Source organism: Haloarcula marismortui ATCC 43049 (assembly GCF_000011085.1).
GTDB classification, from domain to species: Archaea; Halobacteriota; Halobacteria; order Halobacteriales; family Haloarculaceae; genus Haloarcula; species Haloarcula marismortui.
The window spans coordinates 230,167-410,554 of record NC_006395.1; the positions used below are offsets into that span (position 1 = coordinate 230,167).

The following is a 180,388-nucleotide window of genomic DNA, read 5'->3' on the forward strand; positions in this document are numbered from 1 at the left end:
ACCAGTTACTGCCGGATGGTGCGGCCGACGACGAAGAATAACACACCCCTGGGGGGTGTTTCTCAGTCAGCATACAATCCCACTCACGGCTCACCGATATCAAAGGACTTGTTGTTTTCCCCTCGCCGTCTGGAGACCCCGTGAGTAATAGAAAGCACGAGAAACGAACTTATGACGACTAGTCCGATAATTAATGGACTAATCGCACTGAGTGGAGGCACACCGACGATTGCTGCTATGAGTAAAACGGCGTTCAACAGGGCCACAGCGCCATAGTACTGATACCATTTTGACTCGTTATCGCCATTGCTGATGAATGGTTCAACTTCTGGAGCATCCTCTCGAAGAGCTATCTCACCCGTATCAGCGTCATAGGTTATTAGCCCTGCCTCTTGGAGCTTTGGAGCATGAGTCTGATACAGCGAGACGTACACCCGCTTTCGCGCCTGTGAAGAGAGTTCTTCGACGGTTGTATCGTTTTCCCACGCAGCCAGCTCCTCAGCTAAATCGGTTAGCTGGACTGGCTCTATTTGCTGGCGTAGATAGTACAGTGTATATCGACGCCTAGAGCTGCTGAGGATATCGAACATTTGGTCGCGTGAGAGCTCTGGTTCTTCCTCTACCATCGATCCACTCATGACCTCGGTTGCTGCGTTGGTTTATGTTCAGGCCGCGAGAGCGACATATATACACGAAACCCGGGGTACCGTTTTGTTACACCCCCGTTACCCTCTAATTCCCGAGTAAGAAGTAGCTACTTGAATGGCGTACTGGGCTTTTGTCTTTCACCGTCGGGTCACAGTCGGTATCTAATCCCTGTGTTTCTGATGTGGAAGTATTGACAGTACTACACGAATCCCTCACAACAGCAGAGAATAAATAAAAATAGATATGCAGGCGAAAGCGCAGTACGGTGAGTTATTGTCCGATCCGATATAAGTCGCGGTGTCACACTACTAAACTCTGGGTCTACTTCTACTAGTATATGTACAAACATTAGCACTACGCTATCGGATTCTAATGAGGATAGACGGAAACTACGTAGTGTCTTATTAATAATATATCCTAGTTATACGATATTGGCTCTGTCAGTTGATTTACCAAGTCACCGAGTGGGGATTTGGCGAGGCCAGTCTGAAAGCACAGCCGCACCTGTGATAGTAATCTCAAGAATAGTCTGGCCTAACCTCTGTGAAATCTGGAGTAGTTCAGTCCGTAATAGGATATATCGCCAACTATCGAGCTAAGAGCGTGACTGCTCAATATTCTTTTTCAAATTCGGATATCCTCTTCTGCGGCTACTGTACTGCTCTCCCGCTCGTCTTGCTGGCGTGCTCTCTTGCCGGAGGCTCTTCATCATTTCCTCAATTAAGAACTAGTAGGAAGTTGATAGCCGATTACGTGGGCGTGATCTCGATTGTCTCGCTGTCTCGAATCCGAATGGTGTACCCACTGTATGTGAAACTGATCTGAATGTCGTCGGTGGACTGCCCTGCGACAAGTGTGTCGAGGGCATCCGGGTCGATTTGATTATACAGCGGCGGGAGACTAGTTTCCGTTACGGATTCTTTAGCTGCTATAGCGGTAACAATCGCTTCACTCGGTGATTCGTACTGGTTTGCCCAAAAGACCGTTTCTGTCTCGTTCCACTCCAAACTCATTGTTCTTTGTATGAACCACTCCCGTATCAGGATATACTCTATCAGACTAGCAAACTCAGATAACAGACGCTATCTATCTAGATGCTGTGCCGTTCTCTCTTCGCCAAACAACTCCTCAAGTAGTTTCCGGACAGCTACCCGAAGGTGGTGGCTGAACGTCGGCTGTGATATATCGAGTGTATCAGCGATTTCCTGACCGGTCTTGTCCCGGGGAGATTGATAGAATCCGCTATAAAAGGCTGCAAGCAGGACCTCAAACTGCCGAGGGGTTAGCTGTGCTGTCAGTTCTGAGTAGAATGACTCGCGGGTTTGGACACTACGTTCCCGCTTGTGACGGCTGACGAGTTCGATGTCCGGACATGAACGCCGTAACTCAGCAATGAGTTGGCGAATATCGACAGTCTGTGGAACCTCAATCTGAATCTTCAGCGTCTTCCCATCAGACTGGATCAATTGCGGGGCTCCTCCTTGCTCGGCGACTGTCAGTGCGAGTTGTGTACCCGAGACTGTCGCTTCGAACAAACTCGTATCTTCTGTGTCGGTTAGACACTCTATTCGCTCAATCCGAGGGAGGGTATCCAAGCACGCTTGTAGATCTTCTGAGGGAGCGTCAGTGCTGAAAAACACGATACAGCTGGCATCTCCCTGTGGGACGATCCCCTCGAATGATATCTCTGCATCGACGACGCCCGCGATCCGATGGAGGATATCATCGGATTCGGTTGCTTCCAGTTGAAGCTCGACAGCCCGATCCGCGACGAGCCCTTGCTTCGTCTCAATGCTGTTAATGGCGTATCCAACCGTCTCACTCACTTCCTCGAGTACTGACTGTGTCGGCAGATCGAAAACGTTCGGCGCTTTCGCGTACACAGTCAGGATCCCATATGAGAGCTGCTGATAGCTGAGTGGAATACTGACGACTGATTGGAACCCGCGTTCCAGTAGCCGCCGCTGCCACCCCTTCCCTCTGAGCCCGTCCGCGATGTTGTTGTTCAGCGTCTGCTCGTTCGTCCGGGCTGTCTGGACTGCTGGTGGAGGCGGTGTTTCATTCGAAGGTGTGCGGGATTCTTCGAGAAAGCCACGGTCGGTTCCTGCCCACGTCCGTGGCGTGACACGGTCAGTATCGGATTCGTATTCACCGATCCAGGCAAACGAACAGATGTCGGACGCGACTAACTGGTCACACACTGCCTGCTCTATCTCTGAGCGACTGTCTGCCCTGAGCACTCGCTCGTGAATTTTCTGACTCAACTCTGTCAACCGGTTCATCTGCTCAAGCTGCACCGTCTGTTGCTCCAGATCGCGTTGCCTATCTTCGAGTTCCGTCTCGTAGTTCAGCCTATCGAACGCCGTTCGAATAGTCGCCCCGAGGAGTTCGGTAATTCGACGAGTCTGGGTATCGAACTCGCCGCCGATTGTGTCGCCCGCTCGAAGTACCCCATGGTCACCCAGCGGGACAAAGACGGCTTTTCCATCAGTCGTCGTGCTCTCGCCCGATTCCGAGGCCGAGTTCTCGTCGCAGATTATAGTTTCCTCGGTAAAGAAGGCCGAACTTACGAAGCTATCACCGTCTGCTGGGATAGCTTGGTGTTCCTCGGTCTCCGTCGTCGAAAGCGGGCGAAAAGTGTTCGTCTCGCTGTCGAACGCGTACAGCACAACCTCAGGGAGACCGATGATATCACGGGTCCGCGAGACAACAATTTGCGCGGCTTCCTCCTCTGAAGTCACGCCCAGGAGGTCTGTTGCGGTTTCGTACAGCTGTGTAAAGCCCATCTCAGCCCGCTGTGTCTGTAATTCGTTTCCGATCCACTTGCTTAGCAGGTCCACGAGCGTTACGTCCCAGTCCGAAAACCCGGTCCCGCTCGTCCCGGACCCGTAGAAACAGAGCGTCCCATAGATACTCCCACCCACAGTGAGTGGCGTGCCGAGATACCGATCGACTTTGTCATCCCACATGTGGTCTCGACTATCGTCGCCGCAGTCGGCAGCAACGTCAGTCATCACGACCGTCTCCCCGTCTTTGATAGCTTTCGCGCAGGGGGTTTCCGACAACGGAATCGTTCCGCCTGAAAAAATCGTTTCCTCTGGTGTCTGGAGCACCTCGAAATCGTATTCCATTCCATTTATATGAGAAAGTGTCGCGTACTCGGTTCCAAGCACGCTACGGCCGACTTGCATGAGGTCCGCTATCTGTTCTTGTAGCGCCCCGTCCCGTGCTGTGAACACTTCGGTAATCGTCCGCAGGACTTCCTCCCGCATTTCGAGTTCGGCACGTGTTGCAGTTGAATGGAGCCCATCGGCGACAATCTCAGCAAGCTCTGTCAGTACTGTCTGCTCCGCCTCGTCAAACGCGAAGGGTGTGTCTGCGTATATCGAAATCACGCTCTGTACTGATCCTGTGTACTGGATCGGGAGAACGATCATCGACCGGAACCCGTACTCCGATGCGAGTTCCTGCCATGGCTGGACAGACGAACCAGTCCTGATATCAGACGCCACCTGCTGTTCGCCGGTTTCGATTGCGTGGCCGAACGGTCCGTCATCGAACACTGAGCGGTCATAGCGAGAGAGCATCGCTTCGACGTATTCGAGTGCGTCGCCACCGCCAGCGGTGGGAACGATGTCGCCTGACTCGTTTTTCTCACCGATCCAGGCAAACTGGTAGGCATCCGAACTGGTCAGAATTTCACAGACAGCCGCTTTGATCTCTTCGGCTGTTGACGCCCTCAGCACTTGGCGATTTATCTCCCGGAACAGGGAATTAATCCGAGATAACCGCGCCGTTTCCCGTCGGAATCGGTACGATTCGACTGCGTTCTCGATTCTGTTTGTGAGCACTGCGTACTGCTCCGGCCCACCACCTTTGACGAAGTAGTCGGTGACACCGGCCGAAACCGCTTCACTGGCGAGTTTCTCGCTTCCCTGGCCTGTCAGCAGAATAAATGGGAGGTCACCGTTAGACCGTCGTACCGTCTCTACGAATTCAATCCCGTCAGCTTCGGGCATCTCGTAGTCACTGACGATACAGTCGATCGACTCGGAATCGAAGTAGCTGAGGGCATCATCGACGCTTGCGGCCTCAATTACCTCGATACGGTCGTTCTCGTGTTCCAGCAGTTCTGCCGTGGTCTGCCGGAACTCCCCGTAGTCATCGACTAACAGCACCTTGATTTTCGGGGCTTCCGTCCCACTATCCGTTGGTGCCGGTCCGGTTTCACCGGCCAACTTCCGCATACTATACTACTTACGCGACAGCCCGTATAAACGTTTGACTTGGTTGCAACGCAGCCATTGTTCTGCCTCTGCTAGTCACTGTCTCCCTTGAAAAACTCGGTCCAACCCGAATCAGTAGGTAGTTCATATTCTTACAAGCATACAAACACTACGCTCTCCGAACCAATGGTTCCCGACCCGAGTTATTAGAAATTTATATATTCTAGTAGTGTTGAACTTTGAATATCTTCTCGTCGATATGCTATCGTACAGATATCAAATGTGGTAAGAAACGGTCCGTATTGAGATTAAATCAAACCTGGATTTAGCTCTGTAAATATCGACTACATAATAATATGGGAGAAATACCAGATAAGAATGATAACGCATTTACTAGCATATGTGTGATAATAATTCCATTTGCGAATAATTCTCTTCCCCCACTCACATTCGTCTATGACCAAAGTACACACTGAGGGTGTGTAGACTATCGGAGTTAGGGCTCACGTACACTGTGCGTACACCAGGCGTCAAAAACTATTACTGAACAGGCCGAAACGACTGAACAATGGCTGTTGACTCCGGTTGCAAAGTAGATGCGGTTATCGATAAGTACGGGCTGGCGTCAGCGGACCCCGTCTACGAGTCCCTTGACGATGGCCTGCTCGCACGCTGGACAGGCGCCGATGACCGGACCGAAATGGGGTATCGGTCGTTGACAGTGTGGTTCAACAAACGACTCCTCAAACAGGTGTATACTGAACACGGTCGTGAAGCCCTTGATACCCGTATAGACAGCGACTACGAGACGTTATGTGGCGATGACGACTTACAACGGGACGAACTCATCGAGCGACTGCAAGCTACAGGCATCCCTGGTGCGTCGCTCCATGATGATATGGTGTCGTGGGGGACGATGCGAACACATCTCAACGACTGTCTGGACGGTGAAAAAGAGCCACAGAAGGCGACAACTAACTGGGAGCGTGAGAGCGTGGCAACGGCCAAGACGGTTGTCGAACAGAAGGCCGAAACGGCACTGTCATCGCTCGCGAAGAAAGGCGACATCGACGGCGGTGACACCGCGGAGATTGAGGCCCAGGTACAACTTGGATGTCCAGACTGTCCGACCCGCGTTCCGTTCGCTGTCGCACTTGAGCGTGGGTACGTCTGTAAGCAACACCGGAGCGCGAATCTGTCAGCACACAACTCATGACTTGGAACATCGACATCGAACGAATCGCAGGTATACTTGATGGGTCGGCAACGATAGCGCCGGGAGTAAACGTCGTCCGTGGTTCGAACTGGCAGGGGAAATCGAGCTTCATCGAAGCAATCAAAACGGCCCTTGGCACCTCCACAGAATTGACCGAAGGGGCAGAAAGCGGGACAGTACATCTAGAAACACCGACAGGCGTCTATGACGTGGCGCTCACCCGTGAGAACGGTACTGTCGCCCGACGCGGTGAGCCATACCTCAGCGACGAGTACGACGTGATACGCGCTGAACTGTTCGCGTGTCTGGACGAGCGCAACGAAGTCCGCCGTGCCGTCCGGGCAGGAGAAAATCTTGAGGATGTGCTGTTGCGGCCGCTCGACTTCCAGAATATCGACGCACAGATCGAGACGTTACAGCGAGAGCGCGAACAGATCGAAACAGAACTTACGCAGGCACGCGAGGCGAAAAAGCGGATTCCCAGTGTTCAAGAGAAAGTGACACGGCTAGAAAACGAAATTGAAGATTTGCAGGCCAAACGTGAGACGATCGACAGTGAGGCAGGAAGCGACGACAGTTCGGAGTCGGTCCGCCGTCAGCTCAGCCAAGCACGAACTGAACAGAATCAGGCGCAAAACCGCGTCGAACGACTTGAGCAGAGTATCGAGCGGACGGAACAGCGTCTTTCGGAGCGCCAAGATGATCTTGATGCTCTCGAAATCCCGGAGTACAATGACGTTGCAGACAAACTTTCGGAGGCGAGGGAGTCCCTCTCACAAGTAGAGCGAGACGCCGAGGTACTCCAGTCCGTCTACTCCGCCACCGAAATGGTACTCAGTGAAGACCGACTGGACCTGCTTACCGAGGTGGAGCGTGATATCGACGAGGACACCGTTGCCTGTTGGACATGCGGCAGCGAGACAACACGAGCGGACCTGGCTGACCGGCTGGACGCTCTTGGGAGCGAACTCACGGCGCTTCGCGCCCAGAAGGAGACCTACCGAGATACTGTCGAGGAACTGGAAACACAGCGCGAGGAAATCAGCCAGGCTCGCCAGCGAAAAGCCGATTTAGAAGAAGACATCGCTGAGTTGAAGACGACGCTGGCCGACCGGAAACAAAGCCTCGATGCAGCCAGAAGCAGGCTCGAAAAGGCCCAAGGGGACGTGGAGCGGCTTTCCGATCACGTTGATGCGGCCGTGGCGGAACTTTCGGATGTCGAAAGTGAGATCAAGTACCGCGAGGCCGAACTCGAAGACACCGCCGACGAACTGGCGCAACTCGAAACGAGAGCGGCCCGCGTCGACACGCTCGAAACCGACCTCGAATCCCTTCGTGACGACCTCGCGGAACTCCGGGGCCGAAAAGACCGACTCAAGCGTGAGGCACGGGAAGCGTTCGATACGGCGATGCAGGACATCCTTTCCCGATTTGGGACGGGGTTCGAAACGGCTCGACTCACCGCTGACTTCGATATTGTGGTCGCTCGCGACGGTCAGGAAGCGAGCTTAGATGCCCTCAGCGAGGGGGAACTCGAACTTATTGGCTTTGTGGCAGCGCTGGCCGGCCGCCAGTCGTTTGATGTTGGCGACGCTGTCCCGCTCTTGCTCGTTGACGGCCTTGGCGGTCTTGACGATGACAATCTGCACACCCTTATTGAGTACCTACAGCAAGGAACGGAGTATCTGGTGTTCACTGCGTACCCGGAATACACTGCGTTTGACGGACGCGAGATCGACCCGACCCGGTGGACTGTTGCGAACGAAAAACAGGCCTCGGCTGACTAGTCTCTCTTAAGTCGGAGTGTCCGCACCACCGACGCTGATGCCTTGCTTGACTGCATACCCTGTTGTTCAAGAACGGAATATACTCTCTAAGAGTATTTTCAATTTTAGGATAATTATACAAAAATACTATCAGTGGTAGGGTTGTTCAACAATCAGATGGCGACCATTCGGGTAAAAGATTGGACGAAAAATAAATTGAGGCGAATACGGAACGCGGAGTCACACTCGTCGTACGATTCGGTCATCAAAACACTGCTAAAAGACCGCAAACTCGCAAAGTACACCGACGACGCCTCCAATACAGCGACGAGCGAGTCCGGACAGCCACAGGACGCCGACATCGACAAGGCGTTCGACGATCTGACTGTGCTGGCGGAACTAACCGGGAGCCACGACGACGTGTTATTCCTGTGGTGTCCGAACTGCGGGAACGAACTCGTCCATCTCACGGTTGAGCAACCGCTTGGCCTCTCCGTGTTTGAGATGGAGTGTCAGCGATGTCTTACCCATCTCGACAGTCACGCCATCGTCGCTATTGAACTGCGGTATCCCATCGAACAGAAGATGATCGAGGGACAGCTTCAGACGGACCTCAAATCCTGCGTGATAGACTACTGGGACCGGACACTGGAGGCGGTGGCTGACGGGACGCTCGAAGCAGACACCTCCGCCGCCAGTCTCGTGTGGCAGTTCGACCAGTACTACAAGCAGTTTACCTGGGACTGGCCGACTGACGTTCCGGCTGTCAGCGTTGTCCCCGGCGTCACGTATCGCAATACCGTGACTGACGAGCGAATCGAAGCCGTCGAAGCTGTCACCGAGAACCGGAACGCGATGGATTCGTACAAAGTCAGACGGTACACTGTAGACGGCGATGTCCTCTCGGATCGGATAGACAGTAGCACGATTGTCGACTGGGTTGTCAACCGTGAACTGGTCATCACTGAGCAGTCCGTGGAAACGACCAAACCGGCGACGTAAGGGACCTTGGTGCCGCGTACTTTATTTTATCGCTGGTGTATGTGGCGTTCCTCTCAAAACGCCCCGTGGTTTGCTGGATGCTGATCTGAGTGGGGGTATATTTTCGCCTCGAAGTACCCCTCCCTCGCAGTCCTAAATCTAAAGATTGGACAATATTCTGAATATTATGGTCTGTACGGTCGGCAATGAGTGCGAAAAATATCTTGTCTTGGTTATTGGGCCGCTTATAATATGGAATAACCTTAGGTAATATATAAGGTATATCGAGGCTACTGAAGACACTCATGACGTTTGTCGACAACAGTTATACGACATCAGTGACCTCTTTTCTAGCATGATTAGGCTGGTTGGATGCATGCGTTTCACTAGTTGCATCTCCGTGCATATCCAGAGTTGCAAGCGAGGGAGTGACCTGTGAGCAAAGCGACGCACCCTCACACGCTCAAACTCCCGCGTGAGGAACACGGATTGGCGACCTCGAAGGCAGCGACCAGACGGATACAGGGAATCCTTCCGGTGTTTCTGGAGAACAAGATCACGGAGGCGGAGGCCAATGGACTGGTCGTGCCGCTTGATGGCAGCATCGAATCGACGGTTGCGGCGGCGCTAGCTGTCGACGGTATCGGGGCCGACTACGTGACCGGACTGGTGATGCCGGTACAGCTAAGCGATGAAGGGCCTGCCCGGACGGCTGAAACCGTCGCGTCGCTGCTGGATATCGACTGTCACCGGCTCAACCTGCAGCCGGTACTGACGGCGTTCCAGCGGGTCGTCGGTGAAACCGGTGAGCCGACCGACGACCTCGTGGCGATGCAAAACGCCGGCGAACGCTTCCGGATGGCGTGTAAGTACTACGTCGCAAACACCAGAAACGAACTCGTCGTTGGGACGGTCTCCCGGACTGACCGACTGCTGGGTTCCGTTGCGAAACACGGCGAGAACGGCGTGGACCTGTCGCTGTTTGGCGACCTCTATCGAACTGAGATCGAGGCCCTTGCTGATGCGCTCGCGGTTCCATCGAACCTACTCGACCAGTCTTCACGTTTAATGGAGCACACTGGTGCAACTGATGCGGCGGAGCTGGGCATCGACCAGCGAGACCTCGACAGCATCCTCCACTTCGCGATTGATAGGGGCTGCTCCGCGTCGACAGTGGCCGACAAAGTCGGTGTTGGCGAATCTGTCGTCGAGCGAACGATTCAGTGGTGTGCCAGTACGCGCCACAAGCGACACACGCCACCAAAGCCCTCGATGGATAACTGATACTCTCGGCTGTCTGTCTGTGGCGTCTTTCGCCACCCAGGGGTCGCAAATCTCTCACAATATGGACGGCCAACAGTATGAGCCACACCGTGGTATTTCTGTGAGCAAAGCAGTTAACAGCTATACTCCGCGATTCTCACATCCATGCAGGCCGACCCCAAGGAGATAATCGATATCGGCGACAGGCTACTGTCGGAGTATCCTGAACTGTTTACTGAGCAGTACGAGACAAACACTCGTCTCGTTCAGCGACTTGCCAGCGTGGATTCGTTTCGTACACAAACCCGACTCACCAGATACATCACCCGCAAAAAACGGACACGGAACGGCTCGCAAAGCTGAGGTCACTACGAAGCACACGCGCCACACGGAGCGCCACACGTCTGTGGCCGGATTGTCTGCACTCGGCGTCCATCCCGATATGAGGACCTTCTTTATGTAGAGACCGTCTTGCAGGACGTATGTTACTCACTGGGACTGTCGTTTCGGATTCTGAGACCGTCCTGCAGGACGGAGCGGTCGTCGTTTCCGGGGACCGTATCGAGGCCGTGGGTTCCCGGGCCGAACTCGAATCGCAGTACGCTGACCACGAACACCAGTCATACGACGTGCTGTTGCCGGGGCTCGTCGGTGGCCACATCCATTCCGTACAGAGTCTCGGCCGCGGCATCGCCGACGATACGGAACTACTCGATTGGCTGTTCGACTACATTCTGCCGATGGAAGCCTCCCTCACGGCCGAGGAGATGGAAGTCGCGGCGAAACTGGGCTATCTGGAGATGATCGAAAGCGGGACCACGACCTGCATTGACCACCTGTCGGTCGCTCACGCGGACCGCGCCTTTGAAGCGGCGGGTGAGATCGGCATCCGCGGCGTGCTCGGGAAGGTGCTGATGGACCAGCGCTCGCCCGACGGCCTGCTAGAGGACACACAGGCCGCACTGGACGAATCTGAGCGACTGATTCAGCAGTATCACGGTGCCTATAACGACCGGATCCGGTACGCTGTCACACCCCGTTTTGCCGTCTCGTGTAGCGAGGCCTGTCTCCGTGGGGTGCGCGAACTCGTGGACAAATACGACGGTGTCCGCATCCACACCCACGCCAGTGAGAACCAGAGCGAAATCGAGACGGTGAAAGAAGACACTGGGATGCGAAACATCCACTGGCTTGACGAGGTGGGACTCACCGGGGAGGACGTTGTTCTTGCGCACTGTGTCTGGACCGACGAGAGCGAGCGCGAAGTCCTCGCAGAGACGGGGACTCACGTCACGCACTGCCCGTCCTCGAATATGAAACTCGCAAGTGGTATCGCACCGATCTGGGACTACCGTGACCGCGGTATCAACGTCGCAATCGGCAACGACGGACCGCCCTGTAACAACACCCTCGACGCCTTTACCGAGATGCGACAGGCAAGCCTCCTGCAGAAGGTTGACCAGCTAGACCCGACGGTGACACCGGCAGCCGAAATCTTCGAGATGGCGACGCGAAACGGTGCGAAAGCCGCCGGCTTCGAGGAACTCGGTGCAATCCGGGAGGGATGGCGCGCTGACATTGTCGGCCTCGATACGGACCTCACGCGGGCAACGCCGCTGCACGACGTACTCTCCCATCTGGTGTTTGCGGCCCACGGCGACGATGTCCGCTTCACGATGGTCGACGGGAACGTCCTCATGGAACAGGGTGAGGTAACCACTATCGACGCCGACGCCGTCCGCTCTCAGGCCTCGACGATGGGCCTTGAGATGGACCTCGAAGACGCACGCAAGTCCGCACAGGAACAGAAGCCCTGACGCGGGCCTGTTGGCTCTCGTCCGAATGTCAGCCGAGCCGCGTCCGCAACTGAGACCCGAGCCAGTCGCTCGTGACGACCAGCGCAAACACGGCAAGGATGGCGGTCGAGAGTTTTCCGTACTGCAACCGCTGAATGGTGATGACGAGATAGTATCCGACGCCACCCGCACCCACGAACCCGAGGATGGCGGCCGACCGAATGGTACACTCCCAGCGGTACAGCGTGTACGAGGCGATTGTGGGCGTCACCTGCGGAACCATCCCGTGACAGACCGCCTGCAGGCGAGTCGCACCACTTCCGGCAACCGCCTCGGTCGTCATCGGGTCCGTGTCTTCAAGGAAGTCGGCGTACAGTTTTCCCAGGACACCGGCGTTGTGAACTGCCAGCGCGAGAACGCCCGCAAACGGGCCGAGGCCGATAGCGGTAACGAACAGGAATCCCCAGACGATGCCGGGGACGGAGCGCAGAAAGCTGAGCACGGTTCGGCTGGCGTGATAGAGACCGCGTCCGACGGCAATACGGCCGGCTGAAGCGTTTCTGTATAGCGGGCCACGATGGGTGACGGTGGCGGCACTGGTCAGACCGAGTGGGACGGCGAGCGCGACAGCGAGTGTGGTTCCGACAACGCTGATAGCCAGGGTTTCGACGATAGCCCACAGCAGGCCATCCCGAAGGCTTCGTCCCAGCAGGTATTCACGGCCAGTCTCCGGTGGGAAGCCCTCGGCAACGAACGCGCCCATCTGCTCACGAGCACCGGCGGCGAACAGGGCCATCGGATCCACTTCGGCGATCCACGCCGCAGTCGCTAGAATGACACAGCCGCCGAGGAGTGTCGTGAGCTGGCCTTTCGAGAGTCCGGTCGCAGCGTGCTGGGCGGCATCTGGACCGCTATATTTTTCAGACATACCACGGAACCGGGATATCGCTCTCTTTCTCTGTTCCCGTTCGTTCGGCGTCGGTACCCGGCGTGGATGCTCCCGCCGCAAAGAGGGCATCCAGTTGGTCGTCGGTCACCGCCCGTGCGGGCGTATCAAACCTGACTCGGCCATCCGCCATGCCGACAATCCGGTCGAAGTGCTCCAGTGCCAGGTCGACCTCGTGAAGGACGGTGACCAGCAGTTCCCCGTCGAGGGCGGCGTCGAGAACGTCGATAACGTTCCGACGGGAGCTGGGGTCGAGGTTCGCTGTCGGTTCGTCGGCCAACACGACCTCGGCATCCTGCATGAGGGCCCGTGCGAAGGCGACCCGCTGGCGTTCGCCGGCACTCAACGATTTCACGGGGACATCAGCACGGCCAACTAGCCCGACAGCATCGAGTCGTTCGAGGGCTGGCTCTGGATGCTGGGGCAGCAGTGGCTCGATGAAGCCACGGAGCCAGGACAGGGCTCCGAGGCGTCCAGTGAGGACGTTCGACAGTGCTGTCCGCCGGTCCACGAGCGTCTCCCCCTGATACGCAAGCGTCGCGGTCGAACCCGTACTGCTGCTCCCGTCGAAGCGAACTGTTCCAACATCAGGCTGCAACGCGCCGGCTGCCAGCCTGAGAAGCGTGGTTTTGCCGGCTCCCGACGGGCCGATGACGGCGACCCGTTCACCGGCTTCCAGTTTGAGCGAGACATCCCGTACCGCAACTTTCCCGCCGAATCGCTTGGTGACACTATCGAAAACGAGCCCCTGGCCTGATTGTTTGCCCTCTGGCCGCGCTGTGTACTTGCTCTTCACCCGTCGCCTCCCCGTTCGATGCCAGCCATCTCGACGGCCGTTTCCAGCGAGGTGAACGCGTCGTGGCTCACCCCGACGTACTGGTCGACAGCCTGCTGGTCGAGAATGTCCGTTCGCCCTTTCGAATCGAGGGTCGTGAACGCCGTCTGCACAGCGTCCGCTGTCGTTGCCTCTAGCGACGGGGCAACGGCCCACGGGTAATCAGGGAAACCGGGGGTCCGCCAGAGCTCTTGTACCCCATCAACAGCGTCCTCTGCGAGTAGTCTGGCGTAGATGCGGGCGTTCAGGGCCCCGACGACACCGCTCGTCCGGCCGACTGTCGCTGCCGTTGCGTCGTGGGCACCGACGTGTGTGACCTGTGCGAACGCGTCGGTGTGTAGGCTGTACTCTGTCCGAAGGTGGTACGTCGGCATCACGGTTCCACTGGTCGAGAGCGGGTCGCCAAACACCAGTTCGGTCTCGCTTGCAGTCTCGACTACGTCTGCCATTCCTGTCAGGTCACTATCTGACGGGGCGATGAACACGGAGTGCCACTCTGTCTGTCCATTCCGTGACCCGACGGCGACTGGCTTTGCGCCTGCTCGATGATGCGCCAGAATGTACGATACACCACCGTAATAGGCAATATCGACCTGGCCCGCGACCATCGCCTGTACCATCCCGGCATAGTCAGCCGCTGTGCGTAGCTCGGTCTCGACGTCAAGTTCGGTCGCCAGATACGCCGCGAGTTCGGTGTTCTGTTCGATGGCGGTATCCGGGTCCACGTCGGGCACGATACCGACCGTCAGCGTCGGCGTTGCTGTCCCTCCGAGACAGCCTGACAGTGAGAGCGCTGCCGCTGTTCCCAGGAATTCACGCCTCGTGGGTCGCATTACGCTGTGATGCGAGTCGCCGGGCTTGAAAGTTGTGTGCGCCACATCCCGGCTGTGTGGCCCACGACAGCAGTGCGCGTCTGTCGGCCTCAGTCGTTCGTTGCGATGGCTTCGATTTCGACGCCGACACCCTTTGGCAGATTTGCGACCTCAACTGCGCTCCGGGCCGGCGGCGCTTCGTCGAAGAAGCCGGCATACGTGTCGTTCATGTCCTCAAAGTCGTCGATGTCATCAAGATAGACGGTCACCTTCAATACGTCACTCATCTCCAGCCCCTCAGATGCCAGCACCGCTTCGACGTTCGATAGCGCCTGTTCCGCCTGTGTCGCTATCGGTTTGTCGTCCAGCAGGTCGCCGTCGGGCGTCATCGGAATCTGGCCCGCGGTGAACACGAGCGAACCGTTTGTCGTTGCCTGACTGTACGCCCCGACTGCATCGGGTGCATCGGCCGTGCTGATAGTCCGTTTCATCAGCCGAGTGTTCCACCATCAGTGTCTTAAATTTACAGGCTGTCGCGGCGGTCGGTGAACTCGGCGAGGTCAGCATCGGTATCGATATCCCAGTGGACGCCGGGGTCCGAAACCTCGATGAACGCTGTCTTCTCGGTGGTCTCGATGATATCTCGACCGCCGCGGTCGCCGGAGACAGAGGCGAGCGAATCGAAATGGCAGTTGTCGAAAAGCACCGGATTACCCCGTCTCCCCTCGTGCTCGGGAACAACAACGGTTGCCGTTCCTGTACGGTACGCTTCGAGAAGCTCCTCGATGGTTTCGACGCGTACAAACGGCATATCGCCCAGCAAGAACAGGGCGGCGTCCCAGCCGGCCGAACGGGCAAACTCGACTCCATGTCGAACCGACGCACTCTGGCCGGTCGCGTACTCGTCGTTATGCTGAACTGAGAGCGAGAGGCCATCCAGCGCAGCAGCGACGGCCACTTTTTCGTGGCCGAGGACGGCGACAGCGTCCGACAGCGATGACTTGCAGGCGGTTTCGGTCACCTGTCGGACGACTGCTTTCCCATCGATAGTCGCCAGCAGTTTGTTACCCGACTCGTATCGAGAACTCCGCCCAGCAGCGAGGATGACACCGCCGACTCTGGTCCGATGTTGACCGCTCATACTACCCCTCGTCTCGCAACACTACCGGCTGTGCCCTCGCAGTCAGTCATCGCTGCTTCTCCTCTTGCACATCCGATCTTGAGACCTCTTCACAGATATCCGACGCGAACGATGTGATGACGCCCCGAGAACACCGCTCTGTCTGTGAAAGCGCGTGGGTGAGCACGTCAGTAGCGATACGCCGCTGTGGTTCGGTATCCGCTTTGTTGACTAGCGGTATCACAGACGCCTCGGCTGGCGCGTTTCGGAGGCCACCGTTGGGATGTGTGAGCACTGTCCCGACAGCCGCCGCAGTAATCGTGTCGCCCACACGAAGGCCGGTGATATCCGCGACCCGCTCCGGTCGATGGACCACGTCCGTCGTCAGCGCTTCACCGACGGCGGCGACTGAGGCGACCGGGACGACGTGGGTCGCTGTACTCGGGACGACTGGCTCTCCGTCGCTAGGCGCTTTGAACTCCCGCTTGCGTGCCCCGTCAGCCTTGACGAGAAGCCAGTCGAAGAGTCCGGCATCGGATAGCTGCTCCATCACACTCGCCTCGAATCCGCGAACCTTCCGGTTGACTCGCGCCGGATCGGCTACCTCCTCGCGAGCGACAGCAATCGGCGGGTCGCGCGTCTTGAGGTCGGTACGCCACCCGTCCGGGTCGGTGAGCGTCAGAGGCAGGTTGGGCGGGGGCGGCATCGCCGTCGTTGTCGTGTAGCCTACGTCGTATCCCTCGTCGGTCCCCTCAACGGTCAGTTTTCCCATCGCGGATTTCTTTCCGCCGGCCCCGACAAAGGCGACAGCGGCGCTGGAACCCAGGCCCAGCGCAGCAGCCAGATCCATACGCTCGCTCCGCGCAAGACACACAAATAGCTTACCGGCGCAACCACGTGTGGCGGCGATAGCGTTTTTGTGATCTAATGGCACACGTACCGGTATGGCCCGCGTAGACGTTCGTGGTGAAATCTGCCCCCGGCCAGCGCTCATTGTCCGGCAGGCGCTTTCGGACCTCGATACCGGCGAGACGCTCGTCGTTCGAGGTGATTACCCGCCGGCCGAAGAGAACCTCCGGCGGATGTGTACGACGCACGGCATCGACGTGACGACCGCGGAGACTGCTGGCGAGTCCGACGAGTTCGAACTGGAACTTCGGGTGACCGAGATGGCGTCGCTATCGGAGGCCTGAGTGTGGGACCCGACGCGGCGACTGACGATGACGACGAGACGACGCGCCTGACGGAGTACACGGAACTCCACGGCTGTTCCTGCAAAGTTGGCCAGAGCGACCTCGATTCGCTGCTCGCCGATGCCGGCCTCACCGGTGAGAGCGACGCGTTGCTGTTCGGCATTGGCGAGGACGCCGCTGCGCGGAAACTTACCGACGACCTCGCGCTGGTCTCGACGGTGGATTTCTTCACACCCATCGTCGACGACCCGTACGACTTCGGCCGTATCGCCGCCTGCAACGCCGCTAGCGATGCCTTCGCTACGGGTGCGGTCGAGAATGTCGACTGCTTGGTCGTCCTCGGACTCCCACGAGCACTAACCGAGAGCGCAGCGCCAATTCTCGCCGGCATGGCTGACGCACTGGACGCGATGGATGGCGTCATCGCCGGCGGTCACACCATTATGAGTCCGTGGCCCTTCGCCGGCGGGGCCATCTCGGCAACGGGGCGTCCCGACGCCCTCCTCACCTCGCAGGGAGCCAGTCCCGGCGACCGGCTCTACCTGACCAAACCGCTCGGGACACAGCCAGCTATGGGGGCGACCCGCGTGACTGACGAGCAGTTCGTCGAGACGGTCACCGACGCCACTGACCGGCCGCTCGACACCATTGCTTCGGAGGCTATTGCGTGGATGACCACACCGAACCGGGACGCAACAGTCGCGTGCCGCGAATACGCGACAGCCGCGACTGATATTACCGGCTTCGGCCTCGTCGGGCAGAGCCGCGTGGTGGCCGCCCGCTCGAACGTCGGTATCGAACTGACACATCTCCCGGTCATCACGGGAACGCCTGCCCTCTCGACGCTTTTCGGATACGGGCTGACTGCGGGCGAGAGCGCGGAGACCAGCGGGGGACTGTTCGTCTCCGTCCCGCCGACTGCGACTGACGCCGTCGAAACGGCGTTCGACGACGCCGGCGTGTTCTACCGTGCTGTCGGACGTGTTACGGCCGGACGCGGTGTCTCACTTTCGGACCCGACTATCGAAGAAGTCAGCCGCTAACGTCGATTAAGAGCCTTCTACCGCAACCGGAGCACTGCCTCTAGCACGCCACCGCCGAGACACAGTGCTTTGTCGGAGATTTTCGTTGGGTCGACAGACTCGCCACGAGGGTCGACATCGCCGAGTTTGGTGCCCTCGCTGACACTGAGGCCGCCGTGAACTAGGCCGCGAACCAGTCCATCTATCTCGGTTTCGACCGGCCGGTCGCCGACGGTGCCGACCACGTCGCCGGCTGTGACACTATCGCCGATGGCGACCGTCGGGGTCCACTCACCGTCTGTCGGGGCGCGAAGCACCCGCTCGTGAGTGTAGCCACGGCGTTCGCCGGGCTCGCCGTCGTATTCGCTTGCCGTCCCGTCGTAGAACACACGGCCGAGTTCGTGCCCGCGGTCCGTTTCGACGACTGCGTCTACGTCCTCTCCGGCCTCGAAACCGGGCCCCATCCCGACCACCACGTCGGCGTCTTCCCGGCGCGTACCGGTGTCGAACGCCCCTTTCGCCATAATCGCGTCGACAAGGACCGCCGCGTCGAGGTCGTCAGCGACAGTCGCCTCGGGGTCGACGAGTACCGGCACGACATCGTCGGCGAGCAGTTCGAGTGCCTCGTCGATGTCCGCTGCTGCACGGCCAGTGACTCCTTCGACTTCCACCTCGTCTTCGTACAGCGCCGCGCCGAAGGCGACCGCCCGCCGGACGACTGTCGGTTGGTCGACTTCGGTGACGATGACCGGAAAGCCGGCCTGCTGAAGCCGATAGACGACGCCGCTGCCGAGGTCGCCGCCACCGCGGACGACGACGAGGTCGTCGAGATTCAGGCGCGTCGCCCGCGCACCGGTGGCGTCGTGGCGGTCCATGGTGACCTCGGCGAGAACCGAGAGCGCGACGGCGGCCGGCCCGCTCCCGCCGAGGTCGAGTCCCACCGGTGTCTGGACCCGGCTGAGGTCCCGACGGGCGTACCCGGACTCGGCGAGCGAATCGAGCACGTGGTTGGCCTTTGTCTCGCTTGCGACGAGGCCAACGTAGCCAGCCTCGCCGTCCAGCGCTGCGGCGACGGCAGCCTGATCGAACGTCCCGCTCCGCGTCGCGACGGCCACGGCTGTCTCTGTCCCCATCGGCAGGTCACCGAGCGCCTCTCCGTATTCGCCGTGAATCACGTCCGTCTCGTCGGGGAACTGCGTCGGGTCGGCGTACGCCTCGCGGTCGTCGACCACGGTGACGGCGTAGCCCAGTCGCTCCGCCAGTGGGGCCAGTTCGACGCTGATGTGGCCGCCGCCGGCGATGTAGAGCTGTGCCTGTCCGCGAACATGGTCGATGAACACGTCCATCTCGCCGCCACAGACCATGCCCGTGTTGCCGCCGCGTTCGAGTTCGTACGTCCGGATACCAGGGTCGTCGGCTCCCGAAAGCACTGACCGGGCGTCCTGTACGGCGAGATGCTCGACCGTGCCGCCACCGATGGTTCCGTACTCTTCGTCAGCGGTGACGATCATCTTGTCCCCCACGTCCCGCGGTGCGCTGCCGTCCTTGCGGACGATAGTCAGGAGCGCCGCCGGCTTTCCTTGCGCTGCCAGTTCATCAAGCTGTTCGAACAGGCTCATACGAAGCTCTTGACCTCCTGTTCGACCAGGCGTTCGACTACGGCGTCGTAGGATATCCGGTCGATGTCCGGCGGCAGCGAGACACCACGCACGGCCACGTCTCTCGCGACCGCTGAAACTGGTGCGTCGATATCCGGTGTGAGGTAGACGCCGTCCTGAATCAGGACGACGTGCGCCTCGGGGTCCCCGGCGGCAGTACGCAGTCCGATTTCTGCCATCGGCTTGTCGATGAGATATAGCATTGTCAGAAGTCCAGTGTCCGGTCGGCGTCACGGATTCGGGCGGTGACGCGGTCGTCCGACCAGACGGCCACGTCGTCGGCGATTTCGCTCTCGTCGACACCGCGCTCGGCCATTGCCGCGCCGTCCGCGACCATCTGTCCGTCCTGTTCCGCCAGGTCGACGACGTGCCCGCTCATGTTGAGCGCCTCGCGGTCGACAGCATCTCGAGCGCCGTACACGCCGTCCTGCGTGAATATCACAGTCACGTCGTGCATATCGAAGCCAGCCGCGACGCCACGGGCGGCGCGCAGCCCCTCCGGGACGTGGACTCGGCCGTACGGTGCACGGGTGAGCAATACCACGACCTCTCGTTTCATAGCGAAACCACCCGGTCGGCCTCGCCGATGATGTCCGCCAGGTCAGGGAGTAGCCCAACTTCGACGCCCTCGGGGTAGTCGGCGGGTGCGTCGATTCCGCGTGCGTCGACACAGAGCCCACAGCAGATGACTTCCGCCCCGTCCGCGATAAGCTCCTGAAACTTCTCGGTCGGCATTTCGTCGTACAGTCCGCTGTCCGAACAGCCGGGTAGGGTCTGGTCCGCGACGGGGACGAGCGCGCCGTCGAGGTAGTGGAAGTAGCTCACCTCGTGGCCCTGATCCAGCGCCGCTCGCCCCAGCTCGTAGGCGGTGCGCCACCGCTCGCTGTCGAAGGGACCCCCTGTCAGCAGAAAGCCGATGTACGCCATACTGTCGGAATTTCGGTGAACCGGTCTTAATAGTTTGCCTGACACACGAGGAAGGTCTCTGGGTGTGGCACTTTTCAGCAAAATACCGACCGTTCGGTAACTTATTTTCCGGCACCGGACTGGTCGTCCAGTGCCGCCATTAGGTCCTCCGCAGTGAACGGCAACTCGGTCAGCCGAACGCCGACGGCGTCGCGGATGGCGTTTGAGAGCGCCGGCGGCACGCCGTTCGTCGGGAGTTCCGCGATAGACTTCGCGCCGAATGGACCGGTCGGTTCGTGTGTTTCGACCAGAATCGTCTCCATTTCAGGGTGGTCCGTCGTTCGCGGCATCCCGTACTGGCGGAAGCCGAGCACGTCTGGATTCCCGTCCTCATCGAAGGTCAGGTCGCCGCTCGTGGCGTATTCGAGGCTCATGTGCTCGCCGCCCTCTATCTGGCCTTCGACCAGCGCGGGATTTATTGCGACGCCACAGTCGGCCGCAAACACTAGCTTGTTGAGTTCGTACTCGCCAGTTTCCGTATCGACAGTCACGTCGACGAACTGCGCGCCGTAGGGGGGCGGGCTCTCGTCAGTCGAATGGTTCCCGTCCCCGAGGATGTGTTCGCGCTCGTCATCGCCGTATGTCGCTTCATAGCCGATTTCTTCCAGCGACACGCGCTTCCCGGTCCGCTCGCTGTATACGCCGCCGTCGCCGGTGTCGAGCACGTCCGGCGGCTCCTCGAGCAGTTTCGCCCCCCACTCCAGCAACCGCTCTTTGGCGTCCTCGGCGGCGTTCTTTACCGCGCGGCCGCTGATGTATGTCGTTGAAGAGGCGTACGCGCCATAGTCGAACGGCGTCAGGTCGGTATCGGCGGCGATGACGACGACATCCTCGGGGGTGCAACCCAGCACCTCGGCGGCAATCTGGGAGAACATCGTGTCCGCGCCGGTCCCGGTGTCGACGCCGCCGACCTGCAGGTGGAAGCTCCCGTCCTCGTTCATCTGTACCTGCGCTGCGCCGAGTTCCTTCCCCGCGACACCGCTCCCTTGGGCGATGAGCGCCATTCCGACCCCGCGCTTGCGGTGGTCTTCGTCGGGCTGTTCGAGGTCGTCGTAGCCGATGGCTTCCTTCCCGCGGTCGACGCACTCGCGGATGCCACACGAGCGAATCTCCCGGGTGAAGCGGTCACCGTCTTTCAGGATTGCGACGCTCCGGTCGAGGTCGCCCTCCCGGACCGCGTTCTGCAGGCGGAACTCGATGGGGTCGAAGTCGAGGCGACGGGCTACCTCGTCTATGTGCGCTTCGACGGCGAAATGCCCCTGCGGCGCGCCGTAGCCCCGCATGGCTGCCCCCATGGGGAGGTTCGTGTGTACTACATCCCCTGAAAAGCGGACGTTCGAGACCCGGGGATAGAGTGGCAGTGGCTTCGTTCCGACGTTGTTCGCGACGGTCATGCCGTGGGTGCCGTAGGCTCCCGAGTTCGACAGCGTGTAGAGGTCCATCGCCTCGATGTCGCCGTCGTCAGTCACTGCGGTCTGCATCTGCATCTGCATCGGATGCCGAAAGCGAAGCGCGGTGAACTCCTCCTGACGACTCATTTCCAGTTTGACTGGCCGGTCGGCCGCCAGATGCAATGCGAACGTTATCGGCTCGATTGCCATCTCCTGTTTTGACCCGAATCCAGCGCCGATACGCGGTTTCTTCACCCGCACGTCACGGATGGGCACGTCGAACAGGTGCGCTATCTGGCGACGGGTGTGAAAGGGAACCTGCGTTGCCGTAATGAACACGTGCCGGTCGTCCTCGTCCGTGTAGGCGATGGTCGTGTGCGGCTCGGGGACGCAGTGGGACTGGTACGGCGTTTCCCACTCCGTCTCGATGACGTGCCGCTCGTCGTCGTTGCTGGCCCGCTCAAACGCCGAATTCACGTCACCGAGTTCGCCCTCGAAGTGCGATTCGAGGTTCCGGTTGTAGTCCGCGCCCGACTGCTTGTTTTCTACGTCATCAGCCTCGAACAGTTGTGGCGCGTCCTCGTCAAGGGCTTCTTCGGGGTCGAATACGGCATCCAGCTCCCGGTACTCGATTTCGACTTTCCGGGCGGCTCGGTCTGCTGTCTCCGGGTCATCGGCTGCGACAGCAGCGACCGGGTCGCCGACGAAACGGACGTGCTCGCGCAACACTTTCAGGTCCCACGGGCTCGGCTCGGGGTATGACTGGCCCGAACTGGAGTACAGCTTGTCCGGGACCACGTCGTCGAACGGCGTGATGACGGCGTCGACCCCGTCCATCGCCTCGGCGGCGCTCGTGTCGACCGACTCGACGTAGCCGTGGGCGATGTCGCTGCGAACGACCTTGCCGTGGGCGAGGTCGGGGAACCGGTCGCGGTAGTCCGCCGTGTAGCGGGCTTGCCCGGTGACGATTTTCCGTGCGTCGTCTTTCTCCTCGTCCACGGTAATGGCGTCGCGCTCCGATTCGGGCTTCCGGTCGGGTTCGCGTGCCGCCCCCGTCTCTGACTCCCTGTCGGCTTCGGCTGGGTCCGATTCCGTCCTCTCTGTCCCTTCGGGTTGCTTGCTCGTCTCCCGTACCCGGTCTGAATCGCTCACTGATCGCCCTCCATGCAATCGCAGTCGCCGAGTGAACACTCGGTCACCGTGGCGGCCCCGCCGTCGCCATCCATTGCCTGCCCACCATCGGCGGCGACGGCTGTGTCGCTGTCCATCCGCTCGGCGGCGTCTAGCACCGCTTCGACGATTTTCTTGTAGCCAGTACACCGACAGAGGTTGTCCGACAGGGCTTCCCGGACCTCCTGTTCGGTCGGGTTCGGGTTCGTCTCCAGCAGCGCCGTCGAGCGCATGATCATCCCCGGGATACAGAAGCCACACTGTAGCGCAGTATTGTCGACGAATGCCTGTTGCACCGGATGCAGGTCGTCCTGTTCGCCCAGGCCTTCGATTGTCTCGACGGATGTGTCCCGTACTTTCGTCACCGGCTCGACGCAGGATTTCACCGGTTCGCCGTCGACGTGGACCGTACAGAAGCCGCACGCGCCGGTGTCACACCCCCGTTTCGATCCGGTGTACCCGTTCCGCCGAAGGACATCGAGAAGCGAATCGGACTTCGATGCTTCGACAGTCCGTTCCACACCGTTAATTTCTAGTTCGATTTCCATATGACTCATCAGCTCGCTGGCTATGTCAGCAACGTGACGAACAGAGCGGTAAATAGCTATCGCGGATTTGCGATATGCCACGCCGACACACCGGTTCTGTTGGCGTGACTGTCACCGCGATCGGAGCTAGGCTTTGCGCTCGTCCAGTTTTGCCTTGATTTTCTCGGCGGAAATGGGCATTTCCCGGATACGGACGCCGACGGCGTCCCGGACGGCGTTGGACAGCGCCGGCGGGACTGTGTTTGTCGGGACCTCCGCAACCGATTTCGCGCCAAACGGACCGGTCGGCTCGTGGGTCTCGACCAGAATCGATTCGATCGGCGGCGTCTCGGCCGCCGACGGCAGTCCGTACTCGTCGAAGTCAGCTATCTCCGCCCGTCCCTCGTCATCGAGCGTGATACCCTCGCTGACGGCCATCTCGTAGCTCATGTGGTTTGCGCCTTCGATTTGGCCCTCGGCCATCCCGGGGTTGATGGCGACGCCGCAGTCGACCGCGACGACCAGTTTGTGCACCTCGAACTCGCCGGTTGTCTCATCGACGGTCACGTCGGCGAACTGGGCGGCGAAGGGCGGGGGGCTCTCCTCGGTGCAGTGGGTCCCCTTCCCCAGGATGTGTTCCCGCTCGTCGTCGCCGTAGGCGGCCTCGTAGCCAATGTCTTCGAGTGTGACCGAATTGCCGCTCCTCTCGCTGTACACCGTTCCGTCGCCGGTTTCCAGAACATCGACTGGCTCCTCAAGCAGTTTCGCCCCCCAGTCGAGAATCCTTTCTTTGGCGTCCTCGGCGGCCTTCTTGACGGCCATCCCACTGATGTACGTCGTCGAGGAGGCGTACGCGCCGTAGTCGAACGGCGTCACGTCTGTATCGGACGATTTGACGATAATATCGTCCTCGTCACAGCCCAGTACTTCTGCGGCAATCTGGAGGAACGCTGTGTCAGCGCCCGTCCCGATGTCGACGCCGCCGACCTGCAGGTGGAAGCTCCCGTCCTCGTTCATCATTATCTGAGCGGCCCCGAGCTCGTCGCCGGCGACGCCGGTCCCCTGCGCCGACAGCGCCATCCCGATGCCGCGATGCAGATGGTCCGCGTCGGGCTGTTCGAGGTCGTCGTAGCCGATAGCGTCTTTTCCGCGCTCGATACACTCGTCGAGGCCACACGAGCGGATACGGCGGTTCGCTCCCTCTCCGCCCATCATCCCTGCGATCTCGTCGAGGTCGCCGACTTCCATGTGGTGTCGCCGCCGGAATTCGATGGGGTCGAGACCGAGGTCGCGAGCAACCTCGTCGAGATGGCCTTCCAAGGCAAGCGTGCCCTGTGGTGCGCCGTAGCCACGCATTGCGCCGGTCTGTGGCGTGTTCGTGTGGACAATATCGGCCTCGAACCGGGCGTTCGGGACCTTCGAGTACAGCGGCATCGGCTTGCTTCCGACGTTGCCCGCGACGGTCATCCCGTGGCTGCCGTACGCGCCGGTGTTCGACAGGGCGTAGATGTCGATAGCTTCGATATCGCCGTCGTCGGTCACGGCCGTCTTCGCTTTGACTTTCATTGGGTGCCGGGAGCGCATCGCGTAGAACTCCTCCTCGCGACTGGCCTCGTACAGGACCGGGCGGTCGGTGGCGAGCGATAGCGCCAGCGGAATCGGTTCGACGACCATCGCCTGTTTCCCGCCGAACCCGCCGCCGACCCGCGGCTTCGTCACCCGGATGTCACGGATCGGGATGTCGAATAGGTGGGCGAGCTGTCTCCGGGTGTGGTTTGGCACCTGCGTACTGGTGATGAGGACGTGGCGGTCGTCTTCGTCTGTGTACGCCAACGAGGTGTGTTTCTCGACGTTCGCGTGGGACTGGCGGATCGTCTCCCACTCGGTTTCGTGGACGTGGGTGTCGTCGTCGAGCGCCCCGTCCACGTCGCCCAGTTCGCCCCCGATGTGAGCCATTCGGTTGCGGTCGTAGTCGTGGCCGACGATCTCGTTTTCGACCTCGCCGTCCTCGAACAACTGTGGCGCGTCTTCGTTGAAGGCGTCCTCCGGATCGGTGACGTAGTCGTACTCCTCGTACGACACCTCGATAGCCTCGACGGCGGCAGTCGCGGTCGCCCGGTCTTCTGCCGCGACAGCGGCAATCGGGTCGCCGATGTAACGGACGTGCTCGTTCAGCACGCGCATGTCCCATGGGCTCGGCTCGGGGTAGGACTGTCCAGCACTGGTGTATTTGGCGTCCGGCACTGTGTCGGATTTGGGTGTCAAGACCGCCTCGACACCGTCCATCGCCTCGGCCGCACTCGTGTCGATGCCAGTCACGCGGCCGTGTGGAATTTCGCTTCGGACGACCGCTGCGTACGCGAGGTCGGGATACCGCTCCTCGTAGTCGGCGGTGTACTTCGCCTGTCCAGTGACGAGCTTTCGGTCGTCGTACTTCTCTGTCCGGTGGGAGACGCTGTCGCGCTCGCCGGGGGCCTTATGATTGTTCTCGGGTTCGTCCCATTCGAGTGGGTGCTCCTCGAACCGTTCGTCTTCGACAGTCTCTGACTGTGAGGCCGTTCCGCCGTCGGCCTTGGCTGTCTCGTCGTCGTTACTCATCGCAGCCACCTCCACAGCAACTGGTCGACTCGTCTCTATGCTGTGCCACAGTGACCGGGTGGCCGCCGTCTGCGGCGACAGACTGTTCCCCCTGCATTCGCTGTGCTGCGTCCAGCACGGCTTCGACCGGTTTCTGATAGCCAGTGCAGCGACAGACGTTGTCGTCTAAGGCCTCCCGAACCTCCCGCTCGGTTGGGTCGGGATTCGAATCCAGCAGCGCGACCGCCTCGATCACCATGCCCGGAATACAGAATCCGCACTGGACGGCGAAGTTGTCAACGAACGCCTGCTGGACCGGGTGCAGGTCGGCCTGTGTCCCGAGCGCCGCGACGGTCTGTATCTCACTCCCGTCGGCGTCTGTCGCCTCCATCCCGCAGGCCATTCGCACGTCCCCATCGACGAATACCTTCGATGCACCGCAGGTCCCGCCGTCGCAGCCACATTTTACGTCGATGTAGCCGCGCTGTCTCAAAACCGTCGCCAGGTCGTCCCCTGACCCGGCTTCGACTATCGTCCGCTCGCCGTTGATTGTGAGTTCAATATCCACAGAGTACCCTCCAGTTTTCGGCATGCATTACGGATACACGCCTGTTAGTGAACAGGTGTGCAACACCATCTCATATATGTATGGTTCACAGGTGTTTGATCGCAGTGTTGCCAGACGAAGCCGCGGGTCACCAGCAGACAACAGGCTGACACAGCTGCGACAGACAAGACAGTCGCTGTGTGACGTGTGCCAGATGTGTGATATTCACACGCTTGGAACGGAACGGCTCACTCGGCGGCCTTCGTCTGCACAGCGTTCAGCAGTACCTCAGTCCCGGTGACGATGTCATCCCATTCGGTGAATTCGCTCTCGCGATGGCTGATTCCGTCGACGCTTGGAACGAAAATCATGCTCGTCGGAGCTATCTTGTTGAGGTAGTTCGCATCGTGGCCCGCGCCGCTGACCAGTCGCGTGTACTCACAGCCGACCGTCTCGGCGGCCTCGACGACTGTGTCAATGCAGCCCTGATCGAACGGGTCCGCGTCGACCCGCATTATTTCCTCTATCTCGTATTCAAGGCCTTCGCGCTCGGCCGCGTGGGCGACCTCTTCCCTGATCTGTTCGACGGCCGCGTCGACCACAGCATCGTCGTACGAGCGGAAATCGAGCGTGAATTCCACCGTCTCGGGGATGACGTTGATAGCGTTTGGCCACACGTCGACACTGCCAACTGTCCCGACGAGGTCCGTTCCTTCAGTCGCTGTGATCCGCCGGACTGCGCGGGTTACGTCCGCCGTCGCCACGAACGCGTCGTGGCGCATATCCATCGGTGTCGGCCCGGCGTGGTTCGCTTGGCCCTCGAAAGTGACGTTCAGCCAGGAAAAGCCGAACACGCCTTCGACAGCGGCGACTGGGATGTCCTGCTGCTCGAGAAACGGCCCCTGCTCGACGTGCATCTCGAAGTAGCAGTGGATGTCATCCGCTTCACAGGATGTTTCGCCCTTGTAGCCGATGCGTTCGAGTTCATCGCCGAACCGCCTGCTCTCCTTGTCCTCGCGCTCGTACGCGTAGTCGAGGTCGAAGATATCACAGTAGACACCGCTGCCGAGCATATCCGGCTGAAACCGGACGCCCTCCTCGTTGCTCCAGTCAACGACCTCCAGTGGACGTTCGGTCGTCACGCCGGCGTCGTTGAACGCCTCGATGACTTCCAATCCACCGAGGACGCCGATAACGCCGTCGTACCGCCCGCCGTTGTACTGGCTGTCGATGTGTGACCCGAACAGAACCGGCGCGGCGTCGCTGTCAGTTCCGTCTCGCCGACCGAAGATGTTGCCCATCGTATCGATACGGACCTCCAGCCCGGCCTCCCGGAACCACTCGACCAGTGTGTCGCGGGCCGCCTTGTTCTCGTCGGACAGGCTCGGCCTGTTCACGCCGCCCCGTTCTGTCGCGCCGATCTTGTTGAACGTATCGAAGCGCCGTCTGAACCGCTCGCTATCGAGACTGACGGATGGCATTGGGTAGCTGTTCCGCGGTGTCGTCTTGAAGATTGTGTCGGGGTGGCCCCACACAGATCGACAGACACGGTGTGGCACGCGCTCGCCCCCTGTCACACACGGTTGAGACCACCGAAAGAGCCAAACGACCGTTCCGCGAGTCAGCAGACATGACCGAGCTGAGTGCCGCGTCCATCGCGTTCAGAGACGCGCGGGTGCTGGACGGGAGCGGTCGCCCTCCGTTCACTGCGAGCGTGCGTGTCGCCGACGGTCGAATCGACGCTATCAGCGAAGCCCCGCTTGCGGCCGACCGCGTTGTCGACCTCGACGGGTCGTATCTCGCACCGGGGTTCATCGATATGCACGCACATTCGGAGCTGCGGCTTTTCGAGAATCCCGGTGCCAGGGAGAAACTGACGCAGGGTATCACGACGGAGGTCCTCGGACAGGACGGGGTCAGCGTCGCTCCGGTGCCGCCGAACCTCACCGACGAGTGGGCGGAACGGGTCAAATCACTCGACGGCACGCTCGGCGAAACGTGGCCCTGGCACACCGTCTCTGGCTATCTCGAAGCGCTCGAATCCGTCGAGCCTGCTGTCAACTGTGCGTACTACGCCCCACACGGCAACATCAGGTCGATGCTGGCCGGATTCGAGGACCGCCCACTCAGCGGTGAACACGTCGTCGCCGCCGGACCAGTCACCGGTCAACGGCTGGACAGACCGAAGTCAGACCACGACACAGCCCCCGGTGAGCTCGATGCGATTCGACAGGAACTCGAAGTAGCGCTTGAAGAAGGCGCGTTCGGCATGTCCAAAGGGATGATATACCCCCCGAGTTCGTATGCCCGCGACGACGAACTGGTGGCGCTTGCGGATACCCTCGCCAAGCGTGACTCGTTTATGATCTCTCACGTCTGGAACGAGACGGACCGTGTGGTCGAATCTATCGACCGGTATCTCGATATCTGTCGCCGCGGCGGCTGTCACGCCCACGTCTCACATCTCAAGGTCGGCGGCCAGCAGAACTGGGGGGACTCCGAGGCTGTGCTTGACCTGTTCGACGACGCCGTCGACCGTGGTCAGCGGGTCACCTTCGACCAGTATCCGTACACCGCCGGGTCGACGATGCTTACCGCGCTGTTGCCGCCGTGGGCACGGCAGGGCGATTCAGAGGCCATCCGGCACCGCCTCAACTCCGCGGCTGTTCGCGACCGCATCGCCGCTGATATTTCCCAGCCGGGTGACTGGGAGAATCTCGCGTACGCCGCCGGGTCGTGGGACAATATCCTCATCACACGGACCGGGAGCGGCCGCTATCAGGGTGATACCATCGCGGACATCGCCGCCGAGATGGACCGCGAGCCGGTCGACGCGATGTGTGAACTACTCGTCGCGGAGGAGTTGGACGTGACGATGGCCGACTTCGTGATGGCCGAAACTGATATCGAGCGGTTTCTCGCGGACGACCGTGGTACGTTCTGCACGGACGGCATCTTCGGCGGAAAGCCCCACCCGCGGGCTATCGGGGCGTTCAGCCGCATCCTCGAACGGTACGTCCGTGAACGGAACGTGCTCTCGCCGGAACTGCTGGCGTACAAAGCCGCAGGCAACCCGGCTGATATCCTCGGCCTCAGGGACCGCGGTTACGTCCGTGAGGGGTACATCGCGGACCTCGTGGCTTTTGATCTCGACTCGGTGTCGGCGAACGCGACCTACGAGAACCCGTTCCAGTTCTCCGACGGGATGGAGTACGTCCTCGTCGGCGGCGAGATTGCCGTTCGGGACGGCGAACTGACCGGCGAGCGAAACGGCGACGTGCTCCGCTCCTACGAGGAATGGGGTGGTGCGACTCGCCCCGAACTTGACCGCGCTGCTGATGACTGATTGATCGGGCTGACGGCTCTGACCGACCGTATAGCGACTTGCCAATCCGACCGCTTGCTACCGGCAGGACGGTGTTGAGGGAACCGGAATCGTCGAACCGGGGCTTCCTTACTCCGGTACTTCGCCTTCGACAGCGTCGACGAAACTGTTCATCTCCTGGAACAGGAACTCGTCGCTCTCGCCCTCGAACGGCGAACCGGCCCAGACATCGAGTTCGCCGTTGACGATTTGTTCTTCCGTCTCGGCGACGGTGTCTTTGACCTCTTGGGGGACCTCCGGTCCCCACTCGTCGAGCGTGGGCAGGTTCGTCTCCATGCCGCCCCAGAAGGCATCGGCTTCCCAGGTTCCGTCCCGGACTGCGGAGACGGCCGGGCCGTACACCTCTTCCCAGTTCCACACTGGTGAGATGAGGTAGTTGTCGCCGCCGAACTCGCCCATCGGCGCGTTGTAGCCGGAGGCCCACACATCCGCCTCGTTTGCGGCCCTGACCGGAGCGGGGGAGTCCTGCTCTTGCGAGATGACGTCACACCCTTCATCGATAAGCGAGTTGGCCGCCTGCTTTGAGGTCTGGGGGTCGAACCACGCGTTGACCCACCGGATTTTGAATGTCGCGTCCGGGTTCACCGACCGCGCGCCGAGCGCCATCGCGTTGATGGAGCGAATGACTTCGGGGATCGGGAACGCGGCGACGTAGCCGATGGTGTTGTTCTCGGTTACCATCCCGGCCGCCTGCCCGGCGAGATACCGGGGCTGGTAGATCCGGCCCATGTACCGTCCCATGTTCTCCCGGGTGCGATAGCCGGTCGCGTGTTCGAAGTACGTGTCGGGGTACTGTTCCGCAATGTTGAACATCGGGTCCTGGTAGCCAAACGTCGTCCCGAAGACGATGTCAGCATCACCCTGCGCGTACTGCTCGAAAACGCGTTCCGAGTCCTCTGGCGCGACAGCTTCCGTGTACTCGGTTTCCAGCCAGTCGTACTCCTCGTCGACCGTCTTTCGCCCCTCGTCGTGAGCCCAAGACCATCCGAGGTCGCCCACCTCTGAGATGTACACCCAGGCAGCCGTGACGGAGTCCGACCCGGAGCCCCCATCGCCGCTGGTCGTCGTGCCGTCAGCCGTGTCTGTGTCGTCGCTTCCACCACTACAGCCGGCTAGTGCGGTTACTCCTGTCGCCCCGAGGGCACCCAGCATCTCCCGCCGCGATATCGTTCGGTTGGTATTCACCATTACTGAACTGGGTAGAGGTAGCGGAAACTCCTACTTAAGCGATACCATTCTTGACCGTACAGCGAACGAACACATCCGGAAAAAATTGACCGAAAATCCCATTCACGCTTGAATAATGTTACGAACGTTGTTATATTCACTCGAGAGCCACAGCAACACCCAGGCGATTACTGTCGTCGGAGACCGGTGGCGGGGTCAGTTGGGGACCTCGCCCTCGACGGCGTCGACGTAGCTACTCATCTCTTGGAAGAGGAACTCGTCATTCTCGCCCTCGAACGCCGAACCGGCCCAGACATCCAGTTCTCCGTCAAGTATCGCCGACCGCGACTCCGAAACGGTGTCTTTCGCTTCCTGTGGCACCTCTGGCCCCCAGTCGTCTAAACTACAGATACCCGACTCGATGCCTTCCCAGTATGCATCGGATTCCCAGCTGCCGTCCCTGACAGATTCGATGGTTGGACCGTAGAACTCCTCCCAGTGCCAGATCGGGGACGTGAGATAGTTCTCACCGGCGATGTCGCCCATCGGGGCGTCGTAGCCGGTCGCCCAGATACCCGCATCGGAGGCTGCACGGAGTGCAGCGGGGGAGTCCTGGTGCTGGGCCATCACGTCGACATCCTCGTCCAGCAAGGCGTTTGCCGCCTCGCTCTCGGTCGGGGGGTCGAACCAGGAGTTCGTCCATCTGACCTTCAGCGTCGCGCTGTCGTTGACAGACGCGGCTCCGAGCGCGTAGGCGTTGATACCGCGGATGACCTCCGGAATCGGGAACGCCGCCACGTATCCCAGCGTGTCTGTCTCCGTCACGGTCCCGGCCGCCTGCCCGGCGAGATACCGGGGCTGGTAGATCCGGCCCATATACCGCCCCATGTTCTCCATCGTCAGGTAGCCCGTGTTGTGCTCGAAGTACGTGTCGGAGTACTGCTCCGCCACGGACGCCATCGGGTCCTGATACTCGAACGTACAGCCGAAGATGATATCGGCATCACCCTGTGCGTACTGTTCGAACACTCGCTCGGAATCGGCTGGGGCGACAGCCTCGGTGTACTCGGTCTCTAGCCAGTCGTACTCTTCTGCGACTGCCTTCCGCCCTTCGTTGTGGGCCCACGACCAGCCGAGGTCACCGACCTCCGAGTTGTACACCCATGCGGCGGTAATCGAATCCATGCCGTCACTGCTGGTCGCAGTACCGTCACCAGCCCCGCCGTCGCCGGTGTCGGTGGTTGCCTCGCCATCGCCCCCGTCACCACCACCGCTACAACCGGCTAACCCGGTTATTCCTGCCGCGCCAAGTGCTGTCAGTAACTCCCGTCTCGATCTGGTATGTTTCTTGTCAACCATTAACTAACCGAATAGCCATTTCGGAAACAATCACTTAAATTGTTCCGTTCACGCAGCTTTCTCTCTCCTATTTTCCAAATATGTGCCACAAAAGTATCCCTATCAAATGGTAACTGAATACAATATGAATTATATGTTCATCCTGCTGGGTATCGCGACAGACTGAGTGACCGTTAACAATGGACACCAGCACACAACAACTGATACTTGGCAAATGTCCGGCATTTCCCGTGCTGGACGGCGAATATGGCTACCTTTGGAAACAATTATGCCACTACATTGTTGATACCCGGCCAAGACCACAGAGCATGTCCGAACACACCACGCTCAGGATGGAGGGGATTCTGAAGGAGTTCCCTGGGGTCGTCGCCAACGACCACGTCAACCTCTCCGTCGAGCGCGGGGAAATCCACGGCCTCCTCGGCGAAAACGGCGCGGGAAAGAGTACGCTGATGAAGATTCTGTACGGGCTTTACTCGCAGGACGCCGGCGATATCTATCTCGACGGCGAGCGACTCGATCTGGGGTCCCCACAGGACGCCATCGACGCCGGCATCGGGATGGTCCACCAGCACTTCATGCTGATTCCACGCCTCACAGTCGCCGAGAACGTCGTACTCGGTGAACGTGAGCCGGCCACAGCGTTCCGCGGCGATGCGGAGGACAGCTGGCTCCCGGCGGCAGTCCGGAACAACAGTCTCGTCCAATCGCTCGCCGGACAGTTTTCGCTAGGTCTCGATGTGCCCGAGCAACGGATTCAGGATTTGGCCGACCAGTACGGGTTCGACATCGACGTGAGCGCAAAGATCTGGGAGCTTGATGTCGGCCAGCAACAGCGCGTCGAGATACTCAAGGCGCTGTACCGGGATGTCGACCTCCTGATTCTCGACGAACCCACGGCAGTCCTCACGCCGACCGAGGCTGAGCGGCTCTTCGACTCGCTCGAACGGCTGACCGACGAAGGACTCTCGATAATCTTCATTACGCACAAGCTCACTGAGGTCGACGCCATCGTCGACCGGGTGACGGTGCTCCGGGAGGGAGAAAACGTTGGCACCGCCGAGTTGTCGTCAGTCTCCCGGGCGGACCTCGCGGAGATGATGGTCGGTCGCGAAGTCCTGTTCGAAATAGACAGGGAAGCGATCGACTTGGGCGACCCAGTTTTACGCGCACGCGGGGTCGAAGCCACCGACAATCGAGATATCGAAGCGCTCTCGGGTATTGACCTGACGGTTCGGCAGGGCGAAATCGTCGGGATTGCGGGCGTCAGCGGTAACGGCCAGAAGGAGCTCGCGGAGGTCATGGCCGGCATTCGGGACGTGACGGCCGGCGAGCTAGTGGTCAACGGTGAAGACATTACCGGCGCGAAACCGAAGACGTTCGTCGACAGCGGCGTCTCGTTCGTCCCCGAGGACCGGCTCCAGTACGGCTGTGCCGAGGACCTCTCGGTGATGCACAACGCCACGATGAAAGACTTCAGGGACAGCCGGTTTGGCGACCGGCCGTTTCTGGACTACGGGGAACTCCGCGACTACGCCGAAACACTGGTCGATGAGTTCGATGTCCGCGGCGTCAGCGACGTGACTGAGACACAGGCCGGCGACCTTTCCGGGGGGAACCTCCAGAAACTCATTCTGGCGCGGGAAATCTACCGCGACCCGGACCTCCTCATTGCGAACCAACCGACCCGCGGCGTCGACGTCGGAGCAATCGAGTTCATCAGGGAGACGTTGCTCGAACAGCGCAAGGCAGGAACGGGTATCATCCTCCTCTCGGAGGACTTAGACGAGATATTCGACCTGAGCGACAGGATTCTCGTCGTGTACGAGGGTGAGTTCGTCTACGAGACGACACCGGCCGAAGCCGACCGGGAACGGATCGGTCTGGAGATGACCGGTGGTGGTGGAGACGACGGCAAGACGGTTGCGCCGCCCCAGCACGGAGCCACACAGGAGAGTGAGAGCTGATGAACGTCGCAGTAACCGTCGATGCGCGCGAGGACATTCCGGCCTGGCTCTCCTACGGGACGCCCGTGTTCACCGTGCTGGCTGCACTGGCGGTGAGCGCTATCGCGCTGGTCGTCCTCGACGTGAACCCTGTCGCGGCGTACACGACGATGTTCGTTGACACGCTCGTGACCGAGTTCGGTCTCAGTGAGACGCTAACAAAGGCGGTTCCGCTGATCCTCACGGGTCTGGCGGTGTATCTCCCGTTGAAAGCAGGCCTGTTCAATATCGGTGCCGAAGGACAACTCGTCGCCGGCGCGCTTGCAGGGACGTGGATCGGGCTGAACGTCTCGCTCCCGGGCCTCGCACTGATTCCGCTGATGTTCGTCGCTGCAGCCGTAGCCGGCGGTATCTGGGCTGGTATTCCGGCGTACCTGCGTGCGAAGTGGGACGTCAACGAGATCATCACGTCGCTACTGCTGACGTTCGTCGCGCTCGAAATCCAGAGCTACCTGCTCCGGGGACCGATGCAGGGCGGGACCGGGAACTTCCCGCAATCAGACCGGTTTTCCGAGGCCGCGACGATTCCGGAACTGTTCGGCGGTGTCCACGCTGGGCTGCTCGCCGCCCTCTGCATGGTCGTCGTGACGTATGTCCTGATGACGAGAACGCGACTCGGGTTCGAAATCACGTTCGTCGGCTCGAACGACGAGGCCGCCCAGCAGGCCGGGATGAGCAAGTTCTACGTGTATCTGCTCGTGTTTGTCGTCGGGGGCGCGTTCGCGGCCATGGGCGGCATCAGCGAGATCGCCGGCGCACAGGGTCGATACCGTGCCGGGTTCGAACCCGGATACGGCTTTACAGCCATTCCCATCGCGCTGCTCGGTCGCAACAGCGCGTTCAAGGTGATGCTCGCTGGCCTGTTTTTCGCCGTGCTGTTCGTCGGCGGGTCAAGCATGGAAGTGGCATTCGGTGTGCCCGCGGCGCTGGTCGAGATCATCCAGGCGCTGGTCATTCTCTTCCTGATCACGGCGGAGTTTTTCAAGAGCTACCGTGTCGGTATCGACCTAAAACGCGGGCCAGCGGAGACGCCAGCCCAGCCACAGCGGGGTGACGACTGATGGTGAGCTTCATCGCCGGCCTGCTCGATGCGACTGTTCAGGCGGCGACGGTGCTTCTCCTCGCTGGGATGGGCGAACTCATCAGCGAGCGGGCGGGCGTCCTCAACCTCGGCGTCGAGGGCATGATGCTGGTCGGCGCACTCGGGGGATTCATCACGACCGTCCTCACGGGGAGCCACTGGCTCGGATTCGGCGTCGGCATCCTCCTCGGGATGGTGCTGGCGCTGGTCCACGCGTTCCTCTGTATCACGCTGAAGTCGAACCAGGTCATCAGCGGCGTCATGCTGACGCTGCTTGGGACCGGACTGACGACCTTTTTCGGCTCCGGCTGGGTCGAAGAATCGATCAGCGGCTTCCCGCAGATAACGTTCCCGCTCGTCGGTCAGTACCTTGTCGGTATCCCGGTCATCGGCGAGGCCCTCTTCCGGAGCACGGCAACGGACTACCTCGCGCTCGGCCTGCTGGTCGTGGTCTGGTACTCCCTGCACCACTCGAATCTCGGGCTGGAGATGATTGCTGTCGGTGAGGACCCGGAGATGGCGGACACGATGGGCGTGTCCGTGTTCAGACTGCGGTACCTCGCGGTGCTCATCGGCGGCGGGTTCGCTGGCGCGGCCGGCGCTCACCTCTCGCTGGCCTTCTCACAGCTCTGGGTCCCCGGCATGACCGCGGGCCGGGGCTGGATCGCTGTCGCGCTGGTTATCTTCGCGCAGTGGCGGCCCCGCCGGATGCTCGTGGGGGCGTATCTGTTCGGGCTGCTCGACGCGCTCCGCATTCGCTCCCAGTCGATCTCGTTGACGCTTGGCCCCGATGCGCCCCTCGCGGGCGTCATCAATCCCATCGTCGAGTTCCTCATGACGCCACAGATCATGGGGACGTACCCGTATCTGGCGACGATTATCGTGCTGGCGTACGCCGTCATCCGGACCAAGAGCGACCAGCTTGCCGTCCCCTCGGCGCTGTTGCAGTCCTACAGTCGCGAGACGGACTGAGCGGTCCGCGACGCGGGCCAATACCGGCGGCCACACCTCCCACAGACCGTGTGTGTGGCCAAATCTATTTATCGGTATTCGGAGAATCCAGCATGTCTCATGAGCGCCAATCAGGTCTTCGAGAGAGGCGACCGTGTCGGTATCTACTTGCAGGACAAACACTCGCTAGAAGAGAACGTCGAACTCGTGCAGTACGCGGAAGAGCAGGGCATCGACGAGATATGGCAGGCTGAATCGCGACTCGCACGCGACGCCGTCTCCCCGCTCGGCGCGTACGCCGCGGTCACCGATGACATCAAACTCGGGACGGGTGTCATCAACAACTGGACGCGCAACGCGGCGCTGATCGCACAGTCGATGAGCACGCTCGAGGAACTCGCCGGCCCGGACCGCATCATGTGTGGTATCGGGGCCTGGTGGGACCCGCTGGCCGAGAAGGTCGGTATTGACCGCAGTGGCGCACTCCGGGCGATGCGCGAATGTGTCGAGGTGACACAGGACCTGCTGGACATGGAAAACGTCACCTATGACGGGGAGTTCGTCCAGATGCGGGACGTGGAACTGGACGTGGTCCACGGCGACGACGGGCCGCGAACCGTCCCCGTCTACGTTGGCGGGACCGGCTTCAAGATGCTGGAACTCACCGGCCACTTCGCCGATGGGGCCCTGTTGAACTACCTTGTCAGCCCGGAGTACAACGAGAAGGCCCTTGACGCACTGGAGACCGGGGCGGAGCGTGGTGGTCGCTCTCTTGACGACATCGACCGGCCCCAGCTCGTCGTCTGCTCGATGGACCACGACGAAGAGAAAGCCCTGGACAACGCCCGCGAACTCATCACGCAGTACCTCGGGCAACAGCCACACATCATGAAAGCCAGCGGCGTCAGCCAGGACCTCATCGACGAGGTGGGTGAGACCATCGGCGGGTGGCCGGCCGACAAGGACGACATCAAAGAGGGCATGCACCTCATTCCGGACGACGTGGTGCACAAACTCACCGCCAGCGGCACGCCCGAACAGTGTCGGGAGAAAGTCCGGGAGTACGCAGAGACGGGCTGTCAGTGCCCGATTCTCTATCCGCTTGGCGACGACCGGCGGCTGCTGATCGACGAGTTTGCGGACGGCTACCTGTAACCAGGGACGGCGCGCAGCCACGCGGCACAGACCCCCCTTCCTGTTGTTAATTGTGGTTGAGACGGGATACTCGCTCCCTCGTGGTGGCGCAGACGTACTGCCGACAGTATCAGTCGTCGTCGACCGGCGGTGCGCCCGCTCCCGTCTCGACAGGATCGGGTTCCAGTCCTGCGGTGTACTCAGTTGGCCCGGTTCCGACACTCCCGCCGGGGAACACAATATTGAGAATGAGGGCGGCCATCCCACCGGTGACAAGTGCGGACCCGAACAGCGTCTGTACCTCAGACGGGAAGTTCTGGAGGATTTCAGGGCGGAACGCGACGCCGAGGCCGAGCGCCATCGACATCGCAAGGATGGTCGAATTGCGGTGGTCTAACTCGACGTTTTGCGTGATGAGGCGTGCGCCCGAGGAGAATATCATCGCGAACAGGATGAGCGCGCCGCCGCCCAGCACGGCGTCGGGCATCGCCGAGACGACTGCGCCGACTTTCGGGATAAATCCGAGTGCAAGCAGCACGACGCCCCCGATGCCGGCGACGTACCGGCTGGCGACGCCGGTGAAGTTCACGAGGCCGACGTTCTGCGAGAACGACGTGTTCGGGAGCGCGTTGAACACCGCACCGAAAACGCTCATGACGCCGTCAGCGACGAGGCCGCCACGGATTTCCTCGCGCGTGGCGTTCCGACCGGTTGCGGATACTGTCCCCGAGATGTCCCCGATAGTCTCCATGCCGGTAATGATGTAGAGGAAGGCCACGGTGACGACGGCGCTTGGCTCGAAGGCGAGGCCGTACTTGAGCGGAACGGGAACCGTCACCCAGCCGGCAGCGGCGACTGCCGAGAGGTCAACCACACCTAGCGCAAGCGCGGCGAGGTAGCCGACGATGATGCCCACGAATACGCTGATGACGCGGAGAAAGCCCTCGAAGAACTGGTTCAGCCCGACCGTGACTATCAGCACGAGCCCCGCGAGGCCGAGATTCACGAAGGAGCCGTATCCCTCCGCTGATGGGCCGGCCGAGGCCCCCGCGGCGTAGTTCATGCCCGTGGGGATGAGCGTCAATCCGATGAGCATTACGACGATACCGGTGACCAGCGGGGGGAAGAACCGCCGGAACCGGTCGAACGAGACGCCCATGATGACCTCGACCGGCGCGGCAAGCAGTGACGCGCCGAAGACGGCGGCGATACCGAACTGGTTGCCGATGCCGATAAGCGGCCCGAGAAACGCGAAACTGGTCCCCATGACGACCGGGAGCCGCGCGCCGACGGGGCCGACCGGGTACGCCTGAACGATGGTCGCAATGCCGGCGACGATGAGTGCCATCTGGACGAGAAACGTCGTCTCCCCTGTGACGGAGCCGACAGCCCCGGCAAGGATGAGCGGGGGCGCAACGTTGCCCAGAAACATCGCGAGCACGTGCTGGATGCCGAGTGGAATCGCCTTCCCCAGCGGCGGTTTGTCTTCGATATCGTACAGTACGACTGACTGCTGTTCTGCCTCTGGACCGCTCATGGGACGCCATCCAGTCCCCTATCTTTTCAATCCACCTACTAGAATCCTTATATCAATATATGTGTTTAACTCTGTCCGAGATACCTATTCGAATGTCTCACTAATTTGTGATACTCGTTGGATATGCGTCCTGCTACACTTTGCAACTGCAACTCCATCGACTCGGAAGTGTATTGAAACTGATCGCAAAATGGCAGTGTGCGGGCCCGTGTCGGGGCAACTGTCCGGTCGTCAGTCGTCGGCTGCGGCTTCTTCGGCCGTGCCGTACAGACCTTCGACCTCTGCGATTTCGGGGTCGATTCGATCCACCCCGCCGGTCGCCTTCTCGGCGCTTTTCGTGTCCTTCAGGCCGAAGCCGGTGGACACCACGACGACCGTTTCGTCCTGTTCGATGATTCCCCGGTCGAGCGCCGTCTGAACGCCCGCGATAGGCGCTGCTCCCGCCGGCTCGGAGTAGATTCCTTCGGTGCTGCCAAGTAGCGTTTCGGCTTCCAGAATCTCTTCATCGGAGACCAGCACGCTGGTGCCACCGCTCTGTTCCAGCGCGCGGCAAGCCTTAATCGTGTTCCGCGGCCGTCCGACTGCGATTGAATCGGCCAGCGTTTCGGCGATATCGTCGATATCCTCGTGGTTGTGGAAGGCGTCGTGGATCGCCGACGCCCCTTCGGCCTGAACCCCTAGCATTTTGGGGTGGTCATCGACGTAGCCGAGGTCGTAGAACTCCTTGAACCCCTTCCAGGCCCCGGCAATCGTACAGCCGTCGCCCATCGAAAACACGACCCAGTCCGGGACGTGTCCGCGGGCGATAGACTGGTCTGCGAGCTCGTGGCCGACGGTGCGCTTGCCCTCGACCTGGAACGGATTGATAGCCGCGTTGCGGTTGTACCAGCCGTACTTCTCGGTGACCTCGACGCTGAGGTCGTAGGCTTCGTCGTAGTTGCCGTTGACAGCAAGGACATCCGCGCCGTAGACGAGCGGCTGTGCGAGTTTCCCCGTCGGGGCGTCACCGGGGACGAAAATACGGCAGTCCATCCCCCCGCGGGCGGCATAGCCCGACAGTGACGCGGCGGCGTTCCCGGTGGAGGCGCAGGTGATGATATCGCGCCCGGCGTGTTTTGCTTTCGTGACCGCGATAGCGCTGGCGCGGTCCTTGAAGCAGCCGGTCGGGTTCCGTCCGTCGTCTTTGACCAGTGTCTCCACGCCCAGCGCAGCGCTGAGATTCGGCGCGTCGAAGAGGTCCGTCCCGCCCTCGTTGAGCGTCACGATATCGGCGTCCGCTGCGACTGGCAGAAACGCCTCGTACTTCCATTGACTTGCGATCGGCCCGCCGAGGTCGCCGTCAAACGCATCATCGATAGCATCGTAGTCGTACGTCACCTCGAGAATTCCCTTCACGCCCTCGTGTTCGGGACAGGTGTAGATGATCCGGTTCGGGTCGTACTCTGCCCCACAGAGTGTACACTCGAGGGTTGTGACTTGCGTCATGCCCATACTACTTCCTCAGTACAACTGGGTATAAAACCGTACTGTGGCTTCAGCCCGATTGTCAGGCGATCCCCCTCTGTTGTGGCTGACACACCTTCACACACTGGCCGCACACGCCACACATCTATTTGTGAACTGGCTATCAGGTCAATGGACGGCAAAACGCTACAACGGGCGGTTCAGGAACTGGCCCCGGCCCGCCGTTGACCGAACCCTGTGGTCCTTTGCGACAATCTCACCGCCAGCGATGACTGTGTCCACGCGCGCGCTCCAGTGCTGTCCCTCGTATGGCGTCCAGCCACCGACGAACGTGTGGTCGTCGGCGGTAACTTCGTACTCCTCGTCCCGGATGAGAACCACGTCCGCATCTGTGCCCTGCTGCAGTGAACCTTTTCGGGGGTAGATGCCAGCACTTCGGGCCGGAGCCGCGCATACGAGCTCACAGAGCCGTGGCCACGAAAGCCGACCCTTGTGGACGCCCTCACTGACGAGGAACTCGACCATTGTTTCGACGCCCGGGAGGCCGGCGTATGGCTCCCAGATGTCATCCCAGCCGACATCCCGAGTTTCGCGGTACGTCGGGAAGTGGTCCGTGCCGATGAGGTCGATCGTCCCGTCCTGAACCGCATCCCAGAGCCGCTCCCGCTCGGCATCGGACTTGAGGCTTGGATTGACCTTCAGGAACGGTCCCTTGTCGGCAACGTCCTCCTTCGAGAAGGCCAGATACTGCGGACAGGTTTCGAGCGTGACTGGGACGTTCGCTCGCGATTTGAAGCGGCCGGCCTCGCGTGCGCCGCTCCCGCTTGAGATGTGGACGACGTGCAGCGGGCAGTCGGCGTATTCCGCGAAATAGCCCGCCCGAGAGATCGCGTCAAGTTCGGCTTCGAGCGGTCGTGAACCCATGTACACCTCAGGGTCATCGCTGACGATAGTCGACCGCGCGTCGTCAAGGAGTCCCTGCGTCTCGCAGTGGACGCGAACTGTTCCGCCGGCATCGCCGACGTGCCGCATGAGTGCTGCGATGGACGCGTCACTCGCCAGATACGGGTCAGCGGTAAACGTTTTGAAATCCGCTACTCCGGCGCTCATGATGCCAGACACGTCGATATCGGGGTCCTGAATATTGCCCGCAACGAGGCCGAAATCGATGTGGGCCAGCGTCGAACACGTCTCCGCTTTCCTCTGTATTGCCTCCGGCGTCGTGACGGGTGTCTGGGTCGGTAGCTCGATGACTGTCGTCACTCCACCGGCAACCGCACTCGCGGTCTGGGACGCGAAATCGATACCATCAGGAAACAGTTCGTCGTCGTGCATGTGTGTGTGCACGTCGGTAGCGCCCGGGAGCGCGACCATGCCGTCCGCGTCGATGACGGTGTCCGGATTACTGGGGGTTGGGACCGCCGACGCCGGACCAGCAGCGTCTATCGTTCCGTCCGACATCGTGATTTCACCGTGCTGGACACCTGATGCCGTCACCACCTGTGCGTCTTTAATGTGAATGTCTGTCATGATAGAACAGCCCGGGCGAATGACGAAAACAGTTGGTGTGTGAGACGCCACATCCGTCGCACACGGTGGTTGTGAGAGAGTGGCTGCTAAGGCTGTTCTGGGGCGGAGTAGCTTTTAGTCAGTTGCTGATATCCCCCAACCTGTGATACTGAACGCAGGGACGCTCATCACGATGGACGATGAGCGCACGGTCCGGTCAGAGGTACATGTCGTTGTCGAGGACGGTGAAATCGTCGCTATCGAGGACGGGTACGCCTCGGGCGACGAGGTTGTTGACGCCACCGAGGAAGTTGTCATCCCGGGGTTGGTGAACTGTCATACCCACATGTACGCACTCCCGATTCGCGGCGCGCCGCTCGCTGCGTCACCTGAGAGTTTCTACGAAGCGCTCGTCGACATCTGGTGGAACGTCGACGAGGCGTTTACCGAACGTGACGCTCGCCTGTCCGCACTGGGTTCCTCTGTCGAGATGCTTCAGAGCGGCGTCACCACCTTCTGTGACAACTACTCCGGGCCAAACACGCTGCCGGGCGGTCTCGACGCCGTCGCAGAGGGTGTCGCACAGACACCGATCCGCGGGATGATTACGTTCGAGACGACAGCCCGAAACTCCGAAGCCCAGGCCAGAGATGGAATCGCGGAGAATCAGCGGTTCATCGACGAAGCGGAGGACCAGTACGACACCGTGTCCGGCCACTACTGCCTCCACACGCTGTTTACCAACACCGAAGACATCGTTGCGGAGTGTGTCGACCGGGCTACCGATGACAACCGTCCCATCCAGATCCATCTTGAAGAGGGACTGGTCGACGTTCACGAATCCATCGCCGACTACGGGGAACGACCGGTGTTCGCGCTCGAAGACATGGGCTTTTTCGATGCTGAGGTCATCGCTGCCCACTGCGTCCATTCCACCGAGTCCGAAATCGAAGTACTTGCAGAACACGACGTTAACGTTGCTCACAATCCCTATTCCAATATCAACAACGCCGTCGGTATCGCCGATGTCGAAACGATGCAAGCCCACGAAATGACAATCGGGCTCGGTGACGACGGGTGGGATCCGGATATGTTCGAGACCATGCGTTCAGCCGTCGGTATCCACAAACTCAAGCAGCGCAACCCGAGCGGCTTCGACATGGCCACCGCCCTCGAATGGGCGACAATCGGCAGTGCGGCGGTGCTGGGGATGGATGACGCTGTCGGCAGTATCGAGGTCGGCAAACGCGGTGATTTTGTCACGCTGGATCTGGGGCCGAACCCGGTGCTGGACGGGAGTGCACCCTACTACGTCGTCAGCGCTGCAAGCCGTGCGGACGTTACCCGGACGATAATCGACGGAGAGTCTGTCTACGACCAGCAATCAGGCGTCACTGGCGTCGATGACTCGGACATGACTGCTGTCGGCGATGCCAGTGCCGAACTCTGGGAACGACTGTAGGGCGGTCACCAAACGGAGATGGTTTCAATTCGCTGTTACTGGGGGTCCTACTGATATACACCCTAAGGGTGTAAATATAATCTGCTGGTACATTCTGGAAAGTGCAGTCTATGAACGCAATTTTATTCACACTCTAAGGGTGTAAAATGGCAGGCAATATTTCGCTATCGCAGTCAATGTGCACATTCTGTACACACGGTATTTTGACTGTAGCGTGGTCGAGGGACCAAATCTGTCTCTTTCGTCCATTGTGGCAAATTTCTCCGCTTCCCGTATGTAATAGTGGGACTGTGAGCGTGGATGACATATGGTAGTTAGTGACGCCTTTGAGACGTTCACGCAGGTACTCGAATGCCTAGATTCGTCTGACACTGAGGTCAAATCGGTTTCAGTCAGGGGCCAGACAACCGCGGATAACGACGAGATCAGTGCCGACCTGACGCTCGCGACGCCGGTATTCGGTGGCGTATCGATACATGATGACGTCTCCGTCGACGCTGAGGAGTTTGATGTGATTGATAAACGGATCGAGATTGACGTGACGGTTACCGTCCCTGTTGGAACCAACATACCGGTCCCATCAGGCGATCAGGGGGACACGTCCAACGAACTGGCGGAAACCCTCTCGCAGTCGGATTCCGTGCCAGCGTACAAGGACCCTGAGGCACTCCAGGCAGCATACGATGCCTGCGATACGTTCCCGGAGATGACCGAGGCGCTTGATGCCGACGTGACTTCCGAAACTGTGCGCCGGTATATGGTGGAGTACGATATCCACGACCCGACGGACACGACGCCACAGGCAGGCGGACTCAGTCTTGCAGACGTGCAGGCAGAGTCCGATACTGACACCGATGCAGGTCCCGATGCCGGGTCAGACCCTTCTGACGACAGGGTGAGCGACAACAGTCAACCCGAAGAACCGGACGGACTGGGTGCCAGATCTGTCGCTGACCTGCTTGCCGAGGCTGACTCGCAGGACAGCGACGACAACCTTGTTGCGGATGGACTCGGTATCTCTCAGGACGTGACCGTGGCCCAGCTCGCTCAGACTGTTACCCAGTCCAACTCTCTGGACGAGGTGACCCAGCGTCTCGATCTGAGCCAGACACATGCACGGAGACTACTGTCAGAACTGGACCTCCTCGACCTCGTCACTCATCGACTGGCAGCCAACCAGATACGTGTCTCGAACGCCGAAATCAAGCGGCGTATCTCTGCTGCCAGTCATTAACGGCCCTCTACGTGGTGATTGTGCGCGAAGGTTAACCATCATTATAAAAGGAAACCGTTTTTGCAGCTTGGTTTGAATGTGTGGCAAATGGCAACTATCCGCGTACGTGATTGGACAAAAGAACAGATAGAGAAGATACGTGACACGGAGTCGCACTCCTCGCACGATTCGGTTATCAAGTCACTACTGAAAGACCGAAAGTTGGCCAAATACGCGGATGATGCCGCAGAGGCCGCTCCGGAGTCGATATCCGAGTCTTGGACGAATGAACCTGACACTGCGTTTGATGACCTGACTGTGCTCGGTGAACTGTCCGGTGCAGACAACGGGGTGTTGTTTCTCTGGTGTCCCAATTGCGGAAACGAACTGGCGCACTTGACTGCGGATAACCCACTTGGCCTGTCCGTGTTCGAGATCGAATGCCAGCGCTGTCTCACCCATCTTGACCGACACGCTATCGTTGCCATCGAAATCGGTTATCCGATCGAGCAGAAACTGGTTGAGGACTGTCTGCAAGACGACCTCAAGAAGTGTGTCGTGGACTACTGGGACCGGACACTCGATTCCGCCGCTGTGGGAGCGCTTGATGCCGATCTTGACCCGGCACATCTCGTCTGGCAGTTCGACCAGTATCTTCGGCAGTTCTCATGGCAGTGGCCTGCGGATGTCCCCGTTGTCGGCTTTGCCACGGGCGAAACCTATCGCAACACCACCACCGGTGAGTACCTCGAAGTTATCGAACCAGTCTCAGAGAACCGAAACGCAATGGATTCGTTCAAGATACGACGGTACACCGGCGACCCAGAAACCCACGACAGTGAGACGGAAATTCTCGATAGCACTACCGTTGTCGATCACATTGTTAATCGGCGACTTCTAATCCAAGCCCGTACCGACTCGGAGTCACTACCCGAGTCGACTGAACCGACAACGTGACCAGCGCAATTGGTCTGCATAGATATCTTTCGACTTCAGTTCTTCACAGTCTGAGTAAGCTCACACACGACTTAGATAGACGAAGTGATATTAAAACAAGAGAGAAATAGCCAAGATAGCCTTCTACAAGTCATATTTGTAGCCGGATTGTCGAAATATAGTCCCACAGTGCTAATATCTTGCCCTACTTTGAAAACAGATACTGCGTATTAGCTGGTCTCGTCTGTTGGACGGGAACATCGAAGGCACACAACGCTCTCTGCGACCCAGTTCACATCTGTCGAGCCACAGTGTGGGCAGCGGTGGTGGTCGGTGTCGTACTCCGTCGTCCCCCGAGGGGTCGCAAGGAAGCCGTCGTTAATGACCTGCTGAATAAGACTTGGGAACCGCTGGCGTTTGACGACGGCTCGCTGTGCGAGGAACCTGCCGGGGTCGCCCGGGTCTGTGCCATGGAGGTCTTCCCAGGGAAGAGCGATTTCGCCGTTGGCGGGGCCACGGGCGACCTGCTGGATGAGCGTTGCAGCGGACTCGAACAGCGGCGTCGTCCCCCACGCCTGCGGGTTGTCAATAGCACTTCCAGCGTCTTTGTAGGCTGATTCCGCCTCGCGGTACGCCGCCTCGACACCGTCGAGCCCTGCAACGGTTCGGAAATCCGCGACGAACTCATCGAGACAAGCGTGCTGAACCGGATGCTCGAGCCCGTTGGTCAAATCCTTGGCCACGGCGACGCCCTCGACGCCACGACGGGTGGCGCGTGTGTCGTTTCCGGCGACACGGTAACAGACCGCGCTTGTTGCGAGGTACTGAAGCCCGTCACCGACCCAGCCCTTCTCGTCAGCACCGAACGGCTCAATGCCTTCTCGCGGGTCCGAGAGAACACGCCACCCAGCCCGCGTGTATTCGTCTCCAGCCCGCCGATAATCGCGGTCAGCGATAGCAGCGACTGCTGCCGCTCGGTGTCCTGCATCCTGTGTGCGCATGAAGCCCTTACGGGGTACGCCCTGACAGGCTTTCGCACCCAACAAATCGGTATCACAGTCGGCCTGAACCGTCAGACAGAATACAGCCCCGCCCTCTCAGTGGTACATGGAGTCGGTACCTCTTGTTACGGCGCTTACGGTGTCATTTCGGTTTGTTATCGGGGTGGTTGCCGCTGTCGCCGCGACGGTTGTGATGGATCTGGTAATGGCCAGACTGCCGGAAGGCGAAACACCGCCGTTCATTGCCTCCGGTGTGTTAACAAACAGTGTTCCAGCCGACGCGCCGGGTCGGCTTGCGAACGTCGTCCATTACATCGCTGGCTGGTTGACTGGGCCGTTGTTCGTCTGGATGCTTCTCACCAGCGAAGGCCTTCTCGGTGGCCAGTCAATACTCGCGACAGTCGTCGCTGCTGCGGTCCTCTATTCGCTGATGGTCGGCTTCTTTGTCTTTGTCGTGCTCCCACGTTCCCGACTGCCGTCGGCTCGGATGGCGGATATCCGACGGGACTGGGCGATTTCGGCGGCTGCGTATCTACTCGTCCTCGTGCCACTCGTCGCACTCGGGTCTCGGATCGTCTGACCTGAGTTGAAGCGCAATCCTCTTTGGCTGAACGGTAACCGGGGTGTTTACTGCCCGCCTGACGGCGCTCACTCGCCGACCGACAGCGTGCCGTCCGGCCCCACCTCACCGACTTCGCCGGTGTGATACCAGTCGTCCCGAAGCGTTTGTGAGCCAGTCTGGCCGTCGTCGAGGAACCCACCGAGGACGGTTGGCCCACGGATCAATAGTTCTCTGTTTTCGGAGACAGCGATTTCAACGCCCGGCATTGGGTCGCCAATCGACCCCTGGACGAAGGATTCTGCCGGGTTCAGTGCGCCGACACCGGTTGTTCCGACCGAACCGTATAGCTCGCATACCGGAACGCCAAGCCCCCGGAAGAAGTACAGCAGATGGTCGTCGAGTCGGCCAGTCCCGGAGAGAGCGTAGGTGAGGTTTGATAACCCCGCTTCTTGCCGCAGCGGCTTGTACACGAGCCGGTTGGCGGCTCTGTATTTCAGCGGCGTTCCCTGGCCTTCGACGATACCCTCTCCGTAGGACGCCACTCGACCGCCGACCTTCCGTTTCATCCAGCCCATGTCACCCAGACGGTCCTGTATCGTCCCGTAGAGCTGCTGGTACATCTTCGGGACACCGACGAGCACCTCCGGCTCAACAGCCGCGAGTTGGTCGACAAACTCCTCGGCCCCGAGGTATGCGACGGCACTCCCGGTCGCCCAGAGGTAGTATGTCGAAACACGCTGATAGATGTGTGCCAGCGGAAGCGAACAGGTCCCGGTCGCTCCGGGACCGGTAGGAAGCGCCTCGCGGAGGCTCTCTGCTGCCGCCAGAAGATTTCGATGTGTCAGCGCACAGCCGGCCTTCTCTGCGGGGGAAGCCACGTCAAACGCGACTGTCGCAACCTCGTCACCGTCCGTCTGCAGACCGGGCAGCACTCTCGCCTCAGCAGTCGGTAAGTCCTCGAAATCGAGCACGGTTTCGACGGCCATCGCGAGGTCGTCGGCCACGTCTCCCGCTGCCACGAGTCCGGTTGCGCCGGTCCGCTCGATAATCTGGGCTGCCCGGTCGTCGCTCGCGGACGGGTAGAGTGCAACCGGGACCAGCCCGGCGAAGTGACAGGCCAGGTCGAGCACGGACCACTCGTATTGGGACTGTGCTCTGATTGCCAGTCGGTCCCCGGGGCGCAGTTCCGTCGATAGGAGGCCGCCCGCAACTGCCTTCGCCCGCTCGGCCAACTCTTCGAAACTCCGTTCGACGAACTCGCCGTCATCTCGGACGAGCGCCGCGGTCCGGTCCCCGTGGTCCGAAACGATGTCTTCGAACCAGGACGCTACTGACCCGTCCGGGACCGAAAGCGAGGCTCCGTCGTAGATGTCGCTGTCGAGGCGCACACCGGCGTCCTCGCTCTGGCGATCAACTGGGACGGGGTCTTCTGATGCCGTCCGGTCATGATAGAGCTGCCCGGGTTCGTACTCGTAGTCGTCACTGACCTCTGTCTGGAAGTAGTCAGCGTAGTTCTGGTCCTCGTCGCCGGCGGCGATGTGCGCATCGAGCCAGTCCCGGGCAACTGTCAGGACCTCCATCGTGACGTACTCCCCGTTTTCGTGTTTCTCGCGGAGTTCTTGCACCTTGTCGGCGAACTCTTCGTGCATCTCACGGTGATTGTAGAAACAGTCGCTGCAGTCCATGGCGTAGCCACAGTTCTGCATGAACTCTTCCTCGTCACCGAAATGGTACTCCGTGTAGCGTTCAAGTTCCCGGAGAATGTCACCAACCTCCTCCTCGGAATGGCCCTCGTTCATCGCCGTGTGGAGGTCGTTCAGCAGCCCGAACAGGCGCTTGTGCTGTTCATCGAACCGCTCGATATTCGTGCTGTACCGTTCGTCATCCCACTCGGCGAACTCCCCTGTCGAATCTGTGCCCATACCTGTTCTGTTACCCATTATTTGAAAAGCAACTCTCACGTTCTCACCGAATGAAAATGCGGTCTGCTCTCCAAGTAGTTGCCAGATAACGTTGCATCCGGGATGCGAGAATTACGTGACGAAGCGGTCGTTGATGTCCTCACTGACAACGGAATCGGCGTGCTGGCGCTGTCCGGCCCGACGGGGGCGGCCCCGTATCCGTTCCCGGTCGCGTTCGGGTACGACCCGGCGACGGATAGCCTTGCGTTTCACCTGTCAGAGAGCGACGATAGCCAGAAACACCGGTATCTGACCGCGGACGCCACCGTCGGGTTCATGGTGTACGAGGAAACCGAGCCCAAATCGGTCTGGCGAAGCGTCGTGGTCACGGGTGAGCTGGTAGAGACGACGTACGGCGAGGTAGAACCGGCCCTTGCCTCGCTGGCCAGCAACACACAGTTCGCCCCGAACCCAGTCAGCTGGGACGACACATCGACGACGACGCCGTACGAACTTCGAATCGACGACTGGTATGGACGTGAATTCCGAGTCGGGTGAAACCGGTGTTGCAATCCACTAACAGCAGCGGGTATCGAACTCCTCTGGAGCGCTGTATTCGCTGCTCCGCGTCGCGGCTTGTGTTCTCACTTCTCGGGAACCAGCGCACGTAATTATGTTGTGAGGCCCGTATCTACAAACAGAGGTGTTCCAGATGCTACCGCCAACAACTGCGCTACTCCAGCACGGACCGATGGGGCCCCACGGTGGGGGAATGGGTATGGGCACGACTCCGGTCGGTTGGTGGCTGCTGCTCGCAGCGTTCATCATCGCTGTTGTGGCGATAGGGGGCCTGCTGTACGTGCAGCTACAGCGCGAGGCGACGGTTGAGCCGGATTCACTGGAAACGCTTAAACAGCAGTACGCATCCGGTGAGATTGACGAGAGCGAACTTGAAACGCGGGCTGACCGCTTGCTCCAGCACGAGTCATAGGCCACGACACTGGCAGTTTTCAGCCGCTGTTAGTTGGCGGAAGGAGCGTCACCCGTAGCAGCGTAAACTGTGTCACCCTGCTTGCGCCCACGACTGCCTGACACGCACTTCGTGGTACATTTATTCTACAACGGTGTACGGTGGGTATGGACCCGGACGACGTTCGAGACGACTGGGCCTCCCGTTCCGGGAAGTTCTCGCCGGCGTACTACGCCGAACTCGGACCGAATGAGGTGAGTGAGACACTGGTCAACGTGCTCGACCACTACGTCCACGACGACGCCCGAATCATCGAACTGGGCTGTGGCTCGGGCCGCCATCTGGCACACCTGCAGACCAGCGGATACGGGAATCTCACTGGTATCGACATCAACGACGAATCCTTTGACGTGATGGCTGAGCACTACCCGCGGCTCGCGGATTCGGGGACGTTCCACACCGGTGCCCTCGAAGACATTGTTACTGAGTTCGAGGACGATGCCTTCGATGTCGTCTATTCGGTTGAGACGCTCCAGCACATCCACCCGGACGACGCATGGGTGTTCGAAGAAATCGCCCGTATTGCCGGCGACCTCCTCGTAATCGCCGAAAACGAAGGCAACAGCCCCGAACGTGGACGCGCAGACACTGACGTGAGCTACGTCGATGACGATTTCCCACTGTATCACCGCAACTGGAAGCAGGTGTTCTCAGAGCTCGGGTTCGCACAACTAATTCGAGAACCCACCTCTCGGGACACTATTCGCGTGTTCCGTGCGCCGTAGCCCGCATTGGTATCTGTCACTTCTGGGCGACTCCATAATCGAACAGCTACCCGTCGGGACATTCACAATCGATAACCGGGCAGCAACTATTTGTGTCACGGTATCATGCATCAAATTGGATCGCTATGCAACTGTGCCAAAACTGTCAGGCGGCTATCGACGAGTACCTCTTGGACAAACAACTCGAACCCCTGCGAGACCTCACAGTCGACGACTTCAATCTCTGTGCAGACTGCGTGACAGTCGTCGCGGACGCCTGTGTGGAATGTGACGGCGCGGTGTACGTTCCCCGGTCTGAAACTGCTGTCCCTGACTGCTGTCCGGCGTGCCGGTCGGAGCACATTGACGAAACCGGGACCGACCCGGGCTGGCATTTCGACACGGTGTCGACCTGACTCGGGCCATACATCTGGATGCTGACTCGGAGCATCCGCTCGGAACTGCCGACGTGGGCATCACCCTCGTTTTTGACATTACTAACAGTGGACCGAGAGACTGTTCGGTGGCCGAATGAGAACTCCGTGTTACGGACCAGAGTAGAACAATACGTCTCGGTACAACTGGCTTCGAAAGCACTGCGGATACGCACTGTTTTCGAGAATTTCTGAACAGCAGGCCGGGCCGTAGAGGCCGTGTGTGTGCGTCACAGTGGCGATAGAAGCTTCATACTCCTCCAGCACATACGATTGTTCTCTACTGGAATGACACACTCGACACGATATATCGGCTTGCTGTTTGCTGCGCTTGCACTCATCTGGGGACTCTCCTTTGTGGCGATCAAGACTGGTCTCGAAAGCGTCCCGCCGGTGCTGCTGGCAGCTGTCCGACACGACATCGCTGCAGTCGTCCTGCTTGGCTATGCCCTCTGGCGAGGCCGGTCACTGCGCCCACAGACCCGCGATGACTGGTCGCTGATTCTCATCGGCGGGACTGTCCTCATCGGTGCACACTTCGCGCTCCTGTTTCTTGGACAGCAGTACGTCCCGAGTTCCTTCGGCGCAATCCTGCTCAGTCTCACGCCGGTTGTGACGCCGGCGTTCGCATCGACACTGATTCCGAGCTACAGGGCTCGACCGCACGAACTCATCGGCACCGTCTGTGGGTTCATCGGTGTGGTTATTATTGCGAACCCCACACCGGGAGCGGTCGGCGGCCGCCTGCTCGGCGTCGCCCTCCTCATCAGTTCCGCTGTCGCCTTCGCTGTCGGTGCAGTCCTGACCGAACGCTACACCAGTTCGCTCCCGCTCGTGAGCCTGCAGGCCTGGATGACGCTGCTCGGTGCGGGCATCCTGCACGCCGTCAGCGCGGGGCTGCCCTCGGAGCAACTCGGAACCGTCACTGTTGGGCTTGAACAGCTAGCTGCGATCGCGTATCTCGGTATCGTCGCCAGCGCAATCGGGTTCCTCCTCTACTTCCGACTGATCAGCACGGTGGGGGCCGCTGAAACCAGCCTGGTCTCCTACGTGGTACCAGCAGTAACGGCCATCAGCGGCTGGCTCCTGCTTGGTGAAACACTCGGCCCGGTGACCGTCGCCGGCTTCGCCGTAATCGTGGTCGGCTTCGCGTGGGTGAAAGCCGACGTACTCCGGTCGCTACGCCGTCGCCGGACAGACTCGCCGTCGTACCGACCGTACGGGCCACAGGACGACTGTGTCGTCGTCAGCGGGAACGCGTACACGACACGAGAGTGATGCCCTGATAGCATGGGCGTCAGGCCTTAGCCGCTGTCACCCATTGTAACGGTATGACTTCCCACCCTGGGTTCCACTCGCTACACGACGAGACGGCGGCATCCATCTCCGTGACCGGTGACCTCCCGGACTGGCTCCGTGGCAGTCTCATCCGGAACGGACCCGGCGCGTTCTCCCTCCCAAACGGTAGCAGTGTCGACCACTGGTTCGACGGGTTCGCGATGCTGTACCGGTTCACCTTTGACCCCGACAGTGACGCCGTGTACTATCGGAACCGCTTCCTCCGGACGGACGCGTACGAGGCGGCGACGAGCGGCGAGTTCGAAGGCGGCTTTGCGACCGGCGAGACGACGCTCCGCTCGCGGCTGGCGACGTTCCTGACTGACCCGTACGACAACACGAACATTATCGCCGAGCGGTTCGGTGGTGAGTACGTCGCCCTGACCGAATCGCCCCGGAAAGTGCGCTTCGACCCGAATACGCTCGAAACGACGGGTCACGTCGAACACGACGACGGCGTCCCGACTGGGCAACTCTCCTGTGCCCACCTCAAACGCGACCCGACGAGCGGCGTCCTCGTGAACGTCGACACGGCGTTCGGACGGACCAGCCAGTACCACGTCACTGCCATGTCACCCGATGGGGCCCGGCGACACGTTGGGAGTGTCGACACCGACCAGCCGGCGTATATGCACAGTTTCGCGCTCACGCCGCGGTACGTTGTGCTGACGGAGTTCCCGCTCCGACTCGACCCGCGACGGTTTCTCAAGCCCGGCCGGCAGGCACCGTTTATCGAGCAGTTCGAGTGGGAACCAGACCGCGGAACCCGAATCATCGTCATGGACCGGACTACGGGAACCGTCGTCGCTGAGCCGGTCATCGACGCCGTGTTCGGCTTTCACCACGTCAACGCGTTCGAGCGAGATGGGGGCAGGGAACTGGTGTTCGACCTCGAAACAGTACCCGACGCGACGACCATCGACTCGCTATATCTGGACAACCTTCGTGCAGGCGAGATGGGCGCTATCGTCGGCCGCATCGAGCGGTTCACTGTGGACCTCGGTACCGGAAGCGGTGCCCCTCGCTACGGCGACGTCGACGCGGCGGTGTCACGCGAGATGTTGTACCCTGACGGCAGTGCGCTGCCGACCGTCTCACCGGCTCGCTGGTGTCGTCCGCACCGGTACGTGTACGCGATGGGGATGGATACTCCCGTCACCGAGTGGGCCCGGCGCGTGCTGAAACTCGACACGGACACGGGCGCTGTCGAGACGTTCGACGACGGAGGGGACTACTTCGGCGAGCCGGTGTTTGTCCCTGCACCCGACGGCGACACCGAGGATGACGGCGTGGTGCTAGTCGTTGCGCTGGATGCAGACGCCGATCGGTCCCGGCTACTCGTCCTCGACGGTCAGACGTTCGAGGAGCGCGCCAGCGCATCGCTCCCCCACGCAGCCCCGTTTGATTTCCACGGCCGATACTTCCCCGAGCTCCGGGTGGCGGCCGACGACTGATACGGACGGTTGGAGATTATGTCTGGATAGCTTCGACCACTGGGTAGGAACGCACCGGTACATCGCTCCACCAATCCGTGTCAGGCTGCATCCATCTTGTCCCGGCAACGAATACGAACTGTTGACATGATGTTCGGCTTGCCTAAAATTCGAAAACGCTTTATCCATTTAGGCTGGCCTAAATAGTATGCTGAACGAATCGATTGACACCCCCGAACCGTCACACCGGCTGTCGGTGTCACGGACACTGGACGGAGCGTCGTGAACATGGTGGCAGTGGGGAACCGGACGGGGACGACGTTCGACCACGATGTCATCATCGTCGGGGGCGGTCCAGCCGGTTGTTCGGCGGGGGTGTTCACGGCCAGAGCGGGCCTCGATACGGTCATCTACGACCGCGGCCGGTCGTCGCTCAAGCGCTGTGCCTACCTCGAAAACTACCTCGGTTTCCCGGCCGGTATCGACGTCGAGACGCTGTACGACCGCATTCAGGACCACGCCGAAACTGCCGGTTGTTCCATCGTCTCCGAGCTGGTCGAATCGCTCGACAGAACCGATGCCGGGGAGGGATTCGTCGTTGAAACGCAGGACGGGGAGACCGCCACGACTCAGCGGGTCATCGCGGCGACCCGCTACGACGGCGAGTATATGCGCGGTCTTGACGACGACGCAGCGATGTTCGAGACGTACGAACACGACGGCGAGGAACACGAAGCCTTCGACAACACGTACGCCGACGCCGACGGCACGACACCGGTTCCGGGTCTCTACGTTGCCTCACCGTCCGAGGCGGCGGACATGCAGGCGATCATTGCGGCCGGCCGGGGCGCACGGGTCGCACGTCGGGTGATCGCGGATACGAGAATCGACGACGGCTGGTGGGAGTCTGTCGCTGATGGAGTGGACTGGGTCCGACGGAGGGCTGAACTCGACGACGAATGGACCGAACGATCGACCTGGGTCGAATATTTCGACGACCGGTACGCCGAGGACGCCCCCGTCGAACCGGGGTCGGACCGCTTCCAGCGGGTCCGTGAGGCGGTCATCGACGAACGACGGTCGTCGTATATCTCGCCCGAGGAAATAGCCGACCGGACCGAAACAGGCCAGGAAACACTGGCGGGCTACTTGAGCCCCGAAGCGGTCGTTTCGGGGCTCGACCAGACCGCCGTTCTCGATGCAATAGATGACGAAACGATCCGGGACTACCTCGGCGCGAGCGACGGACTCGCGGAGGTGGGCGAGTAATGGTCAGCGAGACACGGGGGGCCACCGACGTGTTGTCACGGGCCAGGACCTGGCTCGACACTCTCGATGGGTCCCTGTTCGGGCTATGTGTCGCGAGCGTTGCCGTCGCCTTTGTGGCCGGGCTCCTGCAGGTGAGCTTCGGGGCGTATTCGATGACCATCCTCGAGGCGTGGCAGGCCGTGTTCGACCCGAAGGTGTGGTTCAGTGTTCAGGCGTGGCAGTCGTTTTTCTTCGGGGCCGAGCTTCCCGAACTGCCGAAACGGACGCTCATCGTGTGGAACATTCGGATGCCGCGGGTAATCGTCGCCGTGCTTGCGGGGATGTGTCTCGCCGTTTCCGGGGCGATATTCCAGGCCGTCACGAGAAACGAACTGGCGAGCCCGTTCATACTGGGCGTGAGTTCCGGGGCGGGGCTCACCGTACTGCTGACCCTCGTTCTGTTCAGCAGTCTCGCTCCGTTCCTCCCGCTGTTTGCCGCGGTCGGTGGCTCCATCGCGTTCCTGCTCGTGTACATGATCGCGTGGCAGGGCGGAACGAGCCCGGTCAGACTGGTCCTTGCTGGTGTCATCGTCAACATGGTGTTTACCTCCCTCCAGCGGGGGCTGTTCTTCTTCGCCGACGACTTGGGCGTTGTCCAGTCGGCGCTGGCCTGGATTACCGGGTCGCTAACGGGCGTCGGCTGGGAGGAGTTTCGCATCGCTGTCATCCCGACGCTGGCCGCGACGCTCCTCGCGCTGGCGGGCGCACGACAGCTGAACCTCCTCCTGCTCGGAGAAGAGACCGCGAGTTCGCTCGGGATGAGTGTCGAGCGGGTCCGGTTCATGCTGTCCGCGGTTGCCATTCTGGCGGCCAGTACGGCAATCTCCGTTGCGGGGATCATCGGGTTCTTCGGCCTCGTGGTCCCCCACATCGTCAGACTCATCGTCGGGAGCGACTACCGCCGGCTCCTCATCGGCTGCGTGTTCGTCGGGCCGGCGTTGATGGTCGTTGCGGACGTTGGTGCACGGCTGGCCCTGAGCCCCGCACAGGTTCCAGTCGGCGTCGTCACTGGCGTCGTCGGCGGGCCGTACTTCCTCTACCTGATGCGGCGACAGGAACAGATGGGTGAGATCTAATGTCACAGGACAACTCCAACTCGGACGGTATCGCTACGGTCAATGACACCGCTGCTGGGTCCCAGTCCAGTCACCGGGACCGGCCGCTGGTCGGCGACGATGTGGTGCTTTCGTACTCCGGGACGGATGAACCGGTCATCGACGGTGAATCGATCACCGCCGAACCCGGGGCCGTGACTGCGCTCGTCGGCCCGAACGGGTCGGGCAAGAGCACGCTGCTGAAAGGCCTCGCAAATCAGCTCGAACCGGAAGCCGGATCGGTACTGCTGGACGGGCAAGACATCCAGACACTGGAGACCAAAGCGATCGCTCGGAAGCTCGGCCTGCTCTCTCAGGAGAGTACGTCGCCAAACAGCATCTCGGTCGAGGATCTGGTGTACCACGGTCGGTACCCACACCGGGGGTTCTTCGACAGTGTCACCGAAGAAGACGAGGCCGCCGTCGAGCGGGCGATTGACCTGGCCGGCTGTGGACACATCCGTGAGCGCGAAGTCGGTAGCCTCAGTGGCGGTCAGAAGCAACTCGCCTGGATCGCGATGGTTCTCGCACAGGACACTGACGTGCTCTTGCTCGATGAGCCGACGACGTTCCTTGACCTGCACCACCAGCTTGAGGTGATGGAAATAATCGAAACGCTCCGCGATGAGAGCGATATCACCATCGTGGTCGTCCTGCACGACCTCGAGCAGGCGGCCCGCCTCGCTGACCGGATGGTCGCACTCAAAGACGGCGAGATACAGGCTCGGGGACGACCCGAAGATGTGGTCACGGAGCAACTACTCGCGGATGTTTTCGAAATCGAGGCAGAGGTCTCGGCCACGCCACGCGGACCGCGCGTGAATCCAATCCGGGCCCGCCACGATGGTGACGACCACACTGGTGGTGGCGATACTGCTGAGTCGGACCGCGCCGAAGAAGTCGTTGCCGAATAGGAGCCACGAAATTGGACCCTGCCCGACGGATTCTTGACGCGGACGCTGGAGTCCGCGTTTGAAACCGGATTGTTCTGGCTCGGTGAACCGGAACAACTATATAATTTTTAGGTTAGCCTAAAACAATGGCTGACGACACCACAGACACCGAGACACCGACGCGGAGAGAGTACGTGAAATACGGGGGAACGGTTCTCAGCGCTGGATTGCTTGCGGGATGCACCAGTGACGCCGAGCAGGGAGTCGGGACAACACGGACGGAGTCAGAGGCGGAGACGGACACACCCACTGGGAACGGCTCGTACGCCGTGTCGATGTCACCAACGGGAGAAGTGACGTTCGACTCGCCACCGGAGACCGTCTTTACGCGGCTCACACACCACGCCGACATGGCGTTTGCGCTGGGGCATGGAGATACCGTCACGGCTATGCACGCCCCAGAGTACTACAGTGGGCTATGGAACCAGTTCGTCGAACGGCTGCCGGGGGTGTCGCTGGACTGGACCGGGTTGTACTCCTCGTGGAAACCGAGCAAGGAGAAACTGTACGAACTGGACAGCGATATCCACCTGGCAGACCCGGCTTGGATCGCTAAACAGGACAGCTGGGGTCGGGAGGACTTCGAGGAGATCGCTACCAACGTCTCGCCCTGGTTTGGCAACTCACTGAGTGACCGACACGCCGAACCTCCGTCCGGATGGGCGAACTACGAGTACTACACCCTCTGGGAGCAGTTCGAACTTGTGGCCGAGGCGTTTCAGGAACAGGCCCGCTACGAGGCGCTCGCGGCCATCCACGACGAAATGCGCTCGACCATCGACGCGAACTTGCCACCTGAGTCGGAACGCCCGTCGGCAGTGATGCTCGCCGCGGCTGACCTTGACGAGATATACGCGTACACGCTTGACAACCCCGGGTTCCTGACCGCACACACTCGCCCATTCGGTGCACGGGACGCCTTCGAGGGCTCGGTGGAGACGAACTCAGTGGTCGACTTCGAAACGCTCCTCGAGGCTGACCCGGACATCATTCTGCACCTCGGCGGATTTGAACCGAGTACGAACCTTCCGAAGCGACGGGAGGCGTTCAAATCCGACCCAGTTGGGTCGGAAATCACGGCCGTACAGACCGACCGGATCTACCCCCAGGGGGCGAGATATCAGGGCCCGATACTGCATCTCTTCCAGTTGGAGATGACCGCAAAACAACTGTATCCCGAGCAGTTCGGCGAGTGGCCAACCTACACCGAGGGGCCGTATCCCGAGATTCCGCCCGAAGAACAGCTGTTCGACCGCCAGCGGGTCGCGGACATCGTGAACGGCGACATCTAACTGTCACTATCCAAACTCCTGAACAACAGTATTGAGGAAGAAGCTAGATTATCTGGATGAATGAACTGCAAAAGACACAATTGTTAGCAGTATATATGGAATATAAGGGTATAGCCATCTACTTGTCCAGAAAAGTTTTATAGTACCGTGCCATCCACTAACATATGTTAGTACACGAAGGAAACACGCACTCATACACCACTGGCTCCGACCGATATTGCCGTCACTGCAACGACGTTGCACTCGCTTACGACCCGTCGGCTGACAGCCCTCGCTGTCGGTCGTGCGGAAAGCTAGTCTAGCGCCATTCCGGGCCTTGCACTCGTATAGAACGATAACACTAGCCACACAGAGGCCTGCTCCGTGGACATTGTTTTACCATTAGCCACAAACGTCTGTCAAGTAATGCAGCGATTTGTGTGGCTGCAAACCAGTGCGGATTGATTACAGCTTGACGAGAACTTTGATCGCCTCGCGCTCGTCCATCGCCTGATACCCTTCTGGAACGCCGTTGAGGTCGACTGTTTTCGTGAAGATCGGTGACGGGTCAAGCGTGCCCTGCAGCACATCGGCCAGCAGTTCATCGGCGTAGGCACGAACCGGTGCGATGCCACCGTTGAGCCCGATGTTATCGCCGAACAGCGAGAACATGTCCAATCCGGAATCATCGAGGCCGTGTGGGACGCCGACGTAGCCGACGGTCCCGCCAGGACGACAGACATCGATAGCGGTCTCCATTGCCGAGGCCGCACCGACACATTCGAGGACGTGATTTGCACCGCCGTTAGTCAGGTCGTCCGCGGCGTCGACGGCGTCCTGACCACGGGCGGCGACGGTCTCTGTCGCACCGAACGACTCAGCGAGTTCGAGGCGGTCCTCGTGGTGCCCCATCGCGATGATGCGTTCCGCACCGAGGCGTCGCGCCGCGAGAACGCCACATAGTCCAACGGCCCCGTCGCCGACGACGATACAGGTGTCGCCTTCACTGACACCGGCGCTTACCGCCGCGTGGTGGCCCGTTCCCATCACGTCTGTCAGCGGCAGAATCGCTTCCAGCGTGTCCTCGTCGTCGGCGTGGCGGTCTGGGACGCGGACGAGCGTCCCGTCGGCTTCCGTTGCTCGGACGTACTCGCCCTGGCCGCCGCCGTTGTCGCCGCCCCATGAGTCGCCGTTGACACAGGACGTGTGCAGTCCCTTCCGACAGAACTCACACCGGCCACAGCTGACGACGAACGGGGCGAACACCCGGTCGCCGGGTTCGACTGAGCGCACGTCGTCGCCGACTTCCTCGACGATACCCATCGGTTCGTGGCCGACGCGGGAGCCCTCTTCACGGTCGCTCTGGCCGCGGTAGAACCACAGGTCGGAGCCACAGACGGCAGTGTGGGTCACGCGTACAATCGCGTCAGTTGGCGATTCGATTTCGGGTCGGGGAACCTCTTCGACGGTGATATCACCGGGGCCACGGTAGATGGCTGCGCGCATAGATCCGTTTCGGGTCGGCTGTGGAAAACCGTTCTCATGCCGTCTGTCGCATCCGCCCGGCCGTGTTATTGGATGAAAACAATTACCAAAGATGGAATATAAATACAGAAACATGACGGACGTTCTTATTGTCGGTGGTGGTCCCGCCGGCCTGAGTGCGGCACTGTTTGCACAGAAAAACGGCCTGGAAACGACAGTCTTCGACACTGACGGGACCTGGATGCACAAGGCACACCTGTTCAACTATCTTGGGGTAGGTTCTCAGGACGGGTCCGCGTTCATGGAAACCGCCCGGACACAGGTGGATAGCTTCGGCGTCAACAGAAAGCAGGGTACAGAGGTGACTGACGTGCACCAAGCTGACAGCGGATTCGAGGTCGCAACTGAGGACGAGACGTACGAAGCACCCTACCTCGTCCTCGCGACGGGTGCCAACCGTGACCTCGCTGCGTCGCTTGGCTGTGAGATGACCGCTGAAGATGTCGTTGACGTGGACGTGACAATGGAGACGAGTGTCGATGACGCCTACGCGACAGGGGGAATGGTCCGAGCGGAGGAGTGGCAGGCTGTCATCTCCGCTGGCGACGGCGCGGCGGCGGCGCTGAACATTCTCACGAAGGAGGAGGGAGAGCACTTCCACGACTTCGATACGCCTGCCGACGCCGACGCGATGTTCGGTCCCGAAGAGTAGACCCCGAAACGGCTCGGGACGGGTCTCTCATTGCTACCCATCCAGCACCGTTCTATCGGCCATTGACTGACGGGTCCGGGCCGTGTTCGACGCCGGTTCAATCCGGTACTAAGCAGGTGCGTAAACTGCGCCATTGGGACTGTATCACGTCGCTGCAGCCGGTTCGAGACCGCCGACCCGGCTGGCCGTATTATCCACTGATTCACTATGGGAGCGTAGAGCGATGTGGTTGCTGTGAAGGAGTTCGCGTTCACCCTCAGGTTCACTGTGGGTGCCGATCCGGTAATGGACCTGTTTCACCAGTACCCGACGCTACGACTCCGGAACGCCACGTGTACCGTGACTGAAAACGCCATGTGGCGCATCGATCATGTAGACGGTCCCGCTGACGCTATCCCCGCGTTTGATGAAGTCTTTCTCAACGACGAACGCTGTAACGAGTGTCTCGACGAACACGGCTGCTCTGGGACGCGAGAATACCAGGTTCTCGACCGGCAGCCGGCTGCCAGAATTGTATATACGTATCACGCCCGGATTGACCGGTGTTGTGCGGTGCCTGCTGTCGTTACCGATTATATCGGCGACGGTGTCGTCTTCGAATCGGAACGCACCGGGGGTGCGTACCGGTGGCGGGTGTTGTCGCCAGTCGAGACATCGCTTGACCTGCTGTTCGACCATCTCGAATCGGCACTTCCGACTGGGGTGCAACTCGATGTAAACCACCTGGGAAACACTGAACGATGGCGAGAGAAAACACAGCCCGCGTTTCCATAGTGACTGCATGGAGTCCACGGCTGTATGAATTCAGTGTAATAGGATGTAAACACACCTCGACGATATACGATTCCGCTAAGCCTACGCCGAAATCAGTGGACTGACCGCTCGTCGCTTTCGTCAATGTCCTCAATCGGGTCAGCGTTGCCAAACGATGGCTCCGGACCATCTCCGGCCGCGGCCCACTCGCAGGCATTGGCGAGGACCTGCTGGACCGCGTCGTTGTGGTAAATTGGATAGGTCTCGTGGCCCGGCCGGAAATAGAATATTCGGCCTGCCCCGCGGCGGTAGCAACATCCTGACCGGAACACCTCGCCGCCCTCGAACCAGGAATTAAACACGAGCGTGTCCGGCGCGGGGATGTCGAAGCGCTCGCCGTACATCTCGGTTTCTGGGAGTTCGATGTACTCGTCGATGCCATCGGCGATTGGATGGCCTGGCTCGACGACCCACAGGCGCTCGGTTTCGGCGGCTTCGCGCCATTTGAGGCTGCAGGTCGTTCCCATCAGTTCGCGGAAGATCTTGGAATAGTGGCCTGAGTGGAGGACGATGAGCCCCATGCCGTCGAGGACCCGCTCTTTCACTCGGGCGACAACCTCGTCAGCAACTTCGTCGTGCGCGGCGTGGCCCCACCAGGTCAGAACATCCGTTTCTGCCAGTACATCCCCGGTGAGCCCGTGTTCAGGCTCCTGAAGCGTCGCGGTTTCCGTGTCGAACCCGCGTTCTGCTAGTGCTGTGGCGATAGTGCCGTGAATCCCGTCTGGGTAGAGGTCCGCGACAGCTTCGTGTTCCTGTTCGTGGACGTTCTCGTTCCAGACCGTGACGCGTGTCATAGTCGTGATTTCCTCCTCCGCCGTAACGGCGTTCGCCAAGCGGCAATCCGTACGATTAGTGGATGCCAACCGGGTTCGCCTCTGTTGGGCATTCATCGGGAATCCTCCAGAAGAGATTTAGCTGCCTCAGATACGGTTTTGTGTATCTTGGTCCTGAGCATCCGGATTATCCCACCGCGCGCCAGCGCCGCGCCACGGTGGCCATAACAGCCGCAACGTTGGCCCCTGATACGACCCGATTTCCAACCGTATCCACAGGACTGTGAATAACGCCCTGAAACGGCCAGATACAGACGACTGTATGGTGCTGCTGTAGGAGTACAGTTGAGTGTAATCGCGGCGTAAAGCACGGTTATACCGGATACACACGACTGTACTCCATTCCACCCAGACACACATGATAAACCCTGTATTTTGTCCCGTCAGGGCTTCTCGCTTCTATTCCACCGCTATTCTGAATAGATGATGATGTAAACAGTAGATAAGTATAAATACTCCCTGCCAGACGGCGTGATTGATGCACCCTACCAGAAACCGCTGTATCGGAAGGTTTCGAGCGATAGACCTGCGTAGCGAGGTGGTGCCGAAATGAGAGTCCGACATCGCCTCCCGGAGCGGGTGGCTGGTGGAAGTTCGGCCTGTCCGGACGAACAGATTGCGGGGGTGAGAACCAATGTCTGAACACACACTGGTGTTGATGGCACTGCTACCACTGGCGACGATTGCGGTGCTGATGGTCGGGCTGTACCAGCCCGCGACACGGACGATGCCTATCGCGTGGGCGGTGGCGGCCATCGCCGCTTTCGTCGGCTGGCAGATGTCCCCTACGCTGATCGCCGCCGCATCAATACGTGGGGCGCTGACAGCGACCAGAATTCTTGTCATCGTCTTTGGGGCGATACTCCTGCTGTACACGCTGAAACAGTCCGGTGCGTTCGAGGTCATCAACGCAGGGTTCTCCTCGATTAGCGACGACCGGCGCGTACAGGTCATCCTGCTCGTCTTCCTCATGGGGTCGTTCATCGAGGGCGCGGCTGGCTTCGGGACGCCCGCAGCCATTGTTGGCCCGCTGCTGGTCGGTCTGGGCTTCCCGCCACTGGCCGCAGTGGTCGTTGCGCTCACGGGGAATATCCTCGCAATCACCTTCGGTGCGGTCGGGACGCCGCTGATCATCGGACTGCGTGACGTGGTGTTCGCGGAGGGCACGGGCGCCTCACAGCAGGTGCTTCAGCAGGGTGGCTTCGCGAGCGTCGGTGCCTACGTCGCCCAGATTGGCGTGTGGGCGGCGCTCATCCACGCTATCGTTGGCATCGCCATCCCGTTCATCGGCGTGGCGATGATGACCCGGTTCTTCGGCGAGGAGCGGTCGATCAAGCCTGCGCTCGAAGTCCTGCCGCTGTGCCTATTCGCGTGGGCTTCCTTTGCCATTCCGTACGTCGCTACCGCGTACTTCCTCGGCCCGACGTTCCCGGCGCTGCTGGGTGCGATGGTCGGGCTGCTCGTGGTCACGACGACGCTGCGAGCTGGCTACTTCCTCCCCGATGAGGAATGGGACTTCGGCCCGCAGGCCCAGTGGCCGGACCACTGGATCGGCAGCATTGAACCCGGAGAGGGTGTCGGCACCACGTCGGGCGGGAGCCGAGAGGGAACTGTTGCAGCCGACGGTGGCACGGCAACGTTTGAAGACTCGCACTCGCAGGACATGTCGCTGGGTATGGCCTGGCTGCCGTACCTCCTCGTCGCCGCGTTGCTCGTCGTGACCCGCGTCGTCAGTCCGGTTCAGGAGTTCCTGGCGACCAACGGCGTTCTCATGTGGAACAACATCCTTGGCACGCCGTTCTCGGAGGGCGTCGAGATGTTCTACCTCCCGGGGAGCCTCTTCGTGCTGGTTGCCGTGATTACCTACGCGCTCCACGGGATGTCCACCGACGAAATCAAGGCCTCGTGGAGTGAGGCGCTTCGGAACATTGCACCGGCTGTCGTCGCGCTGTGGTTCGCGGTCGCAACGGTCATGATCATGCAGCGGACCGGTAGTGCAATCGTGCTGGAGACCGCGCCGATCAACTCCGGGATGCTCGGTCTGTTGTCCGAAATCACGGCAAGTGGGACCGGCCAGATGTTCCCGTTCTTCTCGGGCTTCATCGGCGCGTTCGGCGCGTTCATCGCCGGTTCGAACACTGTCAGCGACATCCTGTTCGGGCTGTTCCAGTTCCAGGCCGCACAGCAGATCGGCGCGCCGACCCAGATCGTCGTTGCCGCACAGGCGGTCGGCGGCGCAATCGGCAATCTCATCGCGATTCACAACGTGGTCGCCGCCCTCACGGTGGTCGGCCTTATTGGCGAGGAGGGGCGTGTCATCCGCCTCGAACTGATTCCGGTGCTGTACTACGGCGTGTTCACGGGCATACTGACGCTCATTCTCGCCTACGTCGTGGCTCCGGGCGCGTTCTAACCCGACTCACCTACCCACCTACCCTCCACCTACTCCCTACTCATGGCATACGATTCCCGACTCCCCGAGCAACGTGACCCGGCGACAGACCCGAGCGCGAACTACGACTATCAGGGCGACAGCGTCAATCGACCGGACCTTGTTTCGGCGCTGGAGCAGCGCGTGGACGGCGACGTACGCTTCGACACGTACACTCGTGAGCTGTTCGCAACCGACGCGAGCGCGTACGAACAGCTCCCCATCGGCGTCGTCTCGCCGGTCTCGACCGAGGACGTGGTCGCGGTGATGGAGTACTGCGCCGCGGAGGATATTCCGGTGCTTCCACGGGGCGGCGGGACCAGTCTCGCCGGGCAGGCCGTCAATGAGGCGGTCGTCCTCGATTTCAAGCGGTACATGGACGAGACGCTGTCGGTCGATCCTGAGGCCAGGCGGGCCCGGGCACAGGCCGGTATCACCATCGCCCGTCTCAACGACCGGCTCGAACCCCACGGCCTGAAGTTCGCGCCGGACCCCGCGTGGGGTGACAAGAGTGTTCTCGGCGGTGCAATCGGGAACAACACGACCGGCGCGCACTCGCTAAAATACGGCAAGACAGACGCCTATATCGAGGAGTGCGAGGTCGTCCTCGCGGACGGAACCCGGACGACTTTCGGCTGGGTGGACGTCGAGGACATCGAAGCGCGGGCAGCCGAGGCCGGCCCGGACGCCGACCTCGAAACCCGGATTTACGCCGAAGTCGCGAAGATCCTCTCGGAGGACGCGACGGAGATAGACGCCAGATATCCGGAGCTCAAGCGCAACGTCTCGGGATATAATCTGGATGAACTGGTCGACAGCGCCAGGGAACGCGGCGAAGTCAACCTTGCCCGCTTGCTCGCCGGGAGCGAAGGGACACTGGCTGTTGTCACTGAGGCGATAGTCTCGCTCGAACCCGTTCCCGACGCTACGGCCGTCGCCATGCTGACCTACGACGACATCATCTCGGCGATGCAAGACGTCGCCCCGATTCTCGACCATGACCCATCGGCCGTCGAGGTGATGGACGACGTGCTTCTGGACCTTGCCGCGGAGACGCCAGAGTTCGCCGACGTCGTCAGTATGCTCCCCGAAGAGACGGATTCGACGCTGCTTGTCGAGTTCTACGCCGATTCGCCTGATGATGGCGCTCAGAAGGTCGCCGACCTGCTCGCTGACCGACTCCCGGGCTACGACGCCAGAGAGTCCCCGAGCGAGGAGGCGAGTTCGGTTACCGATGCCCCAGTCCACGCTGTCGATGCGCTGGAGGCATACGACGCGGACCGACAGGCGAAGTTCTGGAAGATGCGCAAGGCTGGGTTGCCGATCCTCCTGTCGCGGACTGGTGACGACAAGCACTGGCCGTTCGTCGAGGATACGGCGGTCCCGGCCGAGAATCTCCCGGAATACATCGCCGACATCCGGGAGTTGTTCGACGAGCACGACACGTTCGCCTCCTACTACGCCCACGCCGGCCCCGGCGTCCTGCACATCAGGCCGCTATTGAACCTGAAATCCGGCGATGGCATCGAGACGATGGAGGCCATCTCCGACGCTATCACTGACCTTGTCGTCCAGTACGATGGGTCCGTGTCGGGTGAACACGGCGACGGTCGCGCCCGAACCCAGTGGAACCGCAAGCTCTACGGCGACGACCTCTGGGAGACGTTCCGCGACCTGAAGTCGGCGTTCGACCCTGACTGGCGGCTGAACCCGGGCAACATCTGTGGTGAGCACGACCCGGCTGAGAATCTCCGGTACGACCCCGACTACGAGTTCGACGCGGGCTTCGACCCCGCACTCGACTGGGACAACGAGAACGGGTTCCAGGGGATGGTCGAACTCTGTCACGGCTGTGCGGGCTGTACCGGCCATCAGGAGACTACCGGCGGCGTCATGTGTCCGACCTACCGCGCCGCAGAGGAGGAAATCACGAGCACTCGCGGCCGGGCGAACATGCTCCGGTCGGCGATGGACGGTGACCTTCCGGACGACCCCTTCGAGGAGGAGTTCGTCACGGAAGTTCTGGACCTCTGTATCGGCTGTAAGGGCTGCAAAAAGGACTGTCCGAGCGGCGTTGACATGGCGAAGCTCAAGGCCGAGGTGGTCCACGAACATCACCAGCGAGAGGGTATTTCGCTTCGTGACCGGCTGTTCGCCAACGTCGAGACAGTGCTCTCGCTGGGAAGCACGTTCGCCCCGGTGTCGAACTGGCTGATGGACCTGCCGGGCTCGGGACTGCTCATGGAGAAAACGGTCGGTATCACGGAAGAGCGGACGCTACCCGGCTTCCACCGGACCACGTTCCGGGACTGGTGGGCTGACCGCGGCGGCGCAATGGTCGCGGCGAGCAAAGCTGACCGAAAGGCGCTCTTGCTTGCCGACCCCTACACGAACTATAGCCACCCGGACGTCGGGAAGGCCGCCGTAGAAGTGCTGGAGGCGGCGGGCGTCCACGTGGTCGTGCCTGACGGTGTGACCGACAGCGGTCGTCCCGCGTTCTCCAAGAGTATGCTGGACCACGCCCGCGAGACGGCACAGGCGAACGTGGACGCGCTCGCGCCACGAATCCGCGACGGCTGGGACGTGGTCACTATCGAACCTTCCGACGCAGTCATGTATCAGGTCGACTACTGTGACCTGCTCTCCGGCGACGATGTCGATACCGTCGCGGAGAACACGTACGGCATCTGCGAGTATCTCGACACGTACCGGCTGGGAGAGACGATCCCCTTCGACGAATCGGGCGACTCGCTGGCGTACCACGGCCACTGCCACCAGAAGGCGACGAAGAAAGACCACCACGCTGTCGGCGTTCTGCGCCGGGCCGGATATGCTGTCGACCCGCTTGATTCGGGCTGTTGTGGCATGGCCGGCAGTTTCGGCTACGAGGCCGAACACTACTCGATGAGCGAGGGTATCGCGGACCTCCTGCTGGGACAGATAGACGACTCCCCTGCTGAGCAAGTCGTCGCACCCGGCGCATCCTGCCGGTCCCAGATCGACGATTTCGGCGATGGCGAGACTGAGCCGCCACATCCCATCGAGATGGTTGCAGCGGCGATCCAGTAACCGGGTATGCAGCGACAACCCCCGGCAGTGATCAGAACCCAAACCCGTCTTTCTGCCTGACCGTGACGTCGTGCCCGTCAACTGTTGCCCGAAGCGCCTGTGTGAACGGTTCGGGGTCGAACTGACCGTGGACGCGAACCGTCGTCGCGGAGTCTGTCCGGGGCTGTGCGGTGATTTTCGGCCGACCGATTCGGCCACCCGTGTGGATATCGACGCTGTCGAGTGCGTCGTATGACTGCGTTTCGACCTGTTCGGCTGTCTCGATGGCCGCGGGGACGCCCTCCTCGACCACCTGTGACGCGAATGCGGCAGCCCGCTGGTCCGGCGACCCGAACAACAGGTCGACGGGGGTCAGATAGTCGTACTCGACGAAGTAGGCTCGCTCCGTACAGAACAACACGTCGATAAGCCGGAGCGGGTACGAGCCGCGCATCGTGTAATGCAAGTGGACGCGGAGTTCATCGGTCACGAGAACCACCCTTTCGCAGTGGCCGCGTCAGCGACCGTTCCGTCTGAGGCAACCTTCGCACGTCCCACCCGATACATCGTATACACCTGGACGAGTAGGAAGACCGCCCAGAGGGCGTACCCGCCCGGTGCACTGCCGAGTACGGTCGTCTGCACGGCGAACATCTGTAATCCCAGCCGTGTCGCCAGCCCAGTTCCAATCAGGAGGACGCTGAAATAGCCGAAAAACGCGGCTGCGACCCACATTGCGGCGATCCGACCCCAGCCCGGCATTGTGTGCTCCGGGAGCCGGACTGTATTGACGAGCTGGACGATGACGATGTACGGCCACATCAATAACCCGGACATCGACGCCCCAACGACGAGCAATCCGAAGGGGTCGGATATCGATATCGGCAGGGTGAGGATGAGCACGCCCCAGCCACAGAAGACGGTCAGGAGTCCCCAGAACAGTCGTGGCAGACTCCAGCCCGCCTCCCGACCGTACAGCTCGTAGATAATATCGGAGCTGTTCCGGACGAACGACTCGATAATCGCGTATTCGGTCGTGAACAGGGCGAGAAACAGTGTGACGTAGATGACGCTCGTCGTGAACCCGCCGACCGACGGCGCAATCTCGATGAGCCACATATCGACTGCGTCACTCGTCGCCCCCGGTGCCTGTGACACCGCGATGACGACCAGCATCGTCGTGACCAGCAGGAGGCCCAGCAGGAAGGTCAACAGGTGTTCTAACTGTGTCACGCGCCACCAGCCCCGCCACCGTTTGAGGTTCTGCGTGTCCGGGGTGAACGTGAACCCGTCCTCGTGAACCGTCTCGGGGTCGTCGCCGGCGAAGGGGTTCTTGATTCGGCCCTGATACCGACCCATTCCGTAGCCTTTCTCCCGTATCCAGAGGCTCTGTGAGAGATTGAGGTAGCCGCCCGCGCCGGCGTAGGCCAGCGCCCCGACCAGCACAGCGATGGTTCCGACCGGTGAGTAGTCGCCGACTTCCGTCAGGCTCTCCGGGACGCTGACCAGTACGTCAAGCGACCCGATGAGAACGAACAGCAGCAGTGTGAACGCAATCGACAAGGCCACCAGGATTAGCTGGAGGCTCTCGACGACGTTGTACATCAGCGGCGTCACCTGGTATGTGACCCAGATGAACACCATGAGCCCGATGCCGAACAGTCGCCAGCCAACGATGTCGACGCCGGCGAAGTCGTACGTGCCGAGGGCGAGCCCTTCGGCCCCGATTCGTGCGGCGCTCGCAGCCCACCCTGGCCAGCCGAGACTGACGAACCCGCCTATAAGCATGGCTAGTGGGAGGACCGGGTGCACTCGCTCGAACGCTCGAAACACGCTTTCACCGGTCGCAAGGGTCCATCGCTGTATCTCTGTGTTGATGACAAAGTGGAGACAGACGGCCACGAGGAACAGCCAGTACAGCCCCCACCCGTAGCTGGCGACCAGATGTGGCCAGAACAGCGTCTCACCGCTGCCGAGCGACGCCCCGAGCATGATCGCGCTGGGACCCACGACATGGCGGAGCTTCGGTACTTTCGGCAACGAGAGTTCTCTGAACCGCCCGCCGGTCCCCGTGTCTGGATGGTCGTCGCTCTCCGGTGCCGCCTCGAGGTTATCGTATGCGACCGGGGTGTACGAGGAGATTGGGTAGCGCTGCTCTTTACGGGAGGCGTACACCTCTGCTGTCTCCGACTCCGTCTCTTCCGCTACGTCCGACTGTTCCGTCGGCTTTTCCTCTGGCATCGGTGAACTCACCCACCGACGTAGTGCCAGACGTGTCCGTGGTCGACAGCCAGGTCAACCTGTGGGAGGTCCTCCAGCGCAGGCCCGATAGCGTCCCACCACTCGTCAGCGGTCTTGTACCCCGCCGGATGCTCCTGAAACACTTCGGTAATGAGTTTCCCGGCATCGGTGTCGGGGTTTTCGCGGAGATAGTCGTACGCAGCCCGTAGCGCCGCACGCCGGTCGTCGAGTACATCCCCCGTCCCCGGCAGGTCCGCGTCGGCGATGCTGTGCTCGACCGGGGGCTCTCGTCCCTGTTGGGGTTCCGCGCCCGAGCCGACAAGCTGGGAGAACGGGATCCACCAGACCCGACTCCGTGCCCCGACTTTCCGCGTTTCCAGATCCCCTCGTTCCACGAGTACGTCGAGCTTGTTGTGTGCCGTTTTCCGGGAACAGCCGAGTGCGTCCATCACATCGGTTGCCGTCAACGGTTTCGCCTGGTCCGCCCGATCTTGAAACACCGAGAGCACTCGCTCCGGTGTGAACTCTGCCGTGGACGGTGGCGACCCGTCAGCCCGACCATCGTCCGCGGTATTGCTCATACGTAGCCATTACAGTCGTATGTAATAGACTTTTCTGCATAACCTCCGTTTCGGGAGCAAACACTTTCCCTCCGTCTGACGCTTGATAGACATCAATCACACACGAAGGCATGAATGTACCCTCTCAGTGGATACACCAACAATGGGGTGTCAAAAAGCCTCTTCATTAGTCTCCCTCCGCCAGCGACCACGCTCCGTTGTATCAGTCTAATTCTTGCTCAGCCGGCTCCGGTGCAGACACCGACTGCTCGGTTTCCACGACCGCACGCTCTGGTAGTTCGATGTCAGGTTTCCGACCGAGCGTCAGCAGGCGCTCAGTGAGTGTTAGCTCCTCAGGACTGGGGCTGGGCTTTTGTACTTCCTCGTAGTCGACGATTACCTGCCCCGCTTCGGCCGTGATACGGACCGCACAGAGCTGGTACGAGGGGTAAAACACCGGGGGAAGCAGCCCGATGACACCGTCCCGACGGTGGAGCCGTTTGAGCCAGGTCCCGCTGTTGACGACTAACCCACCGTCGACTGACTGCACGCTCGGTCGGTGCGTGTGGCCGTAGCAGAAGACAACCACGTCTTCCTTTTCGTCGAACACTTCGCGGGCGGCTTCCTTGTACGTCGTCTGAGTGTCGACTGTGAGGTCTGTCTCGAAAACGCCAAAGCGATTGATGGTCTTCTTGATATCCCGTCGAAGGAGATACAGCGGGATGCCCACGAGCAACAGGAGCCCGGCCAGCGACGCATTCACCACGAGCAGCACCCAGATGGCGGTCCCGACGGTGCCGAACTGGCCCAGAAACGACGTTGTCGTTTCGACCGGTGCCGACCAGACTCCGAGCAGGTTCAACGCCGCCAGAATCGCCAGGATAGCACTAACGTTGAACAACAGCAGGAACGGGACGAGTGCGTACCGCAACAGCGGGTTCATTTCCCGGTAGAAGTACTTCGAGAGCATCCACACCGGGACTCGTTCCGTTGGCGTCACCGCCTGCACGTCCTTGAGCCAGTTGTACCGACCCCGGTCCGAGAGCTGGCCGGCCCGACTCGTCACCAGCGTGTTGTAGTAGTAGCCAAGCGGCGTCACGTTGGTGTCGCCCCAGTCTTCGATGCGGTTGTTGGGGTCCTGCTGATTGCCGTGTTCGAAGTGGATGGCCTGGTCCCCGACCGGACGGGTAATTGACTTCGACTGGACGAGATTGACGTTGTACGCCGCGAACCGCTCCGCGTACTCGTCATAGGCCGCGAGTTCGTGGTCGTGATTCCCTGGGATCAGGGTTATTTCGATGTTCTCGCCGGTCTTTTGCAACTGCTCGAACAGCGACGGATAGGTCGCTTCGAGGACATCGAACTTCTCCAGTCCCGACATCCCGGTGAACTCCCACAGCCCGAACGCGTCGCCGTTAATGAGTAGCTCGACGTCCTCGTCGGTGGTCTCTAGCCGCGATAAAAAATCAAGCAGTTCGTCCAGAAACTCCACGTCCTCTAGCTGTTCGTCGCCGCCGATGTGGAGGTCGCTGATGACGTAATAGACGCGGTCGTCGGCGGTGCCGTCCATTGAATACGGGTTCTTGACCCACAGACAAAGGCGTTGCTCTCCGGGATATCACGGCGGAAGGTCGTCGCTTCGGCTGGGTGTGTCGCTGGAATACGTGTTCCCGCCGGTGTCGCGACCTGCCCGATTACAGTTCAAGCACGGCCCGGAATCGTGCTTCGTTGTCGATCATCCGGCCGTAGGCCTCATTCACCTCTTCGAGCGGGTAGGTCTCTATTTCCGGTGCGATGTCGCGAAGCGAACTGAACTCAAGCGTGTCCTGTGAGTCGCGTGCGTGTCCGGAGGCCCAGCCCTCGACAGCGCCCCGGGTCTGGACGAGTTGCTGTCCGCTCACCGCTACCGGTTCGCCGGGGACGCCCACAACCACGACGGAGCCGTCGACACCGATGCCGCTGACGATGGAACTGATGGCGTCACTCGACGGTGCCGTCGCCAGCACCACATCGGCCCCACCAAGCTCCTGCAGTCGCTGCCCGGCGTCTGTCTCCGCCGCGTTAATGAAGTGGTCGGCTCCAAGCTCTTTCGCCAGCGATTCTTTTTCGGGCGTTCGGGAGATCGCGGCCGTCTCGAAGCCAGCCGCGTGTGCATACTGGATACCGAGGTGACCGAGGCCGCCGACACCCTGCACGGCGACGAGGTCGCCGACGTTCGCATCGCTGTTCCGCAGCGCGTTGAACGTCGTCACGCCCGCACAGAGGAGCGGTGCCGCGGCCGCCGCATCAAGTGATTCCGGAATCTTTGCGAGCGCCTCCGACGGTGCGGTCATGTACTCCGCGTACCCGCCGTCGTAGCTCAGCCCAGTGATTTCACCGTTCTCACACTGGAGGAAGTTCCCCTGCCGACACTGGTCACACGTCGAACAGTGGCCGCCGTGCCAGCCGACGCCGACTCTGTCGCCCACGTCCCAGGCGTCGACAGCGTCGCCGACGGCGTCTACGTGGCCCGCCACCTCGTGGCCGGGAACCCGCGGATAGGAGACGACCGGGTTGGTCCCTTCTTTGGCGAACACGTCGCTGTGACAGATGCCACAGGCGTCGACCGAGACCCGTACCTCGCCGGGGTCCGGCTCGGGTACGTCTCGTTCGACGACCTCGAAGTCATCCCCTGGCTCGGGTACGACTGCCGCTTGCATTGTATCAGACATATCGCTACTTTCGGCTCGACGCTGATAAGCGGCCAGTTAGCAGAGAGCTGTACGGGGCGTTTGTTGGGATGTCCGACCAGACCGCGCCGAGGCAGCTCCTCGTTCAGGACCGGAGCCGCTGGATTCGCTTCTCCGTCGGCGGGTGGGTCGAAAACAGCTTCTCGAACAGCCCCTTGTCGGCGTTGAAAATACAGAGGGCGTTCATGCTGTCGTCGACGGCTGATTCCCGCCCCTCCGCACCGCGAGAGATTTTTTCGAGCGCACGGGCCAGCGGCTCGCCGGTGCCGATGGCGCGGCGCGCGTCCGCGTCGGCGACGTATTCCCGATACCTCGAAATCGCCAGCACGAACACCATGACCAGCGCGTTCGCGAGCGAGGAGGCGATCATCGCCATGATCCAGGAACCGATGTTTCGCTCGCCGCCGAACAGCACTGCGAAGTAAGCGACGTAGCCGACGAGCATTCCGATGGACTGCCCGACGACCATTGTGATGACGTCCCGGTTCTTGATGTGTGCCAGTTCGTGCGCGATGACGCCCTCCAGTTCGTCATCGTCCAGCAGTTGCATCAGTTCGCTCGACACGACGACGACACCCGCACCTTTCCGGCCGACGGCGAAGGCGTTGGGCACGCCCATGTCCATCACCATCAGTCGCGGCTCCTCGATACTCATATCTCTGCAGAGCCGCCGGACCATCTGGTGGACGTAGCCGAACCGCTGGTCGTCCGGCATCTCCTCCGCGCCACGGAGTGCCAGCCACTTCCCGAGCTTGTACTGGATCGCCGGCACGACGAGGATGCCGACGAGGAGCACCGGGACAAGCGGCAGGCCTAACAGCACCGACAGTGCCGTTCCGGCGAAAACGTAGAACGCGAACAGAACCGCACCGACGACAAGCATCCGCACCTGTAATCCGAAATCTGTCATACAGGGTCAAATCCGTCCGGCCACATAAACCGTCTGGCTGATAGCGCCGCTTGCGTCACTGGATTTCGCTGCGGATACAGCGCTTACGGCTTGTGGAGCGCGTAACTCCGTCGCCCATGGGTTTCAAGCGTGAGAGACGCCAGCCGCCAGTCGGTCTCTGAACAGAACTGGTGGACGGCAGGGATGACGCCGTTCACGATTTTGTAGTCGTCGCCCGTAATGTACCCGTCATCTGCGACTGCTCGCTGGCTCTCTCTGAGTTCGGCCAGCGTGGCCTCGTATTCGTGGGAACTGTTGATGTACACCCAGTCGAGCGAGTCAGTGTCGGTCTCACGGAGCACGGTAATCGGCTCAGCGTCCCGCAGATGTACAGTGCCCTGATGACCGCTGAATCGTTGCTTAACAGCCTGCCGCTCTTCGTCGTTGTCCCACTGGTCGACCAGATAGAGCGTTTCCGGCCGCGTGACCCTGCTGATTGATTCGGTGAAAGAACCGTCTCCAGTACCGAACTCGGCGGCGGTCCCGCTGGTCGGCAGGTGTTCGAGGAGATCCGTCCGTTGGGGGAGAACTTGCACGTGTTCGAGCGCTGCCGCCGGGAGCGACGCCGGCACGCCTTCCTCACGGTCCAGAATGGCCGATGCTGCGGCTCCTTCTGTCGTGTCGGGCGGGAACGCGGTCTGATAGAGTCCGGCAATCAGCGGGTAGAGACGGTCCGGACAGGACTCGGTGATAGCGCGCTTTGCCCACGATAGTGATATTCTTTTGAAATGATACTACAACGGAAAGTAAAAGCATGCCGACTCCCCGCTCGCTATAGAGCCGAAAAGCTATGCGCCTGGGTCCGAAACGGCACTGGCATGCCTGTTTCCCGCTTTCTCCGACGGTTCCGGCCCTACTCTGTCCCGATCTGTCTGTTTACGGTGGTCGGCGCTGCCGTGTTGTTCGTGCCGCTGCTGGTTCTCGGAGACGCGACCGGACGCACATACGCCCTGACCGTGGCGGTTCTCATCGTCGCAATCTCGTCGGTCCTTCCGTACGCTGCCGCCGTCGGTGTTCTAACGGTCCCGTTCCTCTACACTGGCGTCGGGAGCTATGCGTCGCCGGCGGTCCTGCCGACCGACGCAGAGTCCCTTGCGCTGGCCGGAGTCCTCCGACACGTGGTCGCGGGCATCTCGTATGTCGTCGCGGCCACCGCTGTCGGCGCTGTCGGCATCGGCCTTGATTTCGCAGCTTCGAGTGGGTCGGAGCCGTTTCCGGCGGTCGGTTTCCCGTCGTTTCCGTCACTCGGGGTTCCGCCGTTTCTGCTGCTCGGGGGCGTGGTCACCGCTGGTGTCTACGTTACGGTTCAACTGTGGCGGTACGGGAAATCGCTCTGGGACCTTGGTTGGGAGACCGTTCTCGGCACGGGCGTTCTCGGCTTGCTCCTCGCTGTGGCGCCTGTGGTCGCGCTCTGGATTTTCGGGTCGTACGGCTTCTGACCGTCCCCGTGTTCCCTGCGAGAGCCGGCTTATTTGCAGACCGTCCGATAGTCGGTGCTACCCGCCGCCTTCCAAACGGCTTAATGGCGCAAGCATCAGTACTCAATAATGACTCAGCAACAGTCCCCGACAGATGGAGGTCCACGAGCGAGCGGTATGCCGATGCTCGGCCTCGGTACCTGGCAGAATGAAGACGCAGAACAGTGTGCCGAGAGCGTTCGGACGGCGCTGGAGGCCGGCTACCGACATATTGACACCGCACAGGCATACGACAACGAAAGCGCAGTCGGCGACGGTATCGCTGCCGCTGACGTGGACCGCGACGATATTTTCCTGGCGACGAAGGTCTGGATATCGAATCTCTCGCACGACGACGTGATCGAGACGACCGAGGAGAGCCTCGACAAACTCGGCGTCGATTCGGTGGACCTGCTGTACGTTCACTGGGCGGCGGGCGAGTATGAGCCTGAAGAGACGCTACCTGCGTTCGACGAACTCGTCGACCGCGGCCTTATCGACAACGTCGGCGTCTCGAACTTCGAACCGCACCACGTCGAAACGGCGATGGACGTGCTCGATGCTCCGGTGTTCGCAAATCAGGTCGAGACGCACCCGTTCCTCCAGCAGTCGGAACTCCGTGAGCACGCGGCCGAACAGGACTACGAACTGGTCGCGTACTCGCCGCTGGCCCGCGGTGAAGTGTTCGGTCACGATGTCATCGAAGCCATCGCCGACGACCACGACGCCAGCGAAGCGCAGGTCAGCCTCGCGTGGCTCCGTGAGAAGGGTGTGACGGCGATTCCGAAGGCTACGAGTGAAGCCCACATTACGGACAATCTGGCGAGCCTTGACCTGTCGCTGACGGACGCCGACATCGACCGTATCGACAATATCGATACTGTCGACCGACGTGTCGACCCGGATTTCGGGCCGGCCGCGTGGGACTAAGTCGGCGTCGGAGTTTCTCGGTCGAGTTTGCTAATCGGCTGTCGGTCCGTGACACCACGTCTCCCACAGCCCTCTTCACATTTCGACCCCTTGAATTGGTAATGAGATATTTTTGTTCTGACGGGTGGTCCAACTGACCTGGCCTATGCTGCGGTCCGCGGTCACTGAGCGTCCCTCAATCCCGGCTCGCTACCGCGACAGCGCACTGTTTGTCCTGCTCGCCGTGTTGTTTGGTGGCTCGTTCGTCGCAATCAAAACCGGGCTTCGTGAGCTGCCACCGGTGCTGTTTGCTGGCCTCCGGTTCGACTTGGCGGCGGTGACGTTGCTTGGCTACATCGTCTTTACCCGGCCCCGGTCGACGTGGCTACCCCGGACTCGCGGCGACTTCGTGGGTATCGGGATGGCGGCGCTGTTCCTGATCGCGCTCAACAACGGCCTGTTGTTCCTTGGCCAGGGCGCGACAACGCCTGCAGCGGCGTCCGTGATGTACGGTCTGAACCCGATACTCGCCCCCGTCTTCGCCTGGTGGCTGCTGGGCGACCGACTCTCGTGGCTCGGCGCGCTCGGTATCGGTGTCGCGCTGAGCGGCGTTATCCTCATCGTACAGCCGTCGCCGTCGACGTTCACCGACGCGAGCGCTATCGGGCAACTGCTCGTCCTCGGGGCGGCCGCGGCCGTTGCGCTGGGAAGCGTGCTGCTCCAGCGTGTCGGTCCGCAGATGGACAGTACTCCGCTGACTGCGTGGGCGATGGCCGTCGGCGCGGTGCTCCTCCACGTCGCAAGCCTGCTGGTCGGGGAGCCACCCACGGCCGTCATCGGCATCGGCCCGGAGACGATTGCGAGCATCGTGGCTGTGGGCATTCCCTCGACGGCAGTCGCCTACGCCATCTACTTCGGCCTCATCAATCGCATCGGCCCGGTTCGTGCGAACCTGGTCGCCTATGTCGTGCCGATATTCGCCGCGCTCATGGGCTGGGTCCTGCTCGGCTCGTCGGTGTCACTGTGGACGCTTGTCGGCTTCCTCGTCGTCGTTGCGGGCTTTGCCCTCATCGAGCGCGTGACGATCCGGATGGAGCTTCGCCGGCTCTACCGCCGGTTCGAAGACACGTCGCCGAAGCAGACGCCGCCGTGTGACGACTGAACGCCTCGGTAACTACAACCGCGGCGGACGCGTTACGTTCTGTGACCGTCTCAGTGGTTTCCTGCCGGTGACACAGGCCAAGCCAATCATGTACCGGCAGCTCCTAGCTACGGTATGGACCCTTCTGACGTGGAAACTGTGTTCGTCGCCGGAGCCAGCGGTGGGACTGGGCGAGCGACGCTCCGACTGCTCAGTTCGCGTGTGCCGACGGTCCGGGCATTGACCAGCACCTCGGCAAAAACAGACGACCTGCAGGCGGCCGGCGCTGACGAGGTTGTCGTCGACGACTTGCTGAATCCGATTGCGCTGACCGATTCGCTGTCGGATGTCGATGTCGTCCTGAGCGCCGTCGGGTCGGACATCACGGATGTCTGGTCACAAAATGAGTACGTCGACGGTGCGGGAACGACCAATCTACTCGATGCGGCTGTCGACGCCGGCGTGGAGGCGTTCGTCATGGAATCCGCCATCGGCGTCGGCGACGAACCGGCCAGTCCGCTCGCGGCGGCCTTCGATGTTGCCATCCAGCCGATACAGCGCGCCAAAGCAACGGCCGAGGCCGCAATCCGTGAGGCGCCGGTTCGACACACAATTCTCCGTCCTGGCGTCCTCACGAACGGGCCCCGAACTGACACCGTCTCCGTTGCCGAACCCGGCGCGAAGCTCTGGGGAAGCGTTTCGCGGGCCGACGTAGCCCGACTGATGATTGCTGCGCCTGTCACACCGGCGGCGGAAGACCGGACGCTGGAAGTCGTTGCGAAGCCGTCGTTCCCGGACCGCGCGCTACATATCGATTGGCAGCTCCCGCAAAGCGGGCACGCGGGAACCGTGACGGTCGATACCACAGACGGCGGCCCGTAGCGGGCAAGCCACCCGTGTGCAAATACGGCTCCAGCGTGAAAGGTCCCTGATGACTGCTGTGGACCACGTGAACGCCGGGTATCGGCGACTGTACGAGCAGGACGGGCTCTCGTTTGGGCTCGGATTTCCGCTCACAGACGAAACGGAGTCGACGCCGGATATCGACGCAGAACTCCGGCTGGCAAGCCACGCCGAAGCAGTCGGGTTCGACGCGCTCTGGGCGCGAGACGTGCCGACGTACTGGCCGCGGTTCGGGGACGCCGGCGGGGCCTTCGACCCGTGGTCGCTGCTGTCCCACGTCGCCGCCCACACCGAGTCAGTGGCGCTCGGCACATCGAGCATTGTTCTCCCGCTGCGCCACCCGCTCCACGTGGCAAAGTCGGCCGCGTCTGTCGACCGGCTCTCCGACGGCCGTCTCGTGCTTGGCGTTGCCTCGGGCGACCGCGACCCGGAGTATCCGGCGTTCGGTGTTGACCCCGAGAACCGGGGCCAACTGGTGCGTGAAAGCGTCGATGCACTCCGCGCGCTCTGGCGAGAGGAGTACCCGACGCTTGAGGGTTCCTGGGGCCAGATTGACGGTGAACTGGATGTTCTCCCGAAGCCGACGACAGATACGCTCCCGCTGTTTCCGACCGGGAACGCCAGACAATCGACGGAGTGGATCGCCGAGAACGGCGACGGCTGGATATTCTACCACCTTCCCGAATCGACGCTTGAGTCGTATCTCGACACGTGGCGCGGTCACGCGCCACAGAAGCCGTTCACGATTGCCCTGCAGGTCGAGTTCGCCGATGACCCGACGGCCGAGCCCGAACCGCTTCACCTTGGCTATCGGGCCGGCGTCGAGTGGTTCCGAGAGTATTTCCGACGGCTCGAAGACTACGGCCTTGACCATGTTATAGTTGGGCTTCGTGCTGCGGAGCCAGCGGCGGCGATGACGACGTTCGCCAGCGAAGTCATCGAGGAACTGTGACTCCAGCCGTCGATGGCCGTCTATGTTGATCTCGCGGCGCGGTCACTCTGAGATATCTGGATACGACTGTCGACCGCCCTGTGTCTTTCTGGCGACCAATTGAGCGGTGGCGGCGGTCGTCCCGTCCGTCGTCGTGGTTCGCTCGTCGTAGTGTAGCACGGTCAGCCCGAGTCCCGCCCTGAGCAGTTCGTTCGAGGCGAACCGGTATCGGTCTCCCGAGGGGCCGCCGTCCACGTCGTCGGTCGTCCGGAGGTGGTGCTGAATGAACAGACAGCCGCCGTCGGCCAGCGCCTCAATGATATCGGGGAGGCGGTCGACGGGCCGATAGAAGCTAATCGTAATGACATCGTACGTCGACGCCGGGTACGCGAACGATTCGAGATCTGCCTGTAGCCACTCGATATCGCCTTCGACGCCTGCCGCGCGTGCGTTTTCACGGGCAATCTGAAGCCCCGCACGCGACTGGTCGACCGCATCGACGCGGTACCCGGCCGCTGCGACCGGCAGTGCGTTGCGCCCGGTCCCAGTTGCGATGTCAAGCGCTCGACCCGGTGGAAAGGTCGGCAGGTATCGTTCTAACACTGGATGTGGGTCCGGACGTTGCGGGTACGTCCCCGTTCGGTATCGCTCGTCCCAGGTCGTCATGGCTCCGGTAACCACCCGCCAAGACATGAAGCCTGTGGGCTGTGCCACAGCGCTTGCGTTGTGTTCCGTTTCCGGGCGCGACAATCTCAACTGACTTATCTGCACACCTGTGACCTATCCACAGGCTACCAGCTATGGACAGTCAAACCGGTGTGACCAGACGGCGACTGCTTCTCGGTCTCGGAAGCGGACTCGGTCTGCTTGGGGGTGGCGGTGCCTACGTGTACTGGTCGCTGCAGGGCGACTCCGGCGAGTATACTGCGCCGAACTCACAGCCAGTCGTCACTACGCGCGGACTTCTCGACTCAGCCGAGGAACCGGCCGCTGAGACCGAGGGCGCGTGGTCGTTCGACGACGCGTCGGAGGTGTTCCTGTTCGTCCACGGATTCAGTACCGACGCTGAGACGGCGCGAGATAATGCCTACACAGCGCAGCTAGCGCTCGGAGAGTACACATCCGCACCGGTTGTCGCATACAGTTGGGATTCCGACGTCGAATGGGAGCAGGCCAAGGACAACGCAGTGGCGAACCGTACTCTCCTCGCCCAGTGGCTAATGGAGTGGGCCGAAACCGACGGGCGACCCGTCCACGTGCTCGCCCATTCGCTTGGCGCGCGGGTGACCGGTGAGACACTTCGCGTGCTTGCCGAGCAAGGGGCGACAGACGTGCTTGCTTCGGTGTCACTGCTCGGCGGCGCTATTCCCTACGATAGCGTGGTGCAAGGTGGCCGTTACGGCGACGCTATCGAGGCTGTTGACGCTCCGGTGTCGAACTTCTACAGCCAGAACGACAAGGTCCTCTCGTGGGTGTACCGGGCGTCGGACCGGACACACGCCGTCGGCCACGCTGGAACGCGTGACGCTGGGCCGCTTCCCGACGGCTACCAAGACGTGAATGTCACTGACCTCGTTGCCGACCACTACTCGTACTTCGAACCGGGTGAGGGCTGTCTGGCGCGTGTCGTTGCTGAAATCGAGTGATGTGGCTCTGCCTTCACTGCTGCTAATAGAACTATATACGGCGGAAGTGTTATCTCAACTATGGGAACTGCTGTCAGACCAACGGCTGCTACGCGCCGGAGTGGAACATGAGCCTCTTTACTGCTGTTGTCGTTTTCGTGGTGGGGCTGCTCTCAGGCATCGTTGTCCGGTGGGTCGCTGGACTTGCTGCCGTTCTTGCGCTCGTTCTGGTGCTGTTGGGTGTCACCACGCCGGATATCGGTCTGGTAAACTTCGTGGTCGAACAGTACTACCAGGGTAACGAACTACTGTTTCTCGCCGGACTGCTGTTCGGGCTGGACGCCGAACACACCAGAGATGCCGTCGAGGGGTGACTTACAATCATCGAACTCGCTGAGCCTGTTGGACTGGCGTTTCGGGGGAAGTGTCCACCAATGACGAGCGTTTGAGTGCGCTGTCACAGCGTTGCTGTTCGAAATAAACCGTGGTTACGCTTCAGGACAGAAAATATACGAATGGCGGATATCGCTGTCATACGTGAGTGACCCCGCGGGCGTTCTGAGTAGCGTTGCAACTGAGTAGAGGTCGCCGGCCGCTCCCGCTGTATTGAACAGCAGGGCGAGGAAGGCTGCGAACGCGAGAAGCGGGAGTGGAACGAACAACACGGGGAGAAGCAACGCGTCGAGTACAACGAGCGGCGCGATGCCGACGATAATATTGTGAGTCCGCTCCTGAAACTGATGAAACGCTGCCACATAAAACGCGCCGAGCTGTGGGGCCACGCCGTAGGAAACATCGTAGTCGAACCATCGATAGGCGAGCCCGTGAACTAGTTCATGGAGCACAGTAGCTGCGACAATCGTGCCGATGCATGTGACCGCGACCAGCCCAGACGCGAGCGTGAACGTGATGCCTGTGGCGGTTTCGTCGACCGAAAAAACGGCGTCGAGCGCGGTTCCCTGGGCGTACCAGAGTATGCCGCCGAACACCACCGCAGCGACCGGTACCAGCACACTCACGAGACCGAGTATCACCAGCGGCGGGTATCGAAGCGGCCGGGGTGACTGATAGCCCGCCGGCGTTGCAGGGCGCAACGTGTCGGCGGGAGTGTAATCGCTTGTCGGCATACCCGTGATTCAGCCGGAGGACTGAAAAATCAGGATGTCACTTCCGCCCGGTTGTAACTGAGAAGCAACCAGTCACTGCCGGTTGGTTCGACAGCAGGTGGCGAGCATATATTCGCTCTCATACAGCTATATAGAACTCATATAAAGCACCTATACCAGATTCACCGATGTTTCACAAACGACCTTACATAGATGGCTTCACCACCGACGTTTCATCCGGACCTCGGCGCACCACACCAGCGAATCCGCGGTCACAGATGGGAAGAAATCTACGTTGTCGGCGACGTCCACGGATGTCGTCCGACCCTCGAACGCCTCCTGAGCCGGTTAGACCCCACCCCGGACGAACTCGTGGTCTTCGTTGGTGACCTCGTCCGAAAAGGTCCGGACAGCGATGGTGTCGTCGACATGGTCCGGCATACGCCGAACTTCCTCACCGTCCGTGGCAACAACGAGCAGAAACTCATCGACGGCCGCAAATCGATTCCGTCGTTGACCGACGACGACCTCTCGTGGATGGCGTCGCTCCCGGTGGCAATCTCGTGGGACGATTCGCTGGTCGTCCACGGTGGCGTCGACCACCGCAAGTCAATCGCGGAGCACGAACTGACTGAACTGCTGAACATGCGCTCACTTGTTCCGGACGGAAGCTACGACCGCCCGTACTGGTTCGAAACACGCCGTGCTGACCCTCGCATCTTCTTCGGTCACACGGTGCTTTCCGAGCCATTCGAGACACCTACTGCGGTTGGTCTAGACACCGGGTGCGTTTACGGCGGGCAGTTGACGGCGTACCAGTGCTCGACGCAGGAGTTCGTCACGGTGGACCCGGAGACGACCCACGAAGCCCGGTCGTCCGATAGCATCGTCGACCCGGAGCGTGCCCCGCCGACATCAACGTAACCCGATGGACCACGATTCAGAACCCGCCATCCCCGCGTACGAGCCAGCGGATGTCGACCTGACCGACTCGTCGCTGTATCTCAACCGTGAATTGAGTGCGCTCGCGTTCCAGCGGCGCGTGCTCCACGAGGCGCTGGACGAACGGAATCCGCTGTTGGAACGGGTCCGGTTCCTCGCTATCGTCACTCGCAATCTCGACGAATTCACGATGAAACGCATCGGCGGCCTCAAACAGCAGATAGAAGCCGACGTGACCGAGACGGCCCCAGACGGTCGAACGCCCGAGGAGCAGTTGGCGGCGGTCCACGGGACCCTGCGGCCGATGCTAGCGACGCAGGCCCGCTGTTACCGCGACGCGATTCGTCCCGCGCTTGCTGCGGAAGGTATCGAGATTCTCGACTACGACGACGCTGCTGCCGCGGAACAGTCTGAACTGCGAACCTACTTTGAGGAGTCTGTGTTGCCGACCCTGACACCGCTTTCGTTCGACCCGGCACATCCGTTCCCGTTTATTTCTAATCGGTCGCTCTCGCTCGCTGTTCTCACCCGGCATCCGAACGCCGAGGACCCGACGTTCACCCGAATCAAGATTCCGCCGAACAGGCCGCGGTTGGTCCAACTCGGGGACGATACTCGATACGTACTGCTTGAGGAGGTCATCCGTGCGAACCTTGATCTACTGTTACCGAACGTCGAAATCGTCGACACGGCCCTGTTCCGACTGACCCGCAACGCGGAGGTCCGACGTAATCAGGAGATTGCCGAGGACCTCATTGACATGGTCGAAGACGTCCTCGAACAGCGGCGATTCGCGTCGGTAGTCAGAATGGAACTCTCTCCCGACGCCGACTCCCGTATTCGCTCGACGCTCGCGACACAGCTCGGTCTCGACGAGCGCGAGATATACGACCTCCCGGGTCCGCTGGATTACCGGGATTTCGCGGAGTTGACCGACCTTGACCGACCGGACCTCTCGCTGGACGAGTGGACGCCACAGCCACACCCCCGTCTCAACGGTCACCGACAGCAGTCGTTCGGGAGGCCGGATACGACGGACCCGAGTGTCTTCCGGCGCATTCAGGACGGAGACATCTTGCTGCATCACCCGTACCACGACTTCACGGACACCGTCCAGCGGTTTCTCTCAGCAGCAGCCGAAGACCCGGACGTTCTGGCGGTGAAAGCGGCTATCTACCGGACTGCAAGCGACTCACAGATTATCCAGTCGCTGATAACAGCCGCGGAAAACGGGAAACAGGTGGCGGTGATGGTCGAACTGAAGGCCCGCTTCGACGAGCAGAACAATCTCGAATGGGTTCGGAAACTGGAGGAAAACGGTATCCACGTCGCCTACGGAACGGTGGGGCTGAAGACCCATACGAAGACGGCGCTAGTCGTTCGGGAGGAAGACGACGGCGTCGAACTGTACTCCCACATCGGCACGGGGAACTATCACTCCGAGACGGCGAAGGGATACGTCGACCTCGGACTGTTGACCGCCGACCGTGACATCGGCCGCGACCTGACCAAGGTGTTCAATTTCTTCACCGGGCCGTCGCTGGACGAGGAGTTCCGCGAACTCCTCATCGCACCGGTGACCATGCGCAAGGAGTTCACCCGGTGCATCCGTCGGGAAGCACAGCACGCACAGGCCGGTCGGCCTGCCCGCATTGTCGCAAAAATCAACGGACTCGAAGACCCCGGTATCGTCGCCGAACTGTACCGCGCATCGATGGCAGGCGTCGACATCGACCTCATCGTCCGCGATATCTGTCGCCTCCGACCCGGACTGGAAGACATCAGCGAAAACATCTCGGTGTACTCGCTCGTCGGCCGCTTTCTAGAGCATTCCCGTATCTTCTACTTCGAGAACGGCGCACGGGGCGACCCCGCTACCGAAGACGACTGGGGCGACCCCGAGTACTACATCGGTAGCGCCGACTGGATGACTCGCAACCTCGATTACCGGGTCGAAGCAGTCACACCCGTGACAAGCCCCAAAATCCAGCGCCAACTCCGTTTCACCCTCGACCTCCTCCTCTCGGACAACCGCAAGCTCTGGGAGATGGACAGCGACGGCGAGTACCACCAGCGGTATCCGGACGACGGCGAGCGCGTGATCAGCGCACAGGACATCCTGATGCGAGAAGCGCTAAAAGCCGGTCGCTCTGAGAACCTCATTACAGGTATCCCCGGTGACTATCCGATAGCCGGTGATCTCTGTATCGCAGGCGAGAGCACCCGGCAGGCGGCGGCAGATACCGCTGAGGGTAACCCAACTGAAGTCACAGATGGTGGGGAGACCGACGAGGTACTTTCGACGTACGGCGACCGGTGGTACGTCCCGGACAGCGTCGTGTACAACTACGCTGTTCGAACACCCGATGGAGAGCGGCGCTACCTCAAAACCAAAGCTGGCGTCACTGATCTCCTCGAACGACTGTATAGCGATACGGAATAGCTATTCGGCTATACTATTTCTCAGTTTCTTTTCGGCTCAGTAACTGCGTTGCCCCATCAATATGGGACCGCTTCACACAAAATGTGTTTTAATCCTTCACGAGGCCTATGAGCATGGCCTATCGAGTGTCCCGATGTAACTATGGACTTACAGGAATTCGTCCGCTCCAACGCCCCCGCAGACGGTGGCGATGGGTTCCAGAAAGAGAACAACAGGCTACTTGACATCCCACTCGATGGGACTGTGATGGTCAAAGCCGGGTCGATGGTCGCGTACACCGGCGAGGTCACGTTCACTGGCAAATCCTCGGTGGAAGGCGGTATCACGGGCTTCGTCAAGGAGGCCGTGAGCGGCGAAGGGACGCCAGTCATGGAGGCCGAAGGGAGCGGCCACCTCTACGTGGCCGAGAACGGCAAGAAGGTACAGGTGCTGGCCCTCGATGACGGAGAATCGATATCGGTCAACGGCACTGACGTGCTCGCGTTCGAATCAACTATCGACTACGAAATCAACACTGTCGGCAGTCTCTCTGGCATGGCTGCCGGCGGCCTGACGAACGTCTACCTCACCGGCCCCGGCGAAGTCGCGCTGACGACACACGGCGACCCGCTGGTGATGACGCCGCCGGTGTTCACCGACCCGGACGCGACCGTTGCGTGGAGTTCGAACCTCTCGCCGTCTATCGAGATGAACAAGACCTTCGAAATCGGCCAGACCTCTGGGGAATCGATCCAGATGGAGTTTACCGGTGACGAGGGCTTTGTCGTCATCCAGCAAAACGAGGAAGGGTCTGTCACGCAGAGCCAGAGCTAATCGCCGCCGAGTTACCGCGTCGAAGACACCGAGCGCTTGCGGAGCCGTCCCCGAACGAACGGACGGATTGGCGTTATGCCCAGATTGAGTCGCTCGATTTCGACGACATCGAATGACTGGTCAGCGACGAGCCGTGTCCCCGTCTGTCGGGTCAGATGGCACCCGCCGGCGAGTCGTTTCCAGAGCGGTGCGAGCGCCGACTGTAGCCGGGCGCGCCAGCCGTCGTCGATGACGTGCTCGAAGAAACGCAGTTCGCCGCCGGGTTTGAGGACGCGGGTGATTTCACTCATCGCGGATTCAATGTCCGGAATCGTGCAGAACACCATCGACGTGATGACGACGTCGAAGGTGTCCTCGTAGTACGGGAGGGCTTCGGCCGGTGACGACTCGATATGAATCGGCGTGGCCTGCGTGTTCGCCTGCTCCGCTGCCTGCCGCCGCATATGCGGGTCCGGCTCGATAGCGTGAAACTCGGTCGAGGCGGTCGCAACGCTCTCAAAATACGGAAACATCGCGCCGGTTCCAGCGCCGAGATCCAGCACCGTTCCATCCAGATTCGCTACCAGATACTCACGATGTGGTCGCAAGAGCGTCCGCTCGATGAGCGCCGTCGCCGGGTCATATATCGCCGCAAATAACGGTGCTGAAGGTTCCTGACTGGGGTTCGGTTCAGGGGACACGCCAGTAGTACCGATGGCTCCCCTGAAAGCATTGGGTCATCTGAAGGGTGTCACACGCGCTCGTCACTCATTGCTGTCAGTCCCCGTCTGCCGACATCTCGATGCCTGCCTCGTCAATGTCGACTTTGGTTTCGGTGAGGTCGCTGTCTCGCCACGTCCCACGTCGATACCAGCCGTACGCGATAATCGCTCCCGCGACATTCGAGACGGCGAACGATATCCAGATTCCGGTTTCGCCGAACGGCACAGCGGCGAACCACGCAATCGGGAAGCGGATAACGCCGAGCATCAACACCGATATCGCTGCGGCGGTGAGCGTCTTTCCGGCACCACGGAAGCTCCCGGTGTAGGCCCGCATGATGCCGATGAATCCGAAGGAAAGCGCGACGTAGCGGAGGAACTGCGTCGTGATTTCGACGACTTCGGGGTCCGTCGTGAACAGGTCGGCTATCGGTGCGGCGGTGAACCAGACGAGCACGCCAGCCAGGGAGAGCACGCCGAACAGGACCGTCGCTGCAAGGCCAGCTGCCTTCGCTGCCCGGTCCGGCCTGTCGGCCCCCATGTTCTGGCCAGTCATCGTCTCAACGCCACGCGCAACTGCGATGGCCGGCAGGAAGACGACCGAGAACACGCGCGTTCCGATGCCGTAGGCGGCGACGACCGTATCTGGGAACATTGCAACGATGACCAGCAGCAGGTTCATCGACAGCGCACGGCCCGTCCCTTCGATGGAGGCAGGCAGGCCGATGCGAACGAGACGGCGGAGATACGACAGGTCTGGGGCCATATCGCGGAGGTGAATCTGGACGCCGCGGTTCCCTCGGAACATAATTGCCAGCCCGACGACCAGCGCCAGCGCCCGCGAAAAGACGGTCGCGATGGCAGCCCCTTCGATGCCGAGTTCGGGGAACGAGATGGTCCCGACGAGCGGTGCGTTCTCGACGACCGTCCAGCCGAAGATCAGGAACGGGTCGATGATGATGTTGAGGACGACCGAGCCGAACATGACGAGCATCGGCGTTATCGTGTCACCGTAGCCCCGCATCAGCGCGACGAAGACGAAGAAGCCGAACATGAACAGCAGGCCGAGCGAGATGACCTCCATGTAACTGGTCGCCATGGGGAGAACGTCTTCGGACGCGCCCATCAGGCTGAGGAACGTATCGACGCCGAGATAGCCCACGATGCCGAGACCAAACGAGACGATGACGGCGAACGTTACCGTCTGGGACGCAGCGTACTCGGCTTCGCGCTCCTCGCCTGCGCCGGTAAACTGTGCGACGAGGACGCTACCGGCGACGGATATCCCCATCCCGAGCGAGATGAGGAGGAACACCATCGGGAACGCGAAGCTGATTGCAGCCAGCGCGTCCGTGCTGTACTGGCCGAGCCAGAACGTGTCCGCGAGGTTGTACGCGGTCTGGAAGAGATTCGTGATGACGATCGGCATCGAGAGGAAAAACAGCGGCTTCCCGATGCCACCCGACGTGAGGTCGAATTCCTCGGGGCCTTTGAACAGCGAACGAACGCGACTTCGAATCCCCATCAGCGGGTCGCCTCCGCTGGCGTGTCCGTCAGGAGATGGGTCTCAGCGTATCGCGTAATCGTCTCGTTGAATCGGTCTATCGAACGGTCTGTGGCGACGTGTCGGGTATGGGCACCTGTAATCGCCGTCACGAGAAACTCCGCTGCGACGGCCGGCTCGACCCTGCTATCGAACTCCCCGGTTTCGACGCCGGCCGCGATGATTTCCCGCAGCCGGTCGAAGAGCACGGCATCGAACCTGGGCAGCTGTGTCCGGAAGGCGTCGTTGTACGGGGCCTGTGCCTTTATTTCGAGTATCGCCGTTCTGAACTCCTGACCGGGCGTCTGTCGCTCATCAGTGAGAACGGTGTCCAACAGCGAATCGAGTTCTTCCCGCGGTGTACTCCCGTCGACGCCCGTTATTTTTGCAGTGTATCGTTCGTACAAGAAGTCCAGAAACTCGGCAAAGAGGTTCTCTTTGCTGTCGTAGTAGTAGTGAATAGACGCTTTGCTCCGGTCCGCCTCGGCAGCGATGTCTTTGACCGTGAGTGCGGCGTACCCGTGCTGGCAGAGGGCGCGGTACGTCGCCGCAAGAATTTCGGTAGCTGTATCGTCATCCATAACGGCTGTGACAAAACTTACTAACTGGTTAGTCAAAAACGCTTTGAACCCCACAAACTAAATTATAAACGATACATAGGCCGAATCAAGCACCGAAAGACTAACTAACCAATAATCTGACTGAGCAATAGTATCGGGGTCACAACCGTTATCCAACCATGGTCGAAACCGTTACGCAATGGCTGGACCATCGGACCGCACCTTCTCGGACCAGACCGAGGAGATAATGCAGGCGACCTACCGGGCGTTGCGCGAGCACGGGTACGCTGACCTCACGATACAACGGATCGCGGACGAGTACGGCAAATCGACGGCTGCAGTGCACTACTACTACGACACGAAAGACGACCTTCTTGCGGCCTTTCTCGATTATTTGCTGGAGCGGTTCGTCGATTCGATTCACGATGTCGAGACAACGGACCCTGAAGCACGGCTGAACCTCCTGCTCGACGAACTGCTTGTCAAACCGCAGGAAAACCCCGACCTCTCGGTCGCTCTGCTAGAGATGCGGAGTCAAGCCCCGTACAAGGAGGCGTTCAGCGACCGGTTCCGACAGAATGACGAGTACGTCCGGTATATGCTCAAGGCAGTCATCAACCACGGGATCGACGAGGGCGTATTTACTGACGTCGACGCGGAGCACGTTACCCGTTCGCTGCTGACGATCATCGACGGTGCCCGGACTCGAGCCGTGATGCTAGACGACACTGAGGAACTCGAAACGGCCCGACAGACGGCAAGTGAGTACGCCGACGCGATGTTACAGTAGTAGCCCACCGGCCAGCCGCCCTGTAGCTGTCCCACAGCGTCCCGACTGTTGTTAGCTGGAACCCTCGGTCACACCGCGAATAATCTCACGACCAGAGGGCAATCAGCGCGATAACGACTGGAACACCTGTGAGTACAACAATAACGAACTTCCCGAATACCATCCACATCCCGGCAATATGGATACCGGCAATTAAGAGATTGAACAGGAACAGTACCATATCACCTGCGCCGCTGTTCTGGAGGGGAGCAGCTAGCACTGCGAGCGAGACTATCTCAGTGTCTAGCTGCATACTCTCAAAAAACGACGACGTATCGTCACGACGGTACCGAACTCTGCTGCTGCAAACGCACAGCTACCCGTTTCGGCCCGTTTGAACAGCCGACGGGTTGCCTACGAGTCCACAGCATCGCCGCCTGCAACACTCTGTTCTGCAGGCGGCTGAATGGTCAGGTGGTCCCGCATCGATTCGATGAGGGACGCCGGCAATCGAATATCGCCGTCGGAATCCCGTTCAACGCCAAATATCTCTTGAATGTCGCTGTTGATGACAATCGTCTGGAGTTCTCCCGTAGTTGTATTGATCGTAATGTTTTGTAGTGTGCCGACTTCGCGGCCATCGGTACTCACGACCCGGACGTTGGAGAGCTGGTTTGCGAGGACCGTTCGCATACTAGTCAATCATACCGAAATTATCATAAAATTACTGCATTTCTCACAACTCTCTGCGCCCTCTCCCCTCTTACTGCAAGATCATTGCCTACGTGGATGCCACGAATACTGTCGCCACTGAACCATCGTCACAGATATTACCGTTTATATCGCAGCGAATTCGCCGCCTCACCGATCAGATCAGCATTACCGAATTCAACGCGGTTTTAACCTATCGCTGGTGCTTTTTCAGTCCCGGTGTAACCGCTACCCGTATGCCAGCGAATGGCCCTCCACTTGCGATGCGGTACTGTTGGCAGCATCGCTCTCAAACGCACGCACAGTCGCCCGCACCACGGGAGGTGGTTCTGTGAGCGTCCGGTCGGTGGCGCTAGCCGCGGTGCTTATCGCCGCGGCAGCGACGGGTCCGGGGCTTGCTGCCGCGGAGCAGCAGGCCACGGTCTCAGAGGATAGCTTCCCGCTGCACGCTGACGAACAACAGGTGGTCACTGGGGAGACCACACTGGAACCCGGGACAGAGATGACGGTCAGAATCAAGTCAGCCAACGCGTCGAACCCGTTCCTTTCTCAAAGGCAGGTCAGAGTGCAACCCAATGGGACGTTCGTCGCCCAGTTCGATATGTCGCACATGCCAGCGAACATATCCTACGAACTGTCCGCTCATGTCGACGGCGACACGCTGTTTGAACGTACTGAGACCATCGCCCCGTGTGACGGCGACTGTACTGATACGGTACCGGAGACAGCGACCCCGAAGCAGACTGACGACGGCGAAAACACTGTCACGGTCTCCCAGGGCGACACCGCCGAAATACCGGTCTCTATGACTGACGGAGGGACCAAAACGCTCTCTGTTGGAAGCGAGGCGACCAACTACCGGATCAACGCGACCGTCAGTGACGACGACAGCGACGGCGAGGTGCTGGTCCTCTTTGACACTGCGGTCGCCGGCACTGAGGGGGCGACGCTTCGCGTGGCAGACGATGGTGACTCGCTGACCGTGACCGAGTCGGAGCCGGACCTCCCGTCGACCCTTGACCCCGCCGCGTACCCGTACCGCGTGTTCGATGGGCAGTCGACTGACGGGACACCGACTGTCGGCCGGCTTATCATCGAAGCTAATGGGACAGCAAACGAGCAGTTCGAGGTCGAAGAATCGGCCGACTTCGGGCTGGAAGAACCAGTCGTCAAAGGGCGGCAAGGAGAGACTGCTCGAATCCATGTCGTCCTTGCGACCGCTGACGCGGCCACCATCTCTATCGGGAGCCCGGAAATCAACTACGAGATCAATGCGACCGTCCGTGACGGGAACGGCGATGCCCGTGTCGCTCTCCTGTTTGACACCACGGCGGCCGGCCACGACGAACCGACCCTCGAAACCGCTGCGGATGCCGATGCCGTGGCGGTTGAATCCGGCTCGGAGGTCGCCCTCGATTCGCAACTTGACGCGGGCACCTACGACTTGTCGCTGTACCGTGGGACTGAGATGGATGGCCGGCCCGACACGGTCGGCACGTTGCTCATCACAGATGGGAACACCACATCTACAGACGCGTCTTCCGACGGCGTCGATTCAGTTACCGGCGAAACATCGGCTCCACAGCAGTCACAGGCTGGTGACTTGGGGATCAGTGCTGGTGCTCTCGCTGTCGGCGGCATCCTCGCTATCGTTGGCGTGGGGATCTGCCTTCGGTCCGTCATGAACTGATCCCAAGACAGTCGTCTCGAAACACGGTTTTTGAACCCATCTCGAAAGTTTCTAAAGTGGCATCCACTGTCAGAGGCCTGCTCTCACTGGTGTACCCACGACCGCGGCCTCGGGGCTAGATCGGTGAGCCGTGCGTTTTTGCCCGGAAACCGGTCACGGTTGAACTGTCGTTTTTTGTACTGTCTCGCGGACAGTCACTCGCCAGTCAGTAGCGCAGCGAGACCGAGAACGGTGAGGCAGAGACAAAAAAACAGCACGCCCGGCTCGACGACTTCGAAAACGAACCACGCGAGTGTGCTGGTGCCACTGACGGGCCCGGTCTGTGGACTCGCAGGAGCTAAGACCCCGGCTCCGGCGGTTGCGTCTGCCAGTCGCTTTGCACCCCACTGAACGAAGAGACTCGCAAACCCAATCAGCCCGACCCCAGTAACAACATCGGTCATCGACTGTTGGATACGCGGCGCCAGGTCGCGGTCGCCGACCAGCACAATCGGGTCGCTGGCGGGACCGTACACGGTCATCTCGTTACCTTTCGAGGAGTACACCGTTTCGACCGGTTCGATGAGTTCCGCATCCTTGAGATTCGAGATGTGGTAGTGGACGTTCTGGACCGACGTGTCACACCGGTCCGCTATCTCGGATGGCGTTCCAGGCTCGTCGTACAGCGTGCGGAACAGCGACCGGCTGGTGTCCGACGCGAGCGCGTCGAACACGTCGTCGGTTTCGTTCTCTGCAACACCGAGTACCCGCGGTGATTCGTCTGCTGTCCCGGTCCGCTCCTGTATCGTTTCGATCGGGCTCGACATGGCGTCACTGTCGGATATATGATACGGGACTCCTCAAAGGTCTGTGGCTGGCTTAAAACGAGTTTTAACCATCAGTACGGTTCTGTGCTGCCCGGGCCGCGCGGACCGGTTCGACCGCCCCGTGACCGGTCGCGTTGTCGAGTCCCGGCCGTCCCACGTCCCTCGCAGTCTGTTCCAGCAGGTGCTCGGTTTCGTGGGGGGACAGCGACTCGTTTGCGTCCAGCAGCAGGGCCGCGGTGCCACCGACGTAGGGGACTGCGGCCGAAGACCCGACGAAGCCGTCAGGTGCGGCGGCGGCGAACTGCCTGTCCGGAGCCACGATGTCGACGCCGACCCGGTTATCGGCTGTCGGCCCACGCGAACTGAACGGTTCGAGCTGGTCGACACGGCTGTTGTACGCCCCGACAGTAATCACTTTACGGGCCGTCCCCGGAGCGACGATGCTGTTTCGAGCCGCCGTGTGCTGGAGGTCGTGCGTCGGAGACACGAGCCGTAACCGTGCGCCAGTCGGCGACGCTGGCCCGCGAATCACGAGATAGTAGTCGCCTGGTTTGACGTCGGCAACGATACGCTCGTTTGGCACGTCGTCGCCGCGGTAGGGCTGTGAGCGAGCGACGAGGCGGGAGTCGGTTCCATTTGTCCAGTGCAGTTCGACTGTGTACTGCTCGTCTGCGTATGCTCGTTCCCATGAGAGCCAGACCGTGATTTCGGTCCCACCTCTGATGTAATTCTGCCTGCTCCCGTTGGTAAACGCGACTGTCCGATTCTGGACGGTATCAGTGGTGTACTGCCCTGACCAGTGGGATTGTGCGAGATTACCAGCTGGGGCGATGAACACTGACCCACGCTCTGTCGCCTGTGTTGCGCTGCGGGCGACTGGCCCGGTTCCATCGCCTGGCTGCCCGTAGAAGGAAACGGGTGCGACGATCACGTCGATATCCTCTCGGACCAGCCAGTCGACTGCCTGTTGATAACTGTCGATGCTGTCAACCCGGGCGAGATACAGGTCAGCATCCGGTGCGGTCCGTGACACCACGGCGGCCGTTGCAGTCCCGTGAGCCTCGTGGGTATTGTGCACGGAACCAATCCCGAAGCTCCGTGTTTTGACGACTTGGCCGGCAATCGTTTTCGATTCCGTGTCGAATCCGGTCGGATCGACAATGCCGACCGTGACGTTCGAACCTGTGACTCCGGCCGCGTGGAGCCGTGCGAATCGGCCAGCTGCTCCGTCTGACACCGATACTGACGCGTCATCGGCCCTGTCCGGGCGGGAATCTGTCGGACCTGCCACCGCGAGCGTCGCGATGCTTCCAGTGAGTGACGCGATCGCGATGACGGCTAGCAGCAATACAGTCCGATCACGCACCCCTGACCACCTGCCGCGATAATACCGCCGGTCCGGGGGGCGCGGGTCTTGCAGTGAACACTGGTTGGGTACCGAGCACCGTACCGAGATGCTTGGCTACTCGGTGAGACACATTGCAGAGCATGTCGGCTGTGAAAACCGATACACGCACATCGACATAACAACAGCATAGCCGGCGGACACGTCGTTTCATCGTTACTTTCGGTCTGTGTGGTGTGGGACCCAACTGTAGTGCCAACGCACTGTGAATTGAGCGGCCGACAACGGGGAAGGCGGGCTGTACCCGTTGTCGTGTGGATATCCGGGCTGGGATGGAGTCCGGTTCGTGGAAACCGGCGGCACACGGGGAGGGCGCTGGCAGCCGGGACCTGTTACAGGCGGTCACCGGCATTTGACTCGTTGGACGGGAGCATAGTAAAGCTACCAGAGACTAAAAACTAGTTTTAAACGTCAGGTCGCGTGGTTGGCCACAACCCACATATTGGGCACTCGTCGTCAACAGAGTTGCACCGGAGTGTGAGATGGAAGATAATTTTGGGTCGGCCATCGGATTCCGACTGGATGTTGCGCCCTGACATTGGCCTGCCGAGATTCAGCGGCGGGCCGCTGGTTCCCGTTGCAACGTACCTCCTGGTGATTGTGGTCCTCTCCGGACTGATGACCATCTCCCCCGGCGCATCCCCGCCACCCGTCCTGGGAATGATCTGGGGTGTCTTCCTCGTTGCACTCACGGCTGGTGCGCTCAGAATCGAGACCGTCTCACTGCGCTCGCTACTCCCGCCTGTTCGCACACTGGTTCCCGTGATTGAGGTGGTCACCGCGTTCTGGGGACTGTACAACCTTGTTGCGGTCGCCCTCGCTATGGGTGGCATCTCTGGGTTCGAAGTCTCGCTGTCGAGAACCGCTGCCCACCCGCTGTTGTATCTCGCGGCACTTTTCAGTTCGCTGCTGTTCACTGCCATCCCGGAAGAACTTCTCTTCCGTACGTACCTGCAACAGAAAGTCACGAGGCTGGCCGGTGGGACAACTCGGCGGGCGGTGCTGTCTGGCATCGCTCTCGTTGCGGTCCTGTTCGCCCTCTTTCACCTGCCGCGGTGGTTTCTCGCTTCAGGGCACGGCGTTAGCTCCGCACTTGCGGCCAGACTCTTCGGATTGACGCTTATGGGGCTTGCTTACGGGAGCGTCTATGCGCTGACTGGCAACCTCTGGCTCGTCGCCCTGTTCCATGCATCAATGAATCATCCGCCGGTCATCGTATCGGTGAGCATCCCGTCCGAGCTACATCTGGTGGTCAGTGTGCTCGAATACACTGTCATGGTTTCGCTGGTCTACCTGACTGTCCGTCTGTCACGACGGCTCACCCCTTACCGGGTCACGGCGGGAGATATCTGCCTCGACCGAGAAGTAGGACGTGTCGGGGGTTCCGGGCTTGCTGCGTACGTTCTTCCCGTCTGCAGGTGCGGAGCAGCCCCAGACTGCTCTGCCAGTAGCTGTCTCTGGGTTGTTCATTATAGTTAATTAGTTATAAGTGACAGCTATTCTATGTGGTATATGGTTGTGTTAGACAATGTCAATGAACGCTGTTGTGTATAAGGGACCGAAAGAAGTGGCTGTCGAAGAAGTCGATGAACCAGAAATAGAGCACCCGAACGACGTACTTATCGACATCACGACGTCGTGCATCTGTGGGTCCGACCTCCATATGTACGAGGGGCGGACGGCAGCGGAACCCGGTATCGTGTTTGGACACGAGAACATGGGCATCGTCACCGAAGTCGGGGAGGCCGTCTCCTCGTTGGAGGAAGGCGACCGCGTCGTTGCGCCGTTCAACGTTGCCTGTGGCTTCTGTGAGAACTGCGAGGCTGGATACACCGGCTTCTGTACGAACGTCAATCCTGGCTTCGCCGGCGGAGCCTACGGGTACGTCGCCATGGGGCCATACAAGGGCGGGCAGGCCGAGAAGCTCCGTATTCCCTACGCAGACTTCAACGCGCTCAAACTCCCGGATGGGGATGAGCACGAGGACGCCTTTTCGCTGCTGGCGGACATCTTCCCGACAGGCTGGCACGGGACAGAACTCGCAAACCTCGAACCGGGCGACTCCGTCGCCATCTACGGGGCCGGTCCGGTCGGGCTGATGGCCGCTTACAGCGCGAAAATCAAGGGCGCAGCGGAGATTTACTCCGTAGACCGCGTTCCGAGCCGGCTCGAACTCGCGGAAGAACACTGCGACGCGACGCCAATCAACTTCGAGGACGGCAATCCGGTCGAGCAGATCAAAGCGCAACACGGCGGTGGCGTCGACAAGGGCGTAGACGCTGTTGGCTATCAGGCCATCGACCCGGATAAGGAAGCTGACGACGCGTACGACCCGGCGCGAGAGAACCCGGCCGTCGTCATCAACAACCTCATCCGAACGGTGAAACCGACCGGCGAACTGGGGATTCCAGGGCTCTACGTTCCAGAGGACCCGGGCGCGCCGGACGACATGGCCGCGCAGGGCCGCCTCGGTATCGACTTCGGACTGCTCTTCGAGAAGGGGCAGGCGCTCGGGACTGGCCAGTGTAACGTCAAGTCCTACAACCGGGAACTACGTGACCTGATTGTCGAGGGTCGCGCCGACCCTAGCTGGGTCGTCTCTCACCGGGTCGGGCTTGAAGAGGCTCCCGAGATGTACGAGGCCTTCGACAACAGAGAAGAAGGTGTCACCAAGGTCCTGCTGGAGCCCTGACACCAGAACACCAGCCCATTTTTCGGCGATAGCTATACATCCTGCTACCCGGTATGGACAGCTATGTGTCAGTACTGTAGCTACCGGTTCCACGACGGCTGGACGCAGCTACTGTCCTATGATGATGTCTATCAGGCCGCGATGGGCGGCGACTCCGAGTCCACCTACGGGTTCCACGAGTCGTGGGACGAACTTCGCGAGGAAGTGGGCTACGGCGCAACCTGACTCACCCTTCCCGCGGGAACGGGTCACTGGCAAACGTCTCCGTTCGCTCTTTGTCCGTAGCCAGACAGTCGTCAAGTTCACCGATGAGTGCATCCCCGTCCATCTCCTGCCCGATGAAGACGAGCCGCGTGGACGGGTCGTCGTTGCCCCACTCGCCGATGGGTCCCGCCTGAACAGACGGGCCGGCCTGACTCACGCCCAGCACCGTCTCGGGCCTGCTGGCGACCCACGCAAACCCCTTCGCGCGGACGATAGCACCGTCCCAGTCGTCGAGCCAGTCATTGAACCGAACAGGGTGAAACGGCGTGTCTCGCCGATAGATGAGCGACTCGACGCCGTGTGCCGCTGCAGCCGACATCTCGTCGTCGTGTTCGTGGTTGGCATGGTCTTCTGCCCCGGCTAACGCCTGTTTCCAGCCCTGTCGTCGCTTGGCGTCCTCAAAATCAAAGCGTCCAGTCCCGAGTACGTCGCTAGGGTCGACTTCGCTGTACGTGGTTCGATGGATGGCTGCTCGAGGTTGGAGCGCCTTAACCGCGGCTTCTACGGCGTCCAGCGCGTCCGCGGGGACCATGTCACATTTGTTCAGGAGGAGTACGTCGCAGAACTCTATCTGGTCGATCAGGACCTCGGTGAGCGGGCGTTCGGGGCCGGGGGCGGCCTCCGGAAGCGATTCCTCGGGGTCGAACGCCTTCCAGAATCCGTAGGCGTCGACAACTGAAACCGTTGTATCTAGATGCAGTCCGTCGGGCGGGTCGCCCCCGTCCGGGCCGACTGTCAGCGTTCTGGCGATGGGAATCGGTTCGCTGATACCGGAGGCTTCGACGATGAGATAGTCAAACGTCCGCTCCTCGGCAAGTCGCGTCACCTCGGTGACGAGGTCGTCCTGCAGTCGGCAACAGATACACCCGTTCGAGAGGTCCACGACGCCCTCTTCTCCCGACTCTGCCTCGTCCGCGAGAAGCTCGGCGTCAACATTTATTTCCCCCATATCGTTGACGACGACGGCGATTCGCCTGCCTCCGGGCTCGCTTAACAACCTGTTTACCAGTGTTGTCTTCCCCGCGCCGAGTGGCCCGCTGATGACCGTCATTGGAACCGAGTCCGAGCTATCGGTAGCCATGCTATCACAACACACGTGTCAACACGTTTTAAAGCCGTGTCCGGGTGCCAACTGGAGACGCAAGCCAGCACTTTGACTGTCACACCCGCTGAGCGAATGGCTTTATTTCGCCCCGACCAGAGATGCGACCATGGAACTGGAGACGGAGGCGTGGACTGATATGACCGAGGTCGAGACGGACCTTGCGCTGCTCCCCGTCGGAAGTACGGAACAACACGGGCCACACGCGCCGCTCGGAACGGATACACTCGACGCCGAAGTGGTCGCCGAACACGGTGCTGAGCGCCACGACGACCCCGTCGTCGTCGCACCGGCAGTCCCCGTCGGCGTCGCCGAGGAGCATCGGGCCTTTTCAGGGACGCTGTGGACCTCCGAATCGACGTTTCGGTCCTACGTCCGCGACATCGTCCGGAGCCTCGCCAGCCACGGCTGGGACCACGTGGTGCTGGTCAACGGCCACGGCGGCAACATCGACGCGTTGCGGGAAGTCGCGGGCACGATAACCCGCCACGACGAGGCCTTTGCTGTCCCGTTCACCTGGTTCAACGCGGTCGGAGACCACAGTGCCGATATGGGCCACGGTGGGCCGCTGGAAACCTCGCTGCTCCAGCATACGAACCCAGAGACAGTCCACGAGGACCGGCTTGATGAGGCCGCAGACGGTGGCAGCGACGGCTGGGGAGAGTGGCAGAGCGGCGTCAACCTCGCGTTCGATTCCGACGAATTTACCCAGAACGGCGTCGTCGGCGACCCGCGCGAGGGGAGCGCCGAACGTGGGGAGATGCTACTGGACCTGGCAACCGAGTCGCTCGTCGCCCTCCTCGATGAAATCGCGGATCGGCCGGTCGGACCGCGTGAGTAAGCGGTGAAGAAAAACACAGATAGCTGCTATTGAAACCACGCTAGTTGGTTCCTTCTCAACATAGTTCACACCTACTCTCTTAGTAAGAAAAATTCGCTTGTGTAAATGCGGGATAAATAATTATCAACGCTAACGGGCAGTGGTAAATAGTCCGCAAATATGTCTGTATATTCGGTGATTGTCTGAGGCGGTCACGATACCATTCACGATCCCGCATACTGATCAAAAGCGGATGTGCCGACTCAGTCGTCGCCTGTCCCTCGCTTCCGGATCTGTTTTCCGCCGGCGTCCGGCGTCCGTAGCACCGTCTCGTCCGTCTCCGGGCCCAGCACTTCCACGCGAACACTCGACACTTTGTACTCAGGAATGCCGGCGGTCGGGTCGAACGTCTCGCCGGTGAGTTTGTTGACCGCACCAGCCGCGAAGTGCATCGGGATGAACAGCGTCCCCGGGCCGACGCGGTCGGTGACCTGTGCCTTGACGACGATATCGCCCCGCCGGGACTCGACGCGGACGTACTCGCCGTCGGCGATGCCGAGCTTCTCGGCCGTCTCGGGATGTACTTCGACGAAGCTCTCGCCGACGTGGCTCATCAGCCCCTCGACACGGCGGGTAATCTGTCCTGTGTGCCAGTGATACAGCACGCGCCCGGAGGTAAGCGTCAGCGGGAACTCCTCGTCGGGAATCTCGCCGGGGTGTCCGCCGTCGGCAGGAACGAAGCGGGCCTTCCCGTCCTCGAAGTTGAAGTTCCCCTCGTCGTAGTCATAGAGGTACGGCGTGCCATCGTGGTCCTCGTCCCAGCAAGGCCACTGCAGGCCATGTTCTTCGCCGGATTCGAGCCGGTCGTACGTGACGCCGCCGTAGATGGGCGCGAGCGAGTTGATTTCGTCCATGACCTCCCGCGGGTGGTCGTAGTCCCAGTCGTAGCCCAGCCGACGGGCCAGCGCTTGCGTGATTTCCCAGTCCTGACGGGCCTTGCCCGGCGGCTCAGACGTGGGTCGAACCCGCTGGATGCGTCGCTCCGTATTGGTGAACGTGCCGTGTTTCTCCGGCGACGTGGCCGCAGGGAGCACCACGTCGGCGTACTCCGCCGTTTCGGTCATGAAGATGTCCTGCACGACGAGGAACTCTAGGTCTTCCAGGGCCTCGGCGGCGTGCTGGATGTCGGGTTCTGAGAGCGCCGGGTTCTCGCCGACGACGTACATCCCGCGGAGGTTCCCCGCGTGAGCCTCGGCGAGCATCTCTGGTACTTTGAGTCCGGGCTCCTTGGGCGGGCGCTCGCCCCACGCGTCGGCGAACTTCTCGCCGACCTCGTCGTCGGCTGGGTTCTGATAGCCCGGCAAGCTCCCCGGAAGCGTCCCCATGTCGCCACCGCCGCCCTGCACGTTGTTCTGGCCGCGGAACGGCGAGAGGCCGGCTCCCGGCTTGCCGACCTGCCCGAGGACGAGCGCGAGGTCGGCCATCGCGATGAGGTTTTCCGTGCCGTGGCTCTGCTGGGTCATCCCCATCGCCCAGCCAAAGACGACCGTGTCGGCCTCGGCGAGCGTCTCGGCAGCCGAGGCGAGTTCTTCAGGCGATACGCCTGCCAGTTCCTTGACTTTCTCGGGCGTGAACGCCTGAACCTTCTCCCTGACCTCCTCGAAGTTCTTCGTGTTGCGCTCGATGAACGCCTCGTCGTGGAGGTCGTGCTCGATGATGTACCGAATCAGGCCGTTGAGCCAAGCCACGTCGTAGCCGGGGTTGGTCCGGGTGTACTGGTCGGCGTGTTCGGCGATACCGACTTTCCGCGGGTCGAACACGACGAGGTCGGCCCCGTCTCGGACGTTCTGCTTGATTCGCGTGGCGAGCACCGGATGGGACTCCGTCGTGTTGGAGCCGCTGATGAGGTAGGCGTCGGCCTCGCCGATGTCCTCGTTGATACGGTTGGTCATCGCGCCGTAGCCAAGCGTTTGCTGGAGTGCCGCCACCGTTGAGGAGTGACACAGCCGCGCGCAGTTGTCGATGTTCTTCGTGCCAAGCACCTGCCGGGCGAACTTCTGGACGAGGTATGCCTCCTCGTTACTGCCCTTCGAAGAGGCGAGACAGCCAAGCGAGTCGATGCCGTGGGCGTCCTGAATCTCGGTGAAGCGCTCGGCGACATACTCAAGCGCCTCGTCCCAGGTCGTCGGTTCGAGTTCGCCGTCGTCGTTGCGGATGAGCGGTTCGGTGACCCGTTGCTCGCTGTTGGCGAACTCGTGGCCGAACTTCCCTTTTACGCAAGTCGAAAAGTTGTTCGCGGGCGCGTCGTCGGGGTCGTCGACCGGAACGACGCCGAGCGAGTCCCCGTCTTTGCCCCACATCTCGAACCGGCAGCCGACGGCACAGAACCCGCAGGTCGTCTCCTCTTTGTCGATTTTCGAGAGCCGGTAGTCGCTGACTATGTCGGCGATGTCGAACAGCCGGCCCTCGGGCATCGTGTTCGCCGCGATGCTCTCGGCGGTGTGTTCGCCGGCGAGAAACGCCTTCTTGCCGTAGTCCTTGGCGATGTCGCCGGCCCGGCGTTTTGCTTGCGAGGCGAATTTGGCGAGACCTTGCTTGCTCTTCGCCGCTCTCGGGTCGCCGGGCTCGAACCCGCGGTTGGGAGCGGTAGTATCATCGATGGTCTCAGCGTCCTCGTGTTCGATGACCTTCCCGATCGAGTTCCGCTGTGTAAAGCCCGGCAGCGGGAGCGTCGCCGCGCCGTCGATACCCTTCTCGGTCAGCGAGCCGGTGGGGCAGACGGTAGCGCAGTGGCCACAGGAGACACATTCGGAGTCGTGCATCGTCTCGGCGTCGGACTGGAAACCGATGCGAGTGTCCTCGCCGTGACCTTCGATACGGAGGACGCCTTCGACCTGCACGTCGTTGCAGGCATCGACACACCGGTTACAGAGGATACACTTATTCCGGTCGATTTGGATGAACGAGGAGGTGTCGTCGATGGGTTCGTACTGGTCGCGCTCGTCGAAAACGCCGTAGCGGGGGTGGTCGACACCCTCGCTGATGGCGGCGTCCTGCAGTTCACAGCGGCCGTTGCCGTTGCAGGTGGTACACCGGAGGTTGTGGTTTGAGAGGACGAGGTCGAGGTTGACGCTGCGGGCTTCCTCGGCGTCGGGCGTGTCCGTTGACACAGACAGCCCGTCTTCGGCGGGGAACGAACACGACGGGACGAGACCGTGTTCCTCGGTCTCGACCATGCAGGTGCGACACTCGCTGCGCGGGCCGACCTCGTCGCTGCAGTCCCCGTCGCGGTCGTAGTAACACAGGGCCGGAACATCGGCGTCGTCTTCGACGCCCTCCGCACCGGGGTCGACACTGACGATATCGTCGTCGAGGTCCTGCAGAGCGTCGATGATGGTCGACCCCGGGGCGACCGTGACCCGCTCGCCGTCGACGGTAAGCGTCGTCGGGTCGTCTGTGTCGGTTCCCACGTCGGGGTCGTTGGCGGTGCCGGTCTCGAACTCGTGAGTGACTGGCGTCTCAGGCTGTGGGTCGTGTAGGTCCGGAACTCGTGGAATCGATTTGTCTGTGCTCATAGCTTCTCCGTACAGGTGCCGCTGGGACAGTGTCCGTCAGTGTGAGCGCGGAACTCGGGCTCGAACTCGTCGATAGCTGTGGTCACTGGCCGCGGCGCGTGCGCGCCGGTCTGACAGTTACTCGACTGGCGCATCACCCGGGACAATTCGCGTATCTTGTCGTTCTCGAACGAGCCGTCGTATATGTCGCGCAGCAGTTCAGCGAGCTGCTTCGTTCCCTCACGGCCGGGCACACACCGGCCGCTGTTCTCCATCGATGCGAACCGCGCCCGCTTCCCAACCGTTTCAACGGTACATCGACCGGTGTCGAACAGTTCGACGACCCCATTGGTTCCGAGCCCGGCAGCCCGGAGCGACTGTGCGGTCGGTGCCATATCAAGACTGCGCGTGACACCGCCGAGGACGCCGCCAACACAGGCCATTTTGAACGACCCGTCCATCTCGACCGCCTTGCGAACCGCTGCGAGGCTTGCGCTCGACCTGAGTTCGACTGTCGCCGAGTCCGCAACGTCGCCGGCGACCGCTACGATTCGCGTCCCGGGGTCTGCCGCGTCAGCGTCGACGCTACCGGGGTCGGCGACGGCCTGCTGGACTTGCGCAAACGTCCGCGGTGTGTGGACGACTGTTGGGCGGCCGTACAGGCCCCGTTTGGCCGGTGATGGCGGCTGGAGCCGCGGCTCGATGCGGTCGGCCCCTTCCAGTGCTTCGAGCGCCGCCGTGGGCTCGCCGGCGCGGAATTCGTCCGGGCCGGCTACCAACTGTGGAACGACAGGGAGGGTGTCGGCGGCTGCGTCGATTGCCTCGCGGAGGTCTGCTTGCACGTCCGTCTGCGACTCGTTTACATAGACGACAGCGTCGCCAGCGTCCACGTACTCGGCGACCGCCGCAATCCCGTCGAGGACTGCCATCGGTGCGCCGGACAGCAGAGTGTCGTCGCCCGTCGGGAGGTCGCTGGCGTCGTTGGCGTTACAGACGACCACTGGGTCACCGTCGGTTTCGCTGGCTGTTTCCCATGTATCGGCGACCGGTTCGTCAGCGGCGGCGTCCCCGCGACCGCGGCCCAGCAGCCCGGCTCCCGCTGCAACGTCGGCGGTCCGTTGGGTCGAGACGAACGACCAGTCGGCCGGCGAAAGCGGGGCGACCCAGCCACAGGGGCCCAGTACGTTGCGGCGGCCGACTGAGAGCGGGCCACGCTCCGGGGCGGGGAGCGACGCCGTTTCGGGGTCGTGCTCGACGACAGCGTCCGCATCGGCTGTCGGTACTGTCCCCGCTTCCAGTTCGTCGATGAGGTCACGGACGGTCGCCGGTGACGGGTCGCTGTAGAAGGCTGTCCGTTCGCTACGTGTAACCATCACTAGCGGTGTGGCTGCTGTGATGCCCGTCGGTCCCGTCCTGACGACCGGTGTCGAGTCCGCCGTCGTCCGCGCCGCGGAGAGGACCCGGTCCCCGTTCTGTGACCGGCCGTCCGTCGACACCCGGACGGCGGTCGAATGAGCGAGGGCCGTGGTTTCCCGTGTCATACTCTGTGCCTCGTGTTGAACGATTAAAAACCCCAGCCGAGCGGTCCCGGGACCACTGGTTGCAGTGGCGTCATCGACCCACACAACATATCACTTGCTTACACAATAATGGGACAGCGCTGGCCGAGTCGTTCCGCTGAAACAATGAGGCAGCGGGACGTTACCCCCAATCGAAATCATGAACCCACGGTTCGAGGAAGTCAAGACGGAGGCGTCAGCCGCGATAACCGAGGCCGACCTGCGCTCGGTGTACACCGGCATTATCCACGAGGACGGCCGCCACGAGTACTATTTCGGTAACGACACCGAGGAGGCGGCCGAACTCCGCGAGGCAGCGGCCATACAGCTCGGAATGTTACTTCGCGTCCTCGCGGACCGCTCGGACAGTAGCGTCGACGAACTGACGACGCTCGCCGCAGAGCGAGCAGAACAGATGGAGTTGCGATAAGATACGGAACGGCCGCGCTCGCTACTCGGTGGTCGCGATAGCTTCGATTTCGACCGCTGCACCTTTCGGGACCGCACCAACGCCGACGGCGCTCCGCGCCGGTGGCTCCGATTCGAAAAACTCGCTGTAGGCCTCGTTGAACGAGTCGAAGTCGTCGATGTCGTCGAGATAGACGGTTGTCTTGAGTACGTCGTCCAGCGAGAGGTCTTCTGACTCCAGAATCGCCGCGACATTGTGAAGACACTGCCGCGTCTGGTCGGCGACTGGCTCGTCGTCGAGGAGTTCGCCGTCTGTCGTTAGCGGGAGCTGTCCGGCGGTGATGAGGAGGTCGCCGTTCGACGTTGCCTGACTGTACGCGCCGACCGCGGCCGGTGCTTCGTCGGTACTGACTACGCGCTTCATATCCGGCCGTACCTGCCCCCATCTCATAAACCCCTGCTGTGACGGGGGACACTCACACAACGTTCTCGAAAGCCAACCAGTTGTGTCCAGTCACTGATTGATGACGACAATCGCTATCAGCGCCAGACCGATGCCGGCGGCTTTCGTCAACGTCATGGACTCCCCGAACGCGATAACGCCGATGACTGCGGCAGTGATGAAGTACATCCCGCCGATGGTGGACACGATCGACGTGGGCCCCACAGTCACGCCGACGAACGTCGAGACCACGCCGACGGCCGCCGCGACGCCCGCCGCGCCGGCAAACATCATCCCCCGGTTCGTGACGACGAACGATGCGTCTGAGACAACGACGTATATCCCGGTGACGACCGTTGCAGCGGCGTAGGACACGAACGCCGCGGTCTCCGGGTCCATTGTACTTGACGCGACGTTGCCAAACGCTATCCAGAACCCCCAGGCTATCATCGTTCCCAGTCCGAACAGGACGGCGGCGTTCATCTGTCCGCCCTCCAGATGAGTCGGCTCCAACTCTCTCTAAGCGTCCTTGGCGAACGGCGACACCCATGCTCGTGCAATCGACGCATTGATTTGGTCGTATGTGGCCCGCTGACTTGAGTTCGGTGCCCGCTCGCCGCGTGTTTTTTATATTGACTCCGACAAAAGTATGCTAATGGCTAACGTCCCAGAAGACTCGTCGGACCGGACGCTGGAGGACGTGTTCTATCCGGCTGACAGAGTCCCGTTCGTCGAGTGGGACGAGCTATCCGGCGCAAAACCGACGGTCGTCCTGACCGGGACGGTCGCGCTGCTGGCGTTCGTGACCGGCCTTTCGAATCTGAGTCAGGCGTCGCTTGCACTTAATGGCCCGCTGACCGCCGTCGTCGACCTTCCGCTACCGTTCGTCAGGTTCGGTGGGGTGTTGTTCGCGTTCGTCCTCGGCATCGTGACGGTCGGGCTCCAGCGGCGCAAACAACTCGCGTGGCGCGTGGCGGCCGTCGTGCTTCTCGGTCTGGTAGTACTGCCGCTTACCACGTTTCAGCCAACTGATATCCCGTTGTTGTTGCTGACGCTGGTCACGTACCCGCTGCTGGTCCGCAACCGTCACCGGTTCGACCAGTCTCTTGACCTCTCGCCGATTCAGATCGCATCGCTGTCGGCGATTTTTGGCGTCGTTCTTTACGGGACCGTGGGTGCCTACGGACTGCGAGGCCAGTTCCTTGAACTCGACAGTTGGGGCGACGCCGTGTACTACGTCGTCGTCACAATCGCGACGGTTGGTTACGGCGATATCACACCTGTGACAGCGGAAGCACGGTGGTTCTCGCTCTCAATCATCCTGTTCGGAACCGGCGCGTTCACCGTCGCCGTAGGCGCGCTCATTGGCCCCGCTATCGAATCCAGAATGGCGACAGCGTTCGGAGTCATGACAGCATCAGAACTCACACTCCTCGAGGACCACGTCGTGGTTCTTGGGTACGGAGACGTTACGGCATCGCTGCTTGAGGAACTGGGCGACGAGACGGAGGTTGTGGTTGTTACCCCCGATGAGGAGACGGTCGCGTCGCTGCAGGGCGAGGGCGTGAATCTGCTCACCGGTGATCCCACCGATGAGGATGTCCTCAGGGACGCACGCGTCGGGACCGCAAGCGGTGTTGTGGTGGGGAGTAACGACGATGCCCGCGACGTGCTTGCGGTCATCGCGACGAAGAACGTCAATCCTGACATCCGCACAGTCGCAGCGGCGACTGCCGAGAAACACGTCGAGAAGTTCCGCGCGGTCGGGGCGGACGAAGTTATCAACCCCCGTTCTATCGGCGGACGGCTTCTGGGAAAGTCGGTGTTGGGCCGTAAGTCGAGCGAACCACTACTGGACGGAATCGTTGCGGATGACGGGGAGAGCGGAGACACCACAGAGTAACGATCCCGATGCTCGCCAGCGACGGTGTCGACCGGCTTGCATCGCGCTGTGGGATAGTAATATATGTATTCGATACTGAATATCGACGCATGGCCACCTCGGACGCCAGTGGCATTTCGGAGATCGTCGGCCGGCTACTGGTGCCACTGTGTGCCGCATCCGGGGCGCTCGTGCTCGCGGGGTTCTTCTTTCCGACGCTTGTCGGCGAAGCCGTGACTGGTCCGGCGTGGCTGACTATTGCGCTCGTGTTTTTCAGTTCGGGACTCTGTTACATCGCGCTCCTTCCCTACTCCGAAGACGCCACTGCGCCGGCCGCGGCCGATGTCCTGCTCCGCGTCCGGCGGACAAAGGTCAGACGGGCCATCAAAGAGTTCCTCACACAGCACGAGCCAGCCATCCTCGCGTTCCCGGTGCTCGTGTTCGCCGCGTTCTTCGGGCTCCAGATCGCATTCCCTGCCCGGACGACGGGTGCCGTCGACGCCGCTGCTGCCACAGTCCTTCGCGACGGCGGCCCGCTGTTTCTCGCCGCGGTCTTCCTCTCGGTCTGTTACTGTCTGTTTCTGTTGCTTGGGCCCTGGGGCGAAATCAAACTCGGCGGTCCGGACACGGAGCCAAGCTACACGTATCCGACATACTTTACGCTCGTTTTCACCGCCGGCATCGCGGCCGGACTGGTGTTCTGGGGCCCCACTGAGGCCCTGTTTCACTACGACCAGCCACCGCCGTACATCGGGGCGGCAGCCGGGTCGCCGGGCGCCGTCAACGGCGCGCTTGTGTACACCCTCTTTCACTGGGGCGTCTCGGCCTGGAGCGCCTACGCTGTCATCGGCGTCCCGATAGCGTACTTCGCGTTCACGCGGGGCGCTCCGCTCCGGGTCTCGACAGTGCTGGCCCCCTTGCTCGGTGTCGATGAGCTCGATTCGGCCTGGGCCACACTGGTCGATACGCTGGCCGTTTTTGCCACTATCGGGGGCATCGCCACCTCGGTCGCACTCGTGAGCGAGCAGTTCCTCGCCGGGATCAATTACCAGTGGGACGTGGCAGCCGGTGAGGTCGGGCCGGTCCTGTTCGTCGGCGGCTTGACCCTGATATTTGTTGTCTCCAGCGCGACTGGGATCCACCGTGGCATCCGTCGCATCGCCGGCCTCAATATCGTCTTGTTTGGCCTGTTCGCGCTTCTCATCGCCGCCGTCGGTCCACGGTTGTTCATTCTCCAGCGAGGAACGCAGGCACTCGGGACCTACGTGGTGGAGTTCGTTCCGTTGAGTCTTCACACGGGCGGGCAGTGGGTCGCGGCGTGGACCGTCTGGAACTGGTCGTGGTGGTTTTCGTGGGCACCCTTCGCAGGGCTGTTCATCGCCGCACTCTCCCGCGGTCGCCGGGTCAGAACTGTCGTGTTCACGAGTGTCGTTGCGACCTCGGCGGCGACGATGGTCTGGTTCCTACTGCTCGGTGGTACGTCGCTGTTCATCCAGCAGACGGGGCAGGCCGATATTCTCGCCGCGATCGCACAACGTGGCGGTTCGGAGGCGGTCGCCGGCTTCCCGCTGTTCGCGTCATTACCGCTTGGACAGCTTCTGATGTTCCTGTTTCTCGCGCTCATCATCGTGTTCATGGCCACGTCGGCGGACACCTCGACGCTCGTCGTCTCTGTTCTGGCAACGCGACGGGGGATGGCACCGTCGGCGACGCATATCGTCTTCTGGGGTATTTTTCAGGGTTCAGTCGCTGTTTCGGTGTTGCTTCTCGGTGGTGCTGAGACGCTTCAGGCCCTGGCCGTCCTGACTGGCGGCCCGTTCGCCGTAATATCACTTGTGGCGGTCGGCGGGCTGACCGTGACTTGGTACCGGGACGAGCAGGGCCACACCTCCCTCTTCCGACGCGCCGTCAGGAAACTGCCGGACATTCAGACACACCACGACGTCGACCCACCTGAAAAGAAATAGACGGCGCGGGTGCTGTGATTTTAGGCCTTGGCGATTCCGGTACAGAAGTTCTCGACGATCTGTTTCCCGGCGTCAGTGAGGATGCTCTCCGGATGGAACTGGACGCCGATGTGCGGTTTTTCGGCGTGCTGGACGCCCATCACGATGCCCTGCTCGTCGTTCGTGTGGGCCGTTTCCGAAAGCGTGTCTGGGAGTTCCGATGCCTTGACGGCCAACGAGTGATACCGCCCGACCTCAAACGGGTCGTCGACGCCGTCGTATAGTCTCGTTCCATCGTGGCGGACCTCCGAGGGCTTCCCGTGGACCACGCTCGGCGCGTGGCCGACAGGAGTCCCGTGGGCCGCACAGAGCGCCTGGTGGCCCAGACAGACGCCAAGCGCCGGGTACTCTGTCTCGGCGAACACGTCGATGGACACGCCGGCCTCTGCGGGCGTCCCGGGCCCCGGCGAAACGACGATGCCGTCCGGGTCGAGTTCATGGATGCCCTCAACATCGATAGCGTCGTTCCGGCGGACCGTGACATCGTCGAACTCGCCGACGTACTGGACCAGATTGTAGGCGAAGGAATCGTAGTTGTCGATAATGAGTATCATCGCATCCCCTCCATCGGTTCGGTCTCGGATTCGACGGCGAACGACCCCTGTTCGCCGAGCGCCTCGTCGACGGCAGTAACGAGCGCCCGGGCCTTGTCCAGTGTCTCCCTGTACTCCGCCTCTGGAACGGAATCATGTACGATGCCGCTCCCGACGCGGAGGCGGTACTCGTCGTCGTAGTGAACCAGCGTCCTGATCGTGATGTTCAGCGTCGCACGGTCGTCGAAACCGAACATCCCGATACTGCCGGTGTAGGGCCCCCGTCGGGTCCGCTCCACCTCGTCGATAATCTCCATCGTCCGCGGCTTCGGCGCGCCGGTGATGGTCCCACCAGGGAACACGGCTGCGACCGCGTCGGCGATGCTCACCGCGTCGCGTAATTCCCCTTCGATGAGGGAAACGAGGTGCATCACCTCGGAATACCGGTCGACGCGGCGGTACTCGGCGACGTCGACGGACCCATACTCGCTGACCTTGCCGAGGTCATTGCGTTCGAGGTCGACCAGCATGGCGTGTTCAGCCCGCTCCTTCTCGTCGCTACAGAGGTCTACCTCAAGGTCCTCGTCTTCGGACGGCGTCGCGCCTCGCGGCCGCGTTCCGGCAATCGGCTCCGTGAGCAACTGGTCGCCATCGACGTCCAGCAACAGCTCCGGGCTGGCGCTGACAAGGTCGACGCCGGGGAACTCAAGCAGGGCTGAGTACGGAGCCGGATTCACCCGACGGACAGCGTCGAAGGTGTCGACTGGGTGGACGGCCGCCGGGGCGGTCAGCCGGTGTGAGACGTTTGTCTGGAACGTGTCGCCGTCCCTGACGTACTGTTTTATTTGCCGGACGCGGTCGGCGAACGCTGCTTCGCCGCACTCGCTCTCGAACGTGGCCTGACTCGCAGCGGTTGGCTGGGACTGGACGTGTTTCTCGCCGTGGATGGCGTCCTGTGCTAGCTCTCGGGCCATCGTCCGGCCACGCTCGAATGCCGATTCAGGCGACCCGTCGACGGTGGGACAAGCCGTTACATGTATCTCGACGTTGCCGTCGTGTGGCTCCTCCCACGCGGCGATGCAGTCGAACACGCCAAACTGAAGCCGTGGGAGGCCATCCGAAACGGTCGTCTCTGGGATGTCTTCCAGTTCCCGTGCTACGTCGTAGGAAAGCCACCCGAACGCGCCACACGGGTATGGAACCGTACAGTCGCCCCGTTCTAGGTGTTCGCGGTCAAGTAGGTCGTCGATAGCTTCGAGACTCGGACTTCCGCCATCCTGTGCGGGTGTCGCTCCTGCGGACACCTCGACGCGCTCGATTGGCTCGATGCCGAAGTACCCCCAGCCCGACTGCCCACCGGTCGTTTCGAGATAGAAGCCGTCTGTGTTCTCGTCGCGGGCGCGGCGATACGCTTCGAACGGGTCGGCAACGGTGACGCGCGCCTCAACCGGCACACGGGTGCCGTCCGCTGCTGCCCTCGCAGTTTCGATGAACGATTCTTTGTCGGTGCTGAATCGAATCTCAGTCATAGTGCAGTTGCTCCTAAGCGAGAGGCCCTGCCTCCCGGTGTGGTTGTGTAGACCAAGCATGGGTCAGGACAAAAACCTTCGGTACTCCCTCCTACTGCCCGAAATACTGCCGAACTGTCGACTGACTACGGCTAAACACTGGACGAATAGCCGATATCATTTCAAAGGCTGGACTATTCCGCATCACTCACTATTCCGACGGGGCTTGAGGAAAACATCGAACGCTTGGCCAACCCCAGCAGTTGACCGTGCAGCAGTCTGCTCACTCTGGACATCTAACTGGGGACTTCGGGGCCGACAGCAAACCTAGCAACAATGACTACAGTAATCGATGGGAACGAAATCGGCGACCAGATCACGGAGGGCGTCGCGGCGTGTACGGACACGCTCGTCAGCGAGGGTGTCACACCGGGGCTGGCGACTGTGCTGATGAGCGACGACGGCGCGAGTGAAACGTACGTCTCGATGAAACAGCGGGCCTGTAATGAAATCGGCATTGAGGGGTTTCATCATCAAATCAGTGCAGACGAGTCGGCCGAGGCGCTGTTCTCGACCATCGACGAACTGAACGCGGACCCGGCGGTCCACGGAATCCTCGTTCAGATGCCGGTCCCCGACCACGTGCCAAAGCGCGACGTACTGGAGCGCATTGACCCGATGAAAGACGTCGACGGGTTCCATCCCGAAAACGTCGGCCGACTCGTCGCGGGGAACGCGCGATACAAGCCCTGCACCCCCCATGGAATACAGAAAATGCTGGCCGAAACTGGTGTTGTGACGGAGGGGAAAGACGTTGTCGTCGTGGGTCGCTCGGACATCGTCGGCAAACCGATGGCAAACTTGCTCATCCAGTACGGGCCGGGCGGGAACGCGACAACGACCGTCTGCCACTCCCGAACTGATGACCTTGCGGACAAGACTCGCAACGCGGACATCGTGATTGCCGCCGCCGGGGTTCCGGAGATGATAGACGGGTCGATGCTCTCGGCGGGTACGACAGTTATTGATGTGGGCATCAACCGGGTTGATGCTGACACGGAGAAGGGGTACGAACTCGTCGGGGACGTGGACTTCGAGAGCGCTAAAGAGAAAGCGGACGCCATCACCCCGGTTCCCGGCGGTGTTGGACCACTCACCATCGCGATGCTGCTGTATAACACTGTGAAAGCGGCCAGCCTCCAGTCCGGCGTCGATATTAGGCTTCCGTAGGGCCCGTTCGCAGGACTACCCGCGTGGACTGTTATATCGTTTCGACCGCACCACACTCCGGGCATGTAATCAGGAGTTCACCTGCTGGGTCCTGTTCTCCCTCTATGACGTTGTGACCGCTGGCACACTGTTCGTGCATATACACCTCGTGGCTGTCGTGCTCACGCAGCCAGATGTGGCCTTCTTCCGGTGCTGAAACGATGCCGTGACAGAAGTAACACTCGCCGTTCATACAGAATCGATGACAAGCCAGTATCAAATAGCTACCTCTCAGTGTGGGATGCTGCTCGTTTTCAATTCTACAGCGTCAGCGAGAACACAACATATAGCGGAAAAGACAACTATTGTTTCAAAACTAAGATGCTTCAGCCCAACAATCCGATATGGACTACTGTTATACGGGCGACACACACGAGAAACTCTTCGCGGCGTACCGGGCCGATGAAGAGCCGTTCCCGACCCAGACGCAGATGGAGTTCCCGCGGCGGGAACACCGAAGACCGGAAATCGACATCCTCAAACGACTGTTCTTCCCGACCTGTTGGAACGCTGCTGAACTGGTCCGGGACGAGCTCGCCGTTCTGGACCGTCTCGACACCCTGGGCGGCCTCTTCTTTGCCGGTATTAGACCCTACTCCGGGTCGGACCCGGCTGAAACAGTTGACGCCGTCATCGATCAGCTCCCGGCGGTTCGCACACGACTCAAAAAGGACGTGGAGGCCGCGTTCAAAGGTGATCCGGCGGCAAAGACGTATATGGAGATAATCCGGTCCTATCCGGGGTTCATGGCAATACTCGTACAACGGGTCGCACACACCCTCTACGAGGCCGGAGCCTCCGAGTACGCTCGCGAACTCACCGAATACGCCAAGACTGAGACCGGCATCGACATCCACCCCGGCGCTGAAATCGGCGACCACTTTTTTATCGACCACGGGACTGGCGTCGTCATCGGCGAAACCACAACTGTCGGGGAGTGGGTCCGCCTCTATCAGGACGTGACGCTTGGCGCGCTCCACTTCGAGGCCGACGAGAGCGACGAACACAGATTAAAGAAGGGCTACAAACGACACCCGGATATCGGCGACCACGTCGTCATCGGCGCGGGCACGAAAGTTCTGGGTGCCATCAGCGTTGGTGACCACGTCAGCATTGGGGCGAACTCCTGGGTCACCGACGACATTCCGGACGATACGAAAGTGTACGTCACAGACCACCCGACACAGGAACGAAAACGAACCAACTAAAATCGGGACCGATATCGCCCGGTTTCTGAGACTGCAAAGATACCACGAATTGGCTGGACGAACGCTTCTGACTGGTGTACCCGGCCCGAGGACCTCTCATACTGTTGTTGTCTGTCCAGTCGCGAGAAGTACTCCTCTTCTAATAGATTAGAATAACAACTGTACCAGCATTAGGGGCTGTTGGAATCGCTCCCGCCGTTCGCTTTAGTCGTCACCGGGAACGAACTCAGCGACTCCGCTCAGGTTTCGTGACCAGACGCCCTCACCACGGTCGAGTCCGTCGTTCCACTTCCCCACAACGGTCGAAACTGCGAGGTCGCCAGTGACGTTGTTCATAGTTGCAATCCGCCCAAGAATAGGGTCGACCCCGGCGACGAATCCAACGACCTCCAGCGGAAGGCCGACCTGTGTGAGAATCACAGTGAGCATGACGATCCCCGCTCCCGGAACGCCAGCGGTTCCGATGCTGATGAGGACGGCCACAATTAAGACGAAAATTTGCTCAGTAAGCACTAGTGGCTGTCCGACGACGTTTGCGGCAAACATCACGGTGACCGCCTGTCGGATGGCAGCACCATCCATGTTCGCCGTGGCACCGACCGGGAGCGTGAACGAATACACTCGCTCAGCGATCTGCAGGTCTTCGTCCGCATTGCGCATCGTAACAGGGAGCGTTCCGCTCGACGACCGAGTCGCGAACGCAGTCACCATCGCGTCCTTCGCTCCGCTGAGGAACGCAATCGGCGACACGTCGGCAATCACGCTCATCAAAAGAACGAGATAGGTGAAGCCGATGTGAATGCCGATTGCAATAGTGACTGCCAACACGAGCTCGCCCAGCGAGGAGAACAGGCCGATGCCTTCAGTGCCGATACCGGACGCCATCAACGCGAACACACCGAGCACACCGAATTCGAGGACGCCACGGACGATGACAAACATCGCCTCAGCACCCACTTCGAAGGCCTCGAACACTGAATCGACACTCTCTGCGAGCGCGTCTTGCCGGGCGCGGACGTATGTCAGCGCGATTCCGAAGACGATGACGAAGAAAACCGTCGCCAGCAGATTCCCCTCTGCGAGGGCCGCGACGGGATTGTTCGGCACGATACCGAGAACGACATCAAGCAACGACGGCGGCGCTTTCGATTGCGCTTCACCGCCGCCGAATTCGAGCCCACGACCCGGCTGAAGCACGTTTGCAACCGCGAGACCAATGATTCCTGCGAGGGTCGTCGTCAGGGCGTAGAGACCGACTGTCGCACCGCCGATTTTTCCAAGTTTTGCGGGTGAGAGCTGTCGAATCCCGGTCAGCAGTGTGAAGACGATAATCGGGATGACCAGCATATTGAGCAGTCGGAGGAAGAGGTCGCCTACTGGTCTGACGACAGCCATCTGCTCCCCGAACACGATACCGGCACCTGCTCCCAGTACGAAGGCGACAAAGATGCGCCAGATGAGCGGGATAGATCGATACCGGCTCCATAGCGTGCGAATGGGTTGTATCATATTACACAGCAACGGGTAGTCTTATAAAAACCCGTTAGCCCCGCCAGTATGTGCAAGCGGCTATGATGCGGTTTTCTCTTACAAGGTTCCGTTTTCAGACGGGTCTGTCGCCAAATGGCAAGTGCTACAGCCGTTCATCTGAAAAGGATAGCAAAATAGCGGTTGGAATTCGCTTGTTTTCAGAAGCGCGACGCCGTTGGCACTCCTGCCTGACGGTCATTCTTACCGTTTCTCGCTTCGCTGTCGAGTTTCCCGTATCTAGAGAGTGGTCCAGTCAGTGACGGCCTGCTCACCCGGTTGTGGTCAGTCGGCCGGTGGACTGGTTTTCGGTTCGACGACCCGACGAAGCTCCGCTCGCAGCGCCGTCCACTTCGCCGCGATGAATCCCAGCAGGATACATCCGAACCCACCGACGGTGGCGAGCGTGACCTGCTGACCGAGCACGAGCCAGCCGGCGAGCGCGGCGAACAGGGGGATGACGTACTCGATGAAACTCATCTCGATAGGGCCCAGCTGGTCAAGTAACCGGAAGTACAGCAGGAAACCGCCGATACCGGCGACGACAGCCAAATACAACAGCGCCGCAAGCGCGGACGGCGTCCACGATGCGTCCGCAAACGACTGTCCGGGAAGTACGAGTACGGTGAGATGGAGGACAGCGGCTCCGATAGCCATCAACCACGCCTGTGTGGCCAGAAACGACATCGACGGACTGGTGTCGTGCGTGACGACGGCCGGGATGGCGAACGCCAGTGCTGCTGCGAACACGAGCGCGATTCCGATAGTACTGCTGAGGAGATTCGCTGGGTCAGGGTCAGCAATGACGACAACGCCGGCGAAGCCGAGTACCACGCCGACCCCAGTATTCGCGGTGAACGTGTCATCGCTCGACGCGAGCTTCGTCAGCGCGGGCGTTACGACGGGAACGAGACCGAGCAGTACGGCGGCGACGGCCCCGGTGACGTACTGTTGCCCGGTGAACAGGAATACGTGATGCACCCCGATCATAAGCGAACCCCCAGCGAGGACGTACACGTAGTCGTCGCGGGTCTGTGGCCGCTCTAGCGCGCCTGTGACAGCCAGCGCGGCAAACAGGAGAACGGAGGCGATGTCGAAGCGGACGGCAGCGAACGGTACTGGCGGCAGGTCGGCAAGGCCGACATCTGTCGCCATGAATGCAGTACCCCAGATTGCAGCCAGGAGGAGAAAGCAACCGGTCGTTCGATAGCGACTCATTCAGTTGCCGGTCACCACCCGACGGTAAAAGAGCCGTCGAAGCCTGTTGCAAATTGCTAGATGTTGCCACTGCGCCAGCGACCACTGACGCGGTGCCGATGACCGGGCGGCATCTGTCCGGGGAATACACGGTTGGGACCAGTGTAGTAGTGAGTAACGTCGACAGCGGTCCAGTTCTCACACCGAAAGCTAAGCCTGCTTCAGAACCGGCATTTGGATGTAATATGAACTATATGGGTAAGTATATTGCATATTTGAGAACATATATTGCAGAAATAATAAGAAAACACCCTATCTGGATATAAGTCTATACCGGCGAATAGCGGGCTATGCCGTTGGAATGCAGTTCTGTACCTCTGCTATATCCGCACTTTCAATGATTGTGTCCGCTGCGTCGATTGCTGTTTCGGGAACGCGTTCATCGGGGTCAAATAACACCGCGGTATCTGCCTCGATGAACGCCTCCGTATCAGTGTGTGAATCGCCGATATAGGTGATTGAGACGGGATTCTGTTTGCTTCGAATCTTTCTCAGTAGCTCTCCTTTCTCATTGGGACCGACACCGATATCGATAGCCGAAACCCGTCTATCCTCGAACTGAAGCCAGTTTCCACGAACAAACGCCGGTTCGTACGGCTCGAATCGCGCTGCAAGGTTCGCAACGCCGGCACTGAGGATGCCGAATCGGATATCCGTTTGCTGGAGGTGGGCGAGGAGGTCGACAGCACCTGCTTTCGGCTTGAGGGCCCGGGTCGCACGAGTGATATCTGATCTGGTGATATCGTTCGCACGCCACATGTCGACCGCTCCCTGACACCACTCTGTAAACGTAATTTCTCCGGCCTCGAACCGGTTCATTAGCGTCTCGGCTTCCGGTGTTGTTCCGTAGAGGGTGTGCAACAGCTCGAACCCGCCGCGCTGTCGAGTGAGCGTCCCGTCGAGGTCGAACACTACAAGATGCGACATACTACCGTTCTGCAACAACCTCTATCTCAACGTCGATATCGACTGGCAATTTAACGACTTCCACAGCACTGCGTGCAGGATAGGGTGGTGACATGAGCTCACCGTACACCTCGTTCACCTCGTCGTAGTATCGCATATCCTTCACGAACACCGTCGCCTTCACCACATCGTCGAGCGAAGCGCCACCGGCCTGCAACACGGCCGCGACGTTCCGGAGTGTACGCCGGGTCTGTTCACCGGGCGTGCCCTGGATTACCTCGCCGGTATCCGGGTCGACTGGCCCCTGCCCGGAAACGTACATACGGTCACCGCTAGCGATTCCCTGTGAGAACGGGCCGATACTATCAGGTGCGTCGTCTGTTGTTAGTTCTTCCATGGCTGTTTAATTGGGTGTCGGCTTTTCGTCCGCATCGTAGACCTCGTTGATGAACGATGTTGGCAGGCTCGTCGTCAATCCGCCGTCAAGCACCAGATTCTCACCGGTCAAGAAACTCGACATTTCGGAGGCAAGGAACAGGGTCGTATCAGCGACTTCTCGCGGTGTGCCGAACCGCCCGAGCGGATACTGGTCGAGCCAGCGCTCCCGGGCGCTCGTTTCACCGGTCCGTTCCTCCGTGTTTTCCATCTCCGCCCGCCTGTTCGCTGTTTCGATGGTCGCCGCCGAAATAACGTTCGAGCGGACCCCGTGTTGCCCGTAGTGGGCGGCGATGTTTCGGGAGAGCGCCAGGAGCCCGCTTTTCGCCTCGGAGTAGCCGGAGAGACCGATACCGAACAGGCCGTTGACTGATCCCATATGGATTATCGACCCGCCGCCAGCGGCGACCATCGCTGGCAGTACCTCTTTGCTCAGGAGGAACTGGCTTTTCAGGTTCAGGTCGACCATCGATTCGAAGGTCTCCTCGTCACACCGGTGCAACAGATTGGCGGATTCGTCTGCGCCACCAGCGTTGTTCACAAGCACGCGGATGTCCCCGAACTCTTGGATGGTCGTGTCGACAAGGTCCCGTACCGCCTCCCGGTCTGTAACGTCACATTCGACCGGAACAACGCGGCCATCGTGTGTCTGGGTCAGTTCCGTCGCAACCGCTTCCACGTCCTCGTAGGTGCGCGAACAGACGACGACATCGCCACCAGCTTCGGCGAACCGGGCCGCGATCTCGCGCCCGATACCCCGTGATGCGCCAGTCACAATGGCTGGCCGGTCCGCTAGTGATAGCTCTACCATGACACTGACACCCACGTAAGCTGCCCTCTTGAAAGTTGCTCTTGGCCGTTCATGTGATTCGATACTCCTCGATGGCAGCCATGTCGATAGAAACTCCGAGACCAGGACCGTCCGGGGCCGGGAGGCAGCCGTTGCTGACCTCGAACGGCCGCTCGATGATGTCTGCCTCCCAGCCGTAGTACGTCGAATCTGGGGGCAAGGAAAAGCCCGGGATGCCGGTGAACGCGTGGAGGATCGCCGCCGTTCGAATCCCCAGGTCGAACGCACAGTGGTGGGTAAAGGGAACCCCGGCGTCTTCAAGGATGGCGGCCTGCTGTCGAATTCCACTGATGCCGCCGGCTGGGGTCAGGTCGATAACGCCGACATCCATCGCGCCAGCTTCGACAAGCGATTGCAGATTATGCGAGATATACGTGTCCTCGTTCGGCGCGATCGGCTGGCGGAGTCGTTGTCGGAGCCTGGCTAGCGATCTGTGTGCATCGACGCGAATCGGCTGTTCCATATACTGCAGGTAGATACCCGCATCTTCGAGCATCGCGCCGACCCGAACCGCCTGGTCGAGCGTCCAGCCCTGATTCGGGTCGAGTCGAAATTCGAGCTGTCCGTCGACCTCATCGTGCATCGCTCTGATTCGCTCGACATCCTGTCGCCAGTCCCGTCCTGCCTTTGTTTTGAGGACAGTGAAGCCCGCTTCGTGCGCTTCTCGGGCTTTGACACGAGACTCCTCGGGCGAGAGGATGCCGAGACAGAAGGCAACAGGGACCTCAATAGGAGCAGTACTGTCGCCATCAACGCTTTGCCGGTGTTGTTGTGTCCCCTGTGTCGGTGCTGTCCATCCGCCGAGCAGCTCGTACACTGGTCTATCGAGGGCTTTCCCGACGATGTCCCAGCAGGCCGTTTCGACGGCGGCAAAGAACATATCGACGTTGGTGTACTCGACGAACACCTGCCGGCGGAGTCGCTCGATTTCGAACGGCGACTGGCCCTCAATCATCGGCCCAACTCCGTCTTCGATAATCGACTCGGTGGCTTCCGGTGACAGGAAGACACGCATCTCGCCCCAGCCGCTAAGGCCCTCATCTGTGTCGACACGGACGAGGACGCGTTCCATCGAACGTAACTTTCCGTGGTTGGTCACGTACGGCCCGATTCCGAGGTGTTCATCCAAGTCGGCCAACGGTACATCTACAGTTACCGCTGACACGCCAGTTATCTCCATGCCATTCTGTCGTCCGGGAACCGATATCAAAGTACCGCTTCCCCCTCTCAGCTCACTGTCTCGATGGCGGTTTCGACCCACTCCAGTGACTGCTCTGGAAGCAGTCCGTAGTTATAGAAGGATAGCCGCGGCACTCCTTTCGAGTCAAGAGTCTCCACGATATCGACCACGGTCGCCTCGTCGTCGATGGCCGGATGGCCCGGCAGGAGACCAATGTGGAGTGGCACGTCATCAATCACCGTCTCAACGGCGTTGTACGCACCTATGACTGCGTCACTTGACGACTCGTAGGCCGGCAGACAGTAGTAATCGACGTGGTTCGAGAGCGCTTGTAGGTCGGCCCCGACGACCCACTCGCGGCCGGGCTCCGGTGCGCCGACGTAGTAGCCAAGCGATGTCGTTCCAGCGGCGTCAGCCAGCGTGGCGTACAGTGATGCCAGCGTCCGTTCGCGGACATCGACGTACGCGGCGACGGTGCTGTGGTCCGCGAGCCACTCCTCCGGTGGGTGCTCGTGTGACACGTCGCCGGCGACGATATCGTCTATCGTATCGGCGACAGTCGAACGTACCCGCTCAGCATCGACACCCGCGGCCTTTGCGTTCTTGCGACAGTGTGGACAGAAACACAACCCGAGCAAGAATTCTCCGAGGACTCCCAACCGTGCGTGAATCTTCTGGTGGTGCCAGCCAAAGCCCGTCCCGTAGAAGTAATCGAACGTTTCCAGTTCGATACGAGCGAACTCATCGCGGGACGACAAATCCGAAACCAGTGCCGAGAGATACGTCTGGACCGCGGGCTGGGAGGGACACAGGCCGAAGACCAGGTCGTCACCGTGTGCAGATTCCAGTGTGTACTCTGGATTGGCCATCCCGAGCCGAGAGTTGTGACAGCCCACTGTCCACGAATTGAGTGTCAGGTCAGACAAACCGGTCGCGGCGTCTGCGACCCAGTCGCCGTTCATTCCCTCGTACGGAACCGGTTCGAGGTCCCCGTACTCCGGACCAGGCTCGAAATACGAACTCGCGCGGGCAAACAGCGTCCGTCGCTCCGGACTGTGCGGCGTGAACGCCTGCACAGTGTGATAGTTCGTCGCGAGGTTCAGCTCGTCGATGCCGATGTCACGCAGTCGCCGTTCCACCTCGGACGGCCCTTCGTCCAGAAGGTCCCACGGGTACGCCCACATCGCGAATTCCATACGCGACCAACTATCGCGGCGATAATAAAAGTAGAGGCAGCTACTCCTTGACCGCGCCAGCCGTCATCCCAGCGACGATATACTCCTCTAGGAAGGCGAACAAAATCAGGAGTGGGATAATACCAATCACAGACACAGTGAGCATCATCCGCCAGTCGGTCTGCAGCGCGCCGACCATCGAGAAGACCCCGCGAGGGATGTTGTACTTCGCACTGTCAGTGAGGAAGGTAAGCACGAACAGCAGCCGATTCCACGCGTAGAGGAACGTGTAGGTGACACTGGCGACCAGCGCCGGCTTCGTGAGCGGGAGCACGATCTTCGTGAGGATCTGCAGTTGGCTCGCGCCGTCGATACGCGCTGACTCTTCGAGCGCGACGGGGATCGTCTTGAAATACCCGTACAGCATCCAGACGTTGAACGGCAGCGTGAACGCTGCCGCCGGGACGATCACAGCCAGATAGGTGTTGAACAGTCCCATCTGGGAGATAACATCGAAGAGGCCGACGATCAACACAACCGGCGCGAACATCTGGACGACCAGCACGGAGAGGAGAAAGGTTCGCTTCCCCACGAAGTCGTTCCGGGCACACGAGTACGCGGCCGGTATCGCCAGCAGAAGCGTCAACACGACCGTCCCCACCGAGATGATGAAGCTATTGCCGACCCAGAGCAACACGTCGGTCTGTGTCCAGACCTGCAGGTAGGCCTGGAGGCTGGGGTCGCTGGGGACCAGAGTCGCCGGTGCAGCGAAGATCTCCGACTCCGGCTTGAGCGTACTCGAGAACATCGCGTAGAACGGCAACATCATGATCCCGAGTAGTCCGATCAGCACGCCGTAGAGCCGGACTTTGCGGAGACTGCTCCGGTCGTGGCCTGCCATCGTCATAGCTCGTCACCGCCGCGCGTGTAGATGCGCAGGTAGATGATTGCGAAGCCGAACAGGAACAGGAACCCGATGACACTGTAGGCGGCTCCGCGCCCGAGGTTCCCGTTCTGGAGCCCCACCTGATAGATGTGAATGACGAGCGTTGCCGTCGAACTGATCGGTCCGCCGCCGGTCATTGTCCAGATGACGTCGAAGCTGACGAACGTCCAGATCGTCGACAGCAGCGTGGCGATCAGGACGACGCTTTTGAGCTGTGGGAGCGTGATGTACCGAAACTGGTGCCACTTCTCGGCACCGTCGATGGCGGCTGCCTCGTACAGTTCCTGTGGTATCGATTGCAACCCTGCAAGGAAGATAATCGCCATGAACGGCGTTCCGATCCAGATATCAGCCACGACGACGCCGAGCCACGCCAGACTCGGGTTTCCGAGGATACCGATACCCTGTTCGATGATGCCGAGTTTTAGCAAGATCGCGTTGAGGTAGCCGAACTGCGGGTGCTCTATCCACCGGAACACCACAGCGGAGATCGCGTAGGGAATCCCCCACGGGATGAGAAACGCCGTGCGGAAGAACTTCCGACCGCGGATATCTCCCTTGAGGTGAACGGCGATGAGCAGTCCCAGCAGTGTCTTGCCCGCGACACCGGCGACGACCCAGCGACCGGTCTGCCAGAGCAGTCGGTAGAAGATGTCGCTGTTGAATATTTCGACGTAATGCTGCAGCCCCACGAACGTCTCGATGTTGGAGTCGGCGGGTGACTGGTACAGCGATAGCCGAAACGTCTCGATGATCGGGTACCCGACAACGGCCAGCAGGAACACCGCTGCGGGAGCAATGAGGAGGTACGCTCGGCTATTGCGCTGGACGTACGCCAGCCCTCGTTCGAGACGTGAGTCATCGGACGTTTCGGTGTATTCCTCTGCCAGACTCATCCCTGTCTGTCACTCCATGGCATCTTTGAGATCACTCTGTGCATCGTTGAGCGCTTTCTGCGGTGACTTCCGGTCCGCCAGTGCTTCCTGAATGGCTTGGACCATCCGGTCGTTGAACTCGCTGAAGTTACCGAGCTTCGGTCGGGCGCGGGCGTACTGCCCCGCCTCGACGAACGGTCCCCAGTTCTTCGACTCCGAGAAGTACGAGCGCTCCCCGACGGCTTCGACGACGGGGAGGAACCCTTTTTGCTTCGAGTACTGGAACCGTCGCTCCTCGTCGAAGTAGAACCGAATCAGGTCCCGGGCGAGGTCCTTGTGTTCACTCTGACTCAGGATGGCGAGCGTGTCGATAGTGAAGAGGCTGTACCGACCTTCAGGGCCACGCGGTACCTGCACGATACCGTAATCGAAGTCGACATCACCGTTTTCCTTCGCGGCGGTGATGTTGAGTCCCGTGTACACGTGCCCGATGACCATCCCGAGGTCACCGTTCTCGAACAGCTGTCGGATGTCCTGCCGAGTTGAGGAGAGTGGCGATGACTGCGTGACATTGTGTTCGAGATGAAGGTCGGTGTACAACGAGAGGGCATCAACAGCGCCACTGGAGTTCACGACTGGCATTCCTTCGTCGTTGACGAGGTCTGCGCCGTGTGACCAGTGGTAGTGGTAGTACTGCGACCCGGTTTCGATTGCGTCGGCCCCTGCAAGGCCCAGTGCTGGGACGCTCGCATCACTGTCACGGATCTGCGTTGCGGCATCCAGCATATCTTGCCACGAATCGAGCGACGGGTCTTCCGGGTCGAGCCCCGCCGTCTCGAAGACATCTTTGTTGTAGTAGAGGCACTTGTTCGAGGCGGCCCACGGCACGCCGTAGTGGGAGCCGTTGTACATCGTTCCCTCGGCCACGCCGTCGTAGAACTGCTCGCCGAACCCCCCGTCCATCATGTCATCAAGCGGTTCGAGTGCGTCTTTGCCCACCAGCTGGGGGATCCAGCGTGCCGGCCACCGACTGACGTCGGGCGCTTCGCCGCCGTCGACACGGTTGTTCACGGTTTGCCGTGCGTTGTCCCACGTAACGCTGGTGAACTCTACGTCGACGCCGTGTTCGTCCTCGAAGGCCGCGTTGTTCTCCTCGAAGAACTGCTTGATGTTGTCCCCGACGCCCATCGTGAGGAACTGCACGCTCTGCGTACTGCCGTCGCTGCCGCCACCGCCGCTCTCACTGTCGCCGTCACCCCCGTCACTGCCGCTCCCACCGTCGCCGCTGCACCCGGCGATGGCGATGGCGCCGCCTGCGCCAAGCGCCTGGAGAAGCCGTCGGCGGTCGATACTATCCTCGACAGACCTGTCGTTGTTATCGGGCTGCATCGTTAATGTCACCTATTTCCATGTACATAATTCTTTGTGTTGTGTCGCTCATTGGTCAGGCATTGTTCTCGTGAATCGCAACCATGAGGGCCGCGAGTTCGTCGCCGATGACCGAGCGGATTCGTTCGCCTGTCTCCGCGCTCGCCTGCTTCGGCGTCCCGATAGCTCCGGATGAGGAATACTCGTCGAACGAGCGGTAGACAGAGACGTTGCCCCCGTCAAGCAAGTCTTGCCCGCCCCAGCCGTAGTGTTCGTCCATCGGTTCACCGTCGCGGACCGCCGGGTCACCCACGAGGTCTGGTCGGAGCGCAAGCATGAGGGACGTCTCGAACTCACCGCCGTGAGCCATCCCCCCTGTCTCGGTGGTCCGGAGCTCCTCGATTCTATCCGACGCCAGATGGAAGTACGTCGTCCCGAGTACTTCCGCATCAGTGTCGACGCCCACAGTACTCACGACGGCGTCGATGAGTGAACTGTTCCCGCCGTGGCCGTTGACGAACAGCATCGCGTCGAATCCGTTCTGGATGCCAGCGTGTGCGATATCCTCAAGTGTCGCTCGCAAGTGCGCGAACTCGAGTGAGAGGGTCCCACCGAACGACAGATGGTGTGGCGAGAACCCACTCCAGACCGGCGGTGTCACGACGACAGGAACGCCATCTAGGCGCTCGATAGCAGTGTCGACCATCGCCTCGACGAGGAGTGTGTCGGTGACGACCGGGAGGTGGTTCCCGTGCTGTTCGACGCTTCCGACGGGAATAACGAGAACTGAGCCCGGCTGTTCGCCAACATTTCGGATCTGACCCGCAGTCATCCCAGCCCACTCGCTCTCTTTCCGACCGATAGTATCGTACAACATATTACACCGACTCTGTCCGCTGCAACTGATTCAGTTCCACACGCTCGCCATCTGGACCGAACAGATGCATATCCTCTGTATGAAACCCGAGCGCGATTTTGTCGCCCCGTTCTGGGCGGTATTCGCTACTGACCCGGGCAACGACTTCTTTCGACCCGCCTGCAGTCTCCAGATAGAGGAAGTTGTCAGACCCCATTGGTTCTACGACATCGACAACTGTATTGATGTACTCGCCGGCGTCCTCGGCGACGAAATCTTCCGGGCGGACGCCCAGCGTGTACTCCCCGTCCGGAATGTCGACGTTGAGCGTAAACTCAATATTTGACGAGTGGAACGTCGCGTGCCCGCCGCTATTGGTTACACTCGCTTCGAAGAAGTTCATCGATGGTGACCCGATGAACCCCGCGACAAATTTGTTGTTGGGCTCATCGTAGCAGCGTTCCGGTGGCGCGACCTGCTGGAGTTCACCCTGATTGAGAATCACGATCCGGTCGGCCATCGTCATCGCTTCCGTCTGATCGTGCGTGACGTAAATCGTCGTCACGTCCAACTCTTCTTGGATCCGCTGGATCTCCGTGCGCATCTGTGTCCGAAGCTTCGCGTCGAGATTCGACAGCGGTTCGTCCATCAGAAACACGTCCGGGTCGCGGACAATAGCCCGCCCAAGTGCGACACGCTGTTGCTGGCCACCCGAGAGTTGCTTCGGCAGGTCGTCCATGAGGTCCGCAATCTCCAGCAGTTCGGCGGCCTCAGTCACGCGCTGTTCGATTTGATCATCGTACTCGCCTGACAGTCGGAGCCCGAAGGACATGTTATCGCGCACGGTCATATGCGGGTACAGTGCGTAGCTCTGGAACACCATCGCAATGTTCCGGTCCTGTGGACGAACGTCGTTGACTACGCTCCCCCCGATAGCAATCTCACCGTCGGTGACTGTTTCGAGCCCAGCAATCATCCGAAGTGTGGTCGATTTCCCACATCCGGATGGGCCGACAACGACGACAAACTCACCGTCCTCGACGGCCAGAGAAAGGTCCTCAACTGCAAGGACATCGTCGTCGTATACCTTGCTGACGTTTGATAGTGTAACTTCGCTCATACCGAGTAGAAGAAGCATCGCAATCATCATTAATAAATGTTGGTAGTGGTGGCAGAGTCAGGCAGACCAATCACATCGAAACCCGCGGGCCGCCTGTGGAGCACCGTCGGATATAACTGCGTAGCCGGCAGTTCTGCACCGAGGCCAAACGTTACACCCGCAAGTATGACCTATAGTATGCTGCAGAATACGGAGCAGAGACCGACTAAAGCGTAGAAAACAGGATACCAGAGCGTTTCCAAACCCTTTCAATGAGATTGAAAGTCACGTGGGACGCTCGTACGGAATACACGAATGTCACAAAACGACGCCAGAGTGTCTGTAACTACTGAATCAGGTGTTGAAGCCTCCAGCCCACATGTTCATGTGGTTTGTTGCCACCCCCCGAGAGTAAGGAGAGTGCAGAAAATAACACTCGTACTCTTGTTAGAATATCGTCTCTAACGGGACACCGACAGTTTCCAATATGATTGGAAACATTTTGTCTCTCGACGGAATCTATTTTACCCTGCAAGAAAAAGCGCATCCATGCCCTCACAGAACAACAAAACGATCAGCGCGGTCGAGACAACGCTGGACATTCTCGCTGCCCTCGGAAAAGTTGAACCAGTCGGTCTTTCCGAGCTTGCGTCTCATCTTGATATCCCCACAAGTACTGTCTTTATCCACCTCAACACACTTGTCCAGCGGGACTACGTTGTCAAGGATGCCGGGCAGTATCGTCGATCGTTCCGCTTTCTTGAGCTCGGTGGCAGCGTTCGGCAAAGACTGGACATCGGCCGACTGCTTCGCAATAAGGTTGAAGAACTCAGCAGAGAAACTGGCGAGATTGCTGGTGCCGGCATCGAGGAGAACGGCCAGCGGGTCATTCTCTACAGGAGCTCAGGCGGAAAGGCTGCAGGCGACGAAATTCCCATTGGGAATCACACAGAGATGCACTGGACATCGCTGGGCAAAGTAATTCTGGCGCACCTTCCGGTGGAAAAACGAAACGAAATCGTTGCCGACCATGGGCTTCCGAAAGGGACTGATAACACGTTGTCATCCCGGTCTGCTCTCGAAGCGGCGCTTGAACGAATTCGCGACCAGGGCTATGCGATAGACGACGAGGAGCATCTCAGAGGTGTTCGAGGTGTCGCTGTTCCGATATTCAACGACGAACAGGAAGTCATGGTGTCTCTTGGTATTACTGGGCCCAGAGATCGATTCACCTCCAGATACATGGCAAATCTGCTTGAGATACTTCGATATACGAAAAACGAAATCGAAGTTCGAAGTCAGTACTACGAATACAGTACGATAGACGGATAGACAAGAATATGATAGTGAAACGCTCAACACCACAAACAAAATAGAAACGTAGCGTCAGTCTAGGACGGCTTTTGTCTCCGAACTTCACCGTGTAGGTATTGGCTCCTGTCGGTTCAACCCCTATATCCTATGTTTCGATTCGACTGTTTCATATGATCGAACTAGAAAAACCGTGGGAAAGCCATCTGAGTCTCTTCTTCATTTTGATTGTACGACTAAGTCTCGGGTCACCTCCTACATCATATAACGCCTGTACTTCTGTTATTCTTTTTGCGTGATAATCAGACCGTGCCGACATTGTTTCGCTCAATCGAACTAGCCTCGCAAATAGTGTCACACACTCACACAAAAAATAATAGCGAATGACACTTCATGATTCTGGTTTTGTTCTACCGAACTACTAAATCCCATCAGACACACAGCCGACATATGTCTGTGAATACCACGGAACTATCGATCGAGATTATTGATATCGTCTCCGACCGTGACGGTGCACGGCTTCGGGATATCGTTGAAGAGGTAGACGTGGCCAAGAGTACTGCACATAAGCACCTCACCACGCTCCGCGACAGCGGCTTTCTGGTCAAACGCGGCGAAATCTATCAGGTCGGGTTGCGGTTCTTGAATTACGGTGAACAGGCACGAAGCCGATGGCCCGGCTATCCGCATATCGAGGAAGCAATCGCAGCCCTCACCGAACGGACAGAGGAAGAGTGTGACTTCGTGGCTCCGGACCGTGGCAGGGTTATCACAATCGCCGAATCGTACCACAAGTGGGCAAAGTTCGAGGGGACGACCACTGACGGACCATCGAAGGAGTACCGGGCCAGAACGGGGTCATATTATCACATGCACGCGACCGCGTCTGGGCTGGCAGTGTTGTCCACCTATTCCAAGTCCCGGGTCGAAGACGTTATCGAGCGGTGGGGGCTCCCTGCACGGACTGACCACACGATCACGTCGCGGGAAGAGTTGCACGCCGAACTGGAGCAGATTCGAGAACGCGGCTACGCTGTCGACGATCAGGGGTACACTGACGGGATGCGAAGCATTGGGAAAGCCGTTCACGGGCCGGAGGGGGACGTGATTGGCGCGCTCAGTGTCTCGGGCCCGACCTATCGGGTCGATGGGATGGTTCTCGAACAGGAAGTTCCGAATGCACTCAGGGATGTCGTTGACGAACTTGAAGAGCGTCTCCGAACGACGAACTAATCTTGGCGGCGCGTTTCGTAACAACACCCTGTTTTCTAGCCACCGACTACTAGTCCGTCTCTGGCTGGAACATCCCACTTCATTTCTTCCCAAGCGATGCTTTCTGCTGGAATCGCGGACTGTGGTTGCATCAGAGTGGGGTATCGAAGGTAGTTTTTTATAATATGCGTGGAATATGTGCGTATAGCAATGTGTGGCAATAACGAGCATACCGAGAGCGAACCGATCCGACAGTCTGGGACCAGCCGTCGACGGTTCTTGACCGCCGCCGGAGCTGGAACCGCCGGTGTGTTTGCTGGATGCGCTTCGTTGGCCAGCGATGACGGCGACGGTGGGACCGGTGGTGAAAGTGGCGGTGCCAGCACGGGCGACAGTAGTAGTGGCCAGGATTTCAGCGGTGAGACACTGCGCGTAATGGTCTGGAGCGGGAACTACGCTGACCGCTTCGAAGAAACGATAAAACCGATGTACGAAGAGCGGACTGGTGGTCGATTACAGGTCAACCGCGGCTGGAACGAGATCCTGGCAAAAATCAGATCAGCACCGGAGGATCAGCCACCGTTTGATGTCACCATCACGGAGGGGTATTTTTACCTCCTTGGTCGCAACGATGACCTGTTCTTGCCGGTACGAGAGGAGAACGTGCCGAATCTGGATGGCGTCATTGACTATTACACTGATTTCCGAACCACGGAGTTCGGGGTCCCCGTCGACGGTGCGCCGACGACGCTCATCTATCGAAACGATATAGATTTCGAACCGACCACCTGGGCCGACCTTGCCGCCCCAGAAGCCGCCAACGGGAATGGAATCGGTATCGACAAAGGGTTCTGGTGGTTCCCACAGCATGACGCTGCTGTCGCGATGGATGCGAAGGAGCTTGCTGGGGAAGTGTACGATGAGGACCTCTCGATGGACGTGTTTGACTATATGGAGGAGCAGTGGAACATCCAGGGCTGGGCTTCTTCCGGGGAAGACATCTGGCAACTGTTCGAGAACGGCATTATCGACCACGCGCAGTGGTACTACGAACAGACCGCGTACGATATTGACGACTATCCTAACCTGAGCCACACCGCACCGGATAGAAACAGCGGTTTCGTCAACCACTGGTGTCCGGTCCGTGGCACTGACAAACGGCGGATGGCGGAGGATTTCTTGAATTTCCTGCTGGACGCCGAGACCCAGACACGGTGGTCGGAAAACAGTCCGACGCTGTTTACGAATACGGACATGGAATACGCGACTGAAAAACTCAACGAGGACCTCCCCAACAACAGTGACGAAGCAGCGCTCGTCGCCTGGCCGGAGTTCGATTACATCAACTCGAACTTTGACAGCTTCAACCAGCGGATCTCGGAGATGGAGGCGAGTTCGAACTAGCGATGTCGGGACCGATGTTTACAAGGGACCAGTGTCTCAGTGGCCAACACGAATTGCATAACTCATGTCGGAGATAGAACTACAGAACCTCTCGAAATCGTTCGGGGAGCTCGATGCGGTGACAGATGTCTCCCTATCCGTTCGGGACGGGGAACTGTTGTGCTTACTCGGTCCCAGTGGCTGTGGCAAGTCGACGACGATGCGAATGATCAGTGGGCTGGAGACACCGTCGTCCGGGACAGTCTACATCGGAGATGCGGACGTGACCGACGAACCGGCCTACGACAGGGACACCTCGATGGTGTTCCAGAACTGGGCGCTGTTCCCTTACAAGACCGTACTTGAGAACGTTGCGTTCGGTCTCAAGATGCGTGGCATGGGAAAACAGCAGCGGCGTGACCGCGCCAGCGAGATGCTGGACCGCGTTCACATGGATGGGTATGAAAGTCACAGTCCGACCGACCTCTCGGGTGGCCAGAAACAGCGTGTCGCGCTGGCACGGTCGCTGGCAGTGGACCCTGACGTGCTACTGCTTGATGAACCCCTCTCGAACTTGGATAAGCGACTGCGTGAGGAGATGGAGATCGAGCTGAAAGATATTCGCGAAGAGTTTCAGAAAACGTTCGTTCACGTCACACACAATCAGGACGAAGCGTTCACCCTTGCTGATCGTATCGGCATAATGAACGATGGGCGACTGGTGCAGGTCGGAGAGCCGAATGAAGTGTATCGGGACCCGAAAAACAAGTTTGTCGAGGAATTCCTGGGTGATACAAACTTCGTCAGTGGTACTGTAAGCGACAGTGACGGCCAGTACAGCTATCTGGTGACGGAGTTCGACTCGGAGATCCGTGTACCGGTGACTTCGAAAATCCAGCCCGAAGCGTCCCTTACTGTCTCGCTCCGTCCCGAGTTCATGCAAATAGCTCCTCTCACCGATGAATCAACCCGGGCATCTCACCAGACCCGTGCCGACGGTAACGGCGGTGGTGGTGGTGTTTCCGGGACCGTAGAGAGTACTATTTATCGCGGCTCCAGCATCCGCCATGTCGTCGACATCGGCGGGGAGCAACTGTTCGTCGAACAGAGCGTTACTGACCAATCAGCAATTGATGAAGGAGATACGGTTGAGCTCAGCTGGGATATCGATGACATACTGCTGTTCCGTCCCGACGGCACGAGGGTGAGGGACCGACAATGAGTGTCGACTCCAGAACGACTGTGTTAGACCGCCTCTGGTCGCTATTTGAGGGACAGTCTGGCTCTCGCCGCTCGTTGTTGCTGATGAGCCCACTGATCCTGTTCGAGTTGCTGGTGTTCGTGGTTCCGTTTCTGTTGCTGGTTCGCATCAGTTTCAGCGAACAGTCACAGGGCCTCCCGTATGCCGAGGGGACGTTCACCATCGCATCGTAAGTGCAGGTCCTCCAGTCTGAGTTGCTCCAGGGAATCATCGTGTATTCGTTCAAGCTCGGCATCATCGCGACGCTACTCACAGTCGTCCTCGCGGTTTTCTATGCATATGCCACCTGGCGCGCGAACGGGGTGCGGAAATCGGCCCTGTTATTTTCGGTTGTGCTGCCGCTGTTGACGACACTCGTAATCAAGACGTACGTGTGGGTTCCGTTGCTGGCTCCGAACGGGACGGCCAACAGCCTCTTGCTCGCAGTCGGCCTCATTCAGGCACCCCTGCAGATAGTCCCGAACACGCTTGGCGTCGTCATCGGACAAGTGTATATCGTCTTCCCGTATGCGATGCTGGCAATTTACAGCGTCCTGACAACCGTTGAATGGGAGCTTGTCGAGGCGGCCAGGGACCTCGGAGCCAGCCGAATCCGGTCTTTCTTTGCGGTCGTTCTGCCAGAGATTATGCCAGGAATCACCGTCGCGACTGTTATCTCCTTTGCCTGGAGCGTCGGCGCGTATTCCGCACCGGCGCTGCTCGGTGCAGGGAGCGATCGCCCGTTCGCACTCGAAGTGCAGGAGCAGATGCTAGTCAATTTCAACTGGCCGATAGCCACTGCCCTCTCGACGGTAATGCTCGTCCTGATGTTCGTGAGCATTCTTGTCATCTACACTGTCCTCGGCCGCTTTGGAGGTGACGTGACCAATGCAACGTAGTCTCGAATGGCTTGGAACGGCAGCGTTTCGCATCGGTTATATAGCGATATTCGTTGTCATGCTGTTACCGCTGGGTATTGTTATTGCAACGTCCTTCTCCGCGTCGGGGAACTTGCAGTTCCCGCCGCAAGCGCTCTCCCTGCGATGGTACAGCGCGTTCTTTGCCGATGTGGTGTGGCTACGAGCGTTCGATAATAGTCTCGTCGTCGGTGTCGGAACGACGGTCGTCGCTACGTTTATGGGCATCACGGCTGCGTTCGGTCTTGAAGCACACAGAGGCCGGTTCGGTGATATCCTGACGCCCATCGTCATCCTACCATTGCTCATTCCGCCGGTCATCCTTGGGGTGACGCTGCTCGTGTATTTCAGCAGGCTTGGGTTTCGGTCGTCGTATCTCAGCATCATCTTGGCCCACAGTCTCTGGGCCACACCGCTCGTGTTCTTCGTGATGCAGTCCGTCTTCCAGCGGTTCGACTGGCAACTGCGCGACGCTGGGATGGACCTCGGGGCGAATCCGATCCGTGTGTTCATCCACGTCATCCTGCCGAACGTCAAAAGCGGGATACTTGTGTCTGCGCTGCTGGCGTTCATTATCAGCCTGCAGGAGTTCGTGATGGCGCTGTTCCTGTCGAACTATCAGACGCAGACGATTCCCGTGCTGGCCTGGAATTCCCTGCGCCAGTCGCTTACGCCCATCGTCAGTGTCGTCTCGACGTTTCTCATCCTCATCTCCGTTGTCGGGCTCCTCGCCGCCGCTCTCGCCACAAATATCGAATTCGTGGCGAAACGGTTGTCCTGAAATTTCAGGGGGCCGTTTCGATTGTAAAATCGCCGGACTAACAGACGAAGCTGAATTTCTGAGATTACTATATTTTTGGTACAAGACTAAATGACGAGGACACTATCAAGCAATTCTCAAAAAATTATATAATATCCCATCTGAAGAGCAGAGCGGGAAAATATTTTTATAATGTGGTACCGTCACACAATACGTATGCGAGCAGCTGTGTTAGAGGAGTACGAGGAGCCGCTAGCTATCAGAGACGTCGAACGCCCGGACCCGGACCCGGATGGCGTCGTCGCTAAGGTCGATGCCTGCGGTGTCTGCCGGAGCGACTGGCACGGATGGGTCGGCAACTGGGACTGGTTTGATTACAAGCCACCGCGGGGCCATATTCTCGGCCACGAACCGTCGGGGACGGTCGTCGAAGTCGGCGAGAATGTTGACACAGTCAAAGAAGGGGATACGGTCGCCATCCCGTTCAATTTTGCCTGTGGCCACTGTCACGAGTGCCGTGTTGGCTATGAAAACCTCTGTGAGAACCATCTGGGGCTCGGCTTCCAGCCCGGAGCGCCGGGGGCCTTTGCCGAAGAAGTCCCGATTCCAAACGCCGACATCAACGCTGTGAAGCTCCCTGATGGTGTGGACCCCGTCGAGGTCGCTGGCATGGGGTGCCGCTTCATGACGTCGTACCGTGGAATGGCCCATCAGGCCGACGTGAGTCGCGGTGAGTACGTCGTCGTTCAGGGGCTCGGTGGTATCGGACTGTCAGCGGTCCACATCGCGGACGCACTGGGTGGAAACGTCATCGGTGTCGACCTGATGGACGAAAAACTCGAAATGGCTGAAGAGCTGGGTGCCATCGACACCGTCAACGCAGCTGAAGAGGACGATGTCGTACAGGCGGTCCGAGATATCACGGACGGCGGCGCGCACGTCTCTCTAGACGCACTGGGGATTGAGGAGACCTGCCAGAACGCTATCGAATCGCTCAGAACGCGCGGGCGACACGTCCAGATCGGCCTAACGACGAAAGAACAGCGAGGGTACAACTCGCTGCCCACGGATACGATCGTAATGAACGAGATTCAGGTGCAGGGCTCTAGCGGCCTCCCGCCGTCGAAGTACGGTGAGATGTTCCGGATGGTAGAGAACGGCAAGCTCGACCCCGGTGCCGTCATAACCGACAAAATCGGTCTGGAGGGCGTTAGCGACGAACTGGCTGCCATGACCGACTACGAGACAATCGGGATTCCCGTTGTCAACGAGTTCGCCTGAGCTATGCCTGACAGCGAGACGCGAACCGCTATGCGGGAGCGACATCTGCAGGCCCACGAGGACGCGCTAGCGGACATCGTTATCGAGCCGTGGATAGGTGGGACCTCAGTCTCAGGTTCAGAGCCGATTCCGACACGCGACCCGGTCATCGATGAACCGATAACGGCAGTCCCGGTCTGTGATGACGAGTTGGTCAACCAAGCTGTGCAAGTCGCCTGGGACGGCTTTGAAACGTGGAGTGACCGAACACCCACGGACCGATCACAGCGCCTTAGCGAGTGGGTTGACGTTCTGGAGGAGCACCTCGACGAGCTAGCCCTGTTAGAGTGTCTCGATACTGGCAAGCCACTGTCTGAAGCGCGCGGCGAAGTTGAAGGCGCGCTCAGGACACTCGAGTACTATGCGGCAGTTGCCAGGACACAACAGGGAAGTCAGATACCGGCACAGGGGGACCTCCATATGTACACGAGAATGGAGCCATACGGGGTTGTCGGACAGATCACCCCCTGGAACTTCCCTGCGTGGGCGGCCGCATGGAAGTTCGGGCCTGCCCTGGCTGCCGGCAACTGTTCTGTGCTGAAGCCATCCGCGTACACCCCATTGACAACGGTCAGGATGGCACAGCTCTCAGATGGGATCTTCCCCGACGGCGTGATCAATGTTGTCACCGGTGGTGGGTCGACGACTGGGGCCACACTAACTGAACACGAAGATGTCCGGAAGCTCTCGTTTACTGGGAGTGGCAGCGTCGGCCAGGAAGTCATGCAGACTGCCGCCGCCCGTATCGCTCCCGTGACGCTCGAACTGGGCGGGAAGTCGCCGCTTCTCGTCTTTCCCGATGCAGACATGCAAACAGCTGTCGACGCTGCCGCAGCAGGCGTCTACTACAGTACCGGTGAGATCTGTGATGCACTGTCCAGAGCAATTGTCCACGAAGACGTCCACGACGAGTTCGTCGACCGACTGGTGGCCCGGGCTGAATCGTACACGCTCGGTGACCCGCTTGATGATGAGACGACGCTGGGGCCGTTGACCAACGAGGACCAGTTTGAGACTGTGTCGGACTATGTCACCATCGGCCGAAACGAGGGTGCTACGCTCGCCACTGGTGGCACTGCACCGGATGACCGCGCCCTCGCTGACGGTCATTACGTTGAACCGGCTGTGTTCACAGATGTCGAGCCCGATATGCGAATCGCGCGCGAAGAAATCTTTGGCCCCGTCCAGACTGTCCAGTCATTCGAGACGTATGATGAGGCCATCGCGCTGGCGAACGACACGGAGTTTGGCCTTGCTGGAGGGGTCGCGACAGAATCGACTGATATCGCCCACCAAGCTGCCGCAGACATAGATGCAGGCGTCGTCTACATCAATGCATACGGACCGATCCGACCCGAAGGTCCGTACGGCGGGTTCAAAGAGTCGGGAATCGGCCACGACCTCGGCAGGGCGGCGGTAGAGCAGTACCAGCAACCCAAAACGGTGTACGTCAACCTCGACAGCCCTGAAATCTGAAGTGAAAGAATCACGAAAACCGGCGCTAGCACCCCTCCAACGGTATCTTGCACGTTATTTTGGCACCCGCCTTCACGCGTGGAGCAGGCGGGTTCTGGTTGACTTGTTTGATGAAATACACCGAATTGTGTAATAGCTCTTGCGAGTATAGGCGTATCTGCCATAGCTACGTTGAATATACACCAAACAAATTCCGAATACGAGCTTGCTGGTAGCGTAATCCGAAAAATAGAAGCAAACTTGGTAAATATTGGCTCCTATTTCTATGGAAATCTCTAAACCTGCCGAAAAGCCCAGATATCTGTTCTGTTCCTGTTTATATATGTGTCATGCCACGGATTCCGCGTTCATACTACGGCGAACTCGGCAACGATTCTGTTGTAGCATCCGCTTCAGGTCATAGGGTTTCAATACGCCCTGTTATCTCAGTGGTACATAGTGAGTCTTCGTCGCCACTGCTCCCGCCAACGCAACTCTTTCCATGTTGTTCGGGAACCGCTCGCGAAAGGATCGCCTTTTGAACTGACTGCGCTTCGTACTTCTAGTTTCGACACCAGCCACCCCACTGCAGTGACAGGACGCCCTCGCCCGACAGAATGACACCACAGGCTACTGATTCCGATATTTCCGAGACCACTGCTGAATCACCTGTCCGAACAGCCAATTCGACGTGGTGGCTCGTAGCGGGTACAAGCCTCATCTCGATGGGACTGGCTGCCTACGAGATCGTTCCTGCAAGCGTTACACCGCTTATTCGGGAATCACTGCAGGTCGGGCCGACAGCCGCCGGTCTCGTCGTTGGGGTCATGTTCGGGACCGCTGTCGTCGTCAGCCTCCCTGTCGGTGCTGTGCTGGACCGGACCGATTCAAGAATCGCGATGGCCCTTGCGGTGGGCATATTGGTCATCGCCGGGGTGTGGGGATGGCGAGCCGGCCGGCGTGGCCAGTACGAGTCAATCCTTGCATCTCGTGCACTGGGGGGAGCCGCGTATGTCGTCGTCTGGAACGCCGGTATCGATATGGTAAGCCGGGCCGTCGATGGCTCTCACCGCGCGACAGCAGTGGGCATCTTCACTGCGAGCGGCCCGGTCGGCTTTGCACTCGGACAGGGAACGGGGCCGCTCATTGCCCACCGGTTCGGCTGGCCGGCTGTCTTTCTGGCCTTCATTGTCCCCGCAATCGTGGGGCTGGCCGTCTTCTGGCCAGCGAGCCACGGGCACGGTGGGAGCCGCGGCGATGCCCCGTCCCTGCGAGAATTCGGGGCCGTGCTCCGGAGCCCGAGCGTCTGGCTTGTCGGTGTCCTCGGCTTCCTGGGTTACGCGCTGTACCTGTTCGTGAATAGCTGGGGCTCGTCGTACCTCACACAGGGTTTGGGCTTCTCTCTGGCCGTGAGCGGGCTCGTCGTTGCTGTATTCCCCGCTGTTGGGGTGGTATCTCGAATCAGCGGCGGACTCATTTCGGACCGGGTCTTTGATGGCAGACGGCGACCGGTCGTGCTGTGGTCGTTCGGTCTCGCCGCTCCGCTTCTCCTCGGGTTTACGCAGTTTCGCTCGCTGGCACTACTTGTTGCTGTCCTCCTGCTGATCGGGTTTGCGGTCCAACTGACGCTTGGCCTCTCGTTTACGTACGTCCGCGAACTCGTCGACCCGCGCGTCGCTGCAACGGCAGTCGCATTCCAGACTAGTATCGGCCTCGCGGGGGCGTTTGTTGCACCGATTGTCGGCGGCGCCGTGGTGAACAGAGCTGGATTCGAACCGGCGTTTTTACTGGCCGGCGCGGTCGCTATCGCTGGTATCGTTGTTGCATGGCAGGCCCCGGAGCCTGGACGCCAGTAGGATAAGACGCGCTCAACCCCGTTTCTCACGACACAGTTCTACGACCGCATCCCGGAGAGATCGGCTCAACTGATTTGCCGGTAGCCTGTGTATTGCAAACGAATGCCAGCCAAATCATTCACACTTGCGGCCGCGCAGGTAGAGCCCGTCTACCACGACAAGGAGGGAACGCTGGACAAGACATGCCGGTATATCGAGCAGGCGGGTCGGGACGGTGCAGACATTGTCGTCTTTCCGGAGACGTACTTCCCGGGGTACCCATACTGGCGGGGCAGTGTTTCTATCTCCAGATGGACTGATCTGATGGTGGACCTCCAGAAGAACAGTCTCCACGTTGACGACGAGGCTATCGAAATACTCGGCGAGGCAGTCGCGGAAGCCGACCTCACGCTTGTGCTGGGGACGAACGAAATTAGCGATCGGCAGGGGAGCGAGACGCTCTACAATTCGCTGTTTTACTTCGACAATACCGGGGAGCTGATGGGCCGTCACCGGAAGCTAATGCCAACCCACGAGGAGCGTGCCATCTGGGGCCGTGGCGACCCGTCGAGTCTGGCCACCTACGAAACGGATGTCGGCCGACTCGGCGGGCTCATCTGCTATGAGAACCACATGACGCTCTCGAAGGCGGCGCTGACTACAATGGGTGAGGAGATACACGCTGCTGTCTGGCCCGGTTTCTGGGAACAGCACGGTCATCCCGGAGACAAAACCCGAGCGGAGACGAGCGAAGCTGTAGACTCCTGTGATGTCTATCCCGCGATGCGTGAGTACGCCTTCGAAACCCAGTCGTTCGTCGCTGCGTGCTCGGCGTACATGAGCGAGGCTGTGCCGGACGGATTTTCGGAGGACGAACTCGGATTCAACGTCGCCGCGGGCGGGAGTATGCTGGTCAACCCGGCGGGGATTGTCAAAGCCGGTCCACTGATTGGCGAGGAAGGGCTCCTGACTGCCGAGTTCAGGGACGACGAACGCCGGGCGACAAAGGCGTACTTCGATGCGATGGGTCATTACACCCGATGGGACGCCGTCAATCTGTCCATCAGCGACGAGACGCTAGCGCCGTCACAGCCTCAAGAAGCCAGCAAGCATGCCGTGGCCGGAAACGGCTCGCTCTCAGCAGCACGGGCACAGGCGATAGCCGACGAGTACGATGTTCCTGTCGAGGCTGTCGAAGCAGTCGTCGACGAATTAGTCGGCTAATCGGCCGCAGCTAGTCCATTCTTGAACGGACTGCAAAACGATGGTCGAAGTATTACTTGTTGTAACTGTCGGGAATCAACACGACACCGTGGAAATCGAAGAGGTCGGACACAACCGACTCAATACGACCGAAGTTCGGTGGGAGGGCGACGGCCGGCAGATAAAAATCGTTGTTCGAGAACTTGTTGTTCTCGGTAGCTCTCTTTTGTGATTTACTCATTTCAATATTATATACTTGCTATAGCATTCTAAGCCCGTTGGTGGATAATTACGGGTATTTATTACAGGTAATTTTAATGATTGTTAGCATATATTACCCTCAGAACGCGTGCTTCTCGCCAAATATGCCGAACGAGTGACAGATGGCCCTTGGATTGTTTTAGGTTTGTTCCGACTCCAAAGCAGATCCCAGATTTGTTTTCAGCGGTGAAAACAAACCCTTCCGAGCACTATGCAGGTCCTCGGATTACAACCAGTTTTATATTTTTGCCCTCGTGTGTGCATCTGTGTATGTAAACATTGACGTGGAGTCCCAGCATATACACGGCAACTCACCGATGATTGTGTTCAAGTGTCGAGCCAGTATTGATCTGTGACGACTCGATAGCAGTCCGCCTCCCACACAATGTCAATAACGACGAAAATACATATCGAACACGAACGCCTCGCGCTGGTTCCAACCTTACAGAACCTCGAAGACATAGCCATCCGTGTCATCACACAGGGGAATACTGATCCGGGGTCCACTGTGTTTCCGTTCCTCATCGAGTATCGCGACAGGGACCGACTCGAAGAGATGCTTGATGCCGATCCGACAGTCCAGAGCTACGAACTAGTCGACTGGACCGACCAGACCGGAATATATTACATCGAACACACCCCGAAAACGAAACTTATCAGCACTGTCGTTACCGATGTCAACGGATTTCTGGTCCATACAGAGACGAAGGGCAACGGGTGGCTCGTCCGACTCTTGCTCCCTGACCGCGAGGCGCTCAATACGATCTGGGAGTACGCAAACGAGAACGACATTTCTCTCGATATCATCGAAATATACGGAAACACGGACACCGGCGGTGAGTCGTCGTACGGGTTGACCGACGAACAGCTGACCGCGCTGATAACTGCATACGAACACGGCTATTTTGGAGAACCAAGGGATATCTCTCTGAACGAAGTCGCCGACGAAATTGGACTGTCCTCGACAGCAATGAGCGGTAGACTCCGTCGTGGGATGCGGAACCTCATTGCGGCAACGATAATTGACAGAGAGGAGTGAGTTCACGGAACCGGTGTCGGTGAGTGCTTGGAGGGCGCTCCGATTAGCGTGGCCATTTTAGTCCGCTCCCGTGATACCGAACCATGTTTGAGGCCAGATTCTATAGTATGTGTCCAAAGATGTCAAAAATAGATGTACCGGGACGGATAGTAGACCCACCTAACTGCGAAGACCTATTCGGATCGTCGGTTTGAATCTTTTTGACGGTAGACTGGCCGTAGTGCTGTCGCGTCTTTGTTATAGCCTAACCAGACGCTCAACGCCGTCGCAGCGAAGACAAGATACACCGGGAACAGAAGGACGAGTGTGTATCCAGCAAGGACCGGAGTCAGGACATCTAGCCAATACAGTGTCGCGATCCCGGCGAGTCCACCGACAGCACTCGCAACGATCCCCAGACGAAACGCCTGAGCGGCGGCAGGACCGGGCGACAGGTGAATCGTATCCATACAATACTTTATATGGCTGAACATCATAAGTCGCGCGCGAGACACGCTATCACGGTCCGGGGTGGCACTGCCGTTAGGAAGTCATGCTAGGATAGAACTATTACCAGCAGCCCAACATAGAAATGTGTATGAAACTCTCGCTGATCGCCGCCGTCGCGGCAAACGGAGTGATCGGTGCTGGCGGCGACATTCCGTGGCAGTATCCCGAGGATCTGACACATTTCAAAGAGACAACTGTCGGTCATCCAGTCATTATGGGGCGGCGAACTTTCGAGAGTATTCGTCGTGATCTTGATGGCCCGCTGCCGGAGCGACTGAACATTGTTTTGACCACGACGCCGCACCAACTTCCTGACAGCGTCACGGCCGTTACCTCGACGACGGCGGCGGTGGCCGAAGCAGCCGATAGTGACGCATCTACGACGTATGTCATCGGCGGAGCGACGGTGTACGAGCAGTTTCTCCCACAGGCTGACGAGCTAATTCTGACCGAACTAGCAGCAGCTTTCGACGGCGATACTGTCTTTCCGACTGTCGACTGGTCGAACTGGACAGAGATGGAACGAACGACCCACAGCGAGTTCGCTATTGTGAGGTACACCCGAACCAGCAGTGACTCAGCATGACGCATTTCCGAACAGTCACAGCGGCTGCTCGGTCGTGTTCTGTGTCGGTCGGTTCGGGCTACTACAGCCATCGGTATCGCCTGAGTAATACAGCCACGCTCCCGGTAGAATATTCATGCTCACGGGCTGTTAGGCAACGGTTCCGAGCGTTTTGTGGCCCACAAAATCCACCCCGTATATAAACCCCAGAAGCAAGTAACAATATCTTTTATTAGCATTTCACATGTTCTTTCAGAGGCATGACCGGTAACGAGGAACATCCTAACTATCCCAGTGTCGACCAGTCAGACCGGACAGTACCACGGAACCTCCGCCAGACTGGTGACCCCAACATCGAGATGTTGGTGTCGACGCGCGTTCGAAAGTCCCCGTTCTTCCACAAGTCCTTCAACGAGGAGGGCGCCTGGCGGGCTACCGTCTACAACCGCCTCTATCACCCGCGCGGTCTCATCGAGCCCGAGGACGGAGGCGTGATGAAGGAGTACGACGCACTGACCAACACCGTCACCCTCTGGGACGTCGCCGTCGAGCGCCAGATTCGTGTCAAAGGGCCCGACGCTGAGGCGCTGACGAACTACGTGGTCACTCGCGACGTGACGGGCATGGACGCGATGGACGGGAAGTACGTCATCCTCTGTAACGAGGACGGCGGCGTCCTGAACGACCCAGTGTTGCTCCGGCCCAAGGAAGACGAGTTCTGGTTCTCTATCTCGGACTCGACACTGATGCAGTGGCTTCAGGGCGTCAACGTCGACAACGACTTTGATGTCGAAATCGACGAGATTGATGTCGCGCCGATGCAGATTCAGGGCCCAAGGGCGCTCGACGTGATGGTCGATGTCGTCGGCGACAAGGTCAAAGACGTGCCCTACTACGGTCTGATGGAGGCCGAGATCGACGGTTGCGACGTACTGATCAGCCAGACTGGGTTCTCTGGCGAGAAGGGCTTCGAAGTCTACGTCAAAGACGCGATGGAAAACGCCGAGCGCGTCTGGGACCCTGTTATGGAGTCTGTCAAGGACCACGGCGGTCGTCAGATCGCACCCGGTCACCACCGCCGGATTGCCGCCGGCATCATGTCCTGGGGTCAGGACCTCGACCATGAGACGTCACCGTTCCAGGTCAATCTCGGCTACCACGTCCCTGACGACAAAGAAGCCGACTACATCGGCAAAGAGGTTCTCGAAGAACAAAAAGAACAGATCGAGAACGGCAACTACCCGTTCGAGCACAAGCTCATCGGACTGAAGATCGCCGGCGAGCCAATCCGTGACTACGCCCCCGACTTCTGGCTCATCTCCGACCCGGACACGGGCGAGGAATGCGGCTACCTCACCTCTCCGTGGTGGAACCCGGACCTAGAGACCAACATCGGCATGGGCTTTGTCCCGGCTGAGAAGATTCAGGAAGTCACCGACACGCCGCTCAACGACGCGGTCTACGACGAGGAGCTGGACCTAGAGTTCCAGGTCCATCTCCCCGACGAGTACGCCGACGAACCCGGCGAACCGGTGTTCGCCACCGCCGCGAAGGTGCCGTTCAAGGAGTCTGTCAACCCGAGCGCTCGCGAGCAGGCGAAGCTCAACGCCAGGAAAGAGGCCGAAAGCGACGACTAACCCCTCACTCCGCCTGTCCCTCTTTTTATTCGCACACGTTGTTAGGAAACGCATCGTTCCTTTTCGTGAAATCCGGCGGCTCCGAAGTGGACTACCCCTCGGTTAGCAGCGGGGGCGGAGCATCACCAGTGCGCCCGACCCAGTGTGAGGCCAATATTCCATCTCAACACAGATTCATAAGAGAATTGCTCATACATACCAATACACGTGTCTGAACAGACCAGACGTGACCTTCTGAAACGACTTGGGGTCGGAAGCACAGCCGGTGTCGTGTCGCTGGCTGGCTGCGCCCAGCAGTCAGACGAAGGCGGCGGTGATGGCGGCAGTGACGGAGAGATGACGGCTACGGAAGCCGGCGACTAACTATCCAGACGCTTGTGCCGCCACTTTTCGGTGTCGGGCGTCTGATTGAATGTGTAGATGTGGACGCCGCGGATGTTGTACTCATCATCCTCGACGTAGGGTGCGAGGCCGTCGATGAGTTCGTCAGGTTCGTAGGTCCCGCGGGAGCCGACCAGTTGCTTGACGAACCCGAGAATGCCCGTGGTCTTCCTGAGGAATTTTATCGAGTCACCGACGCCGACTTTCTGGGATATCTGCATCAGTCGCTGGTAGTTCATCACGCCCGGGATACCCACTTCGACCGGGAGTTCGATACCGCGAGCACGGATGTCTTCGACCCACTCTAACACGGCGTCCGGGTCGTAACAGAGTTGTGTAACGATGTACGTCGCGTATGGTGCTTTCTGTGCCATCGACTCCGCCAGCGTTTCGTCGTCGATGAAGTCGTGGCCCTCGGGGTAGCCTGTAATTCCTACTTCCTCAAAGGAGTACTCAGTCTCTTCGAGCGCTTCAAGCATGTCGAGCGCTGACTCGTACTCACCAGCCGGTTCCTCACGGTCGCCACCGGGGACGAAGATGTCCGTGATACTTGCCTGTTCCAGTCGCTCGGCTATCGATTCGAGTTGTTCTCTGTCTTCCACATAGCGGGCCGCGATGTGTGGCACAACATCGTACCCCATTTCGGCGGCTTCCGCCGTCTTCTCGACTGTCTTCTCGATGCCGAGCTGTGGCGAAGTCGTGATTGCGATAGTCGCGTTGTCGGGGAGGTGGGAAATCTCCTCGTCGAAGCTCTCGAACGGCATCAGTTCGAATCGGGCGCTCGTCAGCAGCGTCCGGACACCCTGACTGTCTGAGACCGTGCGTGTTCCGAGGGCCATGAGTTGGCAGAGCTAGGGCGTACCCGTACTTTTCTCTGTGGGTGGGGCATCGAACCCATTTATAAGAAGTTCTTTGTATCACGCGCTATGAGGGGCACACTGCCGGATTCGACTGGCAACAGTCCCATAGGAGACAGCATGGTCCGGTTCGTCTGCGAGCCGGCAGAGGACGAGATCTAGAAGATTAAGCTGTTCCAGCAGGTCCCGGGTCTGGCCACGGTCGAGACTCAGGCATCGCTGCACCTCGTACACTGTGTCCGAATCGACGACTGCATCCGCAACGTCTTGCAGTTTAACATCAGTCGGGAGTCCAATCCCGTCAGTGACCAGTTGCTCGTCAGGCAGTTCTCCGACCGATTCTCCGGCGGGACCGGACGACTCGGCTGAGACAGGCTCCGTCATACTGATCTGCTCGTCCTCATCCATAGCCCCAGACTGGGCCGCGTCCTCATCCGAGGTCTCTGATTCAACCGACGGGTCTTCCTCGTCATCACTAGACGTATTGTACGTGTTCGGGACGTGGATATCCGCTTCTATCATGTATCGGCGGACCGTCTCAGAGGAGACGTCCATCTGTATCTGCTCAGCGATGGCTCTGAAGTTGTCGCACTCGTCGTACAGTGCTTGCAGGTAGCCGGTGTCCTCGTACGGTGGCACGGAGTCGTCTCGGACGGCGGCGAATGGGTCGGATTCGGAGTCGGTCTCGCTATCAGAATGCGTATCCACTGTAGACGCGCCGTCTGATTGTAGGCCCTCCTGTGAACCGTCGTCTCCGTCACTGACAGACTCCGAATCCGAGACAGCCGACCCGTCGATCGAGGCATCGTCACCCTCGCTGGTATCGGCCGAATGTGCTGCGGTGGCGGTTGCTGCATCGGCGGCGTCAGCCTGTTTCGGTCTACAGTCGACGCTGGCTGCCTCGCCCGCCGCCGTCGCGTCGATTGTCAACTGTACCGTCAGGAGCAAGCCGTCGTCGGTGACTGTCGCCGAGGCATTGGCTATCGACAATGAAGCACCGGCAGTCGACGGGAGTTCAGTAGCCGACGGTGAGAACGTGACTTCGAGGTCACCGCTCTCGGTCAGCCCCGCCGTCTCCGGCGTGAGGCCCGCATCAGCGCCGCCGCCGGAACGTAGCGAGACCGGCATCGCTACCGTCACATCGAGGACTGCATCACCGGTGCCGGCCGGTGATGCTTCGACGGTCTCGATTGACCGGCCGCGGGATTCGTACGCATCGATGACCTCCGCGAGCGCAGTGAAAGCGGCGTGAAGTCCCATGTCATTGAGAGACTATGACACGTTATGGTGTAGAGATAGGTGTGGAATACCGAACCCATTTATAAACATCCACAATACTGCGGCCAGCAACGCACGGCTAAAGCATTATGCCCGTCAACAATTCCTCGGACTCGTGTTGGTTATCGCGGTATTGCGATGCCTGCAAGGCGCTCCCCTTTCACGACAACAGACTCCCTGGCAAGCGAGAATATCACTCCTCTTTCTGTCGCTGTGACGACCTCTTGTTTCTCGAACGAGGCGGGCTCGTAGACAGTCCCTAATCGCTCCCCGGCGTCGACGGTGTCGCCGACGGCGATGTCCGGTCGACACTCAAACAAGCCCGATTCCGATGCGGTGACTGGCTCCGCATCGTTTCGGAGTACCGTCTGCGCAGCCTGTGGTTCCGGCTCCGATGGAAGGACTGCCCGGGCGCGCAGAAGATTCTGTATCCCGTCGACACCAGCCGCAACCGCGTCCTGTGCTATCCGACGACTGTTCGACAGTTCTGCAGTGATAACCGGAATCCCGGCTTCCGCAGTCGCAGCACGGAACGTCCCGCTGGACCCGTCGCCGCCGTTGTCTTCGGGCCTGTCGGTGAGTCTGTAAGAAGTACCGAACGCTTCAGCGAGGCGCTCAGCGGCCGGGTCGCCTGCCCGGCATCTGACGTGTTCCAGCATATCTGCTGTGCCGGTGTGGAGGTCGACCGCCGCGTCGGCGTCTTGGACAAGTTCCCACAGTCGAGCGGCAAACTGTTTCTGGAGGCTCCCACACTCGTCGCCCGGCCACACGCGGTTCAGATTCGGGTTCATCACGTCGTACTCGCCGGGAGTCATGTATGACCGGTGGTCGAATGCGAGCTGGTTCACTACCGGGACGACAAGCACCGTCCCAGCGATGGCTGCGTCAGTCAGGCGGTCGTGCAGTCGACGTAACGCGGCTGGGCCGTTGAGTTCGATGCCGTGTTGCGCCGCCTGGATGTACACCGTCGGTCCGGGGCCGCCGACGTATCGGTGGACAGTCACAGACACGTCCCGACCCGACGGCAACCGCCCGAGCCGTCGGTCAGTCGTCGTGTGCGTGACGGCCGTGTAATCCATATCAATGTCTAGCGTCGCGCAAATAAAAAACGCTGGGAGCAGAAGCACCGCTGTGCCGCATGGAGCGGTGCTGTGATACTCTTTCGAAACAGAGGCACTGCCCGATACAGGGCCATCGATGGTGTGAACGCATCGTGTGGAAGTCATTAGAGCTGACTGGTAACATACAACTTGATGATACAATAGGGCAGTTGAGAGCAATTAGACGGCTTCGAACAGAATTGACAACCACCATAGGGGACCCAAATTTATTAACAATGGTACTCCTGTTATTCTGAAACACTACGTGATGATTCAATGTCAATTTGCAAAAGCGGCGGGTCAGGCGGTAACTATATTGCCACGCCATAGCACGTTTTACCCAGAGTTATGGAGCCTACCGATAGCCTGCCGACTCAGGCCGATACCGTCATTGTCGGTGCTGGAATCGTCGGCTGCAACATCGCCTACCAGCTGACAGAGCTCGGCCGCGAGGACGTTGTCGTAGTCGATCAGGGGCCGATGCCGACCACGGGTGGATCGTCGACGCACGCCCCCGGAATCATGTTTCAGACCGCGGAACCGAAGGTTCTCAGCCAGTTTGCGGACTACAGCCGTCGGCTGTACTCGGACCTCGAAGGGGCCGACGGGCACCAAGCCTACAACGAAACAGGTGGCATCGAAGTCGCACGCAGCGAGGAGCGTATGGACTTCCTCCAGCGCCGCGTCGAATACGCCAAGGCCTGGGGCATCGAGGACCCGCAGTTACTCTCACCCGAAGAGGTCACCGAGCACCTCCCGCTGGTCGACGCCGACCAGATCAAGGGCGGCTACTACTCCCCAACAGACGGGCAGGTCTCCGGCGTCGTCGCCTGCGACGCGCTTGCCAGAGAAGCGATGGAGAGGGGCGCGAAGTTCGTTCCACACACGCGCACCGAGGATGTCGAGACCGAGAACGGTTCGGTACAAGCTGTCATCACGGAGAACGGCAGTATCGAGTGCAACGAGGTGGTGGTGGCGACCAATATCTGGGCCCGCCAGCTCGGCGAGAAACTTGATGTGCACCTGCCGGTAACGCCGGTCGAACACCAGTACACGATGACGGAGTCCCTCGATGAACTGGCCGATAGCGCGGTCGATATCACCGACCACCCGCTGTTCGAGAACTACGAGAACGTCTCCGGCGAGAAAGCAAAGCGGCTTCTTGTCGGTCCGGATCGGCCGATTCTCCGTGACCAAGACAACGCGATGTACTACCGGAACCACGGGGATTCCTACGGTATCGGCTCGTACAATCACGACCCCATCGTGCCCGACCCGCAGGACCTCGGTGGGAACGACCCTGACGGCGAGCAGGGGTCGGTCCACGAGTTCACGGACTATCACATGAACAACGCGACCCATCCGGACCGGCCGGACAAGGCGCCTCGTCAGGCCAGCGACGAACTGCTCCCCGCGACGGCCGGCAAGGAGCTCGAACACAAGTACAACGGGATGTTCGCGGAGTCCCCGAACGGACTCCCCGTGATGGGTCCCGTACAGGAGTACGACGGCCTCTGGACGGCGGCGGCTATCTGGGTCACGCACGCCGGGGGTGCCGGCAAGGCGCTTGCCGAGTGGATGGAACACGGCGTCCCGCGGCTCCTCTCCGGCCCAATCGACCTCGCCCATTGTGACGTGAACCGCTTTGACGAGCACGAGGGGAGCTGGGACTTCGCCCGGGATATCGGCGGCGAGGAGTACCGCATCGTCTACAACATCATGCACCCCAAGTGGGTCTGGACCGAGACACAGCGGGACATCCGCCGAACCCCGATGTACCACACCCACAAGAAGTACGACGCTGAACTGTGGGCCGAGGCCGGCTGGGAGGAACCACACTGGTTCGATTCCAATGCCGACCTGCTTGCGGAGTACGGCGACCGGATTCCCGACCGCGAAGGCTGGGAAGCGAAGTACTGGTCACCAATCGAAGGTGCTGAGGCGCTGAACGTTCGCAACAACGTCGGTCTCCACGACATGACCTCTTTCAACAAGATGGAGGTCATCGGGAGCGACGCCGGGGAGTTCGTCCAGTACCTCTGTACGAACGACATGGACATCGACGTGGGCGACGTGAAATACACGCTGATGTGCAACGAAGGCGGTGGGGTCCGGGCGGACATCACGGTCACGCGAACCGACGAAGACCGCTACCTCCTGCTGACCACCGGTCGTGAAGTCGGGAACAACCACGTTGCGTGGGTGCGCGAGCAGTCCCCCGACGACGTGGTCGTCAACGACGTGACCTCCAGTCTCGCGGCGATGGTCTGTACTGGGCCGAACGCTCGGAAAGTCCTCTCGAAGGTCACCGACGTTGACCTCTCCGACGACGCCTTCCCGTTCTTCACGAGCCAGCAGTTCTTCGTGAAGAACATCCCTGTGACCGCACTCCGCGTCTCGTACGCGGGTGAACTCGGGTGGGAGTTCTACACGCCCTCGGAGTACGGCGAACGCCTCTGGGAGCACATCATGGAGGCCGGCGAGGAGTACGGCATTCGCCCGTACGGCAACGGCGCGCTGAATTCGCTGCGAATCGAGAAAGGGTTCCGACTCTGGGGGAAGGACCTCCATACGGAGCACAATCCCTACGAGGCCGGCCTCGGCTGGGCCGTCGACCTCGAAACCGACTTCATCGGCAAGGAGGCGGTCGCGGCGGCCGCCGACGGCGACAACATCGACCACAAGGTAGCCTGTCTGACCCTCGATGACGAGGACGCTGTTGTCCTCGACAACAAACCGGTCCTCGACGGCGACGAGACCATCGGCTATCTCCACAGCGCCGAGTACGGCTACACCGAAGGCGCCTGCGTGGCCTACACGTATCTGCCACCCGAGTACGCCGAACCCGGGACCAGCGTCGAAATCCTCTACGAGGGCGAGCGGTACGATGCAACCGTCCGCGAGGAACCGCTGGTCTCCTGAGTGGTACCGGTAGCTACTTTTTCAACAGATGCGGTCTGAGGGCGTCGCGTGTCCTCGAAAGGAGTCAGAACTTTCCAGGCCCGCTTAAACGGGTGTACTATCTGTGGTCAATGGTGATGTGGTATACGAGGCCAAAACCACACGTATGACGAGGTGGAACCAGTCAAATGACGATGTCACAGCAGTTAGCTCCGATATAACCGACGAAACGAACGCACTTCCGGCTAAATACTTTACGAGCTCGGAGATACACGAACTGGAGAAGGAGAAGATATTCGGTCGCTACTGGGTGTACGCCGGGCATGCGAACGCGATTACCGAGCCGGGTGCGTATTTTACCCGGACCATTGGCGACAGGCAAGTCATCATCGTCCGTGGCCACGACGACGAGATACGGGCGTTCTTCAACGTCTGTGCCCACCGGGGCTCGAAGATGGTCGAGGACACGCCCATGACCGACCCTGAAAACATGGGGCGAATCCGCTGTCCGTACCACATGTGGTCGTACGACCTCGACGGTGACCTCGAGAGCACGCCACAGAGCTTCGAAGAAGCAGGGCTCAATCCGGACCTGAGCGACGATGAGGTCTGTGGCATGGACGCCAGTGAGAACAGCCTCAGCGAAGTCGAAACCGACCGAATCGGGCCGTTCGTCTTCCTCAACTTCGCCCAGGACCCAATGCCGCTGGCCGAGCAAGCGGGAACGCTGAAATCAGAACTCGAGGCCATGCCGCTTGGTGAGTACGAACACGCTGCGCGGTACGTCTCCGAGGTCGAGTGCAACTGGAAGACATTCGCTGGCAATTACTCCGAGTGTGACCACTGCCACGCGAACCATCAGGATTGGATAACTGACATCGAGTTGGCGGAGTCGGAACTCGAAGTCAACGACTATCACTGGATTCTGCATTACACCCACGACGAAGATGTTGAGGACGAAATGCGGATTCACGACGAACACGAGGCCAAGTTCTACTACTTCTGGCCGAACTTTACCGTCAATATGTATGGGACGGCGGACGGATACGGCACGTACATCATCGACCCGATTGATGAAGGTCGCTTCCAACTCATCGCCGACTACTACTTCAGCGACGAGGAGATGACTGACGCCGAACAGGAGTTCGTCCAGACGAGCCGGCAACTCCAGGAGGAGGACTTCGAACTCGTCGAGCGCCAGTACGAGGGGCTCAAGTCGGGCGCGCTCGCGCAGGCACAACTGGGACCGAACGAGCACACCGTCCACCGACTGCATCGGCTCGCTCAGGAAGCCTACGAGGCCTGACCTCAATGACACGACAGAGCCAGCGGGCCGATGCCCCGTTCGTCGCGCAGTGTGTCAGGACCGATGCCAGGGTAGCAACCACCACAGCTAACGAGGTCGTTAACTTCTACCGCCGCCGGCAGCAGCTTATGGACACAGACATCGAGTGGGTCACCGCGGAGCACCGCGCTGTCTCACAGGCCCCCACCTCGGGCGGCGTCGTCCACGTCCTCCGTGAACTGGACGACTACTTCCAGAGCGGTGTCCCGCTGGGTATCCTCGCCGCGGCGATGAGCAAACAGGGACAGACAGTCAAGGACACGCTGGCCGACGTACACGACGTACGCATGGACGGGTCGCTCTGGGAGCCCCGGTCTGACCATCTCCGCCCGGTCTGACGAGCCGTCCATCACCGAAACAGTCACCTTTGCAGGCTAGAGCCGCTGTGTAATCCTGCTATCGCGCGATATCTGCGACCAAGCGACCGCCAGCGACTGTTGCAGCTGCCGGGAGACCAGATATTGTCAGCGACGGAGTATGCTGTGGTTCGGCGTCGTTTACCCCTGCCGTGGTCTGGACCCAAACTACAGATGCCGATTATTACGCAGGTAGAATGGCTAAAAGACAGGAATAAGCCAAACTGCGATTGTCGCCACCGGTGTATTTAACATTGTGACAGAAACAGTCCCAAACGAGATACATGAGCACAGAGACTCCCCCGTCTCGGGCGGATACTGTTGTTATCGGTGCCGGGGCCGTCGGGTGTAGTGTCGCGTATCACCTGACGGAACTCGGCGCGGAGGACGTTGTCGTCATCGACCAGGGACCGCTCCCGGTCACCGGCGGTTCATCGGTCCACGCCCCTGGAATAATGTTCCAGACCTCGCCGTCGAAGATACAGACGAAGACGGCCCACTACACCAGTCGGCTCCTTTCGGACGCCGGCGTCTACGACGAGGTCGGCGGCATCGAAGTGGCCCGCAGCGAGGAGCGCATGGACTTCCTCCGTCGGCGTGTCGAGTGGGCGACTTCTTACGGGCTGCCGGAACCACAATTGCTCTCGCCTGCGGAGGTCACCGAACACCTTCCGTTGGTTGACAAGGACGAAATTCTCGGTGGCTACTACTCGCCGACTGACGGACGCGTCGACGGCATCGGCGCGCTCCAGTGGTACATGGAACACTCCACGGCGTCGTTCTACGGGAACACTGAGGTCACCGATCTGGATGTTTCGGGGGGCGAAATCAACGCTGTCGAGACCGCACAGGGCCGCATCGACTGCGAGCGAGCCGTTATTGCGACGAACAACTGGGGCTACCAGACCGGCCAGCTGGCTGGGCTCGACCTTCCGATTGCCCCGGTTGAACATCAGTACGTGGTCACCGAGCCGATGGATGAACTCGCCGGCGTCGAGTCCTCTGTCGGCGACAACACGACGGGGCTGGAGGTTCCGGGGGACCGCTCTATCGCGGAGTACATGAGCGAAGGGCCACACCAGCCCGTCGGTCGCGATCAGGACCACTCGCTGTACTTCCGGACTCACGGTGACGCGCTCGGGATGGGGTCGTACAACCACGAGACGCTCTCGGTTGACCCTGAGGCGATGGGCAAGAACTCCGAGGAACACCAGGCATCGGTTAGAGGGTTCACGAAAGAACACTGGGAGACGCCAACCCACCGTGGCCGGGACAAGTCCGCGAAACAGGCCTTCGACGAACTACTGCCGGCGACACAGGACGTCGAGTACGAGGCCACCGAAAACGGCATCTTCGTCTTCACGCCCGACGGGATGCCGGCCGTCGGGGAGACGGCACAGGTTGACGGTCTCTGGACAGGGCTGGCTATCTGGTGGACCCACTCCGGGGGTTACGGCCGCATCCTCGCTGAGTGGATGGAGAACGGCGTTCCGCGCCTGCCGTCCGGGCCGGTCGACACCGGCGGCATCCACGTCCGACGGTTCGAACCCCACGCGGGCGAGAAGGACTACTTCGTTGACCGCGGGGCCAAGCGCTACGAGCAGGTCTACAGCATTGTCGAGCCCCGGTGGCAGCCTGATGACCACCGTACACTCCGGACCAGCCCGTTCTATCATCAGCAGAAGGAACTCGGGGCGGAGTTCTACCAGAGCGGCGGCTGGGAGACGCCACAGTGGTACGAGTCAAACGCCAACTTAGTCGAGACCTACGAGGACCGGATTCCCGACCAGGACGGCTGGCAGGGAATCAATCGCTCGAAAATCGAGGCCGCGGAGCATCTCCACACCCGCGAGAAGGTATCGATGTTCGACATGACGACTTTCAGCTCCATCATGGTCGAAGGGGAAGGGAGCCAGGCGTTCCTCCAGCAGGTCTGTAGCAACGATATGGACCTCGATACCGGACAGGTCCGCTACTCGCTGCTGTTGAACGAGGGCGGCGGCATCCTCGCCGATATCACTGTCGTCAAACTCGACGACGAGGAGTTCATGGTGACGACCGGCGGCGGGAACTCACCCGGCATCCACGGCGGTCACCTCGAAGACGAGGCTCCCGCAACCGTGTCGGTCCATGTTGAGGAAGGTGCAAAATCCACAATCGGCCTCTGGGGGCCGAACGCGCGGCTCCTTCTCCAGCGATGCACCGACGCGGATGTGACCAACAACGGCTTCCCCTATTTCAGCGCCAAGCAGATGTACGTCGGCGACGTGCCGGTCATCGCATTACGGGTCTCCTACGTCGGCGAGCTTGGGTGGGAGCTGTGGGCGCCGACGGAGTACGGCCAGCGCCTCTGGGAGACGCTGCAAGACGCCGGCGAGGACCTCGGTGTCCGACCGATGGGTGGCGGCGCGCTCAGTTCCATGCGATTAGAGAAAGGCTACCGTCTCTGGGGGACGGACATCGACACGGACTCGAATCCCTTCGAAGCCGGTCTGCCCTTCGCCGTCGACATGGATACGGAGTTTATCGGCAAGGAGGCCCTCGAAACCGCGCGTGAGAAGGGTATTGAGAGCAAAATCACGCCACTCACGCTCGATGACTCGACAGATATCATGCTGAGTGGGCGGCCAGTGACAAAAGACGGCGACGCAATCGGCTACGTGCAAGCCGGAAACTACGGCTACAGCATCGACGAGTCGATTGCATACACATACGTTCCGACCGAACACGCCGAAGCCGGCACGTCGGTTCAGATACAGTGTGAGGGCGAGACATACGACGCGACCGTACGCGACGAGCCGCTGTTCGATCCGACCCGAGACCGGATCATCAAATAACAGGACACCGCGATGCCCCAACAACTTTGACAGCAGGCCCGAGACGATATCAACATATGACACATACCGAATCGGACACGCTACCCGTCACATACGCAGACATCGAACGAGCCCGCGAACGTCTGGACGACGACACAGTTGTAAAGAAGACGCCAGTCGAACGGAGCTCGTCCCTTGGTGGGTTCGTCGACGCCGAGGTGTACCTGAAGATGGAGCACCTCCAGTGGACAGGGTCGTTCAAAACCAGAGGCGCGTACAACAAGATCTCGCAGGACGTTGCCGATGACGTGGAGTCCTTCGTCGCCGCCAGCGCCGGGAACCACGCCCAGGGTGTCGCTCTCGCCGCGACGAAATGTGGGGCAGAGTCAACGATTTTCATGCCGGAGAACGCGCCACAGGCCAAGATCGACGCCACGAGGGCCTACGGCGGAAGCGTCGAACTGGTCGGCAACGACTTTCAGGAGACGATGTCCCACGCCAAAGCTGTCGTCGAGGAGACCGACGCCGAGTTCGTTCACGCCTATGACGATCTGGACATCATTGCTGGACAGGGGACCCTCGGAACGGAAATGTACCACGACTGCCCCGATGTCGACACAGTCATCGTCCCCATTGGCGGCGGCGGACTTATCAGCGGTGTCTCGACCGCAATCAAGCACCTCTCGCCCGAGACGCGCGTCATCGGTGTGCAGGCGACCGGCGCTGAGACGGTGCATGAAAGCCTCGACAAAGGGATTCCGGTCGTGCTTGATGAAGTCGACACCATCGCCGACGGTATCGCTACGGGCGGTATCTCGGAGACGACGCTCGACATCATCGAGGCGAACGTCGACGAAGTCGTGACGGTTTCGGACACCGATATCGCACAGGCGATTCTCCTGTTGATGGAACGAGCCAAACAGGTCGTGGAAGGTGCCGGGGCCGCCTCCGTGGCTGCCATACTGAGTGACAGCCTCGACGTGTCGGGTGAAACGGTGATGCCGCTGCTCTGTGGCGGGAACCTCGATATGACACAGATGCGAGAAGTTCTCATTCATGCACTCACGGAGCGCCAGCAGCTCCTCCAGCTCCGGGTTCGGATCGATGACCAGCCGGGTGTGATGGAGGAGATATCTGGCGTCATCGCCAGACAGGGAGCCAACATCCACGACGTTCGGCACGAACGGTCCGTCGAGAATCTCGAAATCGGGGAGGCGTATCTCGTATTCAACGTCGAAACGAGTGGTGCCGAGCACGCACAGAGTATTATCACGGCGATACGTGATGCGGGCTATCCCGTCGATAACGTTGCACGGGAGGCCAAAAGTGGCGCACTGTGAGCCGGAACCGGCGCTCAGACTGATGGACCGACGCCGTGAGCGGGGAAACCTATAACAGGTGTGTGATGGAAGTACACATGAGTCAGGTACCATGTACGACCACATACTCGTCCCGTATGACGGTAGCGATGAGGCCCGGAAAGGGGCAGAACACGGCATCGAACTCGCCGCTGCACTCGACGCCACAGTCCATGCATTGTACGTAATCGATCTGCCGGGCACGCCCCGTGCGCTTGCGCTCAGAGATGACGAGGAGGAGATGCGCGAGGAGTACCGAGACTACGGGGAGGAGGTGCTGGCAAATCTCGGGACTGTCGCCGAAGAACACGGTGTTGACTACGAGACGCACTTCAAAACCGGCGCGCCCAGCGAAGAGATCGTCGAGTTTGCTGAAGGCGAAGGCATGGACGCGATTGTTCTGGGCTCAGCGTTCCGCGGAAAACTCGGGAACCTGCTCGGCGGAACGACGGACAAGGTGGTCCGAACGTCGAGCATCCCAGTCATCAGCCAGCGGATGAGTGTCAACGATATTTAACTCTACTGCGCGTCTATCAATCGCGTCTCGCGTATGTAGATCACCAGACTGGCGCTGAGGAAACTGAATCCTGCAAGCCGAAAGTCCCCAACTGTCATCCCGATGAGGCCGACGCCCATCAGCAGTGCTGCCACCGCAGCTGCCCCCGTTGCCAGAAGTCGTCCCATACTGGTGGTAGGTGGGATTCCGAAATAAATACGCGCCCACTGGAACGCGAGATGATCGAACGACTCACCGACGGCCAGCAAACCTCAATGTACTAGATTGAGTACGTGTCTGCCGAACCACCGCAGTATAGCGCCTCAGTCCATGATATACTGCTGTCTAAGGTGAAGTTTTATTAGAGTTGCATCAGTGCATATGTATGAGACTGTGTAGCACATAAAACACGTCGACAATAGCTCCGCGGGCACGCCGTGCCCGCACAAGCGAGTACAGTGAGATAAACAGGATGCGAATGCTGCAGACGCCCGACGCCGGGATGTCGCTGGCATGACGGTAGCAACGGACCATGACAGAGCGAGACCGAAACGACGACAATGAGACACCACAGATCACTACCGCGTTCGAGAGGGGTAACGTATGGCAGATAGTGACGACCAAACCGGCGGAATGTCGGACGGGCTCCAGGTAGAACTGTTCCACCCGGAGTCCGACCGCGAGCCCGGTGACACGAACATCCAGGCGGCTGGATTCGATATCCACCCGGTGGTCTTCCCGGTGGCGCTGGCGATCATTGCGTTATTTATCGCCATAACGATACTGCTGGGCGACACAGCAGCCTCCGCGTACACGTGGCTGTTCAACACCATCGGTGACACCTTCGGCTGGTTCTACCTGCTTGCGGTGAACGTGTTCATCATTACTTTGCTGTACTTCGCCTTCAGCAAGTACGGCAATATCAGAATCGGCGGCGTTGAAGCCGAAAAAGAGTTCAGTGATTTCTCTTGGATGGCGATGTTGTTCAGCGCCGGCATGGGTATTGGCCTCATGTTCTTCAGCGTCTCAGAACCGCTGTATTACTTCCAGAACCCGCCGAGTTTCTTTGGGGCCGAAGCTGGAACCGGTGCGGCAGCGTCCGCCGCGATGGCACAGACGTTCTTCCACTGGGGCTTTCACCCGTGGGCGGTGTATGGCCTCGTGGGACTCGGTCTCGCGTTCTTCTCGTTTAACCGCGGGCTTCCACTTACGTTCCGGTCGATATTCTGGCCCCTGCTTGGCGAGCGGATTTACGGCTGGCCGGGCCACATCATCGACCTCGTAACGGTGTTCGCGACGCTGTTCGGACTGTCAACCTCGCTGGGACTCGGTGTTGCGCAGGTCAATACGGGACTCTCCTACGTGGGCGGTGATATGCTCGGCGCGGTAAATATCCCGACAGGAACCTGGCCGCAAGTCGCCCTCATCGCTGGGATTACGCTCATCGCGACCCTCTCGGTCGCGGCGGGGCTTGATGGCGGTGTCAAGCGGCTGAGCACGCTCAATCTGTACCTGATGTTCGCACTGCTCGGGTTCCTCGTCATCGTGGGCCCGACAGTGTACATCTTCGGGACGTGGACCGAAGGGCTTGGCGCGTACTTCGGGAACATCCTCGCGCTCGGGTTCTTTACCGGGACGCTCAACGAAGCGGCGAACGGGACCCCCACCGCATGGACAGTGTTCTACTGGGGCTGGTGGATCGCATGGTCGCCGTTCGTCGGGATGTTCATCGCACGCATTTCGAAGGGACGGTCCGTCCGGGAGTTCGTTCTCGGCGTCCTGTTCCTTCCGTCGATGTTCTCGACGCTCTGGCTGTCGGTGTTCGGCGGCAGCGCGATGTTCAACTCACTGATGGGGAACGGACAGGCGCTAGCGACCTACAACGAAGTCGGCCAGACCGTTGCGATGTTTGCCCTGCTGGAGCAGTTCCCGCTTGGCGTGATTAGCGGCCTGTTGGCGACCCTGCTGGTCATCACGTTCTTCGTCACGTCGTCGGACTCGGGGTCTCTGGTCATCGACCACCTGACCTCGGGCGGGAAACACGACGTGCCACGGACACAGCGGATCTTCTGGGCCCTCACTGAGGGGCTTGTCGCGTCGATCCTGCTCATCGGGGGCGGGCTGACGGCGCTCCAGACGGCCGCAATCACCACGGGGCTCCCGTTCGCGCTCATCCTGTGTCTGATGTGTTACACGGTGTATCTGGGGCTCGATAACGAGTACCAGATACTCGAATCCGAAGAGTTCGCAGAGACAATTCAGGATCTCTCTGAACGGGATGACGTAGATGTCGTGACCGCTGGCGACGAGATGGTGACGGATATCTCAGACCCGGGAGACGACACGGCAACTAGCACTGACTGAAGCGCTCGCGTTTTGGCGTTTTCCGTCTCGCCCGGTCAGATCTGGGCGCTATCGCTAACAGTGGTCGGAACTGCTCACACTACCGACCACCCAGTTCTGTTTCGACCGTCCGTTCAGAATGTATCCAGAGCCGGGCAGCACCGCCGATTCCGAACGCGGCGATGGCAAGGCTAGACACGATACTGCCAGCAGGTGAAAACAGGACCCAGAGAACAGCACTGAGTGATGCGCCGATGAGCAGGCCCAACACCGGTTGTCGATTGGACAGAGTATCAGTGACGAGCGTGCCGACGACGAGAAATCCGAAGCTTGTGAGGACCAGGACGAACGCGCTACTGACAAGAATCGCGATGCGGACGAACACCCCGCCAGCGACACTGAGGCGGGCCAGCGTCGTTGCCCCGTAGAGGCCGACAATACCGACGATCATGTATCCAGCGATGCCGTAAAGGACAGCCGTCGCCGGGCTGTCTAAAATCGCGTTGACCGACTCGTCGACGTAGCTCTGCCGCAGGCGGAGTACCAGTGCGCCAGCCACGAGCACGAGAACGAACGAGCCGAGCCCGCGGAGCGGTCTGGACAGTTCAGTGCTAACGCCGGGCGCGAGCTGTCCCACAACGGGGTTCCAAATGGTTGCCGCCAGCCTCGGGAGGCTCGGCGCGACGCTGGCAGCTGCGTCAAAACTCATACTCCACATACCGTGGGTCGCCGTGAAAACCTACCGACCGCACAGCACTGGGTTAGCGCCGGCCCGCCCGGAGATTTAAGCGGTCAGAATACATACCATGTCACAGTGTCTAAATGGCCCGCAGTTCTGCTCTCGAAGCTTGTCTGGGTTGGCAAGCGGGTCGTTGCGCCGCTCCAGCGTAATGACGGGCCGAACAAGTTCAGGCTGTCGAGCATGGACACGGCAACAACGACATACGACGGTGACATCGGGTGGGCGAGACGGCCGCCAGCGACAGTTGAGTGTCCACGATGCGAGTCGGAAATCTTCCAGCACAACGCGCGTGACAGCATCGACTGTCCACGGTGTGTCGGTGAATATGGCCACGACGAATTCGCTGACATGACCCTCCTATATTTCACGTGCCCGGTCTGTCGAAGCCGGATGGAACACGGTAAACGACATCCCGAGCGGTTCGACATTCCCGAGTGGGCGACCTGTACGGACTGTCGGTACCACTGGGAGTTTGAACACTCCTACGACCACAGTACCGATTAGACAATACACACCAACCGGAGTGCCGTCGTGTGGCCGACTGTATGGTGCTTCGAAACGGCTACAGGATCAAGAGTGGAGCCCTGTCCGTTCACACGCGAGTTGGATTCGCCTTCAGTAGTACTTCCAGTCGTCCTCACGGCTTCCCTGCACGACACCGTCGTCATTGTCACTGTCCATCTCTTCCTGCTCATCAGGCCAGCGGATGCCGTCTCCGACGACGCTCTTGTACGCGAAGGCACCCAGACCGACGAGTATCAACAGAAGGACGACGGTTCCAGCGACTGCTGCCACCTGCCCGACGGACTCGAGCAGACCCGAGCCGAGTTGAACCGGAAACTGTACCATACACGTTCTTGGGGTTGCACAGGTATCACTGTTGTCGAAGCTGGGATGGCCGAGCCGCCGTCGCTGAAACGGTCTTGAGCACGGCGTTGTTCTCGGAGACATCGTGGACCCTAACGGCGTCAGCCCCGCGTTCAGCGGCAAGCGCTGTCGTTGCCAGCGTCGGCGGCAGCCTGTCCGCTTCTGCGTCGCTCATCTCGGCAAACATCGACTTCCGGGAGTGCCCGACCAACACCGGACAGCCGAGCGCCTGAAACTCGTGGAGCCGGTCGACAAGTTCGAACGATTCGGCGGCGTTTTTCCCGAACCCGCAGCCGGGGTCTATGATAATCTGTTCACGGTCGATACCGGCCTGCTCGGCGAGCAGTATCTGCTCCGTGAGGTCTCGAAGCACGTCATCGACGACATCGTCATAGGTCACCGTCCGACCTGGGTCCACTGGCGCAGACAGGCTATGCATCAGGATAACGGACGCGTCGTGGTCGGCAACCACGAACCGCATCTCGGGGTCCGACAGTCCCGACACGTCATTGACGATGTCGGCACCGGCGTCCAGCGCCGCGTCAGCGACGGCAGCCTTTCGGGTATCTACGGAAACAGTCGTGTCAAGCGACGAAACGGCCTCTATGACCGGTACTACGCGATCAATTTCCGTTTCAATAGACACCGGCTCTGCCCCAGGACGCGTGCTCTCGCCGCCGATATCGACGATATCGGCCCCGGATTCGATCATCTGTTCCGCATGACTGATAGCAAGGTCTCGACGGTTGTACTCGCCACCGTCGTAGAAACTATCTGGCGTGACGTTGAGAATACCCATCACAGCCGCCTCTTCACCGTCAAACGGCGGCGGGAACGACCGCTCAGACAGCATCTCTTCGAATTGTATGGCGAGGCAACCGAGCCCCAACCCCGCTGAAGCCAGCCGGTCGGTGAGCTGTTGAAATTGTCGCGGCGTCCCCGAAAGCGTCGTGTCGACAAGTTTCTCCGGCATCCCGACAGTCGAACAGGTACAGGTCCCGCCGCAGTCTTCGAACTCTTGTTTGACGACTCCCGCTTGGTCGCGCCGCAATGTGACCGAGAGCATCTGCTGGTGGAGTTGTGGCTCGTTTTCGACTCCAGCAGTCTCTCCCGTGGACGCCTGCTGGAGGTTCTCCTTGGGAACGACCAGCCGACTCCAGCGGTCCCGAGCTTCAGCCACCGCGTAGAGCGACCCCGCCACGAGCACGAAGTCGTCTTCGCCGGCCGTAGCTATTGCTCGTTCGGTAGCTTCGGGGACGGACTCAACCTGCTGTATCTGTGCTGCCTGCCCCTCAAACGCGGCAGCGAGCGATTCGGTGCTCGCGGCTCGGTCGACTGCTGGTCGCGTCGCGAAGGCCGTCTCGACAGCCGGAAGCGTCGCAATCATTTGCTCGTACTCCTTGTCCTGCATTGCGGCGAAGACCACGTGGAGGTCGTCGTACTCATACCGCCCGATGAGTGTCGTCAGCGTCTCCATCGCACCTGGGTTGTGAGAGCCGTCGAGGACCACCATCGGGTCGGTCGACCGGACTTCGAACCGGCCCGGCAGCGTCGCGGCCCGCAGTCCCTCGGAGATGGTTTCCGTGTCCACGTCGATGAGTTGTCGGGCCAGCGTCGCAGCAACGCCGGCGTTCTCCGCCTGATGCTGGCCAAGCAGCTTGAGGTTCGATTCGAGGGCCCAGTTAGAGCCCGTGAGTGAGATACGGTTCTCGACAGCCGAGCGCATGCCGTTCTCCGTGGCGGTCACATCGGCCGCCTCACTACCGACAGTGATAGTGTCGGTAATCTCTTGGATTGCATCAAGGGCAGCGCCGGCCGTTCCCGTCACGAGCGGGGCGTCGCTTGGGGCGACCTGCCCTTTGTCGCGAGCGATCTCCTCAATTGTGTCGCCGAGCAGGTCGGTGTGCTCTAAACTGATGCTAGTGACAGCGCTTGCGACGGGATCGACCGCGCTTGTTGCGTCGTATCGGCCGCCGATACCGACTTCCAAGACTGCCACGTCGACGTCTTCAACATCGAAGTGATAGAGCGCCAGCGCAGTGAGTACCTCGAAATGTGTCGGCTTGTCGTCCTCGGCAGCCAGTTGGTTGATACAGGGCTCTATCTGTTCAACAAACTCCGTCACCCGCGCTTTCGGTACCCGACCGCCGTTGACCGTGATTTGCTCCCGAAAGCCGTTCAACCCTGGCGAGGTAAATAGGCCGACATCTAGCCCGGCGGCTCTAAGCACACTCTCGGTCATCCGGGCGGTGCTTCCCTTTCCGTTTGACCCGGCGATCTGTACGCTGTCGAAACTGCCGTCCGGGTCACCGAGATGTGAGAGCATCCGCGCCGTCGTATCGGTCCCCAACTTGGGCCGACGACGCTGTAGCGACTGCAGGTAGTCCGCCGACTCGTGGTACTCCATAGCACAATTGGGCGGCGGCAGCCTGATTAATTTATCCCCAGAGAGGACCTGTTTCGATAGTGCGAACCGATGACAATTCGGGCTGAATCGGTGCAAACGCCCGATACTGGGCCTGAGGCACCGGTCAAGTATGCTCCCAAATCTCGACTTCGCGACCGCTACTGTCCGGCCTGCTCTTGGGTCTGAGAACTACTCTCGTAAGCCGAGATACATGATGTGGCTTTCGGGGTCTGCAACGGTATCTCGAACACATCCTATCCCGGTAGTGTCAGCTTCACTAACATTATTACGACGGTGCAGGGAAATGCTAGTCGAGATGTCTTCACAGGATGAGCAATCCGCGACCGAAGAAACACAGGAGCCGATTCCGACGGACTACGACATCGCCCAGTCGACCGACATGGAGCCGATCTGGGAACTGGTCGAACCGTGGGGACTCGGCCTCGATGACCTCCAGTACTTCGGCGAATACACCGCGAAAGTCAAACAACACGCCATCGAGCGTCTCCGCGAACAGGCCGAAAACAGGGAGCAGAACCTCGTGCTGGTAACCGGGATGACGCCGACGCCGAAAGGCGAAGGGAAGACGGTAACCACCGTCGGTCTTGGGCAAACGCTCAATCACGTCGGCGAGGAGGCGATGATCGCGATCCGAGAACCGTCGCTTGGCCCGGTGTTCGGGGTCAAGGGCGGCGCAGCGGGTGGCGGCCGGTCGCAGGTCCTCCCGATGGAGGACATTAACCTCCACTTCACCGGCGACCTCCACGCACTCACCTCAGCACACAACCTTATCGCCGCGATGCTCGATGCGAAGATATCACAGGGCGACGACCTGAATATTGATATCAACAACGTCTCCTGGCCGCGGGCTATCGACATGAACGACCGCGCACTCCGTGAGACGGTCGTCGGCCTCGGCGGGAAGACCGGCGGGACCCCGCGAGAGGATAGCTTCATTTTGACGGCGGCCTCCGAGTTGATGGCGGTCCTCTGTCTGGCCAGCGATATCGGGGACCTGAAAGAGCGCGTCAGTCGAATCATCGTCGCCTACGACGAAGACGGCGACCCGGTGACCGTCGAGGACATCGAGGCGACCGGCCCAGCAACCATGCTTCTCCGGGATGCGATCAAACCGAACGTCGTCCAGACTATCGAGGGGACGCCGGCACTGGTCCACGGCGGACCGTTCGCGAACATCGCTCACGGGACGAACTCGCTGGTCGCCGATAAGACAGCATTCGGCATGGGCGACTACCTCGTCACTGAGGCCGGCTTCGGCTCCGACCTCGGGGCCGAGAAGTTCATGGACGTGGTCTGTCGCAAGGGCGACATGACGCCAAACGCCGTCGTACTCGTAGCGTCGGTTCGTGCGCTCAAGTATCACGGACTCAACCAGTGGCCCGTCGACTACGACGAGATCGGCGAGGCCGGCGTCGAAGCCGTCGAAGCGGGCTTCTCAAACCTCGATAAGCACGCGCGGAATCTCCAGAAGTTCGGCGTCCCGGTCGTCGTCTCCGTCAACCGCTTCCCGGACGATACTGACGAGGAGGTTCAGGCCGTGCTGGACCACTGCCGCGAGGACCTCGGCGTCAGAGCGGCTGAGTCGAACGTGTTCTCCGACGGCAGCGAGGGCGGCGTCGACCTCGCCGAGAACGTCATCGAGGCGACCGAGGAGAGCAACGAGGAGGACTTCCGGATGCTGTACGACGACGATGACAGCATCAAGGAGAAAATCCACACTGTTGCGACCGAGATCTACGGTGCTGACGACGTGAAATACACCGGTGGCGCGCTTGACGACATCGAGCAGATGAACGACCTCGACTTCGACGACTACCCGGTCGTCATGTCCAAGACCTTCCACTCGCTGAGCGACGACGCGAGCCAGAAGGGTGCGCCGGAGGGCTGGGAACTCGAAATCAGCGAAGTGTACCCATCCGCTGGCGCGGGCTTCCTCGTCGCACTTACGGCCGACGCGCTCACGATGCCCGGCCTACCGGCCCGTCCGGCCGCGGCCGACATGGATATCGACGGGGACGGCAACATTTCGGGACTGTTCTGAAACCCGGTCCTGCGTTCCAGGTTTCGCGTTTCGTCGTCTCGACGTTGAGTGGACGCCATTCAGCCGTCAACGAATGGACGGCGCTCACCGCTCCGCGTTTGCGACCGCTTCGTCAAGCGCCGCTTCGCCGGCGGCCGCTACCTTGCCTGCCTGCTGCTTCATCGCTGCCACGACTGATTCGTCGTCTAGCATGTCGAGATTAGCCTGGACAGTTGAGACGGACGCCTGCAGTGCTGCCGCGGCAAGCAGCGCCCCAACAGTTGCGTCCGGGACGGCGACCGGCGCCCCCTTCGCAGTCACCGTACGGGCCTGCTTGACCACGTCGAGACAGACCTCGGCCGTCTCCAGTGGCACCTCGGTTGAGCGTTTCGAGGCCGCCTGAATCCGATCGGCGTCCCCAGACTCGAATGCGGCCCCGACCGCATCGACCGCTGCTGCATCCTCGTCAGCAAGGTCGAGCAGCCGTTCCCGCTGGTCAGCTAGAGCTCCGCCAACATCGATGAGCTCATCGACCGCTGTCTCGGACCCGTCTGTGTCGACGGTGTGAATGCAGACCATCTCACAGAGCGCCGCGCCCATCGCACCGCCGACAGGTGCGACCGCACCGCCGCTCGGGGTCACCTGCTCCGACGCAACCGCGTCGAGAAACTCGCCGATTGGCTGGTCCGCGAACGTCATCTGGCGGGCACAGTAGTTGCAGGTAGCGGTTGTCTGTCCATACTGCAGCTATCCCGACGTGTCACCTAATTGTTTCCCCGTCGGTGTCCGCGGAATCTCGATGTCAGCTATCTCCACGACCTTTCGTTCTCAGACCCGGCTGTGGTGGCTACTTTATCGGGACCCTGACAGTCCCGCGGTCAGTCCCGGTTGTGTCTCTTGGCCCGCGATGGGCACACCCTCACGTCTGGTGCTATACGGAACAGGCAGCACACTCAGACAGTCACTAGTCTAATACGATGAGTTTTGACCCTCCGCTAGCACTCAACGGCCGTTGGGACCGCCGGTGTGTCGTCGAACCGACTCCCTGAACTGCGTGCGGTCCGCTTCGTTGATGGTTCCGACGTGCTCTCTGGTCGTCGTTTTAGTCTCCGTCTCGATGCCTCGCATGACTTCGCACATGTGCGTTGCAGTCAGTTCAACGACGACTCCGTGAGCGTCGAGTTCGTCGGCTAGGCCGGCTGCGATATCCCGCGTGAGTGTCTCCTGTGTCGTTAGCTGGCGTGACTGCCACCGGACGTATCGAATGAGCTTTGACAGCCCCACCATCTGATCCCCGGGTCTGTACGCCACATGGGCAACGCCCCGGAAAGGGAGCATATGATGTTCGCACATACTGTGAAGCGGAATTCCGGTTTTGACGATGAGACCATCGGTTTCCGCGTCGAAGGTACGCATTATCGGTTTCGACTCGGACCGAGCGCCTTCTGTTAGCGTCTCGAACATGTCCGGGACACGCCGACTCCACGTATCCGATAGTCCTGCCGAATCGGGGTCACGGCCAGCGGCTTCAAGCAGGAGACGAGCACCACGTCGTGCCTTCTCTTCGTCAAAGCCGTCTGTCGGTTGGGTTGCAGTATCGTGCTGTTGTGCAGGCTCCTGTTCCCGGGAATCCATTACAAACAAACAGGAGGGCTCAACGTACAAAGCCTCTGTTCCCCAGTAGTTCAGTACTGGAATAACAGTGGTAACATTGTGATTTCGTACCACAACGTATCACCAGCTATGAATTTCATGTATTGCAACAACGTTCAATAAGTCCTTTTGCACGGCAGTCAACACGGTTCTTTTGACCGGCGAGTCAGCCGCAATATTGTTTTCGAACCGCTGTTTCAATCGCCTTCCAGCGCCTGTACGGTCTGTTGGGTGGCTGCTGACGCTGAACGGGCGAGTGCTGTCGCATACCAGTAGTCCGCAACGCTTCTATCGAGAGTGGACGCCGCAATCTCTCCCTGATGATGGGTCAATTCACGGTCAGCGGCCATCACCTTGTGGCCGGCGTCGACGAGAACCGTCCGGGCCAGTGCTGACCGTGAGCTCGATTCAAGGGCCGCAGTGAGTGCATCGTACGCGGTCTGTCTGATGTCTCGAACCGTTTTCGCATCCGATGGCCGAGCGAGTTCCTCTGCCTCCCGCCGCGTCTGAATGCGGTCGAGCGCTCGGAGGCGAGCGAGCTGACTGTTCGCATCGACAACAGCGCTCGCGGGCCCGATAGCATACGCAAGACGGCTGATACCGCTCTGGGCTTCCCGACAGAGTTCGTCGAAAACCATCCACCCAGGGGTGCGGTCGTCCGTGTTCGGTTCCGGCGCCAGGGTCGACTGCTGGTCGCGGATGTCTGCCAGCAATGCTTTTGCTGCGGCGGTCAGTGGTTGCCTGACTGACCCCGCATCGGGTGGAAGCGAGGCAGTGAACTGCGCCCGGATGTGGCGAGCATCACTAAGATACACTTGGGCCGCCTCGGCTGTCTCGCCCCATTCGGCGACAGACAGCAGCGCTGACTCCTCCCGTGGCCTGACATCCGTGTCAGTGGCCCGCTCCAGTCCCGCTTCAATTCGGGCGTGAACCAGCGCCGCACGCACCGGATCTGCCCCGACGTATTCGTGCTCCTGCCGGGTTTCGCGTGCCCCAGACACGGTCCGGTTGTACTCATCCCGGAGTGGAGCGGCGGTGAGGCCACGGTCGACGACGCCCCACCCCGCAGCGGCATAGCGGGCGTTCTCACGAGCGCGCCGCAACGACCGGAGCGCCATCAAGCCGGTTCGGGCCGTCCGTGCATCACCGAGACCCTGTGTTGCATCGCTTGCGGCGTCAGTCAGATGTTTGCGAATGTGACCGTTCGGGATCTCTTCCGGGCCGAGTGGCGTGGGAAGCGTCGCCAGAAGCGAGCGAACCCGCTCCCGTGTGGCGTCGAAATGGCCAGATGTGATAGTAACCGGGACCGAAGGGGGGACAGGAGACTCTCGTTCTTCGTCGCGCGAGATGTCGGGCAAATTGTAAGTATTAATAGTTGCCTTACTTCCTCCACCCAGACTGTCGATACTGCTACAGCCAGCGATGGCGCTGGTCCCAGCTAAGGCGAGCACACCCCGCCGGGTCAGCCGAGGGGATTTCCCGCCAGTCTCAGACGCCTCATCTGTCATGCCTGCTCACCACCGATCTGGGTGCGTCGGTCACTACTCGGTGCTGCCTCGCTTCCGTCTCCACTTTCCCCCTCTGCACCGACTCGCTGTCTTTCGCAGCTGTTGCCTCCAATGGAGGAGGAATAACTGGAGATGTCGTCTGCGTTGACCGTATCGGGAATCCGAATGAGCCAGACCGCGTACACCTCCTTGTCTGCTGTGCAGGGTTCGTCGTAGGGTCGACTCACCCGACCGTAGTCGGTCGTGATGTTATCCGCTGTCCACCGGATCTGACAGAGCGTTAGTCGAAAGCACTCCTCGATCATCACAGTCTGGACGTAGACTGTTTCCGTGTCGAAGTCAGTCTCGTCGAGGAAGGTCTTGATTAGCGACCGGTCCACGTCTTCAGCAGCGGTGACCCGGTCGGCCTTGGATGTCGTGTCGATAACCTCGGACTCCAGTCGACGGGTGTGTGGGCTTTCGGTCGGCCGACCGTCTCCATCATCGAGCCAGACTGGCCGACGGTCGGCGTCCACACGTGTGACAACTGTATCCGGGTCAGATACCGATCCAGTTCCGGGGGCACTCGAATCGTTGTTTTTGGAAGTGGTGCGTGTTGATTCGCCGCTGCTCTCGAAAACCCCGCTGCAGCCGGCCAGAACTGTCGCTAGCCCGCAGACGCTGTGGAGGAGGGTGCGTCGGGTGGAGGGGACCATCGTGTAATGTTTCGCTTGTAATTTCATGTATAAAATTCTCGTGGTTGTTCAGATCACAGCAGACCATTCAGAGGAAGGTTCAGCTACAAATTTCGATACCGGTAGATGATGATACACTCGCAAATGCTGACAGTATACCACTATACCGAGGCATATTAGTCTATATACCACGTATTTAGGTTCAAATTCGCATATCTGGGTGAAGAGGACTATAATAAATAGATAGGACCACGGAACAGTGACCAGACGAATCCGTTCGCAACAAAACGGCTAAACCGGACCGGCGTATTCTGACGATAATGGGGTCAGCGCAGTCCAAAGTCGCACAGCTGATCGAAACGTATGAACTGGCGTCGATGGGCGCGGAGCTGGAACGCGCCTGGCTCGGGAACACCGGGGAACGACAGAGTCTCCGTGACCTCGCTGATCGGTTCAATCAAGCTCTGCTCATGGCTGCAATCCGCGATGCGGGCATGGATGTGATCGACGGCGAACCGGCGAACTTCTATCGGCTTCTGACGGATGACAATGTCAGTGCGGGGAAACGGATCGAGGCGCGGAATCGACTCGACCGAGCCGGCATCGACGTCGATACGTTGGAAGACCAGTTCGTCACGTATCAGGCGATTCGATACTACCTGACAGAGGTTCGCGGTGTGAGCTATGACTCCGAATCAGAAACTGAGCAGGTTGAGCAGGAACGCGGGACTATCGACCGCCTCCGCAGCCGCGTCGAGACAATCGTTCGGGACACGGTCGACCGACTGAACACCGCAGACAAACTCGCTGTCGGCGAGTATCGAGTGTTCGTGAGCATTGATATTCGCTGTCAGGACTGTGGAATGCGTTACAGTATCAGTGACCTTCTCGACCGCGGCGGCTGTGACTGTGAATAATCGCTCAATAAATCCGGTCTTTGAGGAGAGCTACAACCGGGTCAGATATCGGTAATCCGGTTGTAGCTATCTGAGAGCGCCTGTGCGTCCTCGGGGAGCAACGCGACAACGAGATAGGAGGGGAACTCAGCGAAATACTCAACGAGTGAAGCGATACGCTCCGAGTCGATTGCTTCGAGCGAGTCAAGCAACATGAATGGAACCTCCTCGTACACGTCGTGAACAAGGTAGCCCGCGAGTGCAAACACCAGCCCGGTCACTTCGCGCTCACTTTCGCTCAGATGGCCGACAGTGTCCTCGTAGACAGTTCCGCTGTCGGTGCTCCTAACGACGTGGAGGGTGAACGTCGACCCCGTGACGCTGTCGTCGCTATTATGGACTGGGTCATCTGGTGTGTCGGTCCGTTCAAGCCAGATCCGTTCGATATTACCATAACCGAGGATGTCGAGCAGGTCGTCCATCTTCTCGTTGAACTGGTCGGTCGCTTCGGCTTCGAGACGGTCGATACGCGACCGGAGGTCGATCAGTTCGTCAACCACCTCTTCCCGTTGCGCGGCCAGTTCGTTGTTCCGGCGGATCTCTGACTCGATGTCGGCGATTTCTTCGCTTACCTCGTCTCGTTCGGATTCGAGCCGGTCCAGTTCCAGTTCCAGTTCGTTCGCTTTCGTATGGAGGTCGAGCACCTCATCGAACTCTTCCGTCCGGAGCGTCGTGACCCGCTCCTCAAGTTCCTCGACGCGAGCCGAGAGGTTGTTGCGTCGCTCTCGGAGGTCAGTAACCGTCGTCTGCCGTCGCTCAATTTCTGCGTCAACGTCCTCAATTGTCGCCGTGAGTTCTTGTGCCCGCGTGCGTGTCTCCGCAATTTTGTCACGTTGGCCGGTCAGTTCATCGAGTTCATCTTCGATACTGCCGATCTCCGACACCATCTCCTGAAGATGGTCACGCATACTCTGGAGCGTCGACTCGATACGCTCCGGCTTCACCTGCGAGCCACAGGTCCAGCAGGTCGTCTTTGACCCCTTGTACAACTGATCAGTGATGTCACCCACGCTCTCGGGCTTTGCATCGATAGCGTCGGTTATCTCACGGTGTTCGCCGGACAGCAATTCCTCGTTGAACCCGATAACGTTCTGCAGTCGGGTGGTGTACTCTGAGAGTTCCCGCTTTCGTTCCCGAAGCCGGTCGATGTCTGATTCGAGCGCTTCGAGTCGTTCGGTCGGCGATTCCGGGAGGCCAGACCGTTCGACTGCGAGGTTACCCCGCTCGTCGCGTAACGCCGCAATACTCTCTTGCTCCGACTGAATATCATCTCGAACGCGTTTCAGTTCGGACCGAGTCGCCTGGAGTTCATCGAGAGCCGTCTCGAGTTCGTCCCTGTTTTTTTGAGTCGTCTGGAAATCTGCGTCCCGCTCGTCGATTCGGTCCTCCACTCGCTGGAGTTCATCTCTGGTCTCAGCGATCTCGTCGCGTAGATCTGCCTGTTGCCGCTCGAGATCCGGGAGGTCACGCTTGAGCGACGCGATACGGTCGAGTTCCGCATCGATCTCTTCCTTGCGCTGTTCGGCCGCACGTATCTGTCGGTGGATAGATGCCACATCGACTGGCCGCATAATGATCTCTCGGAGGTCCACACCCCGTTCGACGGCTCGCCTAGCCTCGTTGTCTTCGAGCAGGAACGCGAACAGGTCCGCAACTGTCGAGTCAGTGAGAAGGCCGAGGCCAGACCCGGCAACCCCGTCGTCAGTTCTGGTCAGTGTTCGGGTGTACGTTTCCTCTCCCAGTGAGAGTTCGACGCGCCCCTGGTCTGAGTCACCTTTCACGCTCGCCCACTCGCTCCCATGGGCGGCCATCACCGACTGGAGAAATGACGTCCGATTGGTCGCATTCCGGCCTCGAAGCACTGTCACCCCTGGTGGAACCTCGACTGTCGTTTCGTCGATCCCCCCGATCTTCTCGACGGTGACGGTTGCCACCTCCCCGGATACCGAGAGTGAACCCATATTTCGGTGTGTGCGAGTGACGGGCATAAGTACTATGACGCGCGTGGCACCGCCCATTCGGATTTTCACCCCAATAGTTGCCGGCGACTAACAAGCATATGTCTGTTATTCCATCGAATTCATGGCTATAGTTCCATGCAGAAACAATCGCCCAAATACAGATATCAAACAGTTTCGGTAAATAACACGCTCAAACGTGTATCTTTATATCACACAATGGGCGTAGCTGTCGATGTCGTTGACCATGACAGATCAAAACCGGGCCGAGAGTGCGCTTCGCGCTCACGTAACCTCCGTCAAGGAGGACCTGATGACGGGCGTATCGTTCATGATTCCCTTCGTGACTATCGGGGGTATCTTCCTCGCCGTCGCGTACGCGATAGGGGACACACAGGCAGTGTTCGAGAACACCGGCTCGGCAGGCTGGTTCCTCGCACAGATCGGCGTAGCCGGGCTGACAATTATGGTTCCGATCCTCGGCGGGTACATCGCGTACGCCATCGCCGACCGTCCGGGACTCGCCCCGGGGTTCCTGCTGGCGTACATTCTCCAGCAGGGAAACGTCGTCGCCGAAGCGGCAACAGTAATCGGTATCTCCGGTGGCGAGGCCGGTGCCGGCTACCTCGGTGCAATCGTCGCTGGGCTGCTGGCTGGGTACGTCGCACGCTTCTTCAAGAACCTCGATGTCCCCGAGTTCATCCAGCCGATGATGCCGGTGTTGCTAATCCCGGTCGCAACGATGGCAGTTCTGACGCCGATCATGTTGTTCGTTCTGGGCGTCCCCGTCGCACTCGCTAACGAGGGGCTGACGTCCTTCCTGCAGTCGATGCAGGGCGGTCAGGCTATCGTCGTCGGCCTCATCCTCGGCGGGATGATGGCCTTCGACATGGGTGGCCCGGTCAACAAGGTCGCCTACGTGTTCGCGACCGGACTCATCACCGAAGAAATCTACGCGCCGATGGCGGCGGTGATGATCGGTGGGATGATTCCGCCGATCGGCCTCGCACTCTCGAACTTCATCGCCCCGCACAAGTACGCGGCTGAGATGTACGAGAACGGAAAAAGCGGCGTCGTGCTCGGTCTGTCGTTCATTACAGAGGGTGCGATTCCGTACGCGGCCGCGGACCCGCTCCGCGTTATCCCGGCTATTGTCGCTGGCAGTGCTGTCGGCGGTGCGACATCGATGGCCCTCGGCGTCACGATGCCTGCGCCCCACGGCGGTATCTTCGTTGTCCTCCTGTCAAACCAGCCGCTCGCATTCCTGGGCAGCATCCTGCTGGGTTCGCTTGTGACGGCTGTTGTTGCGACAGTTATCAAGCCGGACTTCGAGGACCGCGTCGACACCGGGGCAGAGACGAGCAGCACGCAACCAACGGATGACTAATTACGGTGAGTACAATGACAGACGCAATCTCAGCGGACGATATTGAAGAACTGATTCCGGCAAACCACATCTCGCTGTCCGAACCACCAGCGGAGAAGGAGGCGTGTATCGAGTCTCTGCTAGACCTGTTGGTCGACAGTGGCAGGGTCGAGGACCGCGACCGCGCACTCGAAGCACTGCTTGAGCGTGAATCGGAGACCACCACGGGTGTCGGCATGGGAATCGGGATTCCACATGCGAAGACTGACGCTGTGAGTCGCCCGTCGCTCGCGTTCGCCCGCTCGCAAGAGGGCGTCGACTTCGGCTCCATGGACGGCGAGCCTGCGACACTCGTCTTCATGATTCTCGTCCCGGAAGCCGGCGGCGAGGAGCATCTCAATATCCTCAGCTCCCTCTCTCGAGCCCTGATGCACGACGATGTTCGGGACCGACTCCACGCGGCGGCGGACGAAGCGACCGTTCAGGACGTACTCCGGGAGGCCATCGCATGACGGTCGAGCGCACTGTGACGATTGTTCCAGAAGCCGGTCTGCATGCCCGGCCGGCGTCAGCGTTCGTCCAAGCCGTCAACGACCACGAGGCTGAGGTCTCAGCCGGGCGGCCGGACGATGATCTCGTCCAGGCGGCGAGTATGATCGCCATCACCAGCCTCGGCGTCGGACAGGGCGATGATATCAAACTGGTCGCCGACGGCTCGGATGCAGAATCCGTACTCGATGAGCTGGAACGAATACTGACAACGCCGGAAGCGGAACTGGACACTGACGATGGCTGAACGCACGCTCCACGGGACCGGTGCCACGCCGCGCTCCGGCGTCGGGACAGTTGTCTGGTACGGTCGCGACATCTCGCTCCCGGACCCAGACGACGTGGAAGTCAATCCTGAGACAGAACGCCGGCGGTTCGCCGACGCGGTCGACACCGCCCGCGCTGAACTAGAATCTGAACGTGAGGCGACTGCCGAACGCGTCGGAGAGGACGAGGCCGCGGTGTTTGATGCGCACATCCAGTTCCTTGAGGACCCGACCATCGAGGACACAGTCGAGACGATGATTGCCGATGGGGGCCTAGCACCCAACGCCGTGGACGCCGCGTTCGGCGAACACATCGAACAGTTCGAGGGAATGGACGGTCGAATGGCCGAGCGCGCAGACGACCTTCGTGACGTGCGTGACCGACTCCTCCGTCTGCTGACGGACGGCGAGCGGGTCGGCCTCGGTGACCTACCGGCGGACAGTGTCGTCCTCGCCGAGCGGTTGACTCCCAGCGACACGGCACAACTCGACCCAGAACGCGTCGCCGGCTTTGCCACAGTCACTGGAGGGCGGACATCCCACGCAGCTATCTTCGCCCGTTCGCTCGCTCTGCCAGCCGTCGTCGGTATCGGGACAGATCTCGACACCCTCGAAGACGGAGCAGAGGTCGTGGTCGACGGCGACAACGGGACCCTGCTGGTCAGTCCTGACGACTCCGAACGAGCGGCCGCAGCGAACGAGTCGGGAGCCGCTGTCGTCAATGATTCAGTCAAAACAACTGACGGACGACACGTCGAAGTGGCGGCAAATATCGGCCAGCCGGCGGAACTGGAACCCGCAGCAAAACGGGGTGCTGACGGCGTTGGCCTCTATCGGACCGAGTTCCTCTTTCTCGACCGCGAGACGCCCCCCTCGGAGGACGAGCAGTACGAGGCAATCCGCCAAGCGCTCGACACGTTCCCAGATGGGCGCGTCGTCGTCCGGACGCTGGATATCGGTGGCGACAAGCGTATTCCCTATCTCGACCTGCCAGACGAGGAGAACCCATTCCTCGGCGAACGCGGAATCCGGCGCTCACTCGCACCGGATTCGGACCTGTTCGCCACACAGCTCCGTGCGCTCCTACGCGCTGCCGCGGATGGGGCGGGGGACCTCGCCATCATGTTCCCACTGGTGGCCACTATCGAGGAACTCGACGCCGCACTCGACGCGCTAGAGGCGGCAGCCGGTCTTGACGACTACGACGCCGACGCCGTTGATCCCGAAGTCGGCGTTATGATAGAAACACCGAGTGCCGTCTTCATGGCCGACGAACTCGCCGCACGAGTCGATTTCCTCTCTATCGGGACGAACGACCTCACGCAATATGTGATGGCCGCCGACCGCGAGAACGAGCGCGTCGGCGACCTGCACGACCCGACTCATCCGGGCGTCCTCCGCGCCATCCAGCAAACAGTCACCGCAGCCCACGCCGAAGACATCTGGGTCGGGATGTGTGGCGAGATGGCAGGTGACCCAGATTTGACAGAGTTACTTGTCGGTCTCGGCCTCGACGAACTCAGCATGAGTGCCGTGACGATTCCGGAGGTCAAGACGGCCGTCAGCGAAACCTCGTACAGTTCCGCGAGCGAGCGCGGGGACCGCGCCCAACTCGCCGCAACGCGCAGCGAAGTCCACACCACACTAGACACATGAAACTCGTCGCAGTCACCTCCTGCCCGACTGGGATCGCACACAGTCAGATGGCAGCCGAGAACCTCGAACAGACAGCCGAAGAACAGGGTCACGATATCAAGGTGGAAGTTCAGGGAGCGATGGGCGCGGAGAACGAACTCTCCGATTCCGACATTGAAGCCGCCGACGCCGCCATTATCGCCTCCGATACGTCGGTCAGTCAGGACCGATTCAGCGGTGTCCCGCTAATCGACGGAACCGTCAAAGACGCTGTTAACGACGCTGAAGGAATGATTGCTGACGCTGTCAAAGCCGCTGACGGCGACACGCCCGCCAGAGAGACCGACGTTGGCAGTTCCGAAGCCTCGGCGGGGCCGGACCAGCAGCGCCGGCGCGGCGGCGATCGCTCGAAGAGCCTCGTTGCGCGGCTGAAGCGTCTGTTCAGTTGAGGTGCGGGTTTTCACACCGAGAAGTGACAGCTCCGATTGACAGACCGAACACGTCTCTGGTCACCAAACTGACCGTCTCGGTAGCGGTCCCGGCTAGCTTATTTGTCCGCATCTAAACAGCTGGGCGCTCTGTGGCCACCAGCAGACGGGTCGAGGAGGTACCCGAAGGCCGTCGTCCCAGACTCCGGGCCGGCCTCCAGTTCTAGCGTCTGTCGCTCCTCAGTGACGCCGAACTCGGGGAAGTACTCGGTCGTCGTCGTCCGAACGTCACTGACGCCGAGCGGATAGACGCTGAGTAGGGCCGAGCTCTCGTCACTGCCAGTCGCCCGCACCGTTCCCCAGTCCTCGACTGTGACAGCGACCTCCGGATGGAAGTGGAGTCGGGAGACGCTTGGTTCGGTTTCTGTGTCGGGTCCCCGAAGTTCGTCCCGAACCAACCACCAGTCGTCGCTGGCGAGAATCGTCCTGTCGTGCCGGTACGACGCCGGTGCTGCGGCGGCTGTCTCATAATGCCCCCTGAAGAGAGTTGGGTCGGCCCCCTCGTATTCGGCCGTCGGTTCCGTCCGCGCGCCCATCAGGTACTTGCCGCCGATTTCGATAGGCTCCGTCTCGCCGACCTGGACGGTGTTATGGCCGGCAACGCTTCTGGCGTACTGCCGCCGCTCGTTGTCGGCGTAATCGTACACGCCGGTATCCGTGAGCACGCGCTGTCCGTCGACCCAGAGCAGGACGCTCAGCATGTCGTTGTGGGAGTGACCCGGCAAGTTGGAGGGCCCCACCGGCCCACCGTCTACCAGTAACTGCCCGTGGTCGGTGTCGAGCCAGTAGTACCCCGTCTCGCCGCCCATCGGACTGTGTGACGGGACCGGGCGGTCGTCGGCCCCGAACCCGACGGCCCCGGCGTATCCCAGGCAGGCCGTCAACGGGAGCGACTGCCCGAACACGGCGTCGTTATACAGCGGGAGCCGCTCATCCGGCGGTGAGAGGTATCGCAAGTACGCTACGGCCTGTTTCGTCATCGCTATCAGCCAGTTGGGGGCTGACCGATCACTGGCTGCCAGTAGCGAGCAGGCCGTCACGAACCGCGTTGTAACGATTGCATGGTACATCGGCGACCGTTCATAATGGCCGCCATCAGCAAGGAACTGTTTAGCCCCTGTACGGCCGAGGACAGAGATCCCGTCCGAAATCCAGGACGTGTCAGCCTCTGGGAAAGTGAGTCCAGCCATGAGCAGTGCGAGCCCGTTCTCGATGAGGTGATTACCGCCGACATCAGCCTCGATGTGGTTTGCGAGAAAAAGCGAATTGCGATATATCTCTCGGGCAAGTGCCTCAGTGAGTCTCTCTGGAACGTCTTCCTGGGTGTCCCCAGTCCGCCACGCGAGGTATCGGGTGAGTGTTTGTATGCGGAGTGACACTGCCCACGGTGTCCACGCATTTCGAAGGTATCCTGGCTGGCCGATCTCCATACTATCGGCCCAGTCTCGCACCCACTGGTCGAACACCTCGACAATCCTGTCTGGGGCCGACTGTGAGCCCATAAACCCAAGCGTCGCCCATCGGAGTGGTTCGAACGCGTATAGTTTCAGCGGCCAGAGTAGCGGATAGTTGTCGAACCGGTCGTCAAACCAAGTAGGATGCTCCGGCGACCGGAGCTGTGTGGTCCTGTTAAGGAACGTCAGGGTACCGTCGGCCGCCTGGCGGCTCCGTTGTTGGAACATCTTGACGGTCGCCTCCGAAAGTTCTGCACGAAGCAGGCCAAGGTCCGCTTTGATCGGACTGGTCCCCACCGAGAGGGTTCGAGGAATCGCTGCGTCGTATTGCCCGTTGAAGTCGAGCGGGAGTCGTGTGAGCAAGGTGTTACGAGTCGTCCGCTCGGCCATCCCAAGCACCTGTGCAGACTCCAACTGTGTGAGCGTGTGTCCGTACAATCTGACCGCTTTCGGAAGCGTCTGCAGGTGCTCAGTCATGGTCGGGATCTGGAGTCGTACACGATTCCCGTCGTTCAGTCACTGTCAATGTCCGAAAAACCTCACCAAGTTGACCCGCGATGGCTTGCCGGTCATACTCCTCGGATACGACTCGATGTCCATCTTGACCCATCGCCACCCGCTTTTCGGGGTTTTCGAGGAGGGTTTCAATCGCTACCGCAATACTTTCTGGGTCGGGTTCCGTGTGGATCCCTACGTCTGTATCCGTTGTGAACCGCTTGATTTCCCCCCGCCCGGTGACAACGACGGGTAGCGAGCAGGCCATGTACTCGTACAGCTTCGTGGGTATTGCATAGTCCAGTTCTGGACTGTCTTTTATTGGGGCCAAGCCGACAGTTGCACTGTCGAGGATCTCCGGGATTCGTTCACGGTCCACCAGTCCAACAAATTCGACGCGGTCTTCAAGCCCAAGTCGTTCTGTCACACTCTTGAGCCGAGACACCTCGTCCCCGTCGCCGACCAACTGAAGCAAGGCGTTGTCACTTGAAACGTGTTGCATTGCCCGGATACACGGTTCAAGTGCCTGTGCACTCCCGATATTCCCGGTGTATACGATTCGCGAGTCGTTATTTTCAGGAGTCGATACCGAGGAAAACCGGTCGGTGTCAACACCGTTCGGGACGACTCGAACCCGATCCCTAAGTTCGCTGCCGTACGTGTCACCGACTGCATCTCTAAGTGTCTCAGTCGTTACCGTAATGCGATCAGCCGAGTGTAACGCGAGACGCTGGAACGTGCGGCCGGCCTTTACCAGTGGACTATCTGCTTGAATGTATCCAAGGGCGATTGAGTTCTCAATCCACAGATCGCGGACATCGATTACCCATGGATTCCCGATGGCAGCAGCCACAAGTCCGGGGAACCCAGTAGTGATTGGCGGTGTAGATGTCATGACAACGTCATACTGCCGGAAATTCACGACTAGCCAGAGTGCCGCATGCAGTGCGAATATAACGTAGTAGGGAAGTCGACGAAGCAGAGAGGGGTTCTCTCTCTGTGGCTGCCATGTCCACAAGCGGTGGACGATCACGCCCTCATCGCGTTCTGTCTGCTTGCGCTTCCAAGTCCGTTCGAAGTTTCCCGGTGGGTAACAGAGAGACGGTGCCAGAACGGTCACGTTGAACTCATCACCGAGATTAACGGCTGTGTCGTGAATTCTGGATGCATTGCCGCCCTTTTCAGGCGGATACCGCTGAGAGACGATGACACAGTTAGTCGTCATTGTCGTGAAGTGTGTACGTCAACTGTCTCACTGTCAGATGCTTCTCGTTCCATCTTGACGACGGTCCCGTGTCCGCTGGCCGGTCGCTGCTCATCGACATCAAACCATTGCACTGTATCCCTGACGGGGGTATTAGTATACGTCTGATACTCCTGTGCCATCCTGAATCTGAATCCAGTATATACACTGCTAAAGCGTTATATGTTGACTTATCGGACGCGCACAGCCTTGAAGAAAACGGGCTGTTAGACAAAACATGGTCAAGCTATCAAAGTACATTTTAATAAAGTATTTTGACCTGATTGGCAAACGAACAGCGTGACAGACGCAACAAGAGGGGTCCCAGTCAAATTATTCAGTTTCTCTACAGGCCACGTGAATTATCCGGTAACGGCTTCACAAATAGGATCTGGTGGATAAATCAAACCCCCAAGATCCGGGTGATTAGAATGAGTCGGCCGTGGTGAATCGCCAGACATAGCTTGATTCCACGGCTACAGAGTCTCCTTGATGTTGTGAACGACACACATCAGAACGAGTTCACGAAACTCACCGTACCAAGTTCGCGCACGCACGGCGTCGCCGAGCGTGCGCTTGATTGTGGAGAAGACGGTCTCACACATCGCTCGTTGGCGGTATCGAGGCCCATCGATCCGCGCGTTGTGCGCGTGATCGATGGGCCGGAACTCACGGTGTTTGATCAGGGGTCTTACGCCCTCTTCGCGGAGTTTTTCGCGTAAATCCATCCAATCGTAGCCTTTGTCGGCAGCGAGGCTGGCGAGGTCGCCCGCGTTGCGGCGGGCGACCTGCCAGCCGAGTTGCGTGTCGTGGCGTTTCTCAGTCGTACAGTGCACGTCTAGAATGGCTTGGCTTTCTGTGTCGACGAGAGCTGTCGCTTTGAGCGTCTGAACCCGGTAATTCGTCCGGCGGCAGTAGTGTTTGCTAGCGTTTTCGCGGTCGAAAAATGTCGCATCGATAGCGGCGTGACCAGATGGCTCGTGCTCCTGCGCCGACAGGCGCAGCAGCACTCGCCAGAGTGCAGTCTTGATTCTGTCAAACCACTTGACTAGCGTGGAGTGGTCGGGGAGATCGGCCGCGTCGAGGCCGATCTCCCCGAGTATCTGTGGCATCTCACTCAGCAAATCAAGTGCTACTCGGTAGGATTTTTCCAGGTAAACCCGCAGACAGTGCAGCGACACCACCGCATACTCGGCGAAGCCGCCACCCCCTTCGGGGGCGGCGACTTCGCCTCGCTCACCAACAGCATTTTTAGCTAACTGGACTGCTTTCTTCGTGAAGCGGGAGATCTTCGACATAGAGCATCGGCGGTTTCCCGCTTCATACCACTAGTTCTAACGGTCGAAACCGACGCAGTC

At 60.1% G+C, this 180,388-nt stretch carries 159 protein-coding genes and 2 pseudogenes; 81 read left to right on the forward strand and 80 right to left on the reverse strand.

The features are described from left to right. Positions 1-83 precede the first annotated feature (83 nt). The 3 genes from RR_RS03250 to RR_RS03260 all read right to left on the reverse strand — a co-directional run bounded on the left by RR_RS03250 (position 84) and on the right by RR_RS03260 (position 4,895). Positions 84-626, reverse strand: a complete 543-nt coding sequence (locus RR_RS03250; protein ID WP_004965523.1) for a DUF7344 domain-containing protein — start codon at positions 624-626, stop codon at positions 84-86. 771 nt (positions 627-1,397) lie between these two features. Beyond that, positions 1,398-1,661: a HalOD1 output domain-containing protein gene (locus tag RR_RS03255; protein WP_004965521.1), complete on the reverse strand. Its 264-nt coding sequence runs from the start codon at positions 1,659-1,661 to the stop codon at positions 1,398-1,400. Positions 1,662-1,730: 69 nt separating this feature from the next. Continuing rightward, on the reverse strand, positions 1,731-4,895 hold the full coding sequence (locus RR_RS03260) for a GAF domain-containing protein (RefSeq protein WP_011222647.1): 3,165 nt from the start codon (positions 4,893-4,895) through the stop codon (positions 1,731-1,733). A gap of 547 nt (positions 4,896-5,442) precedes the next feature. On the opposite strand from RR_RS03260, the gene rdfA (RR_RS03265) reads away from it, so the two are divergent. The 6 genes from rdfA (RR_RS03265) (at position 5,443) to RR_RS03290 (ending at position 11,917) form a co-directional block, all read left to right on the forward strand. Continuing rightward, positions 5,443-6,090 carry a rod-determining factor RdfA gene (gene rdfA / locus RR_RS03265; protein ID WP_011222648.1) on the forward strand — a complete coding sequence of 216 codons (648 nt, stop codon included), beginning with the start codon at positions 5,443-5,445 and terminating at the stop codon, positions 6,088-6,090. Then, positions 6,087-7,877 carry an archaea-specific SMC-related protein gene (locus RR_RS03270; protein ID WP_011222649.1) on the forward strand — a complete coding sequence of 597 codons (1,791 nt, stop codon included), beginning with the start codon at positions 6,087-6,089 and terminating at the stop codon, positions 7,875-7,877. The genes rdfA (RR_RS03265) and RR_RS03270 overlap by 4 nt, the downstream gene beginning before the upstream one ends. A gap of 156 nt (positions 7,878-8,033) precedes the next feature. Further along, a complete protein-coding gene (locus RR_RS03275; protein WP_011222650.1) occupies positions 8,034-8,858 on the forward strand; it encodes a hypothetical protein in 825 nt (274 codons plus the stop codon). 414 nt (positions 8,859-9,272) lie between these two features. Next, positions 9,273-10,121 carry an NAD(+) synthase gene (gene nadE / locus RR_RS03280; RefSeq protein WP_049938562.1) on the forward strand — a complete coding sequence of 283 codons (849 nt, stop codon included), beginning with the start codon at positions 9,273-9,275 and terminating at the stop codon, positions 10,119-10,121. 144 nt (positions 10,122-10,265) lie between these two features. Continuing rightward, complete coding sequence (locus tag RR_RS23070) at positions 10,266-10,463, forward strand: 30S ribosomal protein S17e (protein WP_004965512.1); 198 nt, start codon at positions 10,266-10,268, stop codon at positions 10,461-10,463. Positions 10,464-10,582: 119 nt separating this feature from the next. Beyond that, a complete protein-coding gene (locus RR_RS03290) occupies positions 10,583-11,917 on the forward strand; it encodes a 5'-deoxyadenosine deaminase (protein WP_011222652.1) in 1,335 nt (444 codons plus the stop codon). A 28-nt stretch (positions 11,918-11,945) separates the two neighbouring features. On the opposite strand, the gene phnE is transcribed toward RR_RS03290, so the two are convergent. From phnE to yqeC, 6 genes are all read right to left on the reverse strand, one after another. Beyond that, positions 11,946-12,824, reverse strand: coding sequence for a phosphonate ABC transporter, permease protein PhnE (phnE, locus tag RR_RS03295; RefSeq protein WP_011222653.1), 879 nt, complete (start codon positions 12,822-12,824; stop codon positions 11,946-11,948). Then, positions 12,817-13,638 (reverse strand): phosphonate ABC transporter ATP-binding protein, encoded by an 822-nt coding sequence (locus RR_RS03300; RefSeq protein WP_049938565.1) that lies wholly within the window; start codon positions 13,636-13,638, stop codon positions 12,817-12,819. Before RR_RS03300 ends, phnE begins: the two co-directional genes overlap by 8 nt. Then, on the reverse strand, positions 13,635-14,510 hold the full coding sequence (gene phnD / locus RR_RS03305) for a phosphate/phosphite/phosphonate ABC transporter substrate-binding protein (protein WP_011222655.1): 876 nt from the start codon (positions 14,508-14,510) through the stop codon (positions 13,635-13,637). Before phnD ends, RR_RS03300 begins: the two co-directional genes overlap by 4 nt. Positions 14,511-14,599: 89 nt before the next feature. Continuing rightward, a complete protein-coding gene (locus RR_RS03310) occupies positions 14,600-14,980 on the reverse strand; it encodes a Rid family detoxifying hydrolase (RefSeq protein WP_004965502.1) in 381 nt (126 codons plus the stop codon). A 32-nt stretch (positions 14,981-15,012) separates the two neighbouring features. Continuing rightward, positions 15,013-15,630 (reverse strand): nucleotidyltransferase family protein, encoded by a 618-nt coding sequence (locus RR_RS03315; protein WP_011222656.1) that lies wholly within the window; start codon positions 15,628-15,630, stop codon positions 15,013-15,015. A 46-nt stretch (positions 15,631-15,676) separates the two neighbouring features. Continuing rightward, positions 15,677-16,459: a selenium cofactor biosynthesis protein YqeC gene (gene yqeC, locus RR_RS03320; RefSeq protein ID WP_011222657.1), complete on the reverse strand. Its 783-nt coding sequence runs from the start codon at positions 16,457-16,459 to the stop codon at positions 15,677-15,679. A gap of 94 nt (positions 16,460-16,553) precedes the next feature. Between yqeC and RR_RS03325 the strand changes: the two genes are divergently transcribed. Further along, the gene (locus tag RR_RS03325) at positions 16,554-16,802 is read left to right on the forward strand and encodes a sulfurtransferase TusA family protein (RefSeq protein ID WP_011222658.1); all 249 of its coding nucleotides are present in this window, start codon (positions 16,554-16,556) and stop codon (positions 16,800-16,802) included. A 2-nt stretch (positions 16,803-16,804) separates the two neighbouring features. Beyond that, positions 16,805-17,845 carry a selenide, water dikinase SelD gene (gene selD / locus RR_RS03330; protein WP_004965496.1) on the forward strand — a complete coding sequence of 347 codons (1,041 nt, stop codon included), beginning with the start codon at positions 16,805-16,807 and terminating at the stop codon, positions 17,843-17,845. A 17-nt stretch (positions 17,846-17,862) separates the two neighbouring features. On the opposite strand, the gene yqeB is transcribed toward selD, so the two are convergent. From yqeB to RR_RS03375, 9 genes are all read right to left on the reverse strand, one after another. Beyond that, positions 17,863-19,443, reverse strand: a complete 1,581-nt coding sequence (yqeB, locus tag RR_RS03335; RefSeq protein ID WP_011222660.1) for a selenium-dependent molybdenum cofactor biosynthesis protein YqeB — start codon at positions 19,441-19,443, stop codon at positions 17,863-17,865. Next, a complete protein-coding gene (locus tag RR_RS03340; protein WP_004965490.1) occupies positions 19,440-19,685 on the reverse strand; it encodes a hypothetical protein in 246 nt (81 codons plus the stop codon). The genes yqeB and RR_RS03340 overlap by 4 nt, the downstream gene beginning before the upstream one ends. Before the next feature lie 2 nt (positions 19,686-19,687). Further along, positions 19,688-20,041: a DsrE family protein gene (locus RR_RS03345; protein WP_004965489.1), complete on the reverse strand. Its 354-nt coding sequence runs from the start codon at positions 20,039-20,041 to the stop codon at positions 19,688-19,690. Next, entirely contained in the window at positions 20,038-20,409 is a 372-nt protein-coding gene (locus RR_RS03350; RefSeq protein ID WP_011222661.1) for a DsrE/DsrF/TusD sulfur relay family protein, read from the reverse strand. The genes RR_RS03345 and RR_RS03350 overlap by 4 nt, the downstream gene beginning before the upstream one ends. A 101-nt stretch (positions 20,410-20,510) precedes the next feature. Then, entirely contained in the window at positions 20,511-22,991 is a 2,481-nt protein-coding gene (locus tag RR_RS03355) for a xanthine dehydrogenase family protein molybdopterin-binding subunit (RefSeq protein WP_049938568.1), read from the reverse strand. Beyond that, positions 22,988-23,557 (reverse strand): (2Fe-2S)-binding protein, encoded by a 570-nt coding sequence (locus RR_RS03360; protein ID WP_004965483.1) that lies wholly within the window; start codon positions 23,555-23,557, stop codon positions 22,988-22,990. The genes RR_RS03355 and RR_RS03360 overlap by 4 nt, the downstream gene beginning before the upstream one ends. Before the next feature lie 126 nt (positions 23,558-23,683). Continuing rightward, the gene (locus tag RR_RS03365) at positions 23,684-26,134 is read right to left on the reverse strand and encodes a xanthine dehydrogenase family protein molybdopterin-binding subunit (RefSeq protein WP_011222664.1); all 2,451 of its coding nucleotides are present in this window, start codon (positions 26,132-26,134) and stop codon (positions 23,684-23,686) included. After that, positions 26,127-26,705, reverse strand: coding sequence for a (2Fe-2S)-binding protein (locus tag RR_RS03370; protein ID WP_004965479.1), 579 nt, complete (start codon positions 26,703-26,705; stop codon positions 26,127-26,129). Before RR_RS03370 ends, RR_RS03365 begins: the two co-directional genes overlap by 8 nt. A gap of 203 nt (positions 26,706-26,908) precedes the next feature. Further along, on the reverse strand, positions 26,909-28,141 hold the full coding sequence (locus RR_RS03375; RefSeq protein WP_011222665.1) for a Zn-dependent hydrolase: 1,233 nt from the start codon (positions 28,139-28,141) through the stop codon (positions 26,909-26,911). A gap of 149 nt (positions 28,142-28,290) precedes the next feature. On the opposite strand from RR_RS03375, the gene RR_RS03380 reads away from it, so the two are divergent. Continuing rightward, positions 28,291-30,006, forward strand: a complete 1,716-nt coding sequence (locus RR_RS03380) for an N-acyl-D-amino-acid deacylase family protein (RefSeq protein WP_011222666.1) — start codon at positions 28,291-28,293, stop codon at positions 30,004-30,006. A 108-nt stretch (positions 30,007-30,114) separates the two neighbouring features. Here the strand turns inward: RR_RS03380 and RR_RS03385 are convergent, their stop codons facing one another. Both RR_RS03385 and RR_RS03390 read right to left on the reverse strand, forming a co-directional pair. Next, positions 30,115-31,233, reverse strand: coding sequence for a BMP family ABC transporter substrate-binding protein (locus RR_RS03385; RefSeq protein WP_011222667.1), 1,119 nt, complete (start codon positions 31,231-31,233; stop codon positions 30,115-30,117). Between the two features lie 195 nt (positions 31,234-31,428). Then, positions 31,429-32,571: a BMP family ABC transporter substrate-binding protein gene (locus RR_RS03390; RefSeq protein WP_004965470.1), complete on the reverse strand. Its 1,143-nt coding sequence runs from the start codon at positions 32,569-32,571 to the stop codon at positions 31,429-31,431. Between the two features lie 308 nt (positions 32,572-32,879). Between RR_RS03390 and RR_RS03395 the strand changes: the two genes are divergently transcribed. From RR_RS03395 to RR_RS03410, 4 genes are all read left to right on the forward strand, one after another. Next, positions 32,880-34,538, forward strand: a complete 1,659-nt coding sequence (locus tag RR_RS03395; protein ID WP_049938571.1) for an ABC transporter ATP-binding protein — start codon at positions 32,880-32,882, stop codon at positions 34,536-34,538. Then, positions 34,538-35,638, forward strand: a complete 1,101-nt coding sequence (locus tag RR_RS03400; RefSeq protein WP_004965466.1) for an ABC transporter permease — start codon at positions 34,538-34,540, stop codon at positions 35,636-35,638. Before RR_RS03395 ends, RR_RS03400 begins: the two co-directional genes overlap by 1 nt. After that, on the forward strand, positions 35,638-36,630 hold the full coding sequence (locus RR_RS03405; RefSeq protein ID WP_011222669.1) for an ABC transporter permease: 993 nt from the start codon (positions 35,638-35,640) through the stop codon (positions 36,628-36,630). The genes RR_RS03400 and RR_RS03405 overlap by 1 nt, the downstream gene beginning before the upstream one ends. Positions 36,631-36,729: 99 nt before the next feature. After that, positions 36,730-37,764: an LLM class flavin-dependent oxidoreductase gene (locus RR_RS03410; protein ID WP_004965462.1), complete on the forward strand. Its 1,035-nt coding sequence runs from the start codon at positions 36,730-36,732 to the stop codon at positions 37,762-37,764. 109 nt (positions 37,765-37,873) lie between these two features. Here RR_RS03410 and RR_RS03415 read toward each other — a convergent pair whose 3' ends face one another. From RR_RS03415 to RR_RS03425, 3 genes are all read right to left on the reverse strand, one after another. After that, a complete protein-coding gene (locus RR_RS03415; RefSeq protein WP_004965460.1) occupies positions 37,874-39,280 on the reverse strand; it encodes a uracil-xanthine permease family protein in 1,407 nt (468 codons plus the stop codon). 231 nt (positions 39,281-39,511) lie between these two features. After that, positions 39,512-40,771 carry a threonine synthase gene (gene thrC, locus RR_RS03420; RefSeq protein ID WP_004965458.1) on the reverse strand — a complete coding sequence of 420 codons (1,260 nt, stop codon included), beginning with the start codon at positions 40,769-40,771 and terminating at the stop codon, positions 39,512-39,514. 159 nt (positions 40,772-40,930) lie between these two features. Beyond that, a complete protein-coding gene (locus RR_RS03425; protein WP_011222670.1) occupies positions 40,931-42,274 on the reverse strand; it encodes a dihydroorotase in 1,344 nt (447 codons plus the stop codon). A gap of 142 nt (positions 42,275-42,416) precedes the next feature. Here RR_RS03425 and RR_RS03430 point away from each other — a divergent pair, with 142 nt between their 5' ends. The 3 genes from RR_RS03430 to RR_RS03440 all read left to right on the forward strand — a co-directional run bounded on the left by RR_RS03430 (position 42,417) and on the right by RR_RS03440 (position 45,885). Next, positions 42,417-43,715 (forward strand): amidohydrolase family protein, encoded by a 1,299-nt coding sequence (locus RR_RS03430; protein WP_049938574.1) that lies wholly within the window; start codon positions 42,417-42,419, stop codon positions 43,713-43,715. Between the two features lie 307 nt (positions 43,716-44,022). Continuing rightward, complete coding sequence (locus RR_RS03435; protein WP_007190613.1) at positions 44,023-44,949, forward strand: hypothetical protein; 927 nt, start codon at positions 44,023-44,025, stop codon at positions 44,947-44,949. Between the two features lie 87 nt (positions 44,950-45,036). Next, complete coding sequence (locus RR_RS03440; RefSeq protein WP_011222672.1) at positions 45,037-45,885, forward strand: hypothetical protein; 849 nt, start codon at positions 45,037-45,039, stop codon at positions 45,883-45,885. Positions 45,886-46,094: 209 nt separating this feature from the next. Here RR_RS03440 and RR_RS03445 read toward each other — a convergent pair whose 3' ends face one another. Further along, positions 46,095-46,865, reverse strand: a complete 771-nt coding sequence (locus RR_RS03445) for a hypothetical protein (protein WP_007190612.1) — start codon at positions 46,863-46,865, stop codon at positions 46,095-46,097. A gap of 106 nt (positions 46,866-46,971) precedes the next feature. Here RR_RS03445 and RR_RS03450 point away from each other — a divergent pair, with 106 nt between their 5' ends. After that, positions 46,972-47,445 (forward strand): hypothetical protein, encoded by a 474-nt coding sequence (locus tag RR_RS03450; RefSeq protein WP_004965445.1) that lies wholly within the window; start codon positions 46,972-46,974, stop codon positions 47,443-47,445. Between the two features lie 68 nt (positions 47,446-47,513). Here the strand turns inward: RR_RS03450 and RR_RS03455 are convergent, their stop codons facing one another. After that, positions 47,514-49,349 (reverse strand): bacteriohemerythrin, encoded by a 1,836-nt coding sequence (locus tag RR_RS03455; RefSeq protein WP_049938576.1) that lies wholly within the window; start codon positions 49,347-49,349, stop codon positions 47,514-47,516. Positions 49,350-49,451: 102 nt separating this feature from the next. Here RR_RS03455 and RR_RS03460 point away from each other — a divergent pair, with 102 nt between their 5' ends. The 10 genes from RR_RS03460 (at position 49,452) to RR_RS03505 (ending at position 58,914) form a co-directional block, all read left to right on the forward strand. Then, the gene (locus RR_RS03460; RefSeq protein ID WP_007190609.1) at positions 49,452-49,886 is read left to right on the forward strand and encodes a pyridoxamine 5'-phosphate oxidase family protein; all 435 of its coding nucleotides are present in this window, start codon (positions 49,452-49,454) and stop codon (positions 49,884-49,886) included. 220 nt (positions 49,887-50,106) lie between these two features. Continuing rightward, the gene (locus RR_RS03465; protein ID WP_049938632.1) at positions 50,107-50,319 is read left to right on the forward strand and encodes an SHOCT domain-containing protein; all 213 of its coding nucleotides are present in this window, start codon (positions 50,107-50,109) and stop codon (positions 50,317-50,319) included. Positions 50,320-50,465: 146 nt separating this feature from the next. After that, positions 50,466-51,083, forward strand: coding sequence for a class I SAM-dependent methyltransferase (locus RR_RS03470; protein WP_004965434.1), 618 nt, complete (start codon positions 50,466-50,468; stop codon positions 51,081-51,083). A gap of 125 nt (positions 51,084-51,208) precedes the next feature. Continuing rightward, positions 51,209-51,478, forward strand: a complete 270-nt coding sequence (locus RR_RS03475) for a DUF7571 family protein (protein WP_004965433.1) — start codon at positions 51,209-51,211, stop codon at positions 51,476-51,478. Positions 51,479-51,784: 306 nt separating this feature from the next. Continuing rightward, a complete protein-coding gene (locus tag RR_RS03480) occupies positions 51,785-52,774 on the forward strand; it encodes a DMT family transporter (protein ID WP_011222675.1) in 990 nt (329 codons plus the stop codon). 53 nt (positions 52,775-52,827) lie between these two features. Next, a complete protein-coding gene (locus RR_RS03485; protein ID WP_011222676.1) occupies positions 52,828-54,288 on the forward strand; it encodes a carotenoid oxygenase family protein in 1,461 nt (486 codons plus the stop codon). Positions 54,289-54,555: 267 nt separating this feature from the next. Next, positions 54,556-55,536: an NAD(P)/FAD-dependent oxidoreductase gene (locus tag RR_RS03490; RefSeq protein ID WP_011222677.1), complete on the forward strand. Its 981-nt coding sequence runs from the start codon at positions 54,556-54,558 to the stop codon at positions 55,534-55,536. Continuing rightward, positions 55,536-56,651, forward strand: a complete 1,116-nt coding sequence (locus tag RR_RS03495) for a FecCD family ABC transporter permease (RefSeq protein ID WP_011222678.1) — start codon at positions 55,536-55,538, stop codon at positions 56,649-56,651. Before RR_RS03490 ends, RR_RS03495 begins: the two co-directional genes overlap by 1 nt. After that, positions 56,651-57,583 (forward strand): ABC transporter ATP-binding protein, encoded by a 933-nt coding sequence (locus tag RR_RS03500; protein WP_011222679.1) that lies wholly within the window; start codon positions 56,651-56,653, stop codon positions 57,581-57,583. Before RR_RS03495 ends, RR_RS03500 begins: the two co-directional genes overlap by 1 nt. Positions 57,584-57,708: 125 nt before the next feature. Beyond that, entirely contained in the window at positions 57,709-58,914 is a 1,206-nt protein-coding gene (locus RR_RS03505; RefSeq protein ID WP_011222680.1) for an ABC transporter substrate-binding protein, read from the forward strand. A 444-nt stretch (positions 58,915-59,358) separates the two neighbouring features. Here the strand turns inward: RR_RS03505 and RR_RS03510 are convergent, their stop codons facing one another. Next, positions 59,359-60,399: a zinc-dependent alcohol dehydrogenase family protein gene (locus RR_RS03510; protein ID WP_049938580.1), complete on the reverse strand. Its 1,041-nt coding sequence runs from the start codon at positions 60,397-60,399 to the stop codon at positions 59,359-59,361. 112 nt (positions 60,400-60,511) lie between these two features. On the opposite strand from RR_RS03510, the gene RR_RS03515 reads away from it, so the two are divergent. Both RR_RS03515 and RR_RS03520 read left to right on the forward strand, forming a co-directional pair. Beyond that, complete coding sequence (locus RR_RS03515) at positions 60,512-61,090, forward strand: NAD(P)/FAD-dependent oxidoreductase (RefSeq protein WP_049938634.1); 579 nt, start codon at positions 60,512-60,514, stop codon at positions 61,088-61,090. A 225-nt stretch (positions 61,091-61,315) separates the two neighbouring features. Continuing rightward, positions 61,316-61,864, forward strand: a complete 549-nt coding sequence (locus RR_RS03520; protein ID WP_117614917.1) for a hypothetical protein — start codon at positions 61,316-61,318, stop codon at positions 61,862-61,864. Positions 61,865-61,956: 92 nt separating this feature from the next. Here the strand turns inward: RR_RS03520 and RR_RS03525 are convergent, their stop codons facing one another. Beyond that, positions 61,957-62,697 (reverse strand): ThuA domain-containing protein, encoded by a 741-nt coding sequence (locus RR_RS03525; RefSeq protein WP_049938635.1) that lies wholly within the window; start codon positions 62,695-62,697, stop codon positions 61,957-61,959. A gap of 673 nt (positions 62,698-63,370) precedes the next feature. Here RR_RS03525 and RR_RS03530 point away from each other — a divergent pair. Together RR_RS03530 and RR_RS03535 are read left to right on the forward strand one after the other, a co-directional pair. After that, a complete protein-coding gene (locus RR_RS03530) occupies positions 63,371-65,149 on the forward strand; it encodes an L-lactate permease (RefSeq protein ID WP_011222685.1) in 1,779 nt (592 codons plus the stop codon). Positions 65,150-65,191: 42 nt separating this feature from the next. After that, complete coding sequence (locus RR_RS03535) at positions 65,192-68,236, forward strand: FAD-binding and (Fe-S)-binding domain-containing protein (RefSeq protein WP_011222686.1); 3,045 nt, start codon at positions 65,192-65,194, stop codon at positions 68,234-68,236. Positions 68,237-68,267: 31 nt separating this feature from the next. On the opposite strand, the gene RR_RS03540 is transcribed toward RR_RS03535, so the two are convergent. The 7 genes from RR_RS03540 to RR_RS03570 form a co-directional block, all read right to left on the reverse strand. Further along, complete coding sequence (locus tag RR_RS03540; RefSeq protein ID WP_049938582.1) at positions 68,268-68,714, reverse strand: hypothetical protein; 447 nt, start codon at positions 68,712-68,714, stop codon at positions 68,268-68,270. Further along, a complete protein-coding gene (locus RR_RS03545) occupies positions 68,702-70,456 on the reverse strand; it encodes an Nramp family divalent metal transporter (protein ID WP_011222688.1) in 1,755 nt (584 codons plus the stop codon). The genes RR_RS03540 and RR_RS03545 overlap by 13 nt, the downstream gene beginning before the upstream one ends. An 8-nt stretch (positions 70,457-70,464) precedes the next feature. Further along, the gene (locus RR_RS03550; RefSeq protein WP_011222689.1) at positions 70,465-71,037 is read right to left on the reverse strand and encodes a helix-turn-helix transcriptional regulator; all 573 of its coding nucleotides are present in this window, start codon (positions 71,035-71,037) and stop codon (positions 70,465-70,467) included. 202 nt (positions 71,038-71,239) lie between these two features. Next, complete coding sequence (locus RR_RS03555) at positions 71,240-72,586, reverse strand: metallophosphoesterase (RefSeq protein ID WP_011222690.1); 1,347 nt, start codon at positions 72,584-72,586, stop codon at positions 71,240-71,242. A 124-nt stretch (positions 72,587-72,710) separates the two neighbouring features. Then, entirely contained in the window at positions 72,711-73,715 is a 1,005-nt protein-coding gene (locus RR_RS03560) for an alcohol dehydrogenase (protein WP_049938584.1), read from the reverse strand. Positions 73,716-73,830: 115 nt separating this feature from the next. Beyond that, a complete protein-coding gene (locus tag RR_RS03565; RefSeq protein WP_011222692.1) occupies positions 73,831-74,655 on the reverse strand; it encodes a M48 family metallopeptidase in 825 nt (274 codons plus the stop codon). An 83-nt stretch (positions 74,656-74,738) separates the two neighbouring features. Next, positions 74,739-75,266, reverse strand: a complete 528-nt coding sequence (locus RR_RS03570) for a class I SAM-dependent methyltransferase (RefSeq protein WP_232508515.1) — start codon at positions 75,264-75,266, stop codon at positions 74,739-74,741. Positions 75,267-75,512: 246 nt separating this feature from the next. Between RR_RS03570 and RR_RS03575 the strand changes: the two genes are divergently transcribed. From RR_RS03575 to RR_RS03595, 5 genes are all read left to right on the forward strand, one after another. Continuing rightward, entirely contained in the window at positions 75,513-76,133 is a 621-nt protein-coding gene (locus RR_RS03575) for a hypothetical protein (RefSeq protein ID WP_232508516.1), read from the forward strand. 156 nt (positions 76,134-76,289) lie between these two features. Next, positions 76,290-77,081: an aldo/keto reductase gene (locus RR_RS03580; protein WP_004965389.1), complete on the forward strand. Its 792-nt coding sequence runs from the start codon at positions 76,290-76,292 to the stop codon at positions 77,079-77,081. A gap of 145 nt (positions 77,082-77,226) precedes the next feature. Continuing rightward, positions 77,227-78,222, forward strand: coding sequence for a DMT family transporter (locus RR_RS03585; protein ID WP_011222695.1), 996 nt, complete (start codon positions 77,227-77,229; stop codon positions 78,220-78,222). 114 nt (positions 78,223-78,336) lie between these two features. Continuing rightward, complete coding sequence (locus RR_RS03590; RefSeq protein ID WP_011222696.1) at positions 78,337-79,083, forward strand: NAD(P)-binding oxidoreductase; 747 nt, start codon at positions 78,337-78,339, stop codon at positions 79,081-79,083. Between the two features lie 49 nt (positions 79,084-79,132). Continuing rightward, complete coding sequence (locus RR_RS03595) at positions 79,133-80,056, forward strand: LLM class oxidoreductase (RefSeq protein ID WP_011222697.1); 924 nt, start codon at positions 79,133-79,135, stop codon at positions 80,054-80,056. Positions 80,057-80,098: 42 nt separating this feature from the next. Here the strand turns inward: RR_RS03595 and RR_RS03600 are convergent, their stop codons facing one another. Continuing rightward, the gene (locus tag RR_RS03600) at positions 80,099-80,701 is read right to left on the reverse strand and encodes a class I SAM-dependent methyltransferase (RefSeq protein WP_049938589.1); all 603 of its coding nucleotides are present in this window, start codon (positions 80,699-80,701) and stop codon (positions 80,099-80,101) included. Between the two features lie 134 nt (positions 80,702-80,835). On the opposite strand from RR_RS03600, the gene RR_RS03605 reads away from it, so the two are divergent. Continuing rightward, positions 80,836-81,681: a DUF726 domain-containing protein gene (locus RR_RS03605; RefSeq protein WP_011222699.1), complete on the forward strand. Its 846-nt coding sequence runs from the start codon at positions 80,836-80,838 to the stop codon at positions 81,679-81,681. Positions 81,682-81,788: 107 nt separating this feature from the next. Further along, a complete protein-coding gene (locus RR_RS03610; protein WP_011222700.1) occupies positions 81,789-82,034 on the forward strand; it encodes a hypothetical protein in 246 nt (81 codons plus the stop codon). A gap of 114 nt (positions 82,035-82,148) precedes the next feature. Here RR_RS03610 and RR_RS03615 read toward each other — a convergent pair whose 3' ends face one another. Continuing rightward, entirely contained in the window at positions 82,149-82,787 is a 639-nt protein-coding gene (locus tag RR_RS03615; protein ID WP_011222701.1) for a DUF3267 domain-containing protein, read from the reverse strand. Positions 82,788-82,979: 192 nt separating this feature from the next. Between RR_RS03615 and RR_RS03620 the strand changes: the two genes are divergently transcribed. The 3 genes from RR_RS03620 to RR_RS03630 all read left to right on the forward strand — a co-directional run bounded on the left by RR_RS03620 (position 82,980) and on the right by RR_RS03630 (position 86,964). Continuing rightward, the gene (locus RR_RS03620) at positions 82,980-83,690 is read left to right on the forward strand and encodes a metallophosphoesterase family protein (protein WP_011222702.1); all 711 of its coding nucleotides are present in this window, start codon (positions 82,980-82,982) and stop codon (positions 83,688-83,690) included. Between the two features lie 4 nt (positions 83,691-83,694). Next, positions 83,695-86,151, forward strand: a complete 2,457-nt coding sequence (gene ppk1, locus RR_RS03625; RefSeq protein ID WP_011222703.1) for a polyphosphate kinase 1 — start codon at positions 83,695-83,697, stop codon at positions 86,149-86,151. 141 nt (positions 86,152-86,292) lie between these two features. Further along, a complete protein-coding gene (locus tag RR_RS03630) occupies positions 86,293-86,964 on the forward strand; it encodes an AIM24 family protein (RefSeq protein ID WP_011222704.1) in 672 nt (223 codons plus the stop codon). A gap of 11 nt (positions 86,965-86,975) precedes the next feature. Here RR_RS03630 and RR_RS03635 read toward each other — a convergent pair whose 3' ends face one another. From RR_RS03635 to RR_RS03645, 3 genes are all read right to left on the reverse strand, one after another. After that, positions 86,976-87,644 carry a class I SAM-dependent methyltransferase gene (locus tag RR_RS03635; RefSeq protein ID WP_171814225.1) on the reverse strand — a complete coding sequence of 223 codons (669 nt, stop codon included), beginning with the start codon at positions 87,642-87,644 and terminating at the stop codon, positions 86,976-86,978. 76 nt (positions 87,645-87,720) lie between these two features. Further along, positions 87,721-89,190, reverse strand: a complete 1,470-nt coding sequence (locus tag RR_RS03640) for an MATE family efflux transporter (RefSeq protein WP_011222706.1) — start codon at positions 89,188-89,190, stop codon at positions 87,721-87,723. Continuing rightward, positions 89,190-89,789 carry a TetR/AcrR family transcriptional regulator gene (locus RR_RS03645; protein WP_011222707.1) on the reverse strand — a complete coding sequence of 200 codons (600 nt, stop codon included), beginning with the start codon at positions 89,787-89,789 and terminating at the stop codon, positions 89,190-89,192. The genes RR_RS03640 and RR_RS03645 overlap by 1 nt, the downstream gene beginning before the upstream one ends. Before the next feature lie 178 nt (positions 89,790-89,967). Here RR_RS03645 and RR_RS03650 point away from each other — a divergent pair, with 178 nt between their 5' ends. After that, positions 89,968-90,558, forward strand: coding sequence for a TetR family transcriptional regulator C-terminal domain-containing protein (locus tag RR_RS03650; RefSeq protein WP_004966015.1), 591 nt, complete (start codon positions 89,968-89,970; stop codon positions 90,556-90,558). Between the two features lie 85 nt (positions 90,559-90,643). Here the strand turns inward: RR_RS03650 and RR_RS03655 are convergent, their stop codons facing one another. Together RR_RS03655 and RR_RS03660 are read right to left on the reverse strand one after the other, a co-directional pair. Beyond that, positions 90,644-90,850 carry a hypothetical protein gene (locus RR_RS03655; protein WP_011222708.1) on the reverse strand — a complete coding sequence of 69 codons (207 nt, stop codon included), beginning with the start codon at positions 90,848-90,850 and terminating at the stop codon, positions 90,644-90,646. A 101-nt stretch (positions 90,851-90,951) separates the two neighbouring features. Continuing rightward, positions 90,952-91,230, reverse strand: a complete 279-nt coding sequence (locus RR_RS03660) for a PRC-barrel domain-containing protein (RefSeq protein WP_004966013.1) — start codon at positions 91,228-91,230, stop codon at positions 90,952-90,954. Positions 91,231-91,579: 349 nt separating this feature from the next. Here RR_RS03660 and RR_RS03665 point away from each other — a divergent pair, with 349 nt between their 5' ends. After that, complete coding sequence (locus RR_RS03665; RefSeq protein ID WP_004966012.1) at positions 91,580-92,938, forward strand: BGTF surface domain-containing protein; 1,359 nt, start codon at positions 91,580-91,582, stop codon at positions 92,936-92,938. A 194-nt stretch (positions 92,939-93,132) separates the two neighbouring features. On the opposite strand, the gene RR_RS03670 is transcribed toward RR_RS03665, so the two are convergent. Together RR_RS03670 and RR_RS03675 are read right to left on the reverse strand one after the other, a co-directional pair. Next, entirely contained in the window at positions 93,133-93,744 is a 612-nt protein-coding gene (locus RR_RS03670) for an ArsR/SmtB family transcription factor (protein WP_011222710.1), read from the reverse strand. Positions 93,745-93,808: 64 nt separating this feature from the next. Next, positions 93,809-95,110, reverse strand: a complete 1,302-nt coding sequence (locus RR_RS03675) for a S8 family serine peptidase (RefSeq protein ID WP_049938593.1) — start codon at positions 95,108-95,110, stop codon at positions 93,809-93,811. Positions 95,111-95,671: 561 nt separating this feature from the next. On the opposite strand from RR_RS03675, the pseudogene RR_RS03680 reads away from it, so the two are divergent. The 3 genes and pseudogenes from RR_RS03680 to RR_RS22240 all read left to right on the forward strand — a co-directional run bounded on the left by RR_RS03680 (position 95,672) and on the right by RR_RS22240 (position 98,066). Further along, positions 95,672-96,518: pseudogene (locus RR_RS03680) on the forward strand (type II CAAX prenyl endopeptidase Rce1 family protein). Positions 96,519-96,683: 165 nt separating this feature from the next. Beyond that, positions 96,684-97,841 (forward strand): glutathione-independent formaldehyde dehydrogenase, encoded by a 1,158-nt coding sequence (locus tag RR_RS03685; RefSeq protein ID WP_007190574.1) that lies wholly within the window; start codon positions 96,684-96,686, stop codon positions 97,839-97,841. 63 nt (positions 97,842-97,904) lie between these two features. Beyond that, positions 97,905-98,066, forward strand: a complete 162-nt coding sequence (locus RR_RS22240) for a hypothetical protein (protein WP_004966007.1) — start codon at positions 97,905-97,907, stop codon at positions 98,064-98,066. 1 nt (position 98,067) lies between these two features. Here the strand turns inward: RR_RS22240 and RR_RS03690 are convergent, their stop codons facing one another. Then, on the reverse strand, positions 98,068-99,186 hold the full coding sequence (locus tag RR_RS03690; RefSeq protein ID WP_011222713.1) for a CobW family GTP-binding protein: 1,119 nt from the start codon (positions 99,184-99,186) through the stop codon (positions 98,068-98,070). 130 nt (positions 99,187-99,316) lie between these two features. Between RR_RS03690 and RR_RS03695 the strand changes: the two genes are divergently transcribed. Then, complete coding sequence (locus tag RR_RS03695; protein WP_011222714.1) at positions 99,317-100,048, forward strand: creatininase family protein; 732 nt, start codon at positions 99,317-99,319, stop codon at positions 100,046-100,048. A gap of 242 nt (positions 100,049-100,290) precedes the next feature. On the opposite strand, the gene fdhF is transcribed toward RR_RS03695, so the two are convergent. Together fdhF and RR_RS03705 are read right to left on the reverse strand one after the other, a co-directional pair. Continuing rightward, entirely contained in the window at positions 100,291-103,602 is a 3,312-nt protein-coding gene (fdhF, locus tag RR_RS03700) for a formate dehydrogenase subunit alpha (RefSeq protein ID WP_011222715.1), read from the reverse strand. Further along, entirely contained in the window at positions 103,599-105,122 is a 1,524-nt protein-coding gene (locus tag RR_RS03705; protein WP_011222716.1) for an NADH-ubiquinone oxidoreductase-F iron-sulfur binding region domain-containing protein, read from the reverse strand. The genes fdhF and RR_RS03705 overlap by 4 nt, the downstream gene beginning before the upstream one ends. 178 nt (positions 105,123-105,300) lie before the next feature. On the opposite strand from RR_RS03705, the gene RR_RS03710 reads away from it, so the two are divergent. Further along, positions 105,301-105,570 (forward strand): hypothetical protein, encoded by a 270-nt coding sequence (locus tag RR_RS03710; RefSeq protein ID WP_011222717.1) that lies wholly within the window; start codon positions 105,301-105,303, stop codon positions 105,568-105,570. A 21-nt stretch (positions 105,571-105,591) separates the two neighbouring features. Here the strand turns inward: RR_RS03710 and RR_RS03715 are convergent, their stop codons facing one another. Then, a complete protein-coding gene (locus tag RR_RS03715; RefSeq protein WP_007190568.1) occupies positions 105,592-105,972 on the reverse strand; it encodes a Rid family detoxifying hydrolase in 381 nt (126 codons plus the stop codon). A 90-nt stretch (positions 105,973-106,062) separates the two neighbouring features. Then, a complete protein-coding gene (locus RR_RS03720; protein WP_004966000.1) occupies positions 106,063-106,473 on the reverse strand; it encodes an EamA family transporter in 411 nt (136 codons plus the stop codon). Between the two features lie 172 nt (positions 106,474-106,645). Between RR_RS03720 and RR_RS03725 the strand changes: the two genes are divergently transcribed. Both RR_RS03725 and RR_RS03730 read left to right on the forward strand, forming a co-directional pair. Next, complete coding sequence (locus RR_RS03725) at positions 106,646-107,893, forward strand: NAD-binding protein (protein WP_049938597.1); 1,248 nt, start codon at positions 106,646-106,648, stop codon at positions 107,891-107,893. 89 nt (positions 107,894-107,982) lie between these two features. Then, entirely contained in the window at positions 107,983-109,839 is a 1,857-nt protein-coding gene (locus RR_RS03730; protein WP_049938599.1) for a BCCT family transporter, read from the forward strand. A 20-nt stretch (positions 109,840-109,859) separates the two neighbouring features. Here the strand turns inward: RR_RS03730 and RR_RS03735 are convergent, their stop codons facing one another. Together RR_RS03735 and RR_RS03740 are read right to left on the reverse strand one after the other, a co-directional pair. Continuing rightward, complete coding sequence (locus tag RR_RS03735; protein WP_007190565.1) at positions 109,860-110,432, reverse strand: anthranilate synthase component II; 573 nt, start codon at positions 110,430-110,432, stop codon at positions 109,860-109,862. After that, on the reverse strand, positions 110,429-111,940 hold the full coding sequence (locus RR_RS03740; RefSeq protein ID WP_049938601.1) for an anthranilate synthase component I family protein: 1,512 nt from the start codon (positions 111,938-111,940) through the stop codon (positions 110,429-110,431). Before RR_RS03740 ends, RR_RS03735 begins: the two co-directional genes overlap by 4 nt. Before the next feature lie 315 nt (positions 111,941-112,255). Here RR_RS03740 and RR_RS03745 point away from each other — a divergent pair, with 315 nt between their 5' ends. Then, complete coding sequence (locus RR_RS03745; RefSeq protein WP_007190563.1) at positions 112,256-113,149, forward strand: bifunctional methylenetetrahydrofolate dehydrogenase/methenyltetrahydrofolate cyclohydrolase; 894 nt, start codon at positions 112,256-112,258, stop codon at positions 113,147-113,149. Positions 113,150-113,180: 31 nt separating this feature from the next. Here RR_RS03745 and RR_RS03750 read toward each other — a convergent pair whose 3' ends face one another. Then, positions 113,181-113,381 (reverse strand): hypothetical protein, encoded by a 201-nt coding sequence (locus RR_RS03750; RefSeq protein WP_004965994.1) that lies wholly within the window; start codon positions 113,379-113,381, stop codon positions 113,181-113,183. Positions 113,382-113,532: 151 nt separating this feature from the next. Here RR_RS03750 and epsC point away from each other — a divergent pair, with 151 nt between their 5' ends. Then, the gene (gene epsC / locus RR_RS03755; protein WP_011222722.1) at positions 113,533-114,396 is read left to right on the forward strand and encodes a serine O-acetyltransferase EpsC; all 864 of its coding nucleotides are present in this window, start codon (positions 113,533-113,535) and stop codon (positions 114,394-114,396) included. A gap of 204 nt (positions 114,397-114,600) precedes the next feature. On the opposite strand, the gene RR_RS03760 is transcribed toward epsC, so the two are convergent. The 12 genes from RR_RS03760 to RR_RS03815 all read right to left on the reverse strand — a co-directional run bounded on the left by RR_RS03760 (position 114,601) and on the right by RR_RS03815 (position 126,891). Beyond that, on the reverse strand, positions 114,601-115,905 hold the full coding sequence (locus RR_RS03760) for a dicarboxylate/amino acid:cation symporter (protein ID WP_004965992.1): 1,305 nt from the start codon (positions 115,903-115,905) through the stop codon (positions 114,601-114,603). Positions 115,906-116,208: 303 nt separating this feature from the next. After that, on the reverse strand, positions 116,209-117,141 hold the full coding sequence (locus tag RR_RS03765) for a DMT family transporter (RefSeq protein WP_011222723.1): 933 nt from the start codon (positions 117,139-117,141) through the stop codon (positions 116,209-116,211). Positions 117,142-117,468: 327 nt separating this feature from the next. Further along, a complete protein-coding gene (locus RR_RS03770) occupies positions 117,469-118,107 on the reverse strand; it encodes an HAD family hydrolase (RefSeq protein WP_011222724.1) in 639 nt (212 codons plus the stop codon). A 1-nt stretch (position 118,108) separates the two neighbouring features. Beyond that, positions 118,109-118,483, reverse strand: coding sequence for a Rid family detoxifying hydrolase (locus tag RR_RS03775; RefSeq protein WP_004965989.1), 375 nt, complete (start codon positions 118,481-118,483; stop codon positions 118,109-118,111). A gap of 6 nt (positions 118,484-118,489) precedes the next feature. Continuing rightward, on the reverse strand, positions 118,490-119,332 hold the full coding sequence (locus tag RR_RS03780; RefSeq protein ID WP_007190559.1) for an SDR family NAD(P)-dependent oxidoreductase: 843 nt from the start codon (positions 119,330-119,332) through the stop codon (positions 118,490-118,492). 49 nt (positions 119,333-119,381) lie between these two features. Continuing rightward, positions 119,382-120,551 carry a mandelate racemase/muconate lactonizing enzyme family protein gene (locus tag RR_RS03785; RefSeq protein WP_004965987.1) on the reverse strand — a complete coding sequence of 390 codons (1,170 nt, stop codon included), beginning with the start codon at positions 120,549-120,551 and terminating at the stop codon, positions 119,382-119,384. A 47-nt stretch (positions 120,552-120,598) separates the two neighbouring features. After that, positions 120,599-121,747, reverse strand: coding sequence for a hypothetical protein (locus tag RR_RS03790; protein WP_011222725.1), 1,149 nt, complete (start codon positions 121,745-121,747; stop codon positions 120,599-120,601). Between the two features lie 40 nt (positions 121,748-121,787). After that, on the reverse strand, positions 121,788-122,633 hold the full coding sequence (locus RR_RS03795) for a carbohydrate ABC transporter permease (protein WP_011222726.1): 846 nt from the start codon (positions 122,631-122,633) through the stop codon (positions 121,788-121,790). After that, a complete protein-coding gene (locus RR_RS03800) occupies positions 122,630-123,568 on the reverse strand; it encodes a carbohydrate ABC transporter permease (protein ID WP_004965984.1) in 939 nt (312 codons plus the stop codon). The genes RR_RS03795 and RR_RS03800 overlap by 4 nt, the downstream gene beginning before the upstream one ends. Positions 123,569-123,577: 9 nt before the next feature. Beyond that, entirely contained in the window at positions 123,578-124,936 is a 1,359-nt protein-coding gene (locus RR_RS03805; protein WP_011222727.1) for an ABC transporter substrate-binding protein, read from the reverse strand. A 55-nt stretch (positions 124,937-124,991) separates the two neighbouring features. Further along, positions 124,992-125,792 (reverse strand): creatininase family protein, encoded by an 801-nt coding sequence (locus tag RR_RS03810; protein ID WP_011222728.1) that lies wholly within the window; start codon positions 125,790-125,792, stop codon positions 124,992-124,994. A 1-nt stretch (position 125,793) separates the two neighbouring features. Beyond that, complete coding sequence (locus RR_RS03815) at positions 125,794-126,891, reverse strand: ABC transporter ATP-binding protein (RefSeq protein ID WP_049919412.1); 1,098 nt, start codon at positions 126,889-126,891, stop codon at positions 125,794-125,796. Between the two features lie 528 nt (positions 126,892-127,419). Between RR_RS03815 and RR_RS03820 the strand changes: the two genes are divergently transcribed. The 10 genes and pseudogenes from RR_RS03820 to RR_RS03865 all read left to right on the forward strand — a co-directional run bounded on the left by RR_RS03820 (position 127,420) and on the right by RR_RS03865 (position 139,527). Further along, entirely contained in the window at positions 127,420-128,202 is a 783-nt protein-coding gene (locus RR_RS03820; protein ID WP_011222729.1) for an IclR family transcriptional regulator, read from the forward strand. 429 nt (positions 128,203-128,631) lie between these two features. Further along, positions 128,632-129,414 carry an IclR family transcriptional regulator gene (locus RR_RS03825; RefSeq protein ID WP_049938604.1) on the forward strand — a complete coding sequence of 261 codons (783 nt, stop codon included), beginning with the start codon at positions 128,632-128,634 and terminating at the stop codon, positions 129,412-129,414. A 189-nt stretch (positions 129,415-129,603) separates the two neighbouring features. Then, positions 129,604-130,797 carry an ABC transporter substrate-binding protein gene (locus tag RR_RS03830; protein WP_007190551.1) on the forward strand — a complete coding sequence of 398 codons (1,194 nt, stop codon included), beginning with the start codon at positions 129,604-129,606 and terminating at the stop codon, positions 130,795-130,797. A 64-nt stretch (positions 130,798-130,861) separates the two neighbouring features. After that, entirely contained in the window at positions 130,862-131,998 is a 1,137-nt protein-coding gene (locus tag RR_RS03835) for an ABC transporter ATP-binding protein (protein ID WP_011222732.1), read from the forward strand. Beyond that, positions 131,995-132,915, forward strand: a pseudogene (locus tag RR_RS03840) (ABC transporter permease). Before RR_RS03835 ends, RR_RS03840 begins: the two are co-directional and overlap by 4 nt. Then, the gene (locus RR_RS03845; RefSeq protein WP_011222735.1) at positions 132,905-133,714 is read left to right on the forward strand and encodes an ABC transporter permease; all 810 of its coding nucleotides are present in this window, start codon (positions 132,905-132,907) and stop codon (positions 133,712-133,714) included. The pseudogene RR_RS03840 and the gene RR_RS03845 overlap by 11 nt, the downstream one beginning before the upstream one ends. Before the next feature lie 195 nt (positions 133,715-133,909). Then, a complete protein-coding gene (locus RR_RS03850) occupies positions 133,910-134,974 on the forward strand; it encodes a zinc-dependent alcohol dehydrogenase family protein (protein ID WP_007190547.1) in 1,065 nt (354 codons plus the stop codon). A gap of 3 nt (positions 134,975-134,977) precedes the next feature. After that, positions 134,978-136,489 carry an aldehyde dehydrogenase family protein gene (locus tag RR_RS03855; protein WP_011222737.1) on the forward strand — a complete coding sequence of 504 codons (1,512 nt, stop codon included), beginning with the start codon at positions 134,978-134,980 and terminating at the stop codon, positions 136,487-136,489. 596 nt (positions 136,490-137,085) lie between these two features. Beyond that, positions 137,086-138,324: an MFS transporter gene (locus RR_RS03860; protein ID WP_011222738.1), complete on the forward strand. Its 1,239-nt coding sequence runs from the start codon at positions 137,086-137,088 to the stop codon at positions 138,322-138,324. A gap of 102 nt (positions 138,325-138,426) precedes the next feature. Next, on the forward strand, positions 138,427-139,527 hold the full coding sequence (locus tag RR_RS03865; RefSeq protein ID WP_011222739.1) for a carbon-nitrogen hydrolase family protein: 1,101 nt from the start codon (positions 138,427-138,429) through the stop codon (positions 139,525-139,527). Between the two features lie 52 nt (positions 139,528-139,579). Here the strand turns inward: RR_RS03865 and RR_RS22245 are convergent, their stop codons facing one another. Continuing rightward, positions 139,580-139,747 carry a hypothetical protein gene (locus RR_RS22245; protein ID WP_165897493.1) on the reverse strand — a complete coding sequence of 56 codons (168 nt, stop codon included), beginning with the start codon at positions 139,745-139,747 and terminating at the stop codon, positions 139,580-139,582. 405 nt (positions 139,748-140,152) lie between these two features. Here RR_RS22245 and RR_RS03870 point away from each other — a divergent pair, with 405 nt between their 5' ends. Then, complete coding sequence (locus RR_RS03870) at positions 140,153-140,806, forward strand: helix-turn-helix domain-containing protein (RefSeq protein ID WP_011222741.1); 654 nt, start codon at positions 140,153-140,155, stop codon at positions 140,804-140,806. 173 nt (positions 140,807-140,979) lie between these two features. Here the strand turns inward: RR_RS03870 and RR_RS23075 are convergent, their stop codons facing one another. Then, a complete protein-coding gene (locus RR_RS23075; protein WP_049938607.1) occupies positions 140,980-141,255 on the reverse strand; it encodes a hypothetical protein in 276 nt (91 codons plus the stop codon). 128 nt (positions 141,256-141,383) lie between these two features. On the opposite strand from RR_RS23075, the gene RR_RS03880 reads away from it, so the two are divergent. The 3 genes from RR_RS03880 to RR_RS21435 all read left to right on the forward strand — a co-directional run bounded on the left by RR_RS03880 (position 141,384) and on the right by RR_RS21435 (position 143,860). Continuing rightward, complete coding sequence (locus RR_RS03880; RefSeq protein ID WP_049938610.1) at positions 141,384-141,881, forward strand: dihydrofolate reductase; 498 nt, start codon at positions 141,384-141,386, stop codon at positions 141,879-141,881. A 239-nt stretch (positions 141,882-142,120) separates the two neighbouring features. Then, the gene (locus RR_RS03885) at positions 142,121-143,497 is read left to right on the forward strand and encodes a glycine cleavage system protein T (protein WP_011222745.1); all 1,377 of its coding nucleotides are present in this window, start codon (positions 142,121-142,123) and stop codon (positions 143,495-143,497) included. Positions 143,498-143,704: 207 nt separating this feature from the next. After that, on the forward strand, positions 143,705-143,860 hold the full coding sequence (locus RR_RS21435; RefSeq protein WP_004965951.1) for a twin-arginine translocation signal domain-containing protein: 156 nt from the start codon (positions 143,705-143,707) through the stop codon (positions 143,858-143,860). Here the strand turns inward: RR_RS21435 and RR_RS03890 are convergent. From RR_RS03890 to RR_RS03900, 3 genes are all read right to left on the reverse strand, one after another. Then, the gene (locus tag RR_RS03890; RefSeq protein WP_011222746.1) at positions 143,857-144,717 is read right to left on the reverse strand and encodes a methylenetetrahydrofolate reductase; all 861 of its coding nucleotides are present in this window, start codon (positions 144,715-144,717) and stop codon (positions 143,857-143,859) included. The two genes, RR_RS21435 and RR_RS03890, sit on opposite strands and share 4 nt — an antisense overlap. Positions 144,718-144,795: 78 nt before the next feature. After that, positions 144,796-145,995: a hypothetical protein gene (locus RR_RS03895; RefSeq protein ID WP_011222747.1), complete on the reverse strand. Its 1,200-nt coding sequence runs from the start codon at positions 145,993-145,995 to the stop codon at positions 144,796-144,798. A 140-nt stretch (positions 145,996-146,135) separates the two neighbouring features. Beyond that, positions 146,136-147,092, reverse strand: coding sequence for a succinylglutamate desuccinylase/aspartoacylase family protein (locus RR_RS03900; RefSeq protein WP_049938612.1), 957 nt, complete (start codon positions 147,090-147,092; stop codon positions 146,136-146,138). Between the two features lie 369 nt (positions 147,093-147,461). Here RR_RS03900 and RR_RS03905 point away from each other — a divergent pair, with 369 nt between their 5' ends. The 6 genes from RR_RS03905 (at position 147,462) to RR_RS03930 (ending at position 156,406) form a co-directional block, all read left to right on the forward strand. Then, complete coding sequence (locus RR_RS03905) at positions 147,462-150,035, forward strand: GcvT family protein (protein WP_011222749.1); 2,574 nt, start codon at positions 147,462-147,464, stop codon at positions 150,033-150,035. A 145-nt stretch (positions 150,036-150,180) separates the two neighbouring features. Beyond that, on the forward strand, positions 150,181-151,320 hold the full coding sequence (locus tag RR_RS03910) for an aromatic ring-hydroxylating oxygenase subunit alpha (RefSeq protein WP_011222750.1): 1,140 nt from the start codon (positions 150,181-150,183) through the stop codon (positions 151,318-151,320). Positions 151,321-151,325: 5 nt separating this feature from the next. Then, entirely contained in the window at positions 151,326-151,697 is a 372-nt protein-coding gene (locus RR_RS03915; protein ID WP_011222751.1) for a hypothetical protein, read from the forward strand. A gap of 302 nt (positions 151,698-151,999) precedes the next feature. Then, a complete protein-coding gene (locus RR_RS03920) occupies positions 152,000-154,552 on the forward strand; it encodes a GcvT family protein (protein WP_011222752.1) in 2,553 nt (850 codons plus the stop codon). Positions 154,553-154,608: 56 nt separating this feature from the next. After that, positions 154,609-155,871, forward strand: a complete 1,263-nt coding sequence (gene ilvA, locus RR_RS03925) for a threonine ammonia-lyase (protein WP_004965938.1) — start codon at positions 154,609-154,611, stop codon at positions 155,869-155,871. 91 nt (positions 155,872-155,962) lie between these two features. Continuing rightward, positions 155,963-156,406 (forward strand): universal stress protein, encoded by a 444-nt coding sequence (locus tag RR_RS03930; RefSeq protein ID WP_004965936.1) that lies wholly within the window; start codon positions 155,963-155,965, stop codon positions 156,404-156,406. Positions 156,407-156,408: 2 nt separating this feature from the next. On the opposite strand, the gene RR_RS22250 is transcribed toward RR_RS03930, so the two are convergent. Next, positions 156,409-156,573, reverse strand: coding sequence for a hypothetical protein (locus tag RR_RS22250; protein WP_011222753.1), 165 nt, complete (start codon positions 156,571-156,573; stop codon positions 156,409-156,411). Positions 156,574-156,988: 415 nt separating this feature from the next. Between RR_RS22250 and RR_RS03935 the strand changes: the two genes are divergently transcribed. Further along, positions 156,989-158,749 (forward strand): BCCT family transporter, encoded by a 1,761-nt coding sequence (locus tag RR_RS03935; RefSeq protein ID WP_004965932.1) that lies wholly within the window; start codon positions 156,989-156,991, stop codon positions 158,747-158,749. Between the two features lie 79 nt (positions 158,750-158,828). On the opposite strand, the gene RR_RS03940 is transcribed toward RR_RS03935, so the two are convergent. Continuing rightward, entirely contained in the window at positions 158,829-159,437 is a 609-nt protein-coding gene (locus RR_RS03940; RefSeq protein ID WP_049938614.1) for a hypothetical protein, read from the reverse strand. Between the two features lie 105 nt (positions 159,438-159,542). Here RR_RS03940 and RR_RS03945 point away from each other — a divergent pair, with 105 nt between their 5' ends. Continuing rightward, positions 159,543-159,974, forward strand: coding sequence for a hypothetical protein (locus RR_RS03945; protein WP_229380491.1), 432 nt, complete (start codon positions 159,543-159,545; stop codon positions 159,972-159,974). Between the two features lie 111 nt (positions 159,975-160,085). On the opposite strand, the gene RR_RS03950 is transcribed toward RR_RS03945, so the two are convergent. Together RR_RS03950 and folP are read right to left on the reverse strand one after the other, a co-directional pair. Beyond that, a complete protein-coding gene (locus RR_RS03950; protein WP_007190526.1) occupies positions 160,086-160,319 on the reverse strand; it encodes a hypothetical protein in 234 nt (77 codons plus the stop codon). Between the two features lie 25 nt (positions 160,320-160,344). After that, positions 160,345-162,744, reverse strand: coding sequence for a dihydropteroate synthase (folP, locus tag RR_RS03955; RefSeq protein WP_011222755.1), 2,400 nt, complete (start codon positions 162,742-162,744; stop codon positions 160,345-160,347). A gap of 316 nt (positions 162,745-163,060) precedes the next feature. On the opposite strand from folP, the gene RR_RS03960 reads away from it, so the two are divergent. Continuing rightward, entirely contained in the window at positions 163,061-164,806 is a 1,746-nt protein-coding gene (locus RR_RS03960) for a formate--tetrahydrofolate ligase (RefSeq protein ID WP_049938641.1), read from the forward strand. A gap of 84 nt (positions 164,807-164,890) precedes the next feature. Here RR_RS03960 and RR_RS03965 read toward each other — a convergent pair whose 3' ends face one another. From RR_RS03965 to RR_RS03980, 4 genes are all read right to left on the reverse strand, one after another. Then, on the reverse strand, positions 164,891-165,484 hold the full coding sequence (locus tag RR_RS03965) for a cyclodeaminase/cyclohydrolase family protein (RefSeq protein WP_011222757.1): 594 nt from the start codon (positions 165,482-165,484) through the stop codon (positions 164,891-164,893). A 303-nt stretch (positions 165,485-165,787) separates the two neighbouring features. Then, the gene (gene folE / locus RR_RS03970; protein ID WP_004965919.1) at positions 165,788-166,420 is read right to left on the reverse strand and encodes a GTP cyclohydrolase I; all 633 of its coding nucleotides are present in this window, start codon (positions 166,418-166,420) and stop codon (positions 165,788-165,790) included. A 215-nt stretch (positions 166,421-166,635) separates the two neighbouring features. Further along, positions 166,636-167,946, reverse strand: coding sequence for a hypothetical protein (locus RR_RS03975; RefSeq protein ID WP_011222758.1), 1,311 nt, complete (start codon positions 167,944-167,946; stop codon positions 166,636-166,638). Further along, positions 167,943-168,461: a hypothetical protein gene (locus RR_RS03980; RefSeq protein ID WP_049938644.1), complete on the reverse strand. Its 519-nt coding sequence runs from the start codon at positions 168,459-168,461 to the stop codon at positions 167,943-167,945. The genes RR_RS03975 and RR_RS03980 overlap by 4 nt, the downstream gene beginning before the upstream one ends. Positions 168,462-168,940: 479 nt before the next feature. Between RR_RS03980 and rdfA (RR_RS03985) the strand changes: the two genes are divergently transcribed. After that, the gene (gene rdfA, locus RR_RS03985; protein ID WP_011222760.1) at positions 168,941-169,537 is read left to right on the forward strand and encodes a rod-determining factor RdfA; all 597 of its coding nucleotides are present in this window, start codon (positions 168,941-168,943) and stop codon (positions 169,535-169,537) included. 41 nt (positions 169,538-169,578) lie between these two features. Here rdfA (RR_RS03985) and RR_RS03990 read toward each other — a convergent pair whose 3' ends face one another. Continuing rightward, positions 169,579-171,537 carry an archaea-specific SMC-related protein gene (locus tag RR_RS03990; RefSeq protein ID WP_049938619.1) on the reverse strand — a complete coding sequence of 653 codons (1,959 nt, stop codon included), beginning with the start codon at positions 171,535-171,537 and terminating at the stop codon, positions 169,579-169,581. Between the two features lie 232 nt (positions 171,538-171,769). On the opposite strand from RR_RS03990, the gene RR_RS03995 reads away from it, so the two are divergent. From RR_RS03995 to RR_RS04015, 5 genes are read left to right on the forward strand one after another with little or no spacing between them, the layout of a single operon-like run. Then, the gene (locus RR_RS03995) at positions 171,770-172,921 is read left to right on the forward strand and encodes a PTS fructose transporter subunit IIC (RefSeq protein WP_004965907.1); all 1,152 of its coding nucleotides are present in this window, start codon (positions 171,770-171,772) and stop codon (positions 172,919-172,921) included. 14 nt (positions 172,922-172,935) lie between these two features. Then, complete coding sequence (locus RR_RS04000) at positions 172,936-173,412, forward strand: PTS sugar transporter subunit IIA (protein ID WP_011222762.1); 477 nt, start codon at positions 172,936-172,938, stop codon at positions 173,410-173,412. After that, positions 173,409-173,696: an HPr family phosphocarrier protein gene (locus RR_RS04005; RefSeq protein ID WP_011222763.1), complete on the forward strand. Its 288-nt coding sequence runs from the start codon at positions 173,409-173,411 to the stop codon at positions 173,694-173,696. Before RR_RS04000 ends, RR_RS04005 begins: the two co-directional genes overlap by 4 nt. Beyond that, positions 173,689-175,371, forward strand: coding sequence for a phosphoenolpyruvate--protein phosphotransferase (gene ptsP / locus RR_RS04010; RefSeq protein WP_011222764.1), 1,683 nt, complete (start codon positions 173,689-173,691; stop codon positions 175,369-175,371). Before RR_RS04005 ends, ptsP begins: the two co-directional genes overlap by 8 nt. Further along, the gene (locus RR_RS04015) at positions 175,368-175,799 is read left to right on the forward strand and encodes a PTS fructose transporter subunit IIB (protein WP_011222765.1); all 432 of its coding nucleotides are present in this window, start codon (positions 175,368-175,370) and stop codon (positions 175,797-175,799) included. Before ptsP ends, RR_RS04015 begins: the two co-directional genes overlap by 4 nt. A gap of 98 nt (positions 175,800-175,897) precedes the next feature. Here the strand turns inward: RR_RS04015 and RR_RS04020 are convergent, their stop codons facing one another. From RR_RS04020 to RR_RS04030, 3 genes are all read right to left on the reverse strand, one after another. Next, positions 175,898-177,769 (reverse strand): heparinase II/III family protein, encoded by a 1,872-nt coding sequence (locus RR_RS04020; protein WP_011222767.1) that lies wholly within the window; start codon positions 177,767-177,769, stop codon positions 175,898-175,900. After that, on the reverse strand, positions 177,762-179,012 hold the full coding sequence (locus tag RR_RS04025) for a glycosyltransferase family 4 protein (RefSeq protein ID WP_011222768.1): 1,251 nt from the start codon (positions 179,010-179,012) through the stop codon (positions 177,762-177,764). The genes RR_RS04020 and RR_RS04025 overlap by 8 nt, the downstream gene beginning before the upstream one ends. A gap of 494 nt (positions 179,013-179,506) precedes the next feature. Beyond that, positions 179,507-180,328 carry an IS5-like element ISH19 family transposase gene (locus RR_RS04030; RefSeq protein ID WP_011222770.1) on the reverse strand — a complete coding sequence of 274 codons (822 nt, stop codon included), beginning with the start codon at positions 180,326-180,328 and terminating at the stop codon, positions 179,507-179,509. Between the last annotated feature and the right edge of the window lie 60 nt (positions 180,329-180,388).

Bases quoted from the DNA above. Each gene is read 5' to 3' on its own strand.
- RR_RS03845 (WP_011222735.1), top strand. From the start codon at position 132,905: ATGCAACGTAGTCTCGAATGGCTTGGAACGGCAGCGTTTCGCATCGGT.
- RR_RS03910 (WP_011222750.1), top strand. From the start codon at position 150,181: ATGACGAGGTGGAACCAGTCAAATGACGATGTCACAGCAGTTAGCTCC.
- RR_RS03360 (WP_004965483.1), bottom strand. From the start codon at position 23,557: ATGGAAATCGAACTAGAAATTAACGGTGTGGAACGGACTGTCGAAGCA.
- RR_RS03260 (WP_011222647.1), bottom strand. From the start codon at position 4,895: ATGCGGAAGTTGGCCGGTGAAACCGGACCGGCACCAACGGATAGTGGG.
- RR_RS03960 (WP_049938641.1), top strand. From the start codon at position 163,061: ATGTCTTCACAGGATGAGCAATCCGCGACCGAAGAAACACAGGAGCCG.
- RR_RS22240 (WP_004966007.1), top strand. From the start codon at position 97,905: ATGTGTCAGTACTGTAGCTACCGGTTCCACGACGGCTGGACGCAGCTA.
- RR_RS03515 (WP_049938634.1), top strand. From the start codon at position 60,512: ATGACGGACGTTCTTATTGTCGGTGGTGGTCCCGCCGGCCTGAGTGCG.
- RR_RS03445 (WP_007190612.1), bottom strand. From the start codon at position 46,865: ATGCGCACACAGGATGCAGGACACCGAGCGGCAGCAGTCGCTGCTATC.
- ppk1 (WP_011222703.1), top strand. From the start codon at position 83,695: ATGGACCACGATTCAGAACCCGCCATCCCCGCGTACGAGCCAGCGGAT.
- rdfA (WP_011222648.1), top strand. From the start codon at position 5,443: ATGGCTGTTGACTCCGGTTGCAAAGTAGATGCGGTTATCGATAAGTAC.
- RR_RS04020 (WP_011222767.1), bottom strand. From the start codon at position 177,769: ATGACTGAGCACCTGCAGACGCTTCCGAAAGCGGTCAGATTGTACGGA.
- RR_RS03825 (WP_049938604.1), top strand. From the start codon at position 128,632: ATGTCTGTGAATACCACGGAACTATCGATCGAGATTATTGATATCGTC.
- RR_RS03660 (WP_004966013.1), bottom strand. From the start codon at position 91,230: ATGCGAACGGTCCTCGCAAACCAGCTCTCCAACGTCCGGGTCGTGAGT.
- RR_RS03800 (WP_004965984.1), bottom strand. From the start codon at position 123,568: ATGAGTCTGGCAGAGGAATACACCGAAACGTCCGATGACTCACGTCTC.
- RR_RS03485 (WP_011222676.1), top strand. From the start codon at position 52,828: ATGACTTCCCACCCTGGGTTCCACTCGCTACACGACGAGACGGCGGCA.
- rdfA (WP_011222760.1), top strand. From the start codon at position 168,941: ATGGGGTCAGCGCAGTCCAAAGTCGCACAGCTGATCGAAACGTATGAA.
- RR_RS03990 (WP_049938619.1), bottom strand. From the start codon at position 171,537: ATGGGTTCACTCTCGGTATCCGGGGAGGTGGCAACCGTCACCGTCGAG.
- RR_RS03375 (WP_011222665.1), bottom strand. From the start codon at position 28,141: ATGCCATCCGTCAGTCTCGATAGCGAGCGGTTCAGACGGCGCTTCGAT.
- RR_RS03895 (WP_011222747.1), bottom strand. From the start codon at position 145,995: ATGGGACTTCACGCCGCTTTCACTGCGCTCGCGGAGGTCATCGATGCG.
- RR_RS03710 (WP_011222717.1), top strand. From the start codon at position 105,301: ATGAACCCACGGTTCGAGGAAGTCAAGACGGAGGCGTCAGCCGCGATA.
- RR_RS03835 (WP_011222732.1), top strand. From the start codon at position 130,862: ATGTCGGAGATAGAACTACAGAACCTCTCGAAATCGTTCGGGGAGCTC.
- RR_RS04000 (WP_011222762.1), top strand. From the start codon at position 172,936: ATGACAGACGCAATCTCAGCGGACGATATTGAAGAACTGATTCCGGCA.
- RR_RS03905 (WP_011222749.1), top strand. From the start codon at position 147,462: ATGGAGCCTACCGATAGCCTGCCGACTCAGGCCGATACCGTCATTGTC.
- RR_RS03855 (WP_011222737.1), top strand. From the start codon at position 134,978: ATGCCTGACAGCGAGACGCGAACCGCTATGCGGGAGCGACATCTGCAG.
- RR_RS03745 (WP_007190563.1), top strand. From the start codon at position 112,256: ATGACTACAGTAATCGATGGGAACGAAATCGGCGACCAGATCACGGAG.
- RR_RS03290 (WP_011222652.1), top strand. From the start codon at position 10,583: ATGTTACTCACTGGGACTGTCGTTTCGGATTCTGAGACCGTCCTGCAG.
- RR_RS04005 (WP_011222763.1), top strand. From the start codon at position 173,409: ATGACGGTCGAGCGCACTGTGACGATTGTTCCAGAAGCCGGTCTGCAT.
- phnE (WP_011222653.1), bottom strand. From the start codon at position 12,824: ATGTCTGAAAAATATAGCGGTCCAGATGCCGCCCAGCACGCTGCGACC.
- RR_RS23075 (WP_049938607.1), bottom strand. From the start codon at position 141,255: ATGGATACGATTCACCTGTCGCCCGGTCCTGCCGCCGCTCAGGCGTTT.
- RR_RS03425 (WP_011222670.1), bottom strand. From the start codon at position 42,274: ATGACAGACATTCACATTAAAGACGCACAGGTGGTGACGGCATCAGGT.
- RR_RS04015 (WP_011222765.1), top strand. From the start codon at position 175,368: ATGAAACTCGTCGCAGTCACCTCCTGCCCGACTGGGATCGCACACAGT.
- epsC (WP_011222722.1), top strand. From the start codon at position 113,533: ATGGACTACTGTTATACGGGCGACACACACGAGAAACTCTTCGCGGCG.
- RR_RS03740 (WP_049938601.1), bottom strand. From the start codon at position 111,940: ATGACTGAGATTCGATTCAGCACCGACAAAGAATCGTTCATCGAAACT.
- RR_RS03655 (WP_011222708.1), bottom strand. From the start codon at position 90,850: ATGCAGCTAGACACTGAGATAGTCTCGCTCGCAGTGCTAGCTGCTCCC.
- RR_RS04030 (WP_011222770.1), bottom strand. From the start codon at position 180,328: ATGTCGAAGATCTCCCGCTTCACGAAGAAAGCAGTCCAGTTAGCTAAA.
- RR_RS03750 (WP_004965994.1), bottom strand. From the start codon at position 113,381: ATGAACGGCGAGTGTTACTTCTGTCACGGCATCGTTTCAGCACCGGAA.
- RR_RS03580 (WP_004965389.1), top strand. From the start codon at position 76,290: ATGCCGATGCTCGGCCTCGGTACCTGGCAGAATGAAGACGCAGAACAG.
- RR_RS03760 (WP_004965992.1), bottom strand. From the start codon at position 115,905: ATGATACAACCCATTCGCACGCTATGGAGCCGGTATCGATCTATCCCG.
- RR_RS03785 (WP_004965987.1), bottom strand. From the start codon at position 120,551: ATGGAGATAACTGGCGTGTCAGCGGTAACTGTAGATGTACCGTTGGCC.
- RR_RS03575 (WP_232508516.1), top strand. From the start codon at position 75,513: ATGCCTGTTTCCCGCTTTCTCCGACGGTTCCGGCCCTACTCTGTCCCG.
- RR_RS03730 (WP_049938599.1), top strand. From the start codon at position 107,983: ATGGCCACCTCGGACGCCAGTGGCATTTCGGAGATCGTCGGCCGGCTA.
- ilvA (WP_004965938.1), top strand. From the start codon at position 154,609: ATGACACATACCGAATCGGACACGCTACCCGTCACATACGCAGACATC.
- RR_RS03370 (WP_004965479.1), bottom strand. From the start codon at position 26,705: ATGCCGAAAACTGGAGGGTACTCTGTGGATATTGAACTCACAATCAAC.
- RR_RS03780 (WP_007190559.1), bottom strand. From the start codon at position 119,332: ATGGTAGAGCTATCACTAGCGGACCGGCCAGCCATTGTGACTGGCGCA.
- RR_RS03435 (WP_007190613.1), top strand. From the start codon at position 44,023: ATGGTAGTTAGTGACGCCTTTGAGACGTTCACGCAGGTACTCGAATGC.
- RR_RS03670 (WP_011222710.1), bottom strand. From the start codon at position 93,744: ATGTCGAGCCCGATCGAAACGATACAGGAGCGGACCGGGACAGCAGAC.
- RR_RS03870 (WP_011222741.1), top strand. From the start codon at position 140,153: ATGTCAATAACGACGAAAATACATATCGAACACGAACGCCTCGCGCTG.
- RR_RS03455 (WP_049938576.1), bottom strand. From the start codon at position 49,349: ATGGGCACAGATTCGACAGGGGAGTTCGCCGAGTGGGATGACGAACGG.
- RR_RS03505 (WP_011222680.1), top strand. From the start codon at position 57,709: ATGGCTGACGACACCACAGACACCGAGACACCGACGCGGAGAGAGTAC.
- RR_RS03340 (WP_004965490.1), bottom strand. From the start codon at position 19,685: ATGCTATATCTCATCGACAAGCCGATGGCAGAAATCGGACTGCGTACT.
- thrC (WP_004965458.1), bottom strand. From the start codon at position 40,771: ATGGGCATGACGCAAGTCACAACCCTCGAGTGTACACTCTGTGGGGCA.
- ptsP (WP_011222764.1), top strand. From the start codon at position 173,689: ATGGCTGAACGCACGCTCCACGGGACCGGTGCCACGCCGCGCTCCGGC.
- RR_RS03400 (WP_004965466.1), top strand. From the start codon at position 34,538: ATGAACGTCGCAGTAACCGTCGATGCGCGCGAGGACATTCCGGCCTGG.
- RR_RS03470 (WP_004965434.1), top strand. From the start codon at position 50,466: ATGGACCCGGACGACGTTCGAGACGACTGGGCCTCCCGTTCCGGGAAG.
- RR_RS03965 (WP_011222757.1), bottom strand. From the start codon at position 165,484: ATGACGTTCGCGGACCAGCCAATCGGCGAGTTTCTCGACGCGGTTGCG.
- RR_RS03365 (WP_011222664.1), bottom strand. From the start codon at position 26,134: ATGAGTAACGACGACGAGACAGCCAAGGCCGACGGCGGAACGGCCTCA.
- phnD (WP_011222655.1), bottom strand. From the start codon at position 14,510: ATGCGACCCACGAGGCGTGAATTCCTGGGAACAGCGGCAGCGCTCTCA.
- RR_RS03495 (WP_011222678.1), top strand. From the start codon at position 55,536: ATGGTCAGCGAGACACGGGGGGCCACCGACGTGTTGTCACGGGCCAGG.
- RR_RS03510 (WP_049938580.1), bottom strand. From the start codon at position 60,399: ATGCGCGCAGCCATCTACCGTGGCCCCGGTGATATCACCGTCGAAGAG.
- folE (WP_004965919.1), bottom strand. From the start codon at position 166,420: ATGGATTCCCGGGAACAGGAGCCTGCACAACAGCACGATACTGCAACC.
- RR_RS03815 (WP_049919412.1), bottom strand. From the start codon at position 126,891: ATGAGCGAAGTTACACTATCAAACGTCAGCAAGGTATACGACGACGAT.
- RR_RS03595 (WP_011222697.1), top strand. From the start codon at position 79,133: ATGACTGCTGTGGACCACGTGAACGCCGGGTATCGGCGACTGTACGAG.
- RR_RS03820 (WP_011222729.1), top strand. From the start codon at position 127,420: ATGCCCTCACAGAACAACAAAACGATCAGCGCGGTCGAGACAACGCTG.
- RR_RS03725 (WP_049938597.1), top strand. From the start codon at position 106,646: ATGGCTAACGTCCCAGAAGACTCGTCGGACCGGACGCTGGAGGACGTG.
- RR_RS03315 (WP_011222656.1), bottom strand. From the start codon at position 15,630: ATGAGCGGTCAACATCGGACCAGAGTCGGCGGTGTCATCCTCGCTGCT.
- RR_RS03585 (WP_011222695.1), top strand. From the start codon at position 77,227: ATGCTGCGGTCCGCGGTCACTGAGCGTCCCTCAATCCCGGCTCGCTAC.
- RR_RS03805 (WP_011222727.1), bottom strand. From the start codon at position 124,936: ATGCAGCCCGATAACAACGACAGGTCTGTCGAGGATAGTATCGACCGC.
- RR_RS03920 (WP_011222752.1), top strand. From the start codon at position 152,000: ATGAGCACAGAGACTCCCCCGTCTCGGGCGGATACTGTTGTTATCGGT.
- RR_RS03590 (WP_011222696.1), top strand. From the start codon at position 78,337: ATGGACCCTTCTGACGTGGAAACTGTGTTCGTCGCCGGAGCCAGCGGT.
- RR_RS03650 (WP_004966015.1), top strand. From the start codon at position 89,968: ATGGCTGGACCATCGGACCGCACCTTCTCGGACCAGACCGAGGAGATA.
- RR_RS03620 (WP_011222702.1), top strand. From the start codon at position 82,980: ATGGCTTCACCACCGACGTTTCATCCGGACCTCGGCGCACCACACCAG.
- RR_RS03405 (WP_011222669.1), top strand. From the start codon at position 35,638: ATGGTGAGCTTCATCGCCGGCCTGCTCGATGCGACTGTTCAGGCGGCG.
- RR_RS03610 (WP_011222700.1), top strand. From the start codon at position 81,789: ATGAGCCTCTTTACTGCTGTTGTCGTTTTCGTGGTGGGGCTGCTCTCA.
- RR_RS03940 (WP_049938614.1), bottom strand. From the start codon at position 159,437: ATGAGTTTTGACGCAGCTGCCAGCGTCGCGCCGAGCCTCCCGAGGCTG.
- RR_RS03415 (WP_004965460.1), bottom strand. From the start codon at position 39,280: ATGAGCGGTCCAGAGGCAGAACAGCAGTCAGTCGTACTGTACGATATC.
- RR_RS03380 (WP_011222666.1), top strand. From the start codon at position 28,291: ATGACCGAGCTGAGTGCCGCGTCCATCGCGTTCAGAGACGCGCGGGTG.
- RR_RS03685 (WP_007190574.1), top strand. From the start codon at position 96,684: ATGAACGCTGTTGTGTATAAGGGACCGAAAGAAGTGGCTGTCGAAGAA.
- RR_RS03915 (WP_011222751.1), top strand. From the start codon at position 151,326: ATGACACGACAGAGCCAGCGGGCCGATGCCCCGTTCGTCGCGCAGTGT.
- fdhF (WP_011222715.1), bottom strand. From the start codon at position 103,602: ATGAGCACAGACAAATCGATTCCACGAGTTCCGGACCTACACGACCCA.
- RR_RS04025 (WP_011222768.1), bottom strand. From the start codon at position 179,012: ATGACGACTAACTGTGTCATCGTCTCTCAGCGGTATCCGCCTGAAAAG.
- RR_RS03705 (WP_011222716.1), bottom strand. From the start codon at position 105,122: ATGACACGGGAAACCACGGCCCTCGCTCATTCGACCGCCGTCCGGGTG.
- RR_RS03890 (WP_011222746.1), bottom strand. From the start codon at position 144,717: ATGGCCCTCGGAACACGCACGGTCTCAGACAGTCAGGGTGTCCGGACG.
- RR_RS03525 (WP_049938635.1), bottom strand. From the start codon at position 62,697: ATGACACGCGTCACGGTCTGGAACGAGAACGTCCACGAACAGGAACAC.
- RR_RS03950 (WP_007190526.1), bottom strand. From the start codon at position 160,319: ATGGTACAGTTTCCGGTTCAACTCGGCTCGGGTCTGCTCGAGTCCGTC.
- RR_RS03275 (WP_011222650.1), top strand. From the start codon at position 8,034: ATGGCGACCATTCGGGTAAAAGATTGGACGAAAAATAAATTGAGGCGA.
- RR_RS03390 (WP_004965470.1), bottom strand. From the start codon at position 32,571: ATGGTTGACAAGAAACATACCAGATCGAGACGGGAGTTACTGACAGCA.
- RR_RS03865 (WP_011222739.1), top strand. From the start codon at position 138,427: ATGCCAGCCAAATCATTCACACTTGCGGCCGCGCAGGTAGAGCCCGTC.
- RR_RS03995 (WP_004965907.1), top strand. From the start codon at position 171,770: ATGTCGTTGACCATGACAGATCAAAACCGGGCCGAGAGTGCGCTTCGC.
- RR_RS03410 (WP_004965462.1), top strand. From the start codon at position 36,730: ATGAGCGCCAATCAGGTCTTCGAGAGAGGCGACCGTGTCGGTATCTAC.
- RR_RS03555 (WP_011222690.1), bottom strand. From the start codon at position 72,586: ATGGACGGCACCGCCGACGACCGCGTCTATTACGTCATCAGCGACCTC.
- RR_RS03765 (WP_011222723.1), bottom strand. From the start codon at position 117,141: ATGAGTCGCTATCGAACGACCGGTTGCTTTCTCCTCCTGGCTGCAATC.
- RR_RS03630 (WP_011222704.1), top strand. From the start codon at position 86,293: ATGGACTTACAGGAATTCGTCCGCTCCAACGCCCCCGCAGACGGTGGC.
- RR_RS03545 (WP_011222688.1), bottom strand. From the start codon at position 70,456: ATGCCAGAGGAAAAGCCGACGGAACAGTCGGACGTAGCGGAAGAGACG.
- RR_RS03250 (WP_004965523.1), bottom strand. From the start codon at position 626: ATGGTAGAGGAAGAACCAGAGCTCTCACGCGACCAAATGTTCGATATC.
- RR_RS03695 (WP_011222714.1), top strand. From the start codon at position 99,317: ATGGAACTGGAGACGGAGGCGTGGACTGATATGACCGAGGTCGAGACG.
- RR_RS03345 (WP_004965489.1), bottom strand. From the start codon at position 20,041: ATGAAACGAGAGGTCGTGGTATTGCTCACCCGTGCACCGTACGGCCGA.
- RR_RS03440 (WP_011222672.1), top strand. From the start codon at position 45,037: ATGGCAACTATCCGCGTACGTGATTGGACAAAAGAACAGATAGAGAAG.
- RR_RS03560 (WP_049938584.1), bottom strand. From the start codon at position 73,715: ATGCAAGCGGCAGTCGTACCCGAGCCAGGGGATGACTTCGAGGTCGTC.
- RR_RS03880 (WP_049938610.1), top strand. From the start codon at position 141,384: ATGAAACTCTCGCTGATCGCCGCCGTCGCGGCAAACGGAGTGATCGGT.
- RR_RS03465 (WP_049938632.1), top strand. From the start codon at position 50,107: ATGGGCACGACTCCGGTCGGTTGGTGGCTGCTGCTCGCAGCGTTCATC.
- RR_RS03975 (WP_011222758.1), bottom strand. From the start codon at position 167,946: ATGACAGATGAGGCGTCTGAGACTGGCGGGAAATCCCCTCGGCTGACC.
- yqeB (WP_011222660.1), bottom strand. From the start codon at position 19,443: ATGAGCCTGTTCGAACAGCTTGATGAACTGGCAGCGCAAGGAAAGCCG.
- RR_RS03535 (WP_011222686.1), top strand. From the start codon at position 65,192: ATGGCATACGATTCCCGACTCCCCGAGCAACGTGACCCGGCGACAGAC.
- RR_RS03860 (WP_011222738.1), top strand. From the start codon at position 137,086: ATGACACCACAGGCTACTGATTCCGATATTTCCGAGACCACTGCTGAA.
- RR_RS03325 (WP_011222658.1), top strand. From the start codon at position 16,554: ATGGCCCGCGTAGACGTTCGTGGTGAAATCTGCCCCCGGCCAGCGCTC.
- RR_RS03795 (WP_011222726.1), bottom strand. From the start codon at position 122,633: ATGACGATGGCAGGCCACGACCGGAGCAGTCTCCGCAAAGTCCGGCTC.
- RR_RS03490 (WP_011222677.1), top strand. From the start codon at position 54,556: ATGGTGGCAGTGGGGAACCGGACGGGGACGACGTTCGACCACGATGTC.
- RR_RS03600 (WP_049938589.1), bottom strand. From the start codon at position 80,701: ATGACGACCTGGGACGAGCGATACCGAACGGGGACGTACCCGCAACGT.
- RR_RS03480 (WP_011222675.1), top strand. From the start codon at position 51,785: ATGACACACTCGACACGATATATCGGCTTGCTGTTTGCTGCGCTTGCA.
- RR_RS03605 (WP_011222699.1), top strand. From the start codon at position 80,836: ATGGACAGTCAAACCGGTGTGACCAGACGGCGACTGCTTCTCGGTCTC.
- RR_RS03460 (WP_007190609.1), top strand. From the start codon at position 49,452: ATGCGAGAATTACGTGACGAAGCGGTCGTTGATGTCCTCACTGACAAC.
- RR_RS03385 (WP_011222667.1), bottom strand. From the start codon at position 31,233: ATGGTGAATACCAACCGAACGATATCGCGGCGGGAGATGCTGGGTGCC.
- RR_RS03775 (WP_004965989.1), bottom strand. From the start codon at position 118,483: ATGGAAGAACTAACAACAGACGACGCACCTGATAGTATCGGCCCGTTC.
- RR_RS03720 (WP_004966000.1), bottom strand. From the start codon at position 106,473: ATGAACGCCGCCGTCCTGTTCGGACTGGGAACGATGATAGCCTGGGGG.
- RR_RS03735 (WP_007190565.1), bottom strand. From the start codon at position 110,432: ATGATACTCATTATCGACAACTACGATTCCTTCGCCTACAATCTGGTC.
- RR_RS03350 (WP_011222661.1), bottom strand. From the start codon at position 20,409: ATGGCGTACATCGGCTTTCTGCTGACAGGGGGTCCCTTCGACAGCGAG.
- RR_RS03500 (WP_011222679.1), top strand. From the start codon at position 56,651: ATGTCACAGGACAACTCCAACTCGGACGGTATCGCTACGGTCAATGAC.
- RR_RS03640 (WP_011222706.1), bottom strand. From the start codon at position 89,190: ATGGGGATTCGAAGTCGCGTTCGTTCGCTGTTCAAAGGCCCCGAGGAA.
- RR_RS23070 (WP_004965512.1), top strand. From the start codon at position 10,266: ATGCAGGCCGACCCCAAGGAGATAATCGATATCGGCGACAGGCTACTG.
- RR_RS03690 (WP_011222713.1), bottom strand. From the start codon at position 99,186: ATGGCTACCGATAGCTCGGACTCGGTTCCAATGACGGTCATCAGCGGG.
- RR_RS03615 (WP_011222701.1), bottom strand. From the start codon at position 82,787: ATGCCGACAAGCGATTACACTCCCGCCGACACGTTGCGCCCTGCAACG.
- RR_RS03930 (WP_004965936.1), top strand. From the start codon at position 155,963: ATGTACGACCACATACTCGTCCCGTATGACGGTAGCGATGAGGCCCGG.
- RR_RS22245 (WP_165897493.1), bottom strand. From the start codon at position 139,747: ATGAGTAAATCACAAAAGAGAGCTACCGAGAACAACAAGTTCTCGAAC.
- RR_RS03900 (WP_049938612.1), bottom strand. From the start codon at position 147,092: ATGGATTACACGGCCGTCACGCACACGACGACTGACCGACGGCTCGGG.
- RR_RS03645 (WP_011222707.1), bottom strand. From the start codon at position 89,789: ATGGATGACGATACAGCTACCGAAATTCTTGCGGCGACGTACCGCGCC.
- RR_RS03565 (WP_011222692.1), bottom strand. From the start codon at position 74,655: ATGACAGATTTCGGATTACAGGTGCGGATGCTTGTCGTCGGTGCGGTT.
- RR_RS22250 (WP_011222753.1), bottom strand. From the start codon at position 156,573: ATGGGACGACTTCTGGCAACGGGGGCAGCTGCGGTGGCAGCACTGCTG.
- RR_RS03770 (WP_011222724.1), bottom strand. From the start codon at position 118,107: ATGTCGCATCTTGTAGTGTTCGACCTCGACGGGACGCTCACTCGACAG.
- RR_RS03475 (WP_004965433.1), top strand. From the start codon at position 51,209: ATGCAACTGTGCCAAAACTGTCAGGCGGCTATCGACGAGTACCTCTTG.
- RR_RS03715 (WP_007190568.1), bottom strand. From the start codon at position 105,972: ATGAAGCGCGTAGTCAGTACCGACGAAGCACCGGCCGCGGTCGGCGCG.
- folP (WP_011222755.1), bottom strand. From the start codon at position 162,744: ATGGAGTACCACGAGTCGGCGGACTACCTGCAGTCGCTACAGCGTCGT.
- RR_RS03270 (WP_011222649.1), top strand. From the start codon at position 6,087: ATGACTTGGAACATCGACATCGAACGAATCGCAGGTATACTTGATGGG.
- RR_RS03790 (WP_011222725.1), bottom strand. From the start codon at position 121,747: ATGGAATTCGCGATGTGGGCGTACCCGTGGGACCTTCTGGACGAAGGG.
- RR_RS03310 (WP_004965502.1), bottom strand. From the start codon at position 14,980: ATGAAACGGACTATCAGCACGGCCGATGCACCCGATGCAGTCGGGGCG.
- RR_RS03550 (WP_011222689.1), bottom strand. From the start codon at position 71,037: ATGAGCAATACCGCGGACGATGGTCGGGCTGACGGGTCGCCACCGTCC.
- RR_RS03530 (WP_011222685.1), top strand. From the start codon at position 63,371: ATGTCTGAACACACACTGGTGTTGATGGCACTGCTACCACTGGCGACG.
- RR_RS03830 (WP_007190551.1), top strand. From the start codon at position 129,604: ATGTGTGGCAATAACGAGCATACCGAGAGCGAACCGATCCGACAGTCT.
- RR_RS03255 (WP_004965521.1), bottom strand. From the start codon at position 1,661: ATGAGTTTGGAGTGGAACGAGACAGAAACGGTCTTTTGGGCAAACCAG.
- RR_RS03810 (WP_011222728.1), bottom strand. From the start codon at position 125,792: ATGTTGTACGATACTATCGGTCGGAAAGAGAGCGAGTGGGCTGGGATG.
- RR_RS03450 (WP_004965445.1), top strand. From the start codon at position 46,972: ATGGAGTCGGTACCTCTTGTTACGGCGCTTACGGTGTCATTTCGGTTT.
- RR_RS03850 (WP_007190547.1), top strand. From the start codon at position 133,910: ATGCGAGCAGCTGTGTTAGAGGAGTACGAGGAGCCGCTAGCTATCAGA.
- yqeC (WP_011222657.1), bottom strand. From the start codon at position 16,459: ATGGATCTGGCTGCTGCGCTGGGCCTGGGTTCCAGCGCCGCTGTCGCC.
- RR_RS03885 (WP_011222745.1), top strand. From the start codon at position 142,121: ATGACCGGTAACGAGGAACATCCTAACTATCCCAGTGTCGACCAGTCA.
- RR_RS03935 (WP_004965932.1), top strand. From the start codon at position 156,989: ATGGCAGATAGTGACGACCAAACCGGCGGAATGTCGGACGGGCTCCAG.
- RR_RS03395 (WP_049938571.1), top strand. From the start codon at position 32,880: ATGTCCGAACACACCACGCTCAGGATGGAGGGGATTCTGAAGGAGTTC.